This window comes from Rhizobium sp. AC27/96, from assembly GCF_001692325.1.
GTDB lineage: Bacteria > Pseudomonadota > Alphaproteobacteria > Rhizobiales > Rhizobiaceae > Rhizobium.
The window spans coordinates 1-230686 of sequence record NZ_LXKN01000018.1; the positions used below are offsets into that span (position 1 = coordinate 1).

The window sequence follows — 230686 nt, forward strand, 5'->3', positions numbered from 1 at the left end:
GTCGGATCGATCTCAGTCATCATGGCGCATGCTCCGATAGGCGATCCAGGTCAGGAACGCGGTGATCGGCACCCAGGCGAGCTGGTACCAGTAGAAGAAGGGAAAGCCCAGCAAGACCGGATCGTGGCTGTTGTAAAACGGTACCCAGAGCAAGCCTATATACGGTATCACAAGCAGCCAGCAGGCCGCCGTCCCAAAGCGTTTGTCCATATCCGATACCTCTCAGGCGGCGCGTCCGCGCCACCATGTTGCAGTTGTCAGAGTGGAAGGTGGCGCGCGTCAGTCCGCGATCGCAGTGCGCGCCCGCTAGCGAAAGCCAAGAAGCTTTGCCTACGCGAAAACAGACTGACGAATGTGAATTCCTCCCAACGGCCCGCCGATGGCCAGCCGCTGACAATGTCCTACGGCGAGCCTGCTGCCCGAACAAGATGCATGCAGAGGCGAAGTGTGCGGGCCTACCCAGAAGTGGGTAGACGGACGTTAGGCCGCTCCCGCCGCGATCCCGTGGTCAAGAGCGTAGCGGATCAGACCGGCTGTTGTGGCGATGCCGAGCTTCTTCTTCAAATTCTTGCGATGCGTTTCGGCCGTTGCGGGTGTAATTCCGAGTTCTTCGGCGATCTCGCGGTTGCTACGGCCTATGACGATCAAACCCAGGATGTGGCGCTCGCGCGCCGTCAGCGGGTCGGCTTCCTTTTGGATCTGGTCCGCTATCAATATGTCGCGCACGCCGGATGAAAAATAAGTCCCGCCGCCAGCCACTGTCTCGATGGCGCAGACGACTTCGTCGGTCGACACGTCCTTGAGAATATATCCGACTGCGCCGTGCATGATCGACGAAGAAATATATTCGCGGCTGTCATGCATGGACAGCATCACGATCCGCGTCTGCGGAACCTCGCGGCGAAAGAGCTCGATCGCATCAATGCCGCTGAGCTTCGGCATGTTGATATCCATCAAGGTCACTTGTGGCAGCGTCCTTCGGGCAATCTCCAGGCCGATTTGCGCAAGGCCTGCCGTACCCACCACCTCGATATGATCGAAGGTCTCCAGCACGGCTTTCAATCCGTCAAGCACCACGGGATGATTGTCGATCAGCAGAACGCTGATCCTGTCTCTTTTCATGCTGCGTCCACCCTTGCTCTTGGCGAGGCATTGGCCGATTTCGGCAGCATCGCAATGAGCGTCGTGCCATCGGCTGTACTTTGAACGAGAAGCAGGCCGCGGAAATGCGCCATCCGTTCCTGCATGTTCCTGAGCCCGAGCCCGCCCTTGCTGTCCTCAGTGCCGTCAAAACCAATGCCGTTGTCCGAAATTCGCAGGCGTGCGCGTCCCCGATCGCTCCAGAGCTTGATCGTGAGACGCGTCGCGCCGGAATGGCGTTCTACGTTATTCAGGGCCTCCTGAGCGACACGGTAGAGTGCCGTGCTCGCCTCGGGCTTCAGCATGCTGATGAAGCCCGAAGTATCGATCTCGGTTGCGATCCCCGTCCGCTCGGCGAAATTGTTCGCGAGCGCCGTGAGTGCTGCCGTCAGGCCGAGATCATCGAGCACGCGAGGACGGAGATCATGCGAAAGTCGCCTAATGTCCTTAATCGCGCTGTTGAGGGTATCGATACCCTTCTCGATCGTCGTGGCGGCATCATCGACGTGGTTTCGTACCTTGCGGTTGGCAAGATCCATGACGTAGCGCACGCCGAGGAGGTTCTGTGACACGCCGTCATGCAATTCACGGGCAAGCCGCGCGCGCTCCTCCTCCTGCGTATCTATTACCCTTTGCGTCAGCTCCTTGAGCCGGCCATCGGCCATGCGTCGCTCACGGAAGGTCAGCAGCATGCAGGTCGTGAAAACGACCAGAACGGCAGGAACGGCAATGAGTGTGACGACGATGAAGGTTCCTCTTATGTTGGCTCGCATGGCGGAATTGGCAGCCGCGGTCTGGATGAAAATATCGTCCAGATAGACGCCGGTTCCGACTACCCAGTGCCATTTATCAAGCCCGACAGCGAATGAGAGCTTATCGGCGACACGGCCGGTGGAGGGCTTCTCCCATTTGTATTGGTGCAGGCCTCCGCCGGCTTTTGCCGTTTTGATGAGCTCCGCGATGACCTTGTCACCGTCAGGGTCGGTCAAATCGAGCCAATTGCGTCCGTTGCGAAATTTCTCGCGCGGATGAACGATGTTGTTCCCATCATAATCGTAGACAAAGAAGTAGCCGTCCGGGCCGTAGTCAAGGGATGTCAGGATCGCGGCAACCTTGTCCTTCGCTGCCTGGTCGTCCGGCGCTGCATCCCGATAGGTCGCCTGAATGGCCGACACTGCAAGATTTGTAAGGTTGACGATTTCCTTTTCCTTCGCCTTCAGCATGTTCTGCTCGAAGGTCTCGATATTGCTCCTGGTGAGGGTGATCGATTGCCAGGTAATAAAGGCGGTGATTGCCAGGATAGAAATGACGAGAGGCGCAAGCGCGAGCGCAATAATCTGGTTGCGTAGTGTCAACGATTGCTCCTCCCAAGAACCGACGCGGAACCATGGCGCGTGTTGGATACGAATTCAACGGCTTCTCAGCGGTGCACATCCATAAGTGTCAATGAGTACGGGGCATAGCCCCTCTCGGAGTAACCTTGAGAGCTGACGGCGACCTGGCACGCACTTTGCGATCAATTGAAGGAAATTCAATTTCTGCCCGGCTTAGTCAATTTTCTTCTGAAAATCGGCAATTCTCGCCTCTGCAAGCGAAATGCAGGCCAAAATTAGATTTCGATTTCTTTGACGTACCCCTGATGGCTCCATAGCATTTGAAGCGTTTCAATGGATCGGGAAGCCATGAAAAAGGGACGTCCGACAATTGCTGATGTTGCACACGCCGCCGGTGTCTCCGTCGGAACCGTGTCCAATTTCCTGAACGAAACGGTTCCCGTTAAAGCGGAGACGGCCGAGCGGATCCAGTCAGCGATACAGAAGCTCGCCTATCGCCCGAGTGTGTTTGCCCGGTCGCTGCCGATGCTGTCCGCAAAGACGGTTCAGGCGAAGGAGGGCAATCCGCGTCTGCTTGTCGTCGGCCATATCTGCCTCGATTATCTCTGCCGTGTTCCCGTTCTTCCCCATCGCGACGACCGTGTGGCGGCCGAGCATATCAACAAGGCGCTTGGAGGCCCCGCCGCCAATCTGGCCGTTGCCGCCGCTGGCGTCGGCGCCCCTTACGAGCTTCAGATCGATCTTGCGACGGCAATCGGAGATGACGGGGACAGCGAATGGGCGCTGGCCGAATTGCTGGCACGTAACGTCAATGTTCTCCCCATTCGCCGGCCCATCAAGAACCGCTTGCCGCGGGCGATCGTGATCATCGAGGCCAATGGCAGCAGGACGATCATCCACGAGACATTCGAGCTGAGCGAGATCGACTTGACCGAAAATATGGAGATAGCTCCGGCCAATGTCCGTTCCTGCGTTCACATTGAAGGTTTTCACTACGAACGGATGATCCCTTCGATCGCCAGGTTTCATGCCGCTGGCTGGAAGGTGAGCCTGCACACAGCCGGGCTTCCCGCCGGCTCGCGGACGCCGGCAGCCTTTGCGGATCTTATCGGGCAAGTCGATCTGACCTTCATCAATGATGAGACGTTTCGGGAGGTCTTCGGCATACGCACGCCGCTGGCATCCATGCTGGATGAAGCGGAACACATTCTCAAACGGATCAAGACGCGTGGCGACGTTGTGCTGACGCTCGGTGAATTCGGAGCTGTCGTCTTCAAGAAAGGCGGCGGCACGACCATCGAGGTTCCGGCACTACCCGTGACGCGGGTCGATGCCACGGGGGCCGGCGACGCCTTCGCGGGGATATTCTTAAGCCTTTGGCTGCACGGCAAGTCGCTTGCCGAAGCGGCGCGCCACGCCGCGATCGGTGCCAGCCTGACGACAACTGCCGAAGGCGCACAGGGACGGCCGGCAAGCGCCGACGAGATCGAGGCCCTGCTGCCATCGATCGAAGCAAAAACCGCGGTCCAAATGTGACCGCCATGTCCAACAGAAGTTACGCAAGGAGATAATGATGACGATTAGGGTTCTGCTGGTCGGAGAGAGTTGGGTGAGCTCGGCCACTCATTACAAGGGCTTCGATCAATTTGGCAGCGTCACCTTCCATCTGGGCGCAGAGCCGCTGGTTGCAGCACTCCAGGGCAGCGAATTCGACATCACCTACATGACTGCACATGACACGGTGGAGAAATTTCCGTTTTCGCTGGAGGAACTGTCCGCCTATCAAGCCATCATCCTCTCGGATATCGGCGCGAATTCCCTGCTTCTGCCGCCGGCCGTCTGGCTGCACGGCAAGCCGGTGGCAAACCGGCTGAAGATTATTCGTGATTGGACGGCAGCGGGCGGCGGCCTGGTGATGGCCGGCGGGTATTTCAGTTTCCAGGGCATCGATGGGAAGGCGCGCTGGCGCCGGACGCCGGTCGAAGAAGCGCTGCCTGTGACCTGCCTGCCCTATGACGATCGGCTTGAGATTCCGGAGGGATTTCGGGCTGACATCAAGCAGAAGCATCCAATTCTGGCCGGTATAGACGGCGAATGGCCGCTGCTTCTCGGCGCCAATGAGGTCGTCGTCAAGCAGCAGCCCGGCGTCGAAGTTCTTGCCACGCTGCCTGAAGCCGAGGGTGGCCATCCGTTGCTCGTGACCGGCGGATACGGCAAGGGCCGCACGGTCGCCTGGACCTCGGATATCGGGCCGCATTGGCTGCCGAACGAATTCGTCGCCTGGCCGGGCTACGCCACTCTCTGGAAGAACATCCTGCGGTGGGTCAGCCATGCGGCATGAAGCCCATCAAGCAAGGGGATCGACAATGACACAGCCATTCCTGCGGGCAAACGGCATCAGCAAACGCTTCGGCGCACTGGCGGCGCTGACCGGCGTCGATCTCGATATCAACAGCGGCGAAGTCCTGGCTCTGCTCGGCGACAACGGCGCCGGCAAGTCGACATTCGTCAAGATCCTGGCAGGTGCGCATGCCCAGAGCGACGGGGAGCTTCTTGTCGAGGGGCAGCCGGTCAATTTCTCCTCGCCGAAGGATGCGGCAAGCTCCGGTATTGCCACGATTTTCCAGGAGCTTGCTCTATCGGAGAACCTGTCGATCGCCGAAAATGTCTTCCTCGGCCGCGAATTGAAGCGATCCGTGCTGGGCATTCCTTTTCTGCGGCGGACGGAAATGCGCGAGCGCGTCGATGCCCTCCTGCATGAGCTTGAGGCCCATATTTCCGATCCGGAGGCACCGGTCGGCAGTCTGTCCGGTGGTCAGCGCCAGGCGGTCGCCATCTGCCGTGCCCTCAATCTCAATGCCAGGCTTGTCATCATGGACGAGCCTACGGCAGCGCTCGCGGTTGCCGAGACACGCAAGGTGCTGTCGCTGACGCGGCGGCTTGCCGAGCGCGGCTGCGCCGTCGTGCTGATCAGCCACAACATTGCCGACGTCTTCGAGGTTGCCGACCGCATGGTCGTCTTCCGCCGAGGCCGCAAGGTCGCCGAAAGACGGCGGCTCGAAACGACACCCGAAGAAATTGTCTCCCTCATAACAGGCGCTCATCCCGACGTGCGGGCGCTTGAAAACAATAAATAAAAAAGCGCGTTCAATCTCCAGAGGATCATAAAATGTTCAATCAATTCAAGAAGGCATTCATAGCATCATCACTGGGCCTGGCCCTCGCATCGGCGGCTGTCGCTCAGGACAAGCCTAAAGTTGCGTTCGTGCCCCAGCTGATCGGCATTCCCTATTTCAACGCCATGGAAGAGGGCGGCAAGCGTGCCGCAAACGACCTCGGCGTGGATTTCATCTATTCCGGCCCCGTCGATACGAACCCCGTCGACCAGCTCCAGATCGTGCAGAACCTGATTGACCAGGGCGTCAATGCTGTTTCCGTCAGCGTGTTGGATGCTTCCTCGATTGCGCCCGTGGTCGAGGCCGCCAAGGCGAAGGGCGTCAAGCTGTTCACCAGCGATAGCGATGCTCCCGATAGCGGCCGTGCCGTGTATGTCGCACAGGCGACCGATGAAGGCCTCGGCGGCGCCATCATCGATGAACTGGTCAAGCGGGTCGGCGACGACGCCAAGATCGGGATCGTTTCCGGTGAGGCAACGGCGTCCAACCTCAACGCCTGGATCGGCTTCATGAAGCAGCGGGCTGCTGCCAAATATCCCAAGCTCAAGCTGCTCGAGCCGCAATATGCCGGCGGCACCGCACAGCGCGCCGGCCAGATTGCCGGTGACCTCATGACGGCCAACCCCGATCTCAAGGCGATCATCGCGGTTGCCTCGTCGACATGCCCTGGCGTGGCGCAGGCCATCGAGACGGCGGGCAAGATCGGCACGGTTATCGGAACCGGCTATTGCAGCCCGAATACCGCACGCGCGTACCTGAAAAGCGGCGCCTTCGGCTTCACGGTTCTGTGGGATCCGGCGCAACTCGGCTATCTGACTGTTTGGGCCGGCAAGCAGCTGATCGACGGCAAGGTCTTTGCGGCTGAGAATACGGTTCCAGGCTTTGCTGCTCCCGTCACCTACGACGCAGCCAAGGGCATCCTGCTGCTCGGACCTCCAGCGATCTTCACTGCCGACAATGTCGACAAGTTCAACTTCTGAACGTGGATGATCAGGCAATGCGACGGTCTAGTCCACACTTCCTAGCCATGGGCGGACGTGAATGGGCGCTATTCAGCGCAATCATTCTCGCCGCGCTCGTCTTCACCGTCGCATCGCCCTTCTTTGCGACAATGGGCAATATCGATACCATCATCCGCAACAGCATCGAATTGATGCTTGTCGGTCTCGGCATGACCCTGCTGCTTGCCATGGGCGGCATCGATGTCTCCATTGGCATCGTCATGGGTCTTGCCGCAATCGGCGTCGCAAATGCCTTGCTCGCGGGTTGGGGTGCCTTGCCCGCGGCATTGCTGGGCCCGGCCATCGGCGCGGCCCTCGGCCTGTTTACCGGCAGCGTTGTGGTCATCGGGCGCATCCCGGCAATTGTCGGTACCCTTGGTCTCTTCGGTGTCTATCGAACGGCGGTCTTTGCATTGCTCGGCGGCCAGTGGCTGTCGGGCCTGCCGACCAACCTGACAGGTTTCCTGGCAGCGACGGTCTTGGGCATCCCCGTTGCTGCCATTGCCATCGCCATCGTCTATCTCGCGCTTTGGCTTGCATTGCGGCGCACGCCCTTCGGCCCGCACCTTCTATCGATTGGCAATTCCGAGGAGAAGGCGCGTCTGTCCGGCGTTCCGGTGACGAAGGTACGTCTTGCGACCTTCGTCGTCAGCGGCGCACTGACCGGGCTTGCCGCAAGCTTTTACGTCGCCAACTACCGCAATGTGGAAATGGCGATCGGATCGACACTGGCGCTGGATGCAATCGCCGCCGTCGTCCTCGGCGGCACCAGCATCATGGGCGGCCGTTGCAGCCTCATCGGCACGGCCCTTGGCGTCATTCTTCTCAGAATTCTGCAGAACGGCCTGCTGCTGGTCGGCGTCCCCTCGCTCTGGCAGCCGGTGGTGACAGGCGCTCTTCTCATCGGCGTCCTCGCGCTGGAGATGCCGACCTCGCAACTCGTTGCACTGAAGACGAAGTGGATGCGCGGATGACCAGCAATCCAGCAATGAACGGTTCCTCTCGCATCCTGTTTCTGTTGGCGGCCCTTTGGATCGCGGTGGTCATACTGCTTGCGCTTTTCAAACCATCCATGTTTGGCGAGGCAACCGTCACCACCATCCTCCAGTTCTCGACCATCCTGGCGCTTGTGGCGCTTGGGCAGGGCCTGGTCGTACTGGCCGGCGGTGCGGGTATCGATCTCTCGGTCGGCGGGATCGCGTCTCTATCGGCCGTCATCACCATGCTTGCGGTCAAGAGCGGCATGCCGGTGCTTGCCATCCCGCTTGTCTGCATCGTTGCCGGAGCGGCGCTCGGCGCCTTCAACGGTCTGCTGGTGACGCGCCTCTCCATACTCCCCTTGATCGCCACACTCGGGACGCTCTTCATCTACTCGGGCCTCGCCGTCGCATTGACGGGTGGAGCCGCGCAGTCCGGCGTCCCCGGCTGGCTGCTGACATGGGGAAGGGGAGTGGTCTTCGGTCTGCCGGTCCCCTTCATCACCATCGTCGTTCCGGTATTTGCTGTCGGTTCCCTGCTGCTGATGCGAACCGCATGGGGATGCTGGATTTTCGCCATGGGCTACAACGAACGCTCAGCGCGGCTTGTGGGTATCCCGGTCGATCGCGCCCGGCTCACCATGTATGCGCTCAGCGGCGCCTTGGCCGGCCTTGCGGGGCTCGTCTCGATTGCCTGGCTTGGCAGCGCCCGGCCGAATATCGGGCAGAACCTCGAACTTGAATCCCTGACGGCCGTGATGCTCGGAGGCGTAGCCATTACCGGCGGCGTCGGCGGAGTTGGCGGCATTCTCGCCGCTGTCATTCTGCTGATCACTCTCAAAACCGGCCTGCTGCAACTGAACGTCAACACGGTTTGGCAGGTCGGCATCGTCGGTGCGCTGCTGATCGCTGTTCTGTTGATAGACCGCCTTTCGAAACGCTGGAGATAACCATGCCATCCATTGAAAAACTGATTGCCGAACGGGTCGAGGCCGCACATGAGCGCATCGTCGCAACGCTGAGCGATCTCGTCTCTTTCCCGTCGATCGTCAAATCCAACCCGAAGGAAGCCGGGCCCGGCGAGCGCGATTGCCAGCTCTATCTTCAAAAACGTCTCGAAAGCCTCGGCTTTACCACTGATCTGTGGGATCCGGATGGTCCGGCGCTCTATGCCAAATATGAGGGGCGCCCGGGTGCAAACAAAGGCAGGACCTTCGAGGGAAGGCCGAACCTCGGCGGCGTGCTGAAGGGAACAGGCGGTGGCCGTTCCATCATGCTGACCGGTCACATCGATGTCGTGCCGCCCGGCGCGCCCGAGCATTGGACGACCGATCCTTTCGGCCCGGTGCTCAAGGACGGTTTCCTGCATGGACGCGGCACCGTCGACATGAAGGGTGGGGTTGCCTGCATGCTCATGGCAGTCGAGATCCTGAAGGAGATGAATATCCCGCTGAAGGGCGACGTGGTCTTCACGACGGTGGTCGATGAAGAGATCGGCGGCATGGGTTCTCTTGCCATGGTCGATCGCGGCTTCCGAGCGGATGCGGGCATCATGACGGAGCCGACAGCCAACCGCATCGCTCCGCTCTGCCACGGCATTCTGTGGGGCAAGATCATCATCGACGGGATCGGCGGTCATGCCGAGCTGACGCCGAATTCCTGGTACACGAGCGGCCCGGTAGATGCGGTGCAGCTTTGCCGCCAGATGCTTGACGGCATCGATATCCTCAACCGCCGCTGGATGTTCGACCCGAAGAAGAACCATCCGCTCATGGACCTGCCGAACCAGATCATCGTCACCCAGCTCAAGGCCGGCGAGCATCCATCGTCCATGGCAGGCAAGGCCGAGATCATCATCGATGCGCAATATCTGCCGAGTGAAAAGGACGAGTTCGGCCTTGGCGGTCATGTGAAGCGAGAGATCGAGGAGCATGTCCGCAACATCTGCCAGGCAGATCCCTATCTTCGCCAGCATCCGGCGCGGGTCGAATGGATCCTCGATGCCGATTGCGCGGAGGTGCCGGCCGATAATCCGTTCGTGCAGCTGCTTCAGGAAGCGGTCGAAACCGCAGAACTATCGCCCGTACTTTCCGGGTTCGGGGCGCATAGCGATATCGGGCTGCCGACCTCTCTTGGCAATACGCCGACCGTCAATTTCGGACCGGGCGACCCCGCTCAGGCGCATCAACCGAACGAGCGCGTATCGGTTCGCGACCTCGTCGATTGCACCAAGGCCATCGCACTCGCCGTGCAGAAATGGTGTGCCTGACCGGGCGTCCACGTAATGTGGCCCGGATATTTTGATTGATGCAAGTTCCGACGCTGAACACACGGCGTCGGCCTTTCGGCGGCAATCAATAGCGCGCTTGCAAGAGCAGCCTGAATAGATGCGCTCGGTTTTCAGCACCGAAACTGCCGCTGTAATTCAATGCGAGTGACACCTGTTGGCTAAGGGCAATATCGAAACCGGCATCGAGCACCAGTGAGTCCTGATCGACCACCGTGCCGCTTTCGGTGAAAATATCGCCGCCGGCAAAGGCCATGCGGGACGTGATGTCGAGATCACCGAAGGCGTGCCGCCAGCCAAGGGAGCCGTAGAGCTTGCCGGGCATGCCCGCCAGAGCGATCTCGCGCTCCGCACGAGCACCGAATGTAGCGAAGGTAATGGCAGACTGATCGGCGCTTCCGCTCAAGGCCGCTGCCCCTCCGCGCTCAGAGAAAGCATTGGTCCGCACATCGGTGAAGGTGAGGTTTGCAAAAGGCTCGAGGCGAGTCTCGCCTACGGAGACCTGATAGGCCAACTCGCCAAACACCTGCGCCGTATGCGCATAATAGTCGGCTCCGAGTTCGTCCGAATAACCCGAGAAATTAATGTCTCTCAGAGTTGAAACGGATTGCAAGGTGTAGGTGCCGCCGAGCCGAAGCGCCAGGGCGCCCCACTGCCTGCCGGCATAGAGCCCGACATTGTAATTGTCGGTATCGGCATGGGCCGAGACACCAGACTGGCTGAACCGGCTGCGGCCGTAACCTGCAAGCGCGCCAACGCGCCAGTCCGAGCCATCAAGCATGGTATCGAAACCGAACAATATACCGCCTGTATTGCTGCTGCCATTGTCCGAAGACGTCCAACCCCCGTAAGGCGTGCTCCAGAATGTCGCGAGGCCGTTGGCGGGATCGGAAAGGATGTCATCGATCGCTCGTTCCGATCCCGTCTTCTGGCGCTGGCCGACATCTGTATAGGCAAGGCCTGCATCTCCCGATATTCGTGTCTGCGCGGTGCTGTTGGCGACACCACCTTGCAGGCCGCGCAGGCGATCGATTGCGGCGTCACGGACAAAGCGGCCATTGTCGAAGGCCGTGCTGGCAAGTGACGTGTGAATCTCGCCGGCCAGTTGCTTCAGCGCGGCGGACGCTTCATTGAGGGTCAACACGGCGACGGCATTATAGAGCGTGTTCGACGCCCCCAGGCTTTCAATACCGTGTGCTGCTGAACGCTGGTTGGCATTTGCCCCGGCGGTGGCAAAGGAAATGCCATTGCGTTCCAGCGTGAGGTCGATCGTGTTGCCGGAATAGCCAAGAACAGGGGTGACAAAGGCGTAGTTCGATTGAATGGCATCAAAGCTGCCGGAGATGCCATTTCCTGCCGAAATGATCGTATAATTCGTGAAGGCCTTCAGATCAGCGCCGACCAGCGAAAGCGTTCCGCCTGTCAGGTTGGCGGCCCCGGTAACGTCGATCCGGCTGGAAGTCGTTCCATTCCCTTCGATGAGAATGGTGGAGCCGCTTTGCGCGGTAAGATCGCCATCGATGGTCAGCGTGCCGGCGCCGTTGCTGCCAGGTGCTAGCGTCGAACCGGCTCCGACAACCGTCGAGCCGACGGTACCTGTTCCACCGAGCTGTCCATAGCCGCTCAAGGCAATCGTGCCGCCCAAGGTGCCATCGACAATGAGGCTGCCGCCCGTGATCGTCGTCAGACCGCTGAAGGCGCTCGAATTGCCGGTCAGCGTAACGTTGCCGGATGCGACATAGAGGGACCCGGTCCCATCGATTGCGGCATTCAAGGATTGGGGAGCTCCGGCGAAATTGAAAACGAGAGAGCCGTTGCCGCTGCCGAAATGAATGGCATCGACGTCAAGGGTTGCAGCCCCCGTCGCGGTCTGGCCAAGCGCCGATCCGACATTGACCGAGGCCGTCGATCCTGTCTGCGCGGCAATTGTCAGGCTCGTGGCGGAAAGCGTGGCGCCGCCACTCACGGTGAGGGCGGCATTGCCGGCCTGCCCGACGGTGAGCGCATTGTCGACGGAAAGGGTCGATCCTTCGCCGGTCACGGTCACGGCACCGCTGCTTCCCGCGGCGTTGCCGATGATAGCGTTTGCCGTGCTGACCTTACCCCCGAGAATGACATCCAGGCTGCCGTTTCCGGCATCACCGACGGCAAGCGTGCCCTGATTGCTCCAGCTTGAGCCGGCACCCGTGACAGTCGCCGAACCGCTTGAGCCGGATGATGTCGCAACGCTGGCGCCCTGGCTCGTCACCGTGCCTGCCGATGAAACCGCAAAGTCTCCCGTTCCTCCATTCGCGCTGCCGATCTCCAGCTCGCCATTGATATCCCAGTGGCTGCCAGCGCCGCTGACAAGTGCCTGGCCATTGCCGCCCGAGGCAGTGCCGAGCGAGGCGTTTCCAGTGGAAGCGGTGGCCCCGGACAGGACTTTCAGCGATCCGGAGCCGGCCACGCCATCTTCAAAGTCGCCGTTGATATCGAAATGGCTGTTGCTTCCAACGACGACCACGCTGCCACTCGATGAGCTCTCCTTGCCGAGCGTTGCCGTAGCAGCGCTGACGCTTGCCTCTCCCGACACGGTCAGCGATCCGTCACCCTGATTGCCGATGCCGAGATCCGCATTGATATCCCAATGCGAGCCGGCGCCATCGACAGTCACCGCCCCGATCGAATTCTTGCCGTCGGCAATGACAGCCGACGTGCTTTTGACTTCCCCACCGGTGCTGATATCAAGCCTGCCGTTGGCGCCGGAACTATCGGCGTCGGTATGATCGCCGCCGACCAGCAGTGCGCCGGTATCCCAAAGCGAATCGGAGCCACCAACCGTGACGGCGCCGCTCGCGAAGCGCCCGATGACGGCGGAGGCACTTAGAACCGTTGCTCCGGAATAAACCGAGAGAGCACCATCGCCACTTGATCCCACGGTCAAGATGCCACTCGTGGTCCATTGCGAGCCGAGACCCGAGACAGTCAGGGAGCTGGTGCCGTTGCTGCTCCCAAGGCCGATCGTGGCATTGTCGTTCGAAACGGTTGCACCGGTGGATATGGCCATCGTTCCGGTGCCGTTGCCTCCGACGATCAGATCGCCATTGATCAGCCAGCTGGTACCGGAGCCGGAAATCGAGGCGTTGCCAGTGCTGCCCGCGCCATAGCCGAGTGTCGCATCGCCGGTGCTGGCGGTTGCGCCCGATGTCACATCAAAAGAGCCTTGCCCGTTATAGCCGATGAACAGGGGCTGACCGCCGGAGAGCGTGAAGGTCGATTGGCCGTTCACGGCGATGCTGCCGACACTGCCGGCTGCGTTGCCGATATAGGCAGCTCCATCGCCCAGATACTGCGCTCCGGCGCTGATCGTAAATGTTGCCGCTCCCTGATCGCCTACGACAAGTGTACCGTCATTTTGCCAGCTGGCACCGGCACCCGTCAGGTCAAGGAGACCGGTAGCGCCGGCGTGGGAGCCCAAGGCGGCCGACGATGTATGTAGGGTGGCGAAAATCGTCAGGGCGCCGTCGCTGTCAAGGCCGACCGTCAGGTCGCTCGCGGAAACCGAGCTGCCACCCAGGACTTCGGCGGGAAGATTGCCGCCGTCGATCACCACGGAGGTAACGGAGCTCGGGACCGATGCTGTCGACCAGTTGCCGGCGTTGCTCCAGTCGCTATCGACGGCACCCGTCCACGACAACGACGCCGCGCCGGCTGCTACCGGCGTCATGCAGGCCGAAATCGGCACGAGAAAGGTCGAGATGCGCAAGATGGCGCGAGCCGCAGCCAACATTGAAAATGCTTCCTACAACGTGATGTTGCACATCTGTAGAAACGACATTTATGGTTAACGTTCTGTAAATCCGGCGCCAAAATTGATCGCTTAGGTCCGCGAAGCCTCTGGAAATTCATTCCGCCCGCGCAAGGGAAACCGTCGCTTTCCGCGACCGGAGCATTCAGCCGGTCAATCAATTCTCGTCGGGCGACCGCGCCTCTCCTACATGCCGATACAATTCGGGCCGTTCCCGAAACATGCGGGATACGTCGACCTTTCAAGGTCCCTTCGTCAACGGGTGCCGCAGGTGCGGCACGAAACAAGGAGTATCTCATGTCAAAGATCGAAGGGGTTTCCAGCCGAAATCGTCTCACCGCGCGGGTGGTCTCATTCGCCGTCGGTTCTATTATGCTCGTGCCTGTCGGATATCTGACGCCGGCCAACGCGGCCGACGCCATTCAGACGGCCGTTGTAAAGGCGAGTTCGGATGAAAGCATAAGGCCGTTCCCGATCCATGTTCCGCAGGCGCAACTGGACGACCTGCGCAAGCGTATCGCGGATACGCGCTGGCCGGACAAGGAAACAGTCGGCGATTCCTCGCAGGGCATTCAACTGGCAAAGGTCCAGGATCTCGTGCGGTATTGGGGCACGGATTACGACTGGCGCAAGGCTGAAGCGCAACTCAATGCCTTGCCGGAATTCGTCACAACGATCGATGGTTTGGACATCCAGTTCATCCATGTTCGCTCCCGTCATCCCAACGCGCTTCCGGTCATTCTGACCCATGGCTGGCCGGGCTCGACGTTCGAATTCATCAAGACCATCGGCCCATTGACCGATCCCACCGCTTATGGCGGGCGTGCGGAGGATGCATTCGATGTCGTTATTCCTTCGATCCCCGGTTATGGATTTTCCGGAAAGCCCGCCGAACTCGGCTGGGGGCCTGACCGAACGGCGCGGGCATGGGATGTGTTGATGAAGCGGCTGGGATATGACCACTACGTCTCCCAGGGCGGCGACCATGGCTCGGTCATATCGGATGCTCTGGCTCGCCAGGCGCCGAAGGGCTTGCTCGGCATCCACCTCAACATGCCCGCAACCATTCCGGGCGACCTGGTGAAGCCCATTAACAGCGGTGATTCGGTCCCGGCAGGCCTTTCGAAGCCGGAGGCAGAGGCGTTCCACTCGCTCAGCACTTTCTTCGGGCGAAACGCCGCCTATGGCGCCATGATGGTTACGCGGCCGCAAACTATCGGTTATTCGCTTTCCGATTCACCCTCCGGTCTGGCGGCATGGATGTATGAAAAGTTCGCCCAATGGAGTGACAGCGGCGGCGTACCGGAGCGTGTTTTTTCCCGCGACGAAATGCTGAATGACATTACCCTGTACTGGCTCACGAATACGGGCGCATCGTCGTCCCGCTTCTATTGGGAAAACAACAACAACAACTTCAGCGCCGAGGCTCAGAAGACCAGGGACATCAAGATCCCCGTGGCCATCTCGGTCTTCCCTCAGGAAATCTATCGCGCCCCGGAGAGCTGGAGCAAGAAGGCCTACCCAACGCTCTACTACTACCACCAGGTCGACAAGGGCGGTCACTTTGCGGCATGGGAACAGCCTCAGCTGTTCGCCGAGGAGTTGCGCGCAGCCTTCAAGCCCTTGCGTTGAACGCATGGAGAGAATGCGGCCCCTTACCAGGAGCCGCAAACCTGCAGGGATGCTCATGGTGTGGCTCTCGAAACAAAAGGGCGCCGTCCTTGAGGACCACCCCTTTTGACGACAGCAGTCGCATCTCGAGACCCGGTTTCCAGTTCGAAGGTAAGAACCGGAGTTTGGTGGTTTTCTCGCTCCAATACCTCTCATCCAGGCCATCGAGTGGTTTCGATGGTAGCTCGAAGCGAGAAGAGGATTATTTCCATGAGCAAGGAAGAAGACAACAAGGCCGTCGTCGTGCGCTGGTTCACCGAATTCTGGGGCAAGGACGCCAATCTTGCCGTTATCGATGAGATCGCGGCACCCGATATGCTCCTGCAGTATTCGCTGCACGAGCCCCGTCGCGGCCGCGCGGACATCAAGTCGTTCATGACCGACTTCCGCGCCGCGTTCCCCGACCTCAACTTCTGGGGCACTGCCGATCTGATCGCCGAAGGTGATTATGTCGTCGGCCAATGGGAAGGTGGAGGCACGCATACGGGCCCGGCATTCGACGATTTTCTCCTCGGTGGCCTGCCTGCCGCAACCGGCCGCAGGATGCACTTCACCGGCAAGACGGTCCTGAAGGTCGTCAATGGTTTGATCGTCGAAGAGAATGGCCTGGACGACGGGCTGACGGCGATGATGCAGCTCGGGCTCATAAACAAGGACTGATCGAACAGGAGATAGTCCGCCTGGAACGATGGGCTTTTCTCCGAATGAAGAATTGAGGCTCGCGCCAACCCAGGTGCGAGCCTCATTTGCTTTCTGGTCCTTTTCAGTCTTTGCGCAGGAATCGGGTGGGTATCATTCCGATTTGAGAGCAAGGATCGGAGTGTGACGAGCGCAGATCGGACGCAAGATCGAGCCGGAACAACCAGAGAAGATGGCAATGACGAACAGGACACAGCCTCAGCCGGCACTTCGTACTTCATTCTGTTCCATCGTGGATGATCCGCGCTGGGCGCGGGTTGTCGCACGCGATAAATCCGCCGATGGCCAGCTCTGGTATTCTGTCTCGACCACAGGCATTTATTGCCGGCCCTCATGCCCGTCGCGCACGGCAAATCCGAAAAACGTCTCGCTGCACGACACGATCGAGAGCGCACGCGCGACGGGGTTCCGACCCTGCAAGCGGTGCAATCCGGAAGGTCTCTCTCTTGAGAGCGAGAATGCGGCTCTTGTGGCAAAGGCATGCCGCATCATCGAGGAGAGCGAGGAAGAGCGGTCGCTGGATGATCTGGCGGCGGCGGTCGATTGCAGCGCGAGCTATTTCCATCGTATTTTCAAGGCTTCGACGGGACTGACGCCAAAAGCCTACGCCGCTGCCGATCGCGCCAAAAAGGTCCGCGAGGGTCTGGAAACCGGCACCGGCGTCACCGAAGCGATCTATGATGCGGGGTTCAATTCGAGCGGCCGTTTCTACGAGAAATCGACCGGCATGCTCGGCATGACTCCAACGCAATATCGTACCGGCGGAGCAAACGAAGACATCAAGTTTGCGGTTGGCCAGACCTATCTGGGCGCGATCCTCGTTGCCTCGAGCGCGAAGGGCGTCGCCTCGATCCTGCTCGGCGACGATCCGGATGAGCTGGTCCGCAATCTTCAGGACCGCTTCCCGAAAGCCCGCCTGATCGGCATGGATCGGGAATATGAGGCACTGATCGCTCGCATCGTCGGCTTCGTCGAGAATCCCGGCATCGGGCTTGATTTGCCATTGGACGTTCGCGGCACGGCATTCCAGCGCCGCGTCTGGCAAGCGTTGCAGGAAATCCCGGTGGGCGAGCGTGTGTCCTATTCCGATATCGCTCGTCGCATCGGATCTCCGACCGCGACGAGGGCGGTGGCCGGTGCGTGCGCGGCAAACAATATCGCCGTCTCCATTCCCTGCCATCGTGTGGTGCGCAACGACGGCGCGCTTTCCGGCTACGCATGGGGCGTCGACCGCAAGCGGGCGCTGCTCGATCGCGAGGCGGCGCAGACTGTTTGAACCCCATATTGTGTCCTGAGCTTCATGCATCCGCCGCGTGATTGTCGATTTGAAAGCAAGAATCGGAGTGCAGGCTGCATGCTGGCGTCGCACGGTGCAGCGAAACTCAAGGAGCCGCGCCATGACCGCCACCCCCGCCATAAATCGCCCGATGACGTCGCATGAATGGGCAATGCTGCTTGCACTTTCAGCGCTGTGGGGTGGGTCATTCTTTTTCACCGATGTCGCCTTGCGAGCCTTGCCGCCATTCACATTGGTGTTGTTGCGCGTTGCCGGCGCTGCAGTCATCCTCAATGCAACGATCCCGTTGCTGGGCCTGCGGCTTCCGACCGATGCTCGCAGCTGGATCGCCTTTTTCGGCATGGGCTTGCTCAACAATGCGGTCCCGTTCTGCCTGATCGTTTGGGGTCAGACGCATATCGTCTCCGGTCTTGCCGCGATCCTCAACGCCACCACGCCGCTCTGGACGGTGATCGTTACGCATTTCTTCACGGCGGAGGAGAAAATGACCGGCAACCGTCTCGCCGGTGTCGTGATTGGCTTGATTGGCGTGACCGTCATGATCAGCCCAAATGTGTTCGACGGCTTGGGCGCAACCATTCTGGCGCAGCTGGCCGTGCTGGGCGCCGCGATATCCTATGCTTTCGCAGCGCTATTCGGCCGCCGTTTCCGCCGTATGGGCGTGGCGCCGATGGTGACTGCCACCGGCCAGGTCACGGCCTCGACGCTAATGGTGTTGCCAGTCGCACTGCTTGTCGACCATCCCTGGACGCTTGCAATGCCAGGCGTGTCGGTCTGGGCAGCGGTGCTCGGAATCGCAGCACTTTCCACAGCGCTTGCCTATGTGCTGTATTTCCGCATCCTCGCCACCGCCGGCACGACCAACCTGACGCTGGTCACCTTCCTCATTCCAGTCAGTGCCATTCTGCTCGGCGCTCTGGTGCTGAGCGAACAGCTCGATACCAAGCAGTTCATCGGCATGATGCTGATCGGCATGGCACTCGCCGCCATCGATGGCCGCCTCATGAAGAGATTGAAGCTTAGATCCGCCTGAGGCCGGTCGTCTGATCCCGCAGGCGAACGATATCGCGTGATGACGATAGAGGGCCTCAGGCGCCGGCCGTACACGGCCGGTGAGCTGCAACGACGAAAACAAGGACACCCGCTACCATGTTCTCGCGCGGCGGATTCGACGCAAAGGCGAGCCGGGGCAAGCTACCCGGAACCAAAGAGGCTACCGACGCGCTCGTCGCGCTTGCCCAGGATAACGCGGATAAGGCGCTTGTCATGACATATATCGGCCAGCTCGTGGCCGATGGTTATGCGGAATGGGCCATGCTCGATAGTGGGGAAATCGAAGTCCGCTTTACCTCAGGTGAGACCTATCTACTCGCAGAAACCACCATTCTCAGACTTGCCTGATCGAGCAAAGTTTCGATTTGAAAGCAAGGATCGGAGTTTGGAAACGCGGCTGAAGACGTAGTTTCGATCATGAGGACAAATCAAGGAGATACGACAATGAACCTCGCGATTGAGACTGACGCCCTGCACTCCACTTCAACGGCCACCGATACTCTTTCCTACGCTATCACCGACTGCGAACTCGGCATGGTGCTGGTCGCGCGCAGCACAAAGGGCGTCTGCGCGATCCTTGTCGGCGACAATGCCGAAGAGCTGACGGCGGATCTCGCCGATCGCTTCCCGCAGTCGACACTGATTGCGAGCGAAGCCGCGGTGAAGGGCGATGTCATGAAAGTCCTGCGCTATATCGCGGAGCCCTCCGCCGGCCTTCATCTGACGCTCGATTTGCGCGGCACGCCGTTTCAGCGCCGCGTATGGGAAAAGCTGAAGACAATCGCTGTCGGCAGGACGGTGAGCTACGCGGAATTGGGCAAGTCGATCTGCCCGCTGACGAATCCGAGAGCCGTCGCCAGCGCCTGCGCGGCCAATCCGATCGCGCTGGCGATCCCGTGCCACCGTGTCGTCCGTATGGATGGAGAGCTCGCAGGCTATCGCTGGGGCATAGAGCGCAAGCGCGAGCTGATCCGTAAGGAGGCCATGGCATGAACCAGTCATTCGTCACCGCCACCGTTTCGGCTTCTGCGGATATGTCTGCAGAGGTGCGCGTTGCCGCCTATGACTGGAAGGCGCTGACAGGCGAGCTTGACAGCTACGGCTGCGCCGTTCTGCCGAAGCTTCTCACGCCGGAGGAGTGCGGCCACATCGCCGCGCTCTATCGTGACAAGAGCCATTTTCGCAGCCATATCATCATGGCGCGGCATGGTTTCGGGAAGGGCGAGTATCGCTACTTCAACTATCCGCTGCCCGGCCTTGTCGGCGGTCTCCGCACGGCGCTCTATCCACGCCTCGCCGGCGTCGCCAACGACTGGAGCGAGCGGATGGGAATGGCTCAACGGTTCCCCGACGATCACGCCTCGTATCTGCGACAATGCCACGATGCCGGCCAGAACAGGCCGACGCCGCTGCTGCTGCAATATGTTCCCGGTGATTTCAATTGCCTGCACCAAGATCTGTATGGGGATCTGTGTTTCCCGATCCAGGTGGCGATCCTGCTCTCCGAGCCGGGCCGCGATTTCACGGGCGGTGAATTCGCTCTGACCGAGCAGCGGCCGCGCATGCAGAGCCGCGTCGAGGTCGTGCCGCTACGCCAGGGAGACGCCGTCGCCTTTGCGGTTCACAATCGGCCGGTTCAGGGAACGAAAGGCAACTATCGCGTCAACCTCCGCCACGGTGTGAGCCGTATTCGCTCTGGGATGCGTCACACTGTCGGGATCATTTTCCACGATGCCCGGTGAGGAAACAATACTGGCGCCGCGGTCCTCGCGGCGCCAGACGCTGTTCGGTGGCTAGTACGCCGCTGTCCCAGTCAAGGCGCGAAATCGTTGAGAGGGCGGCAACTCACGACGGGGCAAGCGCCGTCGGCTGCCGGGACAGAGGCGCGAATGCCATATTGACCAGGGCCGCATTGGGCAGGGGTCGAGACGTAGCGATCGTAGAGCGCCACTCGTCCATCACGGGATGGGAAACGCAGGATTGCCTGACGGTCTCGTCCGAGGAGCGCATGGACGCTCGCACAGTTCTGTGCGCGGCTGTCGAACTTGTCGATCGCCATAGCTGACGCAGCAAAGCCAAACACTAAAGTGATGGATAGTGTGGTTCTCCACATATGCCCCTCCGGATCTTTTCTGGCGCTTTGATCCCGGTGGTCGGGAAAGTGCGGACCACACGGCAGGATTGCCCGCGACAGCACGCCGCGCAGCCAATCTACACGAATAGGGCTTCGGGTCGCTCCGCTTCTTATCTTCAAATCGAAAGACTATGCTCCCGATTTGTGGGATGCAAATGCCCTGAGACTTATGGAGCAGTCCCAAGTCGCCTGTCCGCCAGTCCGAGTATGGGGCGTAGAGACGCGCCAGCGTCAGGATTGCGAGCTGCGGAGCGTGGTCGCTCCGGCAGCTCGCTCGATCCCATGCCTCGTGTCGTATCTTAAGCCGATGCTGGTGAGTTTACAGTGCCATAGGCATGGCCAACGATTCTGGGAATCGATGCCGTGCCGAATGGTCGAAAATGCGGAGGCAGGATCATGTCGACGGCGGTTACGCCGATCCTCGCTTTGAGCATTTGGATTGCGGCTTCGATATCGTCGTGCGGTAGAGCCACGATGAACTCCTCGCCGTACTGCCACCATTGCATCTCAAGAAGTCTCGAGACAGTTTCCTTCTCAAAACGATATCGGATGTGCCTTGCCGGAACTCCTCCGACGATCTCGTAAGGTTCGACATCTTTTGTCACGACTGCGCCCGCACCGATTATTGCGCCATCCCCGATGGTAAGGCCGCCCATGATCACGACATTGTCGCCGATCCACACGTCGTTGCCGATAGTGAGTGCCATCTCCCCGTCAGGATAGGGTCTTGAATAAGTGTTTTCTTCCGGACTCCAAAACAGAGGGTGAGACGACAACCAGTTCGTCGGATGGCGCGCCGCATTTAGAGTGCATCTACGCCCAATTGAACAATAGCGACCTATCGTCGTGTGGCTGCGGATCATCGTTTCATTCGCGTATGATCGGTAACCGACTTTCACCTGCGGAAAGATGTTGCAATGATTTAGTTTGACGTGATCTTCAACCAAGATGCTCATTTTTCGCCCCCAACTTAAGCCCCGTTGCAATCATTAGATGATTTTCGCGATTCGCTAACCACAAAATAGTGGGGATAAAAGTAACATTTGACGCGATTTGGCATCGACTGCGGGCAGGCGGGATATCGGCCATAGACTATTGCCCCGCCCTAGTGGAGCGGTGAGGAGGCCGCAGCGAGGTAAGCCGTCCAGGTGGCTGCCTTCAGCTCATTGTTCAGAAAATGTCTGTTCCTGCGCTGCAACGCTAGCGAGCGCTGCCGACTGCGAGTTCGCAGCCGGATGTCTCTCGTCGTCGTTTTGGGCGATCGGCGATCAGCCTGTCGATATTCCTGCGAACATGGCTGAACCTTGCCTATTCCTTGAACCAGAGCGCGACGCCATTGGCGGCGTCTGCATCAATGAGCAGACCGCCTTCGAAGGGCTGGGGTGAAAAACCTCCGAGCGCCAGAGCATCCGCTGCGGTCTTCAATGAGCGGACTTTCAGCCCGAGTGCCACCTTGCGCTCATTGCCCGCAAAGCCCTGCGGAATGGCCTGGCCGAAGCGGGTGAGGGCGCTTGCCTCGGATATGAGATGGATGGTCACAATACCCGCCTGGATCGAGATTCCGCCCTCGTGGATTTGCGGAGTGGCTGCCGATGGAAATCCGTCGAGCAGTTCGGTGATGGTTTGAGGCGCGCGGCTGACGATGAAGACGTCGCTGATGTTCAAAACACCATTTGGGTGGTTCTGATCAACCGGACGCCAGACGAGTTCCGGCGTATTGTGCTGGCAGAAGAAGAAGCGGCCGTTCGAAATCGTGTCTCCGCCAATCTGAAAGGTACGAAAGCTTGCCGGCTTTTGCTCGCCATCCACGTTGACGGGGCGCGAGAAATCTCTCCAATCCGTCACCGGTTTGTTGGCGGCCGCCAGTTCGCCTTGCAGGGCAGCGGCATCGGTGGTGCGAAAGGCTAGCCCGTTCAGTCCGACCGGATAGGACCAGAGATCGGCCCTCTTCTTGTCGCCCTCCGGTGGGAAGCCAAGCAGCTCGATGTAGTTGTCGGCGAAGACGGCGAGATGGTTGATGGAGCCGAGCGTGTGATAGCCCCGGGGCGTCAGCGCGAATCCGAGTTTGCGATAGAGCTCCGCAGCGGTGTCGAGCTGGTCGAGTACGCCGATGACCGCGTGATCGAGGACGAGGGGCTGGGCCGTAACGGACATGAATGGAGTCTCCAGGATTAGATCTGTTAGATGGCCGCGAGGGGGGCATCTCAATGTGAGGTGGGGATCAGTATCTCTGATCAATGGCGGTGCCTGAAGCGGCGCGACGAGATCGCCGTGGAGAGCTCGGCACATTTCGATTGGAGCTCTTTCTCTGTGCCATCTTCGAAATGGTCGTCGAGAAACAGCGAGCGGAACTCGCGAAGAAGCAGCCTCGTTTCAAGGTCGTCGCGCTCGGCGGAGAGACGAAAGAAATGGCGTAGCCTGCCCATCATTTCCCTCCATTCAAGCTGCGTGATGAACGCTTGCGCGTGAAGTGGACATCAGTTTATGGATCGCGCGCAGCACGTCCGATGAGGACGCAAAATGCTGGCCATCGAGCTCATGCACATGAAATTTCACGGCGATGAATTTCAACGAGTCCCTATCGGGAACTACGATGCCGACAGGCACGCCGGCATATTCGATCACCTGTTTCGCCATTGGGGTCACCCGATCCTGTCAGCCCCCTTTGCCGGGCATGTTCGACAAAGGGTAGGGTCTTTAGTCTATTAATTTAGTAGACTATATAATATGCTGTTATGGATGACCATTCCGGTTGATACCAAACGAACCCGGCAATCGTAGAAAAGAATTCCATATCTTATCGAGTTTTATCTTTTGAAAGGCCTGCGCGAATTGGGCGTTGGCGTATCCGCGGTTTGGTGTCTGTGCTCCCAGGCGCATCTCTTCCCCGATCTCAAAAGACCGATCGATCGTCGCCTGTGTCAGGCCGGTATTTTCCAAGTTCTCGCGGAATATTAGACATATATGTCGGATATCGGCGCAAATTCGGTCACTCTATCTGTCGCGTTCGAAGCCAGGCGGATGCATTGTGAGTGCAGTCAACGCGACTAGCGTTTCGTTCCTCCCTGTTGCGCTGCGTTGGCTGTTCCCTCTGGAGGTTTTTGACCTTCAAACTTTGAAGGGCTCCGGCTGTGCCGAGAGCCCTTTCTTTTTCTTCCCCGATCCTGGCGATCAAAATTTTCATGGATGGTCGTATATCGGCAATATTCTTTGCCTTACGTCGCCATAAAGTCTATAAATTTTATCGACTACTCAATCGTCCGACGGTTATAAATTGGACATTCGTTGTGGATCCAGCCGGAGCCGACAACGAGTTGAATTGATGGTCAAAGGGCGAAACAGCAATGACAACCTTGAATGAATATCTCGGGCAGAAGCGCGCAGCTCTGCTTAACCGGCGCGCGCGCGTAAAATCGGGAGAAGTGGGCGCTGTTACCTTGAAAGCGAGCGCCAGCGCCGAGGGTCGCAGCGGTGTGCGCCGGATCAGAATTCGGGATTTCCAGGTTATCTCGGACAGCCCGCCCGATTTTGCCGGCTATAATCTGGGCCCGTCGTCGCCCGAATTGTTACTCGGCGCTCTTTCGAGCTGTTTGACCCATACCTATCTGATCCATGCTTCCGACCAGGGCGTGCCGCTCGAATCGCTTCACGCGGAAGTCTCTGCGACCATCGATGGTCGTGCCGGGGCGGAGGGACATGAGGATGTGCCCGTCTATCCCCAGGACATCAGCTATCAGGTCACGCTTGTATCTCCGGCAAGCGGCGAGGAGATCGCCCGACTGCAGGCGACCGTGGAGAAGCTGTGCCCGATCCTCAATCTTCTGAAACGTGGAAACGAGGTGCGTGGCCAGGTCGACCATCAGCAACCTGGCCAGTCGGCAACAAGCGCCTGACTATGACGACTGGCCCACACGTTGGCGCAGCGCATAGTTCTGCAATCCTGCCTTCAGGAAGAGATGCCATGGCCGACTCTCATATCGTTCGTCATCTGAGCGAGCGAAAATCCGTTCCCGCCGTGGAGTGGCCAACACTATTCCTGCTGGTTGGCTGTCATCTCATCTGGTTGATGATCGGCGTGTTCCTGTATCCGGTCTTGCCGAACGTATCGCTCATCCTGCTGGGTATCTGTATTGCCTTTCATTCCTCCCTGCAGCACGAGGTCCTTCACGGTCACCCCTTCCGCAACGAACGCTTGAACGAGCTGCTGGTCTTTCTGCCGATCGGACTTTTCTATCCCTACCGAAGTTACCGGGACACGCATCTTCAACACCATACCGACGAGCGCCTGACGGACCCTTATGACGATCCCGAAAGCTATTATCGCACCCTTGGCGATTGGCTGAACCTGCCCAGAGCCTTTCAGTTTCTCCTTACCATCAACAACACGCTGATAGGCCGAATGCTTCTCGGACCGCCGCTCAACGTCATTGGCTTTACCATCAGCGAATGGCGTCTGATTGCCGCCGGTGACAAGCAAAAAAGAACGGCTTGGATCCTGCATTTTATCGGTCTCGTGCCGGTGGGGCTCGCCATACATTTTCTCTTTGCCATGCCGATCTGGTTCTATGCGCTGACGGTCGGATACCTCGGACTGGCACTCGTTGCGATCCGCTCCTACTGCGAGCATCAGTGGTCGGAAGATCCGGATGGCCGCACCATCATCGTCGAGCGCTCTCTTCTTGCGCCGCTATTTCTGTACAACAACCTCCACATCGTTCATCACAAGTTGCCGTGGGTGCCGTGGTATCGCCTGCCGGAACTCTATGAGACGACGCGCGAGGAGTGGCAGCGCGTCAATGGCGGCTATGTCTTCCCGAGCTATCTGGCTATTCTGCGCGCCTATGCCCTGAAACCGAAGGAGCAAGTGGCCCATCCCGTGCTGCACCGGGAGGTGCTGCTGGATCGCGCGGTCATTCCGCAGGCTTTGGAGAAACTGGAAAGCCAAATCTCGTAGAGAGATGACACCTGTTAAGTTTTTTCTTTGTTCTGACGCTTATTTTATGAAAGCCGCTATCAATGCTTCTCGCCAGCCTTGCCATGTATGCCAGTCCACCGGCCCTCGAGGAGGCAACCGATCTTCTATGGGCGTACATCCGGGACGAGCTGCGCGCCGCCGGACTGCGACACGTACCCGACAGGCTTGATAAGCTGGTGCAGCACGATGATGCCTGGCTTCAGCCGAACCTGCTGCTATCCCAGACTTGCGGCTACCCCTATGTACTGCGGCTTCGCGGCCATGTTCGTCTGGTCGCGACACCGGAGTATGATTATCCGGGCTGCGTCGGCCCTCTCAAATGCAGCTTTGTCGTCGTGCCGAAAGAATCCGGGTTTCAGACGCTTGCGGATTTGCGGGGCGCTCGCGCGGCGATCAATCATCCCGAAAGCAATTCCGGAACCAACTTCTTTCGTGCGCTCATTGCTCCTCACGCGGAAAATGGACGTTTCTTTTCCTCCGTTGTCGAGACGGGGAGCCACAATGCGAGCCTGAACTTCGTCAGCAGCGGGCTGGCTGACGTCGCCTCGATCGATTGCATAACCTATGGGAATATTCTGCGCTTCGAGCCCCGTTTGGTTGAGGGTGTCCGCATTATCGCGGAAACGCCGAAGGGGCCGGGACTACCCTACATCACGCGCGCGACGGCAACCGACGAGGAGCTTTCAATCTTGCGCGCGGTATTGGCGGCCGTCGCCGATGATCGCCGGCTGGATGAGGTGCGCGATATCCTATCGCTCAGAAAGTTCAGTGTGCTGGAAGATGCTGACTATCAGCCACTGCTGGACCTTGGGCGCGAAGCGGCTCGCATGGGTTATCCCGAGATTGCCTAGTTTCATCTTTCGCGTCGAAAGGAATGATCTATCCGATGCTATGGGCGTCGAGCGAAATGAAAATTGACAGACTTCACCTGAAATCCAACCTGAATAGGACGCCATTCAATGAACCAGTCGACAGTGCCCTTTCACACGAGCAATCGGGCTGATGTTATCGATCGGATAGAGGCCTATTTCCCCGAACTCGTTGCCATTCGCCATGATCTTCATGCACATCCGGAGATCGGCTTCGAAGAAGTGCGCACCTCTGCAATTGTCGCCGAAAAATTGGCATCCTGGGGCATCGAAGTGCATAGGGGCATTGGCAAGACCGGTGTCGTCGGTCGGCTTGTCGGCCGCCATCCCGGCAATCGCTCAGTCGGCCTGAGGGCAGATATGGATGCCTTGCCGATGCCAGAGGAAACGGGCCTGCCATATGCATCCGTCTATCCCGGCCGGTTTCACGGCTGCGGTCACGATATTCACACGACCATACTTTTAGGGGCCGCACGTTATCTCGCCGAAACCCGGGATTTTGCCGGGACGGTCATCTTCATCTTTCAGCCGGCCGAAGAGGGGCTCGGCGGCGCCCGTGCGATGATCCGCGACGGCCTTTTCGAACGGTTTCCCGTCGATGAGATCTACGGGCTGCATAACGCGACCCAATTGCCGCCCAACCACCTGCATGTCTCGGAAGGAACCGTTCTCGCCGGTGCGGACTTCTTCGACATAACCCTGCGCGGGAAGGGGGCTCACGGCGCCCATCCGGATGTCGGGCGCGATCCGATTCCTGCAATCGGCGAACTTATCCAGGCCTTGCAGACCATTGTCAGCCGAAATGTGCCGCCGACCGAGCCAGCCGTTCTGTCCGTCACCAAGATCGGTGGTGGTTCGGCCTACAACATCATTCCGGAAACCGCGACTATCGGCGGAACCATCCGCACTTTTTCGGATGAGATCCGGGGCCTTATTCGAAAAAGACTGACGAGCATCGCGCAGAATGTCGCCGCTGCTCATGATCTTGAGGCGGAAGTCGATATTAGGGACATTTTTTCGGTCTTGACCAATCACCGCGAGCACGTCGAGATCGTCGCGAATATCGGGCGTCAGGTGCTTGGGGATGATCAAGTGTCGACCGCTCCGCGGCGAGCTATGGGCAGCGAGGATTTTGCGGATTTCCTCCTGCACGCGCCCGGCGCCTTTTTTACGCTCGGGCACACCGGCACGGTTCCCGCTCACAATCCCGGCTTTGTCGTCGACGACGATATTCTGCCCGTTGGGGCGACATTGTTCGCCCGTCTTGTCGAAAGCCGGCTAAATGTCTCTTGAGATTTGGGTGAGGCAATGTGAGTTGCGCATTTCTCTGCGCTGACGGCTCGGCGCGTCCAGTTCCGGCAAGAGCTGCGCGAAATATGGCAGAAAGAGGACAAAATTTCTAAGGTTCCACACAAGTAGGGTGCAGAGTTCCTCGCGATCCAATGCACGTATCGGTAGTTTCCCGCATGATATAAATGACCGGAGACACGCATGATCCGCCTACTTGTTCTCGGCACCGCATTTGCCGCCCTTCTTGCCAGCCCGACATTGGCGCAGCAGCCGACGAAGCTGCTGAACGCCTCCTACGATGTTTCCCGCGAGCTCTTTGCCGCCGAGAACGAGGCTTTCATCAAGCAGCATCCCGGCGTCACCATCGATCAATCGCATGCCGGGACATCCAAGCAGGCTCGCTCGATCGTGGAGGGGCTGGAAGCTGACGTCGTGACCTTCAATCAGTCGACGGATATCGATTTCCTCGCCAAGAACGGGTTTGTGTCGAAGGACTGGACAAAGGCCTTCCCGAACAATGCGTCTCCGTTCTACTCCTTCCCGTCATTCCTCGTGCGTGCCGGCAATCCGAAGAACATCAAGGATTGGGGCGATCTTGCTCGTGACGATGTTCACGCCGTTTTCCCCAACCCGAAAACATCAGGCAATTCCCGCTATACCTACCTTGCCGCCTACGCCTGGGCGAAAGAGGCCTATAAGGGCGATCAGGGGAAGATCGAGGCCTACATCACCAAGATCTTCAACAATGTTCCCGTCTTCGATACGGGTGGCCGCGCTGCCACGACGACTTTCGTCGAGCGTGAGACGGGCGATGTGCTGATCACGTTCGAGGCCGAGACCCGCGGCATCGTCAAGCAATATGGCAAGGACAAGGTTGAAAGCGTCATACCATCGGTGAGCCTGCTCGCGGAGTTTCCGGTCGCGGTTGTCGACAAGGTTGCCAAGAAACACGGCACCGAGGCGCTTGCCAAGTCCTATCTGGACTTCCTTTACAGCGAAGAAGGACAGCGGATTGCCGCCGAGTTCGGCAATCGGGTCAACAACGAAAAAGTCGCCGCCGAGGTGAAGGGCCAATTCCCCGATATCCGCCTGGTCAAGGTGGATGATGTCTTCGGTGGCTGGGAAAAAGTCCAGAAGGAACACTTTGCCTCGGGCGGTACGCTCGACAAGCTTTATGGCAGCCGCTAACTCCTGATTGGAATTCGCTTTTGATATCGCCCGGCGGACTTCGGTCCTGCCGGGCTTTGCCATAAAAGGAAATAGCAGGTTGAGACGGAATATCCTTCCGGGATTGCCGCTGTCGCTCGGTGTCACCCTTTTCTATGTGGGGCTCATCGTCGTTCTGCCGCTGGCCGCGCTTGTCTTTAAAACGGGGAGCCTGGGCTTCGAGGACTATTGGCGTGTCGTTTCTTCCCCGCGCGCGCTTGCGAGCTATCGCGTTACGGTTTCTTCGGCTTTCGGGGCAACCATCTTCAATCTCTTCTTCGGCTTGGCGCTTGCCTGGGTGCTGACCCGCTATCGATTTCCCGGCAGACGCCTCCTCGATGCCATTGTCGATCTGCCTTTTGCACTGCCAACGGCCGTTGCCGGCATTTCGCTGACAGCCTTGTTTGCGCCCAATGGCTGGTTCGGCTCCCTGCTGAGCCAGATCGGTATCAAGGTCGCCTATACCCCGCTCGGCATTGCCATCGCCATGTGCTTTACGTCGCTGCCCTTCATCGTGCGGACGGTGCAGCCTGTCTTGGAAGATCTCGATCCGGCGCTGGAGGAGGCGGCACAATCGCTCGGTGGTTCCGACTGGGAGATTTTCCGCAAGGTGATCCTGCCGTTGCTGACGCCGGCGCTCCTTGCTGGCGTATCGCTTTCCTTTGCCCGCTGCCTCGGCGAATTCGGCGCGATCATCTTCATCGCCGGCAACCAGCCGATGTCGACGGAGATCACCTCGCTGCTGATTTTCATCCGGCTGGAAGAATATGACTACGTGGCCGCTGCCGCTATCGCCTCAGTGCTGCTCCTCGCTGCTTTCGTCATGCTCGCGGTCACCAACTGGCTGCAGGCGCGCGCGCTGCGTTACACGGTGAGGAACTGACCATGAGTGTCGCTCAAACCCGCCGAAAGCCGCCACGCGTCGGCGACCAGCCTGTTTTCCGGCGCAGCCTGATTGCCGTGGTGCTGATCCTTGCGGGTCTCCTCATTCTGGCACCGCTCATTGTCATCGCCGTCGAAGCCCTTTCCAAGGGCTGGCAGGTCTATGTTGCGGCGATCGTTCATCCCGATACCGTTAGCGCCATCATACTGACGGTGGTAACGGCGCTGATTGCCGTTCCCGTGAATACGGTCTTCGGCATCGCCGCCGCCTGGGCGATTACGAAATTCGATTTCTGGGGCAAGCGGCTTCTGCTTGTGGTGATCGAAATACCCTTCTCGGTGTCGCCGATCGTCGCGGGTGTCGCCTATCTCTTCGTCTATGGTTTGCAGGGCATACTGGGTCCAACCCTCGAAGATTATGGCATCAAGATCCTCTTCGCGGTTCCGGGCATTATCTTGGCCTCGATGTTCGTCACCGCGCCCTTCGTCGCACGCGAGTTGATCCCGCTCATGCAGGCGCAGGGCCGCGATCTTGAGGAGGCTGCGACTTCGCTTGGGGCTTCCGGCTGGCGTACCTTTTTCGCGATCACTCTGCCGAACATAAAATGGGCGCTGCTTTACGGCGTCGTGCTCTGCAATGCTCGCGTCATGGGGGAGTTCGGTGCGGTCTCGGTCGTGTCGGGCAATATTCGCGGCGAGACCAACACATTGCCGCTGCACATCGAATTGCTCTACCATGATTATCAGGCGGCAGGCGCCTTCGCCGTCGCCTCCATCCTCGCAATCATCGCCGTCTTCACCATCATTGCCAAGGTAGCGCTGGAGCGTCAGGGCGCCGGCCGCGCCCGCGCCGCCGTCAATTCCGCAGAGAAAGCATCATGAAAATTCGCCTCGAGCATGTTGTCAAAACCTTCGAGACCTTTCGGGCAGTGCGGGATGTATCGCTGACGATCGAAAGCGGCGAGCTCGTCGCATTGCTCGGGCCGTCCGGCTCCGGCAAGACGACGATCCTGCGCATGGTCGCCGGCCTGGAATATGCTGACGGAGGCCATATCTATTTCGGTGAGCAGGATGCGACCGACATTCCGGTCCGCGACCGCGGCGTCGGTTTCGTGTTCCAACACTACGCGCTCTTCCCACATATGACGATCGCGCAGAACATCGCCTTCGGACTGAAGGTCTCGAAGGTGAAGCGCGAAAAGGCAGCTGTGGACGCGCGGGTTGCCGAGCTCCTGCGTCTGGTGCGGCTCGACGGACTTGCCGAACGCTTTCCGGCGCAAATTTCCGGCGGCCAGCGGCAGCGTGTAGCGCTTGCCCGCGCTCTGGCTGTCGACCCCAAGGTTCTGCTGCTCGACGAGCCGTTTGGCGCACTTGATGCCAATGTTCGCCGCGATCTTCGTCGCTGGCTGCGGGAGATCCATTCCGAACTCGGGATCACGACGCTGTTCGTGACGCATGATCAGGAGGAAGCGCTTGATCTCGCCGACCGGGTCGTTGTTTTGAAAGACGGCCAGATCGTTCAGCAGGGTACGCCTGGAGAGGTCTGCCGGGACCCGAAATCGGCTTTCGTCATGCGCTTCCTGGGCGATACCAATGTCATTGCCGCGGAAGTGCGGGACGGCGAGGCCCACGTTGGCGACGTAGCGATTGCAGCCTCTGGCCTGCCCAACGGCAAGGCGGAGATCCACGCTCGCCCTGCCGATCTGATCTGGTCCGACGAAGGACCGGGGATTCCGGCCCATGTTGGCCGGGTTCTCGATCGCGTCGATGGACGCCGCGTCCTGGTGACGACCGGGAACGGGGAACAGCTGGAATTCGACGTCGAGCCGGAGAGGGCGGTCGAAGCCGGCGAGGATGGTTTTGTCCAATTTCGAAGGGCCAAAGTTTTCCCGGCATAGGGCGGTCACATTGGCTTGGGGGCTGGCCCGAACAGCGTGGCGTCCTAAATTATAGGGTCATGTGGTCCGCGAAGACGGAGAAGGACGTTCAATGATCTATGACGCCGTGATCGCGGGTTCGGGTTTCTCTGCGATCGCGACTGTCTGCAATCTCATTGAACTCCTGCCCGCTTCCGCCTCGATTGCCATTGTCGGCGACGATCCCGGCTTTGGGCGTGGAACGGCCTATCGCACCGAGCTCTATCTGCACCGGTTAAACGTGCCGGCTGGCCGCATGAGCCTCTATCCGGACAGGCCGGACAATTTCGTTGAATGGTTGCGTGAGCGCAAACGGCCTCTCGGAGCCGGCGATTTCGCGTCGCGTCAGGACTATGGCCTCTATATTCGCGATAGTCTGGCGGAGCTTCTGCGCCACAAGAAGCCGCGTTGCCGGGTCGATTTCATCAAAGCGAAGGCAACTGGTTGTGTCGAGCGCTACGGGACGGTGATCGGCTTTCTGCTGGATAATGGCAATGAGATCGCGGGCCGGAATATCGTTCTTTGTCTCGGCGTCGGAAATGCCAAATTGCCCATCGATCTCTCGGCATTGCCGCCGTGCGCGCAGGCGCATGTCGTCAAAAATCCGTGGCGGCTCTCCTGGTTGAGACGTGTGGAGGCGACCGACAGGGTTTGCATTCTTGGCTCCGGCCTCACCATGATCGACCAGGTCCTGGCCCTGTCGGCGCATGGGTTCACCGGAAAAGTCACGGTGCTATCGCGCCGTGGTCTCGCGCCACTCGATCACATCAAGGCACCAAAGCCGGCAATGGAAATCGACGTTGCTGCGCTGCCAACGCGGATGAGCGAGCTTCTGCATGCTCTGCGTCGAGCAGCGCGGGTCTCCGGCGATTGGCGGAGCGTCATGGATGGGTTGCGCCCGAAGAGCCAGGCGCTTTGGCTGGGATTGCCTGAAGTCGAGCGGCGGCGGTTTCTGCGCCATGCATTGCCGTGGTGGAATATTCATCGCCATCGCGTCGCGCCCGATGTTTTCGGGAAGTTCGACTCGATGATAAGAAGCAGGCAGGTCTCGATCCGCGCCGGCTATCTGCTTGATGTCGAGGGCTCCAATGGTCTGACGCTGCGCTATCGTCCGAGAGGACGAAGCTATATCTCGTCGCTTGAGGCGGATTGGGTCGTCAATTGTACCGGCATGGAACGGGCAGGTATCTCGCATTCCCCGCTGTTGCGCGAGATGCAGCATCAGGGACTGATCGCGGCCGATCCGTTGAACCTTGGGATCACTGTCGATGCCCAATCGCGTATTCCGCGCACGACAAGCGGCGGCCACGCCATCTATGCCGTGGGCGCGCTGACAGCCGGCCAATTCTGGGAGATTACCACCGTACCGGATATTCGTGTACAAGCCAGAAATGTCGGGCAGGCGATTGCCGGCAGTGTTGAGTGAAACCTTTGAGGCTTTCAGAAGAGGCACCTCGAGGCAATCATCGCAACACGGCAGCATTTGCCCCATCTTTGAAGGGGTAGGGCAGGCCGTAACGGTCCCGAATTGTCTTGCCTTCATAGGCCGTCCTGTAGACGCCTCGCTCCTGAAGGATCGGGATGACCTTGTCGACAAACTCCTCGATATCATCAGGCGCGCGCGGTGGCTGCAGCGTGTAGCCGTCGACCGTACCATCGGCCCAGAGATCGATAATGGCATCGGCGACCTCATCAGGCGTGCCCAGCACCAGCCGGTGATGGCCTTCGGAACGGCGCACGGCCTGACGCGCCGTTAGCTTTTCATGAGCGAGTAGATCGGACAGGCCGAGGCCCATTCCGACAGCCTGGATGCGGTTGGGATCGGGGATGAAACGTTCGGCCTCCAGAACGGCGTCGGGATCGAAATCATGCGGATCGATGCCGTTGTCTTTGACAAAGCGGGCGAGCAGTCCCTCTTCCGAGCCCGCTCCGCTGAAAAGCTCGTGCTTGCGCAGCGCCTCGGCCCGCGTTTCCCCCAGGATTGCGACAAGACCCGGGACGATACGGATCCCGGCGGGATCTCGTCCAAGCTCGGTGGCGCGATTTTTGACTTTCTTGCCGAAAGCCTGGCCTGCTGCGCGCGAGAGAATGTTGCAATAGATGATCTCGCCATGCCGGGCGGCAAGTTCGATGCCGCCTTCGGAAGCACCTGCCTGCGCGATGACGGGATGGCCCTGAGGGCCGACCGGGACATTGAGTGGTCCCTTCACCGTGAAATAGTCACCCGCATGGTCGATTGCCTGTGCGCTTGCCGCATCCCAGAAGCGGTTTTCGGGGATATCGCCTTCGCGTGCAGGGTCCCAGCTCGACCAGAGCTGTTTGGCGACATCGAGGAATTCGGATGCTTTCGCATAGCGCTCATTGCGCGGCGGCAATGGCTCTGCTCCGAAGTTGGCGGCGACATTAGGGTTGAAGGACGAGACGATGTTGATGATCAGACGACCGCCGGAAATGATGTCCGTCGACTGGGTGCGCCGGGCAAGGTTATAGGGCGAATTATAGGTGGATGACATGGTTGCGACGAAACCGATGTCGGGCACTTGCGCGGCCAGGGCCGTGCACAGGATCAGGGGATCGATCGTGTGGAAGGGGCGACCGTTCGGGTCGGTCATCAATGCGGGGTGGTCCGAGAAGAACACCGCGTCGAACAACCCTTTGTGCGCCAGCTGGGTCAGCCGCCGATAATAGCCGGGATCGTTGATGTCATGCCGGGTGCCGGTGCGATACCGCCAGGCATTGCCGAGATATCCTGTTGTGTTGATGCCGACATTGAGATTGAGCTGTCGTTTCGAAGTTGTCATGCGGCTGGGCTTTCGTTCTGGAAGGCCATGCACGCTAGTTCGTAACATCAATTCCCTACAGAATTTATAGACTAATATTGCCGGAGCAGAAGGAATTAACTTCCAGCCTTTCGATGGGAGGGAGCATGGCGCGGAGCCCTTCCGGCCTTCATGCAAATATCTTGCACCGCGCGAAGCATTACTTTCGCTATGCGCGAGAAAAACTGCCTTTGGATTTCGGATTTTCCCAAGAATCCTGCAGGGAATGGGACGCTGCGCCCAAAGCCCACGCCAATCCATCGGAGCAAAGCCTATGTCGATCAATCGCCGCCAATTCCACCAATTGCTGCTGCTCGGGGGCGCCGGTCTGGCGTTCGGCATTCCGCAACGCGCCGATGCTGCAGACATGCCGGTCAGTGGCGGAACCCTGAATTGGGCCTATTACCCCGACCCCACCGCGCTGATTGCCATCAACACCTCTTCAGGCACAGGCCAGGCGATCGGGCCGAAGGTGAATGAGGGGCTGCTTGATTTCGACTATGATCTCAATCCCACTCCGCTCCTGGCAACATCGTGGTCTGCAAGCACCGATGGCCTTCGCTATACGTTCGCGCTCCGCAAAGGCGTCAAATGGCATGATGGCAAGGATTTCACCTCTGAGGATGTCAAGTTCACGATTTTCCGCCTGAAGGAAGCGCATCCGCGTGGGCGCATCACCTATCAGAACGTCACCGCTGTCGAGACACCCGATCCACTGACGGCCGTCATCGTGCTTTCCAAGCCGGCGCCCTATCTGATCTCGGCGCTCGGCAGTTCGGAATCGCCGATCGTGCCGAAACATGTCTACGAGACCTTCAAGCCGACCGAGCAACCGACCCTCGCGCAGACGATCGGCACAGGTCCATTCATTCTCAAGGAATGGGTGCCCGGCAGCCATCTGATCTTCGATCGAAACCCGGATTACTGGGATGCTCCGAAGCCCTATCTCGACCGCGTCGTCCTGCGGGTCATTCTCGATCCGGCGGCGAGGGCGGCTGCACTGGAGACCGGCGAAATCGACATCGGGGCGAACCCGGTTCCTCTATCGGACATCGAGAGATTGAAGGCCAATGCCAATCTCGTCGTCGATACCACGACCTATGCCTATTCGGGGCCGCAGCAGCAGCTGTTCTTCAACTACGAGAACGAGATCCTGACGAAGAAGGATGTGCGTCTCGCCATCGCCCATGCCATCGATCTGCAGAAGCTCGTCGACATCGCCCTCTTCGGCTATGGCCAGGTCTCGCCAAGCCCGATCAGCACCGCCCTTCCGAAATGGTACGATCCGAGCATCAAGGCGCGCGAACCAGATCCCAAGCTTGCCAACAAGCTTCTGGACGATGCCGGCTATCCGCGCGGTGCCAACGGAACGCGCTTCAAGCTACGGCTCGCCTATAATTCGTTCCTGCAGCCTTCCTATGCCGATTTCATCAAGCAGTCGCTTGCCGTTGTCGGCATCGATGCCGAAATCCTGAAGCTCGATCTCGCAACCTTCCTGAAGACTGTCTACACCGATCGTGCCTGGGATCTGGTCATCGAATCCCTCTCCAACACCTTTGACCCGACGCTCGGGGTACAGCGCGCCTATTGGTCGAAGAACTTCAAGATCGGCCTGGTATTCTCCAATGCCAGCCATTACGCGAACCCGGAGGTCGACGCGCTGCTGGAGGCGGCCGCCACCGAGCCGGATGAAGCCAAGCGTCGCGAGATTTGGTACAAATTCCAGCATATCATCCACGACGACGTCGTGTCGGTTGACCTAGTCGCGGCAGGCGCGCAGATCGTCGCCAACAAGCGTGTGAAGAATTTTGCGCCGGGTGCGCAGGGGATCAACAACAGCTTCGGACAGATATGGCTTAGCCCGAGCGCCTAAGCGGTGGAACTAGGAGCCGGCTACGTTCAGCCGGCTCAACGCATTCCTCGCCGCGATCGTGCGGATCATGTGACTTTGTGGGGCATGGGAGCGGGCGGTGATCGCATCGCGATGATGGCGCTCGAGCTGGAAGTCTCGATTGAGGCCTGGATTGCCGGCAAGATCGAGCGCCAGACTGGTGATGGCAACGGCATTGTCGATTACCACATGACGCACGTTCATGCCGTCCATTCCCACCGGCCTGCCGGCATCGACATCCTCTCCGAGCGATCGCAGCAACCGCGCATTGGTCGCTAGCCGCACCTCTATGTCGCCAAGCCCATCCTGGATGCGCGGCACCGTGGCAATGGGTGCACCAAGGCTGGCTGGCGCGTGATGGCTGACGAAGCTGATCAGACGGTCGCGCGCCGACCTCGCCACGCCGTGATAGACGGCGCCGATCAGGCCGAAGAAGAAGGCGGTCGCATGCTCGTCGCGCCGGATCGGCTCGCTCGCCGGTTGCGCTTCGATGAGGTCATCCAACGGGATCGACACGTCATCGAGGATGATATCATCGCTAGCAGTGGCATGCATGCCAGCGGCGTTCCAGCTCTTCTGAACGCGAAGCCCCGGAGCGTCCGTTGGCACCAGAAACGAAGCGCGGCGCGGCTGTTCTTCGTCGGTCAGGGCGAGAAGTGATACCCACTTCAAGACGGGGATACCGGTGACGTAGCTCTTATGGCCTGAGATGCGCCAGCGATGGCCATCGCGGCGCGCGATCGTTTCGGGGAGGGCGCCATGGGCAGGGGAGCCGATACGCGGCTCGGCCTGCGCATTGTTGATCAGCGCGACCCCGCGCTGGTTGGCTGAAAGCACTCTTTGCGCAAGATGCGCGGGCCATTCGCCGAAGCGCCGGATGGTAAAATGCGAGTTGTAGTGCATGGCAAGGACGAGCGCGGTCGAGGGCTCACCGCGGGCGATCTCGCTGATAACGGCCTGGGCTGCGGTCAGGCCCTCGCCAAGCCCGCCGTATTCCCGTGCGCTCACCAGTCCCAAAAGACCGGCCTCGAAAAGCCTGTCGAAGTTTTCGAACGGAAATTCACCGGTCTCATCGTGATGGGCGGCTGTCGTTGAAAAATCCTCGGCAAGGCACCTCGCCCTGCCGATCACATGATGAAACTCTTCGGTCATATCGGTCGTGTCGCCTCTCGTCAGGCGACTGCGCGAGCCGCAAAGCCATCGATATGCCGGCGGTCCACCCAATCCGCGATGTCGAAATCCGCGGCCAGAAAGCCGAAGTCGCGCAGGAAGTTCTTGTAGTGCTCCACGGCGTCGACAAGCGCCGGCTCCAGTCCAAGGCCCAGATGTCGATGAACCTCCGGGCCATTGGCGGCAAGAACCTGCTCTTCTGTCGCGCCGGATTCGCGCGCCACGAAACGTCGGGTTTCTTCGGGATGAGCCTGCGCCCAGGCGCTCGCCTTGAAGATCGCCTCGATGAGCTTGCGAACGAGATCGGGACGCTCCTCGGCAAGCAGTTCATCCACGGTCAGCACGCGCGGTGAGCCGGAATTGATGCGGATCTTCGGATCGGGATGAAAGCCGAACTCGGCAACCTGAACGGCGCCGATGAGATTGGCGACATTGATGCCAGCCGTTCCCTTGACGTAAATCGCATCCACCTCGCCACGCAGAAGAGCGGCAATCTCCTCGCCGTAGGCCTGCCGTCGTTTCAGGCCGAAGAGCGATGGTCCCTCCTGGCTCGCAAGCACGGAATCGGCAAGCGCTATCTCGACGACCTCCACGTCCGTCTGAGACAGGCCTTCGAGCGATAGCGCCGAGATCAGGCCTTTCAGCGCGGTTGCGCGCATGAAATCGACGATCCCTTCCGGACGGCGAGCGATGCCGAAGCGGCGGCCTTTCAGGTCCTTCGTCGTCTTGATCCCGGTTTCGGGCAGGGTGATGATTGCCTGAAACTCGTCCGTCCAGGTGATGCCGACAAGGCGCGTGCGGCGGCCTTCCGAGCGGGCGCGAATGGGTGGCACGTTACCGCCATGGCGGAAGGACCAGTCGAGCGTATGGTTGAAATGGCTCTGGCGGATATTGCGGTCGGGTGAATCGATGATCGATTTCAACGTCACACCCTCGGCGCGGAAGCCCTCTTCGAGATAGCCGAGCTGAGCCGCGAGACCGACGGGTGTCGGCACAGGGCAGCGTGTGTACCAGATTTCGGAAATGGCATTGCTGGTCATAATCGTCCCTTTCAGTTGCGCAAGCCGGCCTGTTTCATCAGCGGCAGCACGTCGCTGCCGAAGAATTCCAGATCGTCGCGGAAATCGAAGAAGCTGAGCTGAAGGCCGTCGACGCCGGCGGCTTTCAATTTGACGAATTGATCGACCACCTGCTCCGGCGAGCCGATGACGCGGATATTGCCGCCGATGAAGCGATAGGGGTCTTGCGTGTCGCGGCCCTTCCAGGCGTGCGCATCGGAGCTTAACGACTGGAAACCCTGCGGCGAGCGCTGGTCACCATGAGCAACGATGCGGTCGGCCAGTTCCCAGGCCTCCTTCTCGGTTGGCCGACAGATGACCATCGGGTTCAGGAGCGTGCGCACAGTGCGGCCGATATCGGTGGCTGCATCCTTCACTCTCTTCGTGTGGGCGGGCAGGGAGGCAAGCGCGCTGTCGATATCGGCGCCCGTCGGGCTGGTGATGAAGACGATGTCCGAATAGCGGGCGGCAAAGGCGATGCCGGCATCCGAGCCGGTGGCGTTCACCAGGATAGGCCTGCCGAAATTCGGCTTCGGCGTGACAAAGCCGCCGCCGAGTTTCCAGCTGCTCTGACCTTCGAAGGAGTAATTTTCGCTATCACCCCACAGGCGCTGCACGACTTCGAGGAATTCCGCCGCCAGCTCATAGCGCTTGTCATGCTCGATGCGCGGCCAGCCGAACATTTCGTGTTCGACGGCCCTATGGCCGGTGACGACATTGATGCCCCAGCGGCCGCCGGTGATGTGATCGAGGGTGGCGCCGAACTTGGCAAGGTGCAGCGGGTGCCATGGCCCATAAAGGACATGCATGGTCGAAATCAGCATGATCTTCTTCGTGAGGCCCGCAAGGGCGGCCGTCGAGACGAAACTATCGAGCGCCTGTCCATCGAACACGCCACCGTAGCCGCCCTTCGGGAGCCATTGCGACAGCGCGAAGACCAGATCGAAGCCCAGCTCTTCCGCTCGCAAGGTCAGCGCCTTGTTGTAGTCGAAGCGCCAGTCGGTCGAGCGTTCAAGCGTCGACTGCGTCCAGCCGCCGGCCTGGATCGGCAGAAACAGGCCGAGCAGAACCGGTTGCGTCGCCAGAGCCTGCGACAGAGGACTGTCCGGAAAATCCGTCGGTGCGGGAAATTTCGGAAGCCCGACGATGGAGCCGGGCGCGTGTTGGATGGACATGGCGTTCGCTTGCTTTCGATGGTTCGAGCTTTGGCTGCTACCTTCAGGCGGAGGCGATATAGGCGTAGGCAAGGCTGCCGCCGACGCCCTCGCCACCCAGCGTGTGGTCGGCTATGCGCTTGTTGTAGATGGTCAATTCTGGCTGGCTGACGATGTCGATCGCCGGCAGATCCTCGACGAGGATCTGCTGGATCTCGCGCCATTGCTCGACACGCTTATTGGGATCGACTTCGATGGCGGCGGCCTCGAGCAGGGCATCGACCTTCGGATTGCTGTAGGCCGATCCATTCGAAAACGGCACGCCGGGCTTGAAGTTCTTGCTCCAATAAAGCCGCTGCACGCCGACCGTCGGGTCGAAGAGATTGCTCATTCCCTCGTAGGCAAAATCAAAATCGCGGTCGGTGTAGATGCGCTTGGTGTAGGTGGCGAAATCCTGGCTGCGCACGGTAACGTCGACGCCGACCTTGGCAAGCGCCTGGCGGATATATTCGGAGCCGCGGCTATAGGGTTCGCCGCTCGGCACGTAATCGAGACTGACGCGCAGGCGCACCCCATCCGAGCCGCGGGGATGGCCGGCTTCGTCGAGCAGCTTCTCGGCGGCGGCAAGATCGATTGGATAGGTCTTCAGATCGGCGACAAACCACTTCGTCAGATTGGGATTTATTGGCCCGGGGATCGGCTCGCCATAACCATAGTTGATGGTATTTCGGATCACCTTCCGATCGATGATGTGTGCGAAGGCCTGCCGTACCCGGATGTCCTTGAAGACCGGGCGTTCCAGATTGAATTCGATGCGGCTGACGCCGTTGGAATATTGGTAGCCGCGCGTTTCAAACGCCAGATTTGGCAGGTCCTTGAAACGTTCGAGATCGCTGAGAGGAACCGGTGTCGACGGCGCCAGATCGATTTCACCCGTCTCGATCGCGATGGACCGTGCGGCCGCATCCGGGATGAAGCGGACGATCAGCTGGTCGAGATAGGGCCGAGGCTGGTCCCAATAGTCGGGGTTGCGCTCGTAGACAATATGGCTGCCACGCACCCATTCCTTGAACTTGAACGGACCGGTGCCGACGGGCGCCAGATTGACCGGATTTTCGGCAATCTTTGTGCCTTCGTAAAGATGGCGCGGCACGATCGGGGATTCGGATGCGGCCAGGGCCGTGATCAGATAAGGCGCGGGCTTGGAGAGAACCAGGATCGCGGTCAGCGGATCGGGCGTCTCGATGTCGACAAGATTGAGGAAGGTGTTGCGTCCGCGTGGATGCACCTCCTTGAGGGTCTTGATCGAAAAGGCGACGTCATCGGAGGTAAACGGTTTGCCGTCATGCCATTTGACGCCATCGCGTAACTTGAACGTATAGCGTAACCCATCGGCGCTCACGCTCCATTGTGTGGCGAGCAATGGCTGCGGATTGAGATCGAAATCATAGGTCAGCAGTCCTTCGGTCGTCTTGGGCGAGACATAGACCGAGTTGAATGCCGTATGGGCGATCGTCGTCAGGACCGGCGGCTCCGCCGAGAGAAGGAAGACAGCCGTGCCACCGCGGGCCGGGGCGGCAAATGCCGGCAGACCGGCTGCGATGGTCGCGCCGAAGGCTGCGGAAGCAAGCAGAAGATTGCGGCGGGTGATTGCCGGAAATTTTGTCATCTGGGTCTGGCCTTGCAAAATGGGACCATCTTTTTGCGTTGGCGGTGGTCCCTGGTTTTATCTTCCCGAAGAAGTGGATCCTGTAGGGTTTTTTGTCTCGTCTCACCGGCAAATTGGAAGATTGACCTAGATACCGGATATTATGCGGTAAAAATTGCTAAAACATACGACAGAAAAGACAGTTTCTGGAAATATTTACCAATACTGATTTGACAAAAGCTACAGATTTAGTCAACTACTATTGCGATGCAGCGTCTACAAATTCCAAGGCGCCGCCCGGGAGTTGCGATGTCAGCTTACAAGCGCATAGGACGAACGATACGGCGAACGGCCATTCAGGCGGTGCCGACCGTGCTTGGTATTGTCATCCTCAATTTCTTCCTGTTGAAGCTGGCGCCGGGCGACGCGGCGGATGTCATGGCGGCGGAGGCGGGGTCGGCGACCGTGGAGACGATGGCCGCGCTGAGAGAACGTTTCGGCCTCGACAATCCAATCCTGGTGCAGCTTGCAAACTATCTGAACAATCTCGCCCATTTCAGCCTGGGCTTTTCGCCACGCTACGGCATGCCGGTGGCAGATCTCATCGGACAGCGCCTGCCGGGCACGCTTACCCTGATGCTGGTCGCGCTGGCCATAGCCATCGTGGTCGGCCTTTTCCTTGGATCCCTGATGGCGGTCTTCGCCGGCCGACTGCCCGATCGGCTGATCTCCATCATCTCGCTGCTGTTCTATTCGATCCCGGGGTTCTGGATCGGCCTGATGCTGATCCTGCTCTTCTCCGTCAAGCTTGGCTGGCTGCCGAGCGGAGGCGACAGTACCATCGGCTCGCGGTTGACGGGTGTGCCGGCGCTTCTCGATCGCGTCCGCTACATGATCCTGCCGGCGACATCCCTGGCGCTGTTCTATCTCGCTATCTACGCGAGATTGACGCGTGCAGCGATGCTGGAAGTCAGGTCGCAGGATTTTGTGCGCACGGCGCGGGCCAAGGGCGTCTCTCCCTTCGTGCTGACAACGCGCCACATGCTGCGCAATGCGCTGGTCCCGATCACCACCATGGCAGGCATGCATTTCGGCGGCATGCTGGGCGGCGCCGTCGTCGTGGAAACTGTCTATAGCTGGCCTGGTCTCGGGCGGCTTGCCTTCGAAGCGGTCATGGCCCGCGATTTCAGCGTCCTGCTTGGCATCCTGCTTCTCTCGTCGTTTCTCGTCATCATCGCCAATGCCGCGGTCGATCTTCTGCAGGCCTGGCTAGACCCCAGGATCGGAGCAAGCCGATGAAAGCACAGCAGCTTAAAATCTACTCCGGCTTGGAAAGTGAGATCAGCGCCAGCGCAGCGGAGTTGGAACCGAATTCTGCTCCTGTGGCGGGCAGTCGCTGGACGCATATTCACGCGCCCGATGCGCGCACGACAGCGGCGGCGGATGCGCGACGGCAGGGACGCGGCCGGGAGCTGAAGGTCTTCCTGTCAAATCCGAATGCGCTTTTCGGCATTGTCGTTCTGGCGATCATTGCTATCGCCGCACTGCTTGCGCCGGTGCTCTATCCCGGCGATCCGCTGGAAATGGTGGCGCGACCCTTCCTCTGGCCCGGTCAGAATGCCGCTTATCCGCTCGGTACGGATTCCATGGGACGAGACGTTCTTGCCGGCATCCTGCATGGCGCATGGATCTCGCTGACTGTTGGCATTGCCGCAACCTTGCTCGGGCTGGGTGTGGGCGTGACCGTTGGTGCACTCGCCGGCTATTTCGGTGGCCTGGTCGACGACCTTCTCGTCAAGCTCATCGAAATCTTCCAGACCATACCGAGCTTCGTGCTCCTCGTGGTGCTGGTCGCAATCGCACAGCCGACCACCACAACCGTCACCACCGCGATCGCTATCGTTAGCTGGCCGACCGTCGCCCGCCTGACGCGCGCCGAATTCCGGGCGATCCGGGAAAAGGACTATGTGCTTGCCGCCCGCAGCCTCGGCTTCGGGCATGCCCGTATCATTTTCCGCGAGATACTGCCGAATGCGCTGCCGCCGCTGATCGTCACCTCGTCGGTCATGGTCGCAAGCGCCATCCTGATGGAATCGGCTTTGTCCTTCATGGGGCTTGGCGACCCCAACCGCGTCTCCTGGGGGTCGATGATCGGTTCCGGGCGCGATGTCATCCGCACGGCCTGGTATCTGACCGCGCTCCCAGGCCTTGCCATCGTCTTTACGGTGCTTGCGCTCAACCTGATCGGCGATGGTCTCAATGATGCGCTTAATCCTCGTTTCTCGGAGGAGCGCTGATGTCGAGGCTTCTGGAGGTCCGCGATCTCTCCGTCGGATTTGGCAACGCCCAACCCGTCAAGGGTGTCAGCTTCACCGCCGCGCCGGGCGAGATGCTGGCGATCGTCGGCGAGTCCGGTTCGGGAAAATCACTAACGGCCTTGGGGCTGATGGGGCTGTTGCCGCGGCATGCCAAGACGGGTGGTGAGATCCACTTTGATGGGCGCGATCTGTTGAAATTGCCCGAGAAAGAACTGCGCGGCATTCGCGGGCGCGACATTGCCATGATCTTTCAGGAGCCGATGACCTCGCTCAATCCGGTCATGACGATTGGCGATCAGATCGTGGAAGTCCTGCGCATCCATGAGAAGCTCAATCGAAAGCAGGCTCGCCTGCGCGCCATCGAATTGCTCGATCTCGTCAGCATCCCCGATGCGGCAAAGCGGGTGGACGACTATCCGCATCAGCTTTCCGGCGGCATGCGCCAGCGCGTGATGATCGCCATCGCGGTTGCCTGCAGCCCGAGGCTGCTGATCGCCGACGAGGCGACAACGGCGCTCGATGTGACGATCCAGGCCCAGGTGTTGCAACTGCTCGATCGTCTGCGCAGCCAGCTGAACATGGCCGTCATCTTGATCACTCATGATCTCGGCATCGTCGCCCAATGGGCCGATCGGGTCGTTGTCATGTATGCCGGCCGCAAGATCGAGCAGGGCCTGCCGGACGTGCTCTTCGAAACGCCATACCACCCCTATACGCAAGGGCTGCTTGCGGCGTCGCCGCGCCTGAAGGCCGATTATCATTATCGCGATGGACCACTGACGGAAATTCAGGGTTCGATCGTATCGGCGGCGGCAGAGCTTGGTTGTGCGTTCCTTCCGCGCTGTCCGGTCGCGCGATCCGCCTGCGGTTCCTCTGTTCCGGCTTTGGTGCAGCTTTCGGCTGAACGTGAGGTTGCCTGTCCCTATGTTCCAGCCATTGCGGAGGCATCCTATGCCGCTTCTGTCCGTCGATAGGCTCTCGACGCATTATCCGGCGAGGGATGGAACCGTGCGCGCCGTGGATGACGTTTCGCTTGAGATCGTCGAGGGCGAGACGGTCGCGCTTGTCGGCGAATCCGGTTGCGGCAAGTCGACGCTCGGCAAATCGCTGATGCGTCTCGTCAACCCGACATCCGGTCAGGTGACCTTCAAGGGGCGTGATGTTGCCGCGCTGACGGGCAAGGAATTGCGGTCTGTTCGCCGGCATATCCAGATGATCTTTCAGGATCCGTTTGCCTCGCTCAATCCGCGCCAGACGATCCGGACCATCCTGACGTCGCTACTCGCCGTTCACGGAATCGGCGATCGCAAGAGCCGCGAAGCCATTGCGGCCTCGATGGTCGCCCATGTTGGTTTGCCGGCCGATTCGCTTAATCGCTACCCGCATGAATTTTCCGGCGGCCAGCGCCAGCGCATAGGTATTGCCCGGGCGCTGATCCTGCAGCCGGAACTGGTGATATGCGACGAGCCGGTCTCTGCGCTCGATCTCTCCATTCAGGCACAGATCCTCAATCTCCTGGTCGAGATGAAGTCGGAGCTTTCTCTCTCCTACCTGTTCATCTCTCACGATCTCTCTGTCGTGCGCTATTTCGCCGATCGTGTGCTCGTCATGTATCTCGGGCGCATCGTCGAGAGCGCTCCCACCGCAAAGCTCTGGAACGAGGCCAAGCATCCCTATACGCGGGCGCTTCTCGCCGCCGTGCCCGATCCGTCACGGCGCAAGCAGGCAGCGCCGATTACCGGCGATCTGCCGAGTCCTCACAATCCGCCTTCCGGCTGTCGTTTCCACACCCGCTGTCCGCTCGCGACCGACATCTGTCGGACTGATGACCCCACCTACACGCAATTTGGCGGCGGTCACACCGTCGCCTGCCATCACGCCCAATAGAACTGGAGAATAATCATGGTCGACTATCGCTATCTCGGACGCAGCGCATTGAAAGTGTCGCCGCTCAATCTCGGAACGATGATGTTCGGTGGTCCGACACCTGATGATGTTGCCTTCCGCATCATCGACAAGGCCCGTGAGCAGGGGATCAACTTCATCGACACAGCCGATGTCTATCACGACGGCAAGTCGGAAGAAGTGGTCGGTCGCGGCATCAAGGCACATCGGGATCACTGGGTTCTCGCGACAAAATTCGTCAACTCGCACACGAAAGGCCCGAACCTTGGCGGCCATTCCCGCAAATGGGTGATCGAGACTGTCGAGAATTCACTGCGCCGGCTCAACACCGACTATATCGATATTCTCTATTTCCACCGCGCCGTCTTCGATGCACCGCTGGAAGAGCCGGTGCGCGCCATTGCCGATCTTATCCGCGCTGGCAAGCTGCGTTATTTCGGCGTGTCGAATTTCCGAGGTTGGCGTATCGCCGAAATCTCCCATCTGGCCGATCAGCTTGGCATCGATCGCCCGGTCGCAAGCCAGCCGCTCTACAATATCGTCAACCGCACGGCCGAGGCCGAGCAGCTGCCGGCAGCCCATCACTACGGCCTTGGTGTCGTCTCCTATTCGCCGCTGGCGCGCGGCGTATTGACGGGCAAGTATGAGCCGGGTCAGGCGCCGGCCGCCGACACCCGCGCCGGCCGTGGCGACAAGCGAATTCTCGAAACCGAATGGCGCCCGGAATCGATCGCGATCGCCAAGGAGATCGCCGACCATGCCAAGGCCAAGGGCGTTACGCCCACCGAATTTGCGATCGCCTGGGTGCTCAACAACAGGCTGATTACCTCCGCCATTACCGGCCCTCGCACGGAGGAGCATTGGGATAGCTATATCCGCGCCCTCGCCGTGAAGCTCGACGCACAGGATGAAGCATTGGTCGACCGGCTGGTTACAACAGGCCATCCGTCGACGCCGGGCTTCAACGATCCGAGCCATCCCGTCGAAGGCCGTGTTCCCCTTAGCGGCGCTGCCGACGCGGAAAACGTCGTGCCGCTTGCGCGCGCCGTTGCCTGAATGATCGTGCCTCAGGCCCCACCTCGGTGGGGCTTGTTTCCTCCTGGCGCCGAAAGAGCCCCCATGCCGAACACAGCCTCATCCGCCATTCCAACCGCTCCCGCCGCGAATGATCGCGCGGCACTTCTGGCAAAGATACCCGATCTTGCAGCGGAGATCGCAAAGGAAGCGGCACGCCGTGACCTCGAACGTGAGCTGCCGCATGAGGCTTTTCGGTTGTTCAAGGAGGCCGGGCTCGGAGCCCTGCGTATCCCCGCAGCACTCGGCGGGCCAGGCGGCTCGGTGGTCGACTATATCGACATGATCATGGCGATCGGGGCTGCCGATTCCAACGTCGCCCATGCGCTGAGGAGCCACTTCAATTTCACCGAGGCCTTGCTGCTCAATCCCAACAGTGCGCTCGACCGCACTCAGCTTTCTCGCGTCTTGGCCGGCAAGCTCTTTGGCGGTGCCCATACCGAGCAGGGGACCAAACGCCCCGGTGATGTGACGGCGCGACTGACGAAATCAGGGGAAAGCTACAGGCTCAACGGCCGAAAATGGTATGCGACCGGCACCGCCTTTGCCGATTTTGCCTCGTTCAGCGCCAGGAATGATGAAGATCAGCTCGCGAGCGTGCTATTGCCCGTCGACCGCAAGGGCATCACCATCCTCGATGACTGGGACGGCATGGGGCAGCGCCTGACGGCGAGCGGCGGCGTCCTGCTGGAAGATGTCGAAGTCTTGCCGCATGAAATCTCGACGCGCGGTTTGAACACGCTGATCGGCCGTCATACATCGACGCTACGCCAACTTCACCTGGCCGCCTCGATGGCGGGTGCGGTTCGCGGGGTGCTAGCCGAGGGCACGGACTATGTGCGCAAACAGGCGCGCTCGGCCGCCCATAGCTTGGCCGAAACGGCCAATGCCGATCCCTTCGTGCAGAAGATATTGGGCGAGATCGCAGCCGGTTCCTTTGCCGTCGACACGCTGATCCGCGAAAGCGCTCGTGCGCTCGATCGGACGGCAGAAGCCTTCGCGGGCGACGACCCGCAAAGACTGGAGGCGGCGCTGATCGAAAGTGCGTTGACGACGGCGCGCACCCAGATCGTGGCATCACAGCTGGCGCTTGCGGCTGCGACCAATGTGTTCGAACTCGGCGGTGGCTCCGCAACATCGCGCCATCTCAATCTTGACCGGCACTGGCGCAATATCCGTACCGTGCTCAACCATAACCCGCTTCTGCACAAAGCGCGCGTGGTGGGCGACTATTACATCAACGGCACGACAACGCATCTGGAAGAAGGCAAGGTCTTCTAAGCCATGCACGCGGATTTACGCTCACACCATTCGATCGTCATCGTCGGTGGCGGTTTTGCCGGCGCGTTGACGGCGATAAAATTGCTCGACCGGACGGAGGTGCCATTATCGATCACCATCCTGGAACCCCGGGAGGAGCTTGGACGCGGCGTCGCCTACAGCACGACCGAGGCTGTCCATCTCGTCAACGGTCCGGCCGGCACATTTTCACTTCATCCGGAAGAGCCGGACCATCTGACGCGCTGGCTTGCCGACAATGCCTCGCGCTATGGCTGGACGCTGCCTGCGGATATCTCTGCGAGCTTTCCGCCGCGCCATCTCTTCGGCACTTATGTCCGTGACGAGCTTAGCCGCGCGAGCGCGCAGGCGCGTGCGGGGTCGACATTGCGGCACATCAGATCTTCGGCATCCGAACTCATTGCCGCGCCGCATAGGGTTCGTATGAAGACTGAGGATGGCGAACAGATCGAAGCGGACGAAGTGGTGCTCGCTCTTGGCGTGTTCCAGCCCGACCCCGCGCCGAGGGAAGCGCCTGTTGCAGGCCATACTGCTTTTGCTGCTTCACCCTGGGATGCGGCCGCACTCGACCGCCTTCGGGAGGCTGAAGAGATTCTTCTGATCGGCTCCAGCCTGTCGATGGTCGACGCGGTGGCCAGCATGGAGGCGCGGGGTTTTGGCGGCAAATATCATGTCATATCCCGTCGGGGCCAATTCATCGAAGACCGACGGGATGCCGAACCGGCGCGAGACTTCCTTGCCGAACAAGCATTTCCGACAACGGCACGCTCGTTGCTATCGATCGTCAAGTCGGAGCGTCGCGCGCTTGCCGCAGCCGGCAAGGACTGGCAAGGTCTCCCAATCGCCATCAGACCGCATATTCTGACGCTTTGGCAAAAGGTTGACGATGTCGAGCGCTTGCGCTTTGCCCGCCACCTTCGCGCTTTCTGGGATGTGACGGCGCATCGCGCGGCACCGGACAGCTACCGTGCCGTCACTCAGGCGATCGCCGAGGGCCGCCTCCGGCATCAGACGGCGAGATTGATCGCAATGAAGCCCGCCGGCCGCCGGATCTCGGCGACGTTGAAGAGCCGAACCGGTGTTGAAACGCGCTCTTTCGGCGGGGTCATCGATTGCCGTGGCCATCAGCTGCATGATTGGCGGCGCATTTCCGATCCCTTTGTCCGCAGCCTGCTCGAAAGCGGCGAAGTTAGGCCACACAGTACCGGCTTTGGCATCGATGCCACTGTTGACGGCGATATCATCTCCGAAGAGGGTCGTATTCATCGCAACATCAGCGCGATCGGCCATCCGCTGCGCGGCGTGGCCTGGGAATCGAGTTCGATCACGGAACAGCGTGCCCAGGCGATCGCGCTTGCCGACCGCATTTTGGGCAAGCTTACGCCGCTTGCCCTTGTTGCCTCTTAAAGCATGGCAATAAAAAAGGGGCGTATCATCGCCCCTTTATAATCGTCTGACAGGTAGTGCCTCAGCCTTCGCCTTCCTTGATGTAGACATCGGCGAAATTCGATTGCACGCCTTCAATGCCGGTGGTGTGATTCTTGACGCGCTTGTTGAAGACGGTGACGTTTTCGAGCGCGATCAGATTGATCACCGGAAGGTCGTCGGCAATGATCTTCTGGAAGTCGTTGAATTCCTGCTTGCGCTTCGCCTCGTCAACCTCGACGGATGCAGCCTCGAGCAGGCGATCGACCTCGGCGTTCTGGTAGTGGCTGGCATTGGAAAACGGCAACCCGATCTTGAAGTTCTTCGACCAGTAGACGCGCTGCACGCCAAGCGTCGGGTCAAACTGATTGCCGAGATATTCGGCGGTAAGATCGAAGGCGCGCTCGTTGTAGACCTTCTGGATATAGGTCGAAAAATCGTAGGAATCGATGCTGGCAATGATGCCGATGCGCGCAAGGTTTTGTTTCAAATATTCGGCGACGCGCTTGAAGCCTTCATTGTAGGAATTGTGGGTCAGACGAAGCGTGAAGCGGGTGCCGCTGCCATCGGGCTTGTAGCCTGCCTCGTCGAGCAATGTTTCGGCCGCCTTGAGATCGAAGGCATAGGGCTTGATAGAGGCGTCGGAATAATCAGGCAGGAAGGTGCTGATCGGCGTCGGAGAGACGTGGCCGTAGCCGTACCAGACCGTATTGAGAATAACGTCGAGATCAATCGCATGGGCGATCGCGCGTCGGACGCGGACATCTTTCAGATAGTCGTTGTCGAGATTGAGGATAAGCTGCGTCTGGTCACCCTTGGTCTCGTAGCCGCGGGAATCGATGCCGATGTTCGGCAGCGCCTTGATGCGCTCGAGATCGGCAAGCGGAATGGGATTATCGCCACCGAGATCGAATTCGCCGGTCTCGAAGCCTGCTGCGCGAGCGGCGCCATCGGGCACGAAACGCACGACGACCTGGTCGAGATAGGGCTTGCCCGTATCCCAATAATCTGGATTGCGTTCCAGGATGATATGGGAGCCGCGAACCCATTGCCGGAAGATGAAGGGGCCGGTGCCGATGGGGGCGCTGCCGTTCGGGTTGATCGGAACATCGGCGATCTTGACGCCTTCGTAGACATGTTTCGGCACGATGGGGGATTCTGCCGCATAGAGTGCTTTCAACAGGTAGGGTGCCGGTTTGGAGAGGCGGAAAATCGCCGTCAGATCGTCCGGCGTCTCCACTGCCGTGACATTGGCGAAGGTGCCACGTCCGCGGGGATGGACCTGCTTCAGAAGCTCGATCGAATAGGCCACATCGGCGGAGGTGAAGGGCTTGCCGTCATGCCATTTGACGTTCGCACGAAGTTTGAACGTATAGGTCAGCGCATCGGCGCTCACAGACCATTCAGTGGCCAGTTGCGGCTTCGCCTTGAAGTCGAAATCGTAGGTCAGCAATCCCTCGGTGATCTTCGGGCTGATCTTCTGTGTGCCGCCGGCTGTATGGGCGAGAGCGAGGATCGTCGGCGGTTCAGGCTCGACGATGAAATTGAGCGTACCGCCTCGCGGTGGCTGCGTCTCGGTGGCATGGGTTTTGAGAGATGGCAGCAGCATCGCGGCGGTGGACAGCAGCAGCAGTTGGTTGAAACGGCGGCGGTTGATGGTCATGTCGTGGTCCCTTGCTGAAGCTGAAGCATCCGCGATCGGATAGGTGGCGGAGAGACCGCCAGTTCCGAAAGCCCGACCATCTTCAGGGTGCGGGCGTGCAAAACGGAAGAATGTTTTTCTCACCCGTCGGCGAAGAAAAGCTTTTCACGCTCCGTCTTGTTGGCGCAGCTACGAGTCCTGTAATCTAGTAAAAATATAGACTATTTCTCGATTTTAGTTTTTGCTTCCGCTGCCTTGGTGCAGCATGGAAGAAAATGTTCGTCGTCTTTCAGACAAACGCAAAGCGCGTTCTCGTCTTTGATGGTCGGTTTGTGCTGCAATCGGCTCATGAACACTCCTGCCAGCACACGAAAAAAAACCATCCAGCCGACCTTGGCGCGCTTGCCGCCATTGACGTCGCTGCGCGCCTTCGTCGCCACCGCGCGGCACCTGAATTTTCTCGGTGCTGCCGATGAATTGCACGTCACCTCGGCGGCCGTCGGCCAGCAGATCCGGCTGCTGGAGGATTATCTCGGGCAGCCGCTTTTCCACCGGACACGCGGACAGCTGCAACTGACCACCGCCGGCCTTTCTCTGGTTCCCGGCCTGACGGATGCATTCGATGCCGTGTTGGCAACGATGACGCAGTTCGTCGCCAGCGATCACGATCTGCCCATCCGCGTTTCAGTGGCTCCGTCCTTTGCCAGCAAGTGGCTGATCCCGCGATTGAACGGTCTGAGACGCGCCGCACCGGGCCTGCAGGTTCTGGTCGACGCATCGACGCAGCTGAGCGATCTCAACACGGATGACACGGATTGCGCTATCCGTTACGGCAGCGGCGGCTATCCGGGTCTTGTGGTCGATCATCTCTTCTCCGAGTCCGTCGTGCCGATCTGCAATCCGGAGTTTGCAGAGCGGCACTGGCTCTGGAACGATCCGCAGGCGATCGAAGGTGTGCCGCTCCTGCATGAGGATGGCGCCGAGCATGATCAGTCATGCCCAGACTGGAACGCCTGGCTGCGCGCCGAGGGTCTTTCCTATCGGCCCTCGCAGGGTGGTTTCCGTCTCAATCAATCATCCCTCGTCATCGACGCGGCGCTGGCGGGGCAGGGGCTTGGCCTCGGGAAGGTGCGTCTGGCGGAAGCGGAGTTGAGGGCGGGACGATTGGTCAGTCCTTTCGGCAGCCCGCAGCCCGTCAGCTTTTCCTATTTCTTCGTGACGACGCCGGCCAAGGCACGGCTCGCGCGCGTGGAGTTGTTTCGTAATTGGCTTCAGGCCGAGACCAAGGCGCTGCGGGCAATCAGCGATGTCTTGCTGTGGAACTCACCCCGCAGGCTCGACATCGCCGCCGCCGAGTAGGGGGACTACTTCAGCTTGAAGCCGAGGCGCTGCGCCGCGGCGCCAAGCAGATGCCGGCCTTTCAGGGCCGCGACCGTGCCGATCCTGTTCTTTACCTGCTCGGTCCAGTCCAAAAGCGGCATGCCTTGCTCAGTCTGGAAGTCGCGCAAAACCGCGTTGTAGTGTTTCAGATCGTCCGGCCGCCGGCTGTCATCATAGCGCTCACGATGCAGAACGGTGGTCTGTGGCAGCCTCGGCTTAACTGCGGCCGGCACCGCCGGATCGGGATAGCCGACGGTCAGACCGAAGACTGGAAACACGCCCTCCGGCAATCCCAGCTCCTGCGCGACCACTTCCGGATCGTTGCGGATCGCGCCGATGTAGCAGGTGCCAAGGCCCTGCGATTCAAGCGCTACAACTGCGTTCTGCGCTGCAAGGGCTGCATCTATGACGGCAAGCAGGAAGCTCTCGACATAGTCCAGGCCCTCTGCCGGAGACCCTTGGTCCGTGGCAATGCCGCGCGGTCTTGAAAGGTCCGCGAGCCAGATCAGCAGCAGCGGTGCCTGCGTGATCTGCCGCTGTGTGCCGGCGACCGTATTCAGCGTCTCTTTACGCACCTCGTCTTCGACAGCAACGACGCTCCAGGCCTGCAGATTGGATGAGCTCGGAGCCGATTGCGCGGCAGCCACCGCAAGACGCACAGCACTTTCCGGGACCGCTTTTGGCAGATAGCTGCGGACGGTGCGATGCGACAGAAGCGTTTCGACGGTCTCGTTCCAGTCTGCACCAAGCTGTTGCTCAGCGTCGCGATAGCGCTCTTCGGCAAGGCTTGCCAGTCGATGTGGCGCGGAAACCTTGGCGGTCGCAAATGACGTCATGCTCTATTCTCCTTCATTCGGCGGCGATGGCGTATGGATTGGCGGGCCGGGCGAGACCCAGATGATCCCGCAAAGTCTGGCCGGTATAGGCTTGGCGGAAAAGACCGCGACGACGCAGGATCGGTACGACTTCGTCGACGAACACCTCCAGGCCATGCGGCAGCACATCCGGCATCAGGTTGAAGCCATCAGCGGCACCGGCGCGATACCATCTTTCTATGTCGTCAGCGACCGCCTCCGGCGTGCCGACGATGGTGCGGTGGCCGGTGCCGCCGTTCAATGCGCGGATCAGGCCGCGCACGGTCAGTCTCTCGCGTTGGGCAAGGGCAACGGTTGCCCGGAAGAAAGTGTGACCTCCGTCTGGTGGCAGCGGGATATCATCCGGCAGAGGCTCGTCCAGCCTTAGCCGCTTGGGATCAACCTGTAAGACTCCCGAGAGCCGTGCTAGGCTGTATTCCAGCGGGATGAGTTCACGCAACTCTTCCTGCCGCCGCTTCGCCTCAGCCTCCGTGCTACCGATGATCGTCGCGAGGCCGGCAAGGACCAGCAGGCTGTTGGGTGTGCGGCCATAGCGGGCCGCGCGTGCCCGCAAGTCCCGGGCATAGTCGAGGGCTTCCTCAAAGGACTGTGAGGCGGAAAAGACGGCTTCGGCATGTTGCGCTGCCAGCTCCCGGCCATCGTCGGAACCGCCCGCCTGGACGAGAACGGGATGGCCCTGCGGCGGGCGCGGAACATTGTGGGGGCCATGAACGGCAAAATGCTTACCGCGATGGGCGATGGGATGGACCTTGGCGGGATCGACGAAACGGCCGCTGGCGACATCGCCGATGAAGGCATCTTCCTCCCAGCTGTCCCAGAGCGCCTTCACCACGTCTGTGAACTCGGCAGCACGCTCATAGCGGCTCTGGTGTTCTACCGGTTTTTCCAGTCCAAAATTCCGGCTTTGCGAGAGGTCGGCGCTGGTGACGATGTTCCAGCCAACACGGCCGCCGCTTGCATGGTCGAGCGTCGCGAAACGGCGGGCGATATTGTAGGGCTCGTTGTAGGTGGTCGAAGCCGTGGCGATAAGGCCGATATGCTGTGTGTGGGCGGCCACGGAGGCCAGCACGATTGTTGGTTCCAGCGAGGTGAGCGGCCTGAAGTCGACCCGATCGGAGATGGCCGCCTGATCGGCGAGGAAGACCGCGTCGAAGGTGCCGCGCTCGGCAATGCGGGCAACGTTGATGTAGTGGTTGATATCGAAGGACGCGCGTGGGTCGCTTCCCTCCATTCGCCAGGCTGCCGGCGAGAAGCCGGAATGCAGGATGTTGATGTTGAGATGAAGCTCGCGTTTCTGGCTCACTGAAATATCCCCGGTTCCGGAAACTCGCCAGTCAAGAACCATGTGCCGACATTGCGGGTCTTGTATTCAGCCGGATTGTGAAGCGTGTGGATGCGCGCATTGCGCCAGAAGCGGTCGAACCCAAGTGGCCTCACGGCGGAGCGGGCGCCCATGACCTCGAAGATCTCGCTGGTGACGTCAAGAGCGACGCGGCCGGCCAATACATTGGCCGAGGCGACGGCAATCGCCGCTTCGCCACGGTCGTCTGCCGTCAGATACGGTCCCTTGGCGTAAACGGCATCGAGCGCCGCCAGGGCGCGGTCGGCGAGTGCGGTTGCCGCCTGTACCTTGATCCAGAGCTCGCCATATTGCCGTTTGATCCAGGGATCGTCCGAATGCCGTTCGACACCGGAATAGATCCAGGGCCGCGATTGCGTAATGGTATAGTCTCGGGCGGCAATCAGCGCGCCCTGCGCTGTGCCGACGAAGACATTGAGCAACACACTCTGCTGCTGCAAAGGGGCCAACAGGGTGATCGGATCCTGTGGTTGCTCGGGCAGGATCTCACCGGCATTGATGACAACGTCCTTGTAGAAGACACGACCACTTCCGGTCTGCCTCTGGCCGATCCCGTCCCAGTCATCAGCGATGGTAATGCCCTCTCGGTTCGCCGGTATATAGGCGAAGCTCCGCTGGTTGGTTTCTTCATCCTCCCAGGCGACCATCAGATAGTCGGCGACATGCGACCCGGAGGCGAATGGCCGGAAGCCATTGAGAATGACTCTGCCCTGATCACGCCGACCGAAAAGGCTCTTGGAAAAGCTGTTGGTCGTATTGCCCCAGAACCAGCGACCGGCGGCCGAGCGGCGCAGGATATCACGCGAACGTTCGTCGGGGCCGGTGTTGACAGCATTCTGCAGCGGGCTGAAGTGATAGCCGTAGAGATGGGCCACCGACCCGTCCACCTTGGCGAATTCGCGGACAATCCGCATGGCGGTGGAGTAGCGCTCGCCGGCACCACCGAACTCTTTGGGGATCAGCAGATTGACGAGGCCGGTTTCCTTCAGGAGCCCGATCTGCTCGTCAGGCCTGCCGCCCAATTGATCCCGCTCGATAGCATCCCTGGCGAAGATTTCGCGCAGTTCGGCCGCCTTGGCGAGATGGGGATTGGTCTTGTCGGTTTCGAACAGTGCCGGCAACAGGTGGGGCGGCTCGAAGCCATTTGGTTTGATAGTCATGTCGCTCCCCGTTCATTTGTGCAGGCGCGGAAATCCGTGCCGTTCGGTCAGCAGCTCGAGAATGCGATCGGTCGAATTGACGAACCGCTTTCCCTCGCGCTCGCTCGCATCTGCAGGAGGGTTTTCCGCCAGAATGAAGAGCGGCAGCGACTGGTTTTCCTCGCCAACGACGTCGATCACTTGTCGTCGCGGCCGCGCAAAAGCGACCCGCTCGACATCGATCCTGGAAGCAAGGTTCGGAAATGCGGCAAGCAGGCCTTCGATGGAATTGCAGTAAGGGCAAACGAAGCTGACGCCCGGATGCTTGGGGTCGGCAAAGCCCGGCGAGATCAGAAACAGTTTGTCGCGTGCCATGGATCTTCTCCTATTCTGCTGCAGCCGCATTGCCTGCGGAAAATCGATTGACGGGGCGCTTGAGGCCAAGGTTTTCGCGCAGCGTCGTACCCTCATATTCGGTTCGGAACAGGCCGCGACGGCGCAGCTCCGGCACCACGAGCGTGATGAAATCGGCAAGCCCGCCCGGCATGATCGGTGCCATGATGTTAAAGCCGTCGGCGCCATAATTTTCGAACCGCTCTTCCATGACATCGGCGATCTGGGTGGGTGTTCCCACAACCTGCCAGTGACCGCGCGCGCCGGCGATGCGCAGATAGAGCTGACGAATGGTCAGGTTCTCGCGGCGGGCAAGATCGAGCACCAGTTCCTGGCGGCTCTTGCCGGCATTCGTGGCCGGCGGGTTGGGCGGCACGGGACCATCAAGCGGATAGGAGCTCAGATCGACGCCGGTCAATTGCGACAGGAGGTTGAGGCCAACCTCGGGCTGGATCAGGTTCTGCAAGGCTTCGAACTTGTCCTGCGCTTCCGCCTCGCTGCGTCCGACCACCGGGAAGATACCCGGCAGGATCTTCAGGTCGTCGTGAGAGCGGCCATATTTGCCGAGCCGCCCCTTGACGTCGGCATAGTAGGCCTTGGCCTCGTCGAGCGTGATCTGCGCGGCAAAGATCGCTTCCGCCGTCCGCGCCGCGAGCTCCTTGCCGGGCTCGGAGGCGCCGGCCTGCACGACCACCGGTCGTCCTTGCGGCGAGGGCGGAATGTTCAGCGGCCCGCGCACCTTGAAGTGACGTCCCTTATGGTCCAGCCGATGCAGTTTTTCCGGATCGAAATAACGGCCGCTCTGACGATCGCGGGGGAAGGCATCGTCCTCCCAGCTATCCCAGAGGCCGAGCACGACATCTGCGAATTCCTCCGCCCGGTCATAGCGGTCGGCATGCAAGACCTGCGTGTCGTGGCCGAAATTGAAGGCGGCTTCCGGGTCGGAGGAGGTCACCAGGTTCCAGCCGGCGCGGCCGCCGCTCAGACGGTCGAGCGAAGCGAACTGACGGGCAAGGTTGAAGGGATCGGAAAAGCTCGTCGAGGCGGTGGCGATCAGGCCGATATTGCGGGTGACGCTGGCAAGGGCGGATAGAAGCGTGATCGGTTCAAACGGGTAAACGCCGTTATGCGCCTTTCGGCTGGCGGCGTTGACATCCTTCAACCGCGCCGCAACCCCATCGGCAAAGAAGATGGTATCGAATTTGGCGGCCTCGGCAAGCTTGGCAAGTTCAAGATAATTCTCGAATTCCGTGCCGACGGACGCCTCGGGATGACGCCAGGCCGCGACATGATGGCCGGTAAAGAGCAGGAAGGCGCCGAGCTTGATCTGGTCCTTGCGTCTCGCCATGGGAAATCCTTTCAGCGGTACATTGCCGGCGTCGGAAGCTCGCCGGTCAGCAGCCAAGTGCCGATCGTGCGCTTCTTGTATTCGGCAGGGTTGTGGAGCGTGTGGGTGCGGACATTGCGCCAGAAGCGATCGAAGCCATTGGCAGTCGTCGCCGACCGCGCCCCCATGACCTCGAAGATCTCGCTCGAGACGGCAAGTCCGACCTCGCCGGCATAGATATTGGCGGTGGCTATATCGATGGCAGCGAGGCCACGGTCTTCATGTGTCAGACCAGGCCCCTGGTTGAATGCCGCGTCGAGGCTGCGGGCAGCCTTGTCGGCCAGTTCGGTGGCGGCCAGCGCGCGAATATAGAGATCGCCATATTGCCGCTTGATCCAGGGATCGTCGGTATGATTTTCGACACCGGAATAGATCCAAGGGCGCGACGATGTCGTCGTGTAGGCCCTACCTTCTTCCAGCGCGCCCTGGGCGCTGCCGACGAAGACGTTGAGCAGCACGCTTTGCTGCAGCAGGGAGGTCAGCGATGTATAGGGTGTCAGCGGGATGGCGGGCGAGCTGATGAGCTCATCATCCTCGATCTGGAGATCATGGAAGCTGACCGTGCCGCTGCCGGTCTGGCGTTGGCCGATGCCATCCCAATCGTCTTCGATGACGATCCCGTCACGGTCGGCTGGAACGGCAGCCGTGAGGCGATCGCCCTTTGCGGTCTCGAATGAGATCTGGATATAGTCGGCAATGTGGGAGCCCGAGGAGAAGGGGCGTTTGCCGTTGACAAGCCAGCGCTTGTCGATCCGCCGCCCCGATGAGGTCTTCGACATGGCGTTGCCGGAATTGCCCCAGACGAGATTTCCGGCAGCCGAGGCACGCAGCAAATGGTCCTTCTGAGCATTCGAACCGCGGAAAAGAACGAGGTTCAGCGGCAAGTGGTGATAGCCGAACAGATGGGCGAGCGAACCGTCCGTGCGGGCGAATTCCCTGACGACACGCAGGATGGAAAGCCAGGAAGCGCCCTTTCCGCCGTATTGGACGGGAATTTGTGCGGATGGCAACCCGCTCTGCTTCAGCAAAAGGATCGGTTCTGTCGGCCTGCCGCCAAGCTTGTCGCGCTCAACGGCGTCCTGATGGAATGCGTGCCTGAGTTCGATGGCTTTGGCGACCAAAGGATCGGAACTGTCGGAATTGAAAGACATGTCTGCTCCACGCCGATGGATCGTCACGGCGCTGAGCCGCGGGTGGTGTGAAGGGTTCGGCGAGTGTCGTCGCAAGTCCAGCAATATCTATTTGATCCCGCGGGAAGAAATTCTTTCCCGAGCAAGGATGCGGGCGGATGGTAATATGAATGCCCGGACTTCATGAGAGGTCGCTGCGAAACGTTCTCCGTCCGATCGTTGCTGTGCGCGACGACAAATCCGAGGCAGCGCCGCTAAATAGAATATAATTTCTATAGATTATTAGATTTAATGATTAGCCTTCCTCCCGCTGCCATGAGGGAGAAGACGATGACGGGTAAACGACGCCAGCTGAAGCTTGGAGCATTTCTTTATCCGACGGGCCACCACATTGCTGCCTGGCGGCATCCTTTGGCGCAAGCCGATGCCGGTTCCAATTTTGGCCATTACGTCGAGCTTGCGCAAATCGCCGAGGCGGCAAAATTCGATCTCATCTTCATGGCGGACGGTGTTGGAACGCGTGGAGCAGACACTGAGGCCTTGCATCGGACGGCGATCCGCTACGTCGCGCAGTTCGAGCCGATCACGCTGTTGTCGGCGCTGGCCGCGGTGACGCGAAATATAGGGTTCGTTGCCACCGCCTCGACGTCCTTCAACGAGCCGTACCACATCGCGCGCAAATTCGCCTCCCTCGACCATATCAGTGGTGGTCGCGCCGGCTGGAACCTGGTGACGTCCTCGAGCGACCATGAGGCGCATAATTTCGGTCGGGCCGAGCACTATGCCCATGCCGAACGCTACGAGCGGGCGGAAGAATTTGCCGATGTGGTGCGCGGCTTGTGGGACACCTGGGAAGAGGACGCATTCCCCCGCGACAAGCAGAGCGGCGTCTATTATGATCCAGACAAGCAACACATCCTCAACCACAAGGGCAAACACTTCAAGGTGCGAGGCCCGCTGAATGTCGCGCGTGCGCCGCAGGGACATCCGGTTCTGGTGCAGGCGGGTTCCTCCGAGCCGGGCAGGGAGCTTGCGGCCCGCACCGCCGAGGTCGTCTTCACCGCGCATCAGACAATTGAAGATGCGAGAACCTTCTATGCGGATCTCAAGGGCCGGCTGGGGAGATACGGTCGCGACCAGGATGATCTCAAGATCATGCCGGGCATCTTTCCCGTCGTCGGCAGGACACGGGCGGAGGCGGAGGACAAATTCGCTGAGATCCAGGAGCTGATCCATCCGGCTGTCGGGCTTTCCCTCTTGAACGGCATGTCCGGCGGTGTCGACCTGTCGCAATATCCTGTCGACGGCCCCGTTCCCGAGTTGCCGGAGACCAATGGCAGCAAGAGCCGCCAAAAGCTGCTGTTCGACCTGGCACGGCGTGAAAATCTGACCATCCGGCAGCTCTACCTTCGCATTGCCGGCGCGCGTGGACACTGGCAGATCGTCGGAACGCCCGTTCAGATCGCCGATCAGATGGAGGAGTGGTTCAGGGCGGGTGCGGCTGACGGGTTCAATGTTATGCCGCCGCAACTGCCGACCAGCCTCTACGACTTCATCGAGCATGTGCTGCCCGAGTTGCGCCGACGGGGTCTGTTCCGCAGCGAGTACGAGGGCAAGACGCTGCGTGAAAATCTCGGGCTGAAGGTGCCGCGGCATCCGGCGCGGCACGCCGTGGCTGCGGAGTAGGCGGCGATGGGCAATTCCCTGCATCTCCAGATCTGTCACGTCACGCGTCGGTTCAAGGTCAATGGCGAGACGTTGACCGCGCTCGACGATGTCAGCCTCGATATTGCCGAGGGCGAATTCGTCACCATCGTCGGCGCGAGCGGCTGTGGGAAATCCACATTGCTGCGCCTGGGCGCCGGCCTCGATACTCCCACCTCCGGTTTCGTCGGCCATGCCGGACGGCCGGTCACCGAACCGAGCCTCGAGCGCGGCATCGTCTTTCAGGAGCCGCGGCTTTTCCCCTGGTTGACGGTCGCGCGCAATATCGCTCTCGGCCTGGAAAATTCCGGCCTGTCGAAAGCGGAAAAGAAAAGGCTGGTCGAATCCCACCTCGAGCTTGTCGGTCTATCAGGCTTTGCCAACGCCTATCCGCATCAGCTTTCCGGCGGCATGGCGCAGCGCGCCGGCATTGCCAGAGGCCTGGTCAATCGACCGAATGCGTTGTTTCTCGATGAACCGTTCGGAGCGCTCGATGCGATTACCAAGGCAAGGCTGCAGGATGAGCTTCAGGACATCTGGGCCAAGGAGCGCATCACCATGGTCCTGGTGACGCATGATGTCGAGGAGGCTGTCTACCTCGGCGATCGTGTCGTCGTCATGTCACCGCAGCCCGGCCGCATTCGCGACATCATCCCGGTGGACCTGCCGCGGCCGCGCGCCCGAACCTCACCGAGGCTGGTCGAGGTCCGCAACCGCGTTCTCGAAAGCCTCAACGCAACAACCTCAATACCTGCAGGTGCTCGCGCCATACCCGTGGCAGGCAGCCGCGTCACCGAGACGCGACCCACCATCGCTGCCGCAGAATAGATAAACGGAGAATAAGAATGAAGCTGCTATCCATCCCGCGTTTGGTTGCCGGGGCCGCCATTGCCCTGACCATGCTTTCGGTCTCCGCCCGGGCTGAGGACCCATTGGTCATTCATGTCGGCTACGCCGCGATCGGCATCGACAATCGCCCTTACTCGGAGGGGACTTCGGCGGCAACGGCGCGCGCTGGTGATTTTCTGGAAAAGGAATTTGCCGGCGACCCCAATGTCAAGATCGAATGGACCTTTTTCAAGGGCGCCGGCCCGGCCGTGAACGAAGGCTTTGCCAATGACCAGCTTGATTTTGCCTATCAGGGCGATCTGCCGGCGCTGATTGGGCGGGCGACCGGCCTGAAGACGAGGTTCCTGCTGGCAAGCGGCGCCCGCAAGCCGCTTTATCTCGCCGTCGCCAAGGGATCCGGCATCAAGACGATCGAGGATCTGAAGGGCCGCAAGATCGCGTTGCAGCGCGGAACCAATGGCCACCTTGCCGCGATCAAGGTTTTGCAGGCACATGGGCTGACCGAACGGGACGTGCAGGTTGTCAATCTCGACAGCGCCGGAACCGTGGCGGCGCTGACCAGCAAGGACATCGACGCCGCATTCGGCGACACGCAGCTCATCAACTTGGCGGCCAAGGATAGCGCCGACATCATCTATACGACCAAGGGTGACGATCCGCGCTTCGGCCGCAATGCCGGCATTATCGGCCGTGAGGCTTTCATCGAAGCCCATCCGGAGATCACGCAGCGCGTTGTCGATGCCTTCGTGAAGGCGGCGCAATGGTCCTCCGAAGAGCCGAACCGCGCTCAGCTCTTCGAACTCTGGCACAAGTCCGGTACGCCGGTGCCGATCCTCGAGGAGTATTTCCGCAACGATACGCTGGCCTATCGCAATTCACCGCTGATCGATGACCTGCTCGTCTCGCAGTACAAGGAACAGGCCGTCAAGAGCAAGGAATACGGCCTCATCCGTCGTGACGTCGATCTCAATGGCTGGTTCGAACCTAAGTATCTCGACAGTGCTCTGGAAAGGCTTGGTTTGAAGAAGTTCTGGCAGTCCTATGGCGCGGACGGCAAGCCGGTTTCCTCGTGAGTCATGGCTATCGACCTCAGCGGAGCATGTTGGCATGAGCATTGTGATTGAGGCGGCCAACCGTACCGGAACGCAGTTGTCTTCCGCGAAGCTGAAGCGTCTCGTCGTGCTTGCGACAGGCCTGATCTTTCCACTCGGGCTGCTTGGTCTCTGGTGGGTCTCCTCCACCAGAGGCTGGTTGCCTGAGCAGATCCTGCCAGCGCCTGCCTATGTCTACCAGACGGGCCGTGACATGATTCTAAGCGGCGAGCTTCCCTATCACACCGGGGTGAGCCTGGTGCGCGTCGTTATCGGCTTTACGATCGGCGCGGGGTTGGGGCTGCTACTCGGCATCGCAATGGGGCTTTCCGAGACGGTGGAGGACTACGTAAAGCCGCTTTTCCTGGCCTTTGCGCAGATCCCGACACTCGGATGGATCCCGCTCCTGATGCTGTTTGTCGGCATCGAGGAGACGTTGAAGATCATCATCATCGCCAAGGGCGCCATCGTGCCGATGACGCTGAATACGCTGACGGGAATTCGCGGCGTTTCGCCTAGATATATCGAGGTCGGCAGGGCATTGCGCTTCAGTCGCTGGCAGACGTTGCGGCTCATCATATTGCCCGGCGCCATCCCCTCGATATTCACCGGTATCCGCTACGGACTTACGCATTCCTGGACGGCCCTGGTGGGGGTCGAATTGCTCGCCTCCTCGGAAGGGCTTGGATACCTTTTGGTCTGGGGGCGGCAGATGTTCTGGCTCGACACGGTCATCGTCGCGATGATCGCGATCGGGCTTGTCGGTTTCATCATGGACAGGGGGCTGGATCGCGTCGAGTTGTCGATCCAGCGCTGGAAACGGCAGGAGATCTGAGGATGGCGAGTGCTAGCCGTTTTGTCCGTTTTCGCCGCGGCATTACATTGCCGATCCTTCTTTTCGTTGCCTGGGAAGTCTCAAGCCGGACCGGTCTCGTCGATGCGCGGTTCCTGCCATCTCTGGAAGATGTTGCCGCCACCGCCAAGCGGGAACTGATCGACAATGATCTTATCGGCGAGCTTGGCTTCAGCCTGATGCGAAACATCGCCGGATTCTTGATCGGCTGCGTGCTCGGTGTCGGCTTCGCAAGCGTGCTTGCCTTGTCGCGCATTGCCGATCGGCTGCTGATGCCGACTTTCAACGGGCTGAAGCAGATATCCCTGCTTGCCTGGATCCCGCTGATTTCGGTCTGGTTCGGCTTTGGCGAACAGGCGAAGATCGTCTTTGTCGCTCTGGCCGCCTTTATCCCGATCGTTCTCAACACCTATGACGGCATGCGCCAGGCGCCAGCCGATCTGCTGGAGGTTGCGAGGGCGCTGAAGTTCAATGCGCGGCAAAAGGCGTTGCGGATCTATATCCCGGCGGCGATGCCCTCGATCGCCACGGGCGTCCATCTGGGCTTGATCTATGCGTGGCTGGCGACCGTTGGAGCAGAATATTTCCTCGCGATCGGCCCAGGCGTTGGTGGTCTGGTCATCGCAGGACGCGAGAGGTTTGATATGGCGCTTGTCATGGTCGGCGTTCTCGTGCTTGGCCTCGTCGGCTTCACGCTCAATCGTCTCGCCTACACGTTGGAGGCATACTTGTTGCGTTGGCGGCCGAAGCAAGCCGCTTAAGTCACCAGTTCGCCCGACCTTGCGGCGCTTTGCCAATTCTGCGTGCGAAAATCGACGAGCAGCAAGGCTATTTCATAGCCGCGGCGTTGCAGCCAATGGGCGACGGTGCGGGCGCGAACGCCAAGCAGATCGTCGACCAGAACGACCCGCGAGCCTCGCACTGCAATGGTGCGGTAGGCGACACCCAGCAACTGTCCGCCTTCTGAAGACAAGGTTCCGTCAAGATGAGCCTTCTCGAATTCTTCGGGTGTTCGGACATCAAGCAGGTATGTCGTTCGCTCGGAATCAACAGCCCATTTTCTCGCCGTATCGATATCGATTTCGGGAAAGCGATCGTCGCTGCTCAGCGTCGCAATATGCTCGCGTGCAAAGTCCCGGGCCTCATCGCTTGGGTCCTGATAGATGCGCGTCTTTCCGCTTTCCAGCTGAAGGCCTGCGGCGGTCCAGGCTTTCGTTCCGTCATCGAGGTATGAAACCTCGTTTGGAACCTGTGCGTCGATGAGGGTTTGAGCCCCGAGAATAGCGCGCGGTAGCCCTGCACAGGAAACGACGACCCTTGTGGTTTCGGAGGGCACCAGGTCCTTGTACCGCAAAACCAGCTCTGCCCCCGGCACGCTGACTGCGCCCGGCACGTGATCGCGCGTAAATTCTGCCACGGTGCGCGTATCGATGACGATGACGTCTTCGCCTGCGTCCTGCAGCTTCTTCAGTTCCAGGGCCGAGATGACCGGTGTTTTCTTTTCTTTTTCGACGGCCTTGACGAAGTCGACGCCAGGTATGTCGAATGTGGGTAGTGGTGCTCCATCGCCCGTCGCCGTCCAGGCTGGTATGCCGCCCTCAAGCACAAAGATATTTGGCCAGCCGCCGATCTCGAGTTCGTTTGCCACGCGCGAGGCGACCCCATCACCGCCGTCGACGAGGACCGTGCGAACGGCCTTGCGCGGCACGAAGCGGATAAGTTCGCCGGCGACGCGCTCGGCCGGCAGGTTGGTTGCAAACAGCGGCGAGGCATATCCGACAAGTTCAGCGTCACGAATATCCAGCACGGCCAGCTCGCGGCCGTCCCGCAGCCAGCTGCGCAGCGTATCGGTGGAAATTGTCTTCCGGCTCATGGTTCGCTCCCGTGTGGTGCTGTTTTGCACAGGCAAGCGTAGTCTCCGCGGTGGAGCGTGGCGACGGCGGCGGCATGCGCGATCGCCTGCCAAATGAAAAAGCGTTTTCTTAGTCTATAAAATCTATAGATAAAATTTTCTTACGGCGAGGTCGATGCTTTCCTAGTGTTCGTATCATTGAACAGCGACGTTCTCGGTAGCGCAAATCTTATCTGCCGCGCCCTCAATCGACAGGCGGGTCAGATCGCTGGAAGGCAAGCTTATGATACGTCGCCAATTCGCACAGGCCCCTAATCGAGGAACATCTCATGACCCGGATCAATGAAGGCTGGGGCAGCGGTCCTAGTGCTCGCTATGAAGAGATCGCCGCGCATTTCCGGCCGATTTTCGAGCAGATCGCCCGCTCCGCCATCGAGCGCGATCAGGAGCGGCGCCTGCCTTTCAAGGAGGTGCAGTGGCTGCGCGAGGCCGGATTTGGCGGACTTCGAATCCCCAAGGCCTACGGCGGAAGTGAAGTGACGCTGCCGGAGCTGTTTGCTCTTCTGATCGAGCTATCGGCTGCAGACCCCAACATCACGAATATCTTCCGCAGTCACCAAGGCTTTACGGAGGATCTGCTCAACGCTCCCCGCGATCTATGGCGAGACGAATGGCTGTCCCGTCTGGGCGGTGGCGAGATGGTCGGCAGCGGTTTCTCGGAGCTTGCCGGGGCCAAGGTCGGCGACTATGCGACGACGATTGTTCCGGATGGCGACGGCTATCGACTGAACGGCGAGAAATTCTATACGACCGGTTCGATCTATGCCGATTGGATCAATCTTGGTGCCGTCGATGCAGCGGGAGAGCCGGTGGCCGCTTTGGTGCCGACGGCGGCAGCCGGTGTCGAAATTCTCGACGACTGGGACGGCTTTGGGCAGGCGCTGAGCGGTAGCGGCACGGCACGGTTCAAGAATGTCCGGTTGGAAAACTTCCATATCAAGCCGAACTCCGCGCGCTTTCCCTATACGACGGCATTCTTCCAGCTTGTGCACCTTGCAAGCCTTGCCGGCATCGGTCGAGCCGCCGCCACGGAACTATCCCGACATGTTGGCGCGCGAGCCCGCATATATCCCCGCGGCAACGGCGCTGCGAGCGCGGACGATCCTCAGGTTCTCGAAGTGGTCGGACGGGTGAGGGGGCCGGCCTATGCCGCCGGCGCCATCGTGCTGAATGTTGCCGCCGCCCTCCAGCGATCCCATGACGCCAATCTCGCCGGAATAGACCCGGACGAGACGAACATCCATCTGCTTGCGGAAATCGAATTGAGCCAGTCGGTAACCGTCATTTCGAAACTGATCCTGGAGGCGACGACGGTACTCTTCGATGCGCTCGGCGCGTCGGCCGCCAAGCGGGCTACGGCTCTCGATCGACACTGGCGCAACGCCCGCACGATCACGTCCCACAATCCGCGCATCTATCACGACCGCGTCGTCGGTGAATTTGCCGTATCCGGCAAGAAGCCGGTCGCCGTCGGCTACCGGAAGATCATCACGCCCTTTGACACGACAAGCGAATTGGCTTGATGGGGCGGGCAGTGAGACGCATGGCAAGTGCTTCGGTCAATCATTGCGAAATCGGGATAACCGGCAGCATCGGAGGCGCGGATACGACGGCTCGCCGAGCCGACATTGTCTCGGCGAGCAGATCGCAAATGGAGCTGACCGACGAGCTGGTTTCCCTCAGCCTGCGCGTGGAAATCGATCCTGGCCCCGACCCGTTGCGAATACCGATCACCGACAGCGAGACCGAAGCGCTGGCAAAGCGGCTCTACGAGGAATCGGGTAATGCCCCGCTCTGGGTGTTTGCCTATGGTTCATTGATATGGAAGCCGGATTTCGATGCGGTCGAGGCGCGCGTCGGAACTGTTAAAGGATGGCATCGATCGTTCTGTCTGCAGATGACACGTTGGCGTGGTTCGCAGACGCAGCCGGGGCTCATGCTCGCCCTGAAGCGGGGCGGTCATTGCAAGGCCGTCGTTTTCAGACTTGATGACGGTGACCGGTTGGGCCAGATCCGGCGCATGCTTCGCCGGGAGATCGGTACGCTTGAGGACGCAGCGACGATCCGCTGGATCCGGGTTCAGACGCAGCAAGGTCCGGTGCGTGCCCTGGTCTTCTGGGCTGGCCCGAAAGGAAAGCGCGTCACATCGAAATTGCCCTTGGAGAAGGTGGCCGGAGTTCTGGCCCGAGCCTGCGGGCATAGAGGCTCCTGCGCGGAATATCTCTATCTGACGGTCAAGCATCTGGAAGAGTGGGGAATTCGCGATCGCAATCTGTGGCGACTTCAAAAGCTTGTTGCGAAGGAGATCAGATCCATCCACAAACTTGGCAATGAGGTGGCCGTCGATCGGTCCTCTTACGCCTAGGTTGCCAAGGCATTCTCCATGATACGACGAGAGAAGCATCCACGACATGTCAGGCGCAAGGCCGGCATGAACAGCAGCAAGAAACGATAACGGCCGCATTGACAAAGCGGGAATGACCGTATTTTAATCACGCTCAAGATATGAGCATATCTGCTCGTCTTGTTGACATGACTTCGTTCGTCGAAGGGCAATAGCGCCCCACAACGCCCCGGTTTCCGGGACCCGCGTTGTGGGATTTTTTATTTTTGGGGTTTCGATGCAAGACGTCGTGAAGATCGGCATTCTCTACTCGACCACAGGGCCATATGGCTCGCTTGGCCGCGAGGCCCGGCTCGGCGCCGAATTCGCGCTTCACGACTATCACCAGAATGGCGGCGGGAAGGCAGAGCTCGTCTTCTTCGATCCGCATGCCGACCTTGCCGCCTATCTCGAAGGCGCGCGCAGCCTGATGCGTGATAGCGGTTGCCGGCATATTGTCGGCACCATCACCTCGGCCGCCCGCAAGGAAGTCATCCCGCTGGTCGAGAAGCATGATGGCCTGCTTTGGTATATGTGCCCCTATGAGGGGTTCGAGGCCAACGAAAACGTCATCTATATCGGCGCATGTCCGAACCAGCATCTCATTCCGTTGTTCGAACATCTCATCCCTCGCCACGGCTCGAGACCCTATCTCGTCGGGGCGAATTACGTCTGGGGTTGGGAAATGAACCGGCTCGCCCGCGAGCTGATCGTCAATGCCGGCGGGACTATTCTCGGCGAGCGCTATCTGCCGCTGGAAGAGACCGCGGTCGAGCGTATCATTGCCGATATCGCCGAAAAGCGGCCGAGCTTCATCCTCAACAATCTGATCGGCCCGTCGAGCTATGCCTTCCTCGCTGCCATCGGTGAACTCGGTAAGCGCGACCCTCACTTCCTGCCGGAAAACTGCCCGGTTGCGAGCTGCGATCTGACGGAATGCGAGCTGGCCGATATCGCAGGTGGGGCGGTGGGACAGCTTTCGGCGCTTTCCTATTTCGACGGTCTGAACTCCAGCGAGAATCTTGCCTTCAAATCCCGCCTCAACGCATGGCGCCCGGAAATCGGCAAGGTTTCCACCATCTTTGCCAGCTCCTATACCGCCGTCGCCCTTTGCATCGCCGCGATCGAAGCCTGCGGCAGTGACGATCCCGTTATGGTCAGGCAGGAAGTCGTCTCACGCTCATGGCCGTCAGTTCTTGGTGACCTCGTTGTCGATCCGACGACAAACCACGCCGCGCTACCCTTCTATCTCGGGCGGATTAATGCACAGCAGGGATTCGATCTCATCGCCTCGGAGCAGGCCATTCCCGCCGATCCCTATCTGATCACCAGCAGGCAGAAGCCTGCCCGGCATCTTCGGGTGGTGCAGTCATGAACGGCACGCCCAATTTCGCCGGATGGCACGTCACGATCCTCGCCGAGGAAGATACGAATACCGAGAGGCTGAACCGACAGCTCATCGTTCTCGGCATGCGGGTGAACCGCCAATGGAAGCCCATCGCGACAGGCGATCTGCCCGATGTTGTCATCGTTGACGTCGACCGTGGCTGGGATGAGCTCATCCCGTGGAGTGGCGACAAGCCGCTGCGGCCCGTGGTTGCCGTGCTCGGTTCGGAAGCGCCGGGCCGCATCGCCTGGGCCATGCGTCAGGGTGCCGGCGCGATCATTCCGAAGCCGGTGATGGCATCGGCCGTCTTCCCCGCGCTTGTGCTGGCGGTCTCCATCCATGAAGAGCGCATCAAGGCAGCCGGCCGCATCGCCCATCTGGAGGAACGCCTCAAGCTGCGTCCAGTCGTCTATTCTGCGATCGAGAGGCTGAAGGCCGAGCGTCACATCGACGACGAATGCGCCTATGCCATATTGAGAAACTGCGCCATGCGCCGCCGTCTCCCGGTCGAACAGATCGCCGCCTTCTTTCTCGTCGGCTCCGAAACCCTGTCCGAGGTCGGCTGATGCGGGTGCTCAAGGAACTTTGCCGGCAGCCCGCGGGGCTGTTCGGTCTCATCATCGTCGTGGCCGTCGTCGCGATGGCGCTTGCCGCACCATGGCTTGCGCCCTTCGACCCCGATAATCAGATGTTCGATGGCCTTACGCTGGAGGGTGCGCCGATACCGCCGAGCGGCCAGTTCCTGCTCGGCACCGATACGCTCGGGCGTGATCTTTTTTCGCGGCTGCTGTTTGGGGCGAGGACATCATTAATCATCGGTCTGGTGGCCAATGGCGTTGCGGTCGCGATCGGCCTCTTCGTCGGCGTCATGGCCGGCTATCTGCGCGGCTGGGCCGGCAGCGTGCTGATGCGCTTTACAGACCTGATGATGGCCTTTCCCGCATTGCTGCTGGCCATCGTGCTCGCCGCGATCCTGAAGCCCAGTCTCTGGATCGTCGTCATGGTCATCGCGCTGGTAAATTGGGTCCAGGTGGCCCGTATCGTCTACACCGAAACCCGCGGACTGGTGGAGCGGGATTTCATCATGGCCGAGCGGGCGCTTGGCGCTGGTCGCATCCGTATCGTCATCCTGCATATCTTGCCGCATCTCGTGCCCACGGCCATCGTCTGGGGGACACTCGGCATCGCCACGACCGTTCTTCTGGAAGCGACGCTCTCGTTCCTGGGCGTTGGGGTTCAACCGCCACAACCGTCCTGGGGCAACATCATCTTCGAAAGCCAGAGCTATTTCCAGGCAGCCCCCTGGCTCGTCTTCTTCCCCGGCGCAGTCATTCTGCTGACGGCTCTTGCCTTCAATCTCGTCGGCGACGCACTGCGCGATATTCTCGATCCGACCCAGCGGGGTAGAGGCTGATGCTGAACGTTCTCGCAAAGCGCCTCGTTCAATCGGCACTCATCCTTCTCGGCGTCGCCGCCATCACCTTCGTCCTGCTCTATGCGCTGCCGGCGGACCCGGCGCGCATGATCGCCGGCCGCAGCGCCACACCGCAGACGGTGGACAACATTCGCCGCGAACTTGGCCTCGACCAATCGCTCCTGACGCAATTCCTGCACTATCTGAACGGCCTGCTTCATGGCGATCTCGGGCGTTCCTATGCCCAGAAGACGCAAGTTATGACGCTGATCCTGGCGCGTCTGCCGGCCACGATCACCTTGATGGCCGCGGGCATCTTCGTCGAGGTGCTGCTCGGCCTGACGCTCGGCATCATCGCAGCGCTCGATCGCGGCGGCCCAACCGACCGTCTGGTGATGGCCTCCGCATTCGTCGGGGTATCTGCGCCGCAATTCGTCGTGGCATTGCTCCTGCTCTATCTTTTCGCCGCGACGCTCGGCTGGTTTCCGATGAGCGGTTACGGCAGCTTCTCCAATATCGTGCTGCCGGCCGCCACGCTCGGGTTGCTCGGCGCCGGCTGGTATGCCCGCATGGTTCGCTCGGCGATGATCGACGTGCTGAACCAGGACTTCATCCGCACGGCACGCGCAAAGGGCCTGTCCGGACGCCGCATCATTCTGCGCCATGCGTTGCCCAACGCGATCCTGCCCATCATCGCCATGATCGGCATCGATATCGGCCAGTTCATGGGCGGCGTTGTGGTGGTGGAAGCCGTCTTCGGCTGGCCGGGGATCGGGCAGCTTGCGTGGCAAGCGATCCAGCAGGTCGACATCCCGATCATCATGGGCGTCACGCTCACCTCGGCGCTGGCCATCATTCTCGGCAATCTCGTTGCCGACCTCATCGCACCGCTTATCGATCCACGTATCCGCTCGCATTGAATCATACCAAGAAGGGGAACTAACCTATGTTCAAAAGCTGGTTACTCAGAGCGACGACAGCCGCCGTCCTGGCCTTTATGCCATTGGCGGCTCACGCATCCGATCAGCCCAAGCAGGGCGGCGACATCATCGTCACCTACAAGGACGATATCACGACGCTCGACCCGGCCATCGGCTATGACTGGGTGAACTGGTCGATGATCAAGAGCCTGTTCTCGCGGCTGATGGACTATGAGCCCGGTACGGCAAAGCTCGTCCCGTCGCTCGCCGAAAGCTTCACCGTCTCGCCCGACGGCCAGACCTATACTTTCAAGCTGCGCACGGGTGTGAAGTTCTCGAACGGCCGTGAGGTCGTCGCCTCCGACGTCAAATATTCGATCGAGCGCGCGGTCAATCCGAAGACACAGGGTCCCGGCGCCGGTTTCTTCGGCGCGATCAAGGGCTATGACGATATGTCGGCCGGCAAGGCCGATAATCTTCCGGGCATCGAAGCGCCTGATGCAAGCACAGTCGTCTTCCATCTGAGCCGCTCGGATGCGACCTTCCTGCATGTGCTGGCGATCAACTTCGCCTCCGTCGTGCCCAAGGAGGCCGTCGAGGCTGCGAACGGCGATTTCGGCAAGAAGCCGGTCGGCTCCGGCACCTTCGTCCTGAAGGACTGGACTATCGGCCAGAAGCTCGTCTTCGAGCGCAACAAGGATTATTTCGCCAAGGATGTTCCGCACGTCGACAGCTTCACCGTCGAAGTCGGGCAGGAGCCGCTCGTAGCGCTGCTGCGACTGCAGAAGGGCGAGGTCGATATCGTCGGCGACGGCATTCCGCCGGCCAAGTTCCTGGAGATCAAGAATTCTGCCGATGGCGCAAACATGATCGTCGACGGCGAGCAGCTTCACACGGGCTACATCACGCTCAACACCAGGATGAAGCCGTTCGACAATCTGAAGGTCCGCGAAGCGGTCAACATGGCTGTCAACAAGGACCGCATCACGCGCATCCTGAATGGCCGTGCAACGCCGGCAAACCAGGTCCTGCCGCCGCTGATGCCGGGATACGACAAGTCGTTTCAGGGCTTTGCCTATGACGTGAAGAAGGCCAAGGCCCTGCTTGCCGAAGCAGGCTATGCCGATGGCTTCTCGACGGTGCTCTATTCCACCAATACTGATCCGCAGCCGCGCATCGCCCAATCAATCCAGCAGGATCTGGCAGCCGTCGGCATCAAGGCTGAAGTACGCGCGCTTGCGCAAGCCAATGTTATCTCCGCCGGGGGCACCGAAGGCGAAGCGCCGATGATCTGGTCCGGTGGCATGGCCTGGATTGCCGACTTCCCGGATCCGTCGAACTTCTATGGCCCGATCCTCGGCTGCTCCGGTGCCGTTCCCGGCGGTTGGAACTGGTCGTGGTATTGCAACAAGGCCCTCGACGAGCGCGCCGTCGCCGCCGACTCCATGTCGGACCCGGCCAAGGTCGTCGACCGCCAGGCTGCCTGGGGCAAGATCTTCACCGACATCATGGCGGATGCTCCATGGGTGCCTGTGATCAACGAGCGCCGCGTGGTCGCCAAGTCGCCGCGCATGGGTGGTTCGGGCAGCATCTATGTCGATCCGACCCGCGTCATCAACTACGACGCGATCTTCGTGAAGCAATAAGTCAAAGAAACCAAGCCATCTCCCTCGCAGTGCGCGGGGGAGATGATCGCCAGCGGATTTGAACCCGGAGACTATCATGTGCATCGCCTGCACCCACACCATTCATCGCGCACAGCATAATTTCGGCTGGAACAAGGACTTTCCGCCGGCGCTGACGGCCAAGGCCGGCGAAACCATCCTGTTCGAATGTCTGGATTCATCGGGCGGGCAGCTGGGTGCCGACGCTACGCTGGAGACGCTTGCAAATCTGGATTTCGGCAAGATCAATCCGGTCTCCGGTCCGGTCTATGTCGAGGGTGCTCAGCCGGGTGACGCTCTCAAGGTGACGATCCGCAAATTCCACCCGAGCGGCCACGGCTGGACGGCGAATATTCCCGGCTTCGGCCTTCTGGCGGACCAATTCAAGGAACCGGCTCTGCACGTCTGGAAATACGATAGCGTGACGATGGCGCCATCGGCATTCGGCCCGGGCGGTCGGGTGCCGCTCAAGCCATTTGCCGGCACCATCGGTGTCGCGCCCGCCGAGCCTGGTCTCCATTCCGTCGTGCCGCCCCGTCGCGTCGGCGGCAATCTGGACATTCGCGATCTCACGGCGGGCGTCACGCTCTATCTCCCGATCGAAACCGAAGGCGCGCTCTTTTCCGTCGGCGACACTCATGCTGCCCAGGGTGATGGCGAAGTCTGCGGTACGGCAATCGAGAGCCAGATGAATGTGGAACTGACCCTTGATCTGGTCAAGGGCGCAAACCTCAAGACGCCGCGCTTTACGACAACCGAGCCGGTGACGCGGCATCTCGATGGTGCCGGCTACGAAGTGACGACGGGTATCGGCCCAGATCTGATGACCGGCGCACAAGAGGCGGTCATGCGCATGATCGATCTTCTTACCGCCGAGCACGGCCTTAATCCCGTCGATGCCTACATGCTCTGCTCGGTTTGCGGAGATCTGAGGATCAGCGAAATCGTCGACATGCCCAACTGGGTGGTCTCCTTCTACTTTCCAAGGATCGTCTTCGCGTGACCAGTCAAAGCGACCGTCCTGCGGTTCTCTCCGTCCGCAATCTGAGCGTCGATGCCAGAACGCCAGAAGGGTTGAAGCGCATCCTCGACGATGTGAGCTTCGACCTGGAGCCGGGCAAGACGCTGTGCCTTGCGGGCGAGTCCGGATCGGGAAAGTCGGTGACCTCCCTGTCGATCATGGGCTTGCTGCCCAAGGCTTCGCTCAAGGTCGCATCCGGCGAGATCCTGCTGGAAGGCCGTAATATCGTCGGCATACCGCATCGCGCACTTCGCCAGATCCGCGGCGGTGAAGTGGCGATGATTTTCCAGGAGCCGATGACCTCCCTTAATCCCGTGATGACAATCGGCGAACAACTCGTCGAAGCCATTCGCGAACATCAAGCCGACACCGCCGGCAGCGCCGTGCAGATTGCCAGGTCGATGCTGGATGCGGTCCAGATCAACGACGCAGCCAAACGGCTGAAGCAATATCCGCATGAGCTTTCGGGCGGCATGCGCCAGCGCGTCATGATCGCGATGGCTCTGTCCTGCCGTCCCAAGGTGCTGATCGCCGACGAGCCGACCACGGCGCTCGATGTTACGGTGCAGGCACAGATCCTCACGCTAATGCGCGAGCTTCGCAACGAATTCAACACCTCGATCCTGCTAATCACCCATGACATGGGCGTGGTGGCTGAAATGGCAGATCGCGTCGCCATCATGCAGCACGGCCGCATTGTCGAGCAGGGCGATGCGCTTGCCATCTTCGGTACGCCAAGCCAGACATACACACGCGAATTGCTGGCTGCGGTGCCGCGTCTCGGCGCGCATGCCGGCACCGATGAGCCGCCGCGCGTTTCGGACATGCCAAAGAAGGCGACACCAGCCGCTGGCTCCATCCTTGAGGTGGAGAAGCTGAGCGTGACCTATGGCGCAAAAGCGGGATTGTTCGGCAGGGGCGCAAAAAACGCACCGACCGTCAACGAAGTCTCCTTCGCGATCAAGGCGGGGCAAACGCTCGGGTTGGTCGGGGAGAGCGGATCGGGCAAGTCCACAACGGGCAAGGCGATCCTCAGTCTTATCGCTTTTTCAGGCAGCGTGAAAATCGAAGGCCGCGAGACCAGCGGTCTCTCCCCTTCGAAAATGCAGCCAACGCGTCGTGCCGCGCAGATGATATTTCAGGATCCCTACGCTTCGCTCGATCCGCGGATGAGCGTCGGTTCGGCGGTAGCCGAGCCCCTCGTCATCCACAATGTCGGCAATGCCTCCGAACGAAAAGACCGCGTCGCAGCACTGCTGAAGCGCGTCGGGCTGACGACAGACGCTGCAAGCCGTTATCCTCACGAATTCTCGGGCGGCCAGCGCCAGCGCATTTGCATCGCGCGGGCATTGGCACTCGAACCGAAACTCATCGTGGCCGACGAAAGCGTTGCAGCACTCGATGTATCGGTTCGGGCGCGCGTGCTGGATCTGATGCTGGAGCTGCAGGAGCAGATGGGCCTCGCCTATCTGTTCATTTCTCACGATATGGCTGTCATCGAGAAAATGTCGCATCATGTCGCTGTCATGCGCGGCGGCCGGATCGTTGAGATGGGCACGCGCCGACAGGTGTTCGAAAATCCCAGCGACAACTATACGCGAGACCTCATGGCCGCGGTTCCGGTCCCCGATCCCGCTTATTATCGGATGAGGCGCTGAGCGATATTATATTTTTGTCTGGATGCGTTCAGCGGGCCTTGCCCTTGGTATCGACATTGTCGGGGGCAATACGTGCCGATCGGCGCAACTGTCAGAACCGCGTCATTTCCTGCTTCACCTTTTCGAGGAAGCGCCCTCTCGTTTCGTCGGTCGAGCGGTTCATGTCGTAGTGAGCAAGGAAGACGACCGGAGCGAAGGGCTTGATCTGCGCCCGCAGCACACGCTTGACGATCTTTTTCGGCGGATTGCCGGCGATGAAGGCGCGGAACGGATCGGCGCCATAGGTCAGCACCGCGCCGAGCTTGCGGATATGCCGCAGCTTGGAGCGCACCTTGCCGTCGACGAGTTCGAAGGAGACGCCGGGAAGCCAGACCCGGTCGAAATAGCCTTTGAGAATGGCCGGAAAGCCGAAATTCCAGACCGGCGTGACGATCACCAGAGCCTCGGTGCGCTCCAGCCGCTCGACATAGGGCTTTAGCGCCTCCGTATTCTCGGGATAGTCATGGTAGATCAGGCGATCATGACGGGACAGCACGGGGTCGAAACCCTCGGCATAGAGATTGCAGTCGTCGACCTCATGGCCGGCGGCCTTGAGGCTCTCGATGGTCTGGCGATGCAGCGCACCGCCAAAACTTTCCTCGACCGGATGCGAATGAAGGACGAGAACCTTCATGAGGCCTCCATCAGTGCCGCCAAACCCGGGAAGAGGTAGTTCTTGCCGGATTTGAAATCGAAGTCCGGATTGTCCCAGGCGATCATCTTGCCGGGGTTGAGCAGGCCCTTGGGATCGGTCTCCTTCTTGAAGGCGAGCTGGACGGCATCCGTCTGCTTCATGCCGCCTTCCTCGAGGGTATAGCGATGCGGATTGAAGATCGGGCAGCCGTGGTCCTGGTGGATTTTGATAATTTCTTCAAGCCGCGCCTCGGAGGTGTAACGCACCAGCGGCAGGCCGGCGCACTGGATCTGGCCGTCAAACCTGATGAATTCGAGATGGCCGGGCACTTCGTCGCCGAAGAGCTCGACCATCTTCTGCACCTTGGCGACATGATCTGGCCCCGGATACTGCACCTGCAGATAGGTAATCGTTGGATCGACCTTGATGGCCCGCAGCGTCGTGTGGTTCCACGCGAGCTCGTAGGCATGCGGGATGCCCTTCATGCTCTCCACCTTGTCGGAGCGGAAGGTAATCTCGCCCCTCTGCTGCGCGGCGAAGGCTACGAAGGGTTCCATCGAGTGCGGCGCGATCATCAGCGCCACGACCGACTGTCCTTCGCGAATATAGGGCTTGTGGCGGGTGAAATATTCGTGCGGAATGGGGGCTGCGATCGGCGCGATTTCCTTGACGAGGATGCCGTTGCATTTGGCGAGCGCGTCGGAGAAGCGCACGGCGTCCATGAAATCGTCATAGCCGACCAGCACGTCCACCCAGTCATAGGCGGGGGCGAGCGGCATTTCGATCTCGGTGATGATGCCGTTTGTGCCATAGGCATGGCTGACCTTGGTCAGGTCCCAGCCGGTGAGATCGAGAACGCGCGGCTCGGCCTCCATCGTCACCACGCGCAGGCGCAGGATATTGCCGAGATCGCGCAACCCGCCCCAGGTGATGGAGCCGACGCCGCCGGAGCCGCCGGCAATGAAGCCGCCGATCGTCGCCGTTTGGGCGGTCGAGGGGTGGAAACGCAGTTCTTGGCCGGAATGGGCCTTGGTCTGGCGGTCGAGCTCGGCGATGACGATGCCGGGTTCGCAGATGACGCGGCCGGGATGGATTTCCTTGATCCTGTTCATGGCGGCGAGGTTGAGCACGATGCCGCCGGAGAGCGGCATGGCCTGGCCGTAATTGCCGGTGCCGGCGCCGCGCGGCGTGACAGGCACGTCATGCGCATAGGCCACCTTCAAGGTGCGGATCACCTCTTTCTCGGTCTTCGGCGTGACGACAAGATCGGCGGTGACATTGTCGAGCTGCGCTTTCAGGATCGGCGAATACCAGTAGAAATCCCGGCTCTTCTGGCGCACGAGCGCCGGATTGTCTTCGACGGCGATGCCTTCGAGTTCCTTCTTGATGCGCTGATAATCCGGCATGTTAAGCTCCAATGACGCTGTCGAGTTCACGATAGTCCGGCAGGCTGCGGTCGATCACCTTGCCCTTGCGAAGGACGACGCGGTCGGACTGTGGGCGAGAGAGGAATTCGCTCCAGCGCCGGGCGCTGAAAAGAACGAGATCGGCCGGGCCACCGACGGCGATGCGGCCGATATCGGGGCGCCCGAGGATGCTGGCAGGCGAGGTGGTGACGACTCTCGCGGCCGTGTCCAGCGGATGATCGAGATGCAGGATACGCACGGCCTCGCGGAACACTTCGACCGGATCGAGGTCGCCATAGGCATAGAAGGGATCGCGGGTATTGTCGGAGGAGACGGCTGTCGGCACGCCGGCGGCGGCAAGCTCGTGCAGCAGGGTGACGCCACGCCAACGCGGCGTGCGGCCGGGATGGCGGTCCTGCAGATACATGTTGCACATCGGCAGCGAGACGATGAAAATCCCGGCCTTGGCGACGAGATCGATGGTGGCGCGGGCGACATCCTCATCCTGTCGGGCGAGTGAGCAGCAATGGCCGGCTGTGACCTTGCCGGTAAAGCCATTGCGCAGCACGGCCTCGGCGATCGCCTTCAGCGTCAGCACCTCTCTGTCCTCGGTCTCATCGACGTGCAGATCGATGTCGAGGCCGTTGTCGGCGGCGGCGCGGATCAGCTTGTCGAGCTGCGCGTCGAGATCCGGGTTCATCTGCGTGACACCGCCCATCAGGCCACCGGCATCACGCACGACGCTTAACAGATCCGCGAAGAAGGCATCGTCGACCATGCTGTCGAGCGGGAAGAGGGCGACGGCCTGCAGCGCGATCTTGTCCCTCCAGGCCTCCCGGACCGAGGTGAAGACCTCGAAGGAAATGCGATGCTGCGGCGCCAGCGAATCCAGATGGGTGCGGATCAGGCCGGTGCCGTGGGCGTAGGCCGAGCGAAGCGAGAATTCCATGCGCCTGCGTACATCATCGGCCGACCAATTGGCTTCGCGGTCGGTGCGCACGGCATCGAGCGCGCCCATGAAGCTGCCGTCCGGATTGGAACGCCGCTCCCATATGTGGCCCTTGTCGAGATGGGTGTGCATGTCGACGAAGGTCGGCCAGACCATGCCCTCTCGCATATCGACCCTGGCGAACTCGGCGGGTGCAGCGCCAGGAGGCAGGATATCCTTGATGAGGCCGTCGGCGACGACGATATCGGCCTTGACCAGCCCTTCGCTGGCGGTTCCGCGAAAGCCGGAGAGTGTCACGGCGGGAACGGTGGCATTGCTCAGCACGAAGCGGGCAGCATTCGGCGGCGACATGAAGGCGTGGGACATCAGTTCTCCCGCTTGAGGCTGCTCTCATGCCAGCGATGCAAGCTCAGCCATGAGATGAAGGAGGTGAAGGCGAAAATGGCGACGCCGAGCGCCGACAGCAGCAGCAGCGCCGCGAACAGGCGCGGCATGTTCTGGCGGTACTGCGCTTCGAGCAGGCGGAAGGCGAGGCCGGAATTGGGCCCGCCGGAGCCGGCGGCGAATTCCGCGACCACGGATGCGATCAGCGACAGGCCGCCACCGATTCTAAGCCCGGTCATGAAATAGGGCTGGGCGGCCGGCAGCTTCAAATGCAGCAGCGCCTGCCAGCGGGATGCGCCATAGAGATCGAAGAGGTTGAGCAGGTTATGATCGACGCTCTTCAATCCCTGCACCATGTTGGACAGGATCGGGAAGAAGGCGACGAGGAAGCCGCAGATCAGGAGCGCTGACTCGCGCGTCGGCGCGTAGATCAGGATCAGCGGCGCGATCGCCACGATCGGCGTCACCTGCAGAATGACGGCGAGCGGATAGAAGGCAAGCTCGATCCAACGCGACTGCACGAGGAAGATGGCGAAACCGACGCCGCCGATCAGCGCCAGCACCAGCGAGATGAAGGTGATCTGGGTCGTCACCCACAATGCCGGCCACAGGATGCCCCAGTCCGAGACGAGCGCCTTGGCGACGGCAATCGGGCTCGGCAGGATATATTGGGGAATGTCGGCGCCGACGACGAGGAACTGCCAGAGGACGACCAGGACGATGACGGTCAGGATCGGCACGGTGACGCCGAGCGCCCGTTCGGCATTTCTCTTTCTTGCCGCCGCGGCCGGTGCTGCATGGGGAAGCTCGGCTGAGAGATGGGCGGGCAGGTTGGTGCTTTCGCTCATCAATGGGCCTCCGGCCAGCCGATGGCCTCGATCAGGGAGAGGGAGACTTTCTCGCAGACCTGCCGGTATTCTTCCGACGAGCGATAAAGCGGATCGCGCTCGCCGCTGGTCACAAGCGGGAAATCCGTGTGGACGCGGCCAGGACGCGCCTTCATGACGACGATGCGGTTGGAGAGATAGGCGGATTCATAGACGGAATGGGTGACGAAGATCACGGTAATGCCAGTCGTCTGCCAGAGGCGCAGAACGTCATCGTTAAGCTTCTGGCGGGTAATCTCGTCGAGCGCGGCAAATGGTTCGTCCATCAAAAGCAGCTTCGGCTTGGTGATCAGAGCCCGGGCGATCGAGACACGCATTTTCATGCCGCCGGACAATTCCCGCGGATAGGCCTCGGCGAAATCCTGAAGGCCAACGGTTTCGAGGGTCTCCATGATTTGCTCGTAGGCTGCTGCCTTCGATACCCCTTGGAGTTTCAAGGGAAGATGCACATTGCCGAACACGGTTTTCCAGGGCAGCAGCGTTGGCTCCTGGAAAACGAAGCTGATATCGCCGTCCGGAAGGCCCTTGGCATTGATGCGCGAACTCGGCCAGTCGATCCTGCCACCGGTTGCGCCGCCGAGGCCGGCGATAATCCGCAACGCCGTCGACTTGCCACAGCCGGAAGGCCCGAGCAGGCTGATGAACTCGCCGCTCTCCACATTGATCGACATGCCGGAAAGCGCGAGCGTGCCGTTCGAGAAGACCTTGGAGACCTGCTCCATGACGACAAGCGGCCGCTTGCGGGCTTCGGCTTTGGTGATCGTGGTTACGTCAGACAGGGTCATCGCTCGGCTCTCTGTTGATCCACCCTCCCCTTGATGGGGAGGGTCGGAGCAAAGCTCCGGGGTGGGGTGATCCTTCGAATTCCCGGGTCGTCACCCCCACCCGCCGCTTTGCGGCGACCTCCCCCTTCAAGGGGGAGGTACCAAGACTTACTTCTTCAATCCCATTCCAAACCCCTTGCAGACGAACTGCGGATCGAAGGCCTTTTTGTAGTCAATGTCGGCGTCGAACACCTTGATCTGCACCATTTCGTCGAAGAACTTCTTGTAGTGAGCGTCGGTGATACAGCCGATGCCCTTGTCGAGGGCGTCGCCGGACTCGACGATGCCGTACTCCTTCATCTTGGCGACGGAATAGGCGATCTGGCCGTCCGTCATGTCGGGATTGTCCTTCTTGATCAGATCGTTGGCCGCCTTGTTGTCGCCGTAGAGATAATTGTACCAGCCCTCGATCGAGGCGTTGACGAAGCGCTTCACCAGATCCGGGTTCTTCTGAACCAGCGCGGTCTGCGTCGTGATCATCGTCGAATAGGGCGAATAGCCAGCGTCGGCGATGAGGAAGACTTTCGGCTTCCAGCCCGCCTGCTTCTCTATTTCATAAGGTTCAGACGTGAGATAACCCTGCTGGGCCGATTGCTTGTCAGCAAGGAACGGTGCGGGGCTGAAGTTGTAGGGCTTGAACTGCTCGTCCTTGAAGCCCGGGAAGTTCGCCTTCATCCATTCGAAATAGGTGATGTAGCCGTCCTTGCTCATGAACAGGCTCGGCAGCTTGGCAAGATCCTCGAACTTCTCCACGCCGGCATCCGGGTGGGCGATCAGCACCTGCGGATCCTTCTGGAAGATCGCCGCGACATCGATGATCGGGATGCCCTGCTTCACCGCGTCGATTTCCTGCTGGGGGCCACCCATGTAGAAATCGATCTTGCCCGAGATCAGCAATGCCTGATTGGCGGCGTTCGGGCCGCCCTGGACGATGGTTACGTCGAGGCCGTATTTCTTGTAGGTGCCGTCGGCAACGGCCTGGTAGAAGCCGCCATGTTCTGCCTGGGCGAGCCAATTGGTGCCATAGGTCACCTTGTCGAGGGCATTTGCCGGCTCTGCCGCAGCGATGGCAGCCGAGAGGCCGATGACGGCGAGAAATGCTTTGATCTTCAATGCATTGGACATGGCTGACTGTTCCCCTTATCTGCCATGGGACGCCGCCAGTGACGCCCATTTTCTGCATTTGAGCGATTGCCTTGCGCTTTGAAAAGCATCAAAATTCGTGCGCATTGATGCCTTTTAGGCATCTGTTCCCGGGTCTGTGCCTAAATTGTGCGGCCTGGGTAAAATTTATGCAATGGGGATGCGCATGCTGCACTCGAGACGGCTTCTTTACATCCATGAAATCGCCCGCTGCGGCTCGATCCGCAAGGCGGCGGCGCGGCTCAATGTGGCATCATCGGCGATAAACCGCCAGATTCTGGCGCTGGAGGAGGAGATGGGGGCCCCGCTCTTCGAGAGGCTGCCGCGCGGCCTGCGGCTGACGGCGGCGGGCGAGCTCTGTATCGAGCACATCCGCGAGGTGTTGAAGAACTACGAGCGGCTGGAGGGGCGCATCCGCAGCCTCAAGATGCAACAGGCCGGCAAGGTTCGAATGGTGGCGACGGTTGGGTTGGCGTCTGGGCCACTGCCGGAGATCATCGCCCGCTTTCTTTCCGAACATCCGCGCGTCTTCATTCAGCTGCGCAACGATTCCGGCTCGACGACAATGGCGCCGGTGCTTTCGGGTGAAGTCGATATCGGCCTTGGCTTCAACATACCGGCGACGCCTGGCATCCGCTCACTCGGCAATTTCGATATTCCGATCGGCGTCGTTCTACCGCCCGGCCACCCCCTGATAGGGCCGGGACCGATCAACCTTGCCGACGTCGTGGAAGAGCGGTTGCTGCTGGCGCAGCCGGGCACCAGCCTCAGGGATGTCATCAATCTGACGCTTGCTCGCCTTTCCGTGCAGGTCGAGCCGGTGCTGGAAAGCAGCGCATCGGAAATGCTGAAGCAGCTGGTGAAGTGCGGAGCAGGGCTGACGCTGCTCAATCCGCTCGATGTCATTACCGAGTGTCGGCGCGGCGAATTGGTATTTCGGCCGATCGCTGAACCGCATTCGCGGCCTCAGCCGATGAAACTATTCGCCCGCACACGAGCGTCGCTCGACGCCGCCACCAGCCTTTTCGTCGAATATCTGCTCGCCGAACTGGCCGGGATGGTCGAAGAACTGCAGGCAAAGGGGCATATCATGCCGCCTTCGGAGCGCCGCCGCGCGGATGCCTATTTCGAATAGAGGTTGGCGAGTGGATAGTCGCGCAGATCGCGCAGCATTTCGATGAAGCCGGCGACCTCGTGGCGGCAGATGAGGGCGCCTTTTTCCGCGGTGCCGTTGGCGGCATTGCCGACGACGCCATTCGGGTTGAGGTCGTGCGCGATCCAGGCGAGCGAATGCGGCGGCAGCGGCTGTAAATATTTGGAATGCGCCTTCATCCATTCCGCCTTGGAGGCGAAGTTCTCAGCCTTGTCCATCCGCACCAGCTCGGGGCGGAAATGTAGCATCAGCGAGGTTTCGACGTCGCCGCCATGGATGCCGAAGCGCTGCTCATGCTCATCGATCATGCCATCAGGCGTGCCGAAGCGCGTCCATTGGGTAGCGACGACGGCCATTTGATAGCGCACGCGCAGCTCGCGCGCGACGATGCCCATGATATCGAGATTGCCGCCATGGGAATTGACGATCACCATCTTGCGGATGCCGGCCTCGGCGACCTTCGCACCGATCGCGGTCCAGACCGGGATCAGCAATTCGGCACTCAGCGACAGCGTGCCGGGACCGTAGATATGCTCATTGGCCTTGCCGATCTCCTGCGTCGGCAGCACGAGGAAATCCAGATCCTCCGGACGCTGAACCTTCAATTCCGCCAGCATGCCTTCGGCGATCGCGACATCCGTTGCGATCGGCAGATGCGGGCCGTGCTGCTCCGTCGAGGCGATCGGCAGGATGGCGATCGTGGTGTCGGGCGAGAGACCGGCGAAGTCATAGGTGTTGAGTTCGTTCCAGTAAAAGGGCTTTGCCATTGCCGTGTCCTCGCGTCAGCATTCGTGAGTAACGGATACGGCAAGCATGATGACGGTGAAAAGCATCAATTTGCGGCCGTGCCGCTGCCTTTTTGCGTGCGCTTGCGATGCGGGCCGTCGCAGGTTGGCGTTGACCAACTTTCCGGGGTTGTTGTGCTTCTCGCAATTGTGCAATGCTTTCGCCGCGGCGGGAGATCCAGGCAATTGGGAAGCAGCATGGCATGAGCGTAGCGGACTTGGAGAGCGGCGGCAGTCCGCGCAAGCGGAGCCTTTATGAGGAGCTTCACGGACGGCTGAAGGCTGAGATCCTGGAAGGGGCTGTGCCGGAAGGCATCGTGCTGACGGAGGCCGCCCTTGCCGGTATCGTCGGCAGCAGCAGGGCGCCGGTGCGGCAGGCACTGCAGATGCTCGAGGATGACGGGCTGATCAATCGTTTCGATGGCCGTGGTTTTGTCGTCGGTTCCTCGGGAACGCCGCCGAAGCGGGCGAACCTTGCCGACTATCTCGGCAAGCTGATCGAGACGGACGCCCGGCCAATGTTTGCCTGGCAGGCACTTTACGAAAACGTTGAACGCATCGTTGTTTATCGTTCTTTCTTCGGGCGTTGCCGGATCAATGAAAACGAGCTCGCGCGGCATTTCGGAGTCGGCCGGGCGGTAGCGCGCGACGTGGTCTTGAAGCTTGAAACGCTGGGGATTACCGAGAAGGACGATAATTTCCGCTGGTCGATCGTCCCGCTCGACAGCCAGCGTATTCGCGATCTCTACGAGGTGCGCGAGCAGATCGAACCGCTAGCGCTCGCAAGTGCCCTTGGCAGCCTCTCGGACGATCATATCGACGCGATGCTGGCGCGGCTCTCGAAAGCGCTTGCCGACTATCCGGATGTTTCGGCTTCGACCATGTACGAGCTGGAGCTCGACCTTCACCTTCGCAGCCTGCAGGCCTGCCCGAACAAGGAGTTTCTGAACATCCTCAAGCGCACCCATTGCATCCTGACGCTCAGCAAGCATGTCGTCGGCAGCCGCATCAAGAGGCCGGAATATGAGCCGTTTCTCGCTGAGCATATCGGCGTATTCGAGATGATGATGAAGCGCGACAAGGAGGGGCTGCGCAAGGCAATGCGCGACCACATCCGTGGCTCGCAGCCGAATGTCCAGGCACGTGCTGCCTATATTCGCGAGCACTATCAGCCGGATGACTATAGTTTTATCACCTAGAGCATCGGCCTGAGATCAGGTTATGGCGCCGACCTGCCACGGCACGAATTCATTGTCGCCATAATCGAAGGTTTCGCTCAGCGTCTTCTTGCCCGAGGCGACAGCAATGATGTCCTCAAAGATCCGCTCGCCGGCCGCCTCGATCGTATCCTCGCCGCTGACGATGTCACCGCAATTGATGTCCATGTCCTCACGCATGTGATTATACATCTCGGTATTGGTGGCGATCTTGATGCAGGGCGCCGGCTTGAAGCCCGAGACCGATCCTCGGCCCGTCGTGAAGCAGATGACGTTGCAGCCGCCCGCGACCTGGCCGGTAACGGCAACCGGATCGTAACCGGGCGTATCCATGAAGACGAAGCCGGGCTTGTCGACGATCTCCGAATATTCATAGACGGCCTTCAACGGCATGGTGCCGCCCTTGGCGACTGCTCCGAGCGACTTCTCCAAAATGGTCGTGAGGCCGCCGAGCTTGTTGCCGTAGGAGGGGTTGTTGTTGAGTTCGGCATTGTTGCGGCGCGTATAGTCGCGCCACCAATCGATCCTCGAGAGCAGTTTTTCGGCGACATCAGGCGTTGCCGCCCGCCGCGTCAGCAGATGCTCCGCGCCGTAGATTTCGGGTGTTTCGGCAAGAACTGACGTGCCACCATTGCGCACGAGAAGATCGGAAGCATAGCCGAGCGCCGGATTGGCGGAGATCCCGGAATAACCGTCAGAGCCTCCGCATTCCAGCGCAAGCTTGAGGCCCGAGAGTGGCTGCACGGTTCGCTTGGCGGCGTTGACCCCCGGCAGCATGTCACGGATCATTTCGGATGCGGCGGCAATCGTCTTGCGCGTGCCGCCGAGATCCTGAATGGTCATGGTGCGCAGCCGGTTCCCCTCTTCGAGCTTGTAGTGCTCAAGGATGGGCGCGATCTGGTTGGTTTCGCAGCCAAGGCCGATCATCAGGATGCCGCCGAAATTCGGATGGCGGGCATAGCCCTGCAGGGTCCGCGCCAGATAGCGATAGCCCTCGGAATTGGTGTTGATCGCGCAGCCGCCGCCATGGGTGAGCGCGACGACGCCGTCGACATTGTCGAAGCCTTCGAGGCCGCCCGTGCGGTTAAAGTGTTCGGCGATGTATTTCGACACGGTGGCTGAGCAGTTGACCGTGGTGATGATGCCGATGAAATTGCGGGTACCGACGCCGCCGGCGCCGCGATCGAACCCCATGAATGTGCGACAGTCTTCGCGCGGCAGCATGCCCGGTTCTTCGATGTCGACGCTGAACTGGTAGGGATGGTCGGATTCGATGACGGCGAGATTCTGCAGATGCACGTGGCCGCCGGCTGGAATGAACTGCGTCGCCACGCCGATCGGCTGGCCAAACTTGCGGATTTCCTGACCGGCCGGGATATCGCGTACAGCTACCTTGTGTCCGCGCGGGATCTGATCGACGGCGGTCAATCCCTCGATGCCTGTCGGGTTTCCGGCGCGGATCATGGCGCGGGCAACGGCGACGTCGTCAATGGAGTTGAGGAGGATGACAGGTGAAACGGCGGCTGACATAAGCGATTCCGTGAGGTTGGATTAATGTCTATTGCTAGCAATAGACAATTATTCGGGGGAAGGCGTCAAGCACGATTGGCACTTGTGGCTAAGTTCTATCCATCAGTTGTGCGGCTGGCGGGCGAGCCACGCGCTAAGATCCGCCTCTGCCCGCTCGAGTGCGCTGTGATTGAGCAGCTTTCGCAGAAGCGCGACAGCCACGGCCCGAGCCCGCAGATTGAACCGGCCATCATCGCTCTGGCCGCCGAGTGGCTGATAGACGCCGAGCTTGATGTAGAGCTGCTGTAGCCGGTTCTGCACGCTGCGAACCGAGAGATTGCGTCTCTGCGCAATTGCCCGGTCGGTAAGGCCGAGCGCGATGTCGACAAGGATCTCATATTCGGCCTCGGTAAAGCCGTTGATGTTGCCGAGGCTCTTTTGCTGCATGCCGCGGACTTCGCGATCGATGACGCATTGGCTCTCGATGAAGATGCTGCGAAGCGCGAGTTTCAGCCGGTCGTCGGAGGCCGACTTCAGGACGTAGCCGTAGACGGCACCCATCGGCACGATGCGCGACACACCACGCACATAGGCTTCATCGGAATAGTTGGACCAGAACAGGATCCGCGTCTCCGGCCGCTCCTTCCAGATGGTACGGGCGGCCTCGATGCCGTTGCGCTCGCTCATCTGCAGATCCATGACGACATGGGCCGACTTGCAGTCGCGCGCCAGCCGTTCGCCGGCATTGCCGTTTTCAGCTTCCAGCACGCCGTCGCATTCGGGCAGGGCGGCGCGGACGGCCTCGTTCAGATAGGAGCGATGCAGGGGATCGTCCTCGATGATCAGGACCTTCATGCTGCTGCTCCTCCGGCCGCTTGCGGCTTCGCGGGGAGGCTGACACTGACGAGCGTGCCTCCCGATGCGCTCGCGGCCTTGACGCCGAAGCGCGCCGAGATCAGACGCGCCCTGGTCTTCATGTTTTCGATGCCGCCGCCGGATGGCCTGCGGGCATTACCCAGCCCCAGGCCATCGTCGACGACCTCTATGGTAACGGCCCCCTCGGCGGCTTTCAGGTGAACCATGATGTTACCCGCCTGCGCGTGGCGGATGGCATTGTTGATGGCCTCCTGCGCTATGCGGAAGAGTGCGATGGTGACGGGCTGTTCGAGACAATCGATGGCGCCGGCGGTCTCGTCGTTCAGGGTCCATGCCAGTGTTGCTCCGCTTTCCTGGATCGAACGCTCAAGGTGGTTTTCCACCGCCTGGGCGAAGCCGAAGAGCTGCAACACCGAGGGTTTGGCCTCCTCGATGATCTGGCGAAGGTCGTGCATGCTGTGCTGCAGACCCCTGAACAGCGGCTCAAGCGCTTCACCGGTGACGTCAGGTTGGCGTGCCAGCCGCTCCAATCGCCGCGAAAGGCGGGTGAGATCGGCGAGAATCTGGTCATGCAGATCCATGCCGATGCGCTGGCGCTCCGCCTCAAGCGCTTCCGTCAGCTTCAGTGCGCCGAGCCGCAGGCCCTCTTCACGGGCGCGTGCCTCCGCCTCGACGATGGCAGCCCGCTTTGCCTGGTCGGCAGCGCGGATGGCGAAGAAATGCGGTGCCAGCAGATCGGCGATCTCGCGCGCGCTTTCGACATCCCGCATGTCGTAGAAAGCCATCTGGTGGCTGGAGCAGGAAAGCGCACCGATGACATGGCCCTGCACTTTCAGGGGAACATGCAGGCGGCTGTGCAGCGATTGATGGAAGATGGGATGGGAGAAAGCGCCCTGAAAATGGAATTGCGGATCGCTCCAGGCATCATCGGTCAGCAGATAGTCGGTTTCACCCCAGAGAAGCGAGCGAATGGGGCTGTTGTTGACGGGCGCCGGGAAGCGCTTTCCCCAGTCTGTCTCCAATCCGCTTTCGTAGGCCGTATGGAATTTCTCATCCACCAGGATGATGCAGACGTCGAGATGATCATGCGGAATGACATGGCTGATCTCTGCCGCGACCGCCTGGATGACGGAGTGAAATTCCAATCGCCCGGCGAGAAGCCTTGAAATGTTAAGGTAATGGTCGAAAACCGATTGTGGCGCCAGATCGCGCAAGGTACGCCCTCCCAGGCATTGCGCCGACCTATACTCCTCCGGCCAACGCAGCATGCAAATTTCCGACTCTATTAAGCGCCGATCAATGCGGTTCGTCTTGCGGACTTGCGCATTTTTTCTGCGGGATCCCGCAAGGCCTTGCCCTTTAAGCGCCTGTACAAGCGTCACAATCTCCGACATCCTGTTTGTACTGACAGGGGAACCTTCAGTGCAAATATTATTTTCGACCGATCGTTGAGGAGCGCGCTCGAAAATCTTGGCCTGGAACGGGAAGTACAGGCTCTTTGGGAGGAAAAAATGAATATTACCAAGATGCTTCTGGCATCCGCCGTCATCGCATGCGTTGCCGCGCCGGGTGCTGCCTTTGCAGATACGTCATCCAAAAAAATTGCCCTGTCGAATAACTATGCCGGCAATTCCTGGCGCCAGGCCATGCTCACCAGCTGGCAGAAGGTGACCGGCGAAGCCGTGAAAGCAGGCGTCGTTGCAGCCGCCGATCCGTTCACGACGGCCGAGAACCAGGCGACCGAGCAGGCAGCCCAGATCCAGAACATGATCCTGCAGGGCTACGATGCGATCGTCATCGATGCCGCGTCTCCAACCGCGCTGAACGGCGCGATCAAGGAAGCCTGCGACGCCAAGATCGTCGTCGTTTCCTTCGACGGCATCGTCACCGAACCCTGTGCATGGCGCATTGCCGTCGACTTCAAGGGCATGGGCGCAAGCCAGGTCGAATATCTCGCCAAGAAGATGCCGAAGGGTGGCAATATCCTCGAAATCCGCGGGCTTGCCGGCGTTTCCGTCGATGATGAGATTTCCGCCGGCATTCACGATGCGGCCGCGAAATATCCGCAGTTCAAGATCGTCGGTTCGGTCCATGGCGATTGGGCGCAGGATGTCGCCCAGCGCGCCGTCGCAGGCATCCTGCCGAGCCTTCCCGATATCGCCGCGGTCGTGACGCAAGGCGGTGACGGCTATGGCGCTGCGCAGGCCTTCGCGGCGGCAAAGCGCACCATGCCGACCATCGTCATGGGCAACCGTCAGGATGAACTTGCCTGGTGGAAGAAGGAAAAGGACGCGAGCGGTTACGAGACCATGTCCGTCTCGATCGCGCCCGGCGTCTCGACGCTCGCCTTCTGGGTCGCCCAGCAGATCCTCGATGGTCAGGACGTGAAGAAGGATCTGGTCGTGCCGTTCCTGCGGATCGATCAGGACAATCTCGAAACCAACCTTGCCACCACCCAGGCCGGCGGCGTTGCCAACGTCGAATACTCCCTTGACGATGCGAAGAAGGTCATCGCCACGGCGAAGTGATCGATATTCCCAAGCGATTAAAGGCCGGCACCACCGATGAGATGGTGCCGGCCACACGCAACGCCCGACCGGACGATCCATGATTGCAGCCAAAGACAACTCTTCGATAAAGCAAGACCCCGTCCGGCCGGCAGTGGTTTCCGCCCGTGGCGTCAAGGTGCATTTCGGCGCCGTCAAGGCACTCGATGGTGCCGACCTGACTGTCCATGCCGGGGAATGTATCGGGCTCGTCGGCCATAATGGCGCCGGCAAGTCGACGATCGTCAATGTCATCAATGGCGGTCTCAGTCCGCATGAGGGCTCGATCGCCTATGAAGGCGACGACAAGGTGCATGGCATCAACGCTGCCCGTGCGCATGGCATTCGCTGCGTGTTCCAGGAACTGTCGCTGGCGCCGAACCTCACCGTTGTCGAGAACATGCGGGTCGTCCACCGCGGCCTTGCCGGCTGGAGCTGGCGCCGGCAGGCGGCCGCGGTCATCCGCGCCAAGCTCGACGAGATTTTTGCCGGTCACAAGATCGATGTGATGCGCACCGTTGGCGAGCTCTCCATCGCGGAACGGCAGATGGTGGAGATCGCGATCACCTTTTGTGCTGTCGGCGAAAAGCCGAAGCTGGTCATTCTGGACGAACCCACATCTTCGCTCGATGCCGGTCTCGCGGCGCAATTGATGGCCTATGTCAGGACCTTCGTCCAAGCCGGTGGCGCAGTGATGTTGATCTCGCATATTCTTGGCGAGATCCTGTCGACCGCGAGCCGTATCCTTGTCATGAAGGATGGCCGTGTCGTCGCCGATCGCGCCGCCCAGGATTTCAGTGTGCACAGCCTCGTCCAGGCGATGGGCAGCGTCGTCAAGGAACAGGATCGCAAGCGCGGTGGCGGGGAGAGCGTCGCGGCAGCGTCCATCCTGGCGCTGCCTGCGCGAGGCGGCAAAGGGCTTGCCTTCGAGGCCCGCAAGGGCGAGGTGATCGGCCTTGCCGGTCTCGCGGGCCATGGCCAGACGGACATGCTGCTCGATCTGCACCGCTCCCTGTCGAACAACTGGCTGCCGGGCAAGCACAACAATATCACCTTCGTCGCCGGTGACAGAAGCCTGAACGGCACCTTTCCGCTGTGGAGCATTCTGAAGAACCTCAGCATCGCATCGCTCGGTGATCTCTCGGAGAAGTACCTCGTCAACAGGCGGCAGGAAAACAGTCTCGGGGCTGATTGGAAGGCGCGGATCGAAATCCGCACGCCAACGATGGAAAACGGCATCCTGTCCCTTTCGGGCGGCAACCAGCAGAAGGTTCTGTTTGCCCGTGCGCTGGCCACGACAACACCGATCGTGCTGATGGACGATCCGATGCGCGGGGTGGATATCGGCACCAAGCAGGAAGTCTATAGAATTCTCAGCGATGAGGCAGCGGCAGGCCGCACCTTCATCTGGTATTCGACCGAGATGGATGAGATCCGGCTTTGCGATCGCGCCTATGTCTTCCGGGACGGCGCCATTGTCGCGGAGCTGGTCGGTGAGCAAATCACGGAGGAAAATGTGCTGGCCGCTTCTTTTGCGGGAGAGGGCGCATGAACCGCCCCTCCGCCGCTACCTTGCGTCTGCTCATCCCGGCGCTCTCGCTGGCTGTTCTGCTCATTGCGGTCTTTTATCTGCAGCCGCGCACCATGAGCTATATCGGCCTCAACCTGCTCTTCAATCTCGCCGTGCCGATTGCGCTGGCGACCATCGCGCAGATGATGATCATGTCTGTCAACGATCTCGATCTGTCGATGGGAACCTTCGTTAGCTTCACCGCCTGCGTGGCGGCGACCTATCTGCAGTCCTCCCCGCTCATTGGCATCCTCATCCTTTTGGTGGCGATTGCCGTCTACGCTGTTATCGGCGTCGTCATCTACATCAGGGATCTGCCCTCCATCGTCGTGACGCTCGGCATGAGCTTCGTCTGGGGTGGTCTGGCGGTCCTGCTGCTGCCCGCTCCAGGCGGCACCGCACCCGATTGGGCGCGCTGGCTGATGACCTCCAAGCCGCCGCTCGTTCCTATGGCGATCGTCGCAAGCGTCGTCATCGCGCTGATTTCCCATCTGATCGTCATGCGTTCTTCCTTCGGCGTGTTGATCCGCGGCGTCGGCGGCAATCAACGATCGCTGCAGCGTGCCGGCTGGTCGGTCGTCGGCTTGCGGGCCGCAGCCTACGCATTGGCAGGCCTTTTCGCGGTGCTGGCCGGGATTGCGCTCGTCGGGCTAACGACCTCGGCAGATGCGAATATCGCTCTTCGCTACACATTGCTGTCGATTGCCGGCGTCATCCTCGGCGGTGGCGAGTTCACCGGCGGTCGCATCTCGCCGATTGGTGCCGTCATCGGCGCGCTGACGCTGACCCTGGCGGGCTCCTTCCTGTCGTTCCTGCGGATTTCGCCGGACTGGCAGATCGGCGCGCAGGGCGCGATCCTGATTATCGTGCTCGCCCTGCGGCTCTTGCTCAATCGCGTCGAAAAGCGGGAGAAACAATCATGATCGCTCTTCGCGCGCTCGGCCGGAAGCCCTGGATCTGGTCCTTCGTCGCCGCCATCCTCGTGTGGATTATTACCGTGCTTTTCACCGGCGGTGCCAGCTCGGTCGGCTTGTCGCAGGCCGCGCTCACCTTTGCCGCTTTCTCTGTCATCGTCGGCATCGGCCAGATGTTCGTCATCACGCTTGGTCCCGGCAATATCGATCTTTCCGTGCCTGCCACAATGACGCTTGCAGGCACGATTGCGCTGAAGCTCATGAATGTCGAGGACAGCATGATCGTGCCCGGCCTTCTGGTCTCGATCCTGATCGGTCTCGGCATTGGCGTCGGCAATTATGCGCTCATCAAGCTGCTGCGCATTCCGCCTATCATCGCTACCCTGTCGATGAGTTTCATCATCCAATCGGCCGCCATCTGGAGCAATCGCGGGCTGCGCATCAAGCCGCCGGAGCAACTGGCTGATTTCACCACCTCCGGCGTGCTCGGCATTCCGAACATCGCCCTTGTCGCCTTGCTGTTATCGGCGCTTGCCTGGCTGCTGCTCGAAAAGACGATCTACGGCCGCTGGATCTCGGCAATCGGGCAGAGCATGTTTGCCGCGCGCATGGCCGGCATCCCCGTCGACGGAACGCGGCTGGCAACCTATGTGCTATGCGCCGTCCTTGCCTCGATCTGCGGCTATCTTCTCGCCAGCTTTTCCGGTGGTGCTGCCCTCAATATGGGTGCGGAATACCTGCTCATGTCGATCGCCGTCGTCATCATCGGCGGCACGGCGGTCGCCGGCGGAGATTCGAACGTGCCCGGCATATGGGGCGCTTCCCTCTTTATGTTCCTCGTCGTCTCGATGCTGAACACATACGGTTTCGGCGCCGGCCCGAGGCTCATTCTCACCGGCTTCATCATCATAGCCGTCATTCTCGTCGCTGGCGGCCGTCCCGTCGGCGGGCGCTGACACTGATCCCCAGCAGTTTTTACAGGACAATAGCAATGCCAAACGACGCCCCGTCCGTTTTCGAAATCTACGATATGCGTTTCCGCAACCTTGTGGTTCCGAGCGCCGGCCTGGAAGAACTCTATTCCGATTGCCGTTGGGCCGAAGGACCGGTCTGGTTCGCAGACACCGGATGCCTGATCTGGAGCGATATCCCGAACGAACGCATGTTGCGCTGGGTACCTGGCGGCAATGTGTCGGTCTTTCGCGCGCCCTCGAATTTCGCCAATGGCAATACGCGTGACCGCCAGGGGCGATTGGTTTCGTGTGAACACGGCGCCCGCCGGGTGACGCGCACCGAAATTGACGGCTCAATCACTGTTCTTGCGGACAGCTACCAGGGCAGGCGGCTGAACTCCCCCAACGACGTTGTGGTCCACTCGGACGGATCGGTCTGGTTCACCGATCCGACCTACGGCATCATGTCGGATTACGAAGGCTACAGGGCCGAGCCGGAACAGGCGACGCGCAATGTCTATAGACTCGATCCCTCGACGGGAGATCTGCAAATCGTCGTCGACGATTTCCGCCAGCCGAACGGTCTGGCCTTCTCGCCGGACGAGACGAAGCTTTATGTGGCCGACTCCGCCGCGAGCCATGATGCCAGCCTCCCGCGGCACATCCGCGTGTTCGACGTCGTCGACGGGCGAAAGCTCGCCAATGGTCAGGTCTTCTGCAACATCGACGCCGGTATTCCGGATGGCTTCCGCGCCGATATAGACGGCAACATCTGGACGAGCGCCGGTGACGGGGTGCATTGCTTTGCCCCCGATGGCGCCTTGATCGGCAAGATCAAGATCCCGCAGACGGTCGCCAATCTCACCTTCGGCGGCCCCCGCCGCAACCAGTTGTTCATCACCGCCACGAAGTCGCTTTATCGCGTCTATACCGCGGCGACGGGTGTGCAGGCGCCTTAAGGGTTTCGTCCGGTATTTTGCTGCCGGGACGCCGACGGGTTTAGAGCACTTCCAGGAAAAGTGCGTAGCGGTTTTCCGTCCGGAATGCGTCAAGAAACAAAAAAAGATAGAGCGTTTTCGCGATTCGGAGAAAAGCGGAAATGTTTTAGCCGGCGCCCGGTTCCGGATGGGTGGCGAGCCTGAGATCCCTCAGGCCACGGCTACCGTCGCGGTTGCCGGTCGCGGCGACCGCGGTGAAGATGCGCTGGGCGTCGTCATACATTTTCAGATTGAGATAGCAGTAACCGCGCAACACCATCAGGTCGACGCGCTCCTGCTGGAGCTGCGATCGTTGGTCGAGATAGAGAAGCGCCTCGTGATAGCGCTTGCCCGTGAAAGCGGAGAGGGCGCGATCCGCCAGGATAGCCACCTGCAATTCGGCGGCGCGTTGATGGTTCATCGGCGCCTTGGTGGCGGCGACAGCGGCATTGTTGGCAAGGCCGGCTCGGAGATAGGCAAGGCTCTGTCCGTAGGCCGCCTCTTCGCGAGATTTCGTATCGCTGTTGTCGAGCGCGACGCCAAAGGCTTCGACGGCTTCCATCGGGCGGTTGAGGTTCATGAGGCACCAGCCGCGAGACAAGGCGCTGGCCGGTGTCAACAGCTCCGCATTCGTCGTGGTGGTGCAACCTCCCTGGCGACGAACCGTACGCGCGACTGTTCTGACGCGTGTTTCCGGTTCGACATAGTCGACGGACGGCGCACGACGAACGGGCGTCACCGGCTGAACATTTGCCTGTACATTTCCATAGGGCTGGGCGAGGGGAGCCTGCGGCAGCGCTTGAGGCGCTGTCAGTGGCGCGCTTGTCAGCGTGCCCTGCGGGGTGACTTGAGGCACGGTCTGCGGTGTGATTTGAGGTGCTGCCTGCGAAACCTGGTTCGGAGACGGCAATGGCGTGTAAACGGGTGTCTGCGGTGCGGGTTCGCCGAGAACGGCGATGCGTTGCGAGCGGCCGGCCCAGAGCCGTTGGACTTCGGCGACGCCCTGTCGGTCGTTCAGCTGATCGCGGGTGATCGCGAGGCCGTAGGCCGAAGGCTCGTCATCGGGCTTCCAGCGCAGTGCTGTTTCGAACCAGCGTGCGGCGGCCTGGGGCTGGTTCAGCGTGCGGGCGTACCAACCGAATTGCTGCGCGGTCGGAACATATTTCTGCTTCACCGTCTCGGCTGCAACGCGACCAAGGACCTCTTCGGTCAGGTTGGCGGGCGGCTGGAGGGCCATCAGGTTTGCAGTTGCCGCGAGATAGGTCGCCATCGCATCCTTGGATTCGTTGCGCCACTTGTACATGGCGTCTTCGGCTTCCTGCGGCTTATGATCGGCGATCAGGACCAAGGCCAGGCCTTGAGAGATGGTCGCGGAATCTTCCTTCTCATGGGCCGCCTTGAACCATTGTTCGGCATCGGTGTAGTTGCTGCGGCGCAGATAGTACCAGCCGAGGAGAGCGTCGTCGGATGCCAGGCCCTGGCTGCGCGCGATGCGTTCGACCTGAGAGAGATAGTCCGGCGATACCGTGAGTTTCGGGTCGTCATTGCCCTGAGCCACGAAGCGCCGGGCCAGGTCGGTTCTTATGCTGTCGAACTCCCGTCCGCCATTGCCGTCCGGCTTCTCAAGCGCAAGCAAGTCCTGCATCGGCTGATAGGGCAGCAGCGCGGACGCCTTCTGGATAGTCGCGAGCCGTTCCTGCGGGTTGGTGCAGGTCTTCAAAATGTAGCTGTAAGCATCCTGGCCACGCTTTGCCCGGTCCGTGCTGATGAAAGCCTCGGCGACGCGCCAGAGGACATCGATGTCGCTGCATGTCAGCAGGCTCGGGTTCTTGGAGCCGATATCGATGACAGTCGCATATTGCTTGAGATCGGAGGCATTGACGAGCCGCGTGCGCGCTTCAGCGACCTCAAGGCGATCGAGCAGGTCTGAGGGCGGCTGCCATGTTGTTTCTGCGGCCTGGCGGTCGGCGATTGCCTTGCGCACCTCCGCATAGCGGCCCTCCGAATAGAGCTGCCACATGGCCTCCAGCTGCTTGTCGCTGTTCTGTGGAATGGCCAATGGGTCGGCTGGCGGCGTCCAATTCGGATAAAGCGTCTGCAGTCGCGAGATTTCGGCCTGAAGTCGCGCCTTGTCGCCGCGGCTGGCGAAATAGCGCAACGCGCTTTCATCGACCTTGGGCGTATTGTCGGGCTTTGCCTGGGTCGGCGCGGGTTGTGGCTGTGACGGCTGCTGCTGAGCAGGCTGCGGTGCCGCCTGTGCTATCGCGTCAGGCTTTGCTGTCTCGATCTGCGGGGCGCCCGATGGCTCGGAGATAACCGGGGACGGCGCGGTCGCCTGTATGTGATCGGCGATCGCTTGCAGATCGATGGGCTGCTCCGGCGCGCCGGGAGATTTCGCATCTGCGACGAGCGTCACGGAAGGATCGATACGATGTGATTTTGCCAGCTTGATCTTGTCTTCCGGCGAATCGTGATCCTTTGTCGCGAGCGTAAATCCCGCCACGGCGACGGCCATAAAAGCCATGATCAGGGTGGATTTTATAAACACTCTGGGTGTTTCTCCGAGACGAAAGCCAGACTTAGCAGTTGCAAGGTAGACGGATAATAGAGCGACGGAGCGAATTGGCGAACCGAAGCGGGTAGTTTTGTTCCGCTCACCACACACGCCACAACATCGTTAACAATCCTATAACCGGGGTCGCCGAGCAGCTCTTTCGGCTTGCCCGTCGTCAGGTCGATCGTGCCCGGTTCATCGCCTTCGACGGTCATGCCTTGCTGCAGTCGCGTCAGCAGGTTCTTGTCGTTTATGCCGGCGCGCGCCACGTAAAGCGGGATTCTGATGGCGTTGTAGCCGAACTCCGCCTCGAAGCCCTCGGCAGGCACAGGCTTTGCCCGCAGGCTGACCCAATCGGCAGGCAGCTTGCGTGGGCCAAACTGCATCGAGCGCAACAGGGCTAGACCATCATCCGTCAGCTTCTGCCATCGATCCGATGGCGCCAGGAGAGCCATGACGGGGATTGCCTCGTAAACCCAGTAGGATGGATTGATGATCGGTCCGTCTTTCCGTCCCGGAGCGCGATACCCCTCGACACCGGGAATGAGCAACGTTCGGCCACCGGTACTGATCACCACATGGGAGAGAAGCGCTTTCGCCATGGTCGCGGCGGACTGCAAGTAGTCCTTCTTATTCCAGGCGGAGCCCGCAAGCGCCAGTGCATAGGCGATTAGCAAATCGCCATCCGAAGCATTGTTGGTGTCCGTCACATGCGGCGTGACGGAAGGGTCCCATTTCCAGACGGCCAGACCATCATCGCGCAACAGAAGCTCGGTACGCGTGAAATACCAGATCTGTTCGAAATCAGCCGGGCTGTTGGCAAGATAGGCGAGCAGCAGGCCATAGCCTTGTCCCTCGCTATGGCTGATCCCGCCATTGCCATCGTCGATGATACGGCCATTCAGATCGAGAAACTTTGCCTTGTAGGCGGTCCATGCCTGCGCATCGATGGCGGCACGTTGAGCCGCGACCGGTTGGGCGACCGCCAGAATGGCGACGCCGCATATTGCAAGGATGGAGCGCCAGCGTCTCATTCGTGCCTGCCGATCCTGGAGAGGATGCTTGCCGTGGCGATGCCAAGCAGCAGCGAACCGATGACCAGCAGGAATGCGTAAGAAAGGATATTGCTGGAGAGCCAATTGGCGGCGATCAGGCGATAATTGGTCAGCGACCAGGGTTGTGTCATCACGAAGTCGAAGCGGCTGACCGGCGCAGTGTCGATCTTACCCGTCTTGCCGGAATAGGCGGTGATGCGACCGTCGATCTGCGACCAGTTGAACTGCGCCGTCATCGCTTCCGCGCCTGCCCGCAAATCACCGGCGCTTGGCGCCGTAATCATGGTCCAGGTGGCGTCGTTCGTGGGGTTTGCCTCCTGCGCGATCAGGAACGTGTTTGCATTCGACGGCGTGAACACCTGCTCGGAACCCGGAATGAAGCGCAGCGAGCTCAGCGAGATATCGAAATTGCGATGCATCCATTGCTGGAAGCGATCGAGCTGTCCCTGCAACACGCCACCGCTGATGCGCGATCGCCAATCGGCAATGGTGACGGAGGAATCCTGGGCGGTCCCCTGTCCGGGAGCGGCCGGGCGCCAGGCCACCTGGCTGGTTGCGGCAATGTTCAGCTGCGAGAGCACCGTTGACGGCAATTGCGAGATGGAGCCGATGAAGATCGCGTTGCGGCTGCCGACTGCGCCCGGGGATGCTGTCGGCTCCACCGCGATCGGATGCCCGGCAACGAGCGCCATCTGGCCGAGGATGGTCGCCGTCGTTGACAACATCTCGGCGTCGACACGATCGAGGAACAAGGCGGTGGATTCGCCATCGCGGTTATAGGGATAGCCAGTGCCGGCAAGCGCCGCGAGGTTTGGACGTTGTTCGACCCTTGCAAAATCCGGCATGCGGAACTGGCTGGTGTCGAACAATGCAAAGCGCGGCGTCGTGCTCGATGTGGCCGCTGGCGCACAGCTCGAATCCTCGTCCGCCATCACCAGGGTCTCAAGCGTCACCGTGTTCAGGCCCGGCTTGAAATGACGCATCGTGATGCGGATGGGCAGTTGCCGGAAAATCCCGCCGCCGGTCGCCGTGATCGGCTTCGTCGTGGCGATGCTGCCGTTGACATAGATGTCGATATGGCTGCCCGGCCGAACGTCCTTTGCATAGGCGGCGTCGAGCAGGATGGTGGCTTCGCCATAGGCATTGGCATAGAAATCGGATGGGATTGCCACGTTGAAGCTCGTGTGGAACCGCCGTCCGGAGAATTCCGTCGTTCTGACGCCCAATTGTTCGAAGGACAGGCTCGTTCCCGAATAGATGATGGGCGCGTCCGGTGCAGTCCATCGCTGCGTTACCAGCAGGTCGCGACGAGTGCTCGGGTCGCGGTCTGTCGGGGCAACCACCATGTCGATGGCAGAGGAGATTGCCTGCCAGGATGGGCCGCTGATGAGCAGAAGCTGCTGTCCGCTGCGCGGATCGGTCGCAAAGGTTGCCAGCGCTCCATTCTGGGCCGCGGCAGGCACGGCAAACAGGGGCTGCAATTCAGAGGGCGTGCCGACGATAACGGTCATCTTGCCCGGACCCGACTGCGGCAATGCATCCGTGCCGAACGAGAAGATTTCGTTTGGCATTCCTGCCAGCAGCGACAGACCCTGCGCGAGCCGCAATATGGGTTTGGTCGTATTGGGTTGCGCCAGCGCCGGCACCACCACATTGAACTGGGTCTTGCCCGCTTCGTCGACGCCGATGGCGCGTATCGCGTCTGTTGTCGAGAGTTTCTCGGCTTCGCGTCCGGCGAAGGTCAGATAGGTCTTTGCCGGGTCGATATCGGACCAGAGTTCGTAGGTCGAGGGGATGGTGCAATCGGTGCGATGCCGCTGCGTCGCCTCGAAGGTCAGCAGGTTTGCGCCGGGCTGCAACAGGCCGCGTGGTATGTCGAAATTGACGTCGGACGGATTGTCCGAGGAGCCGATCTGCTGCTGGTGCACCACCCGGTCGTTGAGAAGAATGGTCAGCTGCGACGCTTCAGGGGCGACTACGACTGCATTCTGATAGGAAAAGTTGAGCTTCGCGGGTGCGGCCGCCTGTTCTGGAGTGAGGTAGATCGACCAGGATTTGCGATCATTCTCGCCCTCGAGACGCAGCTTCGCGTAGGGAACGACATAACGGCGGAAGGCCGGCGTCGGCGCGGCTGCCTGCTGCACCTTCGGTGCCGACTGCGATGGCACCTGGGCTGCGGCACCGGGTGTCGCCACCGGCGGAGCGGCAATCTGCGGCGTAGCAGCCGGCGGCGTCAACACCAGGGGTGGGCTCACCTGCTGAGTGGCGGCCTGAGGCGCTGTTACCGGCGCAGTGGTTGTCTTCGGCGGCTCTGCCTGTGGCGTTAGCGTCTGCGGAGCGACGATCCGCGGCGTGACGGCTGGTTCGCCTTTTGGACGCTCGCCCGACATGTCAAAGGGTGTCGACTGCGCCTGGGCGGCCGCAGCGCCGACGAGAACGATGAGAATGGGGAGGATGCGGTTCATCAGCTTTTCGCCTTCGCGTCCTGCCGTTGCGTCGCGCGCTCGGCTCCAACACCCTTGAAGAGATAAAGCAGACCGCGGCTGGTCTGATAGAGCGACAGGCCCAGGAACCAGATCGTTCCACGGATGATGCCGGGGTTGCGCCGCCGGGCTTGCTGGAACTTCGTCCATTGATCCGAATTGGCAAAGACGAGGTCGGCGATGAGGCGATGATCGGCGGCACCCTTCGGCACATATTGGCATCCGATAGCAGTAATGTCTCCCATCTGCTCGATATTGCGGATGATGACCGACAGCATCACCATCTCGGCACCATTATATGGCTGGAAGCGGATGGTGCCTTCGGAGCCGACCTTGACCGGTCCGAGATCCTTGTTGAAGACGTTCAGTCTGGCGCCATGAACGGAGACGTCCTCGATCGAGGCGGAGTTCCATCTGTCGCCAGCACCGAACTCGCTGCGGCGATCGACGCGAACGCGCCGGGATGAGGCACGCTCACCGCGCTCGGAGACCACACCCAGCGCGCAGCCGGAGAGGATGAGGTTGAGAATATTCCAGCCGCCGACGACAAGTGTGACGTCCGCCTTATAGGGCTCCGCATATATGCGGTATATTGTTACCGCAAGCGCGATGATCTGCACGGCGAAGATAACGAAGAACGGACGGCTGATTTCGGAAAGACGGCTGACGGATATCGACTCGTCCTTGGCCGTGACCTTGAAGGTCGGCTTGCGGGGATTGAGCATGACCGAGATGACGGCGGGCAGCAGATGCACCGTCTGGACATATTCGTAGAGCTCGGAAATCCATGGCCAGCGGAACGAGCCGTAGAGATAGTTCTGCATCATCAGGTTCACGAGCATATAGGCAAGCGTATAGGCAAGGAATTCGCTGCCGGATGCGGTGAAGATCTCAAGATCGAAGAAGAGATAGAAAAGCGGTGCGAACAGGAAGATGACGCGCGGGAATGGGAAGAGCCAGAAGAGTGTCGAGGACATGTAGCAGAGGCGCTGCGGCAAGGTCAGGCCGCGCTTCAACAACGGGAAGCGGAAGCGCAGGATCTGCATCATGCCCTGCGCCCAGCGGCTGCGCTGGCCGATGAAGCTGGCGAAGGTCGCCGGCTGCAGGCCGGCAATCAACGGCTTGTCGACATAGATGCTGTTCCAGCCAGCGCCGTGAAGGGCCAGCGCCGTTTCGCAATCCTCGGTGATGCTGATGCCGCTGAAGCCGCTTTGCGATTCCAGCGCCTTGCGGCTGAGGACCGCGGCAGAGCCGCAGAAGAAGGCGGCATTCCACTTGTCGAGACCGCGCTGAATGATGCCGTAGAACATTTCGTTCTCGCTCGGCATGGTGTCGAAGGTGCGCAGGTTGCGTTCCAGCGGATCCGGATTGATGAAGAAATGCGGTGTCTGGACGAGAAACAGCTTCGGATCGTCTTCGAAATAGCCGACCGTCTCGCGCAGGAAATCGCGTGCCGGCGCGTGGTCGGCATCGAAAACGGCGATCAGCTCGCCGTCGGAATGTTCCAGCCCGTTATTGAGGTTGCCGGCCTTGGCGTGTTCGTTGCGCGCGCGGGTCAGATATTCGACATCGAGATCCGCACAGAGCTGCTTCAGCTCATCATGGCGAGCGATTGCCACCTGGGCTTCCAGAACCTTGGTGGAATTCCGCTTCTGCTCCGTACCGCCATCGTCGAGCAGCCAGACCCTGAGCTTGTCAGCCGGATAATCCATCGCCTTGGCGGAGGCGAGCGTATTGGCCAGAAGATTGGTGTCTTCATTATAGGACGGCACGAAAACGTCCACCGAGGGCAGGTTCTGCGTCTTGGATGGGCGTGCCGTGCGTGGAGGCAACGGGGTCGCGACGATGAACAGGCTGAGCATCAGCATCGCGACGTTGTACATTTCGGCGAGATAGAGCAGCAGGCCCGGGATGAAGTTTTCGAGCTGGTTGACGGGCGGCAGCGTGCTGGTGGTGCGCCAATACACATAGCGCAGCACGATGGCGGTGCCGAAGGCAAGGGCGACCAGCCGCCAGGTGCCCTGGCGCTTGAGGATCTTGATGATCGCCATCATGGTGACGACGACGGTACTGGCGATCAACTGGGTTTGAAGGTTGACGGGCAGCGTGATCAGCACGACCCCGCAGAGCGCTATTACGGCCCATATCAAGATGCTGCGTGCTGTCTGCATCGGTGTTCCTTCAAAGGCATTGCCAAGCGCCATCCTGGCGCCCCGAGATTACTCCGCCTAGCGGCGGCATGTCTCAGATATGCCAGCTTGTCCGTTACAGTCCGGTAAAGGCACGAGAATATTACGTCCCGCGATCGCAGGTAATTGCTGTCCGGTCAGGGAAGATGAGCCATTGGCGGGAGCTGTTTGTGTTTGGTCGCCTTGACCATCGGGAAGCGGCACGCGCGGCCCAATCATCGGCGGCAGAGCCGGCGCGGGTTGAGGCTGAACGACGGCGGGCCGTCGTGTCAGGGCGGGGCGGACTATGACGGCCGGCACCGGCCGGGGCTGATAGCCGATGGTGATCGGCGCCGTGCGGTATGGCGCTGCATCCGGATAGACCATTTCGCCGGGCTTGCCGAGGACGGCATCAGCGCCGCGCGGTGCGCCAAAGGGGTTCAATGCCGCACCATCGAAGCGGCCGGCGATCGTATAGCCATAGACGGTGCTCAGAAGCTGGCGTTCCGTTGCATGCGCATCGCAGAGCCGGACCCTTACCTGAACTGTGCCGAAATTGCGCTGCTCCTGCGGCGGCGCGAAGCCCGCTTGAACCTGCTGCCAGGCATAAAGGCAGGTATCTCCAGCCCGACTTTGGCCGGATGCATAGCCAAAGGGGCCGTAGCTGTTCTGAACGAAGATCGCCGAGCGGGCGAGGCGCACTCCCGGAACGGCCGCGGCCATTTCGCGAGCGATCGTCCGATCGTTGATGGTATTGAACGGCCTGCTGCCGAGCGCCGGATTTGATCCGGTTATCCCGAGAAACTGTACCTTGAGGAAATTCTGGCCGGGAACCGAAGAGGATGTCGCGAGCGATATCGTCTGATCGACGTCCTTGCCATGTCGGTTCTCGACGACATTGACGATCGCCGGACCACCGGGGGGCGGAAAAGCCAGGGCCTTGTCGCTCGTAACCGTCTCCACCCCGATGGATTGCCGAACATGCCCTGTCGTCGAGCAGCCGGCGGTCAGGCCGGCCAACGTCATCAGGGTTATCGTCTTCAAAAGGTGCATGTTTCTGGATCGCGACAAAGTTGTTCTGCGTTATATCGTCCGCTGAATTACGCGGCAGGGTTGGGAATCAAACCCTTGTATTTGATAAGACGAATAAGCAGGATTATGGTTAACCGAGTGTTAACGCCGGGGTCGCATGTCCCATGCAGGACTATTGGGTATTGCGGGTTTGGATTACCATGAGCAATTGCTTGAACCGCAATACCGAAGGGCGGCTATTGCCGCCCTTCAATGTCTTTGGCAATCAAATGCTATTTCGCTCTGCGGAACGCGATCTGCACGGCTCTGTTAAGGGCAACTGGCAGGAGCGACATGTGGTTCTCGCCGGCATATTCTTCGAATGTGACCATTCCCGTGAACAAGGCGAGTGCTGCCCATCTCTGCGCCATCTCCTGCGCCAGTTCGATGGTGCGCGTTTCCTTGGCGCCCTGCTGCCTTTTTTGCTCGTCAGCCGTGCCCTTGTGGAATGGCGCGAGCTTCTCCCCTTCATACTCCCCGGCGGAAAGGTGAAATTCTATGTCGAGAGGGGCGTCGAGGCTGGCTAGAAATTCCTTTTCCTGTGCGAGAATGTTGCCGTTTTCCCAATAGATCGACGGACTTGCGGAGATCCATCGGTTGAAGGCGGTGGGTTTCGCAAACAGCGCATAGAGCGTGAAAAGACCACCGAATGAGTGACCGAAAAGCGTCTGGCGCGATCGGTCGATCGGCAGTTGCTGTTCTATCCAGGGCTTGAGCTCGTCTTCGATCAGTTTCAGAAAACCAGCGCCGCCGCCGGTCCGAACATCGGGTGTATCGGGATAGAACGGCGGATAGACCTGCCCGGGAGGCGGGCTCAGGTCCCACGAGCGCCGAAGCGGATCGTAAGGCCCGTCCGTTGGGTAACCGATGGCGACGATGACGCCTTCCTGAACATTGGTTCCATTCGGATAGGAGGATTGGACCTTGAGGGCGTCGACCGCCGTGGCAAAACAGGCATTCCCGTCGGTCAGATAAAGGATAGGCCACCCCTCCGGCGGCGGCTGTTTGTCGGGGCGGTAGATAAGTATCCTGTGCGGCTGATCGGCGTTGTCGAATTTCAGGTCGACATAGGTCGCGCCTGCAAGGGTAACCGGCACCGGCGGCGTCGCCGTGCTGTTTGATGGCAATTGGGACATGATTTCCCCGAGTGATGAAAACGCGGTTGATCGGCAGATCGGCGACCGCTTCTTAAAAGATGACAGGATTCGTCATATTATGTGGTTCAGGATCTGGCAAGCTATTCAAGTGTCTCACAGATATAATCAATGATTGCATTATTTCGCCGATACACGCGACTTGCGCCGGCGAAAATATCACGATCGGTCCGAATCCTATGAAAAAGATGACTATTATAATCATGTATTCTTGACGGGAGCCGCAACTGCAAACTAGTTTGCGCCATCTTTTTCAGAAACGGGTGGGCACAAGAGACCATGACGCAGGGATCACTTAATTATATCAATTATTTGACGGACACTAAAATCGGTCTTTCGCGTAGTGCCACGGCCCTCGTCACCCTGTTTGCATTAAGCGGAAATGCCTTTGCGCAGGATTCCGCTACCAGCGCGAACAGCGGCAATGCAACCCAGCTCGCGCCGATTATTGTCAGCGGTCAGTCGAGCGATGCCAGCGACAATACAACGGTAGCGGCAAAGAAGAGCCGTGGCGCCACCAAGATCAATACGCCTCTGGTTGAGACGCCGCGATCCGTTTCGGTGATCACCAGGAAGGAGCTGGAAGAACGCGGCGCGCAGGATGTCATCGAGGCTGTGCGTTACTCCGCCGGCGTCCAGACCGGCTCCTATGGTTTCGATCCGCGCTTCGATCAGGTCATTATCCGCGGCAATGACATTACGACCGACGGCGATTATCGCGACGGACTGCGGCAGCCCTATATGAATTACGGGATGTTCCGCACCGATCCCTATTCGCTGGACCGGGTTGAGGTGATCAAGGGGCCGGTATCCGTTCTCTATGGCGCGGGTTCGCCGGGCGGTATCGTCAACAAGATCTCGAAGCTGCCGACGGACGAGACCATCCGGGAGGTCGGGGTTCTCTACGGAACATCCGACCGTGCTCAGACGATGTTCGACTTCGGCGGCCGGGTCAATCAGGACGATGACAGCATGCTGTACCGGATTGTCGGTCTCGCGCGAAAGGGCGATACCAATTTCGATATCGCCGACGACCGTTATTTCATACAGCCGTCCTTCACCTGGAAGCCCGATGACGCGACGAAATTTACCGTTTACGGCTCGGCCCAGTCCACGGAAACCGATGCCAATGTCGGCGCGATGACCGGGCCTGATGGCAATGTTCTCGACTTTCGCGACAGCGACCCAGACTACGACTATCAGAAGACCAAGCAACAGCAGGTTGGCTATCAGTTCGAGCACGAGTTCGACGGAGGTTTCACCTTCCGCCAGAATCTTCGTTTCTCGCACCTGGATCTGAAGGCACGCTATCTCAGCACCCTCGGCTGGGTCGGCGACGTCGCCCAACGCGGTGCGACTGCGATTGGCGACCGGATGAATGTCTTTCAGGTCGACAACCAGCTTGAATCCAAATTCGACACGGGTCCGGCCGCTCACACCATGTTGTTTGGCCTCGATTATACCCGTATGAGCGATTACTTCGCCTATGGGATGGATGCGACGACCAGCCCCGCCTATGATTTCGACATCGATCATCCGACCTACGGGGTATCGGGGCCTACGCCGTCTTATAATTTCAGCCGTGTCGATGCCAGCCTGCAGCAGTTCGGTGCCTATGCCCTCGATCAGATCGAGCTGGATAAATGGCGCTTCACCCTTGGCGGGCGCCAGACCTGGGTCAAGCAATCGACGGATACGACCATCGTCTCCTCCAATACGACCACGAATGACAGCCTCAACAAGAATGCATTTTCCTACCAGGCCGGTGCGCTCTATCTCTTTGACAATGATATAGCGCCTTTCACCAGCTATTCGACCTCCTTCAATCCGGTCACGCAACGCTCCGCCTCCGGCAGCATTCTTGATCCGACGAAGGGCGAACAATACGAACTGGGCGTGAAGTATCAGCCGCCGGGTACCGACATTTTGCTGTCGGCCGTTGCCTATCATCTCGTCGAAAAGAACAAGCCTGTCCTCGTCGATCCTGTAACGCTCGTCTACGCCTCGCTCAGTGAAGTCACCAACAAGGGTATCGAGCTGGAAGCAAAGGCAAACGTAACCGACGCTTGGGATGTGATCGCTTCCTATTCCTACAATCATTCTGAAATCACGCGTGGTGATGACTCCGGCAATGCGCCCGCGGTGACGCCGAAGAATATCGCCAGCCTATGGTCGAACTACAGCTTCCAGGAAGATACGGTGGCCAATGGTCTCAAGGTCGGTGCAGGCATTCGCTACACGGGTGAGAACTACACAAGCACGGCCAACACCGCCAAGAACGATGCCAGCATCTATCTAGATGCGGCGCTCTCCTACGATTTTGGCGCGATCGACCAGAAATACAAAGGCCTCACAGCCTCCTTCGATATCCGCAATATCGCCAATCGCCGCCTGACGGTGTGCAACAGCGGCTATTGCTACCTCGGACAGGGCCGTAACATCACGGCGTCGTTGAAGTATCGCTGGTAAGCTTCCTGCGGGCGCCGATTTTTTGCGGTGCCCGCTTTCATCCCGATGGCCGCGTTTCGTTGGCTGAACGCGGTCTTCCCATCAGGAAGGCTAGTTTACAGCCTAAGCCTATTTCATAGGGTGTCCTCAGCCTTGCTGCTGCGGCGATGAGGCTGTAGCCTGCTGAAAATATCCCGACCATCCCATCCGGAGGCTTCGTGTGGCCGAGGTCTTGTTGTTCCACCATGCACAAGGATTGACCCCGGGTGTGCGCGGCTTTGCTGACGAGTTGCGGGCCGCCGGTCACATTGTGCATACGCCGGATCTATTCGGCGGGCGCACGTTCCAGAGCATCGAGGAGGGGCTCGCCCATATAGGCGAGGTCGGATTCGACGACATGCGGGAGCGCGGAGCTCGCATCGCAGATGAACTGCCTTCCGCGCTCGTCTATGCCGGGTTCTCGTTCGGTGTGTTGCCGGCGCAAAAACTGGCGCAGACACGGCCCGGAGCCCGAGGCGCTCTCTTCTTCCATTCCTGCCTGCCGATCAGCGGCGAATGGGCCTTCGGCCCTTGGCCGGACGGTGTTGCGGTTCAGATTCACGGCATGGAAAACGACCCGATCTTCGCTGGCGAAGCCGACATCGATGCCGCCCGCGAGATCGTGGCGAAGGTCGAGGATGCGGAGCTTTTCCTTTATCCCGGTGATCAGCACTATTTCGCTGACAGCTCGCTCCCGTCGTATGATGCGGGCGCAACCGCATTGCTGACGAGGCGAGTACTTGAGTTCCTGGATCGCGTCTGATCCACGCCGGCGTCTTGACCCAACTTGGGCTGCAGACGTGGTTCCGCAACAACGCTTTATTCTTAAGATTATGCCGTCCTGCGCCGCTTCATCAGCAGGATCAGCAGCAACGGGGCGCCGACGAGGGCGGAAACCAGTCCTGCGGGGATCTGATAGGGGAAGGCGATCATTCTGCCGAACCAGTCCGCAAGCACCATCAAACCGCCACCGGCAAGGGCTGCGCCGGCAAGCTGAGGTGTCGCCCGCCGTAATCCCAACTCTCTCGCCAGATGTGGACCCATGAGGCCGATGAAGCTCAAGGGGCCGACGACAAGAGTGGCGGCTGCGGTCATGGCGGCAGCCAGAGCAAACAGGCAGCCGCGAGCGAGATTGACGCGGATTCCGATTGCTTGCGCCGCCTGCGGGCCGAGTGGCAGGAGATCGAGCCAGCGATGCGCGAGGAAGGCGAGCGCCACGCCCGCGAAGGCCGCGGCGGTTGCGGCAGTCGCTTTTGGTATATCAACAAGATAGGTAGACCCGCTCATCCACTGCATGACGATCATGGCGCGTGGATCACCACTGGCGGCGAGCACGCTGATGAAGGCATCAAGCATGGCGCCAAGGGCAATGCCCGTCAGCAGGACCCGCTCGGGCGCAAAGCCTGAACGGATGCCGAAAATGAAAATGGCAACTAGAACGGCGAACGCGCCGAGGCCACCGAAGCCGAGTTGGGCTGCCATGCCGGGAGCGGGCAGGATAAAGAGGGCGGCAGTAACACCGATTGTTGCGCCGGCGGAGATCCCCAGCACTTCCGGGCTCGCCATTTCATTGCCGCTGAGCCGCTGCAGGATCGCACCGACAACGCCAAGCATCGTGCCGGCAGCGAAGGCGGCGACAACGCGCGGCAACCGATAGGGCAGCACATCAGGCCATTGCAGATAGGCGAGAATTGTCCAGGCGCCATCTGGGGCACGCCCGAAGAAGATTGCGCCCAGAAGAAGGATAGCAAGCCCGACGACCGTCGCAAGCAGAAGCGTTCGCGAGGCATTTGCTGCCCGGTTGGAGCCTTGCGACGGCGCGGGCACGTTACGCTGCATTGCCTTGAAGCGCGGCAACATCAAGAGCAGGAGCGGCGCCCCGAGTAAAGCGGTGATGGCGCCTGTGGGCAGGAATGTCGATGACGCGCCGGAAAGCAGCATCAGCGCTTGATCGGTCAAAAGCAGCAAGCCGGCGCCGATGAGCGGCGACCAGATGAGTTGGCTCTTCATATGCCGCGCACCGGCGAGATGGGCGACACGCGGAGCGATCAGGCCGATGAAGCCGATGACGCCGACGGCACTGGTGACGATCGCGGCGAGTACGATGGCAAGGCAGACAGCGGCAATGCGTATCCGCTTGACCGAGAGGCCGAGCCCACTGGCACCGCCGTCGCCGAGTTCCATAAGCGATAGCGGCCGTGCCATCAGAAAGGCGGCAGCCGCGAGAATGGCGATCTTCGGCAGGAGGGAAAGCGGAATGCTCCAGCTTTGCTGTGCCAGTGATCCCGCTCCCCAGATGAAAAGACCGGAGAGATAGCGATCGTTCATCAGGACGAGAATGGCGGCAAGCGCTCCGCTCCAGACACTGACGATCAAGCCGGATAGTATCAGGGCAAACGGAGAGAAACCCCGTCTCGCGCCGATCAGAAAAACGACTCCAGCGGCGGCAGCACTTCCAAACAGCGCAACGACATCGCGGCCAAGGCCCTGTAATGCCGGAAAGGCGAGTATGACGGCGACGAGCGCGAGGTTCGCACCGGCGGAAATGCCGAGGGTCTCGGGCGAGGCCAGCGGATTGCGCAGCACCTGCTGCAAAAGGCTTCCCGAAAGGGCAAGGGCAGCGCCGGCAAGAAGCGCGGTGACGATGCGTGGCAGCGTCGAATACAGCAGGAGAAGACGCTGAGGATCGTAGGCGGTCTCCTGCACCAGCAGTCGCGAAAAGTCGGGGGCCACCTGATGCCAGGCGAGCAACCCAGCCAGCACCAACAGCGTCAACGCGACGGCGGGTGCGCCGAGAATTGTGTTTGCCTCGGTGCGGTTCATGCGATTTTTTCCAGATGATCGAGCAGGATGCGCGCGAAGCGCTCCGCTTCCTGTACCATGCCGAACATCAGCGTCCCCGGAAGCACCGAGACGCGTCCGGCCTGTACGAAGGGCAGGCTGGTCCAGAGCGGGCTGTCTTGCAGCTTGTCGAGTATGTTGGGCGGAAGAAGGGGTTCGAAGGCGATCAGGCGCAGGCTTGGGTCGAGCGTCGCCAGTTGCTCCAGCCCGATCGTTTCGAAGCCCCAATAATCACCCGAACCTGTCCAGGCATTCTTGAGGCCGATCCTGCTCATGACATTCTGATAGAGGCCGGCGCCGCAATAGATACGGGCGTGACGGTCGTCGACAAAATTGATCAGTGCCAGCGGCGGCGGCTGAAGCTTGCTCACGCGGCGGGCACAATCGTCGAAAAATTGCTCGGATCGAGCCAGAAAGTCGTCCGCCTGCCGTTGCCGGCCGATGGCCGCGCCGAGGAGCCGCGTGGCTTCGATGGAGCGCTGCAGAGCTTCGCCGCCTTCGGCATAGATCGTCAGCTCAAGCACCGGCGAGATTGCTTCCAGGCGAGGCTTCAGGGGGGCGAGATAGGGCGTGGTCAGGATCAATGCCGGCTTCAGGCTTGCGAGAACCTCGAGATTGATCTCGCTGGTGGTGCCGAGATCGACAACGCCGGCCGGCATTTTCGGCTCGACGACCCATATGTCCCAATCGGCAAGCGACGCGATCGCCGCAGGTGTGACTCCGAGGGCCAGGAGGGTCGATGCCAGCCCATAGTCGAGCGAAACGATCGGGCCGGATATTGTTTCGGTCGCTTGGGCCATTCCGGGAGCGGCAAACAGCGCCGCGGCAAGAAGCATCTGGCGGCGTGAAAGTTTCAGGCTTTCAAATCGTGGTTCAAATGACATAGGCGAGCGGCGTTCCATGCACCGGGTGGGCCGTCACACCCATATTCGTGCCGTAGATCGTATGCAGCGTTTCCGCCGTCATCAGGCTGGACGAGGGGCCGGCGGCGATCAGATGGCCGTGCTTCAACGCATGCAGATGATCGCAGAAATGCGCGGCGACGTTGATGTCATGCAGCACGAGGATGACGCTCAAACCCTTTGTCTGGCAAAGCTCGCGCACAAGGCCGAGAATTTCCATCTGGTGAGCGATGTCGAGCGCCGAGGTCGGCTCGTCCAGAAGCAGGCAGCGGCTGTCCTGTGCGACCAGCATGGCTATCCACACTCGCTGGCGCTCGCCGCCCGAAAGCGTGTCCACCATCCGGCCTTTCAGCGTATCCACATGAGTGAGCCGCATCGCCGTCTCGACCTTCTCGCGATCGGCATCGGTAAAACGGCCGAGAGCTCCATGCCAGGGGTAGCGGCCGCAGGCGACAAGTTCCTCGACGGTCATTCCGGCCGCGGATGTTGTATCCTGCGGCAGATAGGCGACGGCGCGGGCAAAGGCACGCATGTCATAGGAATTCACCGAGACGCCATCAAAGACGATCCGTCCGCCCGTCGGCTGGATCTGCCGCGCGAGCAATTTGATCAGGGTGGACTTGCCGGAGCCGTTGTGCCCGATCAGGCCGGAGATCTCGCCAGCATTGAAGGTCAGATCGAGCGGATGAAGAATGATCTTGCCATCGACATCGAAGCGCAGGCTTTCTGTCGTGAAGACAGGGTGCGGCTCAGTGTCGACTTGGGCAATGGGTTGGGCTTTCATGGCTGTCTCTCGGGAAGCAAATGGTTCGGTCATGTATCGCGTATCTGCAAATGGGCGGGATCAGTGCATGGCCATCAATGGTTTGACGAAGAACAGGCACGGATTGTCTTCCTGCCAAAGGGTGGGGAAGATCTCCGCGCGGATGAAACCGTTTCTGTCGTAGAAGGTGCGCGTCGCATCATATTGCGGCTCGTTCCTGCCTCGGGGGGCCAACGTCTTCACCGTCAGAAGCTTGCAATCGGCGGAGCGGGCAAATCGTTCGGCGGCAGTCAGCAAGCGCTTGCCGATGCCGCCGCCGTGATATCGGCGCCGCGTGGCGATCACCAGGATTTCCATGGCAGATGGGGGATGCGGTCTTACGGCAACGAAACCGGCGATTTTATCCTCTTCGATACAGCCGAACATCGGGAGGGTTTCCACCGCTTTGGCGCAGGCGTCGATGACGGCCGGCTCCGTGAACCAATCCGTCAATTCCGACATGATGTCACGACAGATTTGGCCTTTGCGTTCGGTTATCTCAACTGCTTCCTGCATCTATTCTTTCTCTTGCTGGCAACGACTTGCCGAAATGGCGAAGTACCGCCATCAGACACGCAACTCCCCCGGGCGCGAAGATCGGTCTCGCTTGTGACCGCGACCGGAAGCCATGGTCTGATCGGCCTCGAGCGCAATCGCCGCCAGGCAGCGTGAATGCGCCTCTCGCAAAAGGCCGCAAACAAGGGCGCAGGATACGCCCGCCTCCTTGGCAATGATATTTTGGGGAACATCATCGAAGTAATGTTCCTCGTAAAACTTGCGGGTCCTGGCCGGCATCGCCTCGACCGTGCAACGGAAAGCCTTATAGGCTTCGGCCTCGTGCAGGTGTTCCTCGGGACTTCCATAGGCGGAGGTGTTGTCGCCGACTTCCTCTTCGACGAAGAGGCCTCTTTCATATCGCAGGCGTCGCATATGATCGGTCGCCAGATTGCGTACCATGCGCATAAGATAGGGCGTCGGCGCCGCTATATCCTGCCTGAGCGGCTTCGAGACCAGTTGCAGCAGGACCTCTTGCACGACATCTTCGGCCAAGCTCATGCAACCTGTGATCCTGCGCGCGACGGAGAGGAGCTTCGGGTAGGCGTGAAGTGCGGTTTGGAGTTGTTCATTGGAAGTCGACTGCGAATGGTTGGCAATCATGTCGGGCTCTCGCTGAAATCCAAAGTTGCATTTCGTGTGCCCCTCTTTTTTGGGGGACCCTATAAAACATGATAATCATAGTCAAGATAGAATCGAAGGAAAGCGGATCTTCTTCACTTCCACTATTTATCTCCATGATTTTATTTTAATTTTAAATGAACCTCATGAAGGAAGCGAGGTTGGCATGGTGTTGCCAGATCGGTTCCACCGTGGTCTTCGAAACGGCTGTAGCCCATTGAAAACTGTTGGTTTCTTCGCCGTGAAATTGACCGGACCGTATGGAGGTTGGCTTCGCCTGTGACTGGCTCTTGATATCTATGATTGTATCATCGGCGCCGAGTATCACGTGCTGCGGGTCAGTGAGAAAACCGTCGCCAAGACACTTGAGAGCCGCTTCCTTGCGAACCCAATAGGACAGAAATGTCTTGTGGCGCTGCTCGAAGGCCAGTCGGTGAATATCGTCAAGCTCGCGCCCGGAAAGAATCAGCGGCATGATCTCGCGGGCTTGGGCTTCGGAAAATGCATCGAGCCGTTCGATATCTATTCCGACATGGCCGCCGCGACAGATTGCGAGCGCCACCGTGTTTCTCGTATGGGAGAGATTGAAGTCGATCTCCGGATAGTCGGGAAGAAAGGGCCGGCCGGCCGGCGTAATCGTAATAGAGAGTGCCTGCGGCGCGCAGCCAGCAATGGCCCCGACAATGCCGCGGCAAAGAGCTCGCCCGGCGACGAACAGGCGTCGCGCCTCCATTGAGCGAAACCCGGCCGCGCGTTGCCTTTCCGCTTCACTTAACAATTGCTCCGGGATGTGAAGGCCGTCGCGCAGATGCAGGCTGTGAAGCTCGATCTGCGCGATCTCGTCGCTCGTCTCAAAAGCATCCACCTTATTCAGCAGCCTGCCCCAGATGTGAAGAAAGCGTCGATGAGTGTTCCTGGGTTTCCCATTGAACGATGGGATCGAGCTGACCGAGTTTGAAATGTTCGCGCCCGAGCAGGGAGTTGGCGATCACGGCGCTGCGCCATGCGGCGAGGCTGAGTTGCGGTTCAGCGATACCGTGGCTGTGTCTCCCGGCATTGAGCACGAAGATGCGGTTCTCGCGCGGGCCATCCCAGGCAAGCGAGAAGTCACTTTCGAGAACCGGCTCGCCGATGGAGTTCAGCTCGATCCGATTTTCCAGGGAATGCAGGAATTCAGGAAGGACGAAGCGATAGCCTGTGGCAAGCACGACCATGTCGACGGCCAGCGTCTCGATGCTGTTGTCGAAACCGTTGCGCATGGTCAGCGCGATTTCCGGACCGTCCTGTTCGGCTGAGATGACATCGCGGAAGGGGCGCAGCGATATTCCGTGGTCGGCGCTGCCGCCGGCCTCCAGCTTTCTTTCATAGAGACGGCGGTAGAGTTTCTTCAAGGTCGAGGCGGAAACGCCATCGCTTGCCAATACCTGCCGGCGCGTATGGATGAGGCGCAGTTCCTCGGGAAGTCCATGGAAGCGCTCCATGTAGCTTGGCGTGAACAGCTCATTGGTGAAGGGCGTCGCGTCCAGCGGCTCAAAATTCGGCCGGCGGCTGATCCAATGGACAGAAGAGACGGCATTCAGATCAAGCAGAGCGTCGACGATCTCCGCCCCGCTCTGTCCGCCACCGATGACAGCGACGCGGGGTGCCTTGACATCACCGATACGATGGGCTGCCTCGCTGCTATGAAATGTCATTGATTTCGGCAGTTGCTCGGCCCAGGCCGGGCGAGCCGGCAGCTTGCCAACGCCGACGGAAAGATTGCGGGCACTGGTCGGACCATCATCCGTGGCAATGGAGAAAAGACCATCATTCGCATGGACTTCGCGCATGCTCGTGCCGAAGCGAAGCGATGTCAGGCCGCGTGCGACCCATCCGAGGTAATCGGCGAATTCCTTGCGGGGAACCGCTTCATATTCTGCGTTAAGGAACTGATAGAAGCGTTTATGTTCAACAAGATAGGAGAGAAAGCTCCAGGGGCTGGTCGGGTTGGTCGCGGTCACCAGGTCCTTGAGGATGGAGGTTTGCATCTCTGCGCCCGGCAGCATCATTCCGGGATGCCACGCGAAGGCAGACCGCCGTTCGAAGAAGCGGACCGACAGTTGCGGTACGGAATCGAGCTGGGCGGCAAGGCTGAGGTTGAACGGACCAATTCCGGCCCCGGCGAGGTCGAGCACGTGCGATGTCATGATGCAGCTCCAGGATGATGCAGGTTAGTTGTTCTTGCCCGTGGGCAGGATGGTCGTCGGCGCGAAGGCATGGTCCAGCCGTCGGGCGAAACGCTGATGGAACGGCGTTTTGCCGATGATCGTCAGATGGTTGGTGCCGGTGACGATCTCCGAGGCCGTGGCATTCGGCGAGTAGCGGCGCCAGTCGATGACATTAAGCGCACGCGTAAGGGAATCTTCGGCCGCAAAGGCGTGGATGCGGAAATCCGAAGGCTCGAGGCGGTAGTTTCGGAAGATCATTCCGTTGTCGATCAGGATCCAGAATGTATGTTCTTCCGAACCGATATCCGGACCATCAGTCGGCAGCTTGACGTTATGCTTGACGATATGATGGAGGAACTGTTCGTAGACCTCCGCGTTCATCGCCGCAAACAGCCTCTCCCAATCCTCACGCATCGGCGTCGTCACAAGCCAGTTTTGTACGGCTGCGTGGGTTCGGTCCCGGACGCCATCCTCGAAGCGCGGCATGATGCCGACGGTGAATTCCTCGTCCATGTCGCAGACGTCGACCATGCCGATCATGCGCAGGTCGATGTCGTTGCCCAGCTGTCTGGCTGCTTCGTAGGCAAGAAGTCCACCCCATGACCAGCCAAGGAAGGCGCAGGGGCGACCCTTGGCCTTTTTGCGTACAGCTTCCGCATAGCGTGCGGTGATATCTTCGACACGGGTGCTGAGTGTCTTCGTTTCGGTGAGCGAATAGCAGATGAAGCCGGTCGCCGGCTGGTCCGGGCCGAGGTAGTCGACCAAGCGCATGTATTCGCGCGTACTGACAAGGAGGCCGGGGAAGCAATAGAGAACCGGCCGGTCGCCATTGCGGCGGAGATAGACGACATCGACGCCGGCTTCGTCGCGGCTGCCCTCGATGGCGAGTGCCAGGTCGCGGATGGTCGGGTGATTGAACATGTCGGCAATCGAAAGCGGCCATTCGGGATGACGCATCTTCAGACGCGAGACGATGCGCACGGCAGCCAGCGATTGTCCGCCGATATCGAAGAAATTCTCGGTGACACCGATATCGCCGATGTCGAGAATGTCTCTCCAGGTGTCCAGGATCGCCTTTTCCTTGTCATTGGCCGGCGCGACCATTTCGCGCTCGATGCGAGGTGCCGGCAAGGCGGCGCGGTCGAGCTTGCTGTTCGGCCCCATCGGCAGCCTGTCGATAATCATGATCGTCTGCGGGACCATATAATCCGGAAGGGCGGTCATGGCCGCGCGGCGCAGCTCGGTAACACTTAAGGCTTCTCCTTCACGCGGAACTACATAGGCGACGAGCGAACTACGACCGCCCTCATTGTGCAGCAGCACGACCGCCTCGGCGACGCGCTGGTCCGACCGCAGCACGGCTTCGATCTCGCCGGGCTCGATGCGGAAGCCGCGCAGTTTGATCTGATGATCGACGCGGCCGGCGAATTCGACGATGCCATCTTCCCGCCATCGGCCGAGATCGCCTGATTTATAGAGCCGCCCGCCCTGCGAGAACGGGTCGGGAATGAAGCGGTCCGCCGTCAGTTCCGGCTGGCCAAGATAGCCGCGCGCCAGGCCGCTGCCGCCAATATAGATCTCGCCGATCACGCCGACCGGAACCGGTGCAAGGTCGGCATCGAGCACATAGATGCGTCGATCGCCCACACCGCGGCCGATCGGCGCGACCGTCCCCTCGAAGCGGGTTCCCGCCGGGATCTTCCAGATCATCGGTGTCATGATCGTTTCGGTCGGCCCGTAGCCGTTGATCAGCAGCTGTGCCTTGAGGTTTTCGGTGATCATGTCGAACACCGCCTGAGACAGCGCCTCGCCGCCGAAGGAGTAGAGCCGCAGGCGCGGTACCGCGCTGTTCTCGCCGGCATATTCGGCAAGTCCGCGCACATAGCTTGTCGGCAGGCTGGCATTGTTGACGCCATGCCGCTTCATCTGGGCGAAGGCGTCTTCGGGTGTCGCGAGCTTGTCCTGCGTCAGCACCACGCCGCCGCCCGCCATCAGCGGCACCATCCAGCGCTCATGTCCGCCATCGGAGGTGAAGGGGAGGACCGGGTATTCGCAGGAGTCCTCGCTCATCTCGTAAATGCGCAGGGTCGCCTTGCAATGATGCGCCAATGGACCGTGCTCGACGGCGACGCCCTTGGGCACGCCGGTCGAGCCGGAAGTGTAGATCACATAGGCGAGCTGCCGTGGAGCGATCGCCGTGGCTGGCGCTTCGCTGCTCTCGGAAGAAATGTCCGTCGCGTCGAGATTAAGGAAGGGCGTCGCAATATCGCTCGGCAGGTTTGCGATATGCTTCGCGCGGGAGATGACGAGCGAGAGGCCGGGTGCCGTCAGGATATGGCGATTGCGGGCTTCGGGATGATCCGGCTCGACCGGTGTAAACGCGCCGCCCGATTTCAGTACGGCGAGAATGGCAACGATGGCGTCGATCGATTTTTCGAGCGCGATGGCGACGCGCTTTTCCGGTCCGACACCCATGGCAATCAGCCGATGCGCCAGCCGATTGGCCGCTGCCTCCAGTTCGCCATGCGTCACAGATTTTTCGCCCTGCGCCACGGCGAACGCGTTCGGGCGCCGTCTGGCCTGCGCAGCGATAACCTCATGGATCGGCGTGCCATCGTCCGGCTGGGGCGCGTCGGGGTAGGGCGCCGACAGCCTGTCCAGTTCTGCCGGCGATACGAAGGGAATATGCTTGATCTGTTCGCCGGGATGGCTGCCCAGGCGGGCAAGTGCGATGGCAAGGTCGTCAGCAAAGCGGGCGATCTGCTTTCTGTCGTGCTTTTGAGGATCAAAGCCGAAGCCGATATGAAACTCGCCCCCGGATGTTTGGGAAACGGTGATAACGAGCTCGGCGTCGCGGCGTGACGGGGGTTGGGAGAGGCTGCTTATGTGTTCGGCCGCGTCCTTGAACCGCTGAATTGGCCTCACATCGAGAAGCGTCTTCACCAGTCCGGTCGTGTCGAAGAGTTCGTCCCGCCGTATTAAGGCATCTGTGAGAGCTTCAAACGGCCAGGATCGACGCGAAGCGGCTTCGATGTCTTCAACGAATGTATTGCGGACATCCCCGAGCGACATGGCGCCGTTCAATTCCGGTGTCAGGATCAGCACATCTTCGCTGCGGGCAGCAATTAGTTGCGTCTCCGGTCGGGTGACAAGGCCGATCCTCTGGGTGCCATGGCCGGAATGTCGGCGCAAAGTCACGCCCAATGCGGCGAGAATATCCCTGGATACGTCGGCGGTACGCTGTGCCTGGCCCCGAGGCATCGGTATCTCAAGCGTATGCTCGAACCAGGCTTCATCGACGAGCTCTTTTCCGGTCGAAATCTGCGGGATGAGCGAAGCGATGTTTTCCTGTGCCGTCAGCCGCTGGAACCAGAAGTCGACCAGTTCCGGTGCCGGATTGCGGGACGCACCGTTGCTGGCCATCCAGGCGAGAGCGTCAGGCAGTGCTGTTTCGGCAATATCGAGCGTGGCGTTGGCCTCGTTGTGGAGGCCGCGAAGGAAATCCGTCGCGAGAAGATCGAGTGTCACGGCATCCGCAAGGACGGCGTGGAGAGACAATAGCAGGCCCATCGCTTGTCCGTTTCTCGACAGGAGAGTGAAACGGGCCGGATTACCTCCACTAAGATCCATCGGGTGTTGTCGTTCCGCAGAGGCTGCTGCTGCCAGCGCCTCGTCGAGATCATCCCCGGTCGGCAAATCTGCCTCTACAATTTCGACTTGGCGGCCATGTCTCAGGATCTGCTGCACGGCTCCACCGGCGCGTGCCTCAAATTCCGAGGTGACGAGCGGATGTAGCCGCGAAAGCGACGACAGGCTTTGATGCGCTGTGGCTAGTGAAACTGAAGGGAAGACGAAGCCAAGGATTTGGCGCCCGTAGATGACCTCATTGCCGGTCTCCGACAACAGCCAGATTCGCGATTGCGCAGGTGATAACGAGCATTTCGCGACAAGATCGGAGTCATTTGCTGCTGTGGCGTTCCGGTCATGAATCGTCATTCCCCACAGATCTCCTCGAAGATATAGTAATATTAATTCGCATTGCCGAAATGGAATAGCGTACTAAAACCAGTATCTATAATAGATATTGGTTTTATAATTTCGACGATGTTGCATTTCTAGCGCCGTATAATTCAGATAATCCTGTAATTACGTCGAAGCATTTGCATAACGAACGGCGATGATGAAAATTCAGGAAAATCGTAAAATTTATTTTTGAAAAATATTTTGAATTTGGGTGGGCATCATTCGTCACAGCGGAACTAGCGCTGCGCATCATCTAGCGATCCCGATGGCGCCCGGTTTCAAAAATGGAGAAGAATTATGGATGCCTCCGTAGCGATCAGGAGCGAAAAGGCGGCGGTGCAGCCATTGGATCTGCGCCTGCCATCGGCAGGGTTTGCCAGCCATTCGCTTGCTTGCGGCGAGCCGCTCGTGGTGTCTTCGGGGCGAGAACCGGGCAGCTTTCATGTCGGGTATCACGGAGTGGAAGTCGGCTCCGGTTATCTGTCGGGTCCGGCCGTCAATCTGTTGGTCTTCGATACCCTATCAGCAGCCACCTCCGCCGTTGCCGCTGAAGATATCGTCAATGCCGTGTCTGAGGCCGTTCTGGCGTGCAATCCGGCACTGAATTGCTTCGAGATCGAACTCGCCGATGAAGCCCTTGTGAGGCGTTTGCTGAGCGCCGGCGCGATCGAGCAGCGCGGAGATCGCCTCATCGCTCGCCCCGAATCCTTGTTTCAGCAAGCGAAGCTCTGGCTCGGCGGTATTCCGAGCAACTATCCGGAAATACCCGTCATGACGAACGGCGCGCTTCATCCGCAAAGATCGCCGAAGCCGACAGGTCGGGTCTATAATCGTTTCATTCCCTGGCTGAATACGCAGCTTGGATTCCACGTCGCCGATGTCGAAGCCGATCTTCCGCATTTCCATCGCTGGATGAACGATCCACGGGTGTCGGCCATATGGGAAGACAGCGGCGATCTCTCCTATCACCGCGATTTTATTGCCAGTCGTCTTGCAGATCCTCGGACTCTGCCGCTGATCGGAACCTTCGGCGGCGTTCCGTTCGGCTATTTCGAACTCTATTGGGCCAAGGAAGACCGGATCGGACCGCATTACGACGCCGATGGCTTCGATCGCGGTTGGCATGTTGCGATCGGCGAGGATGACTTCCGTGGCAAGGCCTTTGTCAGTGCGTGGCTGCCGTCATTGATGCACTACATGTTCCTCGCAGATCCCCGCACCCGGCGTATCGTCGGCGAACCGATCCATCACCACGCCCAGCAGATCCGCAACCTCGATCGCTCAGGCTTCGCCAAGGTCAAGCATATTCAGTTCCCGCACAAAAAGGCGCTCCTGGTCATGCTGCTGCGTGAGCGCTTCTTCATGGATCGGCTCCTGTCGCCCGACCTTTCCGGTCTGCTGGGGGAAGATGGCCTGCCTGCGCTTGGTTCGCTGCCACGGGGCGCCGCGTGATGAAAACAGCCGTCGACATGAACGACCCGCGCATCATGCGGCTCGTTCTGACGGTCGCACTCCCGGCGGTGGCCGGCCTGGCTGCCAGCGCCGGGCACCATGCGATCAACGCGATCTTTCTCGGTGCTCTCGGCTCCGATGTATTGGCCGGCATCAGTCTCGTCATGCCACTGTTCCTGCTGGTCGCGGCAGCCGGGCAGGGGCTTGGTATCGGGCTTGCCACGCTTTTGGCGCGCCATCTCGGCGAGGGTAACCCTATGGCCGCCTCATCCGTTGCCACCACGGCGCTCGTGGCCATAGTTCCTCTCGGTATTGCGCTGTCCGTGTTCATCTATCTCGGGCTGCCCGACTTTGTCGGTGTGCTGGGTGCAAGTGACAGTCTGCTAGTGCCCGGCCTCGATTATGGACGGTTGCTTGCCTTCGGCGTGACGCTTGGTCTGCTGCAGGCGGTCTGCGATTTCATTGCGATTGCCGAGGGCAATTCGCGCTTTTCGATGATCGTACTGATCGCAAGCTTTGCGCTGAACGCCGTACTTGATCCCATCTTCATCTTTTTCTTCAAGCTTGGCGCATCCGGTGCGGCAGCGGCCACCATTCTTTCCTCGGTGGCGGCGCTTGGCTGCTATGTCGTCTATTTCGCCCGTAAATGGGGCACGGTCAGCCTGACAGCCGGTTTGGTGCGATGGCACCTGCTGCGACCGATGGCGAGGATCGGCGTTCCTGCTGCGGCCACCAGCATCATGACCGGTCTTGGCCTTTTAATTTTGATGCGCGAAGCTGCTGTTTATGGCGGCGATACCGGGGTAGCGGCCACTGCCATTGCAGTGCGGCTGATGACGTTGGGCCAGCTTCCGATCTTCGGTTTTTGCCTAGGTGCGCAGAGCGTCGTGAGCCACGCCTTCGGTGCCGGCGATTCACAGCGGCTGAAGGCCGTGATCCGCTTCATGCTGGCGATAACCATACCCGTCGCTTCGCTCTATTCCATGCTGCTGTTCGTTGCGGCAGAACCGATAGTGCGCCTGTTCACCGATAGCCCGCAGGTGGTTGACGAGGCCGTGGTGTGGTTGCGCGCGCTGTTTCCGGTCTTCCCGCTGGCAGCTTTCCAATCGGTACTGCTGGTGATGCTGCAGTCTCGAGGCCGGGCGGGCATGTCCGCCGTCGTCGGGCTGGCGCCACAAGGCTATCTGCTGATCCCGCTTCTCCTCCTGCTGCCGCTATGGACGGGCTTTGCGGGTCTCTCCGCCGCACCGGCAGTCGCGGCAATTCTTGCCGCCGTGCTCGGCCTTTTCGTCGCGCGACGCGAATGGCTCACGATTCTGCCTACGCAACAGCCGCCCCAATTGGCCGACCAATCGACACTTCACACCTGACCAGAGGAACGTCATGAACGAGACACCGAGATTCGATGCCTATCGGCACGCCATTCCCGACCCGCTGCTGCCCCAACGCAACGACCCCTTCGATGCGGCCGTACCGCCGATCTATCAGACTTCGCTGTTCCTGTTCGATAGCTACAAGGAGCTGGAAGATGTCTTCGCCGGCCGCTCGAAGAAGCCGATCTATTCGCGTGGCGACAACCCGACGGTGCAGCTGCTGGAGAGCAGGATCGTCGAGATGGAAGGAGCCGAGGCGGCGCGCGCCTTTGCAAGCGGCATGGGCGCCATTGCTGCCGCAGTCCTTGCCTTCGTCGGCCCAGGAGATCGCATCGTTACCGTGCGGCACGTCTATAGCGATGCCTTCCGTTTCTTCGAAAAAGTCCTGAAGCGTTTCGGCGTCATTGTCGACTATATCGACGGCACCGATACCGAGGCCATGATTGCGGCCCTTCCCGGCGCCAAGCTGGCCTATCTCGAAAACCCCACCTCCATGGTGTTCGAGTTGCAGGATCTGCCTGCCATTGCCGAAGCCGCGCGTCGCCATGGCGTCGTGACGATCGTCGACAACTCCTGGGCAACACCGCTCTATCAGAACCCGCTTGCTCTCGGCATCGATATCGTCATCCATGCCGCCTCGAAATATCTTGGTGGTCAGAGCGATACGGTGGCGGGCCTTGTCGCCGGCTCCAAGGCGCATATCGATCGGATCAACAGCGAAATCTATCCCTACACGGGTGCGAAGCTGGCGCCGTTCGAGGCGTGGCTGGTGCTTCGCAACCTGGAGACCCTGCCGTTCAGGCTGCGTCATCACCACGAAGCCGGCCTGGAGGTCGCATCCTGGCTGAAGGCACATGAGGAGGTGACCAACGTCATGCATCCGGCCTTCTGCGAACATCCCGGCAAGCGGACCTTCAGCGGTTTCGGCGGCCTTTTCTCCTTCGAGGTTTCCGATCGCATCGACGTTGCAGGCTTCGTCGATGCGCTGGGTCTCATCCGCATCGGCGTCAGCTGGGGCGGCCCGGAGAGCCTGGTTGTTCCGGCAAAGGCGGCGCTCAGCATCTCGCCCGAAACCAATGTCTTCGCACGATTTGGCGTCAGCGACCGCACCATTCGCCTGAATGTCGGGCTGCACACGGCAGCTGCCATCATTGCGGATCTGCAACAGGCACTGCTGGCGTCAAAACGGTAGGTCGCGTCAACGTTTCATATTGCCATATGGGCGGAGTGGCACTACCACCCCGCCCATACTATTATCCGTTGTTGATTTCATTCCCGCCCCGTGCTGACCGAGAAAAAATGACCATTCCTTCCAACGAAATGCTGAGCTCGCTTGCAAGCGAATATGGGACGCCGCTCTGGATCTACGACGTTGCCGCGATGCGCCGTCGCATCGAGCAATTGTCCGCCTTCGACGTCGTGCGCTTCGCACAGAAGGCTTGTTCGAACATCCACATCCTGCGGGAAATGCGCAACGCCGGCGTCCAGATTGATGCCGTATCGCTTGGCGAGATCGAACGGGCGATGCGCGCGGGCTTTGCAGCGGGCAGCACGTCCGAACTTGCGGAAATCGTCTTCACCGCCGATGTCTTCGACCGGCAGACGCTGGAGCGGGTCATTGCCGACAGGAGGATCGAAGTCAATATCGGTTCGATCGATATGCTGCATCAACTCGGTGAGCGTTCGCCGGGCCACAGGGTATGGTTGCGGATCAATCCGGGTTTCGGCCACGGCCACAGCAACAAGACCAATACCGGCGGCGAGAACAGCAAGCACGGCATCTGGTTCGAGCAGTTGCAGGAAGCCGTGGCGCTGACACAAAAATATTCGCTGACGCTGGTCGGCCTGCACATGCATATCGGCTCTGGCGTCGATTACAGCCACCTGCAGCGTGTCTGCGGCGCAATGGTTGGCTTCTGCCGCGAGCTTTCCGTCGATATCGAGGCGATTTCAGCCGGCGGCGGCCTTTCCGTCCCTTATAGGGAAGGCGAGGAAGAGATTGACCCGTCGCATTATTTTTCACTCTGGGACGCGGCGCGGCGTGAGGTTGAGGCGCATTTTGGTCATCCGATCCGGCTGGAGATAGAACCCGGGCGCTTTCTGACCGCGGATTCCGGCGTACTGCTCGCTGAGGTGCGAGCCGTCAAAAACATGGGTCGCAACCGCTTCGTGCTCGTCGATGCCGGCTTCAGCGATCTTGCCCGGCCGGCCATGTATGGCAGCTATCACCACATCTCGGTCATTCCGGGAAAGACGCCTCGAAGCGCGGGAGCAGCTATCTTCCCGACGGTGGTTGCGGGTCCTCTTTGCGAATCGGGCGATGTCTTCACCCAGACGGAATCAGGCGTAGTTCAGCAACGCGATCTTCCTGAGGCTCATGTCGGCGACTATCTCGTTTTCCACGGTGCCGGAGCCTATGGCGCAACGATGTCGTCGAACTACAACAGCCGGCTCTATGCCCCGGAGGTGCTCATCGATGGCGCAACGCATCGATTGATCCGCCGACGCCAGACTTTTGACGAGCTGTTGGCCCTGGAAGATCTCTAAACAGGTGCTTCGGCTTTCGGGCGCGGCGAATCGAATGGTGCTGGCAAGGTTCGGCAACCATCCCGCCGTTGACGCGTGTTGGCGCGGGGGCTTTTCCGCGGTTGCGAAATGAATATAGTGGGCACCACCGGGCGTCGTGAGGCTCGGTTCTTGTTCCTTTGTCACCAGCCGCAAGGCGCGAAAGTTCTGCACCGATATGCTGGCCTGGCTTGATCAGAGAACCGAAATCGTCGAGCACGCGGATCAGGCGGCGCAATTTTTCGAGCCGGCGCATTCCGCTTATTACAGCGGCAAGCCTGGCCAGCCGCTGAAACTGCTGCTGCAGGCGCGCAGTGATTTTCTCTCCATCTGGCGGCAAGCGGATTATCGGGAACATGTCGCCGAATTCAAGCTATTCGGCCGTCAGCTCGTAATCGTCAATTCGCCTGAAGCGATCCGTTACGTGGTCGCCAAGCGCCATGAGAATTTCGAGCGCAAGACGCCGCAGATGCGCCGCGCGTTGGAACATCTGCTAGGTGACGGCCTGTTCATTTCGGACAAGGAGACCTGGAAGCAACGGCGGCCGCTGGTTGCCGATATCGTGCACAAGAACCGCGTCCCAGCCTTCGGGGCGATCATGCAGACCACGGCAAGCGAGCTTGCCGACCGTTGGCAGAGCCTCGGCGAGGGGGCGGAGGTTAACGCCCTGTTCGAGATGGCGGGTCTGACGGCGGAGATCATCTCACGCAGCGTCTTCGGCAATGATCTCGGCGAGGAAAGCGCCAATGCCGTCACCGAGGGATTTGCCAGTTACCAGGCCTTGGTGGACTCCATCAATCTCGGCTACTTCCTCGGCTTCGACGAAGGGCTGCCAATCGTCAAGACACCGAGCCTGCGCCGGTCGGTCAAGCGCATCCATCGGATCATCGATCAGGTGATCGAAGATCATCTGGCCGGCAAGGGCGATAACAGTTCGATGGTCGAGCTGCTGATCCGGCGCCAGAAGCGAAATCCCGAGCTGAAGCTCGATGTCGTGGCGCTCAGGAATGAAGCGGCGACCATTTTCATGGCCGGACATGAGACGACGGCCGCGACTTTGACCTGGGCATGGTATCTGCTAGCCGGTGCGCCCTGGGTGGAAGAGGCTATTCACGCGGAAATCGATGCCGTCTGCGGCGATCGTGTGCCGTCGATCGATGACGTTGCCAAGCTTGACTGGTGTCGAGCCGTCATCGAGGAGACGCTGAGGCTTTACCCACCCGTGCCGATTTTGGCCCGACAGGCAGCCGAGGCGGACCAGATCGGTCCTGTACAAGTGCGCAAGGCCGCGCTCGTCCTGATCGTCCCGTGGATTCTGCACCGCACGGACTCGCTTTTCCCCGAGCCGCATCGGTTCCATCCGGAGCGCTTCTTGGGTGAGACACGCCCGACCCCCTATAGCTACATCCCCTTTGCCGCCGGCCCCCGCGTGTGCCCCGGCCTGCAGTTCGGTCTCACCGAGGCGATCCTTTGTCTGGCGATCCTCGCTCAACGCTTTCGCGTACGAGTTAAGGACGGCCATAATGTCCAGCCGCAATGCCGCCTGACCCTGCGTCCTCGCGGCGGCATGCCGGTCACCCTGCATAGGCGCTGATCCGATGTCCGCTGACAATGAAGAGGGCAAGCAAACCGCCAGCGGAAAACGTAAGGCATGGATCTATGAGCCGCCAAAAACGCCGCCCATCGCTGATCTCGTGGCTGGTGGCGAACGGCGCAAGGTGTTCCTGCGCTATTGGCTCTACGAGAATATCGACAACGCGATAGATCTCGTTTTCTACTTCGTCTTCATGCTTTTGCCGGCGCGGGCATGTTCCGCAATTGGCGGTTGGCTCGGACGGTTCCTCGCGCCGCGTTTCCACAAAGGCGCCTATGCCCGCGCCGCTGCAAACCTGAAGGCGATAAGACCGGATCTCAGCGATGCCGAGCTTGAGATACGCTTGGAGCGCTACGCCGATTCACAGGGCCGTCAGATGGCCGAATATTCCGTGGTGCCCCGGCTTGCGCGGCATCACGTCCGGATGATCGGCACCGCAAGCCTGGTCGAGCGTTGCGCTAAAGGCCCCGTGATCTTCATCGCGCCGCATGTCAGCAACTGGGAGGTGCTTTGGCATTGTCTGCTCGACATGGGGCTGGCCGTGACCATGAACTACGATCCTCCGAAGCGGCGATCCCGTCACTATATCGTCAATCGCCTGCGCAAGGGTGCCGGCCTCGGCATCCTCAAGCCGGGCCGCAGCTTCGTACGCCCGGCGCTCCGCATTCTGGAAAGCGGCGGCAATCTGCTGATGTTCTGCGATGAAGGCTTCAATGGCCGCATTCGGGCGCCATTTTTCGGCAGGCCGGTTCATCTGGAGGGGAATTATGCGGTCGTTGCGCGTATGGCGCGCAAGACCGATGCGCTGATCTATCCGCTGTTCATAACCCGCGACAACGCAGCGAATTTTACCTTACGGGCGCTTGAGCCTTTCAAGCTTACAGCTCCCATGGGGTCGGAAGATCCAATTGCAGAGGATGTTCGCACCTTGAATGCGGTGATCGAACCCATTGTTCGCGAACGCCTGGAGCAATGGTATTTTGTGGACAATCGATTGCTGTGATGAATGTGCAGATAGAATTTTCCACCGAGGCAAGTGAATTTGGGGTTGCAACGGATTGAAGGGCGTTAGCGTTTAGGTTAACACTCCGCCAAGTAAAATTACCTTCTGCTTTCGGACTTTGTTGTACCTTTGTGAACGAGAAAGTTTCTCCACGATCGTGCTTTTTTGAGATATAGCTCCTACGGCTTCTGCTTGGTTGTACGACCTAGGGCGTGAATGGAATTTCGATGACGATATTGGTTTCGGGCGGAGCAGGATTTATCGGCGGGAATTTCGTTCTTGAGTGGCTTGAGCGATGCGATGAAACGGTTATCAATCTCGACAAGCTGACCTATGCCGGCAATCTGGATACGCTGCGAGGATTGAAGGGAAACAATCGTCATGTGTTCGTGCATGGCGATATTGGTGATCGTGGCCTGGTCGCGGATCTGCTGTCGCTGCATCGGCCACGGGCTATCCTCAATTTTGCAGCCGAAAGCCATGTCGATCGGTCGATCCATGGTCCCGGTGATTTTATCCAGACGAACATCGTCGGTACCTTCAATCTGCTGGAGGCGGTTCGCGACTATTGGAACGGCTTGCCTGATGCGGAAAAGCAGGCCTTCCGGTTCCTGCACGTCTCGACCGACGAGGTCTATGGCACGCTTTCGGCCGATGACGCGCCATTTAACGAGCTCAATCGCTACGAGCCGAACAGTCCCTATTCGGCAAGCAAGGCGGCGTCGGATCATCTGGTTCGCGCCTGGCATCACACCTATGGCCTGCCGGTGCTGACGACGAATTGCAGCAACAATTACGGCCCTTATCACTTTCCGGAAAAGCTGATCCCGCTGGTGATCCTAAATGCGCTGTCGGGCAAAAGCCTGCCGATCTATGGCGACGGCCAGCAGATTCGCGATTGGCTCTATGTCCGGGATCACTGCGGGGCCATTCGCCGCGTGCTGGAAGCGGGCAAGGTCGGCGAGACCTATAATGTCGGCGGCTGGAACGAGAAGGCCAATCTGGAGGTCGTGCAGACGATCTGCTCGATCCTCGATGAGCTGAAGCCGAAGGCAGATGGCGGCCATTACAGCGACCAGATCGCCTTCGTGAAGGACCGCCCCGGCCACGATCGTCGCTATGCCATCGATGCACGCAAGCTCGAACGCGAACTGGGCTGGAAGCCTGAGGAGACTTTCGAGACGGGCATCCGCAAAACGATCGCATGGTATCTGGCCAATCAGGATTGGGTGCAAAACGTGACCAGCGGCGCCTATCGCGAGTGGCTCGGCAAGCAATATGAGGGGCAGTCTTGAGTAGCATCCTGATTACCGGCGCTAACGGGCAGGTCGGTTTCGAATTGCAACGCTCGCTCGCCTCACTGGGAAGCGTAGCGGCCGTGACCCGCGCAGAGATGGATCTGGCGCGCGAGGCAAATATTCTGAGCGTTCTCAACGAGCACAAGCCCAAGATCATCGTCAATCCCGCGGCCTATACCGCGGTTGATCGTGCGGAGGGCGATGCGGAGCAGGCAATGGCGGTCAATGCCGCAGCACCCGGTATCATCGCGCGCTGGGCAGCCGATAACGGCGCTCTGCTGGTGCATTATTCCACCGATTATGTCTTCGACGGCACGAAGGCGGAACCCTATGTCGAGACTGATGCGGTCAACCCTCAATCTACCTACGGCGAAAGCAAGTGGCTGGGCGAGGAAGCGATCCGCGCATCCGGTTCTCCCCATGTCATCCTGCGGACGAGCTGGGTCTACGGCCATCACGGCAGCAATTTCCTGAAGACCATTCTTCGGCTGGCACAGGAACGCGAGACCCTCAATATCGTCGCCGACCAGATCGGGGCGCCGACATCGGCCGCCTTGATTGCCGATGTCACCCGCACCATCGTCGAGCATGTCGCCGGTTCGCAAGCATCCGGCACCGTGTCGGGGACGTATCATCTTGCGGCACAAGGCAGCACCTCATGGCACGGCTATGCGACGCATATCGTTCGCAGGGCATCAGAGGCAAACTTCAAGCTTGCGCTCGCATCTGATGCGCTGAAGCCGATTTCGACAGCTGAATATCCGACGCCAGCGAAGCGGCCGGCCAATTCAAGGTTGGACTGCACAAAGCTTGCGGAACGTTTCGATATCGCTCTTCCCGCCTGGCAGGCGGGCGTGGACGATGTGGTGGCGAGGCTAAAACCTGCAACGAATTGAAGCGGCAAGATCCTGTGATGGCTCGCAACGCCATCTACGGGTGGTGGGATGACCGCCGCAGCCGGAATGCAACAAGAGACGGTGGACCATGACGAAAGCACGCAAAGGCATCATACTTGCTGGCGGATCGGGAACGCGCCTTTATCCGGTGACGCTCGCCGTCAGCAAGCAACTTCTGCCGATCTACGACAAACCGATGATCTACTACCCGCTGACGACGCTGATGCTTGCCGGCATCCGCGAAATCCTCGTCATCTCGACACCACAGGACACGCCGCGCTTCGAGCAATTGCTCGGTGATGGCAGCCAGTGGGGCATCAAGCTCGACTATGCGGTCCAGCAGAAGCCGGACGGACTTGCTCAGGCGTTTCTCATTGGCGAAGAGTTCCTGGATGGCGCGCCATCCGCGCTCGTGCTGGGAGATAATGTCTTTTACGGACATGACTTTACCCGACTGCTCCACGAGGCTAGCGGCAAGGCGAACGGCGCCACCATCTTTGCCTATCACGTGCAGGATCCGCATCGCTATGGCGTCGTCGAATTCGACGGTGCGGGCCGGGCAATCAGCCTGGAGGAAAAGCCGAAACAGCCGAAGAGCAATTACGCCGTCACCGGACTCTACTTCTACGATGAGAGCGTCGTCGATGTGGCAAAATCCATCCAGCCGTCGCCGCGCGGCGAGCTGGAAATAACCGACGTCAACGTGCATTACCTCAATGCCGGGCAGCTCGATGTGCAAACCATGGGCCGCGGCTATGCTTGGCTCGATACCGGCACGCATGAATCGATGCTGGAAGCGAGCCACTACATCGCCACCATCGAGAACCGGCAGGGACTAAAGGTTGCCTGCCCCGAGGAAGTGGCTTATCGCAGCGGCTGGATCAATGCATCCGATGTCGAGGCGCTGGCGCGTCCGCTCAGGAAGAACGGCTATGGGCAATATCTTCTGCGAATGCTGAGCGAACAGATATTCTGAGCCGTGCGGCGCACCCACGCTGCTGCTGGCCTATGAGAAAATTGAACAGGAAGACGAATGAAAGCCATCGATACGGCCATAGCCGACGTCAAGATCATCGAGCCGACGGTGTTTGCCGACGACCGCGGCTTCTTCTTCGAAAGCTTCAGCAAGGTGAAGTTCGAGGCGGCGATCGGGCGAAGCGCCGATTTCGTGCAGGACAATCACAGCCGGTCGGGTAGGGGCGTCCTGCGTGGCCTGCACTATCAGTTGCCGCCGCATGCCCAGGCCAAGCTGGTGCGCGTCGTGGTTGGCGAAGTCTACGACGTCGCAGTCGACATCAGGAAGTCGTCGCCGACATTCGGACAATGGGTCGGTGTACTCCTGTCGGCGGACAACAAGCGACAGCTCTGGATTCCGGAAGGGTTTGCCCACGGCTTCCTGACGCTGAGCGACCATGTCGAGTTTCTGTACAAGACCACTGAATATTATGCACCGCAAAGCGATCGCGGCATTCGCTGGGACGACCCGCAAATTGCCATCGACTGGAGCGTCGGCGATGTCCTGACGCTTTCCCAAAAGGACCAGCTGCAGCCATTGTTGGCACAGGCTGACATGTTCGAGTGAGATATTCCGCTGCGAGCTTTTGATACGAGCAAGCTCGCCTTCAATAAGCTGTTCAAGGATTGAAGGCGGCCCTTATGACGGACCGACCTCCAGAATAGCCTTGATAACCCCTGCCTCGGGCCTCAACCACTTTCCGAACAGCGCGGGGGCGTCGTCCAATGAACCCCGATGCGTATTCAGCGCTGCGGTCGGAACCCGGCCGTTCTCCATCTGCGTCACGACCTCGGCAAAATCATCCGGCTGTGCGTTGCGGCTGGCGAAGAGGGTGGTTTCGCGTTTGTGAAACTCCGGGTCTGAAAAGGTAATGTCGTCGCGCACGACGCTGACGAGGACGTAGCGGCCGCCATGGGCGACGAAGCCGAAGCCACGTTGCATGGCCTTGGCGTTGCCCGTTGCATCGATGACAACATCGAAGAAATCGCCGTCGGTAAGCCGCTTGGCATTGGCTTCTGCCTCAGCGTTGGCAAGCAGGGTTCGGTCGGCACTGAGGGAGGTTACCGTGAAATCGAGACGGTCCTCTCGCATGTCCATGACGGTAACGTCGGCGCCGCGCGCCTTGGCGAAGATGATGGCTGACATGCCGATCGGGCCGGCGCCGACGACGAGGACGCGGTCGGCGGCGGTAATGCCGCCGCGCTTGACGCCATGGGCGCCGATGGCCAGGAACTCGATCATGGCAGCTTCGTCGAGCGAGGCTTTGCCGGCGGAGATGACATTCTGCTCGGGTACGCAGAGAAATTCGGTCATGCCACCATCGCGATGCACGCCGAGGACGGCAATGTTCTGGCAGGCATTGGTTACGCCACGGCGACAGGCAATGCATTTGCCGCAGGAGAGATAGGGGACGATATAGACATTCTCCGCGTTTTTCAGGCGGCTCGAACCATTGGCATCCTCGACCGTGCCGGAGAGCTCATGGCCCATGACACGCGGATATTCGAGAAAGGGGTGCTTGCCCTGATAGATGTGAAAATCCGTGCCGCAAATGCCGACACGCTTGATGCGCACAAGCACCTCGCCTTTGGCAGGAGTAGGGACGTCGCGCTCGATCAGGGAGAGCTTGCCGGGTTCGTTGCAGATCAATGTTTTCATCGTGATGGCTTTCGAAGGGACTAAAACGGCTGAGGTAACTATTGGAAATTGGCGGTGCAGCGTGCGGACGTCTGACGGCATCCGGACTTGCTGATCAGACGTCCCGTCGAAGCATGCCGGGATTTCGGTATCTGAGCCTCCGGCAGCTTCATGACACCACCTCGTTCAAGGGATATCGCTCTACAATTTGCCGTAGGATAGGCGCTTTCGAGACGCTGCCCGCCTGTTCGGCCCAATGCAGGAACGCGCCGATACGCCGCGCAACCTTTTCGCGATGATGCTGGGCGATGTCGGCAAGGCGATGGTCGAGGAACGGATTGAGGAAGCGGTCGAGCGTCGTCGCGACGTAGGTCTCCGCCTCGCCGTCCATGCCGTTGGCGGCAAAGCCGGGCAAGACCTCACTGCGATAGAGTTCATCCAGTCTGGCGCGAATATCAGCGTCGGCAAGGATGGCGCGAACGGTTTCATCGGACGGTCGACCTTCTTGCTGCCAAATCTCGGCAAGGAAAGTATGGCCGAGATTGAGGATGTGCAGCTTCAGGCGCTCGTAGGGTTCGAGGTCGTCGGTGAGTACGATGCTCTCATGCGTGCATGGAGGCCGGACGCCCGGTGCGCGCTTGATTGCCCAGAGCGCATAGGGTTCGGCGACCGCGCCGATAGGCTCTATGGGTTCCGAGACGATCCGGTCGACCAGCGTCTCGGCGAAGGCGACATGCTTGTCCAGCCAGGCAAGAAAATCAGGAGGCACGCCATTTCGCCTGATGCAGTCGACAACGACCTGTTTCAGGAGCCGCCCGTTGCCGGTTATCAGCTCGCACGGAAGGATCACCAACGGCCGGCCGGTTGCTTGCCAGCGCTTGACGAGAAGGGCTGCCAGTTTGGCCGGAAACGAACGCGGAATTTGGCCGTCTGCGCCAAACCGATCCTCGTCCGGCCATGTTTTATAGCCAGTATCGCCGGTATTGGAGATGACGAATTCGGCCTCTTGCGCGAAAAGCTGCGAAAGCTCTTCCCAATGGGCGACGGCGGAAAGGCCGCGATCGACGCTGGTGACTTGCACAGTGCGATCGACTGGTTGTCCGCCCGATATGCCACGGATGATGACTGGATAGCCATGCTGACTGCCGAAAGCGCTGACGCGTCCGCTTCTGCTGCTCTCTCCGGAAATCTGCACGACTGCGATCGGACCGGCATTCTGACTCGATTGCCTCGCCTCGTGAACAAATAGGGCTGCATGCGCCTGCAGGAACCTGCTCGTGCCGAACTGGATGATGCGGGAGGTCACGCCAAGCTCCTTGTGCATACAAGGTATAGGGTGGAGCTTCGGCCACTAGCCTGAGACGCCGACATCGATCGTTCCTCCCGATGAATGTTTTTTATCTATAGAAAACATTTCGGGCTTTGACGTCAAGCATTTTCAGCCGGATCCAACAAGAGCTTCGTGGATCGCCGTGCCATATGCCGCCAATGACGACGGCAAAAGTTTCATGGAAATCACAAGAAAATGTCATAAAAAATGTGATTTTGTTGTTATTATCTGTTATAAATACCTACGATGATGCGTCGCCGCAGGGGAAACTTCGCCTATGAAACGGACGGCGTCCGACATTCTCCGAATTTTCCATGCCGATGCGCCGCGTTCCCGTGGTCTTACGCCGCGTATCGCTTGGGGCATCATCCGAACAATCCTAGCCACCCATCACGACCAAGGGAGAATTGAATGGCACGTATCACCTTGAGGCAGTTGCTCGATCATGCCGCTGAAAACGGCTACGGCGTTCCGGCTTTCAACATCAACAATATGGAGCAGGCGCTCGCCATCATGGAGGCGGCAGACGCGGCTGCTGCACCGGTGATCATGCAGGCATCGAGGGGCGCCAGAGCCTATGCCAACGACATCATGCTGAAGCATATGATGGATGCCGTCGTCGAGATCTATCCGCATATTCCGGTCTGCGTGCATCTCGACCATGGCAACGATCCCTCAAGCTGTATGACGGCCATTCAGGCCGGCTTTACCTCCGTGATGATGGATGGTTCGCTCAAGGCAGACGCGAAGACGCCAGCCGACTGGGATTATAACGTCGGCGTGACCAGGACGGTGACCGACATGGCACATCTCGGCGGCATTTCCGTCGAGGGAGAACTGGGTGTGCTCGGCTCGCTCGAAACCGGCATGGGCGAGGCCGAGGATGGCCATGGTGCGGAAGGCAAGCTTTCACACGACCAGCTGCTCACCAATCCGGACGAGGCGGTGAAGTTCGTTCGCGAAACCAAGGTCGATGCACTGGCAATCGCCATGGGCACCTCGCACGGCGCCTACAAGTTCACCCGCAAGCCGGATGGTTCTGTGCTGGCGATGAACGTGATCGAGGAGATCCACCGCAAGCTGCCCAATACGCATCTCGTCATGCACGGCTCGTCGTCTGTTCCAGAAGAATTGCAGGAGATCATCAACCGCTATGGCGGCCAGATGAAGCCGACCTGGGGCGTGCCGGTCGAGGAGATCCAGCGTGGCATCAAGAATGGCGTGCGCAAGATCAACATCGACACCGATGGCCGCATGGCGATGACCGGGCAGATCCGCCGCGTACTGCAGGAAGATCCGAGCGAGTTCGATCCGCGCAAATACATGAAGCCGGCCATGGCGGCGCTGACGAAGCTCTGCAAGGAGCGTTTCGAGCAGTTCGGCACCGCCGGTCATGCCCCGGCGATCAAGCCGTTTTCCGTTGCCGAAATGGCAAAGCGCTACAAGTCCGGCTCGCTGGACCCGGTTTTCTCCTGATAGTGAGAGATCAGCGCGACGCCGGGCTTGCCGCCCGGCGCGCGCTTTCTTCGGTCAGGGTCTGGCCGTGGAATTTCGACAATGACGTCACGACATCATCGATTTCCTTGGCCAGCCGTTGCCCATCCCATTGCAGGGCTTTGGCGGCGATTGCACCGATCTCATGCAGTCCCTGCATGGTCAGAAGTCCCTCGATCGCCAAGGTCGTGCGGCGGAAGACGATGTCTGAGAGATGCACGACCAGCTCCTGACGGGCGATCCAATCGATCTCCAGAGCACTATGGCGCGGTGCCCCGCTAATGCGTGTGCTGTCTGCGTAGTCCGAGTGATGGGCGAGGATTGCCGCGGCGGTGGTACCGTATCGGCCAAGCAGTTCATCGACCCTGCTCGCCTCGGCGCCGGTCTTGGCCGCGATGGAGCGAATCCAGCTTGCCCGTTCGTTTGACGTTATCGGAAAATCCTGCCCCCCGCCGATGGCGAGCCGCTCGGTGGAGGTCTTGCGCGTACGCTGAAGACGCTTCAGCACGGTATCGGCGACTTCCTCGGCAAAGCCGCGGAAGGTCGTCCACTTGCCGCCGACAAGGGAAATGACGGGGAAGGGACGTCCTGCCTCTGCTTCGACGACCGGTGCGGAATGATCGCGGCTGATCAGGCCAGGTGAGGAGGCGTCCGAGGCGGGCAGGGGGCGTATGCCGCTATAGCTGTAGGTCACCTGTTCCCGCTCGAAGCGCAGGCCCGGCAACAGCGAGCGGACACTATCAAGGAAATATTCGATTTCCGGCTCTTCGCAGTGCACATTGTCAGGGTCGTCACAGGGAATGTCCGTCGAGCCCACAAGCGCCTGACCGAGATAGCCGTAGACCAGGCAGATGCGGCCGTCATCGGCCTCGAAATAGATCATGTGGCCGTTAAGGCTGCGCACCAGCTCCGGATGGTCGAGCAGGATATGTGATCCCTTGGTTCCACCGATCATATGCGAGGGTGTGCCGAGCGCGGCGTTGACATGATCGATCCAGGGGCCGGCGGCATTGATGACGACCTTCGGCTTGACCGAAAAGGCGTAGCCGTCGGCGCGCTGGAAGGTGAGAATACCGTCTGAAGCGGATACCAGGCGCGTTGCGTTTGCTGCCAATGACTTTTCGTTGGTGCGGAGTCCATCACTGATCAACTCGTAGACCAGCCGTTCCGGCCGGCTGATCTTGGCATCGTAGTAGATGCCGCCGGCAACGATATCAGGCGTCACATATGGCATTTCCTTGAGAGCGCGGCGCTTGAGCAGGAACCTGTGGCGCGGCATGACCCGATTGCGCGACCCGAAGAAATCGTAGAGCGCCAGCCCGATCTTGACGAGCAGGGCGCCGCGGCTGCGGGGCGCTGTCGTCGAACCCGTCAGCGTGCGAAGGGCGGCCCATATGCCACGTGTCCAGGAGAAGATCGGCACGAATGTCGGCAGCGGCTCGACACAATGCGGCGCGTTCTTCAGCAGCAGATTGCGCTCCAGCGCCGACTGTGCGACCAGCCCGAATTCACCGGTCTCCAGATATTTGAGGCCACCATGAATGAGCCGCGACGGAGCCGCGCTCGTTCCCGAGCCGAAATCCGACTTGTCGACGATCAGGCAGTTGACGCCCTGGGCGCAGAGGTCGCGAAACAGCCCCGCGCCATTGACGCCGGCGCCGATGATGACGACGTCGACATCTCCGTCTTGAAGTTGCGAGAAGCGTTGTTTCAGATCGGCGGCCATATCGGTCATAGCATTATCGTCCTGCTGAATTGCCGCGAAGGCGTATGCCCGCGCAGCGCATTTGACGGTCTAGTCTTGGGAGTGTTGAACTGCGAGATCGCCGATCCGCGGCCAGAGCGGCGTCATGGCTTCGGCGATATCCTTGAAGAGCTGGTAGCGGATCCGATATTCGGCCCTGCGCTCGGTATCCGGGTAATAGGTCCTGGCGATCTTGTCGACGTCTCGGGGATCGCTCTGCGGATCGGCATAAAAGCCGATGCCGGCACCGGCACAAAGCGCGGCGCCCCAGGCGGCTGCCTCGTCGGTCTCCGTCACGGTAACCGGGATTCCGAGCACATCGGCAAACATCTGCACGACGATCGGGTTGCGAGAGACGCCGCCGGCCAGCCTTGCCTGATCGAAGGAAAAACCGTCACTTAGAGCGTCGACGTGAATCTTATGGTTGAAGGCGATGCCTTCAAGCACGGCCCGCAGCATGTCGCCGCGATCGTGCCATCCGCCAAGCCCGAAGAAGCTGGCGCTGGCATCGGCGCCATAGGGAGAGCCGAACAGATAGGGATGGAAAAGGGCGCTCGACGGGCGGTTGAAGGCCGCCTCTATCTCGGGAGCCAGCAAGGCGTGAATGGACTGACCCGAGGCCTCGGCGCTTACAATCTCGCTGGCGCACAGCCTGTCCAGAAACCACTCATAATTCGCCGACGACGCCGGCGAGATCGACATGTTGTTCCACTGGCCCGGCGCAATGGCATTCCGGCAGAACCAGCGGCGATCGACGCGCGGCTCGGCGGACAGCGTTTCATTGATCGAATAGGTGCCGGCGATGACGGCGACGACACCGTCGGCATAGCCTCCGGCACCGAGTGCGGAAGCCGTCACATCATGCAGGCCGGCAACGACCGGCGTTCCCTCGGCAAGGCCGGTGCGCTTGGCAACGGCTTCCGTTACGTGGCCCACGACCTCGTCCGATCGTGAAGCCTGCGGCAGCGCGCCCGCCAATTCGGCCACGCCGAAAAGTTTCAGGGCATCCTGCGAGTAGTCCTGGGTGGAGACATCGGTAAAGGAGGTGCTGGCCTCGGTCCGGTCGGTTCCGACAACGTCAGTCAGGCAGAAACGCAGCCAATCCTTGCAGCTCAGAATATGGCCGATCTCGGCGAACCGCGCCGGCTCATTGGCCTTGATCCAGGCAAGCAGCGCCGAGGGCGCGGATACGTGCGGCAACTGTCCTGTTAGTGCCAGGGCTGCGTCGGCAACGGGGCTTTTCAGCCATTGGTCCACGATCGATCCGGCACGGCTGTCGAGCGAGAGAATAGCGCGTCCCAGCGGCTTCTTCGACTTGTCGAGGAGGTAGATCCCGTCGCCATGGGCAGTGGCGGCGATCGCCTTGATATCGCTTGCCGGACGATTGCTGAGGCTGATCGCTTCGGCAATGGCATCGGCTGTCTGGGACCAGAGTTCGTCCATGTTGCGCTCGACATGACGGGCCTTGGGCATGAACTGCGTCACGCGGCGGCGCGCGACAGCAATCGGCGTCCCGTCGATGTCGAAGATCACCGCCTTGGTGACGGTGAGACCGCTGTCAATTCCGAGCAGACTCGGCATTCCTGTTACTCCCGATGGTGAACGATCTCGGGCTGCCCGCACGGGGCTAAGCCATCAGGACCGTTCCTTGTCGCCTCTCGCGACGACCACATTGATATTCTTGCTCTGCATGCGCTCGAGATGAGCGGCCGGTGTCTTCTCGTCGACGATGACGACGTCGAACTCGCTGAGGGCCGCGAAATTGTGAAGCGCGCGCCGTTCGAACTTCGTATGATCCATGAGCAGGATGCGTTTGGCGGCGCTGTCGAACATCGCCCGCTTGATATCCACGATCTCGGGCGATTGATGAAACACCGCATCATCGATGATCGCCGACATGGAAATGAAGGCAACATCGGCCCGCAAGCGATTGATCTCGTTGATGGTCATCCGCCCCATGAAGGCGTTGCACCAATTGTAATACTGCCCGCCGAGCGCCAGCAGATTGACGTCATGCATGTCCTTCAACGCATTCATCAGCGTCAGCGAATTGGTAATCGCCGTCAGCGGCACCTTGGCGGGCAGATGCGAGGCCATCTGCAGTACGGTGGTGGAATCGTCGAGGAAGATCGCCTGACCCGGCTCGATGAATTGCATGGCCGCGGCGGCGATCATCTTCTTTTCGCTGGCCTGACGGTTGGCGCGATAGACGTCGCTGGATTCTATCAGGCTGGTAGCCGCTGCCGTCACGATGCCGCGCGTCTTGCGAAAGAGGCCGCGGCTCACCAGCTCATCAACGTCGCGATGCGCCGTCATCAGGCTGACGCCAAAGCGCTCCGTCAGATCCTCTATGCGCATCGAACCTTCCGCCATGACGGCTTCGGCGATCATCTGGCGCCGGGCGAGCTGGCGCGAATGCCGGCTGTCGCTCGGCAGTTCGTCTTGCAGGAAGGATACGGGGCTTGTCTTGTCTGTCACGTTGGCCTCTGACGCTGAGCCTTGCGGATTGTATCTGCCGCAGCGAATGTCATGCTAGGAAAGGATAAAAATAACAGTTCGCTATCGGTATTTCTGAAAGCTGCGCCTGATGTTCGGACTATGTGCCGCCATCGGGCTTGGGGATGGGGACGCCGTTTCCGGCGCCCCCGATTTCATTACTCGGACAGAACGAACGGTGCGGTGTACTTGTCGACATTGTCCTTGGTGATCAGGATGCAATCGAAAAGCTGCTTTTCGCTCGAAGCGCCGGTCTTGCCGGTCTTGATGAAGCTGTCAGCCTGCTTGACCGCCTGTTCGGAGAACACGGCAACCGGCTGCAGAACGGTGTACTGCAGTTCGCCAGCCTTGATGGCCGCAACAGCATCAGGCGAACCGTCGAAACCGCCGACCTTGACGTTGGCGAGCTTGCCGGCTTCCTTGAGAGCGGCAATCGCACCGAGCGCCATTTCGTCATTGCCGGAGATCACGCCGATGATATCCGGGTGAGCCTGCAGCATGGACTGCATCTTGTTGTGGCCCTGGGTGCGGTCCCAGTTGGCAACTTCCTTGGCAACCTTCTGCAGGTCCGGGTACTGCGTCAGAACGGTTTCATAGCCGTTCGAACGGGTAGCGGCATTGTTGTCGGAAGGCGAGCCGAAGAGTTCGGCATACTTGCCCTTGTCACCAACAGCTTCGACCCACTGCTGCGCACCGACGGCGGCGCCCTGGGCGTTGTTGGAGACGAGCTGTGCCTTGGCGAGGCCTTCCTGGTTGATTTCAGCATTGACCAGGAAAACCGGGATACCGGCAGCAACGGCCTTCTTGACCGCACCCACGGAACCGTCAGCATTAGCCGGGTCGAGGATGATGGCGACCGACTTGTTGGTGATGGCCGTGTCGATCAGGTTGCTTTCGGTGTTGGTATCGCCCTTGTGAGCGCCGACCGTCGCGGTGTAGCCGAGCTTTTCAGCCGTCGCCTTGGCGATATTGCCTTCCGTCAGCCAGTAGGGGTTCGACGGGTCGTTGACGATGATCGTCATCTGGCCGGCGGCCCATGCTGCTCCCGTCAGAAGCGGTGCAACGGCGACCGCTGCCATGACAATGCGCAAACCTTTTTTAAACATTAGTCTCTCTCCCTTTGATGAGCTCAGATGATACCGGCGAACCGGCGGTTCTTTCTCCGACCGGTTATTTTCACCGGTCGGTGATAAGTTCATGCAAGACGTCAGCTGGATTTGGTCCGACGTCCGTATTGGATGCTGTTCATGAGCACGGCGAGCACGATGACCGCGCCGGTAAAGACCGTCTGCCAGTAGGCCGACACCCCGATGATCACCAGGCCATCTGCCAGGAAGCCGATGACGAAGGCGCCGAGCATGGTGCCACGCACCGTGCCGCGGCCGCCTGTCAATGCGGCGCCGCCGATGACGACAGCAGCAATCGCGGTCAGCTCATAGCTGGTCCCGGCGTTCGGACCGGCCGATGTCAGCTGCGACGACAGCACGAGGCCGGCAATGGCGGCGCAGACGCCTGAGAGAACATAGACGGCAATCTTGACCTGCTTGACTGGAACGCCGGAAAGATCGGCGGCGCGCTCGTTACCCCCCGAGGCGTAGAGCCAGCGTCCGAAGGCTGTGCGGCTGAGAACGATGCCGCAAATGATGGCGAGCGCTGCGAGTACGATGACACCGATCGGCACGCCGGCGAGGCGGTTGAAGCCCAGCCAGTTGAAACCGGTATTGCCGAGATCGGGATTGCCGCCGAGATTGTTATAGGTGAGGCCGTTGGTCATCAACAATGCGATACCGCGAGCGACGTAGAGCACACCGAGCGAAGCGACGAAGGCCGGGACGCGCAAATAGGCGATGAGCACGCCGTTGACCGCGCCGACGACACCGCCCAGCACACAGGTGATGATCACCACGGCCCAGACCGGCGGATAGAGGATTACGCCGAAGCTCGAAAGCGTGACGCCCTGCATCAGGAAGCCGGCGATACAGCCGGCAAGACCAAGCGTCGAGCCGACCGAGAGGTCGATGCCGCCGTTGAGAATGACGAGCAACATGCCGATAGCCAGAATGCCGAAGATGGCCACATGCGAGGCCATGGTCAGGAAGTTGCTGAGCGAGAAGTAGTAGGGCGACAGGAAGGAGAAGACCGCGATGATGACGATCAGCGCGAAGAAGGCGCGCCCCTCGAGGATCAGGCGCACGAGACTGAAATTCCGCCGCTGTCCGTTGGAAACTGGCTTTTTATCTGTGATGTTCGTGACTGACATAATCAGTGCTCCATGAATGCGGCTAGTGCGCGACCACTGCTTCGCCCGAGGCGGCCATGATCTTCTCTTTGGGGACGTCGGGACCGAATTCGGCTGAAATCTTGCCGCGGTGCATGACGATGATGCGATGGGCGATGCTGAGGCATTCGGCGACTTCCGAGGTCGAATAGATCACCGCCAGGCCTTCCTTGGCGCGCTCGGCCAGCAGCTTGAAGACTTCGGCCTTGGCACCGATGTCGATGCCCCGGCTCGGCTCGTCGAGCAGGATCACCTTCGGCTGCGTCGCCAGCATCTTGCCGATGACCACCTTCTGCTGGTTGCCGCCCGAAAGCGAGCCGATCGCAGCGTCGCCACCGTCGGTCTTGATGTGAACCTTGCGGATGGACTCGTTGACCAACGTCCGCTCGCGCCCGCTTGACGTAAAGAGGCCCTTGGTGAAAGCGCCGATGCTGGCGAGCGACAGGTTAGAGCCAACGGTCATCGTCTGGACCAGACCGTCGCGCTGCCGGTCCTCGGGCACGAGAACCAGGCCCTGGCCAATGCGGCCGGCGATGCTGAGATTGCCGAGATCGTTCTTGCCCAGCAATACGCGACCGCCGCTTGATTTCAGCCGTCCTGCGACGCATTCGAGCAGTTCCGTGCGGCCGGCTCCCATGAGCCCGTAAATGCAGACGATCTCGCCGGCGCGAACCTGCAGCGACATCCGGTCGACGGCCTTATAGGCAGCGCCCGACGGGCCGGGAACTGTGAGATTGTCGATCGTCAAAGCTACGTCGCCCATCGTGTAACCGCTTGGCGGGCTGCCGAGATCGAAATTCTCGCCGACCATGTTGCGCACGATCCATTCGAGATCGATGTCCTTGCGCTCGGCATAGGCCGTCATGGCACCATCGCGCAGAACGACCGCATGGTTGGTGATCTGCAGCGCTTCTTCGAGGTGGTGCGAGATGTAGACGATGGATACGCCACGGGCCGTCAGGTCGCGAATGACCTTGAACAGAACCTCGACTTCCGTGGCGCTGAGCGCCGATGTCGGCTCGTCCATGATCAGGATGCGCGAGTTGACCGAAAGCGCGCGGGCGATTTCGACGATCTGCTGCTGGCCGAGGCGCAGATCCTCGACTGGCGTCAGCGGGTCGATATGCTCTTCCAGCTCTTCCATCAGCGCCCGGGTCTGGCGCTCTTCCTCGGCGAAATCGACTGCGCCACCCTTCATGATCTCCCGACCCATGAAGATGTTGTCGCGGACGCTGAGATTGGGCGCGAGGCTCAATTCCTGGTGAATGATGGAGATGCCGCAGGAGCGCGCATGCGTCGAGGAGGCAAACGAGATCGGGGTGCCATCGAGGATGATTTCGCCCGATGTCGGCTGTATCACGCCGGAGAGGATCTTCATCAGCGTCGACTTGCCGGCGCCGTTTTCGCCGAACAGTGTCGTGACTTCGCCGCGGCGGATGTCGAAGTTCACACCCTTCAGCGCGTGAACATTGCCATAGGACTTTGCGATATTGCGGGCGGCGAGAACGACTTCGCCCGTGCCGGCGTCTTTCTCTTGCGTCTGGCTCATTTCACATCGACCTTTACAGGAGTGACGAGCCAGTTCTTGGGGTTGATAAGCTTGAATACGCCGACGACGGTTGCCGTCTTGCCGGTCAGTTTCTCCGGGTCGAGGCTGGCGAGCGTCGCCTTCTTCATCTCGTTGTTGATGGCCGAGCCGGCATCCTGATATTCGATCTGATTGGTGAACTGGCCGAATGCGATCTTGCCGGTGGCATCGCGCAGATCGGTGCCGTTGATCGCCGGGCCGGTCTGTACGCGAACGGTTACGCCGTCGGGCATTCCCTCGACCTTGAAGTCGTTCAGATTGGCCTTGCGGTCACCAAACGTGCCGGTCAGTGTGACGGGGACCACGGGGCCGGTGCTGGTGGCGACGCCGTATTTCTCGCCGGCGGCCTTCTTGTCGGCAAGCACGGCATTGGCGAGCGTCACTGCATCGACAGCGCGCTGCGAGACATTGGCCAGGACCTTCGGAAATTCCTGGGCGCCATAGGTCTCCGGCTGGAAGCCCTGTTCGCGCACATCATGGGCAGAGCCGATCTGGACCACCTTGGTATCGGCGGCGATGGCGCCAATCACGATCACGACGGCGGCGATGCCCACTGCGATCTTGAGCTTGGAGCCGGTCGGCTTGGCAGTTGCGTATTGAGTTTGCGTATTCATGTTCAAACGACCTTCGGCATATCAGCCGGATTGCCTGATGGAGAGGGAGAAAGGTGCTGGAATCCTAGCAAAGATCTAGCGGAGGCCGGGCCCGCGCATTCGGATCAGCGGACGTTCCGCTCGGCTTTGCTTCAAGCCATTACCGGAAAGAGAGTTCAACATCAGGAGCCTCCTCATCATGCAGGCGACTGTCTCCCCTGGTCGCCGGCTCGGTTTCACAAGTGGCCATTCATCCGACCATTGTGATATAAGTATGTTAATAACCGTAATTCATATGTTATAAATTTCAGAGTGTGTCAATCGCCATTTGCTGACTTCTGTGTGATGCGGATCATTCTGCAGGCGAGTGCTTCTTGCGCCAGGTGCTCTGCAGCTTCGGTTCGGCAATCTATTCCCGGAATCGCCGCCGGCCTTGAAGTTTTGGTTCATTCGCTGCGAGGGTGGTGCTATATGTAACTGATAATAAATAATAAAATTAAACGCTCCGGCGAGTTTGCCAGGCTGCGCCCAAGATTCGCTTCGGGTGGTGGTTGTCCTCGCCATTCTCTTCCCCAATTCGCCGCAATGTCTCCTCTTCGGCGTCCTGTGGGAATTGACATCACTCATTTTATATGAAAAAAATTACAATACCAGAAAAATTTTACTGCCAATATGGTATGTCTATGTTATATATCTGTGGCCACTATGTTGGATTACCGTTGCGCGCAATCCGGTGATGCGTTGGTATCGGGTGTGACTGATGCCCTATCACTATTCGTCCTTGTCCAGTCGTGAGGCAAGCGACTCGGGGTGGGTCTTGTGTCGAGGGGCGAGCCGGGAGGAATGGAAATGTTTTTGGCGGAATTGAATGCGCCTGTCGCGGGGTGCGTGATGGTGGAGTTGGCGCGCAATGCCTAAGGGTGACGGGATCATCATCGGGATCGATGCGGGAACCTCCGTTCTCAAGGCCGTGGCCTTCGAATTGTCCGGGCGGCAGATTGCGTCGGCCTCGGCGCGAAATCGCTATGAGACAGGTGACGACGGTTCGGTGACGCAGTCGCTGGATCAGACCTGGTCGGATTGCCTCAGCGCCTTGCGTGGTCTCGGAGAGAAGGTGGCGGATCTCGCCGCTCGAACCGCCGCTATTGCGGTAACGGGGCAGGGCGACGGCACCTGGCTTGTCGGTTCAGGCGATAGGCCGGTTGGTGATGCCTGGCTCTGGCTTGATGCCCGCGCGGCACCAACCGTGACGCGGCTTAGCGCGGGATCCGGTAACCGCGCGCGTTTTGAAGCGACCGGAACCGGCCTCAATACCTGCCAGCAAGGCGCACAGCTTGCCCATATGGATCGCTTCATGCCGGAGCTTCTCGATCGGACAGAGGCATCGCTGCATTGCAAGGACTGGCTCTATCTGAACCTGACCGGCGTGCGCGCGACCGATCCGTCTGAGGCAAGCTTTACCTTCGGCAACTTCCGCAACCGTCAATATGATTCGACTGTGATCGATGCGCTCGGCCTTGCACGCCGGCGTTCGCTTCTTCCCGAAATCATCGATGGCACCGAGATCAGTCATCCGTTGACCGCCGAAGCCGCCCAGGCAGCGGGATTGCTTGCGGGAACGCCGGTCTGCCTCGGCTACGTGGACATGGTCATGACCGCACTCGGCGCCGGTGTGCGAACAGGTGGCCAGAATGCCGCCTGCTCGACGATCGGTTCGACCGGCGTCCACATGCGGGCGAAGGCCGTGCCCGACGTTCAGCTCAATGCCGAGGGCACCGGCTATGTCATCGCATTGCCGATTCCGGGTATCGTTACGCAGGTTCAGACCAATATGGGCGCGACGATCAACGTCGACTGGATCTTGAGAATTGCCGCCGATCTGATGTCCGAAGGTGGGCGTGAAGTGTCCTATTCGGACCTCATTCCGCGCATCGATGCCTGGTTTGCCGAAAGCCGCCCGACCAATCTTCTCTATCATCCATACATCTCGGAAGCAGGGGAGCGTGGCCCCTTCGTCAATGCCCATGCGCGCGCCGGCTTCACAGGGCTTTCGACCCGTCATGGCTTTGCCGACATGCTGCGCGCCGTCGTCGAGGGCCTCGGCATGGCGACGCGCGATTGTTATGCGGCCATGGGCGATATGCCCTCGGAACTGCGCATTACTGGCGGCGCGGCCCGCTCACGCGCTCTGCGCGGCTCTCTATCGGCAGCCGTCAACGCACCCGTGAGGATTTCCGACCGCGAAGAAGCGGGGGCCGCCGGTGTCGCAATGATGGCTGCCGTGGCGATTGGCGCCTATCCGGACATGGACAGCTGCATCGCTGAATGGGTGACGCCGTTGCTTGGCGAAGCCGAGGCGCCGAATGCCGAGGACGTCGCTCGCTATGACAGGCTGTTCGACGCCTACAAGGACGTACGGGAAGCGATTGCGCCCGCCTGGGACAAGCTGGCGCAGCACTAGGCCGGCGCCGCCCGTGAAGTTTGATTTGATGATGCCTGAGGCATCCGAAGGAGCATGACATGACTGAACCGGAAATCTTGGATCTTTTCGTGATCGGCGGCGGCATCAATGGCGCCGGTATCGCCCGCGATGCAGCCGGCCGAGGCCTTTCGGTCATGATGTGCGAAAAGGGAGATCTCGCGGAGGGAACGTCGTCCCGCTCCGGCAAGCTGGTCCATGGCGGCCTGCGTTACCTCGAATATTACGAATTCCGCCTTGTGCGGGAAGCGCTGATCGAGCGCGAAGTGCTGCTGAACTCGGCAAGCCATATCATCTGGCCGATGCGCTTCGTGCTGCCGCATAGCCCCACGGATCGCCCGGCCTGGCTCGTGCGCCTCGGCCTCTTCCTCTATGACCATCTCGGCGGCCGCAAGAAACTGCCCGGCACACGTTCGCTCGATCTGCATCGCGATCCCGAAGGAGCGCCGATTCTCGATCAATATTCCAAGGGGTTCGAATATTCTGACTGTTGGGTTGATGATGCCCGGCTTGTCGTCCTCAATGCGCTGGATGCCGCCGCCAAAGGTGCGCAGATCCTGACGCGCACGGCCTGCATCAGCGCTCGCCGGGAAGAGGGCAACTGGACGATCCAGATCCGCGATGGGCATTCCGGCGAAGTGCGCACGGTACGCGCCAAGGTTCTGGTGAATGCCTCAGGCCCCTGGGTCAACGATATCATCAACCGCGTCGCAGGCTCCAACAGCCGCCGCAGCGTTCGTCTGGTCAAGGGCAGCCATATCATCGTTCCAAAATTTTGGAACGGGCCGCACGCCTATCTGGTGCAGAACCATGACAAGCGCGTGATCTTCATCAACCCCTACGAGGGTGACAAGGCGCTGATCGGCACCACCGATATTCCCTATGAGGGCAAGCCTGAAGAGGTGAAGGCCGACGAGACGGAAATCGATTATCTGATCACTGCCGTCAATCGCTATTTCAAGGAAAAGCTGCGTCGCTCCGACGTGCTGGAAAGCTTCTCCGGCGTTCGCCCGCTGTTCGATGATGGCAAGGGAAATCCTTCGGCCGTGACGCGCGATTATGTCTTTGACCTCGACGAGACGGGCGGTGCGCCGCTCCTCAATGTCTTCGGCGGCAAGATCACCACATTCCGCAAGCTCTCCGAGCACGCGATGCAGAAGCTCGCCAAGTTCTTCCCGAAGATGGGCGGCGACTGGACGCGCGATGCCAAGCTTCCGGGCGGTGACATTCCAAACGCCGACTATGTGGCTTTTGCCGAGTCCCTGCGCTCCGCCTATCCCTGGATGCCGCGAGCGCTGTTGAACCATTACGGACATCTCTACGGTGCCCGCACCAAACAGATCGTCGGGAACGCGACTTCGCTGGAAGGGCTCGGCCGGCATTTCGGCGGCAATCTCTACGAGGCGGAAGCCCGTTATCTCGCCGCTTCGGAATGGGCGCAGACCGCAGAAGACGTCATCAAGCGCCGTACCAAGGAGGGGCTGCGCATGACGGCTGAGGAGAAGGCAGCATTCTCCGCCTGGTTCGACGCCGAACTGGCGCTGGCCGCCTGACCCATTCGATCATTGCCGGGAACCGATATCCATGCCCTTGACGCTTTCACTCAATACGAACCCGCTGGTAAACCGCTTTGCGGAACCCGCCGACCTGATCGAAACGGTGGCGCGGGATTTGCGCATCCGCGATCTGCAGCTGACGCATGAATTCATCAATCCCAGCTGGCAGGCTCCGATTATTCGCCGTTTGACGCGCGATATGCAGGCAGCTCTGAGACGCACCGGCGTTCGCGTCACCTCGGGCATGACCGGCCCCTATGGCCGTCTCAACCATTTCGGCCATCCGGATCAGGATGTGCGGCGCTACTATGTCGATTGGTTCAAGACCTTTGCCGATATTACGGCTGATCTCGGCGGCCATTCGGTCGGCACGCAATTCGCGATCTTCACCTATAAGGATTACGACGATCCGGCACGCCGCGAAGAGCTGATCAAGATTGCCATCGACTGCTGGGGCGAGGTGGCAGAGCATGCGCGCGCCGCCGGCCTCTCCTACGTATTCTGGGAACCGATGAGCATCGGCCGTGAATTCGGCGAGACCATCGAATCCTGCCTGGCGCTGCAGGATCGGCTGACGAAGGCGCAGCTTGCCGTGCCGATGCGGATGATGGCCGATATCGACCATGGCGACGTGACCTCGGCCAATCCAGACGATTACGATCCCTATGCCTGGGCGCGCGCCGTTCCCAAAGTGTCGCCGATCATCCATATCAAGCAGAGCTTGATGGACAAAGGCGGCCATCGGCCCTTTACTGCCGAGTTCAACGCCAAGGGCCGTATCCAGCCGGCGCCGCTGCTGGAAGCTTTCGCCAAGGGTGGCGCCAAGGACAACGAGATCTGCCTGGAATTGTCGTTCAAGGAGCGCGAGCCCAACGATCGTGAGGTCATCTCGCAGATCGCCGAAAGTATCGCCTTCTGGGCGCCTCATATCGACACGGGCGTCAGTGACTTGCATATCTAGCCGCAGAAGCAACTGAGTCCCGATTCTGCAGTCAAATCAGTGATGAGGTGATGTCGGAGGAAACAAGTCGGGATCTGACGCAAGCGGGTGGAGTAATATGCGCAACGAAACGAAGAGGAACGGTCGATGACGGATGCTGACGCTTCGCTGGCCGTGCGGGCGGCCTGGTTGCACTATGCTGGGGGATTGACGCAGTCCGAGGTGGCCAAGCGCCTTGGCGTTCCCTCGGTCAAGGCGCATCGGCTGATCGCACGCGCGGTTGCCGAAGGTGTCGTCAAGGTGACGATCGACGGCGACATTGTCGAATGCGTTGAGCTTGAAACGGAACTCGCGGCACGTTTTGGCCTGCAATATTGCGAGGTGGCGCCCGACCTCGGCGAGGAAGGCTTCGAATTCCGCGCCCTTGGGCAGGCGGGTGCCGGCTTTTTGCGGCGTGAGATCGAGAGCGGCAACAACAAGGTCATCGGCCTCGGCCATGGCCGTACGTTGTCGTCTGCCGTCCATCATCTGTCTCGCGTCAATGCCAAGGACCTGCGCTTCGTCTCTCTGCTCGGCGGTTTGACGCGAAACTACGCCGCCAACCCCTATGACGTGATGCATCGCATCGCAGAGAAGACGGGCATGCAGGCGCATGTGATGCCGGTGCCGTTCTTTGCCAACACGCACGAGGATCGCGATGTGCTGCTGGCGCAGCGCGGCGTCAAGGAAGTCTTCGAGCTCGCAAACGGCGCCGAGCTGAAACTCGTCGGCTTGGGCACGGTCGATACGGATGCTCAACTCGTGCTCTCGGGCATGGTGGAACCACGCGAGATCAAGGAAGTCACCGCCGCCGGCGGCGTCGGCGAAATCCTCGGCCACTTCTTCGATGCCGATGGCAATATCATTGAGACGACGCTGACGGCGCGAACGCTGTCGGCATCGCTGCCGCGTTCGAAGAAGGAGCGGCTGGTGGCGCTCTCGGGCGGCCTGCCGAAGGTGGAGGCTATCCGGGCGGTTCTGAAGAGCCGCTGTCTCTATGGCTTGATCACGGACGAAAGAACAGCGAGAGCCCTGCTGAAGACCTAACCTGGCTTCAGCTCAAACAACATAATTTCATCTCAATATCACAATTGAAATGTTGAATTGAGAGATTCTAATGTTATATCTTGTTCATTACCATTCGGGCCAATGGCCGGAGGGCAAGGTGAAACGAGAAGAGCGCCAGCAAGCGATTATCAATCTGCTCATCGAGCACAAGACCGTCGATCTCGATGATCTGGCCGATCGCTTCACCGTGTCCAAGATGACTATTCATCGCGACCTCGACGATCTCGAGCAGGCCGGCGTGCTGCGCAAGGTCCGCGGTGGCGCGACGATCGATGCCGGCACGCAGTTTGAAAGCGATTTTCGCTTTCGCGAGCGGCAAGGGCACGACGAAAAGCTGAGCATGGCGCATTGCGCGCTGGAACTGGTCGAGCCCGGCATGACTGTCATGGTCAATGATGGATCGATGGCGGCCGTTCTGGGCGAGATGCTGCTGCAGAAGCGGCCTCTAACGTTGATCACCAACAATGCCGCCATCATAGATCGCATGAAGAACGAAAGTGGCATCACGCTGATCGCGCTTGGCGGCATCTATTCCGCCAAGTTCAACGCCTTTCTGGGCGTCGTCACCGAGGAGGCGCTGTCGCGGCTACGCGCCGATATCGCCTTCCTGTCGACGCCGGCCATATCGGGCAGGCTCGCCTATCATATGGACGACAATGTCGTGCGCACAAAGCGGGCGATGATCGCGTCGGCCGCCAAGAGCTGCCTGCTCGTCAGCCATCAGCGCATAGGACACACCGCCCTGCATGTGATGGCCGATCTTGCCGATTTCGACGCGGTGATAACAGATCACGCGCCTGATGCCGCCATTCTCGAGCAATTCCGCCGTGACGGCATCACGCTTACCATTGCTTCCAATCAGGATATGACATGACAGAGACACCCCGCTATTGGATCGGCACGAGCTGGAAGATGAACAAGACGCTGGCGGAAGCACGCGCCTTTGCCGAGGCTCTGCGCGCCGCCGATGCGTTAAGGGATGGGCGCATCCAGCGCTTCATCATTCCGCCGTTTACCGCCGTGCGCGAGGTCAAGACCATTCTCTCGGAAAGCTCGGTCAAGGTCGGCGCCCAGAACATGCATTGGGCTGAGCAGGGCGCATGGACGGGTGAGATTTCGCCATTGATGCTGAGGGATTGCAATCTCGACATCGTCGAACTCGGCCATTCCGAACGCCGGGAGCATTTCGGCGAGACCAACGAGACGGTGGGCTTGAAGACCGAGGCGGCCGTTCGCCATGGCCTGATCCCGCTCATCTGCATCGGCGAGACGTTGAACGATCGCGAAAGCGGCCGCGCGACGGAGATCTTGAGCGAGCAGGTGATCGGAGCGCTCTCTAAGCTTTCCGCGCAGCAGAAGCAGGCGCAGATCCTGCTGGCCTATGAGCCGGTCTGGGCGATCGGCGAGAAGGGAATTCCCGCTGAGCCATCCTATGCTGATGCCCGCCAGGCCGAGATCATCGCAGTCGCGCAGAAGGTGCTCGGCCGGAAGATTCCATGCCTCTACGGCGGATCGGTCAATCCGCAGAATTGTGAAGAACTCATTTCCTGCCCGAATGTAGACGGGCTTTTCATCGGGCGCTCAGCCTGGAACGTCGAAGGCTATCTCGACATTCTCGCCAAGTGCGCGGCCAAACTCTAAGGAGACTACCATGAAGCTTGCAATTGCTGGAGACAGCGCCGGCGAAGGCCTCGCCAAGGTTCTTGCCGATCACCTCAAGGACCGTTTCGAAGTGAGCGAAGTATCGCGCACCGAAGACGGCCCGGATGACTTCTACGCCAACCTTGCCGACCGTGTCGCCTCCGGCGTCATCGACGGCACCTATGACAAGGCGATCCTCGTCTGCGGCACCGGCATCGGCGTCAGCATTTCCGCCAATAAGGTGCCGGGCATTCGTGCGGCCCTGACCCACGACACCTATTCGGCCGAGCGCGCTGCGCTGTCGAACAACGCCCAGATCATCACCATGGGCGCCCGCGTTATCGGCACCGAACTGGCCAAGGCCATTGCGGACGCTTTCCTGGCCCAGACCTTCGACGAGAAGGGCCGGTCCGCTGGTAACGTCAAGGCCATCAACGAGGTCGACGCGAAGTATAACGCTCGCTAAGGCCAGTCTCCCAAGACGCAGCAAGCCCGGTCGATCATCTCGGCCGGGCTTGTCTGTGTATGGTGGCTAAAGCATTTTCAGGAAAAGTGCGCAGCGGTTTTCCGTCCGGAATGCGTGGAGGAACGCTCTAGATGCGCGCCGGTTATCTTCCCGCGCGGCCTGCAAGCCATTGCTTGAACTCGACATTGATGTCCGTCTGGATGGCGCCGACGCCGGCTGCGACCAGGGCTCCCCACACAGCCTCCGGGTCCTTGAGTGCGCGGCTGTCGTTGAAATCTTGGTTGTGGGAGACATCGAGCGTGTTGATCCACAGCCGGATGTTCTGGCGTTCCAGTTCCTCGCGCCCAGCCGCCAGATCGGCAATATCGGTGAATTTCACCTCGACCATCGGCACGTGCAGCGGCTCGATCAGCCGGAGGTCTTCGGCGAACTTACCGGGCCTGACGCGGAACATCGGCATGTAAGGGATCGAGCCGAACCAATCGGCATCGCGCACGGCAAAGCTGCCGCTCTGCGGCTCGATATCCGATTTGATGATGACATTGTCTTCCACGCCAAGCCGGCGCACCGTTGCAATCACCAGCGGCAGTTCATGCGGAAACTTCGTGTCGATATTGACGAAGACGCGTCCGCGCGCCTCTTCCAGGGCTTCCTCGAGTGTTGGCACGCGCTCATCCGTCAAGGCCGCGGTTTCGCCGCCTGCGCTCACGCGAAGGCGCGCATCACGAACCGCCGCGAAGCTGCTTGCACCAACAACACCCTTGCCCGAAGTGGTGCGGTCGAGGGTGCTATCGTGCATGAGGACGAGATGCCCATCGACCGTTGCCTGCGTGTCGAGTTCGACGAATTCGACGCCAAGTTCGGCGGCGGCCCGGATTGAGTTGAGCGAATTCTCAGGCGCGGCCGACCACACGCCTCGATGCGCGATGGTAAGAATGTCCGGATTGGCGCGCGACAGAAGCTCGTAGACATCGGAAGGGCGGGACGATGGGAAGGCGGCAGTCTGGCTGGGCATGATATGGCTTTCTGGGGCGAATTGAATGTCTGATGGGTGTGGGAGGCAAAGCGAACGGTACTGGCGCCGACCCGTTGCTTGCAGGCGCCGCCAGCATGTTTTCATTAATACACGCAAAGTGTAATATTTATGACGAGCCGTATGGAATTGCAATGCTGCTGGCTTGCTGGCAGGCACGCAAGCGGCTAAAGCGCAAGCGGAAAGACCGGGATTGTATCGATGAGTGCCTTTGAAACATCTCCATTGGCGAGTGAAAATGAACGGCTCATCCTTGATATCGTTCGCCGGCACCAGCCGATTGCACGGGCGGCGATTACCGGACATACCAATCTCGCACAGCAATCGGTCCATCGTCTGATCGAGGCGCTCATATCACGCGGTTTGCTTCGCGCCGCGGCACCGCTCAAGGGTACGCGCGGCCAACCCAGCCCGACGATCGAGCTGGTAAAGGAATCGGCCTGTGCCGTCGGCATTTCCATCAACACCGATTCCGCAATCCTGTCTCTTGCCGACTTCGGCTGCAATATCATTGCGCAGGAGACGCTGAAGATGGTCCCGGGCGATCGCCAGGCAACACTTGCCACACTTTCTCGATCGCTTGAGTCGCTCCTTGAAAGGCATGGCATATCGCGCGAGCGTCTTGCCGGGCTGGGCTTTGCCATGTCGGGCTTTTTCGTTCTGGACAATCATGTCTTCAACGCTCCGGAACCCTTACGGGACTGGTCGTTGATCGATCTGCGCCCGGAACTGGAGGAAATCTTCCAACTGCCCGTCTGGCTGGAAAACAATGCGACGACCGGGGCGATCGGCGAGAGCCTGCGTGGCGTCGGGCGCCGGTGCCAGACCTTTGCCTATCTCTCCTTCAACTATGGATTTGGCGGCGGCCTCGTGCTGGAAGGCAGGCCCTATCTCGGTTTCCACGGCAATGCTGGGGAATTCAGCGTCATCTATAATCCTGACGAGTCGCCACGGCGACCGGCCCTGCAATACCTGATCACAACCCTGCGGGAGAATGGCATCAACGTAGCTTCGATCGAGGACCTGCGCCAGAACTTCGATCCGTCCTGGCCGGGCGTGCAAGACTGGCTGGATGAAACCATGCCGATGCTCGATCGATTGATCGCCACCTTGATCGGCGTGCTCGATCCGCAGGCCATCGTGTTCGGGGGACAATTGCCGGCGGAGCTTGGACGGATGATGATATCGCGTGCAAGCATGCCCTCCGGGCGTCGTCACCGCTATGGCGTGGCGCCGGCGGAGGCGCAACTGCTCCTCAGCGAAGTGAATGGGGATGCCGCCGCCACCGGCGCCGCGCTCCTGCCGTTCAAGTTCCGTTACTTTTTGTAACATAGCGGCCTTAATCGGCGCGCATTTTGATGAGCAAGGTCCTCCCGACCCCCCGCGACAAAGTGAAGGGGCGGGCATAGCCAGCCGCTCGAAGATTGCTTCGTCTCCCCCGGACAGGCGACCGGATTTCAGTTCCGCTTCATCATCGGTTCAGCGCGTTGTCAGAAGGCATTGATAGTTCACCGTCAGAGTTTGCTGGACGACCGGAAGTGGCGCGCAAGACTGCTATTATTATCGGCAATGGAAAGCTCGAGCGCGATATCTCCGCCATCGTGGAGAGCGGGCAATTCGTCATGCGTTTTAACGAGCCCAATCTTGCTGATGAGATGAGTGGTTCGCGCACGGACATGCTGATGGTGGCCGCTTCGAGCAAGACCTTGCATCGCCGGATGATCGATCCGTCTTTTCTGGACAATGCCGCGCTCAAATCCACGAGCGTGCTGATGCTCGCCTATCACCCCGAGATCATCCGCAAATATCACCCTCGACCGAATATCTTCCAGCGTTTGCGGGGGCGGCGGGCCGATTGGACCATGCATACGATTGAACTCATGGGGCATGCCGGCAAGGAAATCCGCATCCTGCCGCCGCAGTTTTACGCTGACGGTTGCGCCGAACTCGGCATTGCCGGGCCGAGGATGCACAAGGTCTTTCCAAGCACCGGCTTCCTCGGCATCTGTTATGCCTTGGCAAATTTCCCTGCATCCGATTGGGATATCAAACTATGCGGCTTCGGCTGGCAGGGATGGAAGCGACATGACTGGCAGAATGAGCGCGCATGGGTCGAGAGCAAACTGGCGGACGGCCGTATCGAGATGATCGCCTAAAGCCCGCAACGCAGGCCGGCCCGGCGCATGGGCTGCCCCGGTGGCTCGCCTCGTTACTCTCCCAGCAGGCCGCGCAACTCAGTCAGCTTGTCATTCACCAGCCAGCCGTAATAATTTTCCTCAGGCAGTTTCTTGCCGCCGGCAGCATCCGCCGCCTGCCGAAGCGCAAGTGCCCGGCGCCGTGGCTGCCCGACATTGTAAAGCGTCGCGGTCAGGCCGGGATTGTCGGAAATGTCGAAGCCCTGGGCTTTGTAGACGTCCATCGCATCCTTAACGATTGCTGCGATGTAGATGACGCTGCGGTCCGGATCCATGATGTCGCGATAGATTGCCTGCGGGTCATCGGCCGAAAGCTTCGCCAGCCCGCTAGTGGAATGGACAAGATCGGTCACTTCGAGCGCCGTTAGCGGGCTGATCTGGCCAAGACCAAAGGTCTGGCCAGCGAAGAAGGGCTGGAAGAAGGCGCGCTGGAACGTCATGTTCTCATAGGTGACGCCATCGATGACCTTGCCGCGGAAACTCTTGTCCCAGGTCTCGTCGCGGCACTCCCACAATTCCGCACTGCCCGTGAAGGCGTCGCAATGGGCGAATTCCGGCTTCTTCAGGAAGGACTGAACGGTAACGTCCTTGTAGCTGAACTTGAAATCGGACTGCGAATAGGCCAGCGCCTTGACGTAGTAGGATTTCACCCTGTTGACGATGGTGATGTTGTAGGTGTGTTCACCGACCAGGGCGCCAACGATATGGATGGGATCGATCTGATAGGCTTGCGCGGCCTTCTTGATCGACGCCATCAGATCCTTGTCGTCGCGAAGCACACCGACGATCTTCTGGTACTTTTCGTCATAGGTCGTGTTGAACGCCTTGGCCCGCAATGCCGATGTGTTGGGTATCGGCGGCTGCTCGCTATTGCGATTGCCGGGAGGCACGCTCACCAGATCGCGCCCGAGGCAGGCGCTTGTCAGTGTCAGGACAACAAGAAGACTGAGTGCCGGAATTTTCGACAGGCTTGTACGCATTCGCAAGTTAACTCTCAAAAATATTCCCCGGCACGGGGACGATCTTCATAATCGATCGGCCTGCAAAGGCAAGGGCTGGTGCTTCTTCTGCCCGGCGAATCACAATAAACTTGGGTCAGGACAGCCTGCGGCTGCAAAGACGCAAGGCGATACCGCCGCGGCGGGTTTGAGTTTGCCGTGTTCACCGTCGTGAGGGTGCCGTTGAAACATCTTGTTGTGGCAGGAAGTATCTTGCTTGCCGCCGCCCCGGGCGAGGCTCCGGCGACGATGGCCGATGTACCGGCCCTGGCCAAGGCCGCGATCGAGCGACGGATCGAAGTGCCGGCAGCCGCCATTCATATCCTGGCTGCCAAGCCCAGCGAACGTATGCCGGGTTTTGTCGTCTGCGGTCGCGTTGACACGCCCTCTACAGGAGAGGACGGTCAGCGCTTCTTCGTGATCATACCGGGCAATTTTGCTGTGCTGGATCAGGACGGCAAAAGTCTTGTCGACAGCTATTGGTCAGCCAATCACTGCGAATGAGAGGCAAACGCCTTGCTGATCATGGCGAGTTCTTCAGGCGTGCGGCCGGATTCGAGGCGAACCCAGTTGTTCGGATTGTCGGCGGACTGGCGCTTGATGAAGGTGTAGCCGGTCGCGTCCCACGCTTTGACCGTATCGGTCAGGTTGTCGAGGATCATATCGCCGTCATTCGTGCGGACCATAAGCACCAGGTGGCCTTCATTGTGCTTGTCGAGAACGACCGTGAGCAGCAATGCAGAGGGTGACCAGCCTGCTTCGACGAGCAGCTTTCTTTTCAAAAGGACATAGTCGTTGCAGTTGCCGGCGCCATCATCGGGGTAGGTCCACCAATTGATGATGCCCATTTTGTAGATGCCATAATGGTCATTGTCGCTGATGCCCTGGATCTCGTGATTGACCAGGCCGTTGATCTGCTGCAGTTGCGTCCAGCGCTCCCGGTCGATGGTGACGTTTTCGGCGCTCTTCGGTCCGGTCGCGCATTCGGCGGGTTGAGCAGCACAGAAGCCGGCCCAGCCTACGGGTACGCTCGCATCCGTAATGACACTCGCGAACTGGTGCGCATTGGTTGCGGCCAAGTTTGCCACGGGTTTGGCTGTTGTCGCGGTCGAGAACAACAGACCGGCAACGAAGAGAAAGCTTGCAGCGGCTAGAAACGAACGCATACTCGGCTCCATGAACTGGGGCCATGAAATCCGACGCGGTCAAATTTATTCGGAACAAGATTATTCGCATTTTAGCGAAGCAGCGTTTTTCGGGGGACGGGCACGCTTCGCGCACGAGCCTGGGCGCCGAATTTGTGATTTTGCCCGGACGGAGGCCGGGAGGTCCCTGGGGCTGTTACGCGCCGTCGCTGGAAAAAGATATGTTATTTCATCGACATATCATGATTGCTGAAGTGTTTCGAACGCGTTTATGATTTGCTTACTTCAAATACGAATCTCCGGCACCGAGCGCATGGAGAGCAGCCGGGGAACATTAAGGGACGCTTATGATCGACGATATTCTCGACCAGATGACGCTTGAGGAGCAGGTTTCGCTACTTGCCGGGGCTGATTTCTGGACCACAGTGCCGGTTGAACGTCTCGGCATTCCGAAGATCAAGGTCACCGATGGTCCGAATGGTGCACGGGGTGCTGGCTCACTGGTTGCTGGCGTCAATGCGGCCTGTTTTCCCGTCGCCATTGCGCTCGGTGCAACCTGGAATCCTGCGCTCGTCGAGCGTATGGGCGTTGCGCTCGCCGGCCAGGCCAAAAGCAAGGGTGCCTCCGTCCTGTTGGCACCGACCGTCAATATTCATCGCTCCGGCCTGAACGGACGCAATTTCGAATGCTATTCGGAAGATCCGATGCTGACCGCCGAACTCGCCGTCGCCTATATCCAGGGCGTGCAGAGCCAGGGTATTGCCGCGACGATCAAGCATTTTGCCGGCAACGAATCCGAAATTGAACGGCAAACGATGTCGTCGGATATCGGCGAGCGGGCACTTCGCGAAATTTATCTGCCGCCATTCGAGCAGGCCGTGAAAAAGGCCGGCGTAATGGCGGTCATGTCCTCCTATAACAAGCTGAACGGCACCTATACCAGCGAACACCCATGGCTGTTGACGACGGTCCTGCGCGAGGAATGGGGTTTCGACGGTATCGTCATGTCCGATTGGTTCGGCTCGCATTCGACGGCGGCAACCGTCAATGCCGGCCTCGATCTGGAGATGCCGGGGCCGACGCGCGACCGCGGCGAAAAGCTCGTGCAGGCGGTGCGCGATGGTAGGGTCAAGCCTGAGACCATTCGCGCGGCCGCCGGGCGCATCCTGACATTGCTGGAGCGTGTCGGAGCCTTCGAGAAGGCGCCTGATCTGACCGAGCATGCGGTAGACTTGACGGAGGATCGCGATCTGATCCGCGAGCTTGGTTCGGAAGGTGCGGTTCTTCTGAAGAATGACGGCATCTTGCCGCTGCAGAAGACAGGGCTCGGACATGTCGCGGTCATCGGACCAAACGCTGCGGAAGCTCGCGTCATGGGTGGCGGTAGCGCCCAGATCGCCGCGCACTACAGGATCAGTCCGCTGGACGGGATCCGTGAGGCTTTGTCGAATGCCAACAGCATTCAATATGCAGCCGGTTGCCGCAACAATCGGCTCATCAATGTCTTTTCCGGCGAGATGCGCGTCGAGTATTTCCGGGGCCGGACCCTGGCAGGCTCGCCGGTGGCGGCCGAACCGGCGAACAAGGGTGAATTCTTCTGGTTCGATTTGCCATCCCCTGAGCTTGACCCCAGTGATTTCTCTGCGCGGATGACGGCTTTCTATACGCCGCTCGAAAGCGGTGAACACGTCTTCGGCATGACCAATGCAGGCCTTGCCAAGCTCTATGTTGACGGCAGGCTGGTGATCAACGGTTCAGACGGCTGGACCCGCGGCGACAATTATTTCGGCACTGCCAATGTCGAACAACGTCAGGCCATCCATCTCGAGGCCGGCCAGCGATCCCGCATCGTCGTCGAATACTGCTCTCCGGCGGCGACAGAGGAGGGCATCAACCTGACGGCCGTGCGCTTCGGCGTGGAAAAGCCTCTGGGTGAGGCGGATATGGCAGAGGCCGTCGAAACGGCATGCAAGGCGGATGTGGCATTGCTGTTCGTCGGCCGCGATGGGCAATGGGATACCGAAGGGCTCGATCTGCCCGATATGAGGCTGCCGGGCCGTCAGGAGGAGCTGATCGAAAGGGTAGCGGCGGTCAACGCCAACACCGTGGTCGTGCTGCAGACGGGAGGTCCCGTCGAGATGCCGTGGCTCGGCAAGGTCAAGGCTGTGCTGCAGATGTGGTATCCGGGCCAGGAGCTCGGTCACGCAGTTGCCGATGTTCTCTTTGGCGATGCCGAACCCGGCGGCCGCTTGCCGCAGACTTTTCCCAAGCGCCTCTCGGATAATTCCGCGATAACCGGTGATGCTTCCGTCTATCCCGGCAAGGATGGGCATGTGCACTATGCCGAGGGCGTCTTTGTCGGCTATCGTCATCATGACACGCGCGGCATAGAGCCCTTGTTCCCCTTCGGCTTCGGGCTCGGCTATACGAGCTTTTCCTGGGGCAGGGCGCAAACGTCGACAACACGGATGGCTCCGGATGGTATCACCGTCACGGTCGACATCACCAATATCGGCGGGAGAAGAGGATCCGAGCTTGTGCAGCTTTACGTGCGACCGCTCGGCTCCACAATCGAGCGGTCGGACAAGGAGTTGCGGGCTTTTGCCAAGCTTCACCTGGCGGTGGGTGAAACCGGCAAAGCCTCGCTGCTCGTCCACCCGCGCGATCTCAGCTATTTCGACGAAGAGACGAAAGCATTCCGTGCGCCTGCCGGCCTCTATGAATTGCTGGTGGCCGCCAATGCCGCGGATATCCGCTCGGCGGTCACGGTGGAGCTTGGAACGGAATGGATCGGCGAGACTACGGATCGCTCGATTTGAATTCGTGGAACAACCATCCATGAGCCACGGATAAACTGACGATGCGCGATTGTGCCGTGCATCGTCAGTTTTCGACAGGCCTTCGGTTTCGACGCGGTTGTCAGAACTCCGACCATTCCTTCGCTGCGGTAGCTGTTGCCGTCTTGACGCCAAAGGCGCGGCTCAGCCTCTGTCGGAGCGCGCGGGCCGGCGAGGCCGTCTGTTGGCCAGTGACCACCGCCGGGAGTGTTGATGACGGGCCAGCATCGAGCTTGAAGCGAGCGATCAAGCGCGCGAGATTGGCGGCTTCATTTGCCAGCGAAGTGCTGGCAGCCGTCGTCTCCTCCACCATGGCCGCATTCTTCTGGGTAACCTGATCCATCTGATTGACGGCGGTATTGACCTCGCTCAGGCCGACCGATTGCTCCCGTGCCGATGTCGCTATCTCTTCCATGTGATGGTTGATGGTCAGCACCTGGGCCTCGATCGTCTTCAAGACCGCACCGGTCTCGCTGACGAGTTTCACGCCATTGCCGACCTCCGCCGAAGACGACCGGATGAGGGCCTTGATCTCTTTTGCAGCCTGCGCGGAGCGTTGCGCCAATTCGCGCACTTCCTGCGCCACCACGGCAAAGCCCTTGCCCGCGTCACCCGCCCTTGCGGCTTCGACACCGGCGTTGAGCGCAAGGAGGTTCGTCTGGAATGCAATCTCGTCGATAACGCCGATGATGTTGGATATCTGGTTTGACGATTGTTCGATCCGGGTCATTGCATCTACGGCGCGGGCGACGACTTCTCCTGATTTCATGGCATTCACGTTCGCCTGGTTGGCTACCTGCCGGGCTTCCTCAGCCCGCTTCGATGAGCTGCCGACATTGGCGGTTATCTGGTCGAGTGCCGCTGCCGTTTCCTCCAGCGAGGCCGCTTGCTGCTCGGTGCGTCTGGAGAGATCGCTTGCGCCGTGGCTGATTTCCTGGGTCCCGCTATCAATCGTCACCGTGGCATTCGAAATTGCGGAGAGGGTTGCGCCCAGCTGCTGGATCGAGCTGTTGAAATCATGCCGCAGAGCTTCGAAATCAGCGGAAAACTCCTCGTTCAGCTGGAAGGCCAGATCACCGGATGCCAATCGCTTGAGGCCAGCAGCCAATCCGGATGTGGCCAATTGCAGTCGCTCGGCGGCATCGGCTTCCGCTTGCTGCTGCACAGCAAGCCGGTCCTGCTCGGCGCGTTGCCGACTGACTTCAGCATCGGCTTCCAAACGCCTGTTTTCAATGGCAGCTTGCCGAAAGGTCTCAACAGCGCCGGCCATCTCGCCGATCTCATCTCTGCGGTTGCTTTCGGGCACAGTTTTCGTGGTGTCGCCCGTGCTCAAGAGGGTCATATAGGCTGTCATGCGCGATAATGGCCTGATCACCCTGAGCAGGGTCAAGAGGATCGCGCTGGCGCCGATGATGATGGCGAGCCCAAGTGCGGTGAAAACCGACAGAATACTGAATTGGACGGCGGAGTTGGTGGTTTCCAGATTTTGCGTGTTGTCCGCAACGTTCTGGTCGACCTCCTGCTGAATGACCTCGCCTGCCTTGTCGTAGAGCGTCTTGCCGTCACCGAGTAGCAGAGTAATAGCTTCGCTATCCTTGCCATTGTCTTTGAGAGACTTGGCTTGCTCCCATACCTGTCGATAGGCAGCGTCGGCCTCGATATATTTTTGATAGATTGCTCGCTCGGCATCGTTGCTGAGCGTCGATTGAGAGCCTTTCAGATCTTTGTCGATCTGAGAATGTGTCTGTGCAATTTCCGACAGGATTTTCTGTTGCTTCTCCGGGGATGCAAGCATGTATCCCAAATGCTCCACTCGCAGATCGCCATAATCGGAGTTGAGCTGCCCGAGAGCCAGGACGGATGGTATGGTGTCTTCCGAGATGGAATGCGTGGCCGCGCTGATGGCAGAAAGAGAATGAAGCGCGACGACGCCTTGACCGATGGACACCGCAGCCAAGCTGCCGAAAAGACCAAATAATGTAAACCTGATGCTGATACGCATTCTATGCCGCTCCTAATAATTATAACGTGATCAAAAACATCGTATTGATGCACGGGAGCCAAGCATTCCTGCGGGTAAATATTTATTAAATTGATCTGATAACTTCAGCCGCGGCGCAACATTGGTGCGCATAATGGCCACGGCCTCGCGCAGCGGATAGGCTCAGCAAAAGTTGCAATTGCCAACGCTTGAAGCCGGCCGCATCAACCAATTGATGACGAGACGCCAAAGACATGCTCGCCAAGGCGAGCATCTTCAGCGTGTAACCGGTTTCAGCGGCGGCGCATGCGATGTGGCGGAACGCGGCCGGAGAATGGGGACGTCTGATCTTCGCCTGCGATTTCTTCCGTTTGAAAGATCTGCCCGATGGGCTGGGGTCTTCCCAGAAAGAAGCCTTGTGCTTCGTCGCAGCCCTCGACGCGGAGGATTTCCAGCTGATGGTTGGTTTCCACGCCCTCGGCCAGAACCGGGATTTCGAGGCTCTTGCCAAGGGTCAAAACGGCGCGGACGATCGCCTTTGCCTGAATGCTGTTGTCGACCTCGCTCATGAAGGAGCGATCGAGCTTGATCTTGTCGAAGGGAAACGAGCGCAAGGTGTCGAGCGAGGAATAGCCCGTTCCGAAATCGTCGATGGCAATCGTCACGCCAAGCGTCCGGATTTGTCGCAGCACATGCAGTGTCCGCGTCTTGTCGGCGATGATTGTCGACTCGGTGATCTCCAGCTCGAGTCTGGCCGGTGATAGGCCGGTTTCAAGCAAGATCGAATGGACAAGCTTGGCAAGATCCGAGTGGGCGAATTGCACAGGCGAGAGATTGACCGCGATCTTATATGGCTTGTCCCAGGAGGCGGCTTCGCGGCATGCCGTTCGCAAGACCCATTCGCCGATGACGAGGATCGTACCGCTTTCCTCGGCGATGGGAATGAATTCCGAAGGGGGCACCGCACCGCGTTCGGGATGGTTCCAGCGCAGCAGCACTTCATAGCCGCAGATGTCTCCCGTGCGCACGGAGGTCTGCACCTGATAGTGCAGGTCAAGCTGATCCAGTTCGATGGCACGGCGCAAATCCTGCGCAAGCGTGTGGCGTGCACGCGCAGCCTCGTCCATCTTGGATTCGTAGAAGCAGACGGCGCGGCCGACATCAGCCTTGGCGCGATACATTGCGAGATCGGCATTGCTGACGAGACGTTCCTGGTCGGTGCCGTCATCAGGATAGACGGCGACACCAATGCTGGCGCCGGTCGCGGTTTCGAAGTCGTCGATGCGGATGGGTTCGAAGAGGGTCTTTTCCAGTCGGGCCACGAAATCCAGAAGTTCGCCCTGGCTCTGGAACCGCTTGGCCGCGGCGAATTCATCGCCGCCGACGCGCGCAACAAACTCGCCGTCCTTGACCAGACGCAGAAGCCGACGCCCGATCGCTTTCAGCGCCTGATCGCCTGCCTTATGGCCGCGCAGGTCGTTGATTTCCTTGAAGCGATCTAGGTCGATGCCGATGACCGCAAGCTTGAGCCCGTCTTCTCTGGCATGCTCGATTTCATTATCGAGATAGTCGCTGAAGCTGCCGCGATTGGGCAGGCCGGTCAGCAGGTCGTTCAGCGCCATGTGCTGGAGTTTCTCGATGGATTCGCGCGAGGCGCGCTCGTCGATCATATAGCTGGCAACGCCCGTGCCGATGATAAGCAATCCGCCGCCAGCAACCGCGACCGCCATGGCTTTCAACGCATAGGTATCGATAATGCCGGCGCCGGTTGCCAGCGGCGTGACCGAGACGGCGGTCATTGCCGTGAAATGGAGCAGGACCACGGCAAAAACGAAAAAGACGAGTGCGGCCTGTGGCGCAAAGCGCCAGGGCCGGCGGATTGCCTGATTGAGGGCGAACACAGCGAATGCCACGGAGAGTACAACGGAGGCGATGACATAGCCCATGTCCCACTCGACGATGCCGTCGACATGATAGGCCATCATGCCCGTATAGTGCATGCCCGTGACGGCGAGGCCGACCACGGCTCCGCCCAATTCCGGCGCCACCCGTGGCAGGCGCGATAGAGTGACCGCAAAGCCTGCTGCACATCCGGCCACCGCCAGCAGAAAGGAAGCCATGGTAAGGATCGGATCGAAGGCAACGGGTGCGCCGACTTCATAGGCCAGCATGGCAACGAAATGCGTGCACCAGATCGATGACCCCGCGGCGACCCCTGTCAGAAAGATCCAGCCGCCGCGCTGAATGCCATGCGTGTTTTCGGCTCGCTTCAGCAGATTGAGCGTTATCCATCCGCCACTGACGCAGACAAATGCCGCAAGAATAACGAGCCACAGATTATGTTCTGTGACGATACATGAAAGGACGCGCACGCAGACAATCCCGAATTTGGCCACCAAGCTCGATGGCGTCGCAATATCGCGGCCGCCAGCCTGGATCAATAGCTCAGTGCTTTCACGGGTAAACATTGAAAATCGAGTAAAGACGCCTCGTTCAAAATAACGCGAAAACGGGGCTTCAGGCGGATTTCATGGCTGCTACCTGGCCGCGAACGCGCTGCCTTTTTCGCGGAAAGATCAATTGCCAGCGTCAATTAGCTTAGATCGTCTGCACGACTTTGCCGTTGCCGATTAATTCTGAGGCTGCGTAAGTATATTTTTGTTTCTAGGTAAATATTCTTTAAATTCGTAAAATCTAAAATAGAAATATAGTCATTATCCGAATATCAATATTTATCCGCGATAATATTTGTAAGTATATCTTGAAATACTATTGCAATCACCATGCGCAGCAATTGTTCTTGCAATTTCTACTATAGAGAGTTTGTAGGTGAAGATATTGAAGGTCGGCGCAAAAGCCTTTCACTCCATATGTAAGCTTTCGCAAAAATATGTCGCCGACAGGTCAGGCAATTTTGCGACGATGACGGTATTGCTTGCCGTTCCCCTGATCGCGGCTGCCGGCCTTGCCATTGATGTCACCGATGCGCTGGTGGTCCGGAGCGAGCTTTACAGTGCGGCCGATGCAGCTGCGGTCGGCGCCATTGCAACCTCTTCTCCTGCGGTTGCTGCCGCCATGGCCATGACCAGTGACGGAACGGTTACCGTTGGTCAGGATGACGCCAGAAAACTGTTCTTCGGCCAGGCATCGGCCGATCTGCAGGCCATGCCTATCAACGTGAACATAGCGGTGACGCGAGCCGCGAACGTCGTATCGTCCAGTGTCAATTTCTCTGCCACAGTGCCGACGACCTTGATGCAGATCCTCGGTAAAACCTCGATCCCGGTTAGCGGCTCGGCTACGGCTCAATATCAGACGGCAAGTTTCATCGATTTCTACATGCTGCTGGATAATACGCCATCGATGGGCGTTGGCGCGACGGCGGACGATATTACTATGCTGCAGACGCATACAAGTGACACCTGCGCCTTTGCCTGCCACAATCTGGATACGACAAACAACTACTACAACTTGGCGAAGAGCCTCAAAATTAACATGCGCATCGATGTGGTGCGGCAAGCGACCCAATCGCTAACCGATACCGCGACGACAAACCGCCAGACACCCGACCAGTATCGGATGGCTGTCTACACGTTCGGAACCAAGGCCGAGGCGGCAGGCCTGACCGCTGTATCAGCACTTTCGTCGGATATGACGCAAGTCAAGGCATCGACGAGCACCGTCGACCTGATGACCACTCCCAGTCAGAATTATAATAGCGACCAGGATACAAGCTTCGATACGGTGCTGACGCAGATCAAACCGATCATCGGCACCGGTGGTGGCGGAACCACCAGCGCGGATCGGGCGAAGGTGCTGTTCTTCGTGACTGATGGTGTGGGTGACAGCGCGAAGCCGAACACATGCACCAAGCCGACCACGGGCGGTCGCTGCCAGGAACCGCTCGATATATCGTTCTGTCAGCCGCTGAAGAACCAGAATATCAAGATCGCTATTCTCTACACGACCTATCTGCCGCTGCCGCAGAATGCCTGGTACAACACCTGGATAGCGCCGTTCCAATCGCAGATCGGTACCGATCTGCAAAACTGCGCATCGCCGGGGCTTTACTTCGAAGTCAGCCCGACGCAGGGGATTAACGACGCGATGAACGCGCTGTTCCTGAAAGTCATCCGCACGCCACGGCTCACGGGCTAGTCACGCTCTGGTCAGAGGATATAGCGTTCGCCACCACGGGCTCCCGCCCGATCCCGCGGTGTTAATGCCGGCAGCGCTCTAACTTGTGGCCAGCGACTTGACCAAGCCCACGATCTTCTGCCGCGTCTTGGCATCCTTGATGTTTGCAAAGGCCCGGTTGAGTTCGGTGCCTTCTTCGGAAGACAGGAAGCAAACCAGATCATTTCCCGCACTGATCGTCTGATCCGTGGAAATAACGGATTGGTCGATCGATCTGTCGAAGAAATGAGAAATCGGCACGCCCAGACATTCGGCAACGCGCTGCAGGCGGCTTGCGCCGACGCGGTTCGTGCCCCTTTCGTATTTCTGAACCTGCTGGAACGTCACATTCAACCCCTTTGCAAGCGTTGATTGGCTCATTCCCAGTACATGCCGTTGCAGGCGGATGCGCCTCCCGACTTCAACATCGATCGGACTCGGTGATTTATTATTGGAAATATCTCGCACTGACCCCTCTTTCAGACGATAGAGCCGCCCATCGAGCCATGAGGCGTCGATGGGCGGTGATAGCGAGGCCCCTAGACATCATGTCAGCTGAGCCCGCTATTAAGGACTGCCGGGTCTGATATGAATCCGCAATGTCAAGCGATGCGGCTTGCCGTCACACACATTCGTTTCATGCGCATTCGGGACAATGGTCGCGCTATCTGAACTTTTCCGAAGGAGGACGTGCGGGTGGCCAAGTGCCCACTCGATGGCGTCGTGACCTAGCTGGCAGCCGATTCGCGCGCGATCTGCCGGATCGTATCGATGAAGGCTCTGAGTTTGGGTGCGAGCTCGGCGCGACGGGGGAAGTAGAGAAAGAGGCCGGCCTCAGTTACAGCGTGATCGCCCAGGATTTCGATCAGCCGGCCCGCCGCGATATCTGCCTGCACCAGGGGTTCGAAGACATAGGCGAGCCCGACGCCTGCCAGGGCCAGATCGATTGCCGAATGTGACTCCGTGACGATCGCCTGTCCTCGAACAGTGACCGCCACGTCGCGCCCGTCCTCGACGAATTCCCATTGATAGAGACCACCGGAACGGATGAGCCGATAGCCGATGCAATTGTGGTTGGAAAGGTCGCCGAGCGTCATGGGACGGCCGAAACGCCCGATATAGCCGGGTGAGGCGACGACGATCGATCGGAAGGGTGGAGTGAGGCGGACTGCAACCATATCCTGATCGATCATCTCGCCGATCCGTATGCCTGCATCGAAGCCTTCCGCGACGATATCGGTCAACCTCTCGTCGGAAAAGATCTCGACTTCCACTTCAGGATAGCGCTCGCTCATGGCTGCGACCAGGCGGGTGAGCGCAAGCGGCAGGCTGACACGGGAGGCGTTGATGCGCAGCAGGCCGCTCGGCCTTCCCTTGACCGCGCGGATACGCTCCATCCGCTCGTGAATATCCTGCAGGGCCGGTGCGACCGTGGCAATGAGGTTCCGGCCCGCCTCCGTCAACGCCACACTGCGCGTCGTGCGGGCAAAGAGCGGCTGGCCGAGCCGTTCCTCCACCAGCCGGACGGCATGGCTGACAGCCGACGCGCTCATGCCCAGTTCATTGGCGGCGGCCGCGAAACCACCGCGGCGAGCCACGACGACGATCACGGGCAAATGTGTCAGCAGATCGCGGTCCATTGCTGAGTGATATCGCATAATGCATGCGAATTAAACAGCCTTATCGAAGAGCCAAAAACCGGCGAACTTGCCTTCATCAAGTCGCCGGACTCCACACGATCCAATGAGCTTTGGCATCCCAAAGAGGAGTACATCCATGAGCATGGAATTCTATACACTCGGCAATAGCGGCCTGAAGGTGACACGGCTTGCCCTTGGCACCATGACCTTCGGCACCGAATGGGGTTGGGGATCGGACAAGGAAGCGGCTCGCGCCATCTTCAACGCCTATGTCGATGCCGGCGGCAATTTCTTCGATACCGCCGATGCCTATACCGGCGGAACATCGGAAACCTGGCTTGGCGAATTCATCGCTGAACGGGGACTGCGCGACGACGCTGTGATCTCGACGAAGTTCACCATGAATCTCTCGGCTCAAACACCCAACGCAGCCGGTAATGGTCGCAAGAACATATTGCGGGCCGTCGAAGCCTCGCTGAAGCGGCTGAACACCGACCATATCGATCTCTATCTGATGCATTGCTGGGACCGCCTGACCCCGCCGGAAGAGGTTATGCGTACCTTCGACGATCTTGTCCGCGCGGGAAAGGTGCTTCATGTCGGTCTCTCCGACGTGCCGGCCTGGTATGCCAGCCGAGCCCAGGCTGTCGCCGAATACCGCGGCTACGAGCCGATATCGGCTCTGCAGCTGGAATATTCGCTGGCCGAGCGCAATCTCGAAAACGAGTTCGTACCCTTCGGCACGCGCTATGGTGCCGGCATCATGGCGTGGAGCCCGCTGGCGAGCGGCCTCCTCAGCGGCAAATATCGCCCAAGCGCTGCGCAAAAGACGGATGGCCGGCTTGAAACGGTGCGCGGCACCACAAACCCCGGCTTCCAGAAGTTCAACGAGCGCAACTGGGCAATCGTTGCCGAGCTGGAAAAAGTATGCGCCGAGCTTGGCCGCAGCATGGCGCAGGTGGCGGTCAACTGGGCGATGACCCAGCCGGGCCTGGCCTCGATCATCATCGGCGCCACCAAGCTCGAGCAGCTGAAAGACAATCTCGGCGCCTTGGACTTTCAGATTCCGGCGGAGTTGCGTCAACGGCTCGATGACGTCAGCGCCCTGCAGCCGACCTTCCCTTATTCCTTCTTTGGATCGGAAATCCAGGGAGCGATGACCGGTGGCCAGACCGTCGGCGACAAGCCGGCCGGTTACTACCCGGATCTGAATATTTCGGGAAAGTTTGCCGGCGTCAGTTGAGGGTACAGACGGGGCTTGGTTTGCACCGGCAGCGATGACGGCGCAAACCTCCTATCAAGCCTCCTATAATGCAAGTGCGCCTTGTTTCTTCCGATTTCTGCTGCTACTGAGCCCGCCGTGGCTTCAGGGAGCCATGAAATCCGGTCGCAGCCCACCCGGTCAAAACAAGGGATCCTGAATTATGAAGACTATCGTCGTCTGCTCCGGCGGACTGGACTCCGTTTCGCTCGCCCATAAGGTCGCAGCCGAACATCAGCTTATCGGCCTCGTCTCCTTCGACTATGGCCAGCGACATCGCAAGGAAGTGGAATTCGCCGCAGCCTGCGCAAAACGCCTCGGCGTGCCCCATGAGATCATCGACATCACGGCCATCGGCAAACACCTGACCGGATCGGCTCTCACCGACGACATTGACGTGCCGGACGGGCACTATGCCGAAGAGAGCATGAAGACGACCGTGGTCCCGAACCGCAATGCCATCATGCTCGCGATCGCCTTCGGGCTCGCGGCCGCGCAAAAGGCGGATGCGGTTGCCGTTGCGGTTCATGGCGGCGATCATTTCATCTATCCGGATTGTCGCCCGGGCTTCATCGATGCATTCCAGCAGATGCAGAACCACGCGCTGGACGGCTATGCCAGCGTCTCGCTCTATGCGCCTTTTGTGACCGTCTCGAAGGCCGATATCGTCGCAGATGGCGCGCGACATCAGACGCCATTTGCCGAAACCTGGTCCTGCTACAAGGGCGGCGAGCGTCATTGCGGGCGTTGCGGCACCTGCGTCGAGCGGCGCGAGGCCTTCCATCTCGCCGGCATTGCCGACCCGACCGATTATGAAGACCCGGATTTCTGGGTGTCGGCGACATCAGGCTTTTCGGCCGAAGAGGTGAAATGATGTTCCGTATTACCAAGGAATTTCACTTCTCTGCGTCGCATCAGCTCTGCCATCTTCCCGACGATCACCAGTGCGCGCGGCTGCACGGGCATAATTACGTCGTCGTCGTGGAACTTTCGGCTGGCGAACTGGATGCCAATGGTTTCGTGCGCGATTATCACGAGCTTCAGCCGCTGAAGCGCTATATCGACGATGAATTCGACCATCGCCATCTCAACGATGTCCTCGGCCACGACCGCATAACGTCGGAATATCTCGCCAAGCATTTCTATGATTGGTGCAAGGTTCGATTGCCGGAGACCTCCGCGGTGCGTGTCAGCGAGACGCCGAAGACCTGGGCGGAATATCGGCCATGAGTGCGGCGCGCATTCGCGTCAGCGAGATATTTGGGCCGACGATCCAGGGTGAGGGCGTCCTCATCGGCCTTCCCACGGTTTTCGTGCGCACCGGCGGCTGCGATTACCGCTGTTCGTGGTGCGATACGCTGCATGCGGTCGATAGCGAGTACCGCGACCAATGGCAGCCGATGTCGGTCGATGAAATCTGGCAAGAGGTAACGCGCCTTTCCGGCGGGAAACCGCTGACGATCTCGCTTTCGGGCGGCAATCCGGCAATCCAGCCGCTCGGGGCCCTGATCGCGCATGGTCATGCCGAAGGCTATCGCTTCGCGTTGGAAACGCAGGGAAGTGTTGCCAAAGAGTGGTTTGCCGAGCTTGATACGCTGGTCTTGAGCCCGAAGCCGCCATCGAGTGGCATGTTGACGGATTGGGCCGCTTTCGACGACTGTCTGCGCATGGCGGCGAGCGGACCGCAGATCGCGTTGAAGATCGTCGTGTTCGATGACGCCGATTATGCCTACGCAAAGGAAGCCGCTTCCCGCTATCCGCATCTGCCGCTCTATCTGCAGCCCGGCAACCATACACCGCCGCCGCCGGATGAAGAGGATGCGGTTGTCGACATCGAAGGTGTCATGGACCGGATGCGCTGGCTGGTGGACAAGGTCAGCGATGACAGGTGGTTCGAGGCGCGGGTTCTCCCGCAGCTGCATGTGCTCATCTGGGGCAACAGGCGCGGCGTCTGAGCGCGAACCGCGTCTTATTGCCAGCTTGATGTCGCGACGGCCGCAACATAACTCAACATTTTCGAATACAGCTACATGAAGCGCCTGCTATTTCTCGCCGGAGCGGCATCGCAGGCGCCTGCGTGACAGTTGCGCGGTCCGGTGAGATAGTTTTGCGCGCGATGGTTCGCGTATCCGGCATTCCAGCGACAGCAGCGAGCGCGACATGGCGACAACAGATCAATCTCATATTCTCATCGTCGAGGACGATGCCGACATAGCGGGGATGCTGGTCGAGCTCGTGCGCAGCAATGGCTTCAGGGCCGTATCCGCCTCGAACGGTGCGGAAATGGATCGCATGCTGGCGCGGCAAGGATTCGATCTCATCGTGCTCGATGCCATGCTGCCCGGTGAAGACGGCTTCAGCATCTGCCGGCGCCTGCGTGCGGATAAAACCATTCCGATCCTCATGCTGACCGCCCTGCAAGAAGATATCGATCGAATTCTTGGCCTCGAACTCGGCGCAGACGACTACGTGACAAAGCCGTTCAATTCCAGGGAGTTAATGGCTCGTATTAAAAGCATTCTGCGAAGAGCTTCCTATGCTCAGCAACCGGATGACAGCCTTATGCCCATGTCCTTCTCCGGCTGGCGCATCGACCCCAAGAGCCGGCAGCTGTTCGATTCCGATGGCGCGGAAGTTTCCATGACGACGGCGGAGTTCGACCTGCTTCTCGCGTTCTGCCGCAATCCCAATCGGATATTGACGCGCGAGCAGCTTCTGTCGATGACGCACGCCGGTTCCGCCGGGCCGGTGGAGCGTAGCATCGATGCCCATATCAGCCGTGTGCGCCAGAAGATTGAGCCCAATCTCAAGGAGCCGTCCTTCATCAAGACTGTGCGGCTCGGTGGCTATCTCTTTGCATCCAAGGTGGAGCGGCTGGCATGATCAACTTTCGTACCGCCTCCATACGCACGCAGATCCTCGTGCTCGCGACGCTTTTGACGATCCTCGTTTCCGTCGTCGCCACGCTCTCCGAGCCGTACATCTATGGTCGCCATGACAAGGGTATCCAGATCGGCTTGCTCGCCGGCAGGATCGAGCTGGTCATGGACCAGTTCCGGCGCACTCGCACGGAGGAAGAGGAAGCAGCAGTTCTCTCGTCTGCAGCGACTCTTGGCATTCAGGTGGAAAAGGCATCTCCCGAACAAGTACGGGACGCAAATGGTGTGGATAAACCGGGTGATATCCTAATGCGCGTTCGTGCTCTGCTCGAGGGCGGCTTTTTCCAAACTGTCGAGTGGCTGCTTGCAGGCGCGTCGCAATCCCATGTGCTCCTGCTGAAAGTGGACGCCACGCGCGCAGTCGTCTTTCACATGCCGGTCTTTTCGCCCTATCTCTGGCTGCTGCCGGCCGTGGCGAGCGGGGTTTTGAAGATCGTCATTCCGCTTGCGCTTATGGCTTATTTCAGCAGCCGGCTGATCACCCACCCGGTTGCCCGCTTCGCGGCTGCCGCCGAAGAGGCGAGCATGGACGACAATCTGGAAAAGCCTTTTGCCACGGAAGGAGCGGCTGAAATCAGGAGCCTTGCCACCTCGCTGAACATCATGCGCAGCCGCATCCTGGAGATGGTCGACAGCCGGACTCGAATGCTGAGCTCGATCAGTCATGATCTGAGGACGCCGTTGACCAGGCTGCGGATGCGGGCCGAGCATTGCGCACAGCCAGATCTGCAGCGTCAGATGCTCGCCGACATCACCACTCTCGGCAATATGATCGACGAAAGCCTGGCATTCCTGACGAATGCCTATCACAGCGTGCCGTCCCGCAAGGTCGATATCTCAAGCCTGCTCCAGACGATCGCGACCGATTTTTCCGAGACGGGCATTGATGTGAGCTTCACAGGGCCTCGGCGGCTCACCTGCATATGCAGGCCGGAATCCATCACGCGGGCAGTGAACAATCTCGTCGAAAACGCCTCGCGCTACGCAAATCACATTGAGATCGAATTGCAGAGCGCAGCCGACGGCGGTGTGCTGATCAAGGTCAGCGACGACGGGCCGGGCTTGAGTGACGAACTCAAGGCGCGCGCGCTGGAGCCGTTTTTCAAGGTCGACAAGGCCCGCACGACGGGTACAGGCGGTGGTTTCGGCCTCGGCCTGCCGACCGCCGAAGGAATTGTTCGGAAGGGCCATGGCGGACGGATGACATTGAGCGACCGCAAGCCCCATGGCCTGATCGTCGAAATCAATCTGCCCTCCGGGCAGGGCCTGGGCGAGGTCAGGCTGGCCGGCGCATCACGCAGGTAGCCCACGCCTTAGGCCTATCATCCTCCGATACTTGCGGGCAGGCGGCTTGCTCGCACGCCGATGCAAGACCCGCGAACATTTCCGCACATTAAAGAAAACACCGCAATCCGGCGAAGCAATAGAGCTGGCCCTGGCAAATTCCATTCACATTCCTCCAGGAGCCAGATCGTTGCTCAGACCATCTTTCGCCAGCGGCACGCTGATTGCCGTATGCCTGGCTGTTGCCAGTTGCACGACAGCCGACCCGACCGTCTATTCAGGCTTGGCCTCAGCGCCACAACTCCGACCCAACACCCAGGATCAGACAGGTCGCACACCCTATCGATATAAGGGGCCCGTCGACTGGCGATCCTATAGCAAGATCATCGTCGACCCCGTTTCCGTCTATGGCGGCCCGGACAGCCAATTCGTCAAGATCGCGGATACGGACAAGTCGCTGCTTGCAGCCTACATGCAGCAGCAATTCGTCGAGAAGCTTGGAGCCCGCTTTGCGATCGCCACTGCTCCAGGTCCTGGCACGCTTCGGCTTCATTTGACGCTGACCGGCGCCAAGACCACGACGCCGGTGCTCGGCCCGTTCACGCATATCGACGTTGGGGGCGGGGTCTATAACACTGTACAGTCGGCTCGCGGCCGCGAAGGCTCCATGACGGGCTCTGTCAATTACGCAGTGGAACTCTACGATGCCTCGACCAGCCGCCTACTGCTCGCCTACGTGACCAAGCAGTATCCGAACGCGCTCAATATCGGCGCGAGCTTCTCATCGCTGGAAGCCTCGAAGATCGGCATTCGCAAGGGGGCCGAAGCTCTGCTTGCAGAGATCAAGTAGCAGATCAGAGCCCGGCAGGCCGCCTTGCCGCCACGAATGCTATGGCGAGGCAACAGCCTACCGGTTCTTGGGTCGCTCGCGCAACGAGCGCTCAATCTCGTCAGGATTAGTCTTGCTCGGAACGATCCGAGGCCTCGCTCGTTGTGTGATTCACGTCGCCATCGAAGATTTCCGACAACGTTTTCAGGATCTGCTGCACGCCCGGATGGTCGCAAGTATAGTATCTAAACTGCGCCTGACGGCGCACTTTGACAATTCCGGAATGATAAAGTCGCGTCAAATGTTGGCTCAGTGCAGACTGAGATATTCCTAGCTTTTTAGCCAGGCTGTTTACGTCTTCCTCGTGCCCGGACAAGTAGATGCAAACTTCCAGGCGTTTCGGATTGGCAAGCTGGCTGAGAAGATCTGCGTGATATGTGAGACGCTCGTCTTCTGTAGTTTGATCTGAGTACATGACGCGGTCCGTCGTTTATAGCGAAAGCTGTTGACCTTCGAAGGTCAGATGTCACGCGATAAAAAACGCAAAAGTTGCAAAATTATGTTCGGAATTATTTGCAATATGCTGCGCTCCTCGCGGGGCAACCAGTCCTCCCACTCAGGCAGATCGGCATTGATCAACCCTTCGTCAATCGACAAGTAGGGTCGTATTGTGATTTGTGAATATGTGAAGCAGCCGTTTTGCAATTATTCTGTAACAAAATCGAACGAACTGCCTTGTTTTCGTCCGGCTTCTGACATCGCACTGCAAATTAAACGGCTTATCTTCTGTAGTAACGAACAGGAGATAATGATGACCCATAGGGATTTGACGATCGCCCAAGTTCTTAAAGACCCCTTGATCCGGCAGGTCATGCGGGCGGATCGCATCTCAGTTGCCGGCATGGCAAATCTGTTGCAGGACGCTGCGCACAGGCAAAAGCTTGCGCAAGGGCTCGCCTTGTCGGCTGGCCGCGCGTCGATCGCCAAGACATCGACACGGCCGAACACTCAGATCGATCTGCGCTAGTTTCGTTGCTGCTCATCTCTCCGAGCGCCTCCACCAAGGAGAAACCGGCCGACGGTTCGCCGGCCGGTTCGTTGTCAAAGTGCCCCGCTGCGGTTGAGCGAAATCGCGTAGACACTGGTGGTTGCGGTCATGAAGAGCTTGTGTTTGCCGCGACCGCCGAAGCACAGGTTGGAAACCGTCTCCGGCACCAGGATCTTGCCCATGACATGGCCGTCAGGCGCGATGCAATGAACGCCATCGGCCGCTGATGACCAGAGATTGCCATCGCTATCGAGCCGCATGCCATCGGCACATCCAGGCGAAATCACATGGAATACCTCTCCGCCCGACAGGCTCCAGTTTTCCCCGACATTGAAGACTCGAATGTGCTGGGGATCACCGATATGCATGCGGCCGGTATCGGCGACATAGAGCTTCTTTTCATCCGGGCTGAATGCGAGCCCATTCGGGCAATTGAAGTCCGTCAGCACCGCCTGCATCGTGCCGGATGGGTCGACACGATAGACGTTGCAGGGCAGTTCCTGCTCACTTCTGTGACCCTCATAATCCGTAGCAATGCCATAGTGTGGGTCGCTGAACCAGATGGCGCCGTCCGAGGCGACGATGACGTCATTCGGCGAATTCAGCCGCTTGCCCTGATAGCTATCGGCAATCACGGTGATCGATCCGTCATATTCGGTACGCGTCACGCGTCTGCCGCCGTGCTCGCAGCTGACGAGGCGGCCCTGCCGATCGCGCGTATGGCCGTTCGAGAAGTTCGATGGCTCGCGGAATATGCTGGTACCGATGCCGGGTATCCAGCGCATGATCCGATTGTTGGGAATGTCGGAGAAGAGCAGGCAGTTCAGATCTCCGAACCAGACAGGGCCCTCCACCCAGTCGAAGCCGGTGGCAATCTGCTTGACGGGAGCGTTGCCGAGGACGAATTTCCCGAAAGCGGGATCCATGATCTCGAAGAACGACATTGTGACAATACCTCCCATAATGTTACATCGCATGATCGATGTGTTATCGATAACATATCCAAATGAGTCCGCAAGCTGGGAGAATAGTGCATGAGCCATATTCTGACGTCGAGTGTCTTGAGTGACGAGGGTGTTATGACCCTGCTGACATCGGCCATTTCCGCCGCCAACGCGATGGGGCAGCCGCAATGCATCGTCATCGTCGATCAAAGCGGTGTGACGCTCGGCTCCTTCCGCATGCGCGGCTCGCGCTTCCAGTCACTGAAAAGCGCGCTTTCCAAGGCGCAGACGGCCGCCTCGATCGGTGCGCCGAGCAGCTCCCTGCCGGAACATGCGAGGGTACCCCTGGCGATCGCCACGCATGGCGGGATGACTGGTTTGCACGGGGGCTTGCCGATCCGAGTTGCCGGTGTGCTCTTAGGCGGTATCGGGGTTGGATCAGGCTCCGGTGAACAGGACGAGCAGGTGGCGCTTGCTGCCCTCAAGGCGATTGGCGCCGATCTCGAATAGATAAACCTGTTACATGAGATCCGCCTTGCCCAGACGGATCTCATGCTATTCCTTGCAGATCAGGCGAAGACGATCTGCGCCTTCATGGCCTTGCTGCGGTCCGAGGCAATCTCGAACGCGCTGATCGCATCGGCAAGCGGCACCGAATGGGTGATGAGTGGGCGTACATCGATGAGACGCTTGCGCATCAGGTCAACACCGACCGCAAACTCCTCATGGAAGCGGAAAGAGCCGCGCAGTTCCAATTCCTTGGCGGTGATTGCAAGCATCGGCAGGCTCATGTCGCCGCCGATGCCAAGCTGCACGATGATGCCGCGTGGCCTTAGGGCCGCAATGCCACCAACGAGAGCCGCTGCGGCCCCGGAGCATTCATAGAGCACGTCGAAGGTGCCCTTGTCGGCCGAGTAGGCGGCCAGCGCCTCGGGATCGTCCTTGGTGTTGATGATCCTGTCGGCTCCCGCTTCCTTGGCGAGCGACAGGGTGAAATCCGAAAGGTCGGTCGCCACGATCTCGGCCGCACCGGCGCGGCGTGCAGCGAGGATCGACAGGACGCCGATCGGGCCGCAGCCGGTGACGAGGACGCGCTTGCCGAGCATCTCGCCGGCGCGCCTGGTCGCATGCAGGGTCACGGCCAGCGGTTCAGCCATGGCCGCCTCACCGGGCGTCAGGCCATCGGCCGGCACGCACTGGATGGCGTCGGCGACGAGCGTCTCGCGAAACGCGCCCTGAATATGAGGGAAGGGCATGGCGCTGCCATAGAAGCGCATGTTGAGGCATTGGTTGGGCAATCCCTGCAGGCAGTAGCGGCAAGCTCCGCAGGGGCGCGACGGGGAAACGGCGACGAGTTGGCCGATATCGAGGCCTTGAACGGCGGACCCGAGCGCAATCACGGTCGCGCTGACCTCGTGGCCCAGGATCATCGGCTCCTTCAAGCGCACTGCACCGAAGCCGCCATGATGATAATAGTGCAGGTCGCTGCCGCATACCCCACCGGTGGCAAGCCTCAACTTGACTTCTCCCGCACCCGGCTCCTCCTCCGGATAATCCTCGATCCGCAGATCCTTGGCGGCGTGAGCGACGATGGCCTTCATGTCTTTCTCCTCAAAGAACGGGTGTCGGCAATGCCTGCCCGGCGAAATGGGCGGTGAGATTGTCGCGAACGAGCTGACCCATGGCCTTGCGCGTCTCAATTGTGCCGGAGGCATGATGCGGCTGAAGCAGCACGTTGTCGAGCGCCAGGAAGCGAGGATTAAGCTTCGGCTCGCCTTCGAAGACATCGAGCGCAGCTGATCCGAGTTTGCCGGCTTCCAGCGCCTCCAGCAGCGCTTCCTCATCGATGTTTGATGCGCGGGAAATGTTGATCAACATGCCTTCCGGGCCGAGCGCCTCAATCACCTGCCGCCCGACGATGTGGCGAGTCACAGCCGATGCTGCGAGTGTCACGAACAGGAAGTCCGATTGCTTTGCTAATTCAATTGGATCGGCCACGAAGGTCATGTCGGATGCAAAGGATTTTGCCTCGACATCGGAGTAAGCAATCTGCATATCGAAGCCCTTCAGGCGCTTGGCGACTTCGAAACCGATGCGGCCAAGGCCGAGCACGCCGGCACGCCGCCCCCAGACGCGGCGCTTGAGGGGGTAGAGACCTTTTTCAGCCCAGCTGCCGTCACGCACCCAGGTTTCGGCGCCGAGCATGCCGCGTGACTGGCAGAGCATCATCGCGATTCCAAGGTCGGCGACGTCATTGGTGAGCACGTCGGGGGTATTCGTCACCCGGATGCCGCGCTCGCGGCAAGCCTGCAGATCCACGGCATCGAAGCCGACGCCATAGACCGAAATGAGCTCCAGATTGGGGCAGGCCTCGATCATGGCGCGGTTTGCGCCGAGCTCGCCGCGCGTGGCGATTGCTTTGATCGACGGCCCGATTTCGGCTAGCATTTTGGCCTTGTCGATGGCCTCGAAGTAACGATGGACCTGAAATGCTGCATCGAGCGGTTCCTGATCCCATTGCGGATAGGGCCCGACCTGCAGGACTGATGGCTTGCTCATCTTTCGCATCTTCCCTTGACATCGAATGTTATCGATAACATAAACAAGACCAACAGTGCTTGTCGAGATAAAAAACGGAGGAAACGGTGTCTCTTGGCCTCTTCGATCTGAAAGGGCGGCGCGCCCTTGTTACGGGTTCATCGCAAGGCATCGGGCTTGCGCTCGCAAGGGGACTGGCGGCCGCCGGTGCCGAACTGGTGCTCAATGGTCGCGACGAGGAGAAGCTTGCCAAGGCGGCTGAAGGTTTCGAAGGCAAGGCCCATATCCTGCCATTCGACGCCACTGATCATGAGGCCGTGCGCCGCGCCGTCGATACTTTCGAGGCGGATACGGGCGCGATCGATATTCTGGTGAACAATGCCGGCATGCAGTTTCGTACGCCGCTGGAGGATTTTCCCGCCGATGCCTTTGAACGGCTGCTGCGCACGAACGTATCGAGCGTCTTCAATGTCGGGCAGGCGGTGGCACGGCACATGATCAAGCGAAAGGCCGGCAAGATCATCAACATTGCCAGCGTGCAGACGGCGCTGGCGCGTCCCTCGATCGCTCCCTATACCGCTACCAAGGGCGCCGTCGGCAATCTCACCAAGGGCATGGCGACGGATTGGGCGAAACATGGGCTGCAATGCAATGCCATCGCGCCTGGTTATTTCGATACGCCATTGAACGCGGCGCTTGTCGCGGATGTCGATTTCTCGGCGTGGCTGGAAAAGCGCACGCCGGCCGGCCGCTGGGGGCAGGTCGAAGAACTCGTCGGCGCCTGCATCTTTCTTGCATCCGATGCATCCTCTTTTGTCAACGGACATGTCCTTTATGTCGATGGTGGCATTACTGCCTCGCTCTGACGAACGGCCACCACACCGTTTCGTCGTCATGGGCGTCAGCGGCTGTGGCAAGTCTTCAGTGGGCGCGATACTGGCTGCCCATCTTGCCGGCATCTATGTCGACGGCGACGATTTGCACACGGCCGCTAACGTCGCCAAGATGCGCGTCGGCATCCCATTGACCGACGATGATCGCTGGCCTTGGCTCGATAAGGTTGGTGCGTGTCTGGCATTGGCAGACGATACGGCGCTGATCGGATGTTCGGCATTGAAGCGCGTCTATCGCGACCGGATCCGCGCAGCGGTCGGTGCACCGGTTTTCTTCATTCATCTTGCCGGCACAAGAGAGATCATTTTGCGACGTATGGAGGCGCGGCAGGATCATTTCATGCCACCGGCATTGCTGGACAGTCAGTTTGCAACGCTTGAACCACCCGGTGCCGACGAGTGGGCAATTACCGTCGATATCGACCAGCCGCTGGATGCGAACGTGGCTGCGATCATCGCCGCATTGGAGGAGAAATAATCATGAGCAACAGAGTGGCGCTGATCGGCGCCGGCGCGATGGGCGGAGCCATCGGCACCCGTTTGGTGGAGACCGGCAACAGCTTGACGGTTTTCGATCTCGATAGGGAAAAGGTGGCAGCGCTCACCGGCAAGGGGGCGAGTGCTGCCGACACAGCCGCCGCGGCCGCCGCGGCATCGGATTTCGTCATCCTGAGCATGAATTCACCCGGGATCGTCCGTGCGGCGGTTTTCGGCCCGCGTGGTGTCGTTGAAGGGGCAAAGCCAGGTACCTTGATCATCGACATGTCGTCGATCGATCCCGATGCGACCAAGGCACTGGCGGCGGACGCAGCGGAAAAGGGATTGCGCTGGGTGGACAGCCCGCTTTCGGGCGGCGCGCCAAAGGCGCTGATCGGACAGCTGACGCTGATGGCCGGCGGTAACGAGCGGGATGTCTCGGACGCGCATCAGGTGTTGCAGCATGTCGCTTCGAACTACACCCACATGGGGCCTGTCGGCGCAGGCCAGACGACAAAGCTCATCAATCAGGTTCTCTGCGCATTGAATTTCCTTGCGGTCGCCGAAGCGACACAACTGGCGCTCGATGCCGGGGTCGATGCGGCAAAGATTCCGCAGGCACTGAAGGGAGGGCGAGCCGATAGCGCCATCCTTCAGGAATATATGCCGCGTTATGTCACCAAGGATTATCGGCGTACCGGCCGGATCGACAACATGGTCAAGGATCTGAACGGCGCCCAGGATCTTGCCCGGCGCACCAATACGGCCATGCCGCTGACGGCTGCCTGCGCCGAGATCCACCGCATGCTGACGGCCGCCGGCCTCGGCGGCGAGGATCAGGCGGCATTGATGGAATTCTTCAAGGGTCCGAACAAGGAGATCGCCGGATGATTACCCGCTACGCACTATTCGAAGGCAAGGTCAGGGATGGGGAAGCCGAGGCCTTTCGCACCGCTGTCATGGAGACGATCCTGCCGAAATGGAAGCAGTTTCCAGGCGCGCTCGATGTGCGTGTGACATTTGGCGAAGCGCGCGATGAAGGCGCCCCGGAATTTCCGATGATCCTGGCCGTCAATTATCCGGATATGGCAGCGGTTGAGACGGCTCTCGCCAGTCCCGTGCGTACCGAGGCCCGGGCGGCGACGGAAGCCGTACTCTCGCGCTTTTTCGAGGGGCGGATCCATCATCATGTCACTCTCGCTCATGAGTTCGAGCTCTGAGCGGTCTTCCTCCCATTTCTTCTCGACACGGAGCCGTGAGGCTCCGTGCTCGTATAGAGAGATGCATGGAGGGCAGCTCTTGCCATTCAGGGATGAGGCATACTACTCTTATGGTAACGATAACATAGGCCATTGATGAGTAACGATCGCAAAACACCCACCATGGCAGACATAGCCCGCGTCCTGGGCGTTTCGCCGATGACCGTGTCGCGAGCCTTCAAGGCCGACAGCCTTGTGAGCCCGGAGACCCGAGAAGCCATTTTGAAGGCGGCAGAAGAGCTGGGTTATGTCTTCGACAGCACGGCTGCCAATCTGCGCTCGCAAAAATCCGGCTTTGTCGCTGTCACCATTCCCTCCATCAACAACGCCAATTTTGCCGATACGGTCGGCGGTCTCTCCGATACGCTCGCCAAGCGGGATATGCAGATCCTGCTCGGCTACACGAACTACGATATCGATGAGGAAGAGCGGCTGATCGAGCAGCTTTTGCGCCGCAAGCCGCAGGCGATCGTCGTAACCGGCGGAACCCATACGGATCGCGCGCGCCGGCTTTTGCAGACGGTGGCGATCCCGGTCATCGAGACCTGGGACATCCCGGTCGATCCCATCGGCCATTATGTCGGATTTTCCAATAGAGCCGTCATGCGCGACATGGTGGATCACTTCGTCTCCCTCGGCTGCCGCCGCATTGCCTTTATCGGTGGCGATGTCGCAAGGGATTCACGCGGCAGCGAACGCCGGCTTGGTTTTGTCGCGGCGATGCAGGCGCACGGCCTGGATGCGACCAGGTTGATCGCCGCCGGCTCACCGCCGATTTCGATGCGCGAAGGCGCCAATGCCATGGCGAAGCTGATCGATCTCTATCCGGATACTGAGGCCGTCGTTTGCGTCTCGGATCTTGCCGCCTATGGCGCGCTCACCGAATGCCGCCGGCTCGGCGTTCCCGTGCCGGAGCGGTTTTTCATCGGCGGCTTCGGTAATTATGAGATCGGCGAGGTCTGTGTGCCGACGCTGACGACGATCAATGTTTTTGCCCGGGAAATAGGCGTGCGCACTGCACAATTGATCATCGATATATTGGACGATATCCAGCCGGCCGGCGATGTCGGCATTTCGCCGCAGCTGATCGTGCGTGAAAGCAGTCGGCGATAGCGATTGACTCTCCTTGGTAAAATGGCGCGATCCGAGACCGCGCCATTTTCTTTTCAAACTCGGATCACTTGGCCCAGAGCTTTTTGTACTCGTTCCTGTAACCATTGTCCGGATCGAAGCTGTTCTTCGGGCCGCCGTCGGACTGGATGTTGTCCGATGTCACCACATGCAGCGGCGAGAGGTATCCAGACCACTTTTCGCCGGAGAAGGCGCGATTGAGCTCATCGACGAGCTGCCAGCCCTGGAGATTGAGGGGCTCGGCAACGGTTACCTTCTGATACTGACCGGCGCGGATGCGTTCATAAGCCGATTGCGAGCCGTCGCCGGCGGCAACGTTGATCGGCGCGTCCGTGCCGCCCTTGCCGGCAGAGGCGAGGGAGGGACCCATGAAGTCGAAATAGAGGTCGTTGATGGCGAGCGAATGCGTCCAGTTGTCACCGTACTTCTGCAGAAGGGATGTCGTCAGCTGCGGCATGCGCTGCGAAGTCTCCGCAATCGGGGTGTCGACATATTCGAGCACCTTGCCGCCCAGCCGCTCGATCTCCTGCTTCATCCTGTCTGCCTTGGCGATGGCGATCGCGTAGGTGGAATCGGTGAAGATGATGACGCCAGGCTTGCCCTTCGCATCGACAAAGGCCCAATCGGCCGCAGCCTTGGAGACCTCCATGGCATCCGTGCTGACATTGGCAAAAAGGCCGTTCTTGTCGTCTGGGCCGATGGTGGGGCCGGCATGCCAGGCAACGAGCGGGATCTTGGCAGCTTTTGCCTCTTCCAGCGCCGGCGCTTGCTCCACTGCATCGAAGCCATCGATGATGATGCCGTCCGGCTTCAGCGCCATGGCCTGACCGAAGGCGGCCGTGCGTCCGCCGATGGAGCCCGCGCCATCGAGCACCTTCACCTGCCAGCCGATCGTCTTTGCCGCTTCCTCGACGCCGTTGCTGACGCCGAGAATGCCGCCATTCTTGAGGTCGCCGGCGAGAACGACGATTGTCTTGCCCGTCTGCGCTTTCGGTCCGGTCGTCGGACCGTCCCATTTGGTGACCGGCGTCGCATATTTATCGACGACGGCTTTCGCATCCGTCATCGGATCGGCATAGGCCTGGCTTGCGCACAATACGAGCACCGCCGTTGTAGTCTGCAGGAATTGTCTGCGTTTCATGTCTTTTCCTCCCTTTGGATATTCAAACTGAGATGATTTTCACTTTTCCGTCGGCTTGGTTGACAATTGCGGCGCCTGCACCGGAGCCATGCGCCCTGCGTGACTGCGACGTCGTTGCGCATAGCCGGCAATGCCGATGGCAACGAGCAAGGTGACGCCGTTGAACAGCGGCTCGACATAGAAGGAGCCGCCGAATTGCTGGATGCCGGCAATGCCGACCGCCAGGATGATGACGCCGATCATCGTGCCCCATACGTTGACGCGGCCGGGCTTGATGGTGGTGGAGCCGAGGAACGCGCCGACCAGCGCCGGCAGAAGATATTCAAGCCCGACGCTCGCCTGACCGATGCGAAGCTTGGAGGCGAGCAGGACGCCGGCGATGGCGGCAAGCGTGCCTGAGGTGACGAAGGCGCCGATGACGAAGCGACGGACGGGGATGCCGTTCAAGGCAGCGGCCTTCGGGTTGGCGCCGATGGCATAGATGTAACGGCCGATCGGCAGATATTCGAGGACGATCCACATCACGAAGGCAAGCGCCAGAACGTAAATGCCGGTGATCGGCAGGCCGAAGACCATGGTGCCGTTCAGCGCATAGAAACCCTGCGGCAGCATGCCGACCACCTGCCGGCCGCCCGTATGCCAGAGCGCGATGGCATAGAGAACGGTGCCGGTGCCGAGCGTGGCGATGAAGCTGTCGATCTTGGCGATCTCAACCAGAAGGCCGTTCAGAAATCCGGTGAAGGCACCGAGCAGGATGACCACCAGCACGGCGATGGGCCAGGGCAGACCGAACATCGTCTGCAGGCTGATCGCCAGCACATGCCAGAGCACGATGCCATAGCCGATGGTCAGGTCGATGCGACCCGCCGCCATCGGGATCATCGCTGCGAGCGACAGGATGGCGATGATCGTCTTGTCGGAAACGATCGAGCGCAGATTGAGCATCGTCGGGAAGGTCTGCGGCAGCATGATGGAAAACAACAGGATCAGCAGAGCCGTCAGGATGACGAGGCCGTAGACCGGCAGGAGGCGCTGGATTTTCTGTCCGAAGCTCATGGCAGACAGTTCGGAGCGAGTGGGCTCAAGCGCATTGGATTCGATCGATTGCATGGTTTTCCTCTCCGGTTCAGGCCGCTTCGGATGCAGATGCGGCGGCGATGACCGCCGGTGTTGTGAGATCCGTACCACTCAATTCGCGCACGATCCGGCCGCGCGAGAACACAAGGGCACGATGGCAGATATGGGCGATTTCCTCGAAATCGGTTGATACAACGAGGACGGCCAGACCGCCTTCGACTGCCTCGGCAATCAGCCGATAGATATCGGCCTTGGCGCCAACATCGACGCCGGCGGTCGGGTCCTCGGCGATCAGCAGCTTCCTGCCGGTTGCCAGCCATCGTCCGACAACGACTTTCTGCTGGTTGCCGCCTGACAGGGCTTCGATGGCAAGGCTCTGGTCGTTGGGTCTCAGGCCGACCTGACTGCCGAGCGAATGGGCTTGCTCGGCTTCGCGGCGTGGCGACAGGAACGAGAACAGACTGCGGCCGGAAGCCCCCGGGTTCAGAAAGGTATTTTCACGCAGGCTGAGCGACATGGCGACCGATTCCTCGGTGCGGTCCCGAGCAATCAGACCGATGCCGGACGCCATGGCGGCGACCGGGCTCGAAAGATCGGGCTCGGCATCGTTGAGGCGTACTGTGCCGTTCGATGGCTCGCAGCCGAACAGGGCGCGCCCGATCAACTCCTGACCGGCGCCGCGCAGACCGACAAGGCCGAGTAGCTCACCCTGCCTGATATCGAAGGACACTGGTCCGGCGCCACGGCAGGACAGATCCTTGACGGAGACAATGGCGGGGCCGATCGCCCGCTCCGCCTTGACGAACAGCTGATCGGCCTTGCGTCCGACGATCATGCGGATCAGCTCATCGGGCGTGGTTTCGGAAACCGGCTTTTGTCCCACCAGTTGTCCGTCGCGCAGCACGGCCACACGATCGGCGATGCGAAAGATCTCATCGAGCCGGTGAGAAACATAGATCATTGCCACGCCGCGCTCCTTGAGCGGGCGGATGGCTGCGAACAGCTTCTCGACCTCATCGGCCGGCAGGCTGGCAGTGGGCTCGTCCAGAACCAGTACGTCCGCCTCGACGGCGAGCGCGCGGGCGATCGCCACGAGCGATTTTTCCGTTCGGGTCAATTCCTGAACGCGGGTCGAGGGGTCGAAATCGCAACCGACGAGCTTCAGCGCCTCGGCAGTTCGGCGCTCGGTAGCCCGCCAGTCGATCAACCGGGCACGCAGGGAGTAACCCTGGGCAAGACCGACGTTTTCGCCCACCGTCATCCATTCGATCAGGCCGAGGTCCTGATGAATGAAGGCGACCGGCTGGCGTTGATTGGGTTGCGGCGGGCGGTGCTGATAGGGCTTGCCGCGAAACAGGATCTCGCCCCCATCCGGCTTGTAGATGCCCGCCAATGTCTTGATCAAAGTCGATTTTCCGGCGCCGTTTTCGCCGAGAAGCGCGAGAATTTCTCCCTGCTTCAAATCAAGCGAAACATTCGCCAATGCGCGCGTGCCACCAAACTCCTTGGTGATGTCGCAAAATTCGAGCAGCTTCCTGTCGTCCATTTGGCTCCTCCCAAAGCTTCGATGGAAAGAGGCTATGTTATCGATAACATCTCGTCAAGTGCTGCGATGATGACATCATCCAGATGCTGGATTTTCGTTTTTGGCGAGGAATTTTTTATGCAAAGACAACCATGGATTTCTTTATAGTTGAAATAAATTTCGAACTTGATTGAATCTTTTACAGCAGATTTTGGTATTGAGCAGGATTAATTCATAATATCAATGGAAGTGTACTGCCGCACTTCTGGAGTGTATTAATTTCATCTCGTGCATTTCCGCCATAAATCCGCTAAAGTGGGCGCATATCCGTATTTTAGGCGGAAATATTATTTTATCATAACTTAAGAAATGCCTCAGAAAGCAAGCCGGGCTCCACAAGGGGATAGTATTTGAGGTACGTTACTCAGTCGGTCTTTGAGATAGAGGGTGCGGAAGCCGAAGAAATGACGGCGCACTACGAAAGGACCCTGTTTCCGGCGGTAGTGGAACCCCTGCATCCGCGTACGTTCGTGTCAGTGGAAGACCGCCATTACGCGCTGGGCGACTTCAGCGTCTGGAATGGGAAATGCCGTTCGGGGATGAGCGTTACATTGTCCGGCGGCCCTGATGCCTACGTGCTTTACCTTCCATCCTCGGGAAAGATGGCTGTTGATATCGGCGGCAAGCGGCTTGAGTCCGAGCCGGGCAGGGGCCTGATGGGGAACATGTCGTCTTTCGAGAGGCTCATATTGCATGAGCAACGCAGCCATATCGGCATCGCATTCGAGAAATCCATGGTGACCCGGCAATTGAGCGAATTGTTAGACGCCCCCGTGGTCGACGGTCTGGAGTTTACGGGCACAATCGATCTGTCGGTTGCAGAGGGCCTCCAGATTGCGAGCCTGGGCCGGCTCATCTGGGAGAGCCTGACGGCAGAGGATGCCGAGCGATCCTCCTCGCTTTTCAGCGAGCGGCTCTTGCAGGCGATGATGATCGCGCTGCTTGAGGTGGTCCCCAACAATTATTCAATGCGATTGCTCAGGCCCGCGTCACCGGCAGTCCCGAAGACGCTCAAGCGGGCGGTCGATTATATGCACGCCAATCCGGGATCGAACATGGGGATCGCGGATATCGCGCGGGAAGCTGGCGTGAGCGTGCGGACGCTGCAGGCGGTATTTCAGCAATTCAAGGAAACGACGCCCCTGAACTATCTGCGCACGATCCGTCTGAAGGGCGTGCGGAACAGCCTGACCGATCCCGGATGTTCGAAATCGGTCGCCGAAGTCGCGCGCGATTGGGGGTTCTCCCATATGGGGCGTTTTGCGGCCCTCTATCACCTGTCCTTCGGCGAGATGCCTTCCGATACGGCAAGGCTCCGCCGGGGACAGAGATAGGCTCGGTTTACCCTTGCGGTTCGACCGGGCGCGGCGGAGTACGGTTATTCGCCGGCCGAGTTGGCGATGCGGCAAAGATTCTTGCTGACGCCCGGGGCGACTTGTCCTGGCTGCACCATGAAAAGAGCATCGACGCGGCTGCCCTTGCCATTCTTGCGGACAACGACACGCAGGGTTTGTGGCCGGCCGGAGCCGCTGGTTTCCTGCTGGGCAGTCAGTGTGCCGAGCTTCTTCTCCGCGTTCACATCGACAAAACCTTCGGCCAGAACGGCGCGGGAAACCTTGTCGAAGGCGGCATTGGGATTGACTGACGGGAAAACCATCCAGGTTTTGTAGGTAATGGCCGTGACTAACGGAACGCCGCTGCTCTCATAGTGATCCGCGCAGGCATCTGCCAGCGCCGGAGAAGCCGAAATAACTGCAAGTGCGAACGCAAAACCTATTCTTGTAAGCGTCATCATATAGCCTCTTGGTTGAGTGGGGGCGGTCAAACCATTGCGGCGAAAGAGATACTATCCTGCCGGGAACATGTCTATCTCAGACAACGCTCATAAATGGCAGATTCTGACCCGTGATTTTCTCCGGTCACGGATGCGCACCGGCTCCAGCGTCGACAAAAGTATCCCGCATAGCGCGCAATATGATCACGGCGGATGCCGCTCCGGGGTCGATGTGCCCGAGGGATCGCTCGCCGAGGCGGGCTGCCCGGCCACGGGCAGCGACCATGGAGCTTGTCGAATTTGCGCCGGTTTCGGCTGCCTCCAGAATGGCCTTCCACATGGGAGCGACGTCAAGGGAGTGTGACAAGGCATCGATGGCGGCTTCTGCGGCGGGTATCCAGGCATCCAGCATGGTCTTGTCGCCGCGCTGTCCCTTGCCACGCTGTTGAATGCCAGCGCGCATTTCATCGATGATCATTGCCTGGCAGGCGAGCGAGAGCGATTCATCGGATTTCATCGCTTGCGAAGCCCTGCGGAAGGCGGTGGCGTAGAGAGGTCCGGTCGAAGCGCCGACGGCATCCAGAAAGGCCGAGGCCGCAACGGCGAAAATTTCGGAGGGCAGGGCCTGGCTGGCATCGAGTTTTGCCAGTTCGGCATTCACCGCCATGAAGCCCAGCGACATGGTGATCCCGTGGTCGGCATCACCGATCGCGCCATCCAGCTCCGAAAGATGATCTTTCTCGGCATTGATCGCGATGGATATGCGCTGAAACATATTGCCCAGGCATCGTGCGGCTTGTTCCGACATCGTCTTCCTCCCGGTCCCAGCAGTCTCGGAAGCCGCCGGGTACATTCTTATACGATCATCCGACCCGCAGAGCGAAGGTGTCGCACGGATGGTGCAACAGCTCCGTCAGCTCCTGGTCGAGATGCAATATGGATATGGATGCGCCGACCATGTCGAGCGACGTGCAGTAGTGCCCCACCCAGTTCGCCTCGATCTTGATATCCTTGGCGCTCAGTCTCTGCTCGACACGCCGAAACAGTATGTAAAGCTCCATCAGCGGTGTCGCCCCGAAGGAGTTGATCAAGACCGCCACCCGATCTCCGGCAGCAGGCCTCATCTCCGTAAAGATGCGGTCCATGACGCGGTCGGTGATCTCGTCGGCGGTCATCATTCTCTCGCGGGTGACGCCGCGTTCGCCGTGGATGCCCATGCCGAACTCGATATCATCAGGGCCGATCTCGAAATTGTGACGTCGCGTCTGCGGCAGGGAGCAGGGCTCCAGTGCGACACCCATGGTGAACGTCCGGTCATTGGCCTTGCGCGTCGCAGCTTCGCAGGCATCGAGCGACAGGCCTTTGTCGCAAGCGGCGCCGGCGATCTTGAAGATGAAGAAATTGCCGGCGACACCGCGCCGTCCCTCTCTGTCCTCGATGGGGGATGAAGCTATGTCGTCGGTCGTCAGGACCGTGCGAACCTCGATCTGCTGTTCCTGCGCCAATTCCGCAGCCATTTCGAAGTTCATGACATCGCCGGCATAATTGCCATAGACGAAGAGCACGCCTTCTCCGCGGGAAGCGGCCTTGGTGCATTCGAGGATCGGCGTCGGCGGTGGCGACGAAAAGATGTTTCCGACAGCGACTGCATCGGCCAGGCCCTTGCCGACATAGCCCAGAAAGCCGGGTTCGTGGCCGGTGCCGCCACCGATGACTAGGCCGACCTTGCCTGACCTCGGGCCGTTGCGCGCCACCAGCGCACGGTTAGAACCCTTGATCGGCGCAAGGTATGACGCGTGCGCCTTGACGACGCCGTCGAGCATTTCATCAACGACATCATCGGGATTGTTCAGGAATTTCTTGATGTGCGTGCGATAGCTGCTGGGCAGGGCTACGCTATTGTCCGTTCTTGGCCGCTGTGTTGCCTTCGGGTCGAATTCGGTCACACCGTCAGCGTTCAGAATGCCCCGGCCGGTCGCCGCGTCGGTGATGAGGACGTTGATATAGCCGCCGCGCAATGCCGCAAGAATGGCCGGCACCTTGTCAAAGCCGCCGGCGACCGCGATGCGCATGCCGATCGATTTCAGCATGTCGAGGGAGATGCCGATGGTTCTATCATCAAGCGGACCGGCGACCGGCCGGCCCTTCGGATCGATGAAGCGGCCGGCAACGACACCAACGGCGTTCTTGGCCAAATAATCCTGTAGCGAGACGGATTCGAAGAAGCCGCTGCTGTGGATCGTCGAATTCGGCCGCAGCGAGGATATGCCGAAGAGGGCCTTGTTGGCTCTGGCGAGCGTTGAAAACTGATCTTCGATCAGCGGTTCGCGCAGCAGCATGTCGCGTACTTCGGCGGTTGAGACGATGGCCGGAGCGGTAATATTGATGAGCTTGCCGCTGACGGCATTGGCGAAGGCGGCTGCACAGAGCTCCGGCGTATAGGCAAAGCGCGCCCGTGTGCCGCCGGTCGCCTGAACGATGGTGACATCTTGCAGGTTCGGAACATTGGATTGCTCGGCTATCGCCAGGACTGTCCGGCCCCAGGCAACGGCGAGCGTGTCGCCGGATTTCAGCAGCTTGGCGATCGCCTGCGCACCAGCCGTGCCGAGACGGTCGATCAACGGGCGTGTCCCGTCATCACTCGGCACCACGAGACAGTCGTGCAGTCCGAAATGGCGCTTGAGTTCCTGTGCGATGGAAAGCGAACTCAGGCGCGAAGGCTCGAGCGAGATGTTGACGATACCGCGGCTGCGGGCATCGGCCAGATAGCTGTTCACGGTTGCTCGCGAAATGCCCATGATCTCGGCGATATCGCCCTGCGTCTTGCCGTCCTCATAATAGAGCCAGCAAGCCCATACATAAGGGTCGTCGCCATAGCGCAGCGGCATGGCGTCGAGTGCGTCCGGCACACTCGCCTTGCTTCCACCTGTTTTGCTGACCGAAGATGCCTTGCCTGTCATGACGATTCACGGTTCCCCTGTTCCGCGCGAAGATGAAAGCAATGGCGCATCTTTGCAATCGCTTCTTCGAGGGACGGGCGGCGCGCGACCCCGTGCAGGGTCACGGGATCGCGCAGCCTTGGGAGATCAACCATCCTTGTCTATTGCAGCAGCGCTCGGGCGCCTAAGGAAAGCTCCTTCAGGATGATCGCGCAGGACGTGGCGCCGGCATCCAATACGCCGAGCGAGCGCTCGCCCAGCCGGCTGGCGCGGCCGATTTTCGCGACCAGATTGAGCGTGGAGTCGCGCCCTGCCTCGGCGGCCGCCACCAGCGCATCGAGCGCTTCTGCGAAGGATTTGCCGGCGGCATCGGCAGCATCGAAAGCTTCAATAGCCGGGATTAGCGTATCGAGCAGCGTCTTATCGCCCAACTTGGCGGAACCGATCGACTGTATGCCCTCAAGCCCGGCATGCAGCATCCGGCTGTAGGTGGCGCTGTCGATCGCGTCGACGCCTTCAAGCTTCTCGGCAAATTCGGTGAACATGACCCCGTAAAGAGGGCCCATCGAGCCGCCGATCTCCGTCATCAGCACGGTGCCCAGCGTGTCGAGCGAAGCTGCCAGCGATTGGTTCTTGCCCTTCAGCCGCTCCGCGGCCATGCCGAAGCCCTTGGCCATGTTCACGCCGTGGTCGCCATCGCCGATCTTGCCGTCGATCTCGCTCAGATAGGCACGGTTCTCGACGATGCGCTCAGCCATCGCCAGGACGATGTCTCCGGCCGCTGCATTGTTGAATGTCTGCATATGTATGTCCCCCTTCAGAGCAACGTCGTGCATTGGACCTCGACATCCAGAAGCTCTTTCAGCTCATCGTCGAGCGCCATCACGGTCAGCGTTGCACCGACCATTTCAAGCGACGTGAAGTAATTGCCGACGTAAGTCTTGTAGATTTTGAGGCCGCGTTCGGAGATCTTCGCCTCGATCGTGTCGTTCAGAATGTAGAGCTCATTGACCGGTGTCGCACCAAGGCCGGAAACAAGGACCGCAACTTCCGTTCCGGTAGCCAGATTGTGATCGTCGAGAACGATCTGGCACATGTCCTCGGCAATCTCGGCCGCAGTCTTCAAAGGCTCGACACGAACGCCAGGCTCGCCATGATGGCCGATGCCGACTTCCATCGTGCCAGGCTCGATCTGGAAGTTCGGATGACCGACGGCGGGCAGGGTGCACGGGCCAAGGCCGATGCCGACGGAGCGGCAGCTGTCGATCGCCTTCTGCGAGACAAGGCGTACCTCTTCGAGGCTCGCGCCGGTCGCTGCCTTGGCGCCTCCGACCTTCCACATGAAGATCTCACCCGCCACGCCGCGGCGCTTTTCGCGCTCCTCGGGCGGTGCGGAGCAGACATCATCGTTCGCGACCACGGTCGCGACTTCGATGCCGTCTTTTGCCGCGAGTTTGATCGCCATCTTCACGTTCATGTTGTCGCCGGCATAGTTGCCGTAAAGGCAGATCACGCCGCGGCCGCCATTGGCTTCACGAACTGCATCGTAAAAACTCTTGGCCGTGGGAGACGAGAAGAGTTCGCCAACCGCGACCGCATCCAGCATGTTCTTGCCGGTATAGCCGATGAAGGCCGGTTCGTGGCCGGAGCCGCCGCCGGTGATCACACCGACCTTCCCGGCGTGGGGTGCATCCTTGGCGACGACCACGCGTGGGTTTTCGGCCAAACGGACGATATCCGAATGCGCCTTGATGAAGCCTTTTACAGTGTCTTCAACGACTTCATCGGGGTTGTTGATGAACCGCTGCATGGTCTCTCCTGTCGAATTGCCGAGCGCTTGCGCTCAAAGAATTGTGTAGCCGCCATCGATCAGAAGATCGGCGCCGTTGATCATGTCCGCACCTGCGGACGAGAGGAAAACAGCCGCGGCTGCGATCTCCTGCGGGAAGGCGAAGCGGCCGGTCGGGATGCGCTTCTTTGCCGCCTCGCCCTTCTCGCCGGCCCAGGCCTTCTTGCCGAGTTCGGTCAGAACGATGGTCGGGGAAATGGTGTTGACGCAGATACCGTGCTTGCCCCATTCAGCCGCGAAGGTCTTGGACATGCCGATGACGCCGAACTTGGAGGCGCAATAGGCGACATGCTCCTCGATGGCGACCGTGCCGGCCTGCGAGGCGAGGTTGACGATCTTGCCGCCCTTGCCGGCGGCGATCATGGCGCGACCGACGGCCTGTGTTACGAGGAATGTACCCTTGAGATTGATATTTATCGTTTTATCCCAATAGTCTAGCGGCAGATCTTCAGCCGGTGCAAGGAAGACGACACCGGCGCTGTTGACAGCAATATCGATGCCGCCGAAGTGCCCGACGACATCGCTGACTGCCTTGTTGACCGAGGCCGGATCGGAAACGTCGCAGACGAATGCTTCAGCGCCGCCACCAATTTCGGCAGCCTTGGCCTTTGCCATATCGACATTGATATCGAGAACGGCGACCCTTGCGCCTTTGGATGCAAATGCCGTTGCGACCGCGGCGCCGATGCCGGATCCGCCGCCCGTGACGAGGGCGATCTTGCCCGACAGCGGGAAGTTCAAATCAATGTCTGGGGATGTCTCGGTCATCTTGTTCAAGCCTCTAGCTGGGAATTAGGTGGGGCGAGGTCTTCGCCCCACCTGCATTGATTTTACTTGCGGGTCTCAAGCAGCTTGTCGACATTGTCGACCGTTACCGGGGTCCACGGGACATTGTAGTTCTTGTCCTTGCCATCGTTGAACGGCATATCCGGATACTGCGTCCAGATCTTCGATTCCGGCTTGTAGTTACCCTTCTTGGCGGCAAAGATCGCAAGATCGAGCGCGCCCTGCGCCTGCGCGCTGGCATCCTGCAGGATGGAGGTCATGGTACCCTGCTTGACTGCATGGAGCGCATCGGTGATGCCGTCGATACCGGCAATGGCGAAATCCTTGACGTTGAGCTTGGCGGCCTTGATCGCCTCGATTGCGCCAAGCGCCATCTCGTCATTCTGGCCGATGACGCCGTTGATCTGGCCCGGATGCGACGTCAGCCAGTTTTCCATCAGCGTCTGGGCTTCGGCACGCGACCAGTTTGCGGTCTGGTCTTCCAGCACCTTCACATTCGGGCACTCGGCAAGCGCCTTCTTGTTGCCTTCCAGGCGCGAGATCTGCGCGGACTGGCCGACCGGGCCTTCGAGGATGACGACATTGCCCTTGCAGCCAAGCTTATCGAGCACCGTCTTGGCTTCCATGTAGCCGGAAATCGTATCGTCGGAGCCGACATAGGAGGTCAGGAGATCGGAGTTCACGCGGGTGTTGGAGCCGACGACCGGGATGCCGGCATCATGGGCAGCCTGAACCGCGGTAGCAGCAGCTTCGATATCGATCGGCACGAAGATGATCGCGTCGAACTTCTGCGTGATCATCGTGTTGACCTGCTCCTGCTGGACGAGAGCATCATAGCGGCCATCGAAAATGGTGAGATCGACGTCGCCGTTTTTGACGGCGGGGTGTTCCTTCAGCGCCGCCGACCAGATCTGCATGAATTCGGCATTGAGGCCGTAGGGTGCGGCGCCGATCTTCAGCTTCTTTTCCTGGGCGAGGGTCGGCGAGGCCAGAAGTGCGGTGGCCGCAGCAAGAGCAATCAGTAATTTCTTCATTATAATTCTCCTCCGTTGAAAAGTCCGGCGGTCGTCATGACGCGCCGTTTGGTTTCCGAGTGCGTAGCACCAGGATGTCTTCGGGCTTAGCCGCCCAGATTTCGCTTTTGGTCGAGCATGACGGCGCCGACGATGAGGGCGCCCTTCAGGACCTGCTGGTAGTAGGATTGGATACCCATCAGATCGAGGCCGTTGTTCATCACGCCAATGATCAGGGCGCCGATGAGCGTGCCGGTGATGCGCCCGACGCCGCCGGAAAGGCTGGTTCCGCCGATGACGACAGCCGCGATAGCATCGAGTTCATAGGCGATCCCTGCCTGTGGCAAGGCCGAGCCGGTGCGGGCCGCAAGCAGCATGCCAGCCAGTCCGGAAAGGCCACCCGAGATGACATAAACGAGGAAGCGCAGCTTGCTGACATTGATGCCTGAGGTAATGGCGGCGTGCGGATTGCCACCAACGGCATAGATATACCGGCCAAAGCGGGTTCGATTGAGGACCCACCAGGCGACGATGAAGACGATGGCCAGCAGGATGACCGGCATCGGAACGGACAAGACATTGCCAGTGCCGATCCAGCGGAAATCTGGCGTGAGAGCCGGAACCGGCTTGCCGCCACCATAGATCAACGTCAGGCCGCGCGCTGCCGAGAGCATGCCGAGCGTGGCGACGAAGGCGGGAACGGCGAAGCGCGAAACGATGAGGCCGACGACAGCGCCGCAGGCAACGCCGACCAGTATTCCGACGGACAGGGCGACATAAGGCGGATAGGGCGCTCCGAGTATGCCGGCAGTCGCCGAGGTCGTGGCGAAACTGGCGCTGACGATGCCGGTCAGCGCAACGACCGAGCCTACGGACAGGTCGATGCCGCGTGTCAGGATGACGAATGTCATGCCGATCGCCAGCACGCCGTTGATCGACGTCTGCAACAGCACATTGGAGATGTTGCCGGCCGTCAGGAAGTACTCATTCGAAAATGAGAGGACGATTGCGAGCAGAAGGAAGGCGAGAAAGATCCCATATTCCTGGATGATCAATCGGCGCCGGTCGGAGCCGAACCAAGAATTGGACTGATTGTTTTCTGTGGCGGACATTGCGAATACCTTTTGTTGCCGGACGCGTTCTTTTGAGCTTCGTGCCTGCCGTGTTCAGGTCGACAGATGCACGAGCGATTGCGCGTCGGCCTCCTCCCTCTTGAGAATTCCGGCGGAGCGCCCCTGACGCATCACCAGGATGCGATCGGACATGCCGAGAACCTCGTCTATTTCCGATGAGATCATGATGACTGTGCCGCCTTCGGCGGCGAAGTCGCAGATGATGCGATAGATTTCTCGCTTGGCGCCGACATCGACACCGCGCGTCGGCTCATCCAGCAGGAGGACCTTCGGCTTGCGCAGGAACCACTTGCCGAGCACGACCTTTTGCTGGTTGCCGCCAGAGAGACCAGAGACCGGCATGCTGTCGCGTGCGGCCTTGATGCCGAAATGTTTGATCATCTCCTGGCTGGCCTCGGCCTCGGCTCGCCGATCCATCGAGAAACGTGGGCTCATTTCCGGCAGGCTTGCCAGGCAAATGTTGTTGCGCACGCTGTCGATGAGATTGAGCCCGGTCAGCTTGCGGTCTTCGGTCACGAAGGCGATACCGTGTTGCATTGCCTCCGCCGGCTTGCGCACGGTGATCGGCTGGCCGCCGAGCTTTATGTTGCCGGAGCCGGTGGCATCGAGACCGAAGATGCAGTTGAAGATCTCGGTGCGGCCCGAGCCCATCAGCCCGTAAATGCCGAATATCTCGCCCTTGTGGGCTGTAAAGGAGATGTCGTTCACCTTGCCTGCCGCCGTCAGATCCGAGACTTCCAGTCCGGGCGTGTCTGTCGGCACGTTGGTCTTGATATATTCTTCGCCGAGCTCGCGGCCGACGATCATGCGGATAAGGCCGGGCCGGTCGATATCGGCAAGCGCACCGCTGCCAACATAGGAGCCATCGCGGAAGGCCGTATAGGAATCGGCAATCTGGAAGATTTCCGAGAGCCGGTGCGAGACATAGACGATGCCCTTGCCCTCGGCCTTCAGTCGCTCGATGGTCGCAAACAGCTGCTGCGCTTCCTTCTCGCCGATGGCCGAGGTAGGCTCGTCCATGAAGATCACTTCGGCGTCGTGGCTGAGCGCCTTGGCGATTTCGACCAGCTGAACCTGTGCCACAGAGAGGTTCATCATGAATTGCGTGGCGCGGATATTGAACTGCAGCCGGTCGAGCAGCGCCTGGGCGTTGCGGTTCATCGTCTTGAAATCGATGCCGCCGAAACGGGCCGACGGCTCGCGGCCGAGATAGATGTTCTCCGCAACCGTCATATGAGGGATCGGGCTGAGTTCCTGCTCGATGATGGCAATACCGGCGGCGAGCGCTTCGGCGGGGCTGGCGTAATCCACGTCCTTGCCCCGGCGGCGAATGGAGCCGGCATCGCGCTTGTGAATGCCCATGAGGATCTTCAGGAACGTCGACTTGCCCGCGCCGTTGCCGCCGCACAAGGCGTGGACCGAGCCGGCGCGCAACTGAAAGCGCCCATCTCGCAACGCGGCGACACCGCCAAAGGACTTCTTCAGCCCCTCTACTTCAAGCAGGAATTCCACGTTCCCCTCCGCACTCCCGATGCTGCGCCGAATGGCCGGCCGAAGCCGATTATCGTCTCTCAGCACCAATGTTGACAATATTCGAGATGCTTTCGACAAATGTCAATATGGTGATTTTGAAATCGACAAAGCGCTCTCGCGGGATGGTGCTATCTGCTGTATTTCCAGGGCACCGAGGCCCTGTCGAAAGGCGCTTCACTATGATAGGTTGATGTCATATTATGAATTTTTGGATCGTTTGACTGACCGGCGGAATGGTCGCCTTTAGGCAAGCGATTGAGAGGTAGGGAATGACATCAGTCAGCGGCGGCCGGCAGAGATTGGCGCAACAAGTCATTGACAAGTTGCGTGCGCAGATTGAAGCGGGCCATCTTCGGATAGGCGATCAGCTTCCGACTGAGCCGCAATTGGAGGCGACTTACGGGGTCAGCCGCACGGTCGTGCGCGAGGCGATCGCTGATCTCCGCGCCGCCGGGCTCGTCAAGCCGATGCAGGGCAAGGGCGTGTTCGTTGCCGAGGCGACGGCCCGTCCAGGATTGATGTTGACCCCGGTTGAGATCCGAAGCATTCCGGAAACCTTGGAATTGCTGGAATTTCGCATGGCGGCCGAAGGTGAGGCGGCGGCGATTGCGGCCTATCGCAGGACGGCCGGGCAGGAAGCCGCGATCGCGGCGGCCAATCGCAAAATGGCGACGCTGATAGAGCAGGGGCTTCCGACCGTGGAAGCGGATTACGAATTCCACCTGGCTGTCGCCATCGCTACCAACAACCGTTTCTACGTCGATGTTCTCCGGCATTTCGGGGCGCGCACCATCCCGCGCGGCCAGTTCCCAACCCTGCCCGAAGCCAATGATCGGACCTATCTGGAGAAGGTTCATGCGGAGCACGCGGAGATCCTGGCCGGGATCGCGGATCAGGACCCGGAGCGCGCGCGCCAGGCGATGCGGGCTCATATGATGGCAAGCCAGAGGCGCTATCGTTTCCTTGCGGAGCAGCAGCAATAAGGCTCGACTCGCAACACAAGTCATATTATGTCATATGATATGAATCTCAGGGGAGATGCGGCAGGTGTATGTAGGAACGCAGGTCGAAGCACGGGACGATGACGACTATCGGGTTTTCAGGCAGCTGGGGCTGAAGCGCATCTGCGCTGATCCGCCGGGGAAGCCTGACAGCTGGACCTTGCCCGACCTCAAGCGCCATCGCGACAAGATTGAAAGTTTCGATCTAATCCTGGATATGATCCAGCTTCCGCTGCCATCGCAGCCGATCGAGAAGGCTTCCTATCCCGATATCCTGCTTGCCGGACCAGATCGCGACCGGCAGATCGACGCCGTCTGCAAGCTGATCGAGGATGCCGCTAGCGCCGGCATTCCCTCCGTAAAGTATAATCTCAACCTCATCGGCATTCCGCGCACGCCGGACGAGCCGGGACGAGGGGGCTCGATGAATGCGAGCTTCCGTTGGGAGAAGGCCGACCATCAGGCATCCCCCGGCCTTGCGGGTGTGCTGTCGGAAGACGAGAACTGGGAGCGGATCGACTATTTTCTGGAGCGCGTCGTTCCCGTAGCGGAAAGCAATCGCGTCCGTCTCGCCTGCCATCCGCACGATCCCTATACGCCGCCGGGCTATCGTGGTGTTACGCGTGTTCTCGGCACGGTGGAGGGGCTGAAGAAGTTCGTGCTCATGCGCGAAAGCCCCTATCACGGGCTGAACTTCTGCCAGGGCTCGATTGGCGAGATGCTCGACAATCCGCGTGAGGAGATCGACGACGTCATCCGCTGGTTCGGCACGCGCGACAAGATCTTCAACGTCCACTTCCGCAACATCCGGGGCGGTAAGCTGTCCTTCATGGAGACTTTCCCGGAGGAGGGTGACATGGACATGGTCCGCTCCGCCTGGATCTACAAGGAAGTCGGCTATCGCTACATGCTGATGCCCGATCACGTTCCAACGATCAGCGGCCGCGACCCCACGGGCGTCGCCTTCGCCTTTTGCTACGGCTATATCGCCGCCCTCGTTCAATCGCTCGAACAGGTCTGAGACATTCTCACCCTATTGATCTACAGAAGGATTTCGCCATGAACCCGAATGAATTGAAGCAGGCGGTTGGCAGCGGTTTGCTGTCTTTTCCCGTCACGCATTTTAAGCAGGACCTGACATTCGACGAGGCCAAATATCGTAGCCATGTCGAGTGGCTGGCGGGCTATGATGCGGCAGCGCTTTTTGCCGCCGGCGGCACTGGCGAATTCTTCTCCCTCAATCCTGCCGAGGTCCCGCAGGTGGTGCGCGCCGCCAAGGCTTCTGCCGGCAATACGCCGATCATTTCGGGAACCGGTTACGGCACCTCGCTTGCCGTCGAAATCGCCAAGTCGGCCGAGAAAGCGGGCGCCGACGGGCTGCTGCTTTTGCCGCCCTATCTGATGTTTGCGGAGCAGGCCGGTCTTATCGCGCATGTGAAGGCGGTTTGCCAGGCTGTCGGCATCGGCGTCATCGTCTACAACAGAGATAATGCCGTACTGACAGCCGAGAGCCTGAAGCGGCTTGCCGATGAATGCCCGAACCTCATCGGTTTCAAGGATGGTGTCGGCGATGTCGACAAGGTCATCGAGATCACGACGACCCTTAGGGATCGCCTGGTCTATGTCGGCGGCATGCCGACCCATGAAGTCTATGCCCAGGCCTATTTCGGTGCCGGCGTGACGACCTATTCTTCGGCGGTCTTCAACTTCGTGCCGGCGCTGGCGCAGCGCTTCTATGCGGCTCTGCGCGGTGGCGATCAGGCAGTGGTAGACGATATCCTCAAGCGCTTCTTCTTCCCGCTCGTGACCTTGCGCAATCGGAAGAAGGGCTATGCCGTATCGATCATCAAGGCAGGGCTCCATGTTCTCGGGAAGGATCCGGGCCCGGTGAGGCCGCCCTTGACCGATCTGACGGCGGACGAGTTGGCCGCGCTGGAAAAGATCATCGCCGTCGCCGCGTGATATTTGCTAGAAGAGCCCCATGGCTGCCGATGGAGTCGGCAGCCGATATTCTGGTGAGGTGACCCATGATTGAAGCTTCGGCCGCAGCACCGGCCCGGACCTTCGTCTATGTCTCGGCGGCGACCGCCGGGACGATCGACATCTATGAGATGGATGAGGCGATCGGCGCGCTGAAGCCGGTTTCCATGTTCGATGCGGGCAAGATGGTCATGCCGATGACCGTCAGCCCGGACAAGCGGCATCTTTATGCCGTTCTCCGTTCGGAGCCCTATCGGGTGTTGACGCTGGCGCTCGACCGCGCAACCGGTAAACTGGAGCAGATGGCCGTTGCGCTTCTGCCTGACAACATGGCGTATATCTCGACCGATCCGTCGGGTCGACTACTGCTTGCCGCGTCCTATGGCGGCAACAAGATTGCCGCGCTGCCGATCGCTAGTGATGGGCTGGTCAAGGAAGGTGCAGGGCAGGTGATCCCGACAGGCCGCAACGCTCATTCGATTGTCAGCGACCGGAACGGCAAATACGTCTTTGCGACCAATCTCGGTTCCGATGCCGTGCTGCAGTTCATCCTCAATGCCGAAACCGGCTTGCTGACCGCGAACGACCCGCCGCAGGTCGCCACCGGGGCCGGCTTTGGTCCGCGTCACATCGCCGTGTCTCCGGACAATAAGTCGATCTATGTCCTGACCGAGCTGACCGGCCATGTCATTCACTACGCGCTGGATGCCGACACGGGAACATTGTGCGAGGTTGAAAGCATCGCCTCCGTTCCGGCCGATGCCGGACTATCTCCCGGCATTGCACCGCCGGCACCAGCGTCATCCAACTCTATGGCATCCATCACGGCCCCTGTGGATGACGGCAAGCCGAAAGTATGGGCGGCGGATATCGGCATCACGCCAAATGGCAAGTTCCTCTACACGACCGAGCGGACGACCAGCACGATCGCACTCCTTCGCGTGGGGGAGCCCGACGGCAGGCTGGCCTATGTCACCAGTTACCCGACGGAGCAGCAACCTCGCGGTATCTGTATCGATCCGTCAGGCCGGTTCCTGGTGGCATCGGGCGAAAAATCCGACAGACTATCCGTCTACGCCATTGACCAGACCGATGGTGTTTTGACTCCCGCCGGACGATATCCGGTCAGTGCCGGTGCGAACTGGATCGAAATCGTGACGTTCCAGTGATCCGGCAAGGCGATCTTGCCCGACCGCAGCAATTCAGCCGCGCTCTGTGAGCGCAGCCATCCCGGCGATCAACTCCTCGACCTCGGAAGCGGGCAGGGGTCTGGCAAACAGGTAACCCTGGAACATTTCGCATCCGGCGCCGGCCAGGAAATGCGCCTGCTCCTCAGTTTCCACGCCCTCAGCAACGACTTCCAGCTCAAGCGTTCTGCCAAGCGACACGATGGCGGAGGTGATCGCCATGTCACCGGTCTTGCTCGGAATATCGGCAATGAAGGATCTGTCGATCTTCAGGCGGGAGAGAGGGAAGCGTCGAAGGGTACTCAGGCTCGAATATCCCGTGCCGAAATCATCGATCGCGAGGCTGACGCCGAGTTGCTTCAACTCGTGCATGCGCTCTATGGCGCCTTCCACGTCATGCATGATCAGGCTTTCCGTCAGCTCGAGTTCGAGCCATTGCGGATCGAGGCCGGCAGATTGCAGTGCTGAGGCAACTTGATGTGTCAGGGACTTCTCCAGAAACTGGCGCGCGGATACGTTCACAGCCACCCGCAGTGCCGCAAGGCCTCGGTCCTGCCAGACCTGGGCTTGCTGACACGCTTTCCGCAGCACGATATCGCCGATCGCAACGATGAGCCCGGTTTCCTCGGCGAGCGGTATGAAAGCACCCGGCAGCAGCAAGCCTTCGACCGGGTGCTGCCATCGCACCAGCGCCTCGACACCGATCACATTTCCGGTGCGGATGTCTTTCTGCGGTTGATAGTGGAGCACGAACTCGTCCCGCTCCACTGCGCGCCGCAGTTCGTCGATGCGGGTCAGCTTGTTGCGAGCCTCTTCCCCCATGGCGGCGTTGAACATCTGAATACCGTTGCGGCCGGATTCCTTCGCACGATAGAGCGCCATATCGGCATTGGCGAAGAGTTCGGACGCCGTGTCGCCATGCTCGATGGAGCACGCCACGCCCATGCTGCAGGTGACGCGAATTTCCACGCCATCGATTGTCAGCGGCTCGGAGATGCCTTCGAGGATAGCGCGCAACCTCTGATGAACGGGATCGAGATTCTCTGTCAGGACAATGATGAATTCATCGCCACCGATCCTCGATACGATACCGCTATTTCCGACCCGTGCCGATATTCGCTGCGCGACCACCTTCAGCAGCTCATCGCCGGCTGCATGTCCGAGATTGTCGTTGACGAGCTTGAAATTATCCAGATCGACAAAGGCGACCGCGACATGCTTTTGGTCTCGCGAGGCTTTTTGGAGAAGTTCGACCAGCTTGCGGTCGAGCCGGGTGCGGTTTGGCAGGCCGGTCAGCGCATCATGTTCGGCAAGATAGGCGATATGCGCGATATCGTGATGCCGATCGATGGCGATTCCCACGGTCTGGGCCACGCCGGCGAGAAATTCCAGGAGGCCTGTTTCGTCACCATTGGCTGTTTCGGCCACCAGGGTCCCATGCCTGCCGCCATCCCGCGAAAAGATCGGGAATTCCATGGCGCCTTCAGCGACAGTTTCCGTTTGGCCGCCGTCGACGGCAAAGCTGACGTGCCTCCCGTCCAGCAGCCGCTCAAGGAGCATCTGGGCGTCCTTGAGAAAGGAGGAAAGGTCGACTCCTCTGGCAACATCCTGCAGGAGTTTGGTCTGCGCGCTCATCAACTCCTCTGCGCGCTTGCGGGCGGTGATGTCTCGGGATGCGCCCACGACGCCGATAATATTGCCGTTTCGATCCCGCAGCGGCACGCGGGACATCATCAGCCACCCTTCACCCTTCATGCGCCGTTCTTCGACGCCGAGATCGGGTTTGCCCGTGTCCATCACGCGTTGCTCGACCACGTCGATCTTTTCAGCATCGGCCATGGGGTGAATTTCGGCGTCCGTGAGCCCAATCAGCTCCTCGACATCCAGGAAGCCGTTATTGGCAACGATCGCCCGGTTGGCGAAGAGAAACCGGCCCTCTCTATCCTTGGCATAGATGAAATCCGGCACGTAATTGATCATTGCTTCGAGCCACTCATATCGCTCGCTCAACGCCAGATACTGAGCCTGGAGCAATTCGAACAACTCCCGGATATGCCGGTTGTCATCGTTCGGATCCACGCCTGTTGGTTTCGAGGGTTTATCCGGCTGCTGCGTCATCAATGTTCTCTCACTTGGCAGACAGACAATATCGGCAAGCAGTTATGCAAGCATGAAAGCTCAGAACCATTTTAACGCTTATAGGCAAAGGTTTACAACGACTGAGGCGTACCGTGATAGTTGAAGCGCGCCTTGCGTGCCGGGGGTAAAACCGGTTAAAGCCGGGCAAGAGAGAAGCCCGGAATCGCAAGAGGAAATATCATGAACGTTCGCAAAGCCGGCACGAGCGGCAATCTCGTGCTTGCCGGCGTGCTTCTGATGCTTTTCGGCGACTTCATGTTTTCGCTGAACGATGCCATGGGCAAGTGGCTGGTTGCGAGTTTTTCCGTCGGCCAAATCCTGGTGATACGCTCGTTCGGTTCCTTCATCATCCTCGCGCCGATGATCGCAAGGCAGGGAAGCGATGCCCTGTTTCGGCTGGAGCGGCCGCCATTGCAGATTCTGCGGGTCGTCATGACGACCGCCGATGTGGCTCTTTTCTATGCCGCAGTCGCCTATCTCCCGCTTGCCGATGTCATGACCTTCTACATGGCGGGGCCCATCTACGTCGCCGCGATTTCGCATTTCTTCCTCGGCGAACGGATCGGCTGGCGGCGCTGGCTGGCGGTTCTGGTCGGCTTTGCCGGCGTGTTGATCGCTTTGCGGCCATCAGCGGCAATGCTCTCCTGGCCATCGATTTTCGGCCTTGGCGGCAGTCTCGCCTTCGCGTTGACTTTGGTCCTGAGCCGGCGGCTCCGTCAAACCAGCGACGCGACACTCGTCGCATGGCAGACGGTTGCCGCTCTCGCTACGGGCATCGTGCTCAGTATCGGCAACTGGCGCTCCGCATCGACGCTCGACTACGCCGCCATGCTTGCGCTTGGCGTCGTTGCGGGCAGCGCGCACATGATGATCACCCGATCGCTGAAGCTCGCGCCCGCATCGCTACTCGCTCCGCTGCAATACAGCCTGCTGATCTGGGCGATCGCGCTGGGCTTTCTTTTCTTCGGCGATATTCCAGACGCTCAGATCATCGTCGGGTCGATCGTCATCGTGCTCGCCGGCCTCTTCATCTTCCATCGGAAAAATCTTACCGACACCATACCCAAGGATGCCGTGCCGCGGGATGGGCATTGAGGCATGGCTCTGGCCGAGATCCATGAAGATGGTTTTTCGTCGGTCTCGATCCTGCCCAAACGCTTCCCGGAACGCTTCTTTGCCAGGATATTTCCGGCTCCGTACTGATAAACCGCAATGTGGTGCAGAGATTGCCTGCGCTCACATTTCACGGGTTACGTCGAAAATCGCGGCCTAGATCGCGGAAACCTGCCCACTACCGGCTGATTTTAGCCGAGCAAAATTTCAGGCGTCCTCTTGCTTGGCATAATTCAATGACAGGCCGATAGCATAGGCGATGGAAGCCCCGCCCAAGGCGCCGGCGATCAATGCAAGCCAGATACTATTGAGGAGTGGCCGCGCCAGAGACGGTGCGGCGAATATGGCGCTCTCTTGCGACGAGGGGGGCGCCAAAGCTGTCTGGATAGACCAGATATCTTGGGAGAGGCTTGACACCTTTGTTTGGCTATCAGTCACCGCCGCTGCAAGCGCATTATCCGGAACGCCGCCATCCAATGTTATCTTTTGTAGCGTCTTTTCAAAAGTTTGCGAGATCGTCTCGGCATCCGCCAACTGGCGATGCAGTGCATCCAGGCGATCATCGTAGCTCTTTCGAAGCTGCGAAAGCATTGCGGTGTCGTCTACCAACGCGAGTTTGGCGGCAGCACCGGCTACTTCGAGTGCTTTTGCCGAATCTCTAAGAGTGACACGAATTTCAACGAGCGTGCTGTCGCTGATCGGTCGTACTTTCAAAGCTCCGTTGCCGCCATATTGGCGGGCGGGAAGAGATGTGGCGACGCTCTGATCGCCAATGGCATCCGCGACGCGCTTGGCAAATTCGGGGGTCTGCATCCTGTCGATCAGCACATCGGGCGCACCGCGTCGGTCGATGACGAGCTGAGGGGTGACGCGTACCTGACTGCTTTCGGTTGCTCCAATTCGCCCCGCCTGAATGACGGTGATCGCAAATGTGGTGCTGAGGACCGTTTTGTAGAGCAGGCCTCCAATAGCCGCACCGATGACTGCACCCAGAATAACGCCTCTCCAGCTCGGAATCAGGGCTCGATAAAAGGGAACGGTGCGGGTCATGAATACTTGATCCTCATATGGGTCGAACGGGGAGAGGCCTGTGAAATGCGGGTGACGCATTCCATGGCGAGTGTGAAAAGGAGGAGGCCGTTGAGTATCGGGCGGATCAGGGATCCGAGACCGATCTGCCATACGACGTCAACAATACTATTGGAAAGATAAGCCCATGAAGGGTTCAATTGGTCATTGGCCAGCGTGATGAGATCGAGCGGCATGAACATCATTGCCACGAGCGCAATATGGAGCGCGCGCAGGCGCATGCCGAAGAAGACGGGAATGCATGCAAAATAGAAAATCTGGCTGTAACCGCCCACCCAAACCCCGGCATTGACGACGATGGCAAGCAACACAACCATGATTTCCGGTACGCTAAGATACCGCCTGGTACAGATTACCAACGTCAGTGTGGTGAGCAGCAGAGCCGCTTTCCCCAACTCGATCAGTGTTGATAGTTGCGTTATGCCACTAACGTATATGCCGGGATTTGTAGATGTGCGTACGATGGTGTCCAGCGTATGCGAAAACGCGGAAATGCTGGATGGAAGTGCCAAGACCTCGCGTCCCGACAGAACGGTGTCGTTCTGGGCGAATCCGACGAGGTTGGTCAGAAACAACGGAAAGTTCGCGTCCAGCGCCAGTCCGGTGAAGATGAAAATTGCTCCTGCAAACGCCGTCGCCTGCAAGAAGCGTTTGATATCGCCGGCGATAAGAAAGCCGAAAAGCAGAACGGCGAAATAGGGCTTGATATTGATCAGCAGAGCGATCGCCACCGTCCGGACATTGCTCTTCTCGTCAAATACGAACGGCAGCAGGAACAGACAGATGATGATCAGGTTTCCTCTCTCCATGGAAAACAGGAGAGGGGGCGAGATCGCGACAACAACTGCAACGGCAATCCGAAATACCGGCGTGCCGATCTTCCAGCTTGGGAAACTCACCACGACAAACGGCGCTAACAGATGGAGGGCACAGAGGAAGATCGCAGGCCCCAATTGCAATTGGCGCAATTCAATCGGCAAAGCAATTTGCAAGTTCGGATAGGACAGAATCCGAATGATTTTCAATATCAGGAAATTAAGAGGCGGGTAGACCGAACCCCAGACGCTGTATCGGCCGTCATCTCCTGCCCACCACAGCGTATTGTATAAATCCATGAACGTATCGGATTTATCGTAAACGAAGGGCGATGGGAGATATCCGTAATAACGCAGGTAGGTGGCGTAATAGCCGACTGCACAAAACTGCACGACAAGCGCTAGAACCAAAACCCATGTTACGCGGAGTGGAAGTCTCTGCAAGGCGTTCCTCATGTCTCCCATAACGGACGTCACGCCCTACCACGAATCCGTTTGGAGGGGCAAGCAAGGGTGAATAGTAATTGTCCGGCAAAAAATGTCGGCTCATTCATCGACGTGGTCTGCGGGATCAGAAAGCGCTGGCTTGGCCTAGTGAGCAAGAATTCGCCTAGCGCAAGAATTGCTTCTGAAGAAACGTCAGCCCGCGACGAAAGTCTCCGCTAAGGGATCGGCCGACTGCGACAGTCAGGGAGCCCCAGAGAAGCGAAAGGGGCCGCGGCAATTTAAGGATCGGGGCAAGCCAGATCCAGAAGAGCGGCCGGTTGCCAAATCGGGTGGAAAACCTGCCGTACGTGTCATTCAATCCAGCCGTTTGGTTCTGGCGCTGGCGCAGCAGATAATACGGATAATAGCCGAACATCATTCGTCGCTCGAACTTGCGAATGCCCGAACGAGGCAATCCGTCCGCGACGTAGCTGTCGAGAATTCGCCCCAACTCCTCGACGAATACCTTGGAAAAATCATATCCGCCGGAATTGTTGCGCTTACAGGCGACGGCATATCCCGTGTAAAACAGATTTTGTCTGGCGCTCAATGCGGCCTTCAAGACCAGATGGACCTGAACCAGGTTTCCGCCGCAGAATTGGCGCGCGTCGATGTCGCCGAGAAGACCCTTGTTGATCACACAGGCGGAGATCAGGGTAATGTAGGCACCAATGGCAGCGATGAAATCGCCGCTGTCCTCAAACACCAAACTCTTGCCGTGACCTCCCGGATGTTCGGCGAGCAAATCCGAATCATATCCATATGACTTCAGGCAGACGACGCCATAGGTCTCCTTTTGCAATGTCGAAATGAGGAACGAAAGCGTGCCGGCAACGAGCACGTCGTCGTCTCCAAGGATCAGGACATAAGGCGCTTTCGCCATGTTGAAGACTTGCGCAATGTTGGCGTCGGAGCCGATATTCTCTGCATTTCTGATCGAGCGGATCGAAAGACCATCTGCCACCGCAGCACTCACAACCGTGGGCGTGTCGTCGGGGCTCGCATTGTCGGATACAATTATTTCCACAGTGCCTGCGGCCACGGTTGGCAATTCCCTGCGAAGGTTTTCGAGGGTCTGCTTCAGATAGGACGCACGGTTAAATGTGGGGATGACAATGCTAAGAATAGGCGACGTCATCTCTTCTCCATATGCGATTGCGGTGTTTGAACGCCAGCGCCGAGCTGGGAAGAACAAACAATAGTTGAACGCCGAGCATAGCCATGACGACGCCTGTTACACCCCAAATATGCGCGGCGAGCATCCCGAGAAGCAGGGTCGCCGTCGCGCCGGCAACGGTGATCCATACCAACGGCTCCCTGCGGTAGGAACGAAGCTGGGTTGCAAGCGCACCTTGGACATGGGCCAAAAAGAGAGCCAAAACCAGTGCGCTGAAGGGTATCAATGGCAATACGCGATTGACATAGCTGGTTCCCGCGAGAATGCCTACCAGCAGGATCGCACCACTGGCGGCAAGGATAAAGAATCCACACGACAAAGCGAGATCTCGATGGAAAAGCTTGTCCATGAGCTTCCAGTCGCGCCGCGCCGCTGCCTTTGCCATGGCGGGAACATGCCGGGCTATGAAAGCCTGGGCGATCAGGCCGATCATATTGCCGATCGTCAATGAAAGCCCCATCTGACCCGCCGCTGTCGCATCTTTTGCGGAAAAGAGCACGAGAACCTGAATCTGCGTCAACAGATAGCCGCTGAACCAGCTTATTCCCAGGCGCCATTGCAGCGGCCATATCTCCGTGCGCCAGTTGACCAACCGATGGTCCATCTTGATCGCGTTGAAAATGCCGCGCCGGTGGAGCCAGATCCAGCAAGTCGTCGTAAAAAAGGCCGCGAGCGGCGTCATCACCGTTGCCCAAAGGCCGCCGTTGCAGAGCAGGACGATCCATGTTGCCGTGGATCCGATGATCGCCTGCGTTAGCCTGACGGTCGCTACGGTTGCGACCTCGCCACTGCCTTCGACGATGGCGAGCATAGGCAAAGGAAGCAGTGAAAAGGCGGTAACGGCCGCAAGACCTATCCAGGCGTGCTGCCAAGCGATTGGCTGCGCGGTAGCGGCGTTGAAGAAAAACCACCCGGCCGGGCCGACCAAAACGAGAAATCCGACGGCCAGGCGAAGGTAAAGGCGACTGGAAAACGCGAATAAGGACCGCAATCTTTCGGCGCCGCTGCCCTCCAGTTTGCCACCATCTCCCCACTTCGTGTCGACCGATATATGTGCGGCAGTCTGGACCAGAACCAGAGACAGGCCCAGATCAAAAAGCGTGTACAGCGCGGCAAAGCTCAGGAAACTGTAATACCATCCCTGCGCTTCGGCGCTCATGACGTGCGTGACGATTATGATCGTCAGTACGCCGGCGCCACCCTGCCAGAGGCGCTGGGCCACGATGAGAAAAAGCGGAGACGTTTTCTGGAGAGTTGCGCGCACGCGATCGTTTCTGAGTTAAGGCCCATCTTTAATCCATCCGTATAACCGCGGCGAGGTTTTGCCAACAATGCCGCGGTCATAACGAGTGCTGTCGTGGATTAGCCTAATGATCCGAAGGAATATTTCAAAATGGGGATCGCTGCGCGAGGCGTCGGCTCAAAAGTTGATCCGTTCCTTTTCGACGACAATCGGCCTTCGCTGCACATAGGTATGGATCGACCCGATGTACTCGCCGAGTATGCCGACAAACAGGAATTGCATCCCGAACAGAAAGAAGATGCCGATTGCGATCGGAGCAACACCCATCGGATAGGAATACCAAAAGACGAGCTTGAGGACCGTAAAGGCAACGGCCGCAATTATGCTGACGATACCCATGAGGAAGCCGATAAAGGCAGCGATCCGAATAGGCAGTTTCGAATGGCTGACGATACCCAGCATCGCGATATCATAGAGGGTATACAGGTTATTCTTGGATATGCCCCGCAAACGGCGCGGCTGGTTGAACGGGATCGCCTTGACCTCGTAGCCAAGTTCCGAAATCAGGCCTCGCAGATAGGGGTAGGGGTCGTTGACCGCCCGAACCTGGTCTAGAACTTCCCGATCGTAGAGACCGAAGCCGGTGGAGTCGTTCAATACCGTGATCTCGGATATACGGTCCAATATGCGATAATAGGCTTTCCGCATGGCGTGGACTATGGGAGAGCCCTGGCTGACCGGCTTCACCGCCAGGACCAGCTTCTTGCCTTCTTCCCAGTGCTTGATGAATTCCGGAATCAATTCCGGTGGATCCTGCAGATCGGAGGCCAGATAAATCGTCGCCACGCCGGTCGATTGTATGATGCCGTAATAGGGCGAGCGAATGTGCCCGAAGTTTCTGGTATTGACGATAATCTTGACGATCGGATCCGCTTTCGCCAGCAGCTTCAGCTTCTCTACCGTCCGGTCGGCCGAATGATTGTCGATGAAGATGATCTCGAAGTCGTAATCAAGCGAAGCGATCGCCGCCTTGATCCGCACGTACAGCTCGTCGACATTGTCCTGCTCGTTGTAGCAGGGGGTCACGATGCTGATCAGGCGTCTGCCACCGTCGGCGGGTGCGCGAGTATTCTCCAAGGTGTTGGTTTCCTGCATGACTAGTTTGCCTTCGGGGTGGCGATGGTGATCATATTGCCAAGCTTCAATCCTACGGTAATACCGCCGAAAGAAGGCACCGACTTGATTTTCAGCCCCAGCGCCCACAGGAGGTGACGCAGGAGGAACTGGACCGGAAAATGGTTGACCGTTTTGCGCAGCTGCACAACGTCGTATCCAGCCGTGTCCAGCAGGCGCTTCATCGAGCGGGGATTGTATATCTCTGGGTGCTGCAGGCAAAATGCCGGCCAGCGCTTGCCAAAGACACGTCGCAACAGCGATGACTCGTCGTGGGTGACAATCGCTAGCCGCGCGCCCGGCATCAGCTTTTCACGCAGCTCGCGCAGTGTGGCGACCGGATCCAGCAGATGGTCGAGCACGTGCACCATGACAGCCGCGCCGGCTGCCTTGTCCGGCACTTGCGAAAAGCCAAACATGTCATGGATAATTTCATGCTGCTTGCCCTGCATCGTCTCGGTCAGCGCCGGAATGATATCCCGATTGGGTTCGAACAGCCAATATTTGCCGAATTGACCCTCGCGAACACAGTTCTCCGTGAAGAGACCGATATCCGGGCCAATCTCGATATAGTCGCCCTGAAGAGAGGAAAGCTCCTTGAGGGACTGAAAATATCCGCGCTGCGTCTTCCGCAAAGCCTCTATCGGCACCAGGTCCATGTTGGGTGGCATCTGGGCATAAAGCTCTTCCAACTGCTCGGGCGTGAAGAACAGGGGCGCATAGAGCAAGCCGCATTGTCCGCACCGCTGATAGGAGAAGAATACCTTATCCTTGAAGAAGCCGTTCCAAACCGGAATGAGCTCCGAATAGGCAGTTGCCTCGGCCGTTGGCTCAGATGCTACATCTTTTACTGCCAGTGCTGCCGAAGCTCCGCAAGCCGGACATCCGCGTGAAAGAAATTGCTTGCTCAATGTTCAAGAACCCCTGCGTTGAAACGTAATCCGGCTGTGCCAGAAATAGCTGGAAACAATCACGGCAGCCGCGAAGCCGAATTGGCCCCAAATCGGCGGCACGCCAAGCAGCTCGACCATGATCGGAAGCGCTACAAGATTGGCGATGAAATAGGCTGCGTGAAAAGTGATGAATTTTCCGAACTCGGCGAGATAGTTGCCGCTTGTCCGGAACACCAGGAACTTGTTGGTGATGAACGAAAAGGAGATGCTCAGGATCTGGGCGATCGTCAATATGATCAGGTAATGCATCGACATGGACGCAAGCGTCCACATCAGCACAGGGAAAGCCGCCAGCCCGAATAATGTATTCAGGCCGCCGGCTGCAATAAAGCGGATCTTCGTCTCATGCTGACGCGCAAGCTTTAGAATATCCGTAGCCGAGCTCGCCAGCGCCACGCTCACTGATCCTCCAGCAGTTCGATGATCATGTTTTCCTTGAGCTCTTCGCGGCTCAGGAACGGGGAGAGATCCTCGAGGGCAGGCGAGGTGATACGTCCATCCGGATGCTGCTTCGCCCCAAGTTTCGGTGCGAATGCCTGATGCTCGTCGATCATGATTTCACAAACAGCCGGGCCGTCGATCTCGAGGGTCTTTCTGATTGCCTCTTCAAGTTCGTCATGACGCGACGCGCGGATGAACGGAAAACCGAAGGCTTTGACGACCGGTTCGAAATTCGGGAAGCTGACGCCGCTCTTCGGGCCGCCGCCAACTTCGACGCCGCCGAAGAAATTGCGGTGCGTCTGGAAGATCGAGACGTAGCCGTTGTTGTTCAGAAGGAATATCTTGACCGGCAGATCGCTGCCGGCAATCGTCTGCAACTCCTGCAAATTCATCATGATGGAGCCATCGCCGGCGAGGCAGATGACACGCTTTCCGCCGGATGCCTTGTTGACGCCGATCGCGGCCGGCAGATCATATCCCATCGTCGCGCAGCCAGAGTTCGTCCAGAGCCGCTGTCCCGGCTTGAGATAGGCTGCCTGGAAGCTGGTGACGCAGGCGCTGCCATTGCCCGTGACGACGATCTCTTCTTCTTCCAGCTGCTCGAAAAGCTTTTCCATGAAGCAATAGGGATTGACGAGCTGGTTGGTCCAATATTCCGGCTTAACAACCGGGAAGCGCTTCTGCCGCTCCTTGCACCAGTCAAGCCATTCCTTTTGGCCTGCTGTCGGGCCGCTATACTTCTCCTCAGCCACCTTCGTCATAACGGGGATGAAGTCGGTAAGGCTCGCCAGGATCGGCATGTTCGGTATGACGGTCGGCTTCTTCAATTCGTTTTCGTCGATCTCGACCCAGATCTTGTAGGCTTCGCGCGCAAAGGTCTTCCAGTTGTAGCTGACCTGTCGAATGTTCAGGCGGCTACCCAGCACGATGAGCAGATCGGAATTCTGCACAGTGAAATTTCCGGCGCGATCGCCGATCGTACCCGGGCGCCCGCTATAGAGCGGATGCTCGTTCCAGATGACATCATGTGCATTCCAGCCGGTGACGACCGGGATGCCGAGCTTTTCCACAAGGCGAATGAAAGCTTCATGCTGTCCGCTGAGACGCACGCCGCCGCCGGCGAAAATGACGGGACGCTTCGCTGTCGCCAGCTTTTCCAGCACCTCGGCGGCAGCCTTGTTCAGGTCTGTTTTCTTCCACGGCTCGTCCAGTTCGCTCGGATCGAAGCCCTGGAGGTCGTCGACCTCGATCTGGGCGGCCTGGACATCCAGCGGAATATCAAGCCAGCAAGGGCCGGGCCGTCCCGACGTCGCGATATAGAGAGCCTTTTCCAGATGATAGCGGATGGTTTTCGGGTCCGTTACCATGTGAACGTATTTGGTGATCGGACGGACAAGTTCCTCGATGTCGAGTTCCTGGTCGCCATACTGGCGCAGGGGAAGGCCGGTGTAACGGACCGTGGTCTCGATCTTCACCTGGCCGGAAATCACCAGCATTCCGATCGAATCGACATAGGCGCCATAAACGCCGGTGATCGCATTCGTGCCGCCAGGGCCGGATGTCACGTTCACGACCGGCAGTCGATTCGTCAGGCGGTAATATGCCTCTGCCGCCATCGTGCATGCTTGTTCGTGATGGTTGAAAACGCACTCGATGTCCTTGTGCGTGCCAATGGAATGGTTGAGGTGCATCGCACCGCCGCCGGTGACCATGAAAGCGTGCCTGACCCCATGGGCCACCAAAAACTCAGCAACCCAATTCGACAATTTCATTTTAGTCATTCTTGAATCCGTTCCATAGGCTCATGCGGCACATTGTTTCATCCAACACGCCGAACTTATATAAGTGCAGTTCCGCGCTTGCAAGGCTGGTTTCCCTGCACTTTTGCGCCAAATCAGGCCGAGATATGCGGGGCGACACCATTAATTTCAGCCTCATCGATCCCCTTGGGAATCGGCAAGGAGCTGCGGTGCGCATCCCCCGCCTACATGAAGAGTTTGGCCCTGACGAGCGTTGAAGCTGCTGGATGTCTTTCGAGGGAATGCACGGTGTGGTGGATCGTTTAAATCGCGGCCTCCACCAAGTACACGAATGGTCGAAAATATACTGACCGCCCTTTGCATCGTCGCTTTCCATTAGTCTCTACGATAAGGTGAGGGGATGATGATGCAGGTCGGGCGCCCCCGGCTGTGTCGACGTCTCAACGTCATCCACGGTCCGATTGCCAGCTTCCCCACATCCCCGTCGCCGCCCGCTCTCGCGAACTGTGGAACGCTGCCATGCAAATGTGGCGCGATGTTGCCCGTTTCCACGTGTCCAGTGTTGATCGTGGACGACGCAGGTCGATGCCCGCTATGGCTTGGATATTGCTTTCGAGTACAACGGCGCTTATCGCATCTGCTCGGTCCGGTTCAGGGAATGGAAGCAAGAGAAGAATGATAACGATATCGATCGTCAGTCATGGGCACGGTGCGATGGTGGAGCGCCTGCTTTCTCAGGCGCTGTCCTTTCAAGGCGTGCAGAAGATCATCCTCACTTTGAACATCCCCGAACAGCTGGCCGTGCCGGTATCGGAGAAAATCCTCGTCATACGCAATGATGGACCTCACGGCTTCGGGGCGAACCACAACGCGGCATTCCGGCAGTGTGAAACAGAGTTCTTCTGCGTTCTGAACCCCGATGTCCTGTTCTTTGAGGACCCTTTCCCGCAGCTTCTGTCCGTGCTTGAGAAGAAGCATGAGGCAGCGGTCGTTGCGCCTCTCGTCGTCACGTCTGGCGGCCGAACCGAAGACAGTGCCAGACATTTCCCAACGGTTTTCTCGCTGATGGCAAAGCTTGCCGGACGGGCGGATGGACGCTATCCGGTCGAGTTCGGACAGGCGGATATCGAGCCGGATTGGATTGCCGGCATGATCATGCTGTTTCGATCCGCCGACTATAAAAGCCTCGACGGTTTCGATGAGGCATTCTTCCTCTACTACGAAGATGTCGATATCTGTGCTCGCGTGTGGAAGAGCGGCCGTAAGGTGGTTCTGTCGCCGTCGGAAAAGGTCATTCATGATGCGCAGCGCGCAAGCCACAAAAGTTGGCGCTTCCGTCGTTGGCATCTTCAGAGCCTGCTGCGCTATCTATCCCGGTATACGTTTCGCCCACCGCGCAAGCGATAGGCGAACAATGGCCGTTATCGCGCCGGCTTCCAGCCATTCCATGATGCTGTCCTGCGGATGGCCTCGTCCAGCGATACCGTCCTTTCCAGGCCCAGTTCCGCCTTGGCAAGGCCTGTATCCGGAACGTAGCGACCGTGATTCCATCCCTTGTCCTCAGCACCCAGGATGGTGAATTCACCGTTTCCGATCACGGTCGCCACTCGTTCGGCGAGATCGCGGATCGAAATCGTTTCATCCGAGCCGGTATTGTAGGACTTGCCCGCATCGCCTCTGACAAGCATGTGCCACAGCCAGACCGTCAGGTCGCTGGCATAGAGATAGGAGCGGCAAGGCATGCCGTTGCCCTTTACGACGATCGGCCTGCCATCCATCGCATCGCGAATGAAATTGCCGGCAGCGAAATGTATGCCGAGCGATATATAAGGCCCGAGCAACGCGAATATGCGCGCATTGACGATTTCGAGGCCGAACTGCTTGCCATAGATGGCGCATAGCATTTCCGCCGCGCGCTTGCCCTCGGCATAGGCATTGCGTGGATTGGTGCAGTCCGGCGCCCCGGTCCAATCCTCGCGAACATGCGTCACGTCCCAGGGCTGCAATCCGTAGACCGCGCCTGAACTCAGAAACAGCACGCGCGAAGCAGCTTTTTCAACGGCCAGATCCAGCGCGCGGCGCGTTCCCGACACCACCGTGTCGAACATTTTCCTGGGATCGTTTTCGTTGAGGTCGGCGCTCGCATCCGTTGCGGCGTGGATCACATGCGTAAATGAGCCTTCTGGCGAGGCAAAATTCGCGACGTCACCTTCCACAAAGGTAAAGGCCGGATAACCGGCAAGGTGAGGCGCCTTTGCAGCGAAGGCCGAAGCACTCCGCGTCAATATTGTTATGTGAAGATCGAGGTCCAGCTTGTCGTTGGCATAACGCGCGCTTTCGAGCAGCCAGCATCCTATAAAGCCGGTACCGCCGGTCAGAAAAATCCGGGCGCCGCGAAGCTGAGGCCAGATCGCAGTCGTCTGCGCAAAGACGTCTTCGAGGTCACGTTCGAGATTCCAATTCATCAGAGGCGATCCAGCTTCAAAAACTAAGAGAACAGAAGGGCAAGCAGGTGCCGGCTCAGGTGAAGCTCCAGCCGATGTCCTTCAGCGCCTCCCGATAGGACAGGGCAATATCGGAATGCACCTCGTCGCTGCGTGGTTGCGACACCAGTTCGAGCGCGCCACCGGTTCTTGGGATCACCACTCTGTAACCATCGCTGCGATGCTTCTTGTCGTGGCTGAATTTCTCCAGAACAACGTCGATCGGTATCACCGGAGGATTGGGGACGACCGATCCTTCACCATGACCGAGCATCGACTTGACATGTTTCGCAAGCTGCCGGGTCCGCTCGATGCCAACGGCATCCATTTCTCCACGGCGGGTGGCATAGTTGATGGCGATCAGCATTCCCACGCCGACTGCTATACCATGCGACACGCCGAAATTCGTCGCCGCTTCCATCGCGTGCCCAAACGTGTGGCCGAAATTCAGAAGCAGCCGCTCCCGATTATCGAATTCGTCGGTTTCGATGAACCACTTCTTCGTCGTGAGCGATTTCAGGATCACGGCTTCGGCGTTGGCTTCGGTCAATGGATAACCGGGATTGTTGCCGAGATATTCGTTGAAATCCTCAAAACTGCGCGCGTAGCAGATCTTGGCCGCCTCATAGAGACCGCCTACCACCATCTCCGCATCGAGACTGTTGATGAATGCCGTGTCGATCAGAATGTCGCGGGGCGGGTAGAAATTGCCGACGAGGTTCTTGTAGCCGCCGACATTGATCGAGGATTTGCCGCCGATGCACGAATCGACCATGCCGAGCACTGTGGACGGCAGATAGGTCCAGCTGATGCCGCGCATATAAATGGACGCCGCCAGGGTCGAGATATCTTGGATGATGCCGCCACCGATGACCACGAGGTGGGTATTCCGATTGGCGTTGCGCTGCCGCAGGGCGACGATGACGCCGGGGATTGCTTCAAGCGATTTGTTAGACTCGACCGCTTCGATAAAGATGGGATCGATGGCTGTCGCGGGCAGGTGACCGGAGAGGTTGCGGTCGCAGATAATGATGGCATTCGGATTGTTTTCGAGGGTGCGGGTCAGCAGCCCAGTGCCGACCTCGACAGTATAACGCCCGGTCGACGACGAGATATCAAAGGATTTTGGCATGCGAGAAACCTCTATCGGCGGCAATGAACTGGCCCGTGACGCCAGTATTTTCGGGTGAGCAGAGAAAGCCTGCGAGATTGCAGACATCCGAAAGAGCGGGGAGGGATCCCAGGGGCGTCATGCCTTCCAGCCGGCCAATTTGTTCGGCGGAAAGATTTGCGCGGGTCATGGGCGTATCCAGAGCTCCCGGCAGAACGGCATTCACCAGTTTGCCCTCGGCGCCGAGATCAAGGCTCAAGGATTGAACGAGGCCGAGCAGCGCCGATTTGGTGACACCATAGGTAAGCTTGTTCGATCTCGCTATATTCTGCCAGATCGAGCTGATGACCACCAGTCGGGCCGTCTTGCTGAGGAGGTCGCTATCGAGGAGCGCCTTCAGGCTGGCAAGTATGTAAACGACGTTGGCGTCGTAGACGCGTCTGTGCAGTTCCGCGTCGAAGCTGCGGGCATTGTCGTTGAGGTTCATGCCTTGAGCCCAGATGACCGCATCAATCGGCGCCAGGCCAAGCTTGGCGTCCGGCATGGGCTCATGGCACGGATCCCATTTTACCCAATGGATCCGCGGGTCGGCGTCGGCATCTATATGCCTGGCTATGCCCACGACCGAACATTGTCTTTCGAGGTGCCAGTTGCAAAGGGACCGGCCGATTGCGCCGCTCGCACCAAAGATCGCGATCGTATAGCTCACGCCGGTTTGCCCCCGTTTTCAGCCTCGCCGCGAGGCGAGGCTCTCATTTCTACCCGTGTTTTGGATTACTTGGCCAGCTGGGACCAACGGTCTTCGAGCATCTTGATGCGCGGTGCGTCTTCGATCTGGATCGAGCCGTAGTAGTCGCGCTTGTTCTTCAGCCAGAGCAGTTCGAAATAGACGGTCTTCTCAAGGCCCCGAGCCATATTCGGATTGTCGAGAGCCGCGCCCTGGAAGATGACCTTGCGGGTCTCGAAGCGGGTCAGATGCACCGCGTAGATCTTCTTCAGTTCCGGCAGAGATTCGATGGCGACTGCGCCGCCGACAACCAGCTCCAGATTAGCAGCCTTCAGTGCTTCGGCAGACTTGATGACATAGTCCGTAACACCGGATTCATTGATGGACGAACGGGGCATATCGTTCGATCCAGCGAAGTCGACGCGGCCGAAAACGCCGCCCTGGACGCCGTCTGTGCCCTTTGCCGTCTTAACAAGGCCTTCCAGATTGTTGAACGCCGTGATCGTCTCGATGTTGAACAGGAAGCTCGTGTCCTGCTTCTGCTCGTCGGTATAGACCTTGTTCTTCGCTTCGATGAACTTCTTCAGAGCGTAAGGCGTTTCGACCATCGGTGCGATGATGTATTCGACGCCGAACTGCTTGGATTCGATAAGGTCGCGCACAGCTTCGCAGCCGCCGATCTTCAAGCCGACCTTGAGGTCCGCACGGCGAGCCAAATCGATGAGACGAAGCAATTCGTCGGTTCGCGTGCCTTCAGCTTCGAACTCTGCCTTGACCGAAACCGCACCAAATTCCTGGCGCAGCGACTTCAAGAGATCGAGCATCTCGCGTTCGCAATTGTTCATTGTCTTAAATCTCCCTAAGAGCCTGTTGATACTGGTTGATCTGAGAAATGGTGGTCGAACGCATGTCCTGCCCCTGAACGGAGGCTCTATACCATTGGATGATTCTGTCGAGCGTATCGCTCAGCCGCCAGGCAGGCGACCAGCCGAGCGACGCTCTTGCCTTTGAACAGTCAAGCTTCAAGAATGTGGCTTCATGTGGGCCCTGAACGGAATCCAGCTCCCAGGAAGCACCTTCTCCCCATGCCTTGGTGAGGTACTCGACGATCCACTGAACCGGCTTTGCATCGTCATCGGACGGGCCGAAATTCCAGCCATCCGCAAACGCAGGGCCGTCCTTGTAGAGACGTTCGGCCAACAAAAGGTAGCCGGATAATGGTTCCAGCACATGCTGCCATGGCCGAATGGCGTGCGGGTTGCGGATCACCACGGTCCTGTTGCCGGAAATTGCCCGCATGATATCCGGGATCAGGCGATCGAGTGCCCAGTCCCCACCGCCGATAACATTTCCGGCGCGCGCACTGCCCAGAGCAATGCCGTGCTGCGTATAGGTATCGGTGTTGAAATAGGAGCGGCGGTAGGCAGCGGTGATCAACTCGGCGCAGCCCTTGCTCGATGAATAGGGGTCATACCCGCCCATGGCTTCCTGTTCGCGATAACCCCAGGGCCATTCGCGATTTTCGTAGCACTTGTCGGACGTCACATTGACCACGGAGCGGATGCCGGGGGACCTGCGCACTGCTTCGAAAAGGTTCACAAGTCCCATGACATTGGTCGAATAGGTTTCAACCGGATGATCATAGGAATAGCGAACGAGCGGCTGAGCCGCCATATGAATGACGATTTCCGGCTTGCTGCGCGCGACGGCCTCCGACAGCGCCTGCGCATCGCGAACATCGCCGATCACGGATGTCATGCCGGCACTGACATTGGCCGCTTCAAACAGGCTCGGCTTTGTTGGCGCCTCAAGGGAGAAGCCGGTCACCACTGCGCCAAGCTCTTGTAGCCAAAGGGATAGCCAGCTTCCCTTGAAGCCGGTGTGCCCCGTCAGGAAAACACGTTTTCCCCGCCAGAATGTGGAATCAATCATTGCCAGATTTTCCACGGAGCTTTCTTGCTCTGCCACATTTCCTCAAGATTGTTCTTGTCGCGCAGCGTGTCCATCGGCTGCCAGAAACCATCGTGGAAATGAGCCCTGAGCTCGCCATCGCGAGCCAGCCCCTCCAGGGGTTCCCGCTCCCAGGTAGTCTCATCGCCGGCAATACGGTTGATTACATCGGGCGACAGGACGAAAAAGCCACCATTGATCCAGCCCCCGTCGCCGACGGGCTTTTCCAGAAACGACGTTACGGCGGTACCCTGGATGTTGAGCGAACCGAAGCGACCTGGCGGTTGGACCGCGGTCATGGTTGCAAGCTTTCCATGGTCCTTGTGGAATTCGACCAATTTCGTGATGTCCACAGAGCCGACTCCGTCGCCGTAAGTCATGCAGAAATCGCCGGTGAGATAGGGGGCGATTCGCTTCAGGCGTCCGCCGGTCATCGTCGCTTCACCGGTATCCACCAGTGTAATGCGCCAAGGCTCGGCCTTCTTGGCATGAACCTCCACGACATTGTTCTCCATGTCGATCGTCACGTCAGACATATGAAGGAAGTAATTCGCAAAATACTCCTTGATCATATAGCCCTTGTAGCCACAGCAGACGATGAAGTCATTCAACCCATGGGACGAATAGATCTTCATGATGTGCCAGAGGATCGGCCGGCCGCCAACTTCGATCATCGGCTTAGGGCGAAGCGCGGATTCCTCGGAAATTCTTGTCCCAAGTCCACCCGCCAAAATCACTGTCTGCATGCGATTTACTGACATCAGCACTCAATCCACGTCGATCACATTTGGATCGATAAATGCCACAAATATCGTGCCTTATGCCATTAGCACGGGTTAATTTAACGCGGAGTCTTACTACTTTTCATCAGAGTGAGAGTCAACGGCATCGTCAGGGCAGGGAGCCCGGAACCGGGTTTTGGTTGATGCCTTGGGGGCTTGCTCCACACCTAAATGAGCCATGCAATCCCTCAGGATTCGCAGCGCAGCCCTGGATCTGATGCACCCCCTAAGGTTGTAAATAAGGTGCGGGCAGGTTGATCGCGTCAGCCGACTTTGGTGCTCTCGGCAAGAAATTGGCCCAGGGCGCGCGAGCTCCTAGCTGGCCTCTGTGCACCTCATCAGAATATCGTCGACAACGCGGTCGAGCGGTGCTGTGGCATCGATGGTCGCAGCATTCCTGGGAATGTCTTCCTTCGTTTCATGCAGTCGCATCACCAAGTCTCGTTCGGCCGGTTTTCCGCCGAATTCGTCTGCTGGCCTGCTGGCAAGCCGGGTATTTAATGTATGCAAATCAATCTCGAGAACGAAAACACCGTCAAACAGATCGATAAAGTGATGGAAGTTCCTTGAACCGCCGCAGAAGAAGGAGATCGGGTGGCTTTGATCGGCCAACAGGGATCTGACCTTGCCGAGATCCCAAATGTGATGCCTATGCGCGAAGGCCACATCCGGAACGCCTTGTTCAAGCGCTGACCCGTCCAAAGGTTCGCCTGTTTCGGGATCGCCCCGATAGGCCAATTCGCGGTCACCGTGGATCACATGGTAACCGCGCCGTTGCAGCTCGGTGGCGACCGAAGTCTTGCCCGATCCGGATATGCCTTCGACCAGATAGTTTCTGACGCCCATTTTGTCCTCGATGGATGAACAGCACTTTTCTTGGCGCGTATATATAAAGTGTGAATGACACGTGGAGTTCCGACGCTCCAGAACGACCGGTTTCTACTGTGCGGCGAGGGCGGTCGCGCTTGGTCTGTGGCTAGTCGCGCTTGGAAATAGAATGTACCGACACCAATCAGGAAGTCAGATAATCTATGTTATGGAACTAATCGCTGGCTCATTGGCGACCTCCAGAACGCATGCGCCAAATCGCATCAGCCTTCGTCAAACGGCTCTTCAGTCCTCCAATATCATCGGAAGGCGTTCGCGAAGCTCGTTCACCAGAACGCGTTCGTTCTCCGAATAGTCGACGGGAATATTCACCAGATGGACGCCTCCGTCCGAAAATGCCTTTTCGAGGGTCTGCTTGAATTGGCCGATATCATCGACCCTGGTGCCCCTGGCGCCGTATGATTCTGCATATTTTACAAAGTCGGGATTGCCGAACGTCATTCCGAAGTCCGGGAACTGTTCGATGGCCTGTTTCCAGCGGATCATTCCATAGGCGTTATCCTCGATGACGAGGACAACGAGGTTGAGTTTCAGCCGTACGGCGGTTTCCAGCTCTTGCGAGTTCATCATGAAGCCGCCATCGCCACAGATCGCCATAACGCGCCGTCCCGGATAAATCATCGATGCAACGAGCGCGGACGGCAGGCCCGCGCCCATGGTTGCAAGAGCATTGTCGAGCAGCAGAGTGTTCGCCATCTGCGTCCGATAGTTTCGTGCGAACCAGATCTTGTACATGCCATTGTCGAGCGCCAGGATGCCGTCATGCGGCATGACTTCCCTGATGTCGTGGACGATGCGCTGCGGTGTAAAGCGGTCTTCGGTTGCCCTTGCGCCAATGCGGTCGAGAATGCGCTGGCGCAGATGAACCAGAGCCTGGGCATTCGGCAACTTGCCTTCGAGCCGATCCGCCAATGCACTGAGCGATGGACCGATATCGCCGATTACCTCGAATTGCGGGAAGTAAACCTGCTCGACGGTCGCCGGCTGATAGCTGATGTGGACAACTTTCGGCCCACCCTTGCCCATGATGAATGGTGGCTTCTCGACGGTGTCATGGCCGATCGTGACGATAAGGTCCGCCTGCTCTATGGCCTCGTGGACATAGTCGCGCTCGGATAGAGCGGCGGTTCCCATGTAAAGTTCGGTCCCACCCGGGACCGTTCCCTTGCCCATCTGCGTAGTAAAGAACGGTATCCGCGTGCGGATCACGAACTGGCCGATATCGGACGTCGAACGCGGGCGCGAGGCGGCCGCGCCGAACATCAGCAGCGGTCGCTTGGCCGCGATGATAAGCTCCGCAGCACGGTCCAGCGCCGCGTCGCTTGCAGTTGGCAGTTCAAGCTGGTGCGGAGCGATAAGCGGCACTTCGCGGCATTCTTCCGCTGCGATATCTTCCGGCAGCTCGAGATGCACGGGTCCGGGCCGCTCCTCCATGGCGATGCGGAATGCCTCCCTGACCATGGTCGGGATCAATAGCGGCGACACGATCTGCCGGGATGACTTGGTAAGCGGCTTCATCGATGCCACGACGTCGACCACCTGAAAACGCGCCTGCTGGGAGGAAAGAATTCCCTTCTGGCCGGTGATCATCACCATAGGCATGGCGCCCAGCAGCGCATAGGCGGCACCCGTCGAGAGGTTCAGCGCACCCGGCCCGAGCGTCGCCAGGCAAACGCCGGGCTTTCCTGTCAGCCGGCCATAGGCCGCCGCCATGAAAGCTGCTGCCTGTTCGTGCCGCGTGAGGACCAGTTCGATCGACGACTTGCGGATCGATTCAACCACATCAAGGTTTTCCTCACCGGGAATGCCGAAAATGCGGTCGACACCTTCGTTCTCCAGCGCCGCAACTAAAAGATCGGAGCCTTTGGTCATGGATATTGTCCTGCTGTTGCCTGAATGAAGTCTACGAGAGAGGCGAAGGGGACGCTAGAGGCTGGCTTCTTCGAGCGTCCAACACGCTGTCGGGTTGAGCACCATTCCCAGCCGCCCCTCAGCATTCTCCTCTGCGGATGCAGCCGAGACGGTCAGGTCTCACCTGCCCTATCAACAAGATGGGCACGCGACGGTGCGGCGTCAAAGCGATCAGCGAAATATTGTGTCTCGTTCACCACCAGTCCGTCGCTGAACTCCATGATGCTCACCGCATAGGATGGGATACCGTCATAGGAAAGCACGAATTCGGTGACCCAGAAATCGCCGCTGCCGATAATCCTCTGCACCGTGAAGCGCTTTTTATTGGGTTGGAGAAATCGGCTTTCCTGAATGTTGCGCCGGCCGCGAATCCGCTCGCCTGATTGCGGATAGTGGAGCACGGCATCCTCGCGGTAGATGTCATGCTCGATTTCGAAATCGCTCGCATCGGAAGCATCCCAATGGCGTTCCAACGCCACGCGTAAGGTTCGATCGTCCATATTGGCCTCCCATTGACGATTTCGGCAATCCAAACTCACTCTGGAATACGGCGATGTCTTGCTGTCTGTGGCTCAGAGCCTGCGGAACTCTGCTGATGATTTGCTCATCATGGGCTGCATAATTTTCGCGCAACTGGATCTATCCTCGCTTTCAGCAGGCCGAAGATCAATAGGCAATCAAATAAAATCAATGTGTTACAATCTGGCATGCCGTTTGCTTCTCCTCTGCCGAGTTGGTGGCTAGGGTTCCGGCGCTTCCGTAGGGAGCGTGACTGGTCCGAGAGCTGCCACCGGTTGGGGGAGAAATCCCACCGGGTGCACGGCGGGATAAAAGCCCGGGAGACCTCGTAAGCCAAGGGATTGGCGGCGCGATGGTCTTTGCCGATCCCTTTTGATGAAAAAAGCAAAAGGGGAATTTCTATGCAGACTTTTTCGAAGATCCTTTCCGTAACCGCTCTTTCGATGTCGCTGGCTCTCGGCCTTGGTTCCGCCGCCAGTGCCGCACCCAAGACCAGCTTCAAGGTGGCCTGGTCGATCTATGTCGGCTGGATGCCCTGGGGCTACGCCGCCGACCACGGCATCGTCAAGAAATGGGCCGACAAATACGGCATCAACATCGAGGTCACCCAGTTCAACGACTATGTCGAGTCGATGAACCAGTACACGGCAGGCGCCTTCGATGCCGTGACGCTCACCAATATGGACGGACTTTCGATCCCGGCAGCGGGCGGCGTCGACACGACCGCCGTCATCGTTGGCGACTTCTCTAACGGCAATGACGCGGTCATCCTCAAGGACAAGACCAGCCTTGCTGACATCAAGGGCCAGAACGTCAATCTTGTACAATATTCCGTCTCCCATTACCTGCTCGCCCGCGCGCTCGACAGCATCAAGCTGACCGAACGCGACGTGAAGGTGGCCAACACCTCGGACGCCGACATGGTCGCAGCCTACAAGACACCGGATGTCTCCGCCGTCGTCACCTGGAACCCGCTGGTCTCGACCATCCTGGAAGATCCCACCGCCAAGAAGGTGTTCGACAGTTCACAGGTGCCGGGCGAGATCATCGATCTGATGGTCGCTAACAGCAATGTGCTCAAGGACAATCCGAACTTCGGCAAGGCTCTCGCCGGCATCTGGTACGAAACGGCAGCGCTGATGAAGGCCGACACGCCGGAAGGCAAGGCCGCCCGCGAGGCGATGGGCGCGGCTTCAGGTACCGATCTCAAGGGCTTTGAGGCGCAGCTGGCTGCCACCAAGCTCTTCGACAAGCCGGCTGACGCCGTTGCCTTCACCGCATCGCCGAGCCTGCCCAAGACGATGGATCTCGTTCGCAACTTCCTGTTCCAGAAGGGCCTGCTCGGCAGTGGCGCTGCCTCCGCCGATGTCATCGGCATCGAAATGCCGGACGACAAGGTTCTCGGTGATGGCAACAACATCAAGCTGCGCTTCACCGAGACCTACATGAAGGCCGCCGCCGACGGTTCGCTCTGAGCAAAAGGCCCACCGGCGGCGCGATGGCGCCGCCCCGTTCCTTCATCTTCGGAGCACTCCCATGCGTTGGATCAACACCAGGCCGAGCCCGGGCGCGCAGCTTGCCTTGACGCTGCTGCCCTTCGCGCTGCTGATTATCGCCTACACCATCGGCTCGGCTGAACGACTTGCCGTAAATGCCAACGACAAGCTGCTACCCAGCCTCGCCGGCTTTGCCGACGCCATCAACCGCATGGCCTTCATCGCCGATCCGCGCACGGGAGACTATCTGCTGTGGTCAGACACGGGGGCAAGCTTGGTGCGGCTGCTATCCGGGCTCGGCATATCGACGGCGATCGCACTTTGCATCGGCATGCTCATCGGCATGCTGCCCTATCTCAGGGCCCTGCTCTCGCCTTTCGTCGCCGTCATCTCGATGGTGCCGCCGCTGGCGCTTCTGCCGATTCTCTTCATCGCCATGGGCCTCGGCGAGACGTCGAAGATCGCGCTGATCGTCATCGGCGTCACCCCGACGATGATACGCGATCTGGCCCTGAAGGCTCTGGAACTGCCGCGCGAGCAGATCGTCAAGGCCGAAACGCTCGGCGGCTCCTCCTGGCAGATCGCCCTTCGCGTCGTGCTGCCGCAGATCCTGCCACGGCTGATCACCTGCCTGAAACTGCAGCTCGGTCCGGCCTGGCTGTTCCTGATCGCCGCTGAGGCGATCTCCTCGGACGCCGGCCTCGGCTACCGCATCTTCCTCGTCCGCCGATACCTGTCGATGGACGTGATCTTTCCCTATGTCGTCTGGATCACGCTGCTCGCCGTGCTCATGAACTATCTGCTCGATCGCATTCGCATCGCCGTCTTCCCCTGGTCGGAACTGGAGAAGCAGGCATGAGCGAGCTCAGGATCGAAAAGGTCTGGAAGGAATATGGCGACCAGATCGTGCTCGAGGACGTGTCGCTGACCGTGGATTCCCGCGCCTTCGTGGCGCTGGTCGGCCCCTCCGGCTGCGGCAAGTCGACCTTCCTGCGCATGCTCTTGGGACAGGAACAACCGACCAGGGGCAACATCCTTCTCGACGGCGCCGCGCTGCCGTCAGAGCCCGGCGCCGATCGTGGTGTCGTCTTTCAACGCTACTCGGTTTTTCCGCATCTGACCGTGCTCGGCAATGTCCTGCTCGGCAAGGAGCTCACCGCTTCGCGCTACAAGGCGAGGCTCTTCGGTGCGGCGCGCCGGAGCGCCCTCGATGAAGCCCGTCAGCTGATCGCAGAAGTCGGCTTGGCCGGCGCGGAAAACAAGTACCCGGCCCAGCTTTCCGGCGGCATGCAACAGCGCCTCGCGCTTGCCCAGGCACTGATCATGCGGCCGAAGGTGCTGCTGCTCGACGAGCCCTTCGGTGCGCTCGATCCGGGCATCCGCGCCGAAATTCATACACTGATGAAGCGGCTATGGCACGAAACACAGATGACCGTCGTCATGGTCACCCATGACATGCGCGAGGCCTTCACGCTCGCCACCCGCGTCGTCGCCTTCGAGCGCCGCCGCGACCGGCCGGAAGAAAAGGAGCGCTACGGCGCGACCATCACCAAGGACATTTCCATCTGGCCGCCGCGCATTGCCGGCGCAGCCTCGATCTTCAGCCCCGACCGGGACGGCCCGGTCACTTCCCTGGGGCATAGCCGGGACGACCTGGCACCATTGGGAGACATTTAGTCATGCAACATATCAGACGTTCGCCGGAAGAAATCGCCGCCAATCGCGCGCGCTATCAGGAACACCAGAGGAAGGGCCTCGAATTCGCGCCGAAGGCACTGCCGGCTCCAAGCCCCCTTCCCGCCCCGCCGATCGACGCGGCGTTGATCGTTCACGAGGAGATCATTCCCGGCGGCTGGTATTGGTCGACGCGCATCAAGCACGGCGAGACATTGCGCATCGCCCTGCAGCAGGGTTTTTCGACCGTCTCGCTCGTCGCCTGGAATGCGGCAGATACCAGCGAGCGGCTGAACCTGCCCGATACGGTGAAGATGCAGTGGACCACCGCCCTGTCGAAAGGCCGGGTGATCTTCTCCGACATGGGCCGGGTGATGTTTTCCGTGACGGAAGATTCGTCCGGCGCCCATGATTGCCTGATGGGCGGCTCCACGGCCGCGTCCAATCTCGCGAAATATGGCGAGGGCACGCGCAACACCCGCGACAACCTCGTTCTGCTCACAACCAAGGCCGGGCTCGACAGGCGGGATATCCCGGCGGCGCTTTCGCTCTTTGCTCCGGTCCGCGTCGATCCGGCCGGCAAGTTCGTGTGGAAACCCGACCTGCTGCAAGATGGCGACTATATCGAGCTTCGCGCCGAGATGGACATGATCGTCGGCCTCTCCAATTGCCCGCATCCGCTCGACCCCAACCCTGCCTATCGGCCCAATCCGGTAACAGTCACCCGCATCGGCGCGCTCGAACCAAGCGCCGACGACCTTTGCCGGACGGCAACCGCCGAAGCCGTGCGCGGCTTTGAAAACAACGCGCTGGCGGCGATCTGAGCGAGGAGCGATATCATGACCACTTTCATCCAGACTGCATCCAGCCGCACCCTCGAGAACACAGTGCAGGATCACTCGATTGCTGCCGAAGCACCCTTCTCGACCATCATTCGCGAGGGCCAGACCCTGCGCATCGAGGATAGTTACGGCCAGCAGGCAATCGATACGCTGTTCTACAATGCTGAGGATCACTCCGAGCGCTATTCCAGCCAGGACACCATGCGCGAGCAGAGTGCAGCCTATATCACCACAGGGACTCGCATCGTCTCCAATGAAGGACGGGTGATGCTGACCATGAGCGCCGACAGTTGCGGGCGTCATGACACCTCGGCCGGCGCATGCTCCTGCGAGAGCAATACCGTGCGTTTCGGCCACGGCACGAAATATCTCCATGCCTGCCGCGACAATTTCGTTCTGGAGGTCTCCAGGCACGGCATGGGCAAGCGCGATGTCGTGCCCAACATCAATTTCTTCATGAACGTGCCGATCGAACCATCAGGCGAGATGACGATCGTCGACGGCATTTCAGCGCCGGGAGACTATGTCGAGCTGAAGGCGGAGATGGACGTGCTGCTCGTCATTTCCAACTGCCCGCAGATCAACAATCCCTGCAACGGCTTCGATCCGACGCCGATCCGGGTTCTCGTCTGGGATGGTGAGGCCTGAGATGTTCAAGAAGATATTGATCGCCAACCGAGGCGAGATCGCCGTCCGGATCATCCGGACATTGAAACGCATGGGTATCGCCTCCGTCGTCGTCTATTCGGACGCCGACCGCTTTTCCAAGGCATCGCTGATGGCCGATGAGGCCGTAAGACTAGGCCCCGCGCCGGCATCCGAGAGCTATCTCAACGTCGAGGCCGTCATCGCCGCCTGCAAGGCAACGGGCGCCGAAGCCGTGCACCCGGGTTATGGTTTCCTGTCGGAGAACATCGGCTTTGCCGAGCGGCTGGCCGCGGAAGGCATCGTCTTCATCGGCCCAACGCCGGAAAACATTGCTGCTTTCGGCCTGAAGCACACGGCGCGCGAGCTGGCGCGAGCGAGCGGCGTGCCGCTGCTGCCCGGCAGCGGTCTTGTGGAGACGAGCGCAGCCGCGCTCGCAGCCGCTATGGAGATCGATTACCCAGTCATGCTGAAATCGACAGCGGGCGGCGGCGGTATCGGCATGCAGCTTTGCGAAGATGCCGATAGTCTGAAGTCTGCCTTCGAAAGCGTGCAGCGCACCGCCAAGGCAAGCTTCGGCGACGCGCGCGTCTTTCTCGAGCGCTTCGTCTCCAAGGCCCGCCACGTCGAGGTGCAGATCTTCGGAGATGGCGAAGGACGGGTGATCGCGCTCGGCGAGCGTGACTGCTCGCTGCAGCGCCGGAACCAGAAGGTGATCGAGGAAACCCCCGCCCCCGGTCTTTCGCGGGCCGTACGAGAGCGCCTGCATGCCGCGGCCGTGGCACTCGGCACCTCCGCACGCTATCAATCCGCCGGGACGGTGGAATTCATCTACGATCCGCTGCGCGAGGAATTCTACTTTCTGGAGGTCAACACTCGCCTGCAGGTCGAACATCCGGTCACGGAGACCGTCTACGGTATCGACCTGGTAGAATGGATGATCCGCCAAGCGGCTGGCGAGGATGTGATATCGGGCAATGAGGATCTGAAGCCAAGCGGCGCTGCGATCGAAGCCCGCATCTATGCCGAGATGCCACATGCCGGCTTCCGGCCGAGCGCCGGCCTGTTGACCGAAGTTATCTTCCCGGCGAATGCGCGCGTGGACGGCTGGATCGAAACGGGCACGGAAGTCACGCCCTTCTATGATCCCATGCTTGCCAAGGTGATCGTCGCGGCCGAAGACCGGCCGGCCGCAATCGAGAAGCTGCAACATGCGCTTGCCGAGAGTTCAATCGCCGGCATCGAAACCAATCTCGAATACCTCAAGGCGATTGCAGGATCGGATCTGCTGTCGAGCGGCGATGTGGCGACGACCGCACTCAAGGATTTCGCCTTCGTGCCCGATATCATCGAAGTGGTGGCGCCGGGCGCGCAGTCGAGCATTCAGGAATTGCCCGGACGACTGGGCCTCTGGCATGTCGGTGTGCCGCCGAGCGGCCCCATGGACGAGCGCTCGTTCCGCCATGCCAACAGGCTCGTCGGCAACGCAGATGAGACGGCGGCCCTTGAACTCACCGTATCCGGACCGATACTCAGGATCTTCTCGGACATCACCGTTGCGCTCGCGGGCGCGCGCATGCCGATGAGCCTCGACGGCCTCCCTCTGCCGCATGACGAAGCCGTCACCATCAAGGCAGGTCAGACGCTTGCCATTGGCGCAATAGAGGGTGCGGGCCAGCGATCCTATCTTGCCGTTGCGGGCGGGTTTGCAGCCCCCGTCATGCTCGGCTCGAGAGCGACCTTCGGCCTCGGGAAATTTGGGGGCCACGCCACCGGCACGCTCCAGACCGGCCATGTGCTGCGACTGGCAC

Annotated in this window: 202 protein-coding genes and 1 riboswitch (1 of these 203 cut by a window edge); of the genes, 105 read left to right on the forward strand and 97 right to left on the reverse strand. The window is 59.7% G+C overall.

What is annotated here, in order from left to right; genetic code table 11:
• Positions 1-12 precede the first annotated feature (12 nt).
• The 3 genes from A6U86_RS13750 to A6U86_RS13760 all read right to left on the reverse strand — a co-directional run bounded on the left by A6U86_RS13750 (position 13) and on the right by A6U86_RS13760 (position 2495).
• Positions 13-210, reverse strand: a complete 198-nt coding sequence (locus tag A6U86_RS13750) for a DUF3311 domain-containing protein (RefSeq protein ID WP_068391887.1) — start codon at positions 208-210, stop codon at positions 13-15.
• Positions 211-480: 270 nt separating this feature from the next.
• On the reverse strand, positions 481-1122 hold the full coding sequence (locus A6U86_RS13755) for a response regulator transcription factor (RefSeq protein ID WP_068391890.1): 642 nt from the start codon (positions 1120-1122) through the stop codon (positions 481-483).
• Positions 1119-2495 carry a cache domain-containing protein gene (locus A6U86_RS13760; protein WP_068391893.1) on the reverse strand — a complete coding sequence of 459 codons (1377 nt, stop codon included), beginning with the start codon at positions 2493-2495 and terminating at the stop codon, positions 1119-1121. The genes A6U86_RS13755 and A6U86_RS13760 overlap by 4 nt, the downstream gene beginning before the upstream one ends.
• Positions 2496-2822: 327 nt before the next feature.
• On the opposite strand from A6U86_RS13760, the gene A6U86_RS13765 reads away from it, so the two are divergent.
• Genes A6U86_RS13765 through A6U86_RS13795 form a run of 7 tightly spaced genes read left to right on the forward strand, consistent with a single transcriptional unit; the run spans position 2823 to position 9897 of the window.
• Positions 2823-4010 carry a carbohydrate kinase family protein gene (locus tag A6U86_RS13765; RefSeq protein ID WP_068393900.1) on the forward strand — a complete coding sequence of 396 codons (1188 nt, stop codon included), beginning with the start codon at positions 2823-2825 and terminating at the stop codon, positions 4008-4010.
• 37 nt (positions 4011-4047) lie between these two features.
• Positions 4048-4815, forward strand: coding sequence for a glutamine amidotransferase (locus A6U86_RS13770; protein ID WP_068393903.1), 768 nt, complete (start codon positions 4048-4050; stop codon positions 4813-4815).
• A gap of 25 nt (positions 4816-4840) precedes the next feature.
• Positions 4841-5611: an ATP-binding cassette domain-containing protein gene (locus A6U86_RS13775; protein ID WP_068391896.1), complete on the forward strand. Its 771-nt coding sequence runs from the start codon at positions 4841-4843 to the stop codon at positions 5609-5611.
• Between the two features lie 32 nt (positions 5612-5643).
• Positions 5644-6630 carry an autoinducer 2 ABC transporter substrate-binding protein gene (locus A6U86_RS13780; RefSeq protein WP_068391899.1) on the forward strand — a complete coding sequence of 329 codons (987 nt, stop codon included), beginning with the start codon at positions 5644-5646 and terminating at the stop codon, positions 6628-6630.
• 17 nt (positions 6631-6647) lie between these two features.
• Positions 6648-7625, forward strand: coding sequence for an ABC transporter permease (locus A6U86_RS13785; protein WP_068393904.1), 978 nt, complete (start codon positions 6648-6650; stop codon positions 7623-7625).
• Positions 7622-8578, forward strand: coding sequence for an ABC transporter permease (locus tag A6U86_RS13790; RefSeq protein ID WP_083196879.1), 957 nt, complete (start codon positions 7622-7624; stop codon positions 8576-8578). The genes A6U86_RS13785 and A6U86_RS13790 overlap by 4 nt, the downstream gene beginning before the upstream one ends.
• Before the next feature lie 2 nt (positions 8579-8580).
• Complete coding sequence (locus tag A6U86_RS13795) at positions 8581-9897, forward strand: M20 family metallopeptidase (protein ID WP_068391905.1); 1317 nt, start codon at positions 8581-8583, stop codon at positions 9895-9897.
• Positions 9898-9982: 85 nt separating this feature from the next.
• Here A6U86_RS13795 and A6U86_RS13800 read toward each other — a convergent pair whose 3' ends face one another.
• A complete protein-coding gene (locus A6U86_RS13800) occupies positions 9983-13684 on the reverse strand; it encodes an autotransporter domain-containing protein (protein ID WP_068391908.1) in 3702 nt (1233 codons plus the stop codon).
• Between the two features lie 315 nt (positions 13685-13999).
• Here A6U86_RS13800 and A6U86_RS13805 point away from each other — a divergent pair, with 315 nt between their 5' ends.
• The 7 genes from A6U86_RS13805 to A6U86_RS13835 all read left to right on the forward strand — a co-directional run bounded on the left by A6U86_RS13805 (position 14000) and on the right by A6U86_RS13835 (position 20164).
• Positions 14000-15334: an epoxide hydrolase family protein gene (locus A6U86_RS13805; RefSeq protein WP_068391911.1), complete on the forward strand. Its 1335-nt coding sequence runs from the start codon at positions 14000-14002 to the stop codon at positions 15332-15334.
• Between the two features lie 249 nt (positions 15335-15583).
• Positions 15584-16033 (forward strand): ester cyclase, encoded by a 450-nt coding sequence (locus A6U86_RS13810; RefSeq protein ID WP_068391913.1) that lies wholly within the window; start codon positions 15584-15586, stop codon positions 16031-16033.
• Positions 16034-16250: 217 nt separating this feature from the next.
• Positions 16251-17348 carry a bifunctional DNA-binding transcriptional regulator/O6-methylguanine-DNA methyltransferase Ada gene (gene ada / locus A6U86_RS13815; RefSeq protein ID WP_068393905.1) on the forward strand — a complete coding sequence of 366 codons (1098 nt, stop codon included), beginning with the start codon at positions 16251-16253 and terminating at the stop codon, positions 17346-17348.
• Positions 17349-17469: 121 nt separating this feature from the next.
• Positions 17470-18402, forward strand: a complete 933-nt coding sequence (locus A6U86_RS13820) for a DMT family transporter (RefSeq protein ID WP_068391917.1) — start codon at positions 17470-17472, stop codon at positions 18400-18402.
• A gap of 116 nt (positions 18403-18518) precedes the next feature.
• A complete protein-coding gene (locus A6U86_RS13825; RefSeq protein WP_068391920.1) occupies positions 18519-18770 on the forward strand; it encodes a hypothetical protein in 252 nt (83 codons plus the stop codon).
• Positions 18771-18866: 96 nt separating this feature from the next.
• On the forward strand, positions 18867-19415 hold the full coding sequence (locus A6U86_RS13830) for a methylated-DNA--[protein]-cysteine S-methyltransferase (protein WP_068391923.1): 549 nt from the start codon (positions 18867-18869) through the stop codon (positions 19413-19415).
• A complete protein-coding gene (locus tag A6U86_RS13835; RefSeq protein ID WP_068391926.1) occupies positions 19412-20164 on the forward strand; it encodes a 2OG-Fe(II) oxygenase in 753 nt (250 codons plus the stop codon). Before A6U86_RS13830 ends, A6U86_RS13835 begins: the two co-directional genes overlap by 4 nt.
• A 71-nt stretch (positions 20165-20235) precedes the next feature.
• Here the strand turns inward: A6U86_RS13835 and A6U86_RS35200 are convergent, their stop codons facing one another.
• From A6U86_RS35200 to A6U86_RS13855, 5 genes are all read right to left on the reverse strand, one after another.
• Entirely contained in the window at positions 20236-20535 is a 300-nt protein-coding gene (locus A6U86_RS35200) for a hypothetical protein (RefSeq protein ID WP_141683705.1), read from the reverse strand.
• A gap of 320 nt (positions 20536-20855) precedes the next feature.
• Positions 20856-21512: a CatB-related O-acetyltransferase gene (locus A6U86_RS34755; protein WP_083196833.1), complete on the reverse strand. Its 657-nt coding sequence runs from the start codon at positions 21510-21512 to the stop codon at positions 20856-20858.
• Between the two features lie 352 nt (positions 21513-21864).
• Entirely contained in the window at positions 21865-22710 is an 846-nt protein-coding gene (locus A6U86_RS13845; RefSeq protein ID WP_068391932.1) for a VOC family protein, read from the reverse strand.
• Positions 22711-22790: 80 nt separating this feature from the next.
• On the reverse strand, positions 22791-22982 hold the full coding sequence (locus A6U86_RS13850; RefSeq protein ID WP_068391935.1) for a hypothetical protein: 192 nt from the start codon (positions 22980-22982) through the stop codon (positions 22791-22793).
• 13 nt (positions 22983-22995) lie between these two features.
• Complete coding sequence (locus A6U86_RS13855) at positions 22996-23193, reverse strand: hypothetical protein (RefSeq protein WP_068391938.1); 198 nt, start codon at positions 23191-23193, stop codon at positions 22996-22998.
• Positions 23194-23900: 707 nt separating this feature from the next.
• Here A6U86_RS13855 and A6U86_RS13870 point away from each other — a divergent pair.
• From A6U86_RS13870 to A6U86_RS13910, 9 genes are all read left to right on the forward strand, one after another.
• On the forward strand, positions 23901-24449 hold the full coding sequence (locus A6U86_RS13870; RefSeq protein ID WP_068391947.1) for an OsmC family protein: 549 nt from the start codon (positions 23901-23903) through the stop codon (positions 24447-24449).
• A gap of 68 nt (positions 24450-24517) precedes the next feature.
• A complete protein-coding gene (locus A6U86_RS13875; RefSeq protein ID WP_068391949.1) occupies positions 24518-25510 on the forward strand; it encodes a fatty acid desaturase in 993 nt (330 codons plus the stop codon).
• A 62-nt stretch (positions 25511-25572) separates the two neighbouring features.
• A complete protein-coding gene (locus tag A6U86_RS13880; protein ID WP_068391952.1) occupies positions 25573-26382 on the forward strand; it encodes a phosphate/phosphite/phosphonate ABC transporter substrate-binding protein in 810 nt (269 codons plus the stop codon).
• Positions 26383-26490: 108 nt separating this feature from the next.
• A complete protein-coding gene (locus tag A6U86_RS13885) occupies positions 26491-27693 on the forward strand; it encodes a M20 aminoacylase family protein (RefSeq protein ID WP_068391955.1) in 1203 nt (400 codons plus the stop codon).
• 198 nt (positions 27694-27891) lie between these two features.
• Positions 27892-28878, forward strand: coding sequence for a sulfate ABC transporter substrate-binding protein (locus A6U86_RS13890; RefSeq protein WP_068391958.1), 987 nt, complete (start codon positions 27892-27894; stop codon positions 28876-28878).
• 79 nt (positions 28879-28957) lie between these two features.
• Positions 28958-29779 carry a sulfate ABC transporter permease subunit CysT gene (gene cysT, locus A6U86_RS13895; RefSeq protein ID WP_068393906.1) on the forward strand — a complete coding sequence of 274 codons (822 nt, stop codon included), beginning with the start codon at positions 28958-28960 and terminating at the stop codon, positions 29777-29779.
• A 2-nt stretch (positions 29780-29781) separates the two neighbouring features.
• A complete protein-coding gene (gene cysW / locus A6U86_RS13900; protein ID WP_068391961.1) occupies positions 29782-30660 on the forward strand; it encodes a sulfate ABC transporter permease subunit CysW in 879 nt (292 codons plus the stop codon).
• Positions 30657-31676: a sulfate/molybdate ABC transporter ATP-binding protein gene (locus A6U86_RS13905; RefSeq protein WP_068391964.1), complete on the forward strand. Its 1020-nt coding sequence runs from the start codon at positions 30657-30659 to the stop codon at positions 31674-31676. The genes cysW and A6U86_RS13905 overlap by 4 nt, the downstream gene beginning before the upstream one ends.
• Positions 31677-31767: 91 nt before the next feature.
• A complete protein-coding gene (locus tag A6U86_RS13910) occupies positions 31768-33120 on the forward strand; it encodes an FAD/NAD(P)-binding protein (protein WP_068391967.1) in 1353 nt (450 codons plus the stop codon).
• 37 nt (positions 33121-33157) lie between these two features.
• On the opposite strand, the gene A6U86_RS13915 is transcribed toward A6U86_RS13910, so the two are convergent.
• Positions 33158-34495 carry an NtaA/DmoA family FMN-dependent monooxygenase gene (locus A6U86_RS13915; RefSeq protein ID WP_068391971.1) on the reverse strand — a complete coding sequence of 446 codons (1338 nt, stop codon included), beginning with the start codon at positions 34493-34495 and terminating at the stop codon, positions 33158-33160.
• 292 nt (positions 34496-34787) lie between these two features.
• Here A6U86_RS13915 and A6U86_RS13920 point away from each other — a divergent pair, with 292 nt between their 5' ends.
• The gene (locus A6U86_RS13920) at positions 34788-36386 is read left to right on the forward strand and encodes an ABC transporter substrate-binding protein (protein WP_068391974.1); all 1599 of its coding nucleotides are present in this window, start codon (positions 34788-34790) and stop codon (positions 36384-36386) included.
• A 9-nt stretch (positions 36387-36395) separates the two neighbouring features.
• On the opposite strand, the gene A6U86_RS13925 is transcribed toward A6U86_RS13920, so the two are convergent.
• Genes A6U86_RS13925 through A6U86_RS13940 form a run of 4 tightly spaced genes read right to left on the reverse strand, consistent with a single transcriptional unit; the run spans position 36396 to position 41455 of the window.
• The gene (locus A6U86_RS13925; protein WP_068393910.1) at positions 36396-37556 is read right to left on the reverse strand and encodes an acyl-CoA dehydrogenase family protein; all 1161 of its coding nucleotides are present in this window, start codon (positions 37554-37556) and stop codon (positions 36396-36398) included.
• A 20-nt stretch (positions 37557-37576) separates the two neighbouring features.
• Complete coding sequence (locus A6U86_RS13930) at positions 37577-38614, reverse strand: ABC transporter substrate-binding protein (protein WP_068391977.1); 1038 nt, start codon at positions 38612-38614, stop codon at positions 37577-37579.
• Between the two features lie 11 nt (positions 38615-38625).
• Positions 38626-39807, reverse strand: coding sequence for an LLM class flavin-dependent oxidoreductase (locus A6U86_RS13935; RefSeq protein ID WP_068391987.1), 1182 nt, complete (start codon positions 39805-39807; stop codon positions 38626-38628).
• A 43-nt stretch (positions 39808-39850) separates the two neighbouring features.
• A complete protein-coding gene (locus A6U86_RS13940; protein WP_068391989.1) occupies positions 39851-41455 on the reverse strand; it encodes an ABC transporter substrate-binding protein in 1605 nt (534 codons plus the stop codon).
• Between the two features lie 288 nt (positions 41456-41743).
• Here A6U86_RS13940 and A6U86_RS13945 point away from each other — a divergent pair, with 288 nt between their 5' ends.
• The 7 genes from A6U86_RS13945 (at position 41744) to A6U86_RS13975 (ending at position 49437) form a co-directional block, all read left to right on the forward strand.
• A complete protein-coding gene (locus A6U86_RS13945; RefSeq protein WP_068391992.1) occupies positions 41744-42733 on the forward strand; it encodes an ABC transporter permease in 990 nt (329 codons plus the stop codon).
• Positions 42730-43731, forward strand: coding sequence for an ABC transporter permease (locus tag A6U86_RS13950; protein ID WP_068391995.1), 1002 nt, complete (start codon positions 42730-42732; stop codon positions 43729-43731). Before A6U86_RS13945 ends, A6U86_RS13950 begins: the two co-directional genes overlap by 4 nt.
• Positions 43731-44726 carry an ABC transporter ATP-binding protein gene (locus A6U86_RS13955; RefSeq protein ID WP_068391998.1) on the forward strand — a complete coding sequence of 332 codons (996 nt, stop codon included), beginning with the start codon at positions 43731-43733 and terminating at the stop codon, positions 44724-44726. The genes A6U86_RS13950 and A6U86_RS13955 overlap by 1 nt, the downstream gene beginning before the upstream one ends.
• Entirely contained in the window at positions 44704-45639 is a 936-nt protein-coding gene (locus tag A6U86_RS13960) for an ABC transporter ATP-binding protein (protein WP_068392000.1), read from the forward strand. The genes A6U86_RS13955 and A6U86_RS13960 overlap by 23 nt, the downstream gene beginning before the upstream one ends.
• A 15-nt stretch (positions 45640-45654) precedes the next feature.
• Positions 45655-46713, forward strand: coding sequence for an aldo/keto reductase (locus tag A6U86_RS13965; protein WP_068392003.1), 1059 nt, complete (start codon positions 45655-45657; stop codon positions 46711-46713).
• 63 nt (positions 46714-46776) lie between these two features.
• Entirely contained in the window at positions 46777-48012 is a 1236-nt protein-coding gene (locus tag A6U86_RS13970; RefSeq protein WP_068392005.1) for an acyl-CoA dehydrogenase family protein, read from the forward strand.
• 3 nt (positions 48013-48015) lie between these two features.
• Complete coding sequence (locus tag A6U86_RS13975; protein WP_068392008.1) at positions 48016-49437, forward strand: FAD/NAD(P)-binding protein; 1422 nt, start codon at positions 48016-48018, stop codon at positions 49435-49437.
• A gap of 61 nt (positions 49438-49498) precedes the next feature.
• On the opposite strand, the gene A6U86_RS13980 is transcribed toward A6U86_RS13975, so the two are convergent.
• Positions 49499-51118, reverse strand: a complete 1620-nt coding sequence (locus A6U86_RS13980) for an ABC transporter substrate-binding protein (protein ID WP_068392011.1) — start codon at positions 51116-51118, stop codon at positions 49499-49501.
• A gap of 200 nt (positions 51119-51318) precedes the next feature.
• Positions 51319-51537 carry a hypothetical protein gene (locus tag A6U86_RS35620; RefSeq protein ID WP_198929068.1) on the reverse strand — a complete coding sequence of 73 codons (219 nt, stop codon included), beginning with the start codon at positions 51535-51537 and terminating at the stop codon, positions 51319-51321.
• Here A6U86_RS35620 and A6U86_RS13985 point away from each other — a divergent pair.
• Entirely contained in the window at positions 51446-52456 is a 1011-nt protein-coding gene (locus tag A6U86_RS13985) for a LysR substrate-binding domain-containing protein (protein WP_068392015.1), read from the forward strand. The two genes, A6U86_RS35620 and A6U86_RS13985, sit on opposite strands and share 92 nt — an antisense overlap.
• A gap of 5 nt (positions 52457-52461) precedes the next feature.
• Here the strand turns inward: A6U86_RS13985 and A6U86_RS13990 are convergent, their stop codons facing one another.
• Genes A6U86_RS13990 through A6U86_RS14015 form a run of 6 tightly spaced genes read right to left on the reverse strand, consistent with a single transcriptional unit; the run spans position 52462 to position 58782 of the window.
• Positions 52462-53313 (reverse strand): NADPH-dependent oxidoreductase, encoded by an 852-nt coding sequence (locus A6U86_RS13990; RefSeq protein WP_068392019.1) that lies wholly within the window; start codon positions 53311-53313, stop codon positions 52462-52464.
• Positions 53314-53326: 13 nt separating this feature from the next.
• On the reverse strand, positions 53327-54655 hold the full coding sequence (locus A6U86_RS13995) for an LLM class flavin-dependent oxidoreductase (RefSeq protein ID WP_244509935.1): 1329 nt from the start codon (positions 54653-54655) through the stop codon (positions 53327-53329).
• Positions 54652-55872 carry an acyl-CoA dehydrogenase family protein gene (locus A6U86_RS14000; protein WP_068392025.1) on the reverse strand — a complete coding sequence of 407 codons (1221 nt, stop codon included), beginning with the start codon at positions 55870-55872 and terminating at the stop codon, positions 54652-54654. The genes A6U86_RS13995 and A6U86_RS14000 overlap by 4 nt, the downstream gene beginning before the upstream one ends.
• 12 nt (positions 55873-55884) lie before the next feature.
• A complete protein-coding gene (locus tag A6U86_RS14005) occupies positions 55885-56226 on the reverse strand; it encodes a DUF3088 domain-containing protein (RefSeq protein WP_068392028.1) in 342 nt (113 codons plus the stop codon).
• A gap of 10 nt (positions 56227-56236) precedes the next feature.
• Positions 56237-57592: an LLM class flavin-dependent oxidoreductase gene (locus A6U86_RS14010; RefSeq protein WP_068392030.1), complete on the reverse strand. Its 1356-nt coding sequence runs from the start codon at positions 57590-57592 to the stop codon at positions 56237-56239.
• An 11-nt stretch (positions 57593-57603) separates the two neighbouring features.
• On the reverse strand, positions 57604-58782 hold the full coding sequence (locus A6U86_RS14015; RefSeq protein WP_068392033.1) for an acyl-CoA dehydrogenase family protein: 1179 nt from the start codon (positions 58780-58782) through the stop codon (positions 57604-57606).
• A gap of 309 nt (positions 58783-59091) precedes the next feature.
• Between A6U86_RS14015 and A6U86_RS14020 the strand changes: the two genes are divergently transcribed.
• The 5 genes from A6U86_RS14020 to A6U86_RS14040 are packed head-to-tail and all read left to right on the forward strand — an operon-like array spanning position 59092 to position 64019.
• Entirely contained in the window at positions 59092-60447 is a 1356-nt protein-coding gene (locus A6U86_RS14020; RefSeq protein WP_068393912.1) for an LLM class flavin-dependent oxidoreductase, read from the forward strand.
• A gap of 6 nt (positions 60448-60453) precedes the next feature.
• The gene (locus tag A6U86_RS14025; RefSeq protein WP_068392036.1) at positions 60454-61293 is read left to right on the forward strand and encodes an ABC transporter ATP-binding protein; all 840 of its coding nucleotides are present in this window, start codon (positions 60454-60456) and stop codon (positions 61291-61293) included.
• Between the two features lie 17 nt (positions 61294-61310).
• Positions 61311-62387: an ABC transporter substrate-binding protein gene (locus tag A6U86_RS14030; protein WP_068392041.1), complete on the forward strand. Its 1077-nt coding sequence runs from the start codon at positions 61311-61313 to the stop codon at positions 62385-62387.
• 34 nt (positions 62388-62421) lie between these two features.
• Positions 62422-63240: an ABC transporter permease gene (locus A6U86_RS14035; protein ID WP_068392044.1), complete on the forward strand. Its 819-nt coding sequence runs from the start codon at positions 62422-62424 to the stop codon at positions 63238-63240.
• Between the two features lie 2 nt (positions 63241-63242).
• Positions 63243-64019 carry an ABC transporter permease gene (locus A6U86_RS14040; protein ID WP_068392047.1) on the forward strand — a complete coding sequence of 259 codons (777 nt, stop codon included), beginning with the start codon at positions 63243-63245 and terminating at the stop codon, positions 64017-64019.
• Here A6U86_RS14040 and A6U86_RS14045 read toward each other — a convergent pair.
• Positions 64016-65131: a rhodanese-like domain-containing protein gene (locus tag A6U86_RS14045; protein ID WP_068392050.1), complete on the reverse strand. Its 1116-nt coding sequence runs from the start codon at positions 65129-65131 to the stop codon at positions 64016-64018. The two genes, A6U86_RS14040 and A6U86_RS14045, sit on opposite strands and share 4 nt — an antisense overlap.
• Before the next feature lie 308 nt (positions 65132-65439).
• Between A6U86_RS14045 and A6U86_RS14050 the strand changes: the two genes are divergently transcribed.
• From A6U86_RS14050 to A6U86_RS14090, 9 genes are all read left to right on the forward strand, one after another.
• Entirely contained in the window at positions 65440-66693 is a 1254-nt protein-coding gene (locus A6U86_RS14050; protein ID WP_068392053.1) for an acyl-CoA dehydrogenase family protein, read from the forward strand.
• Between the two features lie 128 nt (positions 66694-66821).
• Positions 66822-67535 carry a gamma-glutamylcyclotransferase gene (locus A6U86_RS14055; RefSeq protein ID WP_083196880.1) on the forward strand — a complete coding sequence of 238 codons (714 nt, stop codon included), beginning with the start codon at positions 66822-66824 and terminating at the stop codon, positions 67533-67535.
• A gap of 256 nt (positions 67536-67791) precedes the next feature.
• Positions 67792-68928 carry a transporter substrate-binding protein gene (locus A6U86_RS14060; protein WP_068392055.1) on the forward strand — a complete coding sequence of 379 codons (1137 nt, stop codon included), beginning with the start codon at positions 67792-67794 and terminating at the stop codon, positions 68926-68928.
• Positions 68925-69506, forward strand: a complete 582-nt coding sequence (locus A6U86_RS14065; RefSeq protein WP_068392058.1) for an ANTAR domain-containing response regulator — start codon at positions 68925-68927, stop codon at positions 69504-69506. The genes A6U86_RS14060 and A6U86_RS14065 overlap by 4 nt, the downstream gene beginning before the upstream one ends.
• On the forward strand, positions 69506-70354 hold the full coding sequence (locus A6U86_RS14070; RefSeq protein WP_068392061.1) for an ABC transporter permease: 849 nt from the start codon (positions 69506-69508) through the stop codon (positions 70352-70354). Before A6U86_RS14065 ends, A6U86_RS14070 begins: the two co-directional genes overlap by 1 nt.
• On the forward strand, positions 70354-71274 hold the full coding sequence (locus A6U86_RS14075) for an ABC transporter permease (protein WP_068392064.1): 921 nt from the start codon (positions 70354-70356) through the stop codon (positions 71272-71274). The genes A6U86_RS14070 and A6U86_RS14075 overlap by 1 nt, the downstream gene beginning before the upstream one ends.
• Before the next feature lie 26 nt (positions 71275-71300).
• On the forward strand, positions 71301-72920 hold the full coding sequence (locus A6U86_RS14080) for an ABC transporter substrate-binding protein (RefSeq protein ID WP_068392069.1): 1620 nt from the start codon (positions 71301-71303) through the stop codon (positions 72918-72920).
• 76 nt (positions 72921-72996) lie between these two features.
• Complete coding sequence (locus A6U86_RS14085) at positions 72997-73941, forward strand: acetamidase/formamidase family protein (RefSeq protein ID WP_068392072.1); 945 nt, start codon at positions 72997-72999, stop codon at positions 73939-73941.
• The gene (locus A6U86_RS14090) at positions 73938-75617 is read left to right on the forward strand and encodes an ABC transporter ATP-binding protein (protein ID WP_068392075.1); all 1680 of its coding nucleotides are present in this window, start codon (positions 73938-73940) and stop codon (positions 75615-75617) included. The genes A6U86_RS14085 and A6U86_RS14090 overlap by 4 nt, the downstream gene beginning before the upstream one ends.
• A 91-nt stretch (positions 75618-75708) precedes the next feature.
• On the opposite strand, the gene A6U86_RS14095 is transcribed toward A6U86_RS14090, so the two are convergent.
• The 6 genes from A6U86_RS14095 to A6U86_RS14120 form a co-directional block, all read right to left on the reverse strand.
• Positions 75709-76290: an NAD(P)H-dependent oxidoreductase gene (locus A6U86_RS14095; protein WP_068392078.1), complete on the reverse strand. Its 582-nt coding sequence runs from the start codon at positions 76288-76290 to the stop codon at positions 75709-75711.
• Positions 76287-77696 carry an FAD-binding oxidoreductase gene (locus A6U86_RS14100; protein ID WP_068392081.1) on the reverse strand — a complete coding sequence of 470 codons (1410 nt, stop codon included), beginning with the start codon at positions 77694-77696 and terminating at the stop codon, positions 76287-76289. Before A6U86_RS14100 ends, A6U86_RS14095 begins: the two co-directional genes overlap by 4 nt.
• A 1-nt stretch (position 77697) precedes the next feature.
• A complete protein-coding gene (locus A6U86_RS14105) occupies positions 77698-79011 on the reverse strand; it encodes a cytosine deaminase (RefSeq protein ID WP_068392084.1) in 1314 nt (437 codons plus the stop codon).
• Positions 79011-79877, reverse strand: coding sequence for an ABC transporter permease (locus A6U86_RS14110; RefSeq protein ID WP_068392087.1), 867 nt, complete (start codon positions 79875-79877; stop codon positions 79011-79013). Before A6U86_RS14110 ends, A6U86_RS14105 begins: the two co-directional genes overlap by 1 nt.
• Positions 79877-80701 (reverse strand): ABC transporter ATP-binding protein, encoded by an 825-nt coding sequence (locus tag A6U86_RS14115; protein ID WP_068392091.1) that lies wholly within the window; start codon positions 80699-80701, stop codon positions 79877-79879. The genes A6U86_RS14110 and A6U86_RS14115 overlap by 1 nt, the downstream gene beginning before the upstream one ends.
• Before the next feature lie 147 nt (positions 80702-80848).
• A complete protein-coding gene (locus A6U86_RS14120) occupies positions 80849-81865 on the reverse strand; it encodes an ABC transporter substrate-binding protein (protein ID WP_068392094.1) in 1017 nt (338 codons plus the stop codon).
• A 184-nt stretch (positions 81866-82049) separates the two neighbouring features.
• Between A6U86_RS14120 and A6U86_RS14125 the strand changes: the two genes are divergently transcribed.
• Entirely contained in the window at positions 82050-83018 is a 969-nt protein-coding gene (locus A6U86_RS14125) for a LysR substrate-binding domain-containing protein (protein ID WP_068393916.1), read from the forward strand.
• Here the strand turns inward: A6U86_RS14125 and A6U86_RS14130 are convergent.
• Positions 83006-83803 (reverse strand): creatininase family protein, encoded by a 798-nt coding sequence (locus A6U86_RS14130; RefSeq protein WP_068392096.1) that lies wholly within the window; start codon positions 83801-83803, stop codon positions 83006-83008. The two genes, A6U86_RS14125 and A6U86_RS14130, sit on opposite strands and share 13 nt — an antisense overlap.
• 221 nt (positions 83804-84024) lie before the next feature.
• Here A6U86_RS14130 and A6U86_RS14135 point away from each other — a divergent pair, with 221 nt between their 5' ends.
• A complete protein-coding gene (locus tag A6U86_RS14135; protein WP_083196881.1) occupies positions 84025-85020 on the forward strand; it encodes a GntR family transcriptional regulator in 996 nt (331 codons plus the stop codon).
• A gap of 15 nt (positions 85021-85035) precedes the next feature.
• Here the strand turns inward: A6U86_RS14135 and A6U86_RS14140 are convergent, their stop codons facing one another.
• The 3 genes from A6U86_RS14140 to A6U86_RS14150 form a co-directional block, all read right to left on the reverse strand.
• On the reverse strand, positions 85036-86568 hold the full coding sequence (locus tag A6U86_RS14140) for a UxaA family hydrolase (protein ID WP_068392101.1): 1533 nt from the start codon (positions 86566-86568) through the stop codon (positions 85036-85038).
• Positions 86569-86670: 102 nt separating this feature from the next.
• Entirely contained in the window at positions 86671-87402 is a 732-nt protein-coding gene (locus tag A6U86_RS14145; protein ID WP_068392104.1) for a response regulator transcription factor, read from the reverse strand.
• A complete protein-coding gene (locus A6U86_RS14150) occupies positions 87399-88637 on the reverse strand; it encodes a sensor histidine kinase (RefSeq protein WP_068392108.1) in 1239 nt (412 codons plus the stop codon). Before A6U86_RS14150 ends, A6U86_RS14145 begins: the two co-directional genes overlap by 4 nt.
• A 297-nt stretch (positions 88638-88934) precedes the next feature.
• Here A6U86_RS14150 and A6U86_RS14155 point away from each other — a divergent pair, with 297 nt between their 5' ends.
• The 5 genes from A6U86_RS14155 (at position 88935) to A6U86_RS14175 (ending at position 94365) form a co-directional block, all read left to right on the forward strand.
• The gene (locus tag A6U86_RS14155) at positions 88935-89951 is read left to right on the forward strand and encodes an ABC transporter substrate-binding protein (RefSeq protein WP_068393917.1); all 1017 of its coding nucleotides are present in this window, start codon (positions 88935-88937) and stop codon (positions 89949-89951) included.
• 79 nt (positions 89952-90030) lie between these two features.
• Complete coding sequence (locus tag A6U86_RS14160) at positions 90031-91521, forward strand: ATP-binding cassette domain-containing protein (protein WP_068392111.1); 1491 nt, start codon at positions 90031-90033, stop codon at positions 91519-91521.
• On the forward strand, positions 91518-92462 hold the full coding sequence (locus tag A6U86_RS14165) for an ABC transporter permease (RefSeq protein ID WP_068392114.1): 945 nt from the start codon (positions 91518-91520) through the stop codon (positions 92460-92462). The genes A6U86_RS14160 and A6U86_RS14165 overlap by 4 nt, the downstream gene beginning before the upstream one ends.
• Entirely contained in the window at positions 92459-93409 is a 951-nt protein-coding gene (locus A6U86_RS14170; RefSeq protein WP_068392117.1) for an ABC transporter permease, read from the forward strand. Before A6U86_RS14165 ends, A6U86_RS14170 begins: the two co-directional genes overlap by 4 nt.
• 35 nt (positions 93410-93444) lie before the next feature.
• Positions 93445-94365, forward strand: a complete 921-nt coding sequence (locus A6U86_RS14175) for an SMP-30/gluconolactonase/LRE family protein (RefSeq protein ID WP_068392121.1) — start codon at positions 93445-93447, stop codon at positions 94363-94365.
• 145 nt (positions 94366-94510) lie between these two features.
• Here the strand turns inward: A6U86_RS14175 and A6U86_RS14180 are convergent, their stop codons facing one another.
• From A6U86_RS14180 to A6U86_RS14205, 6 genes are all read right to left on the reverse strand, one after another.
• Positions 94511-96925, reverse strand: a complete 2415-nt coding sequence (locus A6U86_RS14180) for a cellulose synthase (protein ID WP_068393919.1) — start codon at positions 96923-96925, stop codon at positions 94511-94513.
• Positions 96922-97971, reverse strand: a complete 1050-nt coding sequence (locus tag A6U86_RS14185; RefSeq protein WP_068392123.1) for a glycosyl hydrolase family 8 — start codon at positions 97969-97971, stop codon at positions 96922-96924. Before A6U86_RS14185 ends, A6U86_RS14180 begins: the two co-directional genes overlap by 4 nt.
• Entirely contained in the window at positions 97968-100457 is a 2490-nt protein-coding gene (locus tag A6U86_RS14190) for a cellulose biosynthesis cyclic di-GMP-binding regulatory protein BcsB (protein WP_068392126.1), read from the reverse strand. Before A6U86_RS14190 ends, A6U86_RS14185 begins: the two co-directional genes overlap by 4 nt.
• Entirely contained in the window at positions 100457-102646 is a 2190-nt protein-coding gene (gene bcsA / locus A6U86_RS14195) for a UDP-forming cellulose synthase catalytic subunit (RefSeq protein ID WP_068393921.1), read from the reverse strand. Before bcsA ends, A6U86_RS14190 begins: the two co-directional genes overlap by 1 nt.
• 57 nt (positions 102647-102703) lie before the next feature.
• Positions 102704-103696 carry a cellulose biosynthesis protein BcsN gene (gene bcsN / locus A6U86_RS14200; RefSeq protein WP_068392129.1) on the reverse strand — a complete coding sequence of 331 codons (993 nt, stop codon included), beginning with the start codon at positions 103694-103696 and terminating at the stop codon, positions 102704-102706.
• 251 nt (positions 103697-103947) lie between these two features.
• On the reverse strand, positions 103948-104850 hold the full coding sequence (locus tag A6U86_RS14205; protein WP_068392132.1) for an alpha/beta hydrolase: 903 nt from the start codon (positions 104848-104850) through the stop codon (positions 103948-103950).
• Between the two features lie 297 nt (positions 104851-105147).
• Between A6U86_RS14205 and A6U86_RS14210 the strand changes: the two genes are divergently transcribed.
• Together A6U86_RS14210 and A6U86_RS14215 are read left to right on the forward strand one after the other, a co-directional pair.
• Positions 105148-107337: a TonB-dependent siderophore receptor gene (locus A6U86_RS14210; RefSeq protein WP_068392135.1), complete on the forward strand. Its 2190-nt coding sequence runs from the start codon at positions 105148-105150 to the stop codon at positions 107335-107337.
• Between the two features lie 199 nt (positions 107338-107536).
• The gene (locus A6U86_RS14215; protein ID WP_068392138.1) at positions 107537-108118 is read left to right on the forward strand and encodes a dienelactone hydrolase family protein; all 582 of its coding nucleotides are present in this window, start codon (positions 107537-107539) and stop codon (positions 108116-108118) included.
• Positions 108119-108186: 68 nt separating this feature from the next.
• On the opposite strand, the gene fhuB is transcribed toward A6U86_RS14215, so the two are convergent.
• The 8 genes from fhuB to A6U86_RS14255 form a co-directional block, all read right to left on the reverse strand.
• Positions 108187-110178, reverse strand: coding sequence for a Fe(3+)-hydroxamate ABC transporter permease FhuB (gene fhuB, locus A6U86_RS14220; RefSeq protein WP_068392141.1), 1992 nt, complete (start codon positions 110176-110178; stop codon positions 108187-108189).
• Positions 110175-110996: an iron-siderophore ABC transporter substrate-binding protein gene (locus A6U86_RS14225; RefSeq protein ID WP_244509971.1), complete on the reverse strand. Its 822-nt coding sequence runs from the start codon at positions 110994-110996 to the stop codon at positions 110175-110177. The genes fhuB and A6U86_RS14225 overlap by 4 nt, the downstream gene beginning before the upstream one ends.
• Before the next feature lie 73 nt (positions 110997-111069).
• Positions 111070-111882 (reverse strand): ATP-binding cassette domain-containing protein, encoded by an 813-nt coding sequence (locus tag A6U86_RS14230; RefSeq protein ID WP_068392143.1) that lies wholly within the window; start codon positions 111880-111882, stop codon positions 111070-111072.
• Between the two features lie 60 nt (positions 111883-111942).
• Positions 111943-112416: a GNAT family N-acetyltransferase gene (locus tag A6U86_RS14235; RefSeq protein WP_068392146.1), complete on the reverse strand. Its 474-nt coding sequence runs from the start codon at positions 112414-112416 to the stop codon at positions 111943-111945.
• 51 nt (positions 112417-112467) lie between these two features.
• Positions 112468-113058, reverse strand: a complete 591-nt coding sequence (locus tag A6U86_RS14240; protein ID WP_068392149.1) for a sigma-70 family RNA polymerase sigma factor — start codon at positions 113056-113058, stop codon at positions 112468-112470.
• 151 nt (positions 113059-113209) lie between these two features.
• The gene (locus A6U86_RS14245) at positions 113210-113941 is read right to left on the reverse strand and encodes a 4'-phosphopantetheinyl transferase superfamily protein (RefSeq protein WP_068392151.1); all 732 of its coding nucleotides are present in this window, start codon (positions 113939-113941) and stop codon (positions 113210-113212) included.
• Position 113942: 1 nt separating this feature from the next.
• Complete coding sequence (locus A6U86_RS14250; RefSeq protein ID WP_068392154.1) at positions 113943-115262, reverse strand: lysine N(6)-hydroxylase/L-ornithine N(5)-oxygenase family protein; 1320 nt, start codon at positions 115260-115262, stop codon at positions 113943-113945.
• 24 nt (positions 115263-115286) lie between these two features.
• Positions 115287-119279, reverse strand: coding sequence for a non-ribosomal peptide synthetase (locus A6U86_RS14255; RefSeq protein WP_068392157.1), 3993 nt, complete (start codon positions 119277-119279; stop codon positions 115287-115289).
• A gap of 324 nt (positions 119280-119603) precedes the next feature.
• On the opposite strand from A6U86_RS14255, the gene A6U86_RS14260 reads away from it, so the two are divergent.
• The 10 genes from A6U86_RS14260 to rfbC all read left to right on the forward strand — a co-directional run bounded on the left by A6U86_RS14260 (position 119604) and on the right by rfbC (position 131069).
• Positions 119604-120758, forward strand: a complete 1155-nt coding sequence (locus tag A6U86_RS14260; protein WP_068392160.1) for a GNAT family N-acetyltransferase — start codon at positions 119604-119606, stop codon at positions 120756-120758.
• On the forward strand, positions 120758-122128 hold the full coding sequence (locus tag A6U86_RS14265) for an MATE family efflux transporter (protein WP_068392163.1): 1371 nt from the start codon (positions 120758-120760) through the stop codon (positions 122126-122128). Before A6U86_RS14260 ends, A6U86_RS14265 begins: the two co-directional genes overlap by 1 nt.
• Before the next feature lie 13 nt (positions 122129-122141).
• Positions 122142-123323, forward strand: coding sequence for a PLP-dependent transferase (locus tag A6U86_RS14270; protein ID WP_068392166.1), 1182 nt, complete (start codon positions 122142-122144; stop codon positions 123321-123323).
• Between the two features lie 107 nt (positions 123324-123430).
• Positions 123431-124678, forward strand: a complete 1248-nt coding sequence (gene lysA, locus A6U86_RS14275; RefSeq protein ID WP_068392169.1) for a diaminopimelate decarboxylase — start codon at positions 123431-123433, stop codon at positions 124676-124678.
• Positions 124679-124814: 136 nt separating this feature from the next.
• Positions 124815-126290, forward strand: a complete 1476-nt coding sequence (locus tag A6U86_RS14280) for a cytochrome P450 (RefSeq protein WP_244509936.1) — start codon at positions 124815-124817, stop codon at positions 126288-126290.
• A 4-nt stretch (positions 126291-126294) separates the two neighbouring features.
• The gene (locus A6U86_RS14285; protein WP_068392172.1) at positions 126295-127293 is read left to right on the forward strand and encodes a lysophospholipid acyltransferase family protein; all 999 of its coding nucleotides are present in this window, start codon (positions 126295-126297) and stop codon (positions 127291-127293) included.
• Between the two features lie 227 nt (positions 127294-127520).
• Positions 127521-128588 carry a dTDP-glucose 4,6-dehydratase gene (gene rfbB, locus A6U86_RS14290; protein WP_068392175.1) on the forward strand — a complete coding sequence of 356 codons (1068 nt, stop codon included), beginning with the start codon at positions 127521-127523 and terminating at the stop codon, positions 128586-128588.
• On the forward strand, positions 128585-129487 hold the full coding sequence (rfbD, locus tag A6U86_RS14295; protein WP_068392178.1) for a dTDP-4-dehydrorhamnose reductase: 903 nt from the start codon (positions 128585-128587) through the stop codon (positions 129485-129487). Before rfbB ends, rfbD begins: the two co-directional genes overlap by 4 nt.
• Before the next feature lie 88 nt (positions 129488-129575).
• On the forward strand, positions 129576-130463 hold the full coding sequence (rfbA, locus tag A6U86_RS14300) for a glucose-1-phosphate thymidylyltransferase RfbA (protein ID WP_068392180.1): 888 nt from the start codon (positions 129576-129578) through the stop codon (positions 130461-130463).
• Between the two features lie 57 nt (positions 130464-130520).
• Complete coding sequence (rfbC, locus tag A6U86_RS14305; protein WP_068392182.1) at positions 130521-131069, forward strand: dTDP-4-dehydrorhamnose 3,5-epimerase; 549 nt, start codon at positions 130521-130523, stop codon at positions 131067-131069.
• A 72-nt stretch (positions 131070-131141) separates the two neighbouring features.
• Here the strand turns inward: rfbC and A6U86_RS14310 are convergent, their stop codons facing one another.
• Together A6U86_RS14310 and A6U86_RS14315 are read right to left on the reverse strand one after the other, a co-directional pair.
• Entirely contained in the window at positions 131142-132161 is a 1020-nt protein-coding gene (locus A6U86_RS14310; RefSeq protein WP_068392185.1) for a zinc-binding alcohol dehydrogenase family protein, read from the reverse strand.
• A gap of 148 nt (positions 132162-132309) precedes the next feature.
• Positions 132310-133446 (reverse strand): D-mannonate oxidoreductase, encoded by a 1137-nt coding sequence (locus A6U86_RS14315; RefSeq protein ID WP_068393926.1) that lies wholly within the window; start codon positions 133444-133446, stop codon positions 132310-132312.
• Positions 133447-133881: 435 nt separating this feature from the next.
• Between A6U86_RS14315 and fba the strand changes: the two genes are divergently transcribed.
• Positions 133882-134946, forward strand: a complete 1065-nt coding sequence (gene fba, locus A6U86_RS14320; protein WP_068392188.1) for a class II fructose-bisphosphate aldolase — start codon at positions 133882-133884, stop codon at positions 134944-134946.
• 10 nt (positions 134947-134956) lie between these two features.
• On the opposite strand, the gene A6U86_RS14325 is transcribed toward fba, so the two are convergent.
• The 7 genes from A6U86_RS14325 to A6U86_RS14355 all read right to left on the reverse strand — a co-directional run bounded on the left by A6U86_RS14325 (position 134957) and on the right by A6U86_RS14355 (position 143684).
• Positions 134957-136699, reverse strand: coding sequence for a glycerol-3-phosphate dehydrogenase/oxidase (locus A6U86_RS14325; protein WP_068392191.1), 1743 nt, complete (start codon positions 136697-136699; stop codon positions 134957-134959).
• A gap of 60 nt (positions 136700-136759) precedes the next feature.
• Positions 136760-138289, reverse strand: coding sequence for an FGGY-family carbohydrate kinase (locus A6U86_RS14330; RefSeq protein ID WP_068392194.1), 1530 nt, complete (start codon positions 138287-138289; stop codon positions 136760-136762).
• Between the two features lie 54 nt (positions 138290-138343).
• On the reverse strand, positions 138344-139099 hold the full coding sequence (locus A6U86_RS14335; RefSeq protein ID WP_343287074.1) for a DeoR/GlpR family DNA-binding transcription regulator: 756 nt from the start codon (positions 139097-139099) through the stop codon (positions 138344-138346).
• 263 nt (positions 139100-139362) lie between these two features.
• Positions 139363-140310 (reverse strand): D-ribose ABC transporter substrate-binding protein, encoded by a 948-nt coding sequence (locus tag A6U86_RS14340; RefSeq protein ID WP_068392200.1) that lies wholly within the window; start codon positions 140308-140310, stop codon positions 139363-139365.
• Between the two features lie 101 nt (positions 140311-140411).
• Complete coding sequence (locus A6U86_RS14345) at positions 140412-141464, reverse strand: ABC transporter permease (RefSeq protein ID WP_068392203.1); 1053 nt, start codon at positions 141462-141464, stop codon at positions 140412-140414.
• 22 nt (positions 141465-141486) lie between these two features.
• Positions 141487-143031, reverse strand: coding sequence for a sugar ABC transporter ATP-binding protein (locus A6U86_RS14350; protein WP_068392206.1), 1545 nt, complete (start codon positions 143029-143031; stop codon positions 141487-141489).
• A complete protein-coding gene (locus tag A6U86_RS14355; protein ID WP_068392209.1) occupies positions 143028-143684 on the reverse strand; it encodes a DUF2291 domain-containing protein in 657 nt (218 codons plus the stop codon). Before A6U86_RS14355 ends, A6U86_RS14350 begins: the two co-directional genes overlap by 4 nt.
• Before the next feature lie 889 nt (positions 143685-144573).
• Between A6U86_RS14355 and A6U86_RS14360 the strand changes: the two genes are divergently transcribed.
• From A6U86_RS14360 to A6U86_RS14390, 7 genes are all read left to right on the forward strand, one after another.
• Complete coding sequence (locus A6U86_RS14360; RefSeq protein WP_068392212.1) at positions 144574-146124, forward strand: FGGY-family carbohydrate kinase; 1551 nt, start codon at positions 144574-144576, stop codon at positions 146122-146124.
• A gap of 59 nt (positions 146125-146183) precedes the next feature.
• Positions 146184-147695 (forward strand): glycerol-3-phosphate dehydrogenase, encoded by a 1512-nt coding sequence (locus A6U86_RS14365; RefSeq protein ID WP_068392214.1) that lies wholly within the window; start codon positions 146184-146186, stop codon positions 147693-147695.
• Positions 147696-147726: 31 nt separating this feature from the next.
• Positions 147727-148659, forward strand: coding sequence for a sugar phosphate isomerase/epimerase (locus A6U86_RS14370; protein WP_068392216.1), 933 nt, complete (start codon positions 147727-147729; stop codon positions 148657-148659).
• Between the two features lie 126 nt (positions 148660-148785).
• Positions 148786-149724, forward strand: a complete 939-nt coding sequence (locus A6U86_RS14375; protein WP_068392219.1) for a sugar-binding transcriptional regulator — start codon at positions 148786-148788, stop codon at positions 149722-149724.
• A gap of 118 nt (positions 149725-149842) precedes the next feature.
• Positions 149843-150619: a DeoR/GlpR family DNA-binding transcription regulator gene (locus A6U86_RS14380; protein ID WP_068393927.1), complete on the forward strand. Its 777-nt coding sequence runs from the start codon at positions 149843-149845 to the stop codon at positions 150617-150619.
• Positions 150616-151386 (forward strand): triose-phosphate isomerase, encoded by a 771-nt coding sequence (locus A6U86_RS14385; protein WP_068392222.1) that lies wholly within the window; start codon positions 150616-150618, stop codon positions 151384-151386. Before A6U86_RS14380 ends, A6U86_RS14385 begins: the two co-directional genes overlap by 4 nt.
• 10 nt (positions 151387-151396) lie before the next feature.
• On the forward strand, positions 151397-151852 hold the full coding sequence (locus tag A6U86_RS14390) for an RpiB/LacA/LacB family sugar-phosphate isomerase (protein ID WP_068392225.1): 456 nt from the start codon (positions 151397-151399) through the stop codon (positions 151850-151852).
• Between the two features lie 142 nt (positions 151853-151994).
• Here the strand turns inward: A6U86_RS14390 and A6U86_RS14395 are convergent, their stop codons facing one another.
• A complete protein-coding gene (locus A6U86_RS14395; RefSeq protein ID WP_068392230.1) occupies positions 151995-152867 on the reverse strand; it encodes a glycerophosphodiester phosphodiesterase family protein in 873 nt (290 codons plus the stop codon).
• A 219-nt stretch (positions 152868-153086) separates the two neighbouring features.
• On the opposite strand from A6U86_RS14395, the gene A6U86_RS14405 reads away from it, so the two are divergent.
• A complete protein-coding gene (locus tag A6U86_RS14405) occupies positions 153087-154214 on the forward strand; it encodes an ROK family protein (protein WP_068392236.1) in 1128 nt (375 codons plus the stop codon).
• Positions 154215-154423: 209 nt separating this feature from the next.
• Positions 154424-155041 carry a hypothetical protein gene (locus A6U86_RS14410; protein WP_068392240.1) on the forward strand — a complete coding sequence of 206 codons (618 nt, stop codon included), beginning with the start codon at positions 154424-154426 and terminating at the stop codon, positions 155039-155041.
• Between the two features lie 53 nt (positions 155042-155094).
• Here A6U86_RS14410 and A6U86_RS14415 read toward each other — a convergent pair whose 3' ends face one another.
• Complete coding sequence (locus A6U86_RS14415; protein WP_068392243.1) at positions 155095-156060, reverse strand: DUF1402 family protein; 966 nt, start codon at positions 156058-156060, stop codon at positions 155095-155097.
• Between the two features lie 177 nt (positions 156061-156237).
• Here A6U86_RS14415 and A6U86_RS14420 point away from each other — a divergent pair, with 177 nt between their 5' ends.
• On the forward strand, positions 156238-156582 hold the full coding sequence (locus A6U86_RS14420; RefSeq protein ID WP_244509937.1) for a hypothetical protein: 345 nt from the start codon (positions 156238-156240) through the stop codon (positions 156580-156582).
• Here A6U86_RS14420 and A6U86_RS14425 read toward each other — a convergent pair.
• Positions 156570-157244: a transglutaminase-like cysteine peptidase gene (locus tag A6U86_RS14425; RefSeq protein ID WP_068392248.1), complete on the reverse strand. Its 675-nt coding sequence runs from the start codon at positions 157242-157244 to the stop codon at positions 156570-156572. The two genes, A6U86_RS14420 and A6U86_RS14425, sit on opposite strands and share 13 nt — an antisense overlap.
• 326 nt (positions 157245-157570) lie before the next feature.
• Between A6U86_RS14425 and A6U86_RS14430 the strand changes: the two genes are divergently transcribed.
• Positions 157571-160042, forward strand: coding sequence for a glycoside hydrolase family 3 C-terminal domain-containing protein (locus A6U86_RS14430; protein WP_068392251.1), 2472 nt, complete (start codon positions 157571-157573; stop codon positions 160040-160042).
• Positions 160043-160142: 100 nt separating this feature from the next.
• On the opposite strand, the gene A6U86_RS14435 is transcribed toward A6U86_RS14430, so the two are convergent.
• Positions 160143-162062 carry a methyl-accepting chemotaxis protein gene (locus A6U86_RS14435; RefSeq protein ID WP_068392254.1) on the reverse strand — a complete coding sequence of 640 codons (1920 nt, stop codon included), beginning with the start codon at positions 162060-162062 and terminating at the stop codon, positions 160143-160145.
• Positions 162063-162334: 272 nt separating this feature from the next.
• Complete coding sequence (locus tag A6U86_RS14440; RefSeq protein ID WP_068393928.1) at positions 162335-164413, reverse strand: bifunctional diguanylate cyclase/phosphodiesterase; 2079 nt, start codon at positions 164411-164413, stop codon at positions 162335-162337.
• A 466-nt stretch (positions 164414-164879) separates the two neighbouring features.
• Between A6U86_RS14440 and A6U86_RS14445 the strand changes: the two genes are divergently transcribed.
• The gene (locus A6U86_RS14445; protein ID WP_275507269.1) at positions 164880-166199 is read left to right on the forward strand and encodes a pilus assembly protein TadG-related protein; all 1320 of its coding nucleotides are present in this window, start codon (positions 164880-164882) and stop codon (positions 166197-166199) included.
• Between the two features lie 78 nt (positions 166200-166277).
• Here A6U86_RS14445 and A6U86_RS14450 read toward each other — a convergent pair whose 3' ends face one another.
• Entirely contained in the window at positions 166278-166685 is a 408-nt protein-coding gene (locus tag A6U86_RS14450) for a helix-turn-helix domain-containing protein (RefSeq protein WP_141683707.1), read from the reverse strand.
• A gap of 260 nt (positions 166686-166945) precedes the next feature.
• Positions 166946-167857 carry a LysR family transcriptional regulator gene (locus A6U86_RS14455; RefSeq protein ID WP_068392257.1) on the reverse strand — a complete coding sequence of 304 codons (912 nt, stop codon included), beginning with the start codon at positions 167855-167857 and terminating at the stop codon, positions 166946-166948.
• A 136-nt stretch (positions 167858-167993) separates the two neighbouring features.
• Between A6U86_RS14455 and A6U86_RS14460 the strand changes: the two genes are divergently transcribed.
• The 7 genes from A6U86_RS14460 to A6U86_RS14490 all read left to right on the forward strand — a co-directional run bounded on the left by A6U86_RS14460 (position 167994) and on the right by A6U86_RS14490 (position 174191).
• Entirely contained in the window at positions 167994-169100 is a 1107-nt protein-coding gene (locus A6U86_RS14460; protein WP_068392260.1) for an aldo/keto reductase, read from the forward strand.
• Between the two features lie 181 nt (positions 169101-169281).
• Positions 169282-169992, forward strand: coding sequence for a 7-cyano-7-deazaguanine synthase QueC (gene queC / locus A6U86_RS14465; protein WP_068392263.1), 711 nt, complete (start codon positions 169282-169284; stop codon positions 169990-169992).
• Entirely contained in the window at positions 169992-170348 is a 357-nt protein-coding gene (queD, locus tag A6U86_RS14470) for a 6-carboxytetrahydropterin synthase QueD (RefSeq protein WP_068392266.1), read from the forward strand. The genes queC and queD overlap by 1 nt, the downstream gene beginning before the upstream one ends.
• The gene (gene queE, locus A6U86_RS14475; RefSeq protein WP_068392268.1) at positions 170345-171073 is read left to right on the forward strand and encodes a 7-carboxy-7-deazaguanine synthase QueE; all 729 of its coding nucleotides are present in this window, start codon (positions 170345-170347) and stop codon (positions 171071-171073) included. The genes queD and queE overlap by 4 nt, the downstream gene beginning before the upstream one ends.
• Before the next feature lie 205 nt (positions 171074-171278).
• A complete protein-coding gene (locus A6U86_RS14480) occupies positions 171279-172001 on the forward strand; it encodes a response regulator (protein WP_068392271.1) in 723 nt (240 codons plus the stop codon).
• Complete coding sequence (locus A6U86_RS14485; protein ID WP_068392273.1) at positions 171998-173362, forward strand: ATP-binding protein; 1365 nt, start codon at positions 171998-172000, stop codon at positions 173360-173362. Before A6U86_RS14480 ends, A6U86_RS14485 begins: the two co-directional genes overlap by 4 nt.
• A 169-nt stretch (positions 173363-173531) precedes the next feature.
• Entirely contained in the window at positions 173532-174191 is a 660-nt protein-coding gene (locus A6U86_RS14490) for a DUF3313 domain-containing protein (RefSeq protein ID WP_068392276.1), read from the forward strand.
• A gap of 106 nt (positions 174192-174297) precedes the next feature.
• On the opposite strand, the gene A6U86_RS14495 is transcribed toward A6U86_RS14490, so the two are convergent.
• On the reverse strand, positions 174298-174645 hold the full coding sequence (locus tag A6U86_RS14495; protein ID WP_068392279.1) for a helix-turn-helix transcriptional regulator: 348 nt from the start codon (positions 174643-174645) through the stop codon (positions 174298-174300).
• Between the two features lie 336 nt (positions 174646-174981).
• On the opposite strand from A6U86_RS14495, the gene A6U86_RS14500 reads away from it, so the two are divergent.
• Positions 174982-175197, forward strand: coding sequence for a hypothetical protein (locus tag A6U86_RS14500; RefSeq protein ID WP_068393933.1), 216 nt, complete (start codon positions 174982-174984; stop codon positions 175195-175197).
• A 74-nt stretch (positions 175198-175271) separates the two neighbouring features.
• Here A6U86_RS14500 and A6U86_RS14505 read toward each other — a convergent pair whose 3' ends face one another.
• A complete protein-coding gene (locus tag A6U86_RS14505) occupies positions 175272-176162 on the reverse strand; it encodes an SMP-30/gluconolactonase/LRE family protein (protein ID WP_068392284.1) in 891 nt (296 codons plus the stop codon).
• A 90-nt stretch (positions 176163-176252) separates the two neighbouring features.
• On the opposite strand from A6U86_RS14505, the gene A6U86_RS14510 reads away from it, so the two are divergent.
• The gene (locus A6U86_RS14510) at positions 176253-176672 is read left to right on the forward strand and encodes a heme-binding protein (RefSeq protein WP_068392290.1); all 420 of its coding nucleotides are present in this window, start codon (positions 176253-176255) and stop codon (positions 176670-176672) included.
• A gap of 59 nt (positions 176673-176731) precedes the next feature.
• Here A6U86_RS14510 and A6U86_RS14515 read toward each other — a convergent pair whose 3' ends face one another.
• Entirely contained in the window at positions 176732-177763 is a 1032-nt protein-coding gene (locus A6U86_RS14515) for an L-idonate 5-dehydrogenase (RefSeq protein WP_068392293.1), read from the reverse strand.
• A gap of 10 nt (positions 177764-177773) precedes the next feature.
• Positions 177774-178721 (reverse strand): 2-hydroxyacid dehydrogenase, encoded by a 948-nt coding sequence (locus A6U86_RS14520; protein WP_068393935.1) that lies wholly within the window; start codon positions 178719-178721, stop codon positions 177774-177776.
• An 86-nt stretch (positions 178722-178807) separates the two neighbouring features.
• Between A6U86_RS14520 and A6U86_RS14525 the strand changes: the two genes are divergently transcribed.
• The 5 genes from A6U86_RS14525 (at position 178808) to A6U86_RS14545 (ending at position 182442) form a co-directional block, all read left to right on the forward strand.
• Positions 178808-179566 carry an SDR family oxidoreductase gene (locus tag A6U86_RS14525; RefSeq protein ID WP_068392295.1) on the forward strand — a complete coding sequence of 253 codons (759 nt, stop codon included), beginning with the start codon at positions 178808-178810 and terminating at the stop codon, positions 179564-179566.
• Complete coding sequence (locus A6U86_RS14530) at positions 179541-180071, forward strand: gluconokinase (RefSeq protein ID WP_083196835.1); 531 nt, start codon at positions 179541-179543, stop codon at positions 180069-180071. The genes A6U86_RS14525 and A6U86_RS14530 overlap by 26 nt, the downstream gene beginning before the upstream one ends.
• A 2-nt stretch (positions 180072-180073) precedes the next feature.
• Positions 180074-180961: an NAD(P)-dependent oxidoreductase gene (locus tag A6U86_RS14535; protein WP_068392303.1), complete on the forward strand. Its 888-nt coding sequence runs from the start codon at positions 180074-180076 to the stop codon at positions 180959-180961.
• Positions 180958-181290, forward strand: coding sequence for a hypothetical protein (locus A6U86_RS14540; RefSeq protein WP_068392306.1), 333 nt, complete (start codon positions 180958-180960; stop codon positions 181288-181290). Before A6U86_RS14535 ends, A6U86_RS14540 begins: the two co-directional genes overlap by 4 nt.
• Before the next feature lie 135 nt (positions 181291-181425).
• A complete protein-coding gene (locus A6U86_RS14545) occupies positions 181426-182442 on the forward strand; it encodes a LacI family DNA-binding transcriptional regulator (protein ID WP_068392309.1) in 1017 nt (338 codons plus the stop codon).
• Positions 182443-182506: 64 nt separating this feature from the next.
• Here A6U86_RS14545 and A6U86_RS14550 read toward each other — a convergent pair whose 3' ends face one another.
• The 3 genes from A6U86_RS14550 to A6U86_RS14560 are packed head-to-tail and all read right to left on the reverse strand — an operon-like array spanning position 182507 to position 186224.
• Positions 182507-183601, reverse strand: coding sequence for a substrate-binding domain-containing protein (locus A6U86_RS14550; RefSeq protein WP_068392312.1), 1095 nt, complete (start codon positions 183599-183601; stop codon positions 182507-182509).
• Positions 183602-183640: 39 nt separating this feature from the next.
• A complete protein-coding gene (locus A6U86_RS14555; RefSeq protein ID WP_068392314.1) occupies positions 183641-184711 on the reverse strand; it encodes an ABC transporter permease in 1071 nt (356 codons plus the stop codon).
• 16 nt (positions 184712-184727) lie between these two features.
• The gene (locus tag A6U86_RS14560; protein ID WP_068392317.1) at positions 184728-186224 is read right to left on the reverse strand and encodes a sugar ABC transporter ATP-binding protein; all 1497 of its coding nucleotides are present in this window, start codon (positions 186222-186224) and stop codon (positions 184728-184730) included.
• Positions 186225-186613: 389 nt separating this feature from the next.
• Here A6U86_RS14560 and A6U86_RS14565 point away from each other — a divergent pair, with 389 nt between their 5' ends.
• The gene (locus A6U86_RS14565) at positions 186614-187597 is read left to right on the forward strand and encodes an AraC family transcriptional regulator (RefSeq protein ID WP_068392320.1); all 984 of its coding nucleotides are present in this window, start codon (positions 186614-186616) and stop codon (positions 187595-187597) included.
• A gap of 44 nt (positions 187598-187641) precedes the next feature.
• Here the strand turns inward: A6U86_RS14565 and A6U86_RS14570 are convergent, their stop codons facing one another.
• From A6U86_RS14570 to A6U86_RS14615, 9 genes are all read right to left on the reverse strand, one after another.
• Positions 187642-188055 (reverse strand): hypothetical protein, encoded by a 414-nt coding sequence (locus tag A6U86_RS14570; RefSeq protein WP_068393936.1) that lies wholly within the window; start codon positions 188053-188055, stop codon positions 187642-187644.
• A gap of 127 nt (positions 188056-188182) precedes the next feature.
• Positions 188183-188845 (reverse strand): dihydroxyacetone kinase subunit DhaL, encoded by a 663-nt coding sequence (gene dhaL, locus A6U86_RS14575; protein ID WP_068392322.1) that lies wholly within the window; start codon positions 188843-188845, stop codon positions 188183-188185.
• A 55-nt stretch (positions 188846-188900) separates the two neighbouring features.
• Positions 188901-190997: a bifunctional sugar-binding transcriptional regulator/dihydroxyacetone kinase subunit DhaK gene (locus A6U86_RS34760; protein ID WP_083196836.1), complete on the reverse strand. Its 2097-nt coding sequence runs from the start codon at positions 190995-190997 to the stop codon at positions 188901-188903.
• 140 nt (positions 190998-191137) lie between these two features.
• Entirely contained in the window at positions 191138-191779 is a 642-nt protein-coding gene (gene dhaL / locus A6U86_RS14590; RefSeq protein WP_068393942.1) for a dihydroxyacetone kinase subunit DhaL, read from the reverse strand.
• A gap of 14 nt (positions 191780-191793) precedes the next feature.
• Positions 191794-192786, reverse strand: a complete 993-nt coding sequence (locus A6U86_RS14595) for a dihydroxyacetone kinase subunit DhaK (RefSeq protein ID WP_068392323.1) — start codon at positions 192784-192786, stop codon at positions 191794-191796.
• A 33-nt stretch (positions 192787-192819) separates the two neighbouring features.
• Positions 192820-193593, reverse strand: coding sequence for an SDR family oxidoreductase (locus A6U86_RS14600; RefSeq protein ID WP_068393943.1), 774 nt, complete (start codon positions 193591-193593; stop codon positions 192820-192822).
• A 62-nt stretch (positions 193594-193655) separates the two neighbouring features.
• On the reverse strand, positions 193656-194645 hold the full coding sequence (locus tag A6U86_RS14605) for a substrate-binding domain-containing protein (RefSeq protein WP_068392325.1): 990 nt from the start codon (positions 194643-194645) through the stop codon (positions 193656-193658).
• Positions 194646-194731: 86 nt separating this feature from the next.
• Positions 194732-195736, reverse strand: a complete 1005-nt coding sequence (locus A6U86_RS14610) for an ABC transporter permease (protein ID WP_068392327.1) — start codon at positions 195734-195736, stop codon at positions 194732-194734.
• A 54-nt stretch (positions 195737-195790) separates the two neighbouring features.
• Positions 195791-197269, reverse strand: a complete 1479-nt coding sequence (locus tag A6U86_RS14615; protein ID WP_068392330.1) for a sugar ABC transporter ATP-binding protein — start codon at positions 197267-197269, stop codon at positions 195791-195793.
• A gap of 290 nt (positions 197270-197559) precedes the next feature.
• Here A6U86_RS14615 and A6U86_RS14620 point away from each other — a divergent pair, with 290 nt between their 5' ends.
• The 4 genes from A6U86_RS14620 (at position 197560) to A6U86_RS14635 (ending at position 201440) form a co-directional block, all read left to right on the forward strand.
• The gene (locus tag A6U86_RS14620; protein ID WP_068392333.1) at positions 197560-198273 is read left to right on the forward strand and encodes a FadR/GntR family transcriptional regulator; all 714 of its coding nucleotides are present in this window, start codon (positions 197560-197562) and stop codon (positions 198271-198273) included.
• Between the two features lie 64 nt (positions 198274-198337).
• Complete coding sequence (locus A6U86_RS14625; protein WP_068393944.1) at positions 198338-199312, forward strand: mannonate dehydratase; 975 nt, start codon at positions 198338-198340, stop codon at positions 199310-199312.
• Positions 199313-199350: 38 nt separating this feature from the next.
• The gene (kdgD, locus tag A6U86_RS14630) at positions 199351-200253 is read left to right on the forward strand and encodes a 5-dehydro-4-deoxyglucarate dehydratase (protein ID WP_068392336.1); all 903 of its coding nucleotides are present in this window, start codon (positions 199351-199353) and stop codon (positions 200251-200253) included.
• A gap of 65 nt (positions 200254-200318) precedes the next feature.
• Positions 200319-201440 carry a lactonase family protein gene (locus A6U86_RS14635; RefSeq protein WP_068392339.1) on the forward strand — a complete coding sequence of 374 codons (1122 nt, stop codon included), beginning with the start codon at positions 200319-200321 and terminating at the stop codon, positions 201438-201440.
• A 33-nt stretch (positions 201441-201473) separates the two neighbouring features.
• Here the strand turns inward: A6U86_RS14635 and A6U86_RS14640 are convergent, their stop codons facing one another.
• The gene (locus A6U86_RS14640) at positions 201474-203576 is read right to left on the reverse strand and encodes a bifunctional diguanylate cyclase/phosphodiesterase (RefSeq protein WP_083196837.1); all 2103 of its coding nucleotides are present in this window, start codon (positions 203574-203576) and stop codon (positions 201474-201476) included.
• 201 nt (positions 203577-203777) lie between these two features.
• Here A6U86_RS14640 and A6U86_RS14645 point away from each other — a divergent pair, with 201 nt between their 5' ends.
• Positions 203778-204692, forward strand: coding sequence for a DMT family transporter (locus A6U86_RS14645; protein ID WP_068392341.1), 915 nt, complete (start codon positions 203778-203780; stop codon positions 204690-204692).
• Between the two features lie 225 nt (positions 204693-204917).
• Here A6U86_RS14645 and A6U86_RS14650 read toward each other — a convergent pair whose 3' ends face one another.
• The 8 genes from A6U86_RS14650 to A6U86_RS14685 form a co-directional block, all read right to left on the reverse strand.
• The gene (locus tag A6U86_RS14650) at positions 204918-205760 is read right to left on the reverse strand and encodes a hypothetical protein (RefSeq protein ID WP_068392346.1); all 843 of its coding nucleotides are present in this window, start codon (positions 205758-205760) and stop codon (positions 204918-204920) included.
• Positions 205757-206914, reverse strand: coding sequence for a hypothetical protein (locus A6U86_RS14655; RefSeq protein ID WP_141683708.1), 1158 nt, complete (start codon positions 206912-206914; stop codon positions 205757-205759). The genes A6U86_RS14650 and A6U86_RS14655 overlap by 4 nt, the downstream gene beginning before the upstream one ends.
• A gap of 310 nt (positions 206915-207224) precedes the next feature.
• The gene (locus tag A6U86_RS14660) at positions 207225-208238 is read right to left on the reverse strand and encodes a glycosyltransferase family 2 protein (RefSeq protein ID WP_068392348.1); all 1014 of its coding nucleotides are present in this window, start codon (positions 208236-208238) and stop codon (positions 207225-207227) included.
• Positions 208219-209541: a lipopolysaccharide biosynthesis protein gene (locus tag A6U86_RS14665; protein ID WP_068392349.1), complete on the reverse strand. Its 1323-nt coding sequence runs from the start codon at positions 209539-209541 to the stop codon at positions 208219-208221. The genes A6U86_RS14660 and A6U86_RS14665 overlap by 20 nt, the downstream gene beginning before the upstream one ends.
• 156 nt (positions 209542-209697) lie before the next feature.
• Positions 209698-210657: a glycosyltransferase family 2 protein gene (locus A6U86_RS14670; RefSeq protein WP_234906410.1), complete on the reverse strand. Its 960-nt coding sequence runs from the start codon at positions 210655-210657 to the stop codon at positions 209698-209700.
• A 20-nt stretch (positions 210658-210677) separates the two neighbouring features.
• Complete coding sequence (locus A6U86_RS14675; protein WP_244509938.1) at positions 210678-211421, reverse strand: class I SAM-dependent methyltransferase; 744 nt, start codon at positions 211419-211421, stop codon at positions 210678-210680.
• Positions 211422-211607: 186 nt separating this feature from the next.
• Positions 211608-212048 (reverse strand): GtrA family protein, encoded by a 441-nt coding sequence (locus A6U86_RS14680; protein WP_083196838.1) that lies wholly within the window; start codon positions 212046-212048, stop codon positions 211608-211610.
• Positions 212045-213868 carry a thiamine pyrophosphate-binding protein gene (locus A6U86_RS14685; protein WP_244509939.1) on the reverse strand — a complete coding sequence of 608 codons (1824 nt, stop codon included), beginning with the start codon at positions 213866-213868 and terminating at the stop codon, positions 212045-212047. Before A6U86_RS14685 ends, A6U86_RS14680 begins: the two co-directional genes overlap by 4 nt.
• Positions 213869-214522: 654 nt before the next feature.
• On the opposite strand from A6U86_RS14685, the gene A6U86_RS14690 reads away from it, so the two are divergent.
• Entirely contained in the window at positions 214523-215254 is a 732-nt protein-coding gene (locus A6U86_RS14690; RefSeq protein ID WP_068392361.1) for a glycosyltransferase, read from the forward strand.
• Between the two features lie 14 nt (positions 215255-215268).
• Here the strand turns inward: A6U86_RS14690 and A6U86_RS14695 are convergent, their stop codons facing one another.
• From A6U86_RS14695 to A6U86_RS14735, 9 genes are all read right to left on the reverse strand, one after another.
• On the reverse strand, positions 215269-216312 hold the full coding sequence (locus A6U86_RS14695; protein WP_068392364.1) for an NAD(P)-dependent oxidoreductase: 1044 nt from the start codon (positions 216310-216312) through the stop codon (positions 215269-215271).
• 55 nt (positions 216313-216367) lie between these two features.
• On the reverse strand, positions 216368-217462 hold the full coding sequence (locus tag A6U86_RS14700) for a 3-dehydroquinate synthase family protein (protein WP_068392368.1): 1095 nt from the start codon (positions 217460-217462) through the stop codon (positions 216368-216370).
• Positions 217446-218150, reverse strand: coding sequence for an SDR family oxidoreductase (locus tag A6U86_RS14705; RefSeq protein ID WP_068392371.1), 705 nt, complete (start codon positions 218148-218150; stop codon positions 217446-217448). The genes A6U86_RS14700 and A6U86_RS14705 overlap by 17 nt, the downstream gene beginning before the upstream one ends.
• 65 nt (positions 218151-218215) lie before the next feature.
• Positions 218216-219013, reverse strand: a complete 798-nt coding sequence (locus A6U86_RS14710) for an aldolase/citrate lyase family protein (RefSeq protein WP_068392373.1) — start codon at positions 219011-219013, stop codon at positions 218216-218218.
• 4 nt (positions 219014-219017) lie between these two features.
• Positions 219018-220100, reverse strand: a complete 1083-nt coding sequence (gene rfbG / locus A6U86_RS14715; RefSeq protein WP_068392375.1) for a CDP-glucose 4,6-dehydratase — start codon at positions 220098-220100, stop codon at positions 219018-219020.
• Positions 220097-220864 (reverse strand): glucose-1-phosphate cytidylyltransferase, encoded by a 768-nt coding sequence (gene rfbF, locus A6U86_RS14720; RefSeq protein ID WP_068392381.1) that lies wholly within the window; start codon positions 220862-220864, stop codon positions 220097-220099. Before rfbF ends, rfbG begins: the two co-directional genes overlap by 4 nt.
• A gap of 351 nt (positions 220865-221215) precedes the next feature.
• Positions 221216-221746, reverse strand: a complete 531-nt coding sequence (locus A6U86_RS14725; protein WP_068392382.1) for a nucleoside kinase — start codon at positions 221744-221746, stop codon at positions 221216-221218.
• A 267-nt stretch (positions 221747-222013) separates the two neighbouring features.
• A complete protein-coding gene (locus tag A6U86_RS14730) occupies positions 222014-223660 on the reverse strand; it encodes an acetolactate synthase large subunit (RefSeq protein ID WP_068392385.1) in 1647 nt (548 codons plus the stop codon).
• A 152-nt stretch (positions 223661-223812) separates the two neighbouring features.
• Positions 223813-224199, reverse strand: coding sequence for a nuclear transport factor 2 family protein (locus A6U86_RS14735; RefSeq protein WP_068392387.1), 387 nt, complete (start codon positions 224197-224199; stop codon positions 223813-223815).
• Between the two features lie 229 nt (positions 224200-224428).
• Positions 224429-224543, forward strand: a riboswitch (guanidine-I (ykkC/yxkD leader).
• A 76-nt stretch (positions 224544-224619) separates the two neighbouring features.
• Here A6U86_RS14735 and A6U86_RS14740 point away from each other — a divergent pair.
• The 6 genes from A6U86_RS14740 to uca form a co-directional block, all read left to right on the forward strand.
• Positions 224620-225693, forward strand: a complete 1074-nt coding sequence (locus A6U86_RS14740) for a putative urea ABC transporter substrate-binding protein (protein ID WP_068392390.1) — start codon at positions 224620-224622, stop codon at positions 225691-225693.
• A gap of 61 nt (positions 225694-225754) precedes the next feature.
• Positions 225755-226573 carry an ABC transporter permease gene (locus A6U86_RS14745; RefSeq protein WP_068392392.1) on the forward strand — a complete coding sequence of 273 codons (819 nt, stop codon included), beginning with the start codon at positions 225755-225757 and terminating at the stop codon, positions 226571-226573.
• Positions 226570-227391 (forward strand): ABC transporter ATP-binding protein, encoded by an 822-nt coding sequence (locus A6U86_RS14750; RefSeq protein ID WP_068392394.1) that lies wholly within the window; start codon positions 226570-226572, stop codon positions 227389-227391. The genes A6U86_RS14745 and A6U86_RS14750 overlap by 4 nt, the downstream gene beginning before the upstream one ends.
• A 2-nt stretch (positions 227392-227393) precedes the next feature.
• Positions 227394-228212, forward strand: a complete 819-nt coding sequence (locus tag A6U86_RS14755; RefSeq protein WP_068392396.1) for an urea amidolyase associated protein UAAP1 — start codon at positions 227394-227396, stop codon at positions 228210-228212.
• A 15-nt stretch (positions 228213-228227) separates the two neighbouring features.
• On the forward strand, positions 228228-228878 hold the full coding sequence (locus A6U86_RS14760; RefSeq protein ID WP_068392398.1) for an urea amidolyase associated protein UAAP2: 651 nt from the start codon (positions 228228-228230) through the stop codon (positions 228876-228878).
• 1 nt (position 228879) lies between these two features.
• Positions 228880-230686 carry the 5' portion of an urea carboxylase gene (gene uca, locus A6U86_RS14765; RefSeq protein ID WP_068392401.1) on the forward strand. It continues 1730 nt past the right edge of the window, so only the first 1807 of its 3537 coding nucleotides appear in the window; it begins with the start codon at positions 228880-228882; the stop codon falls past the right edge of the window.

Bases quoted from the DNA above. Each gene is read 5' to 3' on its own strand.
- A6U86_RS13750 (WP_068391887.1), bottom strand. From the start codon at position 210: ATGGACAAACGCTTTGGGACGGCGGCCTGCTGGCTGCTTGTGATACCG.
- A6U86_RS13755 (WP_068391890.1), bottom strand. From the start codon at position 1,122: ATGAAAAGAGACAGGATCAGCGTTCTGCTGATCGACAATCATCCCGTG.
- A6U86_RS13765 (WP_068393900.1), top strand. From the start codon at position 2,823: ATGAAAAAGGGACGTCCGACAATTGCTGATGTTGCACACGCCGCCGGT.
- A6U86_RS13770 (WP_068393903.1), top strand. From the start codon at position 4,048: ATGACGATTAGGGTTCTGCTGGTCGGAGAGAGTTGGGTGAGCTCGGCC.
- A6U86_RS13775 (WP_068391896.1), top strand. From the start codon at position 4,841: ATGACACAGCCATTCCTGCGGGCAAACGGCATCAGCAAACGCTTCGGC.
- A6U86_RS13780 (WP_068391899.1), top strand. From the start codon at position 5,644: ATGTTCAATCAATTCAAGAAGGCATTCATAGCATCATCACTGGGCCTG.
- A6U86_RS13785 (WP_068393904.1), top strand. From the start codon at position 6,648: ATGCGACGGTCTAGTCCACACTTCCTAGCCATGGGCGGACGTGAATGG.
- A6U86_RS13790 (WP_083196879.1), top strand. From the start codon at position 7,622: ATGACCAGCAATCCAGCAATGAACGGTTCCTCTCGCATCCTGTTTCTG.
- A6U86_RS13795 (WP_068391905.1), top strand. From the start codon at position 8,581: ATGCCATCCATTGAAAAACTGATTGCCGAACGGGTCGAGGCCGCACAT.
- A6U86_RS13800 (WP_068391908.1), bottom strand. From the start codon at position 13,684: ATGTTGGCTGCGGCTCGCGCCATCTTGCGCATCTCGACCTTTCTCGTG.
- A6U86_RS13805 (WP_068391911.1), top strand. From the start codon at position 14,000: ATGTCAAAGATCGAAGGGGTTTCCAGCCGAAATCGTCTCACCGCGCGG.
- A6U86_RS13810 (WP_068391913.1), top strand. From the start codon at position 15,584: ATGAGCAAGGAAGAAGACAACAAGGCCGTCGTCGTGCGCTGGTTCACC.
- ada (WP_068393905.1), top strand. From the start codon at position 16,251: ATGACGAACAGGACACAGCCTCAGCCGGCACTTCGTACTTCATTCTGT.
- A6U86_RS13820 (WP_068391917.1), top strand. From the start codon at position 17,470: ATGACCGCCACCCCCGCCATAAATCGCCCGATGACGTCGCATGAATGG.
- A6U86_RS13825 (WP_068391920.1), top strand. From the start codon at position 18,519: ATGTTCTCGCGCGGCGGATTCGACGCAAAGGCGAGCCGGGGCAAGCTA.
- A6U86_RS13830 (WP_068391923.1), top strand. From the start codon at position 18,867: ATGAACCTCGCGATTGAGACTGACGCCCTGCACTCCACTTCAACGGCC.
- A6U86_RS13835 (WP_068391926.1), top strand. From the start codon at position 19,412: ATGAACCAGTCATTCGTCACCGCCACCGTTTCGGCTTCTGCGGATATG.
- A6U86_RS35200 (WP_141683705.1), bottom strand. From the start codon at position 20,535: ATGTGGAGAACCACACTATCCATCACTTTAGTGTTTGGCTTTGCTGCG.
- A6U86_RS34755 (WP_083196833.1), bottom strand. From the start codon at position 21,512: ATGAGCATCTTGGTTGAAGATCACGTCAAACTAAATCATTGCAACATC.
- A6U86_RS13845 (WP_068391932.1), bottom strand. From the start codon at position 22,710: ATGTCCGTTACGGCCCAGCCCCTCGTCCTCGATCACGCGGTCATCGGC.
- A6U86_RS13850 (WP_068391935.1), bottom strand. From the start codon at position 22,982: ATGGGCAGGCTACGCCATTTCTTTCGTCTCTCCGCCGAGCGCGACGAC.
- A6U86_RS13855 (WP_068391938.1), bottom strand. From the start codon at position 23,193: ATGGCGAAACAGGTGATCGAATATGCCGGCGTGCCTGTCGGCATCGTA.
- A6U86_RS13870 (WP_068391947.1), top strand. From the start codon at position 23,901: ATGACAACCTTGAATGAATATCTCGGGCAGAAGCGCGCAGCTCTGCTT.
- A6U86_RS13875 (WP_068391949.1), top strand. From the start codon at position 24,518: ATGGCCGACTCTCATATCGTTCGTCATCTGAGCGAGCGAAAATCCGTT.
- A6U86_RS13880 (WP_068391952.1), top strand. From the start codon at position 25,573: ATGCTTCTCGCCAGCCTTGCCATGTATGCCAGTCCACCGGCCCTCGAG.
- A6U86_RS13885 (WP_068391955.1), top strand. From the start codon at position 26,491: ATGAACCAGTCGACAGTGCCCTTTCACACGAGCAATCGGGCTGATGTT.
- A6U86_RS13890 (WP_068391958.1), top strand. From the start codon at position 27,892: ATGATCCGCCTACTTGTTCTCGGCACCGCATTTGCCGCCCTTCTTGCC.
- cysW (WP_068391961.1), top strand. From the start codon at position 29,782: ATGAGTGTCGCTCAAACCCGCCGAAAGCCGCCACGCGTCGGCGACCAG.
- A6U86_RS13905 (WP_068391964.1), top strand. From the start codon at position 30,657: ATGAAAATTCGCCTCGAGCATGTTGTCAAAACCTTCGAGACCTTTCGG.
- A6U86_RS13910 (WP_068391967.1), top strand. From the start codon at position 31,768: ATGATCTATGACGCCGTGATCGCGGGTTCGGGTTTCTCTGCGATCGCG.
- A6U86_RS13915 (WP_068391971.1), bottom strand. From the start codon at position 34,495: ATGACAACTTCGAAACGACAGCTCAATCTCAATGTCGGCATCAACACA.
- A6U86_RS13920 (WP_068391974.1), top strand. From the start codon at position 34,788: ATGTCGATCAATCGCCGCCAATTCCACCAATTGCTGCTGCTCGGGGGC.
- A6U86_RS13925 (WP_068393910.1), bottom strand. From the start codon at position 37,556: ATGACCGAAGAGTTTCATCATGTGATCGGCAGGGCGAGGTGCCTTGCC.
- A6U86_RS13930 (WP_068391977.1), bottom strand. From the start codon at position 38,614: ATGACCAGCAATGCCATTTCCGAAATCTGGTACACACGCTGCCCTGTG.
- A6U86_RS13935 (WP_068391987.1), bottom strand. From the start codon at position 39,807: ATGTCCATCCAACACGCGCCCGGCTCCATCGTCGGGCTTCCGAAATTT.
- A6U86_RS13940 (WP_068391989.1), bottom strand. From the start codon at position 41,455: ATGACAAAATTTCCGGCAATCACCCGCCGCAATCTTCTGCTTGCTTCC.
- A6U86_RS13945 (WP_068391992.1), top strand. From the start codon at position 41,744: ATGTCAGCTTACAAGCGCATAGGACGAACGATACGGCGAACGGCCATT.
- A6U86_RS13950 (WP_068391995.1), top strand. From the start codon at position 42,730: ATGAAAGCACAGCAGCTTAAAATCTACTCCGGCTTGGAAAGTGAGATC.
- A6U86_RS13955 (WP_068391998.1), top strand. From the start codon at position 43,731: ATGTCGAGGCTTCTGGAGGTCCGCGATCTCTCCGTCGGATTTGGCAAC.
- A6U86_RS13960 (WP_068392000.1), top strand. From the start codon at position 44,704: ATGCCGCTTCTGTCCGTCGATAGGCTCTCGACGCATTATCCGGCGAGG.
- A6U86_RS13965 (WP_068392003.1), top strand. From the start codon at position 45,655: ATGGTCGACTATCGCTATCTCGGACGCAGCGCATTGAAAGTGTCGCCG.
- A6U86_RS13970 (WP_068392005.1), top strand. From the start codon at position 46,777: ATGCCGAACACAGCCTCATCCGCCATTCCAACCGCTCCCGCCGCGAAT.
- A6U86_RS13975 (WP_068392008.1), top strand. From the start codon at position 48,016: ATGCACGCGGATTTACGCTCACACCATTCGATCGTCATCGTCGGTGGC.
- A6U86_RS13980 (WP_068392011.1), bottom strand. From the start codon at position 51,118: ATGACCATCAACCGCCGCCGTTTCAACCAACTGCTGCTGCTGTCCACC.
- A6U86_RS13985 (WP_068392015.1), top strand. From the start codon at position 51,446: ATGAACACTCCTGCCAGCACACGAAAAAAAACCATCCAGCCGACCTTG.
- A6U86_RS13990 (WP_068392019.1), bottom strand. From the start codon at position 53,313: ATGACGTCATTTGCGACCGCCAAGGTTTCCGCGCCACATCGACTGGCA.
- A6U86_RS14000 (WP_068392025.1), bottom strand. From the start codon at position 55,872: ATGACTATCAAACCAAATGGCTTCGAGCCGCCCCACCTGTTGCCGGCA.
- A6U86_RS14005 (WP_068392028.1), bottom strand. From the start codon at position 56,226: ATGGCACGCGACAAACTGTTTCTGATCTCGCCGGGCTTTGCCGACCCC.
- A6U86_RS14010 (WP_068392030.1), bottom strand. From the start codon at position 57,592: ATGGCGAGACGCAAGGACCAGATCAAGCTCGGCGCCTTCCTGCTCTTT.
- A6U86_RS14015 (WP_068392033.1), bottom strand. From the start codon at position 58,782: ATGTCTTTCAATTCCGACAGTTCCGATCCTTTGGTCGCCAAAGCCATC.
- A6U86_RS14020 (WP_068393912.1), top strand. From the start codon at position 59,092: ATGACGGGTAAACGACGCCAGCTGAAGCTTGGAGCATTTCTTTATCCG.
- A6U86_RS14025 (WP_068392036.1), top strand. From the start codon at position 60,454: ATGGGCAATTCCCTGCATCTCCAGATCTGTCACGTCACGCGTCGGTTC.
- A6U86_RS14030 (WP_068392041.1), top strand. From the start codon at position 61,311: ATGAAGCTGCTATCCATCCCGCGTTTGGTTGCCGGGGCCGCCATTGCC.
- A6U86_RS14035 (WP_068392044.1), top strand. From the start codon at position 62,422: ATGAGCATTGTGATTGAGGCGGCCAACCGTACCGGAACGCAGTTGTCT.
- A6U86_RS14040 (WP_068392047.1), top strand. From the start codon at position 63,243: ATGGCGAGTGCTAGCCGTTTTGTCCGTTTTCGCCGCGGCATTACATTG.
- A6U86_RS14045 (WP_068392050.1), bottom strand. From the start codon at position 65,131: ATGAGCCGGAAGACAATTTCCACCGATACGCTGCGCAGCTGGCTGCGG.
- A6U86_RS14050 (WP_068392053.1), top strand. From the start codon at position 65,440: ATGACCCGGATCAATGAAGGCTGGGGCAGCGGTCCTAGTGCTCGCTAT.
- A6U86_RS14055 (WP_083196880.1), top strand. From the start codon at position 66,822: ATGGAGCTGACCGACGAGCTGGTTTCCCTCAGCCTGCGCGTGGAAATC.
- A6U86_RS14060 (WP_068392055.1), top strand. From the start codon at position 67,792: ATGCAAGACGTCGTGAAGATCGGCATTCTCTACTCGACCACAGGGCCA.
- A6U86_RS14065 (WP_068392058.1), top strand. From the start codon at position 68,925: ATGAACGGCACGCCCAATTTCGCCGGATGGCACGTCACGATCCTCGCC.
- A6U86_RS14070 (WP_068392061.1), top strand. From the start codon at position 69,506: ATGCGGGTGCTCAAGGAACTTTGCCGGCAGCCCGCGGGGCTGTTCGGT.
- A6U86_RS14075 (WP_068392064.1), top strand. From the start codon at position 70,354: ATGCTGAACGTTCTCGCAAAGCGCCTCGTTCAATCGGCACTCATCCTT.
- A6U86_RS14080 (WP_068392069.1), top strand. From the start codon at position 71,301: ATGTTCAAAAGCTGGTTACTCAGAGCGACGACAGCCGCCGTCCTGGCC.
- A6U86_RS14085 (WP_068392072.1), top strand. From the start codon at position 72,997: ATGTGCATCGCCTGCACCCACACCATTCATCGCGCACAGCATAATTTC.
- A6U86_RS14095 (WP_068392078.1), bottom strand. From the start codon at position 76,290: ATGAAGGTTCTCGTCCTTCATTCGCATCCGGTCGAGGAAAGTTTTGGC.
- A6U86_RS14100 (WP_068392081.1), bottom strand. From the start codon at position 77,696: ATGCCGGATTATCAGCGCATCAAGAAGGAACTCGAAGGCATCGCCGTC.
- A6U86_RS14105 (WP_068392084.1), bottom strand. From the start codon at position 79,011: ATGTCCCACGCCTTCATGTCGCCGCCGAATGCTGCCCGCTTCGTGCTG.
- A6U86_RS14110 (WP_068392087.1), bottom strand. From the start codon at position 79,877: ATGAGCGAAAGCACCAACCTGCCCGCCCATCTCTCAGCCGAGCTTCCC.
- A6U86_RS14115 (WP_068392091.1), bottom strand. From the start codon at position 80,701: ATGACCCTGTCTGACGTAACCACGATCACCAAAGCCGAAGCCCGCAAG.
- A6U86_RS14120 (WP_068392094.1), bottom strand. From the start codon at position 81,865: ATGTCCAATGCATTGAAGATCAAAGCATTTCTCGCCGTCATCGGCCTC.
- A6U86_RS14125 (WP_068393916.1), top strand. From the start codon at position 82,050: ATGCTGCACTCGAGACGGCTTCTTTACATCCATGAAATCGCCCGCTGC.
- A6U86_RS14130 (WP_068392096.1), bottom strand. From the start codon at position 83,803: ATGGCAAAGCCCTTTTACTGGAACGAACTCAACACCTATGACTTCGCC.
- A6U86_RS14135 (WP_083196881.1), top strand. From the start codon at position 84,025: ATGAGCGTAGCGGACTTGGAGAGCGGCGGCAGTCCGCGCAAGCGGAGC.
- A6U86_RS14140 (WP_068392101.1), bottom strand. From the start codon at position 86,568: ATGTCAGCCGCCGTTTCACCTGTCATCCTCCTCAACTCCATTGACGAC.
- A6U86_RS14145 (WP_068392104.1), bottom strand. From the start codon at position 87,402: ATGAAGGTCCTGATCATCGAGGACGATCCCCTGCATCGCTCCTATCTG.
- A6U86_RS14155 (WP_068393917.1), top strand. From the start codon at position 88,935: ATGAATATTACCAAGATGCTTCTGGCATCCGCCGTCATCGCATGCGTT.
- A6U86_RS14160 (WP_068392111.1), top strand. From the start codon at position 90,031: ATGATTGCAGCCAAAGACAACTCTTCGATAAAGCAAGACCCCGTCCGG.
- A6U86_RS14165 (WP_068392114.1), top strand. From the start codon at position 91,518: ATGAACCGCCCCTCCGCCGCTACCTTGCGTCTGCTCATCCCGGCGCTC.
- A6U86_RS14170 (WP_068392117.1), top strand. From the start codon at position 92,459: ATGATCGCTCTTCGCGCGCTCGGCCGGAAGCCCTGGATCTGGTCCTTC.
- A6U86_RS14175 (WP_068392121.1), top strand. From the start codon at position 93,445: ATGCCAAACGACGCCCCGTCCGTTTTCGAAATCTACGATATGCGTTTC.
- A6U86_RS14185 (WP_068392123.1), bottom strand. From the start codon at position 97,971: ATGAGACGCTGGCGCTCCATCCTTGCAATATGCGGCGTCGCCATTCTG.
- A6U86_RS14190 (WP_068392126.1), bottom strand. From the start codon at position 100,457: ATGAACCGCATCCTCCCCATTCTCATCGTTCTCGTCGGCGCTGCGGCC.
- bcsA (WP_068393921.1), bottom strand. From the start codon at position 102,646: ATGCAGACAGCACGCAGCATCTTGATATGGGCCGTAATAGCGCTCTGC.
- bcsN (WP_068392129.1), bottom strand. From the start codon at position 103,696: ATGCACCTTTTGAAGACGATAACCCTGATGACGTTGGCCGGCCTGACC.
- A6U86_RS14205 (WP_068392132.1), bottom strand. From the start codon at position 104,850: ATGTCCCAATTGCCATCAAACAGCACGGCGACGCCGCCGGTGCCGGTT.
- A6U86_RS14210 (WP_068392135.1), top strand. From the start codon at position 105,148: ATGACGCAGGGATCACTTAATTATATCAATTATTTGACGGACACTAAA.
- fhuB (WP_068392141.1), bottom strand. From the start codon at position 110,178: ATGAACCGCACCGAGGCAAACACAATTCTCGGCGCACCCGCCGTCGCG.
- A6U86_RS14225 (WP_244509971.1), bottom strand. From the start codon at position 110,996: ATGGCCCAAGCGACCGAAACAATATCCGGCCCGATCGTTTCGCTCGAC.
- A6U86_RS14230 (WP_068392143.1), bottom strand. From the start codon at position 111,882: ATGAAAGCCCAACCCATTGCCCAAGTCGACACTGAGCCGCACCCTGTC.
- A6U86_RS14235 (WP_068392146.1), bottom strand. From the start codon at position 112,416: ATGCAGGAAGCAGTTGAGATAACCGAACGCAAAGGCCAAATCTGTCGT.
- A6U86_RS14240 (WP_068392149.1), bottom strand. From the start codon at position 113,058: ATGATTGCCAACCATTCGCAGTCGACTTCCAATGAACAACTCCAAACC.
- A6U86_RS14250 (WP_068392154.1), bottom strand. From the start codon at position 115,262: ATGACATCGCACGTGCTCGACCTCGCCGGGGCCGGAATTGGTCCGTTC.
- A6U86_RS14255 (WP_068392157.1), bottom strand. From the start codon at position 119,279: ATGACGATTCATGACCGGAACGCCACAGCAGCAAATGACTCCGATCTT.
- A6U86_RS14260 (WP_068392160.1), top strand. From the start codon at position 119,604: ATGGATGCCTCCGTAGCGATCAGGAGCGAAAAGGCGGCGGTGCAGCCA.
- A6U86_RS14265 (WP_068392163.1), top strand. From the start codon at position 120,758: ATGAAAACAGCCGTCGACATGAACGACCCGCGCATCATGCGGCTCGTT.
- A6U86_RS14270 (WP_068392166.1), top strand. From the start codon at position 122,142: ATGAACGAGACACCGAGATTCGATGCCTATCGGCACGCCATTCCCGAC.
- lysA (WP_068392169.1), top strand. From the start codon at position 123,431: ATGACCATTCCTTCCAACGAAATGCTGAGCTCGCTTGCAAGCGAATAT.
- A6U86_RS14285 (WP_068392172.1), top strand. From the start codon at position 126,295: ATGTCCGCTGACAATGAAGAGGGCAAGCAAACCGCCAGCGGAAAACGT.
- rfbB (WP_068392175.1), top strand. From the start codon at position 127,521: ATGACGATATTGGTTTCGGGCGGAGCAGGATTTATCGGCGGGAATTTC.
- rfbA (WP_068392180.1), top strand. From the start codon at position 129,576: ATGACGAAAGCACGCAAAGGCATCATACTTGCTGGCGGATCGGGAACG.
- rfbC (WP_068392182.1), top strand. From the start codon at position 130,521: ATGAAAGCCATCGATACGGCCATAGCCGACGTCAAGATCATCGAGCCG.
- A6U86_RS14310 (WP_068392185.1), bottom strand. From the start codon at position 132,161: ATGAAAACATTGATCTGCAACGAACCCGGCAAGCTCTCCCTGATCGAG.
- fba (WP_068392188.1), top strand. From the start codon at position 133,882: ATGGCACGTATCACCTTGAGGCAGTTGCTCGATCATGCCGCTGAAAAC.
- A6U86_RS14325 (WP_068392191.1), bottom strand. From the start codon at position 136,699: ATGACCGATATGGCCGCCGATCTGAAACAACGCTTCTCGCAACTTCAA.
- A6U86_RS14330 (WP_068392194.1), bottom strand. From the start codon at position 138,289: ATGCCGAGTCTGCTCGGAATTGACAGCGGTCTCACCGTCACCAAGGCG.
- A6U86_RS14335 (WP_343287074.1), bottom strand. From the start codon at position 139,099: ATGATCGCCGAAGCCGTCATGGCGGAAGGTTCGATGCGCATAGAGGAT.
- A6U86_RS14340 (WP_068392200.1), bottom strand. From the start codon at position 140,310: ATGTTTAAAAAAGGTTTGCGCATTGTCATGGCAGCGGTCGCCGTTGCA.
- A6U86_RS14345 (WP_068392203.1), bottom strand. From the start codon at position 141,464: ATGTCAGTCACGAACATCACAGATAAAAAGCCAGTTTCCAACGGACAG.
- A6U86_RS14350 (WP_068392206.1), bottom strand. From the start codon at position 143,031: ATGAGCCAGACGCAAGAGAAAGACGCCGGCACGGGCGAAGTCGTTCTC.
- A6U86_RS14355 (WP_068392209.1), bottom strand. From the start codon at position 143,684: ATGAATACGCAAACTCAATACGCAACTGCCAAGCCGACCGGCTCCAAG.
- A6U86_RS14360 (WP_068392212.1), top strand. From the start codon at position 144,574: ATGCCTAAGGGTGACGGGATCATCATCGGGATCGATGCGGGAACCTCC.
- A6U86_RS14365 (WP_068392214.1), top strand. From the start codon at position 146,184: ATGACTGAACCGGAAATCTTGGATCTTTTCGTGATCGGCGGCGGCATC.
- A6U86_RS14370 (WP_068392216.1), top strand. From the start codon at position 147,727: ATGCCCTTGACGCTTTCACTCAATACGAACCCGCTGGTAAACCGCTTT.
- A6U86_RS14375 (WP_068392219.1), top strand. From the start codon at position 148,786: ATGACGGATGCTGACGCTTCGCTGGCCGTGCGGGCGGCCTGGTTGCAC.
- A6U86_RS14385 (WP_068392222.1), top strand. From the start codon at position 150,616: ATGACAGAGACACCCCGCTATTGGATCGGCACGAGCTGGAAGATGAAC.
- A6U86_RS14390 (WP_068392225.1), top strand. From the start codon at position 151,397: ATGAAGCTTGCAATTGCTGGAGACAGCGCCGGCGAAGGCCTCGCCAAG.
- A6U86_RS14395 (WP_068392230.1), bottom strand. From the start codon at position 152,867: ATGCCCAGCCAGACTGCCGCCTTCCCATCGTCCCGCCCTTCCGATGTC.
- A6U86_RS14405 (WP_068392236.1), top strand. From the start codon at position 153,087: ATGAGTGCCTTTGAAACATCTCCATTGGCGAGTGAAAATGAACGGCTC.
- A6U86_RS14415 (WP_068392243.1), bottom strand. From the start codon at position 156,060: ATGCGTACAAGCCTGTCGAAAATTCCGGCACTCAGTCTTCTTGTTGTC.
- A6U86_RS14425 (WP_068392248.1), bottom strand. From the start codon at position 157,244: ATGCGTTCGTTTCTAGCCGCTGCAAGCTTTCTCTTCGTTGCCGGTCTG.
- A6U86_RS14430 (WP_068392251.1), top strand. From the start codon at position 157,571: ATGATCGACGATATTCTCGACCAGATGACGCTTGAGGAGCAGGTTTCG.
- A6U86_RS14435 (WP_068392254.1), bottom strand. From the start codon at position 162,062: ATGCGTATCAGCATCAGGTTTACATTATTTGGTCTTTTCGGCAGCTTG.
- A6U86_RS14455 (WP_068392257.1), bottom strand. From the start codon at position 167,857: ATGGACCGCGATCTGCTGACACATTTGCCCGTGATCGTCGTCGTGGCT.
- A6U86_RS14460 (WP_068392260.1), top strand. From the start codon at position 167,994: ATGAGCATGGAATTCTATACACTCGGCAATAGCGGCCTGAAGGTGACA.
- queC (WP_068392263.1), top strand. From the start codon at position 169,282: ATGAAGACTATCGTCGTCTGCTCCGGCGGACTGGACTCCGTTTCGCTC.
- queD (WP_068392266.1), top strand. From the start codon at position 169,992: ATGTTCCGTATTACCAAGGAATTTCACTTCTCTGCGTCGCATCAGCTC.
- queE (WP_068392268.1), top strand. From the start codon at position 170,345: ATGAGTGCGGCGCGCATTCGCGTCAGCGAGATATTTGGGCCGACGATC.
- A6U86_RS14480 (WP_068392271.1), top strand. From the start codon at position 171,279: ATGGCGACAACAGATCAATCTCATATTCTCATCGTCGAGGACGATGCC.
- A6U86_RS14485 (WP_068392273.1), top strand. From the start codon at position 171,998: ATGATCAACTTTCGTACCGCCTCCATACGCACGCAGATCCTCGTGCTC.
- A6U86_RS14495 (WP_068392279.1), bottom strand. From the start codon at position 174,645: ATGTACTCAGATCAAACTACAGAAGACGAGCGTCTCACATATCACGCA.
- A6U86_RS14500 (WP_068393933.1), top strand. From the start codon at position 174,982: ATGACCCATAGGGATTTGACGATCGCCCAAGTTCTTAAAGACCCCTTG.
- A6U86_RS14505 (WP_068392284.1), bottom strand. From the start codon at position 176,162: ATGTCGTTCTTCGAGATCATGGATCCCGCTTTCGGGAAATTCGTCCTC.
- A6U86_RS14510 (WP_068392290.1), top strand. From the start codon at position 176,253: ATGAGCCATATTCTGACGTCGAGTGTCTTGAGTGACGAGGGTGTTATG.
- A6U86_RS14515 (WP_068392293.1), bottom strand. From the start codon at position 177,763: ATGAAGGCCATCGTCGCTCACGCCGCCAAGGATCTGCGGATCGAGGAT.
- A6U86_RS14520 (WP_068393935.1), bottom strand. From the start codon at position 178,721: ATGAGCAAGCCATCAGTCCTGCAGGTCGGGCCCTATCCGCAATGGGAT.
- A6U86_RS14530 (WP_083196835.1), top strand. From the start codon at position 179,541: ATGGTGGCATTACTGCCTCGCTCTGACGAACGGCCACCACACCGTTTC.
- A6U86_RS14535 (WP_068392303.1), top strand. From the start codon at position 180,074: ATGAGCAACAGAGTGGCGCTGATCGGCGCCGGCGCGATGGGCGGAGCC.
- A6U86_RS14540 (WP_068392306.1), top strand. From the start codon at position 180,958: ATGATTACCCGCTACGCACTATTCGAAGGCAAGGTCAGGGATGGGGAA.
- A6U86_RS14545 (WP_068392309.1), top strand. From the start codon at position 181,426: ATGAGTAACGATCGCAAAACACCCACCATGGCAGACATAGCCCGCGTC.
- A6U86_RS14550 (WP_068392312.1), bottom strand. From the start codon at position 183,601: ATGAAACGCAGACAATTCCTGCAGACTACAACGGCGGTGCTCGTATTG.
- A6U86_RS14555 (WP_068392314.1), bottom strand. From the start codon at position 184,711: ATGCAATCGATCGAATCCAATGCGCTTGAGCCCACTCGCTCCGAACTG.
- A6U86_RS14560 (WP_068392317.1), bottom strand. From the start codon at position 186,224: ATGGACGACAGGAAGCTGCTCGAATTTTGCGACATCACCAAGGAGTTT.
- A6U86_RS14570 (WP_068393936.1), bottom strand. From the start codon at position 188,055: ATGACGCTTACAAGAATAGGTTTTGCGTTCGCACTTGCAGTTATTTCG.
- dhaL (WP_068392322.1), bottom strand. From the start codon at position 188,845: ATGTCGGAACAAGCCGCACGATGCCTGGGCAATATGTTTCAGCGCATA.
- A6U86_RS34760 (WP_083196836.1), bottom strand. From the start codon at position 190,997: ATGACAGGCAAGGCATCTTCGGTCAGCAAAACAGGTGGAAGCAAGGCG.
- dhaL (WP_068393942.1), bottom strand. From the start codon at position 191,779: ATGCAGACATTCAACAATGCAGCGGCCGGAGACATCGTCCTGGCGATG.
- A6U86_RS14595 (WP_068392323.1), bottom strand. From the start codon at position 192,786: ATGCAGCGGTTCATCAACAACCCCGATGAAGTCGTTGAAGACACTGTA.
- A6U86_RS14600 (WP_068393943.1), bottom strand. From the start codon at position 193,593: ATGACCGAGACATCCCCAGACATTGATTTGAACTTCCCGCTGTCGGGC.
- A6U86_RS14605 (WP_068392325.1), bottom strand. From the start codon at position 194,645: ATGAAGAAATTACTGATTGCTCTTGCTGCGGCCACCGCACTTCTGGCC.
- A6U86_RS14610 (WP_068392327.1), bottom strand. From the start codon at position 195,736: ATGTCCGCCACAGAAAACAATCAGTCCAATTCTTGGTTCGGCTCCGAC.
- A6U86_RS14620 (WP_068392333.1), top strand. From the start codon at position 197,560: ATGACATCAGTCAGCGGCGGCCGGCAGAGATTGGCGCAACAAGTCATT.
- kdgD (WP_068392336.1), top strand. From the start codon at position 199,351: ATGAACCCGAATGAATTGAAGCAGGCGGTTGGCAGCGGTTTGCTGTCT.
- A6U86_RS14635 (WP_068392339.1), top strand. From the start codon at position 200,319: ATGATTGAAGCTTCGGCCGCAGCACCGGCCCGGACCTTCGTCTATGTC.
- A6U86_RS14640 (WP_083196837.1), bottom strand. From the start codon at position 203,576: ATGACGCAGCAGCCGGATAAACCCTCGAAACCAACAGGCGTGGATCCG.
- A6U86_RS14645 (WP_068392341.1), top strand. From the start codon at position 203,778: ATGAACGTTCGCAAAGCCGGCACGAGCGGCAATCTCGTGCTTGCCGGC.
- A6U86_RS14650 (WP_068392346.1), bottom strand. From the start codon at position 205,760: ATGACCCGCACCGTTCCCTTTTATCGAGCCCTGATTCCGAGCTGGAGA.
- A6U86_RS14655 (WP_141683708.1), bottom strand. From the start codon at position 206,914: ATGGATTTATACAATACGCTGTGGTGGGCAGGAGATGACGGCCGATAC.
- A6U86_RS14660 (WP_068392348.1), bottom strand. From the start codon at position 208,238: ATGACGTCGCCTATTCTTAGCATTGTCATCCCCACATTTAACCGTGCG.
- A6U86_RS14685 (WP_244509939.1), bottom strand. From the start codon at position 213,868: ATGACTAAAATGAAATTGTCGAATTGGGTTGCTGAGTTTTTGGTGGCC.
- A6U86_RS14690 (WP_068392361.1), top strand. From the start codon at position 214,523: ATGATAACGATATCGATCGTCAGTCATGGGCACGGTGCGATGGTGGAG.
- A6U86_RS14695 (WP_068392364.1), bottom strand. From the start codon at position 216,312: ATGAATTGGAATCTCGAACGTGACCTCGAAGACGTCTTTGCGCAGACG.
- A6U86_RS14700 (WP_068392368.1), bottom strand. From the start codon at position 217,462: ATGCCAAAATCCTTTGATATCTCGTCGTCGACCGGGCGTTATACTGTC.
- A6U86_RS14710 (WP_068392373.1), bottom strand. From the start codon at position 219,013: ATGAACAATTGCGAACGCGAGATGCTCGATCTCTTGAAGTCGCTGCGC.
- rfbG (WP_068392375.1), bottom strand. From the start codon at position 220,100: ATGATTGATTCCACATTCTGGCGGGGAAAACGTGTTTTCCTGACGGGG.
- rfbF (WP_068392381.1), bottom strand. From the start codon at position 220,864: ATGCAGACAGTGATTTTGGCGGGTGGACTTGGGACAAGAATTTCCGAG.
- A6U86_RS14725 (WP_068392382.1), bottom strand. From the start codon at position 221,746: ATGGGCGTCAGAAACTATCTGGTCGAAGGCATATCCGGATCGGGCAAG.
- A6U86_RS14730 (WP_068392385.1), bottom strand. From the start codon at position 223,660: ATGACCAAAGGCTCCGATCTTTTAGTTGCGGCGCTGGAGAACGAAGGT.
- A6U86_RS14735 (WP_068392387.1), bottom strand. From the start codon at position 224,199: ATGGACGATCGAACCTTACGCGTGGCGTTGGAACGCCATTGGGATGCT.
- A6U86_RS14740 (WP_068392390.1), top strand. From the start codon at position 224,620: ATGCAGACTTTTTCGAAGATCCTTTCCGTAACCGCTCTTTCGATGTCG.
- A6U86_RS14745 (WP_068392392.1), top strand. From the start codon at position 225,755: ATGCGTTGGATCAACACCAGGCCGAGCCCGGGCGCGCAGCTTGCCTTG.
- A6U86_RS14750 (WP_068392394.1), top strand. From the start codon at position 226,570: ATGAGCGAGCTCAGGATCGAAAAGGTCTGGAAGGAATATGGCGACCAG.
- A6U86_RS14755 (WP_068392396.1), top strand. From the start codon at position 227,394: ATGCAACATATCAGACGTTCGCCGGAAGAAATCGCCGCCAATCGCGCG.
- A6U86_RS14760 (WP_068392398.1), top strand. From the start codon at position 228,228: ATGACCACTTTCATCCAGACTGCATCCAGCCGCACCCTCGAGAACACA.